This window comes from Prochlorococcus marinus str. SB (assembly GCF_000760115.1).
Lineage (GTDB): Bacteria > Cyanobacteriota > Cyanobacteriia > PCC-6307 > Cyanobiaceae > Prochlorococcus_A > Prochlorococcus_A marinus_D.
Map to the genome: position 1 here is coordinate 1 of NZ_JNAS01000001.1, position 228,471 is coordinate 228,471.

A 228,471-nucleotide genomic window follows, 5' to 3' on the forward strand; every position below is an offset into this window, starting at 1 on the left:
ATTTTTACGTTTTTACTACCACTTCTTATATACATCCGGTCATCACCGGATCCAGCATCAATTAACTGTTCATTAGTGTTGCTGGTTTCAGCACCGCCACTATTCCCTGCATAAATCAGGTCATTTCCATCTCCTCCATAAATGGTGTCAGTACCTTCATTGCCATAAAGAGTATCATTCCCTCCTTCTCCATAGATTGTGTCATCACCGTCTCCACCTTCAATATTGTCATCACCATCACCACCGTAAATTGCGTCGTTACCATCTAATCCTTTTAGGGTGTCAACATTCTTTGATCCAATTAATAAATCATCACCGCTTCCTCCATCTGCTGTAATTCCATTTGAATTAAAATATATAATTTTTTCAGAAGTAGTTATTTCTCCAGAAGAAAATCCTTCATTATCTGTATATGAGACTTTGACTCTTATCTTTTTTCCTTGATCAGCAGAAGCTACAGTGTATGTTGAACTAGTTCCTACTTCACTCCAGCTGGTTGTATTATCTGAGGTTTGCCAGCTATAAGTTAAAGTTCCCGTTCCATCAGGATCAGCTGTATCAGTAGAAACGCTTAAAGTCTGACCAGCTTCTACTGTCCCTGATATTGAAAAAACCGCATTACCATCGTCTATTCCATCAACACTACTTGTCTCAACTAAAGTTCCATCTATAGTTTTTGTTACTGTGTAATTATCAGCAGATTGAGCATCAAAGTTTATTTGAGTAGATTGATTATCTGTATTTGTAAAATCAAAATTTAAAGAATCAAATCTTAAATTTACATCTGAAGAGTTTAATCCAATAAAAATTAAGTCATCTATAGTTTCAAAAAATCCTGTCCCTGATATATTTATTTGATCAAAAGTAAGGAAATCAGTTAGTAAAGAATCTCCACCATTTGTTGTATCAGTTATTTGGCATGTGGGATTTAAAGAAGCTGAGAAACTACTGTAATAATTATTAGAAGAGCTAGCTTTATTAAAAGTTACTGTGCCGTTATATTTGAGCTCTATTTCTATATCAGAAGTATTCCTTGGCTTGAGTTTAAAAATTAAATTTTTAACTTTAAAAGTTTCAGAAGAATTCGTGAAATTTGATAAATCTAGAGAGCCGGAGGTTATTTCTTTCTTAAAAGTCTGATTTAATATATAGCTTTTATAAATATCAGTATTCCTAAAATTCTCAGTCAAAAAAGACGAGAAGAGGTATCTTGCTATTACATATAAGTTTGAAATACTTCCTGAAGACATTTAAAAAACTTGTCTTATAATTCGCTTAAATTACCCAATAATATCTTTAATCTAATGGTAAGGAAAATTAGGTTGCGATATTTAAAAATATTATTAGTTTTATTTACATTTACTACTAGAAACTCAGTAAAATCAGATCCCAAACTATTTGAAGAAATAGGATCTGGGTTATCAGAAAAGGGGATTTATCTTGATTTCATAAAGGTTTTAAATCCCAAAAAGAAATTAGGAATCAGAATTAATTATTTACCTAAGGATTTTTTTACTCATAAAAATATTTTTGTAGAAAATAGAAATATAACAGCCGATTATTTTGGGATAGGTTTATTGTACCAACATAATTTTCTGCAAAAAGAATCAAAATCTAATTTTTATTTTCAAGGTAATGCTGAACTCTCAAACCTAAATTTAAGTCATGAAATTGATCTAACAAAAGAAACCTATTCATATAGGAACTTATCATTAACTTGCTCAGCATGCGGAAATTTAACTATACAAACTGATCCAGAGAAAATTTATTTTATCCCATCTGCATATCTTGGTTATAAATATAAAAATACAAAAAACTTTCATACAAATATATCTCTAGGAATCCAATATATATCTCCTGCACAATTAGAAAACTTTACTGATACCGAATATCCATTGCCAAGTTATGTACAGACCAAAATTGATGAATGGATGAATAAAACACAAGACTTAGTCGATTCATATAACAAGATTCAACCATCAATAAATGTAGGATTTAGTTATATTTTTTGATTCCTACGAAATAATTAATTTTTTAATATGAGAGTGTTAGATTTTTTAAAAAAAAAATTTCATAAAAAAGTCATACAAGAAAGTTTTTAGAATTTACCATCTACAACTTAAAAAATAAAATCAAATATTGATCCGTCATCTAAGTTATGGTTATAAATAATTGCCAGTAAATCGTTTTCATTTTCATCTAAATAAACATTCATAATTTTGAAAAATACAAATGCTTTTGGTAGTAAAAAAATAAGAATTAATTTATGTTTTTAAATAAAAAAATGAAAAAGATAAACTATTTAGTTTTTGAATTATAGTTATTTTACAAAAAATTCAATCTTAAAAATGAAAACTATAAATACACCTTGGGGAGCAATTAATCCCTCAGTATATGTTTTCCCAGTACAATACTTGTTAATTCTCTACGGCGTGATATATTTTTTGCCATTTGATATATTTGAATATCTTTTTAAAGGGGAAGACAGCTTAATTGAATGGTTGCAATTTTTAGGATATTTTTTCTCTTTTTTGTTTTGTATAGTAATCCTTTTTTCCAAAAAAAGAGATCGTTCTATAAAACAATCTATTTGTTGGATATTACTTACTTTATTTTGTTTTTATGCTGCTGGTGAAGAAATTAGTTGGGCTGAGAGAATCACTTCTATTGGATTAGATACTATAAGGGAAATCAATGTCCAAGGGGAAACAAACTTACATAATCTCAAAGGCTTGAATAACTATCTGCATTTTTCATTCATATCTACTGGAATTTTATTCGGGTGGATGGGATGGAAAATCTGGCCTGATATAGAAGCTTTGCCTAGTAAAAAGTTTTCACTTTTCTTTTTAATCGTTGCTGCATTCTATTCTTATTTTGATTTGTCCTGGATAACTCTTGGCGAAAGGATAAGAAATGATCAGGAAGCTATTGAATTTTTAATGTCAAGCGGCATTTTTTTACATTGCTATTGTTTTGTGAAAGAAAAAATTATTAGGTGATCATTTTGGCTTTTTCTAAAAGTTGGAGAAGTCATGCTTTAGTATGTAGAGTTAGGGCCTAAAATAAATTCAAAAATTGGTAACAGAAAGGCAACGCTATAACTTCTTGGGATTATTCAAATAATAATCTCATACATTATCGTTAATAAAGTAGTTATTTATAACTCAATTCTTAAAACTGTTATTAATATATTTTCAATAATTTTTTTTCTTGCTACTAATAAAAAGCCAATACAAAATTAAAGAAATGCTTTACGTTCAGCACTGGTCATTTAAGACAGGATATCATCAAAAAGGTGCGGAAAAATTTCTTGGAGGAGGAGGAGATTATCCTGGAGTCGAGATGATTGGAAGATATCATGCCCCAGGATCTCTAGAAGGGTGGATAGTCTTAAAGACAGATAATCCAAAAGCAATATATCAGCATGCAGCTGAATGGGGTGAATTCCTTAATTGGGAGACCACACCTGTATTTACTGATGAAGAAGCTGGTCCAATAGTCGCCAAAGTCTACTCATAGTTAGAGATTAAAATTCAATTTACAATAAGGAGGCAATTAGTTACCTTTTTTATGAACACACTCATTATTTCAACTTTTAGCTGCACATTTGAAGAATTCAAATCTGACGTTTCTGGATTTATAAAAGCAATGGGTCAAGAAGTAGTTTCAGAATATGAATTCGTACAAGCTGGCGAGCATAAATCTCATTTAATAATGAACGTCCTAGATATGGAAGCACTTGAAGCTGAAATGACTTCAGATGCAGCTAAAGAGTGGGACAAAAAAAATAATTGTAATGATACCGTTTATGCAATTGAGCTTGTTGAAAAAAAGTAAAACTCTTACTAATTCCACTATCCGAAATTCACATTTTCTTGAAATAAACCAAATAAGTTATTACCAACTATGGCAGCAATTATTAATACGAAGGCAACTATAGCGAAAAGAGCACTAACGTCTTTTATGTCATAAGGTGCTTTAAATAAGGGTTTCTGGTCTGCCATGATTATCAAATCTATAAATGCAATTAGATCATATTATTTTAATGCGTGTGAGAAGTATTAAGTTATTTTTAGTCTAAGATTGGACAATAAAAAAGCCACTGCAAGTGGCTTTTTCTATTTATTGGTCCAATAAACTAGCTTGTATAGGCTTTGCCTCTGTAAGTTAGTTCATTATGCTGCTTCTTAGCTGCTTCTTTGTTCTGGACGTACTTTTGTCCTCTGTAAATTAGAGTCATTTTTTAAGCTCCGGTTTCGCTTAAGTCCCCGTTCCATGGCTTAAGTCGATTTGCGGCTTGCTAAACGCAAGTTGAACGTTTTGGTAGCGGTTGCTACAAATTTATAATAACATTCAAGAAAATTATTTGTCTAGGTCTTTAAAAAATAAACTTAATACATTAATGGTAGATAAGGTTTCTGCTATAAATATTTATACATTATCCTTGTGTAATTGCTTACAGGTTACATTTTGTTCGTTTTTGAGAAGTATTTTTTATTTAATGAACTTTTAAATGTAAAATTTTTAAGATTATAAAATTTGTTTTATGTTTTCTAGAAGCAAAAAACCTACAGTAAAAAAATCCGCAATAGTTGAAGAGACTCCATTATTTGCTCAATTATTACCATTCGCAAACAGAATGAATGATAAGGTTCAATTGGTAAATGCTTTGGCTTTTACTTTTATAATGGGATTCTCAATTTTCGGAATTGCTTTATGGAAACTATCAGGGCTGACCTAGTTATTTAATTTTTGCAAAGCATCAATTTTTGATTCTTTGTTTGCAATTATGGTTATTAACCATCTAGAGGCTAGCCCTCTGGATATTGATCTATTTTTTAGAAATCTACATATATAAACATGTAGATTTTTTTCGTTTTTGGAGTTAAATTTTTCTTCAAAATTTAAAATATCCTCTTCTGATGTTCTTTTTCTCAGCTCATCCACTAATGCATGACTAGAGGAATCATTAAATAATTTCCCAATATTTAAGCTTAATGTCATAAATAATTTATGTACCTATTTAAGAGGTAGCCATAAATTAAATTTTTAAAAACTAATTTATATTTTTTATTTACAAATAATTCAAAAATTAATCTTTTGGTTTTGCCAAAGGAAGTAGGCACTTATCTGAATCACAACCTGCTGGTCCTGCTTCAGATAGTTCTCCAACATCATATTTATTAAGAGCATCAAAGAAATCGTTATTAACTTTCCTCTCTATTACTTTATTTTGCAATGAAATATATTCCTCTTTACTTATTGGCTCAAAAGGTAATCTCGGGAAAGTAGCGTTGGCACTAAATCGAGCAAGTAATGCTGCCGAAATATATCCTTGATTGTTTTCTATCGCATTATGAATAGCTTTCGCTAAATCCTCGATTTCATTTTCTTTAAATTCTACGGTTGCTGAGGTATTATGCTCTGTGTAAAATTTCTGCACTTGCATGTAAAAATCAAATTGAGCTAATGCTGAGAAATTATTAATGTCTATTTGGTCTGCACCCTCTATATTTGCCCAACTAACTTCTGTAGGGATTTCAACCAGCCATTCGGTGCATCTTGGATCAAATGGATTATCGAGCAAGCAGCCATTTTCATCTTTATCAGATTGAGATGGAACAACTGAGTAACCATAATCCATGCAAGCTAAAGCGATTGGATCATTTTTTCTGAAAGTTATTCTCCTAATGAATCTTTGAGCCTTTGGCGGGTGCCATCCTGGAGCTGCGCCTGTTAAAAGACTTTTAGTCCCAGCAGGCTGAACTGTTGTGCATCTATTTGGTCTCCTTAGATTATGCTTATCACAATATTCCCATACAGTTTCTTTTACTATCTTTCTCCAAGAATCTAAGAATTTAGCTTCCTTTTCTTTGAAGGCATTCCCTTCTTCGCTATTTGGCCTTCCTGCTTCCCACCATTTCAACCATGGCGTCCCAAAGGCATGGACACAAAAATCAAATAATCCAGTGAAACTTACTCCTACAATAGGATCATATTCCCTACTTTTTCTGTAACGCTCAACTTCAAATTCATGATTAAGTAAGCATGCTACAGAAAGAGCTGCCGCCTTAAAAGCTTTTTTTTGCTCTTCAAAATTTTCAGGATCTATCTGATTTAAATGAACTTCAGCCAAATTGCAGTGGAAATCATTTCCCAAGATCTCACCACAAGGGTTAAGTCCGTATCGGCTCATCCTGTGGTCTAGCTCTTCTTCAGAGAATGGACCATAACTGCTATTTATCCAATTTCTCGCTTCATCCTTACCTTGCTCTGAGTAGATTTCAATAAATTCCTTTCTCAATTCGTCATCTTTGAGAATATCTGCATTTGACCTTGCGATTGCTTCTGGAGCAAATTGAATAGCTCCCTCACCTGAGTGGAATTGTTTTGTTACGGCATCCAAAACAGTTTGGTAAGTAGGTTTTGTATGATAAACCCTAGTATGATTAGCCATCCTGAGGGCATCTTTTTCAGGATCTATTCTCCAATTACCATTCTCATCTTGACTCCATAAATTTTCTTTTGCTGATGCGGCTTCCTTATCATCTGAAGCAAATTGTCTCATTCCAGCACTTCTTCTTATATTCCCAGCAACTATGGTTACTGCAGCTTCATCAATTAATAAACAACACTCTACTGTACTTAATTTCCTACCAATTGCCTTTCCAAGAAGTGATGCGACTCTGGAGTAAAGATCTTTCAATTTGATAGGATTTGCCATACCACCAAAACCTTTTAATGATTCTCCAGCAGGCCTAATATCTTCCAAATTAATATAAACATCAATTTCTCTTTCAAGACTCTCGTTACTTGATGCCTCAAGAAGATATTTATAGCTATCTACCCATCCTCTTCTGCTATCCCCAACTTTGATATGAAGATCTTTTCCTTTAATTTCTAATGATGACTTTTCTTCTCTTTGATCTTTAGGAGTTATTCCAACTTCACTGACTGATTTAATTTTTATTTTGTTAATTACCGTAGGTAGATTATTTATAAAATGAGGCTCAATTATTGCACCTGTTCCACATCCCATCATTGCTAAGTCCATCATTAATGCGAAGGCTTCCCAATCAATTAAGTTTGTTGAGGTACAGTTGTATGCTCCTGAGAAATTTTGGTTCTTATTAATCCAAGGGGTTCCGCCTATCCATAACCATCTTCCCGAAGGCTGAGCTTTTTGGTTACTTTGCATCTCTTTCATTAGGATTAATTCTTCTTCAGAAAGTTTTCCTAATTCTTTTAATCCCGATAAATTCCTTTCGCCCACTTCGCTCCAGTTCTCTCTTTTGCCAGATGAAGTTTTTCTACTATAAGATCTGAAAAAAACTGGATAAGCAGCTGGCGCAGTCTTTGGAAAATCATCTTTTTTAAGATTATTGGAATTGCTCTCTGAAGAAGCTTTATTTGGTGCAACAGTCACGATAAAAAAAACGTATGTAAATAACCCGTACTGGAAGAATAACTCTACCTGTGGCGTCTGCAACTATTCTTACCACTATTTAACGGTTTGTGTAGAATTATGTTTAATATGAAATCTTTGTTTCAAGAAAGGATATGGAAAGAGTCCCCGAACCTGAATTAATGGAAGAAAAAGAGCAGGTCATTTCTTATGACGAAGCTGATTTTTCAGAAGGGGAAGTTAATCTAATTAATCAAATAAATCAATATCTTTTGAAAAAAAATATTTCTTTAGATGAAAAAGATTTAATAGTTGATTTAGGATGCGGGCCAGGAAATATTTCTCAGAAGTTAGCCATAAAATGGCCTAATACTTCAGTCGTAGGAATAGATGGCTCTAAAGAGATGATTTTGAGAGCAGAATATAATAAAAGTATTTCTAATAATCAAAAAAAATTAAAAAATTTACGCTACATTTGTTCTGACATAAAAGATATTAAATCAAATAATTTTTTATTTAAAAAAAGAATTAGTTTACTTGTAAGCAACAGTTTGATTCATCACATTACCAATCTTGAAGATTTCTTCAATACAATAAGAAGTCTATCTAGTAATATCACTGTAAATTTTCACAAGGACTTAAAAAGGCCATTAGATGAAAAGTCTGCTTTAGAACTCAAAGCACAATGTTCAACTAAATATAATGAGATTTTAACTAACGATTATTATGCATCTTTAAGAGCTTCTTATACTTTTAAAGAGTTAAAAAATTTCACCTTAGAGAATGATCTGTCCTCTTTAGATGTGTTTGAAGAAGGTGATAATTATTTAATAGTCTATGGTAATGTTTAAGAACTAAGTGAAAGGCCCTTATATTATATAAATGAGCTTAGGTACTAAAATTCTAAATAATAAAGAAATACTGGATGCGGTAAATAAAAGAAGAAATTTTGCCATTATTTCACATCCGGATGCTGGGAAAACGACTCTTACTGAGAAGCTTCTTTTGTATGGAGGTGCCATTCAACAGGCAGGAGCAGTAAAAGCTAGGGGTAATCAGAGAAAAGCCACCTCAGACTGGATGGAACTTGAGAAACAAAGAGGTATTTCTATTACATCAACTGTATTGCAATTTGAATATGAAAGATCAGTAATTAATCTATTAGATACACCAGGCCACCAAGATTTCTCCGAAGATACTTATAGAACATTAGCTGCTGCTGATAATGCAGTTATGTTGGAAGATGCTGCTAAAGGACTAGAACCTCAAACTAGAAAATTGTTTGAAGTTTGCAAGATGCGAAAAATACCAATATTTACTTTCATAAATAAGATGGATAGACCAGGAAGAGAGCCATTTTCTTTACTTGATGAAATTGAATCAGAACTTGGATTAAATACCCTACCTATAAACTGGCCAATTGGGAGTGGCGAGGAATTTAGAGGGGTTATTGATAGATTTTCTAGAGAGGTGATTTTATTTGATAAAGCAGTGAGAGGGAAACAATCGAATGAGAAAAGATTAAGTCTTGAAGATAAAGAACTATCAAAATATGTAGAGAGAAATTTACTTAAAAACTCACTTGAAGAATTGGAGGTTCTTGATGAGGCAGGATCTAAATTTGAAAAAGAAAAAGTTTTTAATGGCTCTTTAACCCCAGTTTTCTTTGGATCTGCAATGACTAATTTTGGTGTGAGGCCGTTTTTAGATAGTTTTTTAAAAATGGCACAAAAACCAACTTCAAGAAATAGCAATAAAGGGGACATTGAACCTGCAAGCGATGAATTTAGTGGGTTTGTTTTTAAGCTTCAGGCAAATATGGATCCAAAGCACAGAGATAGGGTTGCTTTTATAAGAGTTTGTAGTGGCAAATTTGAAAAGGATATGTCAGTTAAACATTCCAGAACTGGGAAAACAATAAGATTATCAAGACCACAAAAAATATTTGGGCAAGATAGAGAAGTAGTTGATGATGCCTATCCTGGAGATGTTATTGGTTTAAATAATCCAGGGATGTTTTCTATTGGAGATACTCTTTATACTGGTGCTCATCTTGAATATGAGGGCATACCATCCTTTAGTCCTGAAATATTCAGCTGGCTAAGAAATCCAAATCCCTCAGCATTTAAAAACTTTAGAAAGGGTGTTAATGAACTTCGAGAAGAAGGTGCTGTTCAGATTCTTTATGACTTTGATGAGAGTAAAAGAGACCCTATACTCGCAGCCGTTGGTCAATTGCAGTTGGAGGTAGTAACTCACAGATTAAAAAGTGAATATGGTGTAGATGCAAATCTTGAAGCAATGCCATATCAATTGGCTAGATGGATTTCTGATGGATGGCCAGCCATTGAAAAACTAGGCAGAATATTCAACTGTAAAATAGTTAAAGATTGCTGGAATAGGCCAGTTATTCTTTTCAAAAATGAGTGGAATCTAAATCAATTTGTCGAAGACAATAATCAGTTAAATTTAAACAAAGTTGCGCCCGTTGTTAGTGGAGTCGAACCAATTGTTTTATAAAGTCTTAATGGATTATAAAATTAGTTAATCTGTTAGTATTGGTAAAAAATTTTGGATTCAAACAGTAATAAAAATAATAACGAAAAATCACCTTACGAAATTTTAGGTGTAAAAGAAGGCGCTGCTTTTGAGGATATTCAGAAGGCTAGAGATATTAAAGTTAAAGAGGCTGGTGAAGATTTAATTTTAAAAGCGAAAATAGAATCTTCCTTTGATCAATTACTCATGGGGAGTTTGAAAGCCAGGCAATCAGGAAATGTAAGCTATGAAGCTGTGAGTGCCTCAAAAAAAGAAAAACAAATTAATCAATTTCCCAATAACAATTTCCCACTTCTTTCTAAGATAAAAAATTTAAATAATACCTCTAACAATTCAAGTCAGTATAGTCTTCCAAAAATAACTACTCCCTCATTTGATAATCTTTCAATAAAAATATCTGTTGGGCTATTATTTTTAATTTTGTTATTTATCAGTCCAGACTCTAATAATAGACTTTTACTCTCTATCTCAACATTAATACTTACTTATACTCAAATTAAATCGGGGAAAAGATTTATAGGTTCTCTGGGTTGGAGTGTTACCTTTCTCTCAATAGGATTAATATTTGGTGGATTGCTTGAAAATAATTCTTTCATTCAGGAAGTATCAAACAACTCTTTATCAATACAAAAAATTCAAAGTATTCCGGCCATGGTTATTTTATGGCTAGGCGTAATTTTTTTATGATTGATTTTCTATCATAGATTTAATCTCTTCATAATTTATAAGATATTTATTTTTACAAAATTCACAAACCAACTCTGCTTTGCCATCTTTCTTGAGGATGTCCTCTAACTCGCTCTTATCAAGCATTTTCATTGCACTTAAACTTCTTTGTTTGGAACACTTGCATTTAAAACTAACTTCTTGGGAACGAGCTTTTTCAGAGATTGATTTATCGTCAATATCAGGAAATATATTTCTAATTAAAGAAAGAAGATTATCTTTTGACTTAAATAAGTCTTCGCTGAATGAATTAATTTCTTTACATCTTTCTTCAAGTAGTGAGATTAGTAGTGGGTCAGTATCTTTTTTAGGTAGAATTTGAGCTAATAAGCCTCCACTACAAATAACACTTTTATTTTGGATTTTTTCTCCTATAAATACAGCAGAGGGAGTTTGCTCTGAATGATATAAATATGAAGCTAAGTCTTCAGCAATATTTCCATTTACTAATTCAACAGTGCTTGTAAAGGGTTCTCCAAATCCACTATCTCTAATTACATTTAAATATCCTTTACCTAATGCTTTTGTAAAATCAAAAGAATATTTATTATTACCTTTTTTGACTAGGTCTAATTCTAAATTAGGATTTCCTACATAACCCCTAACTTTTCCGTCTCTACCTGCATCAACTAGTAATCCTTTTAAAGGTCCGTCAGATCTAACTCTTAAAGTAACTCTTCCATGCATTATCTTCATCGAGCTTGCCAAAAGTAGTGAAGCACTAAATGCTCTACCTAAGATACAGGTGGTTAAATAAGAAAGACCGTGTCTTTTTTTTGCTTCTAAAGAAGATTCTGTTGTTAAGACCGCAACTAATCTTATTCCTCCATTTGCTGCAGTAGCCCGAACTATCCTATCCTGCATGATTTTCTTTCATAAAATTTTTGATTTTCCCTTTTTCCAAGAATAATATCCTAGAAGGTATCCCCTCAAATAAGGCAGGTTCATGAGTAACAATAATAATTGTATTTTTATTTTTTAAATTAAGAATTAAATTCTTTACATCATTTCTCATTGAATAGTCTAATCCAGCAGTTGGTTCATCAAGTAAAAGAATTGAGGGGTTTCTAAGTAGTTGAACTGCTACAGCTAATCGCCTTTGTTGCCCGCCACTTAGTTGTTCTGGTGGTTGGGTCAGATTAATTTTTTTCAAACCAACTTTATTTAAAACTATTTCTATATTTTTTTCTCTTAAAGATTTATGGCCTATTTTTAATTCTTTCCCTATGGTTGTACCTATAAAGTATCTTTCAGGAAATTGGAATACTACTCCACAAATCCATCTTCTTTGTCTAGAAGATAAAATTTTTTTCTTCCAAGTGATTTTTCCTTTTTGTGGATTTGTTAATCCGCTTATTATTTCGAGAAGTGTTGTTTTCCCAGAACCACTATTGCCGCAAATTAAAATGATTTCATTTTCATAAACTTTTAAATTTAAATTATCTATTATTTTTCTTTCACCAGTTTGAGGTTGATAAGATATTTCTTTTAAGTCAAGCATTATTAATTAAGTTATAGGTATGAATTTTAATCTAGTAATAACTTACTTATAATAGCTATAGATCTAAAAAGTTATTAGTCAATATGAATATTATTTTTAGGGAAGTTGATCCTTTTAATTGTTGGATATGGATCAGATTTTCAGAATCACCAACTCAAGATGAAAAAAATTATCTAGATGGTGTTTTTGATAGTTGGTACGTTTTGGGAAGGTTAGGTGGATTTAATTCTGAAAATTTGCAAACTCATGAAGAAGGTTCCGATTTAAGTTGGATGTCCTACGATAATGACCAAAAAAATGCATCTCTTCCCGCCTTAATGCATAATTTAGGAATTATGGAATATCAAAATCTTTGGGGAAGATGTTGGGTTGATTTTGGAACTTCAGACTCCATTTCAATAGACATATTAATTAATTCTTTGAATGAGATATCAAATAATTATGTAAAAATTGAAGAGTTAATTATTGGGGGTGAAAATAATGATTGGGCAATTGAACAACATGAAGATTTAGTTTTCAAAGATTAAGTGTTTTAGATGGAAGACTTAACAAGATTAATTATTTCCCATGAGAGAATTGAAAATATTAAGAATAAAAACTTACAACTTTCAAAAGAAGAAGCTCATTATTTAAATAAAGTAATGAGGATAAAAAATGGTAATGAAATATTTATAGCTAATGGAGAAGGTTCATTATGGAAAGCTGTAAAAGTTAAAAATGATTGTTTAGAAATAATTCAATTAAAAAAACCTTACTTATTTCAAGAACAAGAAATTTACTTATTAGGAATAGCTGTTGTTATACCTAAAAGTGGTTTTGAGGATATTTTAAAAATGTGTACTGAAATAGGAATTGATTATATTCAGCCATTATTTTCAGAAAGACAGGTAAACAAAAATTTAAATTTTTCGAGAAAACTTTTGAGATGGAATTCAATTATTAAAGAAGCAGTTGAGCAAAGTGAGAGATTATGGAAACCATCTATTTTAAATGGTGTGGATATTATTGAATGGCTAAAAATTAGAAATAATCAAGAAAGAGTTTCAATTTCCGTAACTAGAGAAGAAACTATATATGACTTAAATCAATGGTTAAGAAAACAGCAAGAATTTGAGAATAAAAAAGGAGGTATTTTTTGGAATGTAATTGGCCCTGAAGGAGGTTGGTCCTCTAAAGAAATTGATTTTTTTAATAAAAATAATATTACCTTTGTTAAACTTTCCGATACTATCTTAAGAACTTCAACAGCTAGTATTAACGCATCATCAATTCTAAATCAATGGAGAATTGATTTGAAATTAAGTAAATAAATAAATAAATATGGATTTAATTAGAAATCAATTTTTTATAGGCTTTTTTATTAATTTCATTTTGATTTATATATTTTGCAAGATTCCTTTGATGACAAAAGGTGGTTGGATTAGTGCGGGTATTCTAGGAACAATTTTGTGGGGCTGTTTGTCTTGGCAGGGATGGATGTCAGTTGTAATTTATTTAATATTTGGATCTCTCGTTACTAAAATAGGTTTTAAATTTAAAGAAGAACAAGGAATAGCTGAAAAAAGAGGTGGGAAAAGAGGTCCTGAAAATGTATGGGGCTCTGCAGCTACAGGATTATTTCTCGCAATTATGACTAAATTTAATCCTGCCAACGTAGTGATGTTTAAAATAGGATTTGCTGCAAGTTTTGCTGCAAAATTAGCGGATACTTTTGGCAGCGAAATTGGGAAAAGGTTTGGGAAGGATACATATTTAATTACTTCACTTAAAAAGGTTGATAGAGGGACAGAAGGAGGAGTCAGTTTAGAAGGGACATTAGCAAGTTTTTTGGGATCAATATTTATGGCCTTTGTAATGTTTCTTCTGTCAATTATTTCTTCAAAATACCATTTAATAGTTGTTGCAGTTTCGGGTTTTTTGGCCACACTTTCTGAGAGTATTATTGGTGCTAAATTTCAAAACAAATATAAATTAAGTAATGAATTAGTAAATGCTATTCAGACAAGTATTGCTTCTGTTTTTGCTATCTTTGCTCTTTTTTTATATTCATATTTTTTAAGTTAAAAATATTTGAAAAGACTTAGGATTCCTTCCATTTTGTGAGAATCTCCCAGCTTTTAAGTCTTTGGAAAAGCCAGAAATGACCTTCGGAATTTAGATGAATTCCATCATGCGTAATCCAATTTTTACTCCTTTTATCAGAGTACATTTCTCTAAAAGTAGGAAGAAATGGGACATTCTGATTGAGGCATACTTCCTCCATCCTCCTTTCATAAGAATTACAAAAATCATTTGAGTACCATAGACATCCTGCAAACGGCATTTTGCTTTCGTCAACTGGTGTCAGACCAATAACAAATACATTTGTTTGAGAGTTCATTTCATTAATTAACCTCTCTAATCCATATCCAAATCCATCTATATCTAATTGATGTCTTCCATTTATCTGACCAATTACTGCAGTATCGTTAAGACCTACATTTAATAGGATTGCTTTAGGTTTATTTCTTCTAGTTTCTCCTCTAGATGACCATTCTTTTTCCCATCTAGATGAAACTTTTTCTATCCCATCTCCCCTAACGCCAAGTTGATAGATAACTGGCCCATTGTGGTTATTGCACCAATCTTTTCTAAGCCTCTCACACCATCCACCACCCTCATTATCTCCCCATCCATAAACTGAGCTATCTCCAATTACAACTAGCTGTTTCGGGAAACTAATCACTATAACTGGAAAAAATAATTACTTGATTTAACAAATTATTCTTACAAATCAAGTTAAACTATTTTTGATTTTACCATTTATTAATTCGCCAACTATTGCTATAGAGCTATAAGTTATCAAAACTATAGTAACTTCTTTCCATGCGAAGGAACCTAGTGATTCTTGCAATTGCCAACCTAGACCAACACTTCCAATAACCCCAACAATTGCAGTTTCTCTAATAATAATGTCAGATCTATAAGCGCAATATGCTAAGTAACTTTTTGCTTGTTGAGAAAATAAACCTAAAAGCCAAGCAGTCTTTTTTGAGATTCCTAGAGATTTCATTGCAATATAATTTCTCTTGTCTTGGCTATCAAGATTTGTAAAAAGTAATTTGCTAGTAATACCAGCGTTGTGGAGACCTAATGTTAAAGCTGCTAAAGATACAGAAGGATTATTAAAAGTTAAAAGAGTTAGAAGTATTACAGGTGTAGGTATTAAACGTAATAAAAATGCAAAAATTTTTATAAAAATTTTAGAAGTATTGTTGTTAAAAATTCCTATTACTAATGGAGGTAAACTAATTGCGATTCCTGTTGATAAAAGACTTAAAATTATTGTTTCTAATATAAGTTTTAAGATATCGAATAATCCTAAATCTGAACTTGATTTAAATAGAGAAATAAAGGAATTAAAATTTTCAAAATTATTATTAAAAATAAAATAAATAAAATATGAAAAAGAAAATAAAATTGTTATGAAAAAAATTGAAATAAAAAAAATAGATAGGATTTTATTTGTAGTTTTAAATTTTATTTTTTTGAATATTAATCCAGAAAGAATTATCAAAATTGCTAAGGACCATAAATAAGTCCATAACTCTCTAAAATTTAAAGTTTGGAAAGATAAAAAAATATTGGTACCTATTCCTCCAATCCCAAAAAGTCCTAAAATCACCGTACTTCTTATTGAACACTCTAATCGATATAAACCAAAGTTTTTAAATGTATTTATTATTGGATTCCATATTAAAGTTAGTAGAGAAGAAAATTTAGGTGCATTTATTTGACTTATAGATTCAAAACTTTTGTAGTCAATAGTTTCTAATTGTTCAGCAAAAACTTTTGAATTTACAGCAATATAGGGTATACATATAGCTATTATTCCTATCGAAAAATTTATTCCATATATTTGCATTAATAGTATTCCCCAAACCACTTCGTGTATAGATCTAATTATTGTTAGGAAAAACCTTATTATGCGGTAGAAAAAATTTGGAATATTAAAGATTTTATAAAAAATATTTGAGGAAATTATTCCAAAAATTGCTCCATAAATAATACTTACTAACCAACTAAAAAAACCAATTAAAATAGTTTCATTTAATCGCTTAATTACGGTAATAATAATTTCATTATCGATCTTGGGATTAAATGCAGAAATTAAGAATTCTTGGAATAATTTAAATCCTCCAAAATGAATATTGTTTATTAATTGATACCCTAGAGGTATGCATACCAAAATTGGAAGAAAAGATAATGAGGTATAGTTTAATCTTAATTTGTTCAACTATTTAATATATTTTGTCTAAATGAATCTTCTTTAAGTTATTTCTTTTGATATTGAAAAAAACTTTACCATCCCTGATTCCAATAACTTTATCGAAATCGTCCAGCAAATCTAATCGATGTAATGCAATTAATGCCGTCTTTGGGGGTTTTTTTGTATTAAATTTATCGACACTTTCTAGAATTAGGTTTTTAATTGTTGTTATCAATTTGGGATCTAGATTATTAAAAGGCTCATCTGCAAGTAATATATTTGATCCTTGAATTAATGATCTAGCTATAGCAACCCTTTGTTTTTGCCCCCCAGATAGTTTTATGATTTTTTTGTCGTAAATAGAGTTATGAAGTCTACATAATTGCATATATTTATGTGCCTTCTTAAAAGAACTTATATTTAGTAAATTTTTAAAAGCGAAATAAAAAATTTTTTCCGCTAGTAGTCCACAATTAACATTTTGTTCTGCAGAGAGATCTTCTATTAATCTTAAATCTTGCCATATAGTTGTTATTTTACTTTTCTGCTTTCTATCTAATTCCTCGAAAGTTTTATTGAATAATTTAACCTCACCTTGAGTTGGCTTGATAGTGCCATTAAGTACTGATATAAGTGTAGTTTTTCCTGAACCGCTTTTACCTAAAAGTGCAATTTTTTCCCCAGAATTTATTTTTAAATTTATTTTATTTAGGATCAGATCATTTTTGTATTTATAAGATATATTTTTTAATTCTAAGACAGTATTATTCATCTAATTTTATTTAATTTCCTCCCGATTTTCTCTATATTTTTATATTGTTTTGATTCTGCCTTTATAAATCTTTTTGCATTGAACATATCTAATATCTGTTTATGTGATTTTTGCTTTATATTTAAATTTAGAATTACTGATTTAAGTTCGTTTGTAAACCCTACCCCGAATCTATTATCAAGATCCCCTTGAGCAATCCAATGGTAGTCAACATATTCTGGGGTTATCCAGAATAATTCTGAATTACTTGTTCTTTTGGGATTATTTTTAAGAGTGTTTTCCCAAACTTGTTTATTTAAAGCTCCAGCATCAAATGCCCCACTATTCACTAAAGCTATAGTGGCATCATGACTCCCACTAAAACCTGTTTTTTTGCCTTTAAAGTGTTTAATTTCTACCCCTGCTTGATTTAAAAAATATTCTGGCATTAATCTTCCAGAAGTTGAGTTTTCAGAACCAAAAGTAAATCTCAAATTTTTTAGTTTTTTAAGTCCTTTAATGTTTGAAATTGTATTAAGTTCTAAATTTTTGTTTACTATAAAAACACTTTTAAATTCCTTATCGATATCTCTTTGAGCAATGACAATTGAATTAGGAGTTTGTAGTCTGGCTTGAACTCCTGATAAACCGCCAAACCAAACTAAATCTAAATCTTTATTTCTAAATCCAGTTACTGCTGCAACATAATTAATAACAGGAATGTATTTAACTTCTTCATCAAGTTGATTGGATAATTCTTTTGAAAATAAATTAAATCTTTTGTCCAAAACATCTTGGTTTTGATCAGGTATTGCTCCAACTTTTAAAACTTTGGGATTTGAAAATACAGGTGATGAAAAAATAGAAAATAATAGAGATGAACTTAGTAAGAAAATTTTTATATTAAACATAGCTTAGTTTGAATTAATAGTATTCAGAGATTGCTTTTTCAAATCTTTTTAGTCCATCTTTAATTTTTACTTCTGAAGCTGCACAAGATATCCTAATACATTGATCAGCTCCAAAAGCTTTTCCTGGTACAACAACTAATCCGTAATCTTGAAGAGCTTTATTGCAGAAATCAACAGAAGTAATTGAGGAGTTAGGTAATTTTGGAAATGCATAAAATGCTCCGTTAGGTTCTTCAATATAAATCCCATTTATATTATTAAGGCCCTCATAGAGAAGTCTTCTTCTTTGATCATAATGGCTATTTATCATTGAGAAAAACTCATTATTAATTTTTAAAGCCTCTAAAGCACCTTTTTGAACAAAAGAGCAAACATTACTTGTACTTTGACTTTGTAATGCTGAGGATGCTTTTATTACATCTTTGGGACCTACCAAATAACCTATCCTCCAGCCAGTCATAGCCCATCCTTTTGCAAACCCATTTATTATAAAAATCCTATCTTTTAAGTCATTTGCTAATGAAGATAAACTGTAGTGTTTAAATTCTTTTTTAAGGATTAGTTCGTAAATCTCATCAGAAAGAATATTGATATTTGGATTTTCTCTAGCTAGATCGGCAATTTTTAATAATTCTTCCTTTGACATAACTCTTCCAGTAGGATTATTAGGAGAATTGATAATTATAAATTTAGTTTTTGAAGAGATTTTAGATTTCAAATCTTCTATATTTATTTTGAATCCATCTTCTGCAGAAGAATTTGTAAAAATTGGCTTCCCACCCGCCAATCTAACCATCTGGGGATAACTTAACCAATATGGAGAAGGAATAATAACTTCGTCGCCAGTATTTAAAAAGACTTGGAAAAGATTATATAATGCTTGCTTAGCACCATTTGTGACCATTACATTTTCAAATTCATAATTTAAATCGTTTTGAATTTGAAGTTTATTTGCAATTGCTTTTCGGAGATCTAAATTCCCCGCTGCGGGCCCGTACTTTGTGAATCCATCAAATATAGCTTTACTTGTAGCCTCAATAACTTCTTTTGGGGCATCAAAATCAGGTTCTCCTGCACTTAAATTGCAAATATCTACTCCTTCTGCAGATAATTGATTTGCTTTTGCACTTATCTGCAATGTAAGAGAAGGCTCAATTGAAAGTGCCCGATCAGATAAATTAACTTGACTCATCATTGACTTATGACTTTTCAAATATGACTTTTAATAATGACAATTGCATAAATTAAGAATAGATAAAACTATCACACTATGGTTTAATTTAGTTCATTTTCTTAATCTATTTTATTTTCATGTTTTGAGTTCTTAAAATAAATATATTTAAAGTTTTATTTTGGTGAAAAGGTTAGTAATTGGGAGAGGAAGTGTATTCGCAGACTTGTTAATAATTGGTGAGGCACCTGGAGCACAGGAAGATTTAGAAGGAAAACCTTATGTAGGTAAATCTGGTAAGCTACTAAACGAATTATTAAAACAAGCTGGTATTGACCATAAGAAGGATGTTTATTTTTGTAATGTAATTAAATGTCGTCCACCAAATAATAGAAAACCCACTGCTAGAGAAATTAATATTCATAAACCTTGGTTATTACAGCAAATAAAGCTAGTTGATCCAAAATTTATATTACTTACTGGTTCAACTGCTATGAGAGCTATTTTAGAAGTTAAAGATCCTATAAGTAATTTAAGAGGTCAATGGATTAAAAAAGATGGGAGAGAAATTATGGTAATTTTTCATCCATCTTATTTGTTGAGATTTCCTTCAAAAGAAATCAATAAACCCTACCATCTAACTTTGAAAGACCTAGAGAATGTAAGTGGTAAACTATATGCCGTATAATTTAGTGAAATCCTTTTTGAATATCAAGAATTTTAATGTCATTAACTCAATCAAAAGAGGTTAATAGTCTCTCCAAAAGATATTCAACTCATATTGAGAGAAGGATTACTAGAACAGTAATGGTGGGTGATGTAGCTATTGGAAGTGATTATCCAGTAAGAGTTCAATCGATGATAAATGAAGATACGATGGATGTCGAAAATGCCTACTTAGCTATCAAAAGACTTCATGATGTGGGTTGTGAAATAGTAAGGTTAACTGTCCCTTCCTTAGCACATGCCAAAGCAGTAGGAGATATAAAGGCTAAATTACTAGAAAATAATATCAATACCCCCTTGGTGGCTGATGTTCACCATAATGGTATGAAAATTGCAATGGAAGTTGCAAAACATGTTGATAAAGTAAGAATTAATCCTGGATTGTTTGTTTTTGAAAAATCAGACCCTACAAGAACTGAATATACAGATGAGGAATTTGAAACTATCAAGCAAACAATACTTAAAAGATTTACCCCTTTAGTTGAAGTTTTAAAGGCCGAAAACAAAGCTCTAAGGATTGGAGTTAATCATGGGTCTCTATCTGAGAGGATGCTTTTTACTTATGGAGATACGCCATTAGGAATGACTGAATCTGCGATGGAGTTCGTCAAAATTTGTGATGAGCTTGATTTTCATAACATAATTATTTCTATGAAAGCTTCTAGGGCTCCGGTCATGATGGCAGCTTACAGAATGATTGCAGATAGGCTTGACTCAGAAGGATATAACTATCCCTTACATTTGGGAGTGACCGAAGCTGGTGATGGTGATTATGGAAGGATTAAAAGTACTGCTGGAATTGGAACGCTTTTAGCAGAGGGATTAGGAGATACCATCAGGGTTTCCTTAACGGAGGCTCCAGAAAAGGAAATACCTGTATGCTATTCAATTTTGCAATCTTTAGGATTAAGAAAAACAATGGTGGAATACATCAGTTGCCCTAGTTGTGGTAGAACACTTTTCAATCTAGAAGAAGTTGTAGATAAAGTTAGGAACGCCACCTCACATTTAACGGGTCTAGATATAGCAATAATGGGATGTATTGTTAATGGGCCAGGAGAAATGGCAGATGCTGATTATGGTTATGTTGGGAAAGGTAAAGGAACTATTGCCTTATATAGAAGGAAAGAAGAGATAAAAAGAGTACCTGAAGATGAGGGAGTTAATGCTTTAATCCAACTTATTAAGGATGATGGGAAGTGGGTTGATCCTTAAGGATTTGTCAATTTTTTGAATTATAAATAAATTCTTTTATAATAAAAATATTTAATTATTTGAAGATAAGAAAATTGCTTAAAAAAAAATATATATTTCTGCTTGCGACATCCTTTTCTGGGCTATTTTTAAATAATTTTGCAGAGGCAACAGTTTTAAATAATAGTTATAAAGAAGTAATTGATCATGTTTGGCAAATTGTATATAGAGATTTTCTTGATTCAAGCGGCAAATTTCAAAAGTCCAATTGGATTAATCGAAGAAAAGAAGTTTTATCAAAAACATATTCAGATAGCAATGAAGCATACGATGCGATTAGAGATATGCTTTCTTACTTAGATGATTCTTATACAAGATTTTTAGAGCCTAAGGAATTTAATCAAATGAGAATCGATACCTCTGGTGAATTAACTGGAGTTGGTATCCAAATAGTTAAAGATAAAGAATCTGATGATTTAATAATTATTTCTCCCATAGAGGGTACCCCTGCATTTGATGCTGGAATTAAAGCTAGAGATAAAATATTATCCATAGATGATATTTCTACCGAAGGTATGAATATTGAGGAGGCCGTGAAATTAATAAGAGGACAAAGAGGTACTAAAGTAAAGCTTGAAATTCTTAGAGGTTCTAATTCCTTTTTTAAGATTTTATCAAGAGAAAAAATTGAAATAAAATCTGTATCAAGTAAAGTCAATCAAACCAAAAACGGCTTATCAATTGGCTATGTAAGAATTAAACAATTTAATGCAAATGCATCAAAAGAGACTAGAGATGCTATTAAGGATTTAGAAACAAAAAAAGTCGCAGGATATGTTCTTGACTTGAGAAGTAATCCTGGGGGTTTATTAGAATCAAGCATTGATATCTCAAGGCACTTCATTAACAAAGGAGTAATAGTAAGTACGGTAAGTAAAGATGGTTTGAAAGAAACAAAAAAAGGAAACGGTCAAGCTCTAACAAAAAAGCCCTTAGTTGTTTTAGTTAATGAGGGTTCTGCTAGTGCTAGTGAAATAGTCTCTGGTGCAATAAAGGATAACAAAAGAGGAAAATTAGTCGGGAAGAAAACGTTTGGTAAAGGTTTAGTTCAATCTATGAGAACATTAGTTGATGGTTCAGGTCTAACTGTTACAGTCGCTAAGTATTTAACTCCGAATGGCACTGATATAAACAAATCTGGAATTATTCCAGACATAGAAGTAAAAATGAATATAAACCCTATACTTCAAAGAGAGATAGGAACTAGAAAAGATAAACAATATAGAGCTGGTGAAAAAGAGCTAATAAATATAATTAATAGAAAGAATCAGATAAGCGAATTTAAGCCCGACACCACAAACCTTAATGCGTTCCTAAAAACTAATAAGGAAGATAAAGTATTTTCATTAAATTAATTACTCATATCCAGCATTCTCTTTATTGGCACATAGGCTCTTCTTATTATTTCTGGGTCTAGTTCGATAGACGGGGAATTATTTTTCAAACAATCAAGAATTTTTTCTAAAGTATTTAATTTCATATATGGACACTCGTTACATTTACAACCTTCTACATCTGGGACTTCAATAAAAATTTTATTAGGTTCTTTCTTTTTCATTTGATGAATTATTCCAGGTTCAGTTAGTACAATGTAAGTTTTAGATGGGTCTTTACTTACGAAATCAAGTAGCTTACTTGTTGATCCAATAAAGTCTGAGAGAATTAGTAAATTTTGACTACATTCAGGATGAGCAATTACTTTCGATCCTGGATTTTGATATTTTAATTTTAGAAGCGCTTCTTCACTAAACGATTCATGAACAATGCAGCTGCCAGGCCATAATTTAAGATCTCTTCCTGAATTTTTCTGTACCCATCTCCCAAGGTTCTGATCTGGTGCAAATATTATCTTTTTATCTTCAGGTATCTTTTTAATTAATGAGACTGCATTACTGCTTGTACATATCAGATCACTTTGAGCTTTTACTTCTGCAGTACAATTTATATAACTTACTACATAGTGATCTGGATTTTCTTCCCTGAACTTTTGAAATTTATCTGAGGGACAATCGTCTGCTAATGAGCATCCTGCGTCAATATCTGGTAAAAGTACTTTTTTATTTGGGCTAAGTATTTTTGCGGTTTCGGCCATAAAGTGCACACCGCAAAAAATTATTATGTCTGCGTCATTATTTGCAGCTTTCCTAGATAGATCTAATGAATCGCCAATAAAATCTGCAATTTCCTGAATCTCTGGAGCTTGATAATAGTGCGCAAGAATAATTGCATTAGCTTTTTCGCAACGCTCCTTTATTTCAGAAATCAAATCTTCTTCGTTTTGAACGGATTTCTGTTTTGCAGTAGAAGTTATACTGGTCAGGATTTAGAATATCTCTAAATAGATTATATGCCTTTAAACAGAAAAAATTCTGACAAATTTAAAAATTGCTATTGTTGGTGACTGTCATGGTCAATGGTCTGAATTGGACTTGAAAGTTTTATCGATTATCAAACCAAGTATTGTTTTATTTGTTGGTGATATTTCTGATGGAAGTGTCAAAATAATTAAAAAAATCAATGAGATCAAAATTCCTACTTTTGTGATTTTAGGAAATCATGATAGAGGGAATGATTCTACAGGCGAAACTCTCTCAAAGCAGATACGTGTTCTTGGTGAAAAATATTGTGCATGGGATTTGAAAGTTTTTAATAATCAAATAAATTTATTATCTGCAAGACCATGTAGTTCTGGCGGCGGCTATTTTCTCTCGAAAGAAGTTAAAGGTGTTTATGGACCTATCACCGAACAAGATTCAATAAATAAAATCATCAAATGCTCAGAAGAGAGTTTTGACGATTTACCTTTAATAATTATGTCTCATGCAGGCCCCTCGGGTTTAGGCTCAGAACCTAAAAGCATTTGTGGGAAAGACTGGAAATTACCCTCATTAGATTGGGGAGATAGAGATTTGTCTGTGGCTATTTCTCAAATACAAAAGAGAAGAAAAGTTGATCTTGTGATTTTTGGTCATATGCACAACCGGCTTAAAAGAAATCTTGGTTTAAGAGAGATGTTTAAAATTGATAGCAAAGGAACAATTTATTTCAACACTGCTGTGGTGCCAAGATATAAAACTGATGAAAATGGAAAATTATTAATTAACTTTTCATGGATTGAGTTTGAAAAAAAGGGATTAAGTCATGTTTCTCATCGATGGTATTCAGAATCTGGTGAAATTCGTGAAGAAGACAAATTTTTTTAGGATTAGATTTTTTGTTCATATTTTAAGTATTTTTGGGCTTTTCATATCTTGAAAATAATGTTTGAGACAAGATATAACCTGCAATTCCTGCGGCTGTAAAAGCTAAACCATTTTTAAATAAAGGTAATAAATCATTTGTTCTAGATATTATCGGTGCCAAACCAAAAATTCCAAATAACATTCCCCATAAAGGAGAAAGAAGAGCTAAAAATCCAATTGATATGACTTGCCCTTCTTTTCTTGGAGCAGATGCAAAACCTGCTACTAAACCTCCAAGAATCGATGTACATAAAGTCCATATATATTGCTCTTTGGGTAGGCCAGGGACAACTTGGCATCCTCCTTTTTCGAGGCAAATCTTTACTGAATCAATTGCGTCTAATACTGCACCATCCTCACCGTGATCTTTAACATAATATTGGTTGCCAAATCTTGTTTGAAGTTCAACCCAAAATAACCTTGGCAAAAAATTAAAATAAGCCTCTCCGACGTTAAAGTTCAGTAAATTTCCCCCTCTAGGATCCGCAACTATCAACAAACTTGTCTCATCTAAATCCCAATAGTCTTTTATTGCACTACCAGGTGAACTCTCAAACTGAGATAAATATTTAATTTTCCACCCACTTTCAATTTCTAGATTGTTGAGCTTTTCCTCTAAAGATTTTTTCTGATTGGGACTTAATGTTTTAGCTAAATCAATTACTGGTGTTTTTTCTTCTGGTAAGAGATTTGGATTATTTATAGCGAAAACGGGTTTATGTGAAATTAAAACTAATATAGATAGAAATATTCCTAATAAATAGTTAATCTTTGAAGGCATAAATAAGTTTTGTCTCTTTATATTTTCGCCGATGAATAGCTTACCCGCGAATAATCCAGATTGGTTAGTAAAAAAAATAATAAAAATGGGTGGGACTATAAGTTTTTATGACTTTATGAATTTTGCATTAAATGATCCTATTAATGGTTATTACGGCAGCGGTAAAGCTGAATTAGGCGTTCGAGGAGATTTTGTCACATCACCATCTTTATCTGATGATTTTGCTTTTTTGGTTGGTAAACAAATAGAAGATTGGTTGATTCAGTTCAAAAGTAGTTTTTTATCTAATCAGAAATTAGCTGTAACTGAATTTGGAGCTGGAGATGGAAGCTTTATGAGTGGATTAATTAAATATTTTTTAGAAAACAACAAGAATTTTTTAGAAGGAATTTCCTTTGTAATTATTGAACTAAATGAAGGGATGGTAGAAAAACAAAAAAATAAATTGGAGGAATTTTTGAACTTAGGTATTGATATTTTATGGAAAGGTTTGGATGAAGTAGAGGAAAATAATATTAATGGAATAGTTATAGCAAATGAGGTTTTGGATGCATTGCCAGTAGAGAGAATAACTTTTTCAAAAGGAAAATTAATTCGACAAGCAGTTTCTATAGACAAAAAATCTCATAAATTATTTTTTGATAAAATGCCAATTACAAGTGAATTGGAAAAAAGTTTTGAACTTGCTAAAAGTGAGTTGGGAATAACTATTCCGCCTGAAGATGCTCTTGAAGGATGGACTACAGAATGGCATATAGATAACTCAAAATGGTTAAAAGCTATTTATCAAAAAATTAATAATGGTATTTTATTGATAATTGATTACGCTAAAGAAGCCAAAAAATACTACACCTCTAAGAATTCTGATGGAACGATAGTTTCTTATGAAAATCAAAAAATGACGAATAATGTCCTAAATTCTCCTGGAAATTGCGATTTAACATCTCATGTGTGCATAGAAACTTTAATTAATGACGCTGAGAATCTTGGATTTGATACCGTTGGAATAACTAAACAAGGAGAAGCTTTGTTGGCACTTGGATTGGCAGAGAGACTTTATGGGATTCAGAAAGAAATTAAAGAGGATTTATCAAATGCTCTTTTAAGAAGAGAGGCATTACTCAGACTCGTTGATCCTGTTTGTTTAGGTGATTTTAAGTGGTTTGTTTTTAAAAAGTTTAATGACAAGAAAATGAATATAATTTCAACCTGTTTGCGTTAAGAAAAAAACTTTAAAAATAATGAATCTTCTACGTCGTCATATATATCAACAGCACCGATTTCTTTCGGTAATATAAATCTCATTTTGCCATCACGAACTTTTTTATCGCCCATAAGTATTGTTAGAACGTCTTCTTTATTTATTTTGGGGATCTCGGTAGGAAGATCGTAACTCTTTAAAAGATTCTTCTGTCTTTCTAATTCTTCTTTAGACCACAACCCTTTTTCAATTGCTACTTCGCCCGCAATATTCATACCAATTGATATTGCCTCACCATGTAGAAATTTGCCGTATCCACATAAATTTTCAATAACGTGACCAAAAGAATGACCATAATTCAATATTGCTCTAACACCATTTTCATGTTCGTCTTGAGAAACAATATGAGACTTTGTTTTAATTGAACTATTAATTATTTTAATTAGATATTCATTTTTGAGATTTAAAAATTCATTTTTGTTTTTTTCAATTTCTAAGTATTCGAAAAGTTCTTTATCTCTTATTACTCCGTATTTTATTACTTCGGCCATGCCTGCATTAAATTCTCTTTTGGGCAAACTTTTTAAAGTTTCTGGATCAATAAAAACTGCTTTAGGTTGATTGAAGGCTCCAATTAAATTCTTACCTTTTGGATGATTTACTCCTGTTTTCCCTCCCACAGATGAATCAACCATCGATAATAATGTTGTTGGAATCTGAATATATTCGATGCCTCTTAGCCAAGTAGCAGCTGCGAAGCCACTTACATCTCCAACAATTCCTCCGCCAAGGGCAATAATTATTGAATTTCTATCTAAGCCAAATTCAAATGCAACATCATATATTTCACTTAAGGTTTTTAAGTTTTTATATGATTCTCCAGCCTTGATAAGGAACATTTTGGCCTGGTATTGATTATCTTTTAAATTATTTAAGAATTTTTCTCCATACAAATTTGATATTTCTTCATTTGAAATCACAAGTATTTTTCTATTCTTTGTTATTCCAATTTTTAAAAGTTCTTCGCTGATATTGTTCAGTATCCCTGCTTCAAGAGTTACTTCGTATGACTTATCACCTAATGGGACTAATATTCTTCTCTTATTCACAATTGATTACCTAGTTAAAATTTATAAATATTTGGTATTAAATACTTTATATATTAGCAAAATCTAAGCTCTAGATCCTTAAAAATTCAGTTGTTAAGAATTAGAAATGGTAATAAAATCATGCTATGAGTTTAAAAAAAAATATAAACGATATTAAGAAAAATTATTCCCTAGGAATAATTGGAGGTGGTCAACTGGCTTTGATGTTAACCGAGGCAGCAAAAAAAAGAGATCTAGAAGTATGTGTGCAAACAAAATCTTGTGATGATCCTGCTGGTCTAAAAGCAGATCATGTCATAGAAGCTGATCCTTTAAAGATAAGAGGTAATAAATCATTAATTAATGAGTGTGAAAAAATAATTTTTGAAAATGAATGGATAAAAATTGATAAATTAAATTTAATTGACAATAAAGATATTTTTGTTCCAAGCCTTAATGCAATTAAGCCATTAGTAGATAGGTTTTCTCAAAAAAAATTAATAGAAAGAATGAATATTCCCTGCCCAAAATGGATAAGTATTGAAGATTTTAAAAATCTCACGGATGAGGAAATCAATAATTGGACTTTTCCTCTAATGGCAAAATCAAATAAAGGTGGATATGACGGCAAAGGGAACAGAAAAATAAAGACAAAAGAAGAATTAGATTCTTTTTTAACAGAGAATAACTCTAATGAATGGTTAATAGAAGAATGGATAGAGTATGAAAAAGAACTGGCTCTTGTTGGTTCGAGAGATAGGACCGGTAAGATAAGATTCTTTCCAATAGTTGAGACATTCCAATCAAACCATGTTTGTGATTGGGTTCTTGCACCTGGAACAAATGAATATGATTTGAACTTATTTGCAATAAATATTTTCTCTTCGATAGTCAATGAACTTAATTACGTTGGAGTTTTAGCTATTGAATTCTTCTATGGAGATAATGGTCTTCTAATTAATGAAATAGCTCCTAGAACACATAACTCAGCTCATTTCTCTATTGAAGCTTGCACTTCAAGTCAGTTTGATCAATATGTTTGCATTTCTTCTGGGATAATGCCACCTGAAATTAAAATGAACTGCGAAGGTGCAATTATGATAAATCTACTGGGGTTAAAAAAGAATTTCCCAATCTCAATGGAAACCAGAATTAAAATGTTATCTGAAATTGAGGGTTCTAATATTCATTGTTATGGCAAATCTCGCGAAATTCTGGGAAGAAAAATGGCTCACATCACATTTTTATTAAATGGTAAAACGCATTCAGAAAGATATGATGAAGCTCAAATTTTATTAACTATGGTAAGAGACATTTGGCCATCTCCAAATGCATAAAAAAATAAGCTAGAGTTAGATTACTGGATCTTTGGTTAAGTTCTTCTTTATGTGCTCTGATCTGACTCTCTTTCGACATGAGGAGACTGTCGTGATGCGGTAGTAAACCGATCTTGTAATCGGAAACGAAAGCCCACTTTGAATCCTCTTCTGGCATTTCCAGGTCGATGCAGCAGAGAACTGACGGGGATCCGGTGTTACCTATCAAAATGCTTGCTAAAACAGGCTTTTGGTGGGTATTTTATTTTTTTGGAATAACTGAGCTGTTTTTATTCCCTATCAGTGTAAATAATTCATTTGCCAAAATACTTGACGATCCATTTCTAATGTATTTATATTAATAGTACACATGTATTACTAAGTAATGACTTTAGGAGGAGCTAATGTTTGGACTAATTTTTCTTACGGTTATCGTAATGAGTCCCCAAGTGGTTGGTTGCTTAGCCCAGACCGCAGCCGATTAATTTTATTTGTAAGGAATAAAAAATCTCCAAGAAATAGTATGAGAATTTTTGCTCATACATATTATGCAAATGATCTTGGTGAGCCAATGGCAATTAAATCATCCACTCAAATGTATCTGGATAATGCTTGGGATAAATGGCATGACCTTCAATTAGAGGGTTGGACTTTTGAAGAACTTGAATTACCTGAATCTGTATGACTAACTTAAATCCAATCAAAAAGAAATTATCAAAAGTAGATAGAAAGATATCTATCCAAGACCCATCAAAATTATTAGCAGAATTTTTTAATGGTGTTGTCATTGAACTTGATGAAGAATATAAATATGACTCATAATGAATTGATAGATCAAGTTTCCGCAAATTTATTTAAACAAAGTGGAAAGTTAGAAAGTAGAAGATCTTGGTTGGCAATGAGAAATTATCTTGAACAATTAGATACCGAACAACTTAAATCCATGCTTAAGGACCACGGATGATTTAAAAACTTTATTTAGTTTTTATTTTTTTCTTAATTCTTAGAAAACCGTAAGTTGCAAAGCCAACTAAAAACATATCCAAGTAAATGTGCCAAGTAGGAAAAATCTGGTGTATTAATTCCATTAACGTTTTATTGCCACTTGCCAATAAGGATAATCTAAGTTTGATTTTTCTCTAATCAATTGTAATTTTCTAGAATTTATTTTTACTACTATTCCATCTGTTGGATATTTACTAAAAAGCTTCCCTTCTAGCCATTGTTTTCTAAATACTTCAACTTGGCTCGTAAATTTTAATGAAATATGCTGAGGGATCGTGAAGCCAAGCTGTGAAAGACTCTTTTTGGACTCATATTGGTTAAGTGTTGAATTAAGTATTTGAAATGCGCAGAAGCTAAGACTTTCAGAAAATCCTTCTTTAGCTCTTAGAAATCCAGAAGCGATTCTCTGGGAGATATTTGGACTTTGGTTGGGTGCATATAATTCACCTCTAACTTGAAGAACTCCTCGTAAAGGGAGATTATTGGGAATGTCTTGGACTTTAATAAGTTTACTAGTAACGTCTGCTCCTTTTCTTGAAATTGCTTTCTCCAAGGTTCCATCCCTATATTGCAAAGCAACAGCACAGCCATCAATTTTTGGTTCAATTAATAATCTGGTATCTACTAATAATCCTTTCAAAAATTCATCTATTGAATCTTTTTCTAATGAAGGTAAAACTAGTTTCTTTTTCTTTTTAAAGTAATCACAATTTGGGTTTGTTCTTAATAAATTTTTTTCAAGTTGGTCAAACTTCTTATCAGAGATTAAAGCATTTCCATTTCTATAATTATTGTCATACCATTCAATTCGTTCTTCTAAATAAGTCTTCATTTAATACGATGGCTTAAGTTTTTGGTCAGGTATCCAACTTGGTTTATCTATAATCCATTTTTCTCTATCTTCATATTTTACAGTCCATAAAATAAATGAAGAAATTTCTTTTAGAGTCATGCCAACCAAATATCTTGTTTTTGGACTTATTGATATAAATCCAAATAATAATATTAATAAGATAAGTTTAAACATACCTTTAATCATTTAAAAACTCAGCGTATTTTTGCGAACTTTTTAATTAATGCAATTCTTATAACCCTCAATCTTTGCTAGTTCATCAATATTCAAACCTGTTTCTTCTAATAAAGTTTCTCCTATATCGTCCTTATTAAATTTAGTTAAAGCTCCTTTAGTAGAGTACTTAATACATTGGTTTTTGTATTTTGCTTCTTTCACAACAGGAGATAAATAAAAACCAAACAAGATGACAAAAGCCCCATAGGTTACAACTTTTCTATGGTTTTCCCACCATTCATAAAATTTATTGGACACGAAAAATAAATGACTATTTTCTATTTTAAATTGACTGTCAACAAATTACTTTAGAAATTTAAGGATTGGTTAATTTATTGTTTTTTCATTAATAGATTTAACCCAAGAATAATATCTTGATTTTCTAATCCTTTGCTCTTTCGAGACTAATCTATCCGCAGATTCTAGGGGTGATTCTCCTTTCTCAACTTTTGTTGTAATAGAAATACCAAAACCTTTTGCTTCAATTTTTGGAATGCCACCCTCTAAAAAAAATAAAAAAGACCAACCTTTGTTCCATCCTAAATAGAAGGGATTTCGATACATTGCATTCTTTTGGAGATACTCTTTAAATGATATTTTCCTTTTCAAGGAGTTACTTGTATTCACTATTACCAAATAAGAAGTTTATGGCCGATTATTTCTGGAAACTAATTTTAGTATTTAAATAATTATCATAGGAATACTTGACGTCTAAGAGTAGTACATTTATATTAATAGTACAACTGTATTATCTTCATGACTTTAGGAGTCGCTAATGTTCGGACTTATTTTTATCGTGGCAGCCTTATTGACCCCCCAACTGGTTGGTTGTTTAACAAAAAAAGTGGTTTATTAATTTTTTTTGAGATTTATAAGAAATCTGTATCTAATAACTTACAAGTATATACTCATCTTTTCTATGCAAATGAATTAGGAGAACCTGCCCAAATTAAAAATTCAAGACTTCATTCTATTGAGTGTGCTAGTGAAACATGGAATGAATTAATTTCAGGAGGTTGGCAAATTGTTACTAATAAATTCCAGTAATAATGATCAAGGTAAATCCTTCAAAATGGGAATTTCTAAAAGAATCTACCCTAAAACGAAAACGAACAAAGATTTGTATTACTTGCAATCACTTTCGCTACAGCACTACAGAAACTTTTGCTACTATCTTGATTTGTCCAAAATACGAAAAACGTATACCACAGGGTGATCATTTACTTAAAGGTTGTGAGTATTGGCAAAAAAATAGGACGATATTTTCTCCTGAAGCATCTTAATTATTCTCTAATTAAACTTCTCTAGTTTGAGATATTTAATTATGTAAACAAAGCATTATTTTATACAACTTAAAGAATTCTTTTTAAGTAATTTTGAATCATGATTCAATTCTACTTTTCCATATTTTTATTAGTTGTGCTTACATTTTTTGCACTTTTATTAGATGCACCAGAATTGGCTTCTTTAATTCAAACATTTTAGAAATAATAAATCAGCATTTTTACCGATTTACTTTCTTAATAAGTAAGGCGTAGGTTTAACTTGTTGAATAGGAGGGATCTAATGATTGACAGTCCACCAGAGGAGTTTAATTATAAAATTTAAATCTTAATAAAACTAATGCTAAATCTGGAATGAATCTTCTATTTGAGATTCATTCCTTTTTAATTTCTTTCTAAAAAATGTAAACTATAAATAATAAATATTAAAAGTAAAAAATCTGTTCATATTAAAGTGATTTGAGGCCTAAGTCGCTCCTTAGATAGTGGCAAAATTTACCTGAATCCAAAACCAGTTTTTTGCTCCTCCTTTTCTGCCCATTCGTTCATAATTAGTTTTAGTAAAGATTTAACTTCCAAATTCGAAGCATCAGTATATTTTTGAAGATCTATACATATGTTTTTAATTTCCTCATAAGCATTATCAATTAATATTGTTTTTTGATCTGGATTAGCCATAGAATTTTAAAATGCTCCATTACAGTTGAACCCGCTGCAGTTAATAACCCTAAAAATATTCATTACAAGGTTGTGGAATCTTTCATCATAAAAAAATGCCCAGGTTGTAAATATAGCAAAACCAGAGACAGCAAAAGCAGCATATTGAAGCCAATGTATTCCATAGCTGTCTAATCCATTTTTATCAAAATCAGAATTACTCAATTGTTTTTTTACTTATAATAAAAATTTTTTTTTTAAAAGGAGAGTTTGTCTTGAACGAGAGATTTATTTTTTTTAAAACTTTAATGTATTTAAATTTTAAATAAAACCAGGAATTATCCACCCAAAAAAACCGTAGTTTATTATCAAAGCTAAAAAGCCAATCATAGCTAATCTCCCATTTGTTATTTCGGCATTTTTCCAAAATTTACCCATGTAGTTTTTTATTTTTTTCGAATTTTTATCTAACAAAAAATTTGGTTCTAAAGGTTCCTGCAACCTTTTGATGGCGTATAAAGAGAATTGAATAGTGATTGCGATGATAACAACTATAAAACTAGTAAGAGCATCCATTTTTATATTTCATGTGTGATCGACTATTAAGCCAAAGAGTAAATGACATTTGTATGTATTAAACATTTCCTTATTTCTGCTTTATTGAGAGAGGAAACCTTAACTTGAATTATTAATAAATGTAACATATTTAAAAAAAATTAGTATGAATTCTTACTTTTTCTTTGGATTTAACATTTTTGAGTACTTTAATGTTACATTTATGTGACAGTAACATCGCAGCACTAGTCTTAATTGAATTACAGAATTAGCTTTAAAGTTTTTACTTTAACTCAGGTAAAATATAGAAAAATTTTTATGAGGAATATATTTTCAATGTTATTTATTTAAAGTATTTTTAATAATTAGAAATTATTATTTTTGTTTGATTTCAGGAAGGTAGAATTTATTGCCTAATGTGTAACCAATTGACATTAAAACGAACCCAATAAGTTGAGGTAGGTGAGAATTTGCTAGAGAGATTTTTTCAATCATTTCTCAATTTATAAATTTCTATAATAATAAAATTTTTTAAATACTGTAAGTCTATTTTTTTTTTGATTCTTTAATCTCCCCAGATTTTTTTAGTGAATTAACAAGTCTTTCATTTTCTGTTTTTAAATTTTCTAATGCGGATTTTGTGAATTGTTCTTTAGCCTCAAACTTTGCTGAACTTATAACTTTTTTATTAGGGAGTTTTTTCTTCGGTTCTGACTTCATATTAAACAGCAATTTAAAAAATTTTAGAAGTTATTTTTTTTGAGTTAGGTATTATTTTTTACAATTTTCTGGTTAATAATATTTGTTTACATAGACAAATTAATCTTTATCTTTTGGGAGCCTTAACCATCCAGTAGTCCATTCTGATTTTAGTTTTGCCCATGCGATTCTTTTAGTATCTTTCTTATTTTTGGTAGGAAAAATATCAACCCATCTATCTTCATTTTTCCCACCATAAGCTTTAACTTGAAAATGCCTATTACCATTAATTGTTTTGGTGCTGTCCAACACAAAGTAGGAGGCCATTTCATGAGAAATTTTTAAAACTTAAAAAACTAAAGGTTGCTTTGCCCAGTTAACACTAAACCATAATATGCAATCGTACCAAGGATAAGTATGATTCCTAGTATTCTAATAATCATGATTTAATATTTTTAAATTCAAATTATATTAGAGAAATTTTATAAATTTGCGTTTAAGATTTAATATTTTCTAATTTTTCCTTTTTTTATTTCTAACTATGGAGTGGCAAGATTCAGGATGCCATTCATTCTGAATTTTGCCAATAAAATCATAAATAAATGAATCGGGACATCCAGTTTTTTTTTGAAGTTCTGAAAGTTCTTCTTTAATGAATTCATATACACTCGTTATTACCCCTAAATTATCTTCTTGGGAGGGAGCCCATTTATTATTCTCCATTAATATTTTTTAGATTATTTTCCACAATATCGTAATAGGTTATGCCTCCATAATCAGCATCTGAACAACATAAATCTCCATATAGTTCCTCTAACAAATCGTACGCATCTGAATACTTATCAAAACTTTGAGCTGTTAATTCGTCTTCTTTTCCATCAATTCTAATTATTTTGTACGTCATATTTTACTTAGATGCAAAAAGTATTTTTTTTGATTCATTAGTTCATCCTATAAATAAAAATCTTATTTAGGAGTATTAGTTGGGTAAAGCTTCTGAATTTTATTTTTCTGAATTTCTATTTTTCTTCTTTCATATTTTTTTGCCATTATTTTTCTGATAAATAATTGTGGGATAAGCCAAATTAACGCAATAGCTATAGCCATGAAAGCAGGATTTCTCCACGTTAACCTAATAATCTCTTGTATAAATTCTTGATTGAAAATTTCCATACATTTAATTTTGATGATAAAAATATCTTTGCTTTCTTATATAAAATTTTTAAAATTTCCTAACTCATCATAACCTTAAAAAATCTAATAAGGAATTTTATAAATTTTTTCTTTTTCTAGTTTGTTTTTTTTTAATTTGGATTTAGATTAATTATTTATTTTTTAGTTTAGAGATGTCGACTTATCTAGTTACAGGATCAAATAGGGGGATTGGATTAGAACTATGTAGGCAAATTCATAAGAGGGGAGAAAAAGTAATTGCAACGTGTAGGAAAGCTTCAAAAGAACTTAGAGATTTAGGAGTGAGAATTGAGGAGAATGTAGAAATTTCTTCTGATGAGTCAATATCAAATTTGTGTAAAAAACTATCTGGAGTCAATTTAGATTGCTTAATTCATAATGCAGGAATTTATGAATTTAATTCTTTCGAAAACTTAGATAAAAAAAGTATTTTGCGCCAATTTGAAGTCAATGCATTGAGCCCGATATGTATGACTCAATCATTTAAACATCTTTTAAAAAGATCTTCTAAAGTTGCTTTTATCACAAGTAGAATGGGATCTATTAAAGATAATACATCAGGAAGTTCTTATGGTTACAGGATGTCTAAGGTAGCCTTGTCTATGGCAGCAAAATCACTTTCCATAGATTTATCAAGAGATGATATCTATGTAGCTATTTTGCATCCTGGGTTAGTGAGTACAAGAATGACTGGCTTTACAAGAAATGGAATTAGTCCTGAAGAGTCAGCAAATGGCCTTTTAAAACGTATTGATTCTTTAAATAAAAATAACTCGGGTACTTTTTGGCATGCCAACGGAGAAGTTTTGCCTTGGTAAAATCTATATTTTTATTTTTAAGAGATTTATATGGTTAATTTGTTAAAAAACTTTTAAATTTTTAACTAATTTCTTTCCTTGTTTAATTCTGTTAGTTATCTTAAGAAAAATATTAGTAAAGGAGGTGATTCATTGTCGTATCTACCGAAAAATGCGGTTATTAAAGGGGCCGTGAATTCAGAATCTTCAACACATTCATCGGTCTCTTTTTCTTTGATTAAGAAAAAAGGTTTTATAATTAACAGATTTATATAAATCAGTTACTTAATAGTTAAATGCTCTGCATCTCAAGTAGTTGCGGAGCTTTTTTATTAATTTAAATATTCTTTCAAAATTTTCTCTATCTTTTTTGACCGAAGTAAATTAAGGCTAAAAATGATAAAGTGCTTACCAAAGCGATTAAGTACCATCCAGTTGAGGAGTTGCTAGTTATTTCGGTCATTTATTTTGATTTATCGGATGAATTGATTATTTGAGTGAAAATCACAATTGATATCATTAAAAAAACTAAAAGGATGTAAGTTAAGTTCATTTATAGAAAAATGCTAATTATCAAAAAGATTATTCCTAGAACTACCGTAACAATTGCTCCATCTACTAATAAGTCTTTCCATGTATAATTTTCTAGCATCCTTGTTTTATCTTCTTCACTCATAAGGTTCTTTAACCATGTCCAATCTAAAATGTGTGTCAATGCAATACCAAAAATTAAATGACCAAACAAAATACCAATAAGATCAATTCTAGAAATATCTTTAGTGAGACTTGTAATTAAAAAAAAGTCCACTAGCTTTTTTCTTTATTAGATAAGGCACCACCTTCTTCTTTATATTTTTCCCAAGCCTCGCTTATTTTTGCTTTAGAGAAATTGTGTTTTCCCTCAGAGAATTTATTTTTCAGGCTATTTAAACTATTAGTTAGTTCTTTTTTTGTTGGTTCATCAAGAAAGTTTGATGTTAATTTCCATAAATACCAGCTACTAGCTAGAAGAAGAATTAATCCGAGTAATTGCATATTAGTTTTTTACCATCCTACAACTTTTCAAATGGTTTCGATAAATTAATTTATTTAATAACTGCAGAAATTTTTTTGACTTAAATAAAAATTAAAACTTTAACCAGTGGAAAAATACTCTATCCAGCAGCCATATAGTTAGACCCCCTTCCATGAAAGCTAACCAATACATCCCGTAATCAGAAAATCCCATTTGTTCCTTTACTGTTTTAATTAATTTTTTGTGAGCTTGAATGAGATCTTTCATGAATAATCAAGTTTTTAAATCTGCTGAATTTCTTTAATTAAAAAACCTTTCCCATAGCAAGATAGACATGTTTTAGTCTCATCTAGTGAAATTCTTAGAAAACCTGCTCCATTACATCTAAAGCAATTTACTTTAGTGTTTGAATAGATCTTTGATTTAATTTTAGCAGCACGATTTAAGTAAGAAACAGTTTCTTTACGACCGTTTGCTTGGGCAGCTTTATTTAAAAGCTTTTTATAACTGACTTTTAGTTCTTGGGTATTCATCTTTTGAAATAAACTATGATTCTGATACAGGAAAAGCTAAGTGTTTAAATAATTTAAATAATTTTTCCCGTTTATATTTCTAATCTGATCTCATACTGAGATTTCGATAATATAACTAGTATTTGTTTTATATGTTTAGTATCTGGAGTAATTAGTTTGTATATTTAATAGAAATTTTATATTTGAGAAACTAAAACTTTTGTGGGTGTACATTTAAGAAATAATTATTTCACCATAGATAAGGAATTTTTGAAGATTTGTCGTTTAAAAATATTTTTTAAATCTAATAAATCATCCAGCTTTTTTGAGGTTTTTTACTAAAAAATCATTTTCGTTAGTGAGAACTTTGAGCTTAGATTTTTCCAACTCTTTTCTGATTTCGGGACTTAAATCCTTTTTTGTCTGATTTAGATTCATAAGAATTGTTCTTAAATTATTTAAAAGACATGTGAAATCATAGTGATCCCCAAAAAAATTTGTGGATAGTTTTTTCTTAAAAGAAGATAATATTTTATTTTGCACATAGAAATTCAAATTTAATCAACATATTGTGGAAAACCCTGTTGAAAAACGCTTAAAAAGTGGATAACTCTTCGGGAGCATTATCAAAACAAGCTTTTCTGGAAAAGTTTTTAAGTATTAATACTTCATCAAAAAAAATAAAATATAGTTTAAAAAGTAACATAATCTCTTGTTATAACAGTGGGATCATTACTTTTTAAAAAAGATAAATTTTCTATACCAGAATCTCATGTTGATAAACAATTTAAAAAGTTTTTTCTTCATGATGTATCAAATTGAAAATTAAAGTGAAGAAAAATCAATCAAAACTTGAAATTTTTAATTTTTGTCATATGTGTAAAAATTGTTTAATTCGGTTTTCTGTATGCAAATATTTCTCAAACCTAAAGCTGATCAAATAAGGTTAACTAAGTTAAAAAATTTTAAATGACAGAAGAAAAAAAGGATTCAAAAAAATGTTCTGGAAAGAAAAACATTATGTTTGCCTATGGTTTTATACAACTTGGTTCTAGTTTCGTATCTGCAATAGCTTTAGCTGCAATCGCTTTTGGATTCTGTTCAGTAAAAAAAGAGTCTAAACTTTTCAATAAATGTGTTGCAGAAATTATTGAAGATGGCGGTACCAATTCTGAGGCTGTAAGGTATTGCAACGGGGGCAATTAAAATTTCTCTCAGAATAATTAAGTGGACTCAACCTGTGATTTGATTATTGACTCTTTAAAAGAGGAGCCAATTGGAGAAACTGATCATTTTATTTGGCTTATAACAGATATTGGCATCGTTGCCCTATTTAAAAGAGAGGAAAACTTTGAAACTTATAGTTCAAATGTCGAAATTGAGGCAAATAAAATTGCTTTAGATATAACTAAAGAAGAGAAAGAGTACCTTAAAATAAAAGAGAGACAGCTTTTCTTGTTTTATTCATAATCTAGGATTTAGTTCTTGATTTAGTAAGATGGCTCAAGGTTAAAGGCCGGCTCCATAATATTGCTTTCGCTAACTAATTCGTAGGTTAGCTCTTTATTTAGGGCATTTATATAAGATATATAAAGTTTTCCCCAAACAAATTCAAATTCATCTTTACTTAAATTCTTGAAAAGAATTTCTCCTTTGAAGTAAATGTGATAAGAATCATTCATCATGGAAAATTAATCTTATCCTTTTTAACGCAGTGAAATATGTATGTAGTATTAGGTGCTACTAAAAAGAAATTTATATTTAGAACTTAGAAGTACTTTTAGACTATCCGTGTATTCATTTTTTGTTTTTTGAATAATCCGACTGTCTCATCAAGATCCATACAAGGCTGAATACTTATATCCATTAACCTTCTCCAGGGATGCCATTGCTTCCAAATTGTCTCAAGAGAATCTGCACTCACTACAGAATGTCCAATCCCATTTTGAACCATAAAAATCCAAGAATGAACCTCATAGTTTTCAGGTCTGTTTTGGGGACCACCTGATTCATACCAATTAATTAGCATTTCTGCGCCTTCTTCTTGATCCTCGCCATCAGTAAATTCGTAGGAAATCAAATACCTTTGCATATAGATTATTATTAAAATCTCTAAACTATTTTAACTCTAGATTTAGATATTGCCTCCTAATTTAATTAATGCTATGAAGTTTATAGAAGTGATTGTTTTAAATGACCGAAAGATTTGGGAAAATTAAAAAGAATATTTTGACTAATTTATCTTTTATAAATAAGACAATCTTGAAGTATTTTCAAAACCATGATCTGTTCGTATAGCTCCAGTTAACAGATAAAATTTGATACTTTTTAAAATACCTTAAATTAGTTACCATATTTGTACTGTATTGATAGCAATGATAAATAAAAAGGATAGTAGTGATCCAATTGATAATTTAGAGTATGAAAAAGTTCTAGAAGAAGAAATAATTAATTCGTACGAAAGTAAATTTCAAAAAGATACTGCAGAAGATATTAAGATGATTAAATTTTACAGACTTAAAAGAACTCCATTAGAAATATTAAATAGGTCATTTTTCTTTTTCTTTATTGGAAGTTTTCTTTTCTCTTTGTTTTTAGCTTATTCAGAAAGTAAGTTGTGGTTCATACTTTATGTCATAAGTGCATTGTCTTGTGTTTTTTATACTCCTAATAGAAAAGCACTTAAAGAGTTAATAGCAGCTTGGCCAAATATAGAGGATCTCATTAAAGGGAGGAGTATGTGGAGAAAAGGCAAGTAAATAGATTATGCAACCTTTAAGTTCATTTAAAAAGTGGTTATTAAATATCCTTGTGCCATACATAGAGGGCACCAACAAGAAAAAAGAGGATAAAAAATGAGTCTAATAAAAGTTGGAATTATTGTTGAAATTTTTTTGTTTGTTGGAGTTTTTTTATGGGTTATGAAACTAAATAGTAAACAAAGTAGGCAACCATCTTTATCAAAAAAAACAATAAAAAACCTCAAATTTTAGAATTTTGATCACAAAATAAGGAATCTTTATAAAGAGATCAAATTAATGGGAAAATTCTTTGCTTTTTTCTCTCACTTTACATATGAAATCGGTTAGAACATCTACATCGTTATTAAAAAAATATGGTTTCTTCCATCCAAGGTCTTGCTCCAATAACTAATCCATTAAATAGTGTCTTAATAGAAAAGAAACTAATAAATGTTGATCAAAAGTTTATTCAACTTGTTTCTCTGGCAGAAGGGTTACCTCGTACAGAAGTTATTGAAAGTGGTAGAAATTATTGGAGGGGTGTTTGTAGAAGCTTAATTTTTAGATTTCCAGATGACCTCGAAATTTTAAAGCTTGATGTGAGAAGTTATGTAGATAGATCTAAAGGAATTATTCAGATAAGATCTGCAGCAAGATTAGGACAATCAGATTTAGGTGTGAATCTAAGAAGAGTGGAATACTTGTTTAATCAATTAGAGAAATTTTAATTAATCTATTATTTATAAATTTAAGGTTCTTTTTACCAAATAGTTGTGCTTTAATTCATAAGAATATTTGAATTGCCATGGTGAAGATAATTTTAGTTGGAATTATTGTCGCGCTTGTATATTCTCAACCTGACCTCCGTCTTACAGTCGCTGATTGGTTAAAAGCAGCTTCTGATTTTCTTATTGAATCAGTACAAGTAAAACCATAAATTAATTTTAAATCAAGCATTAAATAAGACCTGAGACAGTAATCATTTGTTTAATGCATACAGCTACGAAAAAAAATATTATTATCCTACTTAATATGTATTTCACTTAATCAAATAAATAGTTTTAGGAACATAATAAAAAATTTTTTTGAAATTTTTGAATAGTTAACGATAATAAGGGATATGAAGCTTAGATTATTTGAGTTCTATTTTATTAAAGACTATTTAAGGCCTTGGTTTGGTCTTATTTATTCTTTATTCTTTCTGTTTTTTTTAGGTGCAATTGGCTATCGAATAACAGAGGGTTGGGAATGGAGTGATTGCTTATGGATGGTTCTGATCACAATAACCACTATTGGTTTTGGAGAAGTTCAACCTTTAAGTCCTGAAGGCAGGATAGTAACTGTTTTAGTAATCGTTGGCGGATTGATCTTTATTCAATTTACCTTTCAAAAAGCTGTTAGATTATTTGAATCCGGCTATTTTCAAAGAGTAAATGAATTACGTTTTAAAAGACTTCTTAGAAAAATGGAAAATCATGTAATTTTGTGCGGATATGGGAGGGTAGGTCAGGAAATTTCTAACCAAATAAAAACGCAAAATATTCCAATTATTGTGGTTGAGAGCGATGAAGATAGAAAAAAGATTGCAGAAGAAAATGGTTTAGAAGTTCTTTGTGCTGATGCAACTCTTGACGAGACTTTAAAACTAGCAGGATTAGAAAAATGTAAGAGTTTGGTCGTCACCTTACCTAACGATGCTGCAAATTTATATGTAGTTTTGAGTGCTAAAGGTATAAGAAGTTCTATAAGAGTAATAGCAAGAGCTGGCACTGAAGAGGCTGCAAGTAAGTTGAGATTAGCTGGGGCAAGTATAGTTGTAAGCCCTTATATTGCAGCAGGAAGAGCAATGGCATCAATGGCTTTAAGACCTATTGCTATTGACTTTCTTGATCTGCTCGCAGGAAGTGAATGTGAGATTGAAGAATTTGAATTAAGTAATGATATTAGTCTTTTTGAAACTGCAGAGAAAAGATCACTCTCTGAACTTGGAATAGGTAAAAAGAGTGGTGCAAAAATATTAGCTATAAAAGAAAATGAAAAATTGTTCACTAATCCAGGAGGTAATTTCATACTTCAACCAGGTCAGGTATTAATAGCATTTGGTAGTAAAGAACAGCTAAATATTTTGAACGGTTTGTTGGGCAATCTTGTAGTAGCAGTAGAGTTATTAAAATAGATAGATTGAGATACAGAATTATTTGCTAACTTGATTGTGGGTGGAATAAATCAAATGAAAATATTTAAATTTCTAATTGTAATTCCTGTAATAACTTTAATAATTATTTTTCAAACCTCTTTGCAAAATAGATATCTAATAGCTTCTGATATTAGAGATGGAGAGACAATTTTTAGAAATGTTTGTGCAGGTTGCCATGTAAGAGGTGGATCAGTAGTCCTTAAAGGATCCAAATCATTAAAACTCTCCGACCTTGAAAAAAGAGGAATAGCAGATGTAAATTCAATAAAAATAATTGCTAATGATGGGATTGGTTTTATGAAAGGCTATAAAAATAAATTGAAGGATGGAGAGGATAAGGTTCTTGCACAATGGATTATTCAAAATGCACAAAAAGGTTGGGAGTAAATGAAAAGAGTACTTCTAGCATCGTTTTTATTTCTATTATCTGAATTTTCTTTTGCTGAGGAATTAACTAATTACACAATTACATCTGATTCTCAAGTAAATACTTTAGAAGGTGATTTAGAGGCTATTGGAAATGTATTTATTAAAAGCAATAGTGGTAATTTTGAGGCTTATTCTGACAAGCTTTCTTTTGACAAGGATGATAAATCTCTAAAACTTATTGGGAATGTTTTTGTTAAAAATTTAGAGTCTGAGGGAATTGCAATTGAAGAAACATCTGGAGATGAGTTGACCATATTTACTGAAACAGGAATTTTTGAATTCAAATCTCAAAATAAAAACAGAATAACAACAAAAATTAAATTCTAAATAAAGAGTTGATATTTAATTTCTAGCTGATCTCTTAATGCAGAGATATAAATAATTATTATTTATATCAAAATAATTTGATTAATATATCTTGAAATTTTTAAATTAACTTTTGGCTGTAATTTATATTTAACATTATTATTACTCATTAAAAGTGGGCATTTTCAAAAAAGTCCTTATTTTATCTTCTGCTATCTCATTAGTTCTCTCTCAAGAAGCGATTGCTTCAAAAAGATTGAGCGGAGCAGGTGCTACATTTCCCTCGAAAATTTATACTAGGTGGTTTTTTGACTTAGCCAAATCTGGTGGACCAAGGGTTAATTACCAAGCAGTTGGTTCGGGCTCTGGAAGAAAAGCTTTTATAGACCAAACTGTAAACTTTGGTGCATCAGATGATCCTATGAAAGATTCTGATATAGAGAAAGTAACTAGAGGACTAGTTCAAATACCTATGGTTGGTGGAACTATTGCTTTTGGTTATAACTATGATTGCGATTTGAAACTTACACAAGAGCAAGCAGTACGAGTTGCAATGGGTATGGTTAAAAACTGGAAAGAATTAGGTTGTAAATCAGGAAAGTTAACTTGGACACATCGTTCTGACGGTTCGGGAACTACTAAGGCTTTCACAAATTCTATGGAAGCATTTTCACCAACATGGACTTTAGGAACTGGTAAATCAGTTAAGTGGCCAGCAGGTGTTGGAGCAAAAGGTAATGCGGGTGTTGCAGGTGTAATTCAAAACACTCCAGGCGCAATTGGTTATGTAAATCAGTCATATATTAAAGGTAATGTTAAGGCTGCTGCGATTCAAAATCTTTCAGGTGAGTTTCTAAAACCATCTGCAGAGGCAGGAGCTAAGGCTCTTAATGGTATTACTTTAGATGAAAATCTTGCGGGTAAAAATCCTAATCCAACAGCAAAAGGCGCGTACCCTATCGCTTCATTGACATGGATACTTGCTTACGAAAAAGGTAATGGTAGAAACACTAAAGCAATAAAACAAGCCTTTAATACATTATTAAGTGATGAGTATCAAGATAAGGCTTCATCCCTTGGATTTATTCCCTTAAAAGGGAATATCCTTTTAAAATCAAGAGCTGCCGTTGAAAAAATAGGTAGTTAAATTTTTTAATAGATGTCAAATTATCATGACTTTCATATACCTTTAAGTCCTCTTAAAGTCTTTTACAGCATTTAGTAGTAGATTTATAGAGATATTCTTTTTTTAATGGAAGAGAAATTAACTCTTTTCAAGAATCGTAAAAGATTCGGTATCGAAAAAAATATAGATATTATCTTCAAGAATACTGCTCTAGTCTTGTCTAGTTTCGTAGCAATAATACTTTTAGGAATTATTTTAGTAGTCTTTTTCCAGTCATTTGGATCCTTTTCAAGGTATGGCTTGAAGTTTTTAGTAACCTCTGAATGGAATCCTGTAAAAGATGAATACGGAGCTTTTACCGCAATATATGGCACATTAGTAACATCATTTCTTTCGTTATTAATAACTATCCCTTTGGGAGTTGGAACTGCAATATTTATTACCGAGGACTTTGTCCCGAAAGTTTTTAGAGAAATAATAGGTTCTTTTGTTGAATTATTAGCAGCAATCCCATCAGTTGTATTGGGACTTTGGGCAATATTTGTTATGGAACCTTTTTTTAGAGCCTTTTTTGTCTTTTTGCATAATTTCTTTGGTTGGATACCTTTATTCAGTACAGAACCTACAGGCAGGAATTCTTTGTTAGCAATATTGATTTTAGTAGTAATGCTTTTGCCAATAGTGACTTCTATTGCAAGGGATTCACTTAATCAGGTTCCTAAAAAGCTAAGAAATGCGGCTTATGGCATTGGAGCAAGTAGATGGAAAACAATTTTTTCAGTAATTTTGCCGGCAGCATTATCAGGAATTATGGCAGGTGTTCTATTGGCTTTAGGTAGGGCAATGGGAGAAACAATGGCCGTGACAATGATTATTGGTAATTCAAATGCATTTAGTTGGTCTCTATTATCTCCTGGATATACCATTTCCTCCATGCTCGCAAATCAGTTTGGTGAGGCTGATGGAAGTCAGGTTTCATCACTGTTTTATGCGGCTTTTGTACTGATGATCCTTTCTTTAGTAGTAAATATCTTTGCGCAGTGGCTAGTTAAGAAATTTAGTCTCAAATATTAGATAATTATGAATTCACTCTATTACCAGAAAAGATTATCAAGAAATATAGGAGATAAATTCTTTACTTCTTTATCAGTAATTTGTGCATTGATCGCAATACTCCCTTTGATTTTTCTGGTGACTTATATTCTCATCAAAGGTGGATCCCAAATTACACCCGAACTATTTACTTTAGAACCAAATCCCCCTGGAGATGATTTAGATGCAGGTGGTATTAATCCTGCATTGATCGGAACATTAATAATAACTACTATTGCTTCAATTATCGCCATTCCAGTAGGTGTTGGTGGTGGAATATATCTAGCTGAATACTCTAAAGGCGGAGCTTTTTCAAGATTTATTAGATTTGGAGTTAATGTTCTGGCGGGAGTCCCCTCAATAATTGCCGGTGTCTTTATTTATGCCTTAATTGTTTCTACAAAGATCTTGTTTGGGAGTATGTACAGCGGTTTAGCTGGAGGGATGGCGCTTTCAATATTGATGTTGCCTACTGTGATTAAGACCACTGATGAAGGTTTAAAGTTAGTTCCTAACGAATTAAGATATGCGTCTCTTGGAGTTGGAGCAAGTATGTATACAACCATATTGAAAGTTACTTTGCCCTCTGCCTTTAGGTCTATTGCTACTGGCATTGTACTTGGTATCGCAAGAGCTGCAGGTGAAACAGCACCTTTGATATTTACGGCTTTATTTTCTTACTACTACATAACAGGCTTTGGGGACTTGTTTTATGAGATGGGTTCCTTGGCTGTATTGATATATAACTTTGCCCTTGAACCTTATGATGCTCAAAATAAATTAGCCTGGGCAGCTTCCTTTATTCTTGTTTTGTCGATACTATCAGTAAATATATTTTCAAGGATATTGGCCGCTTTTACAGAGAAAACTAAGAGAGTATAAATGATTAAAACTAATAAAAAAATACCAAAAAATATCATTTTGTCTCTTGAGAATGTTTCTATTAGCTATGGAACTTTCGAAGCAGTAAGAAATGTTTTTTGTAATTTTAAAAAAGGTAATATAACTTCCCTTATTGGCCCCTCCGGTTGTGGTAAATCAACTGTTCTTAGATCATTAAATAGGATGAACGATTTAATTCCTAATTGTTCACTGAAAGGTACCGTACTCTTCGATGGAACTAATATTTACGATAAAAGAGTAGATCCAGTTGAAGTAAGAAGAAGAATTGGAATGGTTTTTCAACAACCTAATCCTTTTCCTAAATCTATCTATGAAAATATCGCATTTGGGGCAAGAATTAATGGCTTTACGGGAGATATGGATGAATTAGTCGAAAGTTCACTAAAAAAGGCTGCTTTATGGGATGAATGTAAGGATAAATTAAATGATAGTGGTTACTCTTTATCTGGCGGACAACAACAAAGATTATGTATTGCTCGAACCATCGCAATTGAGCCTGAAATAATTCTCATGGATGAGCCATGTTCAGCTTTAGATCCAATCTCTACTTTAAAAATTGAGGAGACGATGCATGAACTTAAGAAGAATTACACAATAATAATCGTTACTCATAATATGCAACAGGCATTAAGAGTCAGTGATATGACTGCATTTTTTAATGCAATTGAGTATGAAGATGGTGATGGAGGAAAGGTTGGTTACCTCGCAGAATTTAATTCGACAAAGAAAATTTTTAACTCTCCAAAAGAAAAAACCACTCAGGAATACATATCAGGTAAATTTGGCTGATGTTAAATTTTTACTTTTAAAAGAAATATTTTTACTTTTAAGATGGTCAAGGGGTAGACAAACAGTATAAATACCTATATAGTTATCTCGAATTAGTAAGTTTATTTTTGAAAAACTACCCTTTTCTACCTTTCTTGATTTTTGCAGGGGCTCTCATAACAACTGCAACTATAGGTTTACCTGTATTTACTTCATAATTTAAGAAAATTTCTATTACAGGTAATCTTATGGTTTCAATATTAAATAAAGAATTAATTGGAAGTCCTAATAAAACCTTAATAAAGGGAAATTTATTTGACTTTATAAAAAAAAGAGAGAATATGAATCTGTGTGGGAGTGAAAAATCTGTATTAAAACCATTTTTAATAGTGGTCAATTTCTAATTTATTTATCATGGATAAAACTAAAGAACAGTTAGAAAAATTAAGAGAAGTAGCAGAAGCATCTCTTACAAAAACGGATGAACTTCAAAAAGTTCTTGCTCAAATCGAAGCTTTAATGTCTAGAGAAGAATCAAAAACATTATCAAAGAAGAAATAATTAATTAAAAAATAATTTTAGGTTTTGTACTTTTAATTACACCTCTACAATTTCATTGTAGTTATCAATTAGGTATGCAGAACCCGTTCCAAAGTTTTCTGTTAGGTCTCGAGGTCTTACCTTCTTTAAGTAAAAGACCTCTTTAATTTGCTTGTTTTTATTATATTTTATAAACTGCTTATTTAGTTTATTACTTTTTGGATTTCTTTCAGGCAGACATTTACGTCGAAAGATTCAGTATTTACAACTTCTAATCCTGTTGTTTTTGTAACCTCAACAGTGGCATTACATTCGTCTTGTTTAAGAGCCATGTAACTTGGCTTTTTATCTTCTATGTCTAATTCAACACTTGATTCAGTATCTGCCTTATATTGCTCCATTACAAGTGTAAGCGCCTCTATCTCAACGGAAAAATTATCATTTGCTTTTGCCCCAAATTGGATTACAAGAAATGGAAATAAAATCAAGGCTATTAATTTTTTCATTTCTATAAAATGTGTTTATTTTTTTTATAACGTGGATTGTCTGCTAAAGAAAGGGGCATTAGCTTTATTAATTTTTTTTATCTACTTTTACTTTTAAAAAAATAGATTTATAAACACAAATTAGTTGATAAATAAACTAATCGAGACTTTTAAGTATAAATTGGTATATCTAAATGAAAAATTTAAGTTACTTCAATAGGATTTTTTAAGATTTTATCTCGATAATTTCTTCTTCAGAAACAATTGCCCATTTTTTAAATGATTTTTTGCAGGGATATCCTCCGGTTAAGTCTCCGAATGCAGGCAGATATAAAACATTTTTATTGTTATCCATTGCAAAACACCTAAAAGATAATTTATCTCCATTGTTTTTTAAATGGATTTTTGGATGATAATGTCCACAAATATTCAAGGTTTTATTTTTTTCTAAGTTAACTGGCTCATGGCTAAAAGTAATATTTTTAGTTTTTCTAATATCAAAAATTTTTATATTTTTAAAATCACAACCTACATCATGATTTCCTAAGATTAGTTCAACTGTGGTTTTTAGTAGTTCAGGAAGATCCTCAACTTTTTTTTGAAGAGTTTTATCTATTGAATATTTGCTGTGGAATAAATCTCCCAAAATTATTAATTTATCAGGAGTATATTTTTTTACTATTTTTTTTATTCTTGCGAAATTATTTTCATCTGAATTATTGGTAAGGGGGATACCATTTTGCTGAAAATATTCAGCTTTCCCAAGATGAATATCGGATATCAACAATTCTTTTGTTTGGGGTAAAAATAAAGCTCTTGAAGGAAGCATCTCTAACAATGTATCTTCCCAACAAAATTTAAAAGAACTTTTTTTCATTTAATCACTATATTTTTTTATAAGTTTTTCTACTCTTTTTTCTATTGGTTCATTGCTTAAAGTATTTTTAAGTCTTTCAACTAATAAAGGGAAAGCAAAAGGGGTGGGAGTTTTTATCTCGTTTAACAGCATTTTTAAATTTTTTAATCTTTGTAATGATCTAGATATTCTTTTATTTTCTAATTGATATTCTTTAACTTCTTGATGCGATTGTTTTATTAAAAGATGGCCTTCTTCATATTTAGTAAAGACATCGAAGAAAAGACTTGAACTTATTTGAAGTTGAGAGGAGGTTTTAGTTTTGGTTGGATTATTTTGATTTACGAGTCCACTTATTTGAGCAATATTTTTAAATCTACGTTTTGTTAATTCTGAAAAATTAATTGCATTTTCTAGATCTTCTTCTAATTTTTTGTTATCCAAAAAGTAATCGGCTTCTTTTTTTACTATGGAAAAATCATAATCTTCTGCTGTAGTTAAGCTGAATCCAAAATCATTAGCAGTAATACTAAATGTAGATTGTTTTAATTTTGCTAATCTTAAAGCCCATAGAAATGCAATCCCTTCATTTACAAATTTGCCATCAAGTGTAAAAACAAAAAGATTCGAAAAATCCTTGGTTTTATAAATTTCTATAAGGAATTCATCTCTCTTTGGAATATTTGAAAGAACTTTTTGTTTCTTCAATATTGGGCGTAATGAATTTAGTTCAGGATTTAAGTAATCATAATTATCTAATTCATTGCATATTTCTATTTCTTTTCTCAAACTTTCACAAAGTAGATCAGAAATTGCCATTTGACCTCCGACCCATGCAGGAATTAGAGAACTTTTTTTTGTTGATTTTTTAACGTATAAAATCATATCTCTAATTCTTACAAATTGGAGCATTTTACCGGCAAAGTAAAATGTATCGCCAGGATTTAATTTTGAAGCAAAATTCTCCTCTAAATTACCTAAGGATTTACCTTTCGTATATTTAACATTCACAAATTTGTCACTTGTAATTGTACCAATATTGAACTTATGCATTCTTATTAAAGATTTGTCTTTGACAAAATATTTAAAGTTTTCATTATTATTTTGTGATTCTTCCTTAACTATCTTTTTATATTTTGGATATGCTTTAAGACATTTTCCTCCATATTCTAAAAAGTCAAGACACCAATTCCAATCTTGATCTTTTAAGTTTCTATAACTCCAGCAATTTTTAATTCTTTCTTTCTCAATTTTTGGATCAAAGCCATTTCCGCATGCCAAACTTATTAGATGTTGTAGAAGAACATCATAAGATAATTCAGGAAGTCTAATTTTTTCAGATATACCACTTTTTATTATTCTTCGCATTGCACTAATTTCTAATAACTCCAAAGAATTAGTAGGCATAAAAATTATTTTTGATTTTCCGCCTGGTCTATGAGCACTTCTTCCCGCTCTTTGGATAAGTCTAGCTAAATTTTTTGCACTACCAATTTGAACTATTTGATCTACAGGTTGGAAGTCAACCCCTAAATCTAATGAGCTGGTGCAAACCACCCATTTTATTAATCCGTCTTTAACCCCTTCTTCAACTCTTTTTCTATCATCTTTATCTAGTGAGCCATGATGAAGTGCTATTTTGTCTTCCATCTCTGGCAGAAAAAATTTAAGACATTGATACCATCTTTCAGATTGATTTCTTGTATTGGTGAATAATAAGGTGCTTTTATTTTTATCTAGGATTTTTAAAAGTGAAGAATGACTTCTAATACCAAGATGACCACTCCATGGAAAGGTCGTTTCCTCCTCTGGCAAAACGCTTATAATTTCTATCTCTTTTTGAATATTTGTAATTATAATTTTGGGTTTAATAGAGCTCATCCCAACTATTGCTCTTGCTGCTTCTTCAATATTTCCAATAGTTGCAGACATTGCCCAAATTTGTAAATTTTTTATATTACCTCTTAGCCAACTTAAAGATAACTCGCACTGGTTTCCTCTTTTACTACCCATCAATTCATGCCATTCGTCAATAATTATTGATGACAAATCCTTGAACAAATTATTAGATTCTTTATTAGAAAGTAAAAGAGATAAAGACTCTGGAGTGGTAATAAGAATATTAGGTGGTTTAGCTAGTTGCTTTTTCTTTTCATATGGGGTTGTATCCCCATTCCTAATGTCAACAGTGATTTCTTTATTAAAATGTAAAGCTGCTAATTGGATGGAATTTTTTAAATCTCTAGTTAGAGCTTTTAAAGGCGTTATTAATAATATATTCACACTTTTATTATTTTTGGGATCTTCTATCTTTGATAAAGGTCCCATTAATGCAGCATAAGTTTTGCCGCATCCAGTAGGAACTTGTATTATTCCATTCTCTCCATTTAAAAATGCTTCCCAAGATTCGATCTGGTAGGGTAATGGCTCCCATCCATTTGAGTAGAAAAAACGTTTAATTTTAGAAATTAAATTATTTTGCTTACTATTTTGTTTACTATTTTGCGTAATATTTTTCATGATATTTTTTTCATCAGTTCATAAGCATTCTCTAGGCTATCTGCATCATTGATTTTTTTATCTTTTCTCCATTTTGTTATTCTTGGAAATCTTACTGCTATGCCAGACTTATGACGTTTTGAAATTTGTATTTTCTCAAAAGATATTTCGAAAACCATTTCTGGTTTTAACGATCGAACAGGACCAAATTTTTCTATTGTATTTTTCCTTATCCATTTATCTAACTCTTTAATCTCAATATTCGTTAAACCAGAATATGCACTTGCAAATTTAATTAATTCTTCATCTTTCCATAACGCAAAACTGTAATCTGTGTAAAGACCAGCTCTTCTACCGCTACCCCCCTTAGCGTAAATTAGAACAGCATCCAGTTGCATAGGATCAACTTTATATTTCCACCAAATACCTTTTTTTCTACCAGAGGAGTATATAGAAGTCTTTTTTTTAATTATTAATCCTTCAGTATTATTTTCTCGAGATTTTTCTTTATAAGTTAAAGCGTCAGACCAATCTTTAGGAAAGATTAAATCACATATTTTGAAAATATCAGAGATATTCTTCTCAGTATTAATTTGCCATTTTGAAAAATATTTTTCTAATTCAATTCTTCTATTTTCTAATTTAATTTCTCTTATATCTCTCCCATTAATCTCTAAAAGATCATAAGCAATAAAAATAATTGGATATTTTATTTGGATTGATCTAGTAGGAGACTTTCTATTTATCCTTTTTTGAAGTAAAGAAAAATCAAAGGCAATTTGTTCTTTAAAATTCCAAACTAATAATTCCCCATCAAGAACAAAATCATCTTTTATATGTGACATTTTCTCTACTAATTCTGGGAAAGATTCATTTACTAATTCTTGCCCTCTTGTCCATAACGAAACATTGCCTGATCTTTTAATTAATTGCATCCTTATCCCGTCATATTTCCATTCAAATTGAAAATCATTTATTGAATGTTTGAAGATTTTGTCTTCAATAGTATTCGCTAGAAGAAATGGAAATGGTTTGGCATTTAACTCTTGAAGATTGATATCCTTGTTAATTAAAAATTTATATGAATCAATTGAAGGTTTAAAATCACCCATCAACCTATGAGAAATAATCTCTTCCTCAATATTAATTAGTTTTGATATTGATTTTGTGATTAATCCGATAGAGACTCCTACTCTAAAAGTTCCTGTAAGAATTTTATTAAAAATTAGATGGTTATCTTCAGGTAATTCTTCCCAAAGATTTTTAATTTCTAAATTTTTCTCCTCCTCATTAAGTTTTGATAATGCAGGTATTGTTTCGCTTAGTAATTCATTGAGACTTATATTTGATAATTTCTTTTTTCTAGAATTAGTTTTATTTTTAAGTAATAACGTTATTACCTCAGCAGAATCACCAACTTTCAAATAACATGTATCAATTAACCATTGAGGATATTCGTATATTTGAGAAAAAAGATTTTTTAAATATCTTCCACTAATAAATCTCTTATTACTTTTTCCAGTTAGTAAATATATTGTCCATGAATTATCTATTGGATCATTAGATAAAAAATAATCCTTTAAAACTTCAATTTTATTATTTGTACTATTAATTGAATCTAGATCGCCAAATAATTCTGAAAACTTTTTTAAGCTCATATTTATTTACCGAATAAAAGGACATTTATTGATTCCTTTTCCACTAAATATTTACTTAAGGCTTCACTATCTCCATGATGAAAAAATACATTTTTTGCTTCAGACTTTTTTACTACATCCAGAATTCCATCCCAATCCGCATGATCAGAGATTGCGAATCCTTTATCATATCCTGATCTTTTTCTTAGAGCTCTTATAGACATCCAACCACTAGCGAAAGCTGTTTGAATGTTTTTGAAATTTTTTAAATAAGAACCCTTACTTAAGGATGGCGGCAATAATATTAGACTTCCTTTAAGTTCATCTATCTTTTTTTTATTTTCAATTTTTATAGTTTCTTTAATATCAATTCCAAGTTCCCTATAACTATTGTTCATTCTATGAATACTGCCATGGGAATAAATATTGCCTTTAAAATTTGTTTGACTAATTTCGTTTAACAATCTCTGAGCTTTTCCAAGTGAATAGCAGAAAAGTAAAGAAGTTTTTTCTGGTGAATTAGTTATCCATTTTGAAATATCATTTGCTATTTTATTTGATTCATCCCACTTAAATATTGGCAAACCAAAAGTACATTCGCTTATTAAATAATCAGTTTTTACTATTTCATATTGTTTGCAAGTCTGATCTTTTTGAAGCTTAAAGTCACCTGAAATTAACCATTTTTCTTCAGCAAAAATAAACCTTATTTGACTAGATCCAAGGATGTGACCGGATGGATGAAAAGAAATATTAATGCCATTTATCTTGAATTCTTCTCCATATTCAAAAGTCTTAATTTTGATATTATCTCCAACTCTTTCTTTAAGAAGTATCGCAGTTTCCTTAGTAGAAATATATTCTTCACAGCCAAATGTAAAGTGATCAAAATGAGCATGTGTTATTAATGCCTTTTTTACTGGCTTGCTTGGATCAATCCAAATATCAGCAAGTTCACAATAAAGATTTCCATCTTTATATCTAATTAAATATTCTTGTTTAGTTCTCAAAACTACATCTCTTACAATGAAGTTAATTTAGCTAATTATGCCCACGCTTGTTTTGATAAAGCTATGGCTGAAATTGTTAGTAAAGCAATAACTACAAATTTGTTACTCCAATTAATCATGAATGAACTAATTTTGTTGAGAGAAACTCTATTAGATGGCACAATCTTTTTTTCATCCATAATGTGATGATTTTCATTATTTTCTAAGTAATTTAAATTTTTAATCTCATTAATTAATTTAGATTCGCAAGTTGAGAGTTTTTCTACTTGATTTAATAATTCAATATCTTCTGGCCTTAATAAAGAATTTAATTCTTTAATTTGTCTTTCGTTTTTCATAAGAAATTCATTAACTATCTCATCTGTCCCTAACCCCTCCTTTATATTTAAAAGAATATCATCTCTTTCCCAGGATTTTTCAAGAGAATTTAAAATTTTACTTATGCTCATTTTAAGTATTTTTACTTATGATAAATTATTATTTTTTTCTTCTGTGGCTTATTCCTTTAAGTAATTAAAAAAATTATTTTTATTTAAGATTTACGAATAAGTCTATTAGCAAAATATTTTATCTTTACCTTTTCTACAATTTTTTTTGAACTACTTTTAGTTTTAACTTTATTTAAATTGATCACTTCATCTGACACATTTTTGCCCGTTTCAAAATAATTTTTAATTTTTTCTAATTCTTCTTTATTTAATCTTTTTGTTGCACCTTTTGCATTGATTCCAAGTTTCTTACAGGCTAATAATATTCTATTACTTTCGACATTAAGATCTTTGGCAATACTGAAAATAGGAGTGTTGATAGACATTATTTTCTTTACTATGAAATTTATTATTTATAGTATATTTATAAGTTAGAAATTAAATATATTTTTAATTATTATTAATTTTAAAAACTTTTTTAATTAGGCTACTTCATCTTCAAAATTATTTAAATCATTAAACTTCTTTTTCATGGTTGGATTATTTCTAGTTAATTTCTTTACTGTCAAATCTTGAGATTTGCTGTCAGCCGATAAAAGATGTTTTTTTGAGAGAACTAAAGCCTCTTTAGTTTTTTGTAAATGGGTTATTGATTTGTCAATTTCTGATATTGCATCATTAAATCTATCCTGGGCAAGTGAAACATTTTTACCAACTGCATTTTTGAATTGTTCAAGAGTACTTTCAAAATTGGTTATGTCAAAATTCTCACGTTTCATTAAATCAATTTGTGATTTGTATTTTAAGCTTTCCATAGATGCATTTCTTAGCAGAGAAATAATGGGCAAGAAAAATTGAGGTCTTATGACATACATTTTTGGGAATCTATGAGAAACATCTACTATGCCAGCATTATATAGTTCACTATCGGGTTCTAGAAGGGATACTAAAACTGCATATTCACATGATTTTTGTCTTCTATCTTTATCTAATTCTTTTAAAAAATCTTCGTTTTTTCTTTTATTAGTTCCATTTAAACTTTCATTCTTCATCTCAAACATTATGGATACGACTTCGGTTTTATTTTCATCAAATTCTCTAAATATATAGTCACCTTTGCTTCCTGAAGTGGCATCATTATCCTTTTCGAAATATGAGTTTTTAAATGCAGAGGCACGATTCAGGTTAAATTGAGTTTCGCAATGGATTTCTAATGTTTCTCCTATCATCTTTGTAGATAATCTAGATTTCATTTCTCTTAACTCCTGAATAGTCAAGTCCCTTTCACTAATTTTGCTTTTAAACTTTTCTTCAATTAATTTTTCATTAATTGAATGTTCAAGCTTCATCTTTTCAATGGAATTTGTTAAAGATGAGTTTTCTTTTTCTAAATTATTAACAGCTTCACCAATTTTGTTTTTTAAAGATAATTCTGAAATTAAAGACTGGTTTTTAATTTCGTCTTTCAACTTGATTAACTCATTATTCAATAAATTAATTTTATTTGTTGCTTGATTTTTTAAATCATTAAGGGCATTTGTTTTCTTTTCTTCAGCTATTTTTAATTTAGATTCAAGAGTTTGGATTTCAGACTCTTTAATCCGATTCTGCTCTATTAACTGTATTTTTAACTCACGTTTTAAAATTTCCAAAGCTTTTTTATTATCTTCTTCAGCCAAGATAAGTCTTTCTTTTATTTGTTTATTAAATTCTTCGTCTTTTATCTGAAGAAGTATTTCTTCAAAGCTGCTGGGATCAATTCTGAAAGTTTTGCCGCATGAAGGACATTTAATATCTTTCATTTTTTAATTACAAAATTAATATTAGAAAGGATTTAATATTCGAATTATGTAAAATGAATATTATTCTTGACTAAGAATAAACAATGAACCAATATTATGCATTAAAAAATAAAGTAATTACTCAATAAAAGTTATATTAATCCAGATTCCTTAAGAATATTTATTTTATTTGCTAATTCTATATCTGCAGAAGATATTGAGCGGTCTAAATTTTTGTGAGATGAAACTGTGTAACCACTGTCATCAACAAATTCGTCTTCCCCATCTTTTAAGTGGGTATTTTCATTTTGGAGATTTTTAAAATTATCCGACTTGAATATATTTGACTTGCTGATATTACTATATCCAAAATTCGCAATTCCTCTGGCATCTAATGCTTCCTCAACTAATATTCCAACTACTTTAGATCTACTTATAGATTCGCTCTTGGATATTTCATCAATAATCTCAAGTACTCTTTTTCTAGGAAGATATCCTATCCTTTTAACTTTATTTTCCATAAGTCTTTACATATGTCAATATTGTAACACTTCTGTCAAATCAACTCAGATTTTGACTAATAGCACTTATATATAAATTTAAATAGTAGGATTAAAGTATAATTTCAAAGAACACTCATTCAAAGTTATTTTTCAAATAATCATGGGATAGTTTTAAATGCTTCTTCTATTTGCTTTTTCAGTTTGATTCTGATTTTTGAAATTTTCTAAATTTAAATTCCAAATATTATGAAAGGTAAAATATATGATAATGCTGATAGCTTTGCAATGTCATTTGATGAGGAATGGGACAATGTTGATTGTGATGATGTACGAATAAAGATAGATAAGGTTTTAGAACTTTTATCAGATCATCCTTTTTTTATATCTAATCCTGAAAATGCTAGAAAAATGGCAGAATTTAGGATATTTTCATTAAAAAAATTTCAATAATTATTTTTAAATTTTTTAAAGTTAATTACTTTTAAATTAATTTTAATTACTTAAGATTTAAATAGTTGGGGAATTAAAAAATCCCTTACTGTATAAAAATATTATTATGCCAACAATTGGTCCTATCCCAAAAACAAAAAGCACTAATTTCGCAGAATTTTTTGTTTGACCTAATTTTTGATCTTTTAAATTTGAATTAGTTTGTTTTTTTTTAGATTTTTTCTTTTTCATGAAAGATATATTACTACAATTCGACTTTAAAAGATTTTGATATGTTATTGGGTTTGAAAAAAATTTTTAAATTGACAAAACTTATATGGGAGTCAAAAAGATCGTATTGTATAATGTAAAGAATATAAAGGAAATATGAGTGCAACTAAGAGAGAGGAAGTTTGTTCTCACCTTAGATATATAAGGTTAGAACTTAGAGAGATGCATCAAATGCTCATTAAAGAAGATTTATTGCCAGATCTTAATGAAGCAAAGGAAGTGCTAGCACAGCTTGATGCTTTACTGGATTTATTATCAGAAAAAAGAGTAACGAAAATAAAGAGCCAATTTTGAAAACTTTTGGCTAATTTGAATATATTAAAGATAATTTGTAGCTGATTCTATTTTTTTTCTATTATCGTGCATCTGTTCTAATTTATTGTAAATTTCTTTAATTTGGATTTGGATTAAATCAGTTGAATGTATATTACTTAACGCATCTAATGTTGATAGAAGGCTTTCTTTAGCTTCAATTAAATGTCTACATTCTTTACTGCCTGCTTCGTATGACATAGGATTTTTATAAGGATAATTATTATCACAAATATATTAAAAATTCTTCCGTATTGTTTGATACTCTTATTAAATCAACGCTTATTATTGTAATTTCCAATACAGAATAAGAAATTATTTTTACTAAGATTCAATAAAAAACATATGCAAGAAAACTCCAACGATTATAAATTCTGCATTAAGTTGGCACTAGACAATGCAAAAAAAAGAATTAATTTATTAGATAATTCTGATAAAAAGTGTGTTCTAGAAGAATATAAAGAATGGATTAATGATGGTTTAAATAAGCATACGGTTTTACTACTAAGGGATGATCCGATCATCTAGGAAAAATGTGAAAAAATTTTTTAATTCTTTGTATTAGAAGTAACCCTAAATAAAAAATAAAGACTTGCGATAAAAATTACTGAAAGAATAACAGTTAATGAAGAAAAACTATCCATATCTATATTATTTAAAAAATTTATTCAACTATAGCAGTCAACTTAAACAAGTACTGCATTCAGTTTTCTTTGAAAAGTGAAAGAATAAATTTATTCAAACTTTCTTTTTCTAAAAATATTTTTTTCTTCTTGTAAGTCTTTAATTTTTTAAAAATTAAATCAACTATGTGTTCTGCTTTTGGAGTCATGTATTAATTTATTTTTCCAATAAATAAATTTTCTCTTCACCTATTTTATCTGGCTTTGTTATTTTACATCCTTTATCTTTTTCCATATTGCAATCTTTTGTGGCAGGAACAGATTTCCAGGTACAAATTTTTTCTTGGGATTCTTCTTTTAAAATATTCCATCCATTATCTAAGTATTCTGAAATACCATCCTCTCCACAAGAAAACTTAATTTCCATTCTTTTCTTTTCTGAATTAGGATTATCCTCAATTTTTTTTTCCAAATTATTTGTGGGATACTCTTTATTAGTGGATGTCCTACAAGAAATTAAGAAAATTGCGATTAGAATTAAGATAGGAACTTGTTTTATTATTTTCATTTTTTTAACTTTTGATGATTCTAAATTATTTAAATTATAGTTTATTTTGATTCTATTAATTTTAATAGTCTATGCATTTTATCCATCAAGTCTTTTACATCACCTGGCTTCGGTAATATTAATTCTTCCGTAACTTGTAAATGCATTTTCTTTAAGTTATGCCTCAAATCTTTTAAATGCATTTTCACGTTTTCTTTCTTTTGCTTTATATCAGTCATAGGAATAAAATTTAAACTTTTTTAAACTTAAAGTTACTATCATAATATTGAAATGCTTATTAATAGAGAATAATTCAAAATTTAATTTTTTAAATTTTCTATTTCATAGATTTCTTCGCCACCATGACAAAAATTTGTAGATAACATTTTTATTTCTCTATTATTAATTCCGATTGTATTTTTATTTTTAATAATATAATTTTTAGCAATCGCTTCACAATCTAATTTATTTTTTGCATGTTTAATAACTGGAAAAAAATATGCCAATGTAGTAATTGCAAACAAAAATATTATTATTGATTTTTTTTCATTTTTAATAAATTCTTTAGATTTTTTTTGGGCTTTTAATATTTTTATTAGTAATTTATCTGGTAATCCTATTTGAACAAATAATAACTCTACCCACCATGGAAGCTCCTTATCTTTCTTTTTCTTTAAGTTTGAGGAAGTATTCATTTTCTTGACTTCATAGTTTTGGTTTTTCAGTTCTTTAGGATTAGTTGTTTCTTTTTTATTCATATCATCCAATGATTTATTTGGAATGTAGAGGTTTTATTTTGATTTGGAAACTATGTATTTATTTTATAAGTTTTAATTTAATTTATCTATGAATTTGATTATTGTTAATTTGTATTTAGAAACTTTAAATGGCAAAAAAAAGAAGGAAGTTAAATAAAGATTTTGAGAGAAAAATATATTCATCAAAAAAAAATGTCGAATTAGTACTGGCAAAAATCTACGATATCGATGATGAAGACATACAAAAAGAATATATGAGTGCCTTTAATAAAGTTGTTTACTTATATGATGAATTAAAAGAAGATTACGAGCGACAAGGATTTTCTGATAATTCTGAAGAACTTCTCACAAGCTATAAAAATGCATTTAATCTTTTCGAATCAGAATTTGAAATTTAAATTTAATTTCTAATTACCTTTTGTAAGGGGTTACAGGTATTTCAATTGGCTTTCCTTTTTGGAGATCAGATCTTTTCTCTTGTAAATTTTTGATGCACAATGATACTCTTTTCTCCTTTGCGCAAGATCTTTTTATTTGGTAATCAGTAAGTGATAATGATTTATTACTAAATGAAAAAAAGGCCAATAAAGACATAAAAAAATTTAATACCAATTTCATTTGTTCTTTCCTAACTATTTTCTAATACCCTTTAATTAAATTACTTTTTATTATAAAGATCTATGATTTCTTTTAATTCATCTTTACTTAACTCTGTTGAAATAAAAACTTCTTGAGCTGTATTACCCTTTCTTGCGATTGCTTTATATCCGTTTATAGTTTTCACTGACAATCTAATTATCAAATTAGAGGATCTTCCCCTGGCTCTTGAAATAACAGCTGGAGTTATTGTCTTGATATTATTTTCCAGTGCCAATTTTTGAAGTATTGGAATTAGACCTTCTATATTTGTACTATGATTTAAAACTAACCTTCCCAATTTAATTTTATTTCGATTCTATTGGGAAAATTTTGTTTCTGAGAAATTAACTTTAGCTTTAAAATGATTAAAAAATTTTTGAAGTTCTGTTATATTTATAAAAATGATTAAATTCTAATGATCTTTCAAATAGGCTGGGCAGCATTGGCTGCTATTTTTACTTTTTCAATCGCAATGGTTGTTTGGGGAAGAAATGGGGACGGATCTATTGACATATGATTTCATTTTTAACTTATGAAGTCTATTTAAGTAAATTTCTTCTCTTAACATCGTTTGTTTTGCTCATATTCATAACATTAGCTGTAATCTATATATCCTATGTCTCTTGGAAAGATAAAAAAAGATTAAAAAAATAGTTATTATCTTTTTTGGTTTTTTTTCTTATCCTTAATTTTGAGCTCTTCAATTAATTCTTTTGCTTGTTCCAATTTTGATATGCTGCTTTTGTAGATTCCAATATCTTTTTCTGCTTTATTAGCAGATAAGCTTAACTTCTCAAAAATATCAGATATAATTTTATTCTTATCTGATTCATTTTTCTCTTTGAAATCTTGGGAGTTTGAAATTAATATATATATCCCTAAGTTCAAAATTCTTGAAGGATAAAGTTTGAAATTACTTTTTTCTACTAATAATTTTAAAATATCCTTAGACGTTTTATCATTTAATTCTTTTTGAGACTTTTGTGATATTTCATTAATTTCCTTCGCCTCAAAATTTGTAGAACTGCATAAAGATTCAAAAAGTAGATCCAAGTGTTTTTCAGGTTGATATCCTTTCATTAATTCTTTGAATGTTTCGGTTAGGCCGACACAAAAGATATAATCTTGCGTAAATTCATTTTGATGGTTCAAAAGATTAAGTTCGACAAGCATTTCATCAACTATTCTTTTATATAAACCTGGAATGACGTAAGGAAATTTTTCATGAAATAACTTTTTGCTATCTGAAACAGTCAATTTTTCTTTCAATTTTTTATATGTAAACCTTAATAAGGTTAGCGTATGTTGACTCAATATCGTTAATATCTAATAAACAGATAAATATTATTATGATCCCTTTAGTTTTAGAAGAATCGGGCGGTAGTGAAAGAGTCTTTGATATTTATTCAAGACTATTAAGAGAGAGAATAATATTTTTGGGAGAACAAGTTACTAGTGAAACTGCCAATAGAATTGTTGCTCAATTATTGTTCCTTGAAGCAGAGGATCCAGATAAGGATATTTATATGTATATAAATTCACCAGGCGGATCCGTATATGACGGATTGGGTATCTTTGACACAATGCAACATGTAAAGCCTGACATTCATACAGTATGTGTAGGTTTGGCAGCTAGTATGGGTGCATTTTTGCTTGCGGCAGGTACTAAAGGTAAAAGAAGCAGCCTTAGGCATTCAAGAATAATGATTCATCAACCGCTTGGAGGTGCTAGAGGGCAAGCCAGTGATATAAGAATTCAAGCAGATGAAATATTGTTCTTAAAAGAACGACTAAATACTGAATTATCAGAAAGAACTGGAAAGGATTATGACACTATCAAAGAAGATACTGATAGAGATTTTTATATGTCCCCAAACGAAGCTGTTGAGTACGGTTTAATTGATCTGGTGTTAGATAAAAAACCAATAAAAGTTTAGCTTAATAATTGAGGTGTTCTCTCTTTCTCAGGAATTTTGGTGAATTTGGAGAGAATACTTACAAATTCATCACCATCTAATGTTTCTTTTTCGATTAATAGGTCAACTATCTTATCCATAGCTTCTCTATTTTTGCTTACTATATCGTAGGTTTCTTTATAACATTCTTTGACCATTATTCTTACACTTTCATCTATTTGTTTAGAGATTGAATCAGAAACTTCACTTCTAGTCATTAAATCTCTACCAACAAATACTTCTTGATTACCACTCTCTAAAGCTATCGGACCTAAATTACTCATTCCAAATCTAGTAACCATTTGGCGGGCCATTGAAGCAACTTGTTGGAAATCACCTCCTGCTCCTGTTGTAATCTCACCTTCTCCAAAAACTACATCTTCAGCAGCCCTTCCTCCTAAAGCACCCATTATCCTAGCTTTTAATTGCGCCCTGCTTACAAGGGTTTGTTCATCATCTGGGGTAAACCAAGTTAATCCTTTAGCTTGACCTCTTGGAATGACTGTCACTTTTTGGACAGGATCATGGGCTTTAACAAGTGAACCTATAAGAGCATGGCCAACTTCATGATAAGCGATTAATCTCTTGCTTCTACCATCAGTTAATGGAGAACCTTCCATTCCTGCAACAATCCTATCAACAGAATCATCAATTTCTGAAATACTTATAGAGTCTTTTCTTCTCCTGGCAGTTAGTATAGCAGCCTCATTTAATAAATTTGCTAAATCTGCTCCAGTAAAACCTGGTGTTCTTCTCGCAATACTTTCAAGTGTTAGATCCTCTTGAAGCTTCTTATTCCTTGCATGAACTTCCAATATTGATAGTCTGCCTTTGATATCAGGCGCATCTACGGTTACCTGTCTATCAAATCTACCTGGTCTCATTAGCGCTGAGTCTAAAACATCTGGCCTGTTTGTGGCTGCAATTATTATTATGCCACTATTACCTTCGAAACCATCCATTTCAGTAAGTAATTGATTAAGAGTTTGTTCTCTCTCATCATTACCTCCACCAATACCTGCACCTCTTTGTCTTCCAACTGCATCGATTTCATCAATAAAGATTAAACAGGGACTATTTTCTTTAGCTCTTTTGAAAAGGTCTCTAACTCTACTAGCACCAACACCAACAAACATTTCAACAAATTCAGAACCTGATAATGAGAAGAATGGCACACCTGCTTCACCTGCAATTGCTTTAGCTAATAGGGTTTTACCAGTGCCAGGAGGTCCTACTAATAAAACCCCTTTGGGAATTCTTGCTCCAACGGAAGTAAATTTTTCTGGTTTTTTCAGAAAAGTAACAACTTCTTGCAAATCCTGTTTAGCTTCATTAACGCCTGCAACATCATCGAATACAACTCCTGTTTCAGCTTCCATTGCAAATCTTGCTTTAGTTTTTCCAAACTGCATTGCTTGCCCAGGACCTCCAGGCATACCATTTGACCTCCTCGCTAACAAAATTAAACCTCCAATTAAGATAGCTGGGAAAAGTAAATTACCTAAAATTCCTAATGCAGGCGGAGCTGTTTTTATTGGATGAACATCAAAACTAATTCCCTCATTTTTTAAAATATTTATAAGTTCTGGTGTTAAGCCTGGAAGATCTACACGCAATCTTTGGACTTTATTATCTAAATCCGAATCTATTGTCTCTATAACTGCATTTCTGCCTCCCTCAAAAATATCAACAGATGTAACCCTTCCCGAATTAATATAATCTAAAAATCTGCCGTAACTAACTCTTGCTACCGCTGAATTTCTTGGTGCAATAGTAGTGCCATTAGATTTAAGCGAATCGACGTTGCTTGAAGATAAAAATTGGTAGGAAAGTGCTATTACTAAAAGTATAGGTAAAGCCCATAAAATTAATGTTTTAAATTTTTGATTCATTAATTTGTTGAAATTCAATTCTAGGATTCTAGACTGAATCAGTGCATTTCGTTGATATTTTATCTAACTTTATGCTTATACTACTCTTAAAAGTATCCAATTTTATAAATGAAATTTGAGGTCAACGACAAGGTTAAGTTGATTGCGCCAGTCTCTTACTTGAAGACTTCAGATAATATGCCGATGTTAAGACCACCTGATCTAGTGGCAATTGATGAAATTGGACAAATCTTGTCTATCAAATCTCCAGATACTGTCGAAGTAAAATTTAGAAGAGGTTCGTTTTTAATTGATATTGATAAGATTGAGAAAAGCTAAGTTAAAAGTTTTTCTTCCATCTATTAGAAATCTCTAAACATATATTTTTATTTCCAGAAATACTCAGGAAAGGTTTTGAAAAATACTTATTAGTTAATTTAAAAATATCTAACGAAGATATTCCCTCTATTTTTGAATTTAAATCGATTTCAGAAATTGGTAAAACTTCATAACTGATTAACTGTATTTTTCTCTGTAAAATTTCATCAAGTGATTGATTTCCTAATAGGAAAGAACCTTTTAATTTTTCTTTTGCTAAAAATATTTCAGCATCAGTCAACGGTTTAAAAAGCAAATTTTTCCATAGTGTTGATAAAAGTTCAAAAGCAAAAAGTGCTTGCTCATTGGATACGGATAAATAAATTAAAAATGGGGCATTTCCACTTCTAATGGGATAATAAACACCTAAATCGTAAGTGATACCATGTTTTTCTCTAAAAAGTTTAAATAAAGCAGCGCTCATTCCATAAGATAAATGTGACTCCAAAACCTTAAGAGGAAAATATTCACTACTTCTTCGCGAACAAGTTTGATCCCCCATCATTATTATTGTTTGATTTGAATCATTATTAATGTAATCAAATCTATTCATAGTATTTAAATTATGAGTTAAAGGATCTGTTTTTTCTTTTAAGATTATTTTTTCTAATGTTCCCAAATTTTCTCCATTTATTTCGGAATTATTTGAAATTAAATACTTTTCTCTTTTTTTTAAATTTTTAAACTCAAGCAAAACATCTTCATAGGTAATTTTTGAGACATCATTTGAATTGCCAATTGTGTTGAAAGCATAAGGATGATTTGAGTAAACAATTTTTCTCCATTTTTCAAAACAGATATTAAATGGATTCTCTTTATCTTTTTTTAGATAATCAACAGAAGATTTTTTTACTTTTTTAAATTCAATTTCAGAGAGGATTGGCTTATTAATTATTAAGTCTAATAAAGGGAACAATTTGCTGAAATGTTCATTTAGGGATTTAATACTTATTGAAATACCATCTTCAAATATTTCTTGATTTAATTCTGCTCCATAGGACTCAATATACTCTGAGAAAGTAAAGTTGTTAAAACCTTCACATCCTCTGGTAAGTAATGAACAAAGGATCTTGTTTATCCCTTTTTTGCCAGTACTATCCATATCACTCCCCCCTTTAATCCAAATTGAAGCAATTGAGAAATTCCTTTTTTTATTATCTAAAAAATATCTTTTTAACATTTACTAGGGGATGCAACTAAAGTGAATTTTTCTCCACGGATATATTCTGTGATCTCTTTGAAGTTATCCAAGTCATTCCAATAACCTAAATGACTCTCTAAATTATTGATTGAAGATTTTCTCCCCCAAAGAAGTTCATTTCCAAAGAATGAAGAAAGTTGTGTAGATGTCTCTAAATTAAAAATATAATTACTTTTCACAATATTTATTGCTTTTTTTATTTCATCCAAAGCCAATACTTTACAATTTGAGATCTCATCAATTGTTTTATTAATTTGCTTTTCTACTAAATCAATGTCTTTGGACTCACAACTTGCTTCTATTATAAATAATCCTCCTAATTCTCCTGCATTTACATCTACATATACCGATTCAACAAGATTAGCATCTTCTTTTAAAATTTTAACTAATCTGCTGTTTCTTCCAACAGAGAGTATGGATGCTAATATCTCAAGTCCAATAATAATTTTTTGATCATTTAGGTTTGGGATAAACCAAGCCATAAATATTCTTGAAAACTCTAAATTATCAAACTTAACTGACTCTCTACCTTTCCTTATTTTTAAAGAAGGTTTATTTTTCAGATTTATAAAATTTGGACTTTCTTTTATGCCAGATAGATCACTTTTTTCAAAAATTTTATAAATTTCTTCGGAGAGATTCCCCGCAATTGCAATACAAATTTTTTCGGTAGTGTAATATTTGCTATGAAATTTCACAAGGTCATTTATCTCTAAGTTTTTAATACTATGTTCAGTTCCCAAGATCGAATTAGCATAATTAGGACTTAACCAAACCCTTTTCAAAAAATAATTAAATAGTCTCTCTTCAGGCTGATCATTTTGTTGTTTTATTTCATCAATAACTACCCCTTTTTCTTTTATAAATTCATCAGGATTAAAATCTGGAGAAAAGACAATATTTGTCAAAAGAGCAAGTGATTCTCTAAAGTTATTGGGTGGAACTAAGACATGGTAATGTACATCATCATAACCAGTTGAAGCGTTACTTAATCCGCCTAGTGATTCAATTTTATGGTCAAATTCACCTGGCATGATTTTGTTAGATCCTTTAAAAATCATATGTTCTAGAAAATGAGCAGTGCCATTTTTATCAACATCCTCAAATGAAGAACCTGCTTTGCACCAAATATCAATGCTTATAAGCGGCAATTCTTTATTGTCCACATATACACATCTTGTTTTGCTTGAATGGGTGTAGTAGTTAACATCTCCTACGTTCATTTTCGTTCTCACTTTAAATTCTATTTTGGTACTTTTTAGCCTTGTTGTCTGAATCTTTAACTAAAACAAAATTAACTGACCCTCTTATTTTGGATTTGTTACAAAATATTAGAGAGCACAGATCCATGCTTGAGGACCTTAAGAGTATAAAAATTGATCCAAAACTAACTAACATAATATCCAAAGAAATTGGCAGGGAACTTTATATTGAAAATGAATTTCATAAAGCAAAAGGTTTTAGAAAGTTACATATTGAAATAGCAGAATTTTCAAAGAATCTTAAAATATTACACTGCGTTTTTTTCCCTGATCCAAAGTTTGATATCCCAATTTTTGGGATGGATTTGGTAAAAATAAATGATATTGTTTCTGCTGCCATTGTTGATTTATCCCCAGCATCACAAAACCAAGGTTTGAAATACGAAAAATTACTTTCTGAAGTTGATAAAAGTTCTTTTACCTCTTTGAGAGAGATTCCTAAATGGGGAGGGATTTTTTCTAATAATGTATTTTTTGCTTCCTTAAAAAGAAAATCTGAAAAAAATGAATTTTGTAGAGTTGTGGATCAATACCTCACTATTTTGATCAAATTAAGTAAGAGAGCTAAACCGGAAGTTAATGAGGAAATTATCCAAGAAAGAATAGATTTTCAAAAAAATTATTGTGTTCAACAAATGAAAAATGAGAAGACTAGCATGGTTCTTTTAAAATATTTTGATGAAAAATGGGTCAATAACTACATAAAAACAGTACTCTTCGATTTTTGATGAAATTAAAAATATTAAAAAATTTATTTATTTATTTTTTATTATTTACACCAATATCTCTTGGTGTTATTTCCTGTTCTGGAAATAATAAATCTAGTTCAAAATTAAAAGAGGAAATAACTTCAGATTTCATACCTCCTATTAAGGCTGTTGCCGCACTTGGTCAACTTTCTCCTTCGGGAGAGATTAGACAATTGGCAGCTCCAATAAGTCAGTTTGGCTCTTCCCCCCGAATTGTAGAAATTTTAGTAAATGAAGGGGATTTCGTAAAAAAAGGTGATATCCTCGCAATCTTTGAAAATGGAGAAAAATTAATCGCTGATCTTGAAAGAAACGAAAATCTAATTAATATTATTAACGAAGAAATTACCCTAAAGAAAGAACAAATTCAAAGATATGAGTTGGCTTTGAACAAAGATGTATATTCTTTTGTAGAGTTTTCACAGAGGAAAGATGAATTATTAAAATTGCAAAAACAGAAAATAAACCTTATCGGAGATCAAAAAAACATCAAGATAGATCTATTAAATTCAAAACTAAGGAGTCCAATCGATGGTTTTATCCTTGGAATAAACACAAGAGTTGGTGAAAGGGATCAAAATGAAGGGATTTTGGATATTGGTTCTAGTCAAAAAATGGAAGCTTTAATAGAGGTTTATGAATCGGACATCGATAGGGTCTTTATCTCTCAGAATGTTGAATTGAGCAGTGAGAATGGAGGTTTCCAAAAAATTCTAAAGGGAAAGGTGATTAGGATTAGTCCTCAGGTAAAACAAAGAAAAGTTCTATCAACTGATCCAACAGGCGATGCTGATTCAAGAATTATCGAGGTACTAGTAAAACTAGATCAAGATTCTATAGATATCGTTCAAAACTATGCAGGAATGAAAGTGATTGCAAAATTTATTCCCTAATGAGTTTTTCTTTTTTAAAATTTAGAAAAATACCATTAGCTTGGTTGTTATTAACTAGGCAACCATTAAGGTTAGCAGTTGCCATAGCTGGAATCAGTTTTGCAGGGATTTTGATGTTTATGCAATTAGGTTTTAGAGATGGTTTATTTGACACAAGCGTAACTATTCATAAACTTCTAGATGCCGATCTTGTTTTGATAAGTCCCAGATCAAAAAGTTCTATAAGCATGAGTGGATTCCCAAAAAGAAGATTGATTCAAACTCTCGCAGTAGAGGAAGTTGAAAAAACTGCTCCCGTTAATCTAAATTATTTACTTTGGAGAAATCCCGAAAATCTTAAAACTAGATCAATACTTGCATTAGGTTTTAATCCCTCTGATTCACTTCTTTTAGATAAGGGATTCTCAAAGAAAGCATATAAATTGAGAAATCCATCAAGAGTTCTTTTTGACAAACTATCTAGACCTGAATTTGGACCGATTGAAGAATGGTTCTTATCTGAAAAAAAAGTGGAGACTGAGGTTGCTGGTAAAAGAGTAATTGTTGAGGGCCTTGTGGAGTTGGGACCATCTTTTGGCGCAGATGGCAATTTGATAACTAGTCGAGAAACCTTCCTAAGACTTTTTCCGGCTAATCCTCCTGGCAGTATAGAAATTGGTTTGGTAAAGCTAAAAAAAGGATCTGATCCTGTATTGATTTCTAGGATATTAAATAACTCACTCCCAAATGATGTTAGGGTTCTTACAAAAAATCAATTTATAGAATTTGAAAAGAATTATTGGAAAAATAGTACTGCAATAGGTTTTATATTTAGTTTGGGAGCATTGATGGGTTTCGTTGTAGGGTGCGTGGTTGTTTATCAAATTCTTTATAGTGACGTTACAGATCACCTCCCAGAGTACGCCACCTTATTGGCAATGGGGTATAGACTTAAGTCCCTTTTCTTTGTTGTAGCTAGAGAGGGGTTTTTGTTGGCTTTGTTTGGTTATTTACCTGCTTATTTCTCTGGTCAAATTCTTTACTCAGTTATAAGAAGTTCTACTAAGCTCCCAATAATAATGGACTCAGACAAAACTATTTTAATTTTCGTATTAGTTTTAGTTATGTGTATGGGGTCCGCCGCTGTTGCGATGCGTAAATTAGTTGACGCTGATCCTGCCGAAATTTTTTAAAAATTGAAGATAAATGGTTAAAGCTAATAAATCAAAAAATAATGTTAAAAACCTTAAAACAGTCTCAATAAATAATTTGAGTCACTTTTATGGAAAAAATGAGAATAAAAAACAAGTTCTTAATAACGTTAATTTAAATATTGATAAAGGAGAGTTGGTTCTTTTGAAAGGACCTTCAGGATGTGGTAAAACGACTCTTTTAACATTAATTGGTGCCTTGAGAACCTGTCAAAGTGGAGATTTAACTGTACTAAATAATCAGTTAAATGGAGCATCAAGGAAAACACGTCAGATTCTTAGAAGAAGTATTGGAATGATTTTTCAAGGTCACAATCTTCTGAGATGTTTAACAGCAGAACAAAATGTCCAGATGGGCGCCGATTTAATAAAAGGTTTAACATATCTGCAAAGACGTGAAATAGCACGGAATTGGTTGTCAGCAGTAGGATTAGAAGAACATCATAAAAAGTTGCCAAATGACTTATCTGGTGGGCAGAAACAGAGAGTAGCAATTGCTCGAGCTTTATCTGCTAACCCAAAACTTTTATTAGCGGATGAGCCCACTTCTGCTTTAGATAGTGTCACAGGAAGAGAAATAGTAACCCTTTTAAAGAAACTAGCAAAAGAGCAAAATTGTTCTGTACTTATGGTGACACATGATCCAAGAATTTCTGATATGGCTGATAGGATACTAAATATGGAAGATGGTAAAATATATAGTGCTCATAGTGAGCTAATATAATTAAAAGTTCAAAATTTTATGTCTAAGAGAAGGAATCTAAAAAAAGAAAAGCAGGAACGTAATAGAGCCTATGCTAGAAAATTCAAAAAAAGGAAATTAAGAACTGATGGAAGACCTGATGGTGGAAACGTTACAGGTACAGCAAATAATGGCGGAGCAGCTGATTAGGGAATATCTTTTATTTTTCTCTTTAGAGTTCAATATATTATGCATATTTAAGACATAGTCATGAATGTAAGTATTGTTATACCGACTTACAATAGATTACCTATACTAGAGAAATGTCTTTTTGCGCTTGAGAATCAAAAATTAAATACAAATATCAGTAATTATGAAGTTATAGTAGTTGATGATGGATCAACTGATGGGACAACATCATGGATAAATAAAAACAAAGCTGATCTCCCCCACGTTATTTTATTTCAACAAGAACATGGAGGGCCTGCACTGGGAAGAAATCTGGGAGTAATTAAATCAAAATATGAAATTATTATATTCATTGATAGTGATCTTATTGTTTTAGACAATTTTATAAATTGCCACGTAGAAAAATTACTTGCCTCTTGGAGAAAAAATAATAAAAAATGTTTTACCTATGGTTCGGTAGTCAACACATCTAATTTTCTTAATCCTCAGAGTGAAAAACATAAATTATTGGATAGTTCTTTTGCGTACTTTGCTACTGGGAATGTAGCGATATCAAAAGAATTAATTTTAAGTGTGGGATTATTTGATACTTCTTTTAGTCTTTACGGATGGGAGGATTTGGAACTTGGAGAAAGATTAAAAAAAATTGGGACAAAATTAATTAAATGCCCAAATGCAGTAGGTTTTCATTGGCATCCGCCATTTAATTGCGAACAAATAGATTCATTAATATCACAAGAAAAAGAGAGAGCAAAAATGGCTTTAGTGTTTTATAAGAAACATCCAAATTTAAGGGTTAGATTTATGATTCAATTAACTCCTCTCCATAATTTACTTTGGCAAATTCTTTGCTTGGGAGGACTAATCAGTATTGATAGAATCCTTCCTTTATTAAAATTCCTAGTAAATATAAGAAGAAATAGACTTGCACTTGAGATACTTAGAATCCCTTTAAATATGATTTACATTAAACAGTTAACCAAATCGAGATAAAAAACTTTTAGAATTACACATCACTTGCTAAGATAGTTGGATTAAATCACACACATCTGACAGTTTCGGGTGAATTATTAATATTAATTCCCCGTCAGATGGAGGCTAACCCGAAACCCTTTTTAAATTATGGCTGTTGTATCACTATCAGAAATGATGGAAGCTGGTGCTCATTTTGGGCATCAAACTAGACGTTGGAATCCCAAGATGTCCAAGTATATATATTGCGCGAGAAATGGAGTTCATATTATTGATCTTGTAAAAACAGCATTATGTATGAACAATGCATATAAATGGACGAGAAACGCTGCAAAAAGCGGTAAACGTTTCCTATTTGTCGGTACAAAAAAACAAGCATCAGATGTAGTAGCTCAGGAAGCTACACGCTGTGGAGCTGCATATGTAAATCAAAGATGGCTTGGAGGCATGTTGACTAATTGGACAACAATGAAAGCTAGGATTGAAAGACTAAAGGATCTAGAAAGAATGGAAAGTAGTGGTTCAATAGCAATGAGGCCTAAAAAAGAAGCTGCAGTATTAAGGAGAGAACTTGAAAGATTACAAAAATACTTAGGTGGACTTAAGGGTATGAGAAGATTACCAGATGTTGTTGTATTGGTTGATCAGAGAAGAGAATCTAATGCAGTATTAGAAGCTAGGAAATTAGATATTTCATTAGTATCAATGTTGGATACAAATTGCGATCCGGATTTGTGTGAAGTTCCAATTCCTTGTAACGATGATGCTGTTAGATCTGTGCAACTTATTTTAGGAAGACTTGCAGATGCCATTAATGAGGGCAGAAAGGGCTCTAATGCCGAAAGAAAAAATTAAATTCCAATTTAAAACTTACTATTCACTATTTTTATTACTTCAAATGGGAAACATTACAGCAAAACTTGTAAAAGATCTTAGAGACAAAACTGGCGCAGGAATGATGGACTGCAAAAAAGCACTTAACGAAACTGAGGGAAATCTAGATAAAGCTTTGGAATGGTTAAGAAAGAAAGGTATAGCTAGTGCTGAGAAGAAATCGGGAAGAGTAGCTGCCGAAGGGTCAATTGGTAGTTATATACATACTGGATCAAGAGTCGGAGTTTTACTAGAGTTAAATTGTGAAACTGATTTCGTTGCAAGAGGTGATATATTCCAATCTTTGTTGAAGGATGTCTCAATGCAAGTAGCAGCATGCCCAAATGTTGAGTATGTCTCAATTGATGAAATACCGGAAGATGTAGTTGAAAAAGAAAAGCAGATTGAAATGGGTAGGGATGATTTATCTGGAAAACCAGAACAAATTAAAGAAAAAATAGTAGAAGGGAGAATAGCAAAAAGACTTAATGAGCTTGTTTTGCTTTCACAACCCTACATTAAAGATAGTTCTCTAACAGTTGAGGATCTTGTTAAACAAGCAGCTGCAAAAATTGGGGAAAATATCAAAGTAAGACGCTTTACAAGATATACATTGGGCGAAGGTATCGAAAAAAATCAGATGGACTTTGCTGAAGAGGTCGCATCAATGCAAACAAACTAGTCACTTGAATGAATTGAATAATTTCAATAATTACTTAGATATAGTTAAAATTAAATCTCAATTAGAGAGAGCAGACATACAAAAAAGAATATTAACTAAAAATATCTATAGGGAATATGAAATTTACCTTAATCTAATAAGAGATCTACTTTTCATATCTGTAGAAAAAGGCCTTAATCAAATATATAGTTATCCAACAATTAATGATAATTTCTTAAATGAAAATGAATCCTATAATCTTTTTGAAAAAAAAATAAGTAAATTAATATTTAAGAATTTGCCCTTTTTGACAGTAGAACAATTAAAGATAAATGAAATTGAAAAAAATATAAATAAGGAAATCAATTTTACTATTTTTAATAGTTCAACAAAAATAATAGATGATCAAAAAGAAAAATTCCAATATGAAGATAGTTTTCAATTAAAAGAACCCGTTCAGTATGAGATTACTGAAGATTTTTCAAATACTTCTGAATATTATCAAGCTAATAATTATGAAAGATTCGTATCACTTGATTTAGATAATAACCACCATAATAATTATTTATCTAAAAACAATATTTTTGAAAATTTAGGAGTTGAAAAACAATTTATTTCCTCCTTAATTGAATTAATAGGAGATGAAAAGGTGGAAAAACCAAGATATCAAGAAAAAGAAAATATCAAGCAAATGGATAATTTACCAAAAAATCAGATTCTTAATAATTTTGATTTAATAGACAAGTCATTGGACAATTTACTATTGAATCTTTCATATAGTATTAACCAAGAATTATTCAAGGCAAATTTAATAAAAAATTTGATATCCAAAGATTCCTTTGATTACTTAGTAGGCAAAAATTTTATGATAAAACATCCATATCCTTTTGTTATTAATTTCGAATTAAACTTAAATAGGTCATCATTAATAGTCAATAATTTTCCAAGCATTATTTTCTTCAATATATCTACTGTTGAGTTAGAGTTTAAAAATTTAAATCTTTCTATTCAAAGGAACAAAATAAATGAGCTCAAAAATCAATTTCAGCGTTTGATTAAAAAAGAGACATATTGGAGGCAAAAAGAATTCTCTTTGAATAAAATACATTGAAAAAATAATTCTTTTTTCAAATGTGACTATTAGCGGGAATAATAATAAATTAATTAAAGATTGGATAAGACCTCTTCAAAAATCTCTTACGATTGAAACTGAAAACAAATTTATTAATACTTTAGGAAGAGAAAAATACTTTAATGATTATTTGCATGAATCATTAAAAAAACTAGATAATCTAAATCTCTCAGACGAATATTTAAGGATATTTTATGAATTTTCTAAAAAATATAATGAATATAATAAATTAGATGAAAATCAAAGAAAAAGGTTAATAATAGACACAAGAAAAAATCTTTATAAGCTAGGTAAAACTCTAGAAATAGAAAGTTCTAATAATATTTCTAATAATGTTTTTCTTAATAAAGCTGATTCAAGTTTGTCTTTTGATTCAGATATTTCATTAATAAAAAATGTAGGAAAAGTTTATAAAAATAAGCTTAATGAATTAGGGATATTTCATATAAAAGATCTAATTAATTATTTCCCACGAACATATCTAGACTATACGAATAGAGTTAAAATAATAAATTTAAAACCAGATAATTTATACACGTGCATCGCAAACGTTAAAAGGTTTTATATTTATAAGAGTAAAAAAAATAGTAATTTGTCAATAATGAATATTTTAGTTTCTGATGAAACTTCTTCAATAAAGGTCACAAAATTTTTTTTAGGAAGAAGATTTAGATCTTACTCCTTCTTCACATCTCAAAAATCTTTGTATTCTCCTGGAACTAAATTAGCAATTTCGGGTAAGGTTAAATTGACAGAGTATGGCAAAACTTTTGTAGATCCGCAGATTGAAATTCTTAAGGATAACAATGATAATTTTAATTTCTCAGGCAAAATATTACCCTTGTATTCATTAGGTGAAGCTTTATCAAATATGAGTTTTATAAAACTTATGAAAAAGGTACTAATTTATGCAAAGCAATATCCAGAAATTTTAAATAATAAGCAACTTGATTCATTATCTTTATTATCAAAAGGAGAGTCGTTGATTAATATTCATTTCCCACCAACTCAACAGGCACTTAGGGAGTCAAAAAAACGTTTGGTTTTTGATGAATTATTCCTACTTCAAATTAAGTTCCTACTCAGAAAAAGAAAGACGAATAAAAATGTAATTTCACAATTTCCTCAAAAGAAATCTTTATTAAAAGAATTTTTAAATACTTTTCCTTTTGAATTAACAAAATCTCAAGAAAATGTTTTAAATGAAATTAAGAAAGATTTATCTAATCCTGTACCAATGTCTAGATTGCTTCAGGGAGATGTGGGAAGCGGTAAAACCATAATTGCAATAGCGTCTCTTTTACTTGTCATTGAAAAAAACCTGCAAGGTGCATTTATGGTCCCAACTGAGGTATTGGCAGAACAGCATTATAAAAATTTATTAAAATATTTAAATCCCCTTTTAGTTTCTGTTGAACTACTTACTGGGAATACTCCTCAAAAAAAGAGAAAAGAAATTTTCTCTAATTTGAACAATGGATTAGTTGATATCCTCGTAGGTACTCATGCACTATTTGAGGATAAAGTCATCTTTAATGCGTTAGGCATGGTCGTCATTGATGAACAACATAGATTTGGAGTTACTCAAAGAAATAAATTACTAAATAAAGGAGAAAATACTAACTTGTTATCAATGACAGCAACACCAATTCCAAGAACTCTTGCGCTTTCTATTTATGGTGATTTAGATGTGAGTCAAATTACTGAACTCCCTCCTGGGAGAGTTCCCATAACAACAAAAATAATTTCGGAAGATGATTTAACTAACTTGTTCAAGATTGTTGAAGATGAAATCAATAAGGGAAAGCAGGCTTATGTGATTTTGCCACTTATAGAAGATTCAGAAAAAATGAATTTAAGCTCCGCAAAGAAAACATTCAAACATTTATCAGAAGAGGTCTTTTTTAACAAAAAAGTTGGATTATTACATGGCAAATTAAGTTCACAAGAAAAGAATGAAGTAATTAATTCTTTTTTAAAGAATGAAATTAATATATTGGTTTCAACCACAGTTATTGAGGTTGGCATCGATGTGCCTAACGCCACAATTATGATTATTTACAATTCGGACAGATTTGGATTGTCCCAGTTACATCAATTAAGGGGGAGAGTTGGTAGAGGATCAACAAAATCTTTTTGTTATCTGGTAACCCCCGATAAAAATGGATTAGAAAACAAACGACTTTGTGTTTTGCAAAAATCTAATGATGGTTTTTATATTGCTGAAAAAGACTTGGAGCTTAGAGGGCCAGGTCAGATTTTAGGATATAGACAATCCGGATTGCCTGATTTTGTACTGGACAATTTACCTAACAATAAATTTCTTATTGATAAGGCTCGTGAAGAGGCTATTAAGATTGTTAGTGATGATCCTGATTTAAAAGAAAATGTTGTTTTAAGGAATATACTTATTGATAATTCTGATAATAAATTCATTCATGATTTCTTGAATTGAAAACTACCATTGTAATTATTGATATATATGCCACTATAAATCAATTGTAAATTTCAATTGAAAATTTGGAATAAAATACCAATTAAAGATAATGGAGATAAATTAATAGCTATACCTAGCTGCCTAAAGTTTTTAGATCCACACCCTTACTCTCATTTAGGAGCACCTTACAAAGATAAAACTTCTATTTGGAAATTAAGAGAGGAGGTCGTAAATAGATTAGTAAAAGTAAATGATTATTTGATATCAAAGAGTAGTTTTTACCTTTTAATTTATGACAGTTGGCGACCTTTAGAAGTTCAGGAATTTATGTTTAAAAGAGCATTTTTATTAGAGTGTGAAAAATCCGATATTGATATTTCTTTTGAAAATATAAAATCATATCCATCAATTTTAAAAAAAGTTGAAAAATTTTGGGCATATCCTTCTTATGACATTAGGTGTCCTCCCCCTCATTCAACTGGGGGTGCCTTGGATGTTTGTTTATCAGATAAATACGGAAATCTTGTTGAAATGGGAAGCATAGTTGATCAAATGGATGAGACCTCAAATCCTTATTTTTATGCAAACATCAAAAATGAAGAAGCAATTATTTGGAATAGTAGAAGAAATTTATTAAGGGAAGTTATGACTAAATTCGGATTTGCTCAACATCCATATGAATGGTGGCATTTTAGTTATGGTGATCAATTATGGGCTTGGAAAAATAAAAAAGCAAATGCCATTTATGGAAAAATTTAATTTCTATTGATTTTCATTCAGTAAATTCAATATATAATTTTCATCTTGAGTATTTATAAAATCTCCGAAATCCAAATCCAAATTACTCTTCCAATTATCAAATAATGGTTGAAGAGTTTTTTCTAAATCGTTAAGCTCCATTCTTTGTAGAAATGGTTTAGCAAGCCTTTGTAGATTTTTACTGCCCCCCAACCATAATTGGTATTTGTTTTGACCACTTCCAACAAGTGCTAATTCGGCCATATAAGGCCTGGTACATCCATTCGGACATCCCGTCATTCTGAATAATATTGTCTTTTGTATTTTTAGATTTAATAGTAAATTTTCAATCCTTTTTAGTACGTCAGGTAATATTCTTTCAGCTTCAGTCATTGCAAGACCACAAAGTGGTAAAGCGGGACAAGCTAGAGCATGTCTTTGTATTTTATTAATGTTTTCTAAATTTCCGTATCCAATTTTTGATAGAGATTTTTGAATTTCACCTTTGTTTTTATTGGCGATATTACAAAGTAAAATATCTTGATTAGGTGTGAGTCTTAAATCTAAATTATATTTTTTAACAATACTTGTGATAGTATTCTTCTTCTCTCCAGATAATCGCCCTGATAATAATGGTAATCCCACGAAATGAGAGGTTTTATTTTGTTTATGCCAACCTAGGTAATCAATAAGAACCTTATCAGGTTCTTTTCTGATTTTTTTAATTTCTTTTTTGAAATACTTATCAGAAAGTATCTTTTTGAACCATTTAATACCTTTTCTATGAAGAAGATATTTCATTCTCGAATTTTTTCTTGATTTTCTATCACCATAATCTCTTTGAATAGCCACAATGCTTTGTATTAATTCATAAACATCAGGTTCTTCAACATATCCAAGTGGATCTGCAATTCTTGCAAAGGTCTCCTCATTATTATGTGTGCGACCCATACCACCTCCAACATAGAAATTGCACCCTTCTAAGTTTCCATCTTTAGAAGTAAAGGCAACTATTCCTATGTCATTGGTAAGAAGATCAACAGAATTGTCCCCAGGAACTGTCACGGCACATTTGAATTTTCTCGGTAAATAAGTTGAACCATAAAGTGGCTCATCTTTTATCCCACTAAAAACATTATCTTTGAATTGGAGCTTCCTAATTGCTTCAATATCTTTGTCAGGCTTTATGATGTATTCTAAGTCTCCATCAGCCCAAAGCTCTAAAAAAGTACCTTGGCCTGCTATTGGGGTGAGAAGATCTGCAACTTTCTTTGCCAATGCTCTTGCAATATTATAATCTGGCGAATCAAATGGAGCCGCAGGTGCCATAACGTTTCTATTTATGTCTCCACAGGCAGCTAATGTCGAGCCCATTGAATTTACTATTGTTTGGATTACTTCTTTTAGGTTTTCCTTTCTGATTCCATGCATTTGAAAGGCTTGTCTTGTAGTTGCCCTAAGTGTTCCATTACCTAGATTTTCAGATAATTCATCTAATGCTAAAAATAATTTTCCAGGGACTTCACCGCCCGGATTTCTTAACCTAAGCATCATTTGCCAATCTTTACTTTTGCCAGGCCTTCTATTTTCCCTGTTATCTTGTTGATAACTACCATGAAATTTTAGTAACTGAACTGCATCATTAGTAAAATGATCACTCTCATTGACTAATTCCGTAGCAAGTGGTTCCTTAAGAAATTGGCTACTTTTTTTAAAATTTTCAAATTTAGAAACTTCTAGTCCATTTGCTAAACAAACAGTCTCATCCTTTGCAGAATCTTTTTTCTTTTTTACTTTCTCAACCTTGATCAAAGGACCAAAACATATCTCTTTTTATACATTAGCGAAAAGCTTATTTAACTGGTAGTAAATTATAGTAAGTGAAGTCATATTTTTTTCTTGTCTAAATATTTACTTGAGATAGGAACAGAAGAGTTGCCCGCAAAATTTTCTCATTCTGTTCTAGAGCAATTTAAATCTCTAATAGAATTTGAATTGGATAAAAAGTTAATCAAATTCGAAAATATAACTGTTACCTCCACACCTAGGAGGATAGTTCTACTTCTCGAAGGTTTAGTTGATTATGCAGAAGATAAGATAATAGAAAGAAAAGGGCCTAAAGCAAATTCAGCTTATTTAAATGGATGTCCTACTAATGCTGCTTTAGGATTTGCTAATAGCTTAGATATAGATGTAGGTGAGCTAAAAATAAAAAAAACAGAAAAGGGTGATTTTGTATTTGGAAAGAAAATTGAAAAAGGACTATCAACAAAAAATTCTTTGTCTTCGATTATCCCAAAACTAGTAAAGAGTCTTCAAGGCCCTCGATTTATGAAATGGGGGGCTGGGAACATAAAATTTTCAAGACCTATTAGGTGGATTGCGTCTATTTATAATGATGAAATTCTTGATTTTGAATTTGATGAATGTGATCCAAAGATCAAAATAAGTAATAAAACGAAAAGTCATAGGCTAATCAATGAAGTTTTAGAAGTTCAGAATCCTGATGATTTCTTTGAGTTATTGAAACGAAATAGAGTAATAGCTATTCGAAAAGAAAGAAAAGAAAAAATTGAAAGTTTAATAAATCAGGCATCTAAATCTTTAAATCTGAAACCTGACCTTTCAGAAGGATTACTAAATGAACTAACTGACTTAGTTGAATGGCCAGACTTAATTATTGGCAAATTTAGTAATGAATTTCTTGATCTTCCGGTTGAAGTTCTCTCAACAGTCATGAAAATTCATCAGAGATACGTTCCTCTTTTATTTAAAAACGAAAGTTTTTCTAAACTAGATTTAAGCTCTGAAAAAAATATTAGTACAACTTTCTGCGTTATTTCAAATGGTCTTGAAGAATCAAGTAATAATATCGCTAAAGGTAATGAGAAAGTATTAAGGGCAAGGTTTTCAGATGCAAAGTTTTTCGTAGAAAGTGACAAAAAAGTTGCTTCAATCGAAAGAAATGAAAAGCTTAAATCTGTTTCATATTTAAAAGGACTTGGAAATATATTTCAGAGGGTAGAAAGGATAGAGGAAGTTACTAAAAAAATTCTTAAATTTATAAATGATAAGTCTCTAGAAGAAAAAAAATTAATAGAAGCTGCTAAATACTGTAAAAACGACTTATGTAGCGAAATTGTTTTCGAATTTCCTGAGCTGCAAGGAATAATGGGTGGTAAATATCTTAAATTTGAGGGATTTAGTGAGGATGTTTGCTTGGCTGTCGCTGAACATTATTTACCTTCTTTTTATAAAGATGCTTTGCCCTCCACAAAATATGGTGCAATAGTTTCCATAGCAGATAAGGTAGAAACTTTAATAAGTATATTTATTTCTGGTAAACGACCTAGTGGATCATCTGATCCTTATGCCTTAAGAAGAAATTTGAATGGTGTGATTAAAATAATTTGGGATTATGAACTTGATTTACCTTTAGATAAATTATTCAACGAACTTATTGATTTTTGGAAAATCTTATTTCCGAATTTAAACTTCTCAAGAGAAATAGTATTAAATGATTTAAATGAATTTTTAGTTCAAAGAATTATTAGTCATCTAGAAGAAATATCACTAAGTAAAGAAATAATAAAGGCTGTTTGCTCTTCTGATGAATTATCTCAAAAAAGAGTATTGAATATTGTTGATCTTAAAAATAGGGTTAATACTATTATCAATTTTAACGAAAAGGGTAATTTTGTAGAAATCCAGAAGGTAATTACTAGGGTAAGCAAATTAGCAAATAAAAGTGATATTTCAATAGACGTTCTCTCAACAAGAGATTATATAAACACAAAACTTTTTGAAAAAGATTGTGAATTCAAAGTTTTTGAATTTATTAGAGAATTAGAAAAACATTTTTCAGAAGGTTATTGCAATTATTTGGAACTTCTAAATTTGTTTGAGATTAATTTAAACACTATCGAGGATTTATTTGATAATGAAAAGGGAGTCCTAATAATGTCAGAGGATTTTAAAATAAGAAATAATAGACTAAATTTGTTGAGCTTAATTAGAAATTATTCTCTAAAAATTGCCGACTTTACACTTTTGAACTCTTAACTTTAATTCCTCCCTTTATTGAATAATTTTCTAGCATTTTTTCTACCTCTTTATTTTCCCTAACGGCACTATCAACGGGTTTATATTTATGAGGCGCTAGGGCTTTCCCTCTTAAAATCGAACCAAGTGTAAGCATCGTAATTTTAAGTTGCTGTAATGGTTTCATAGACACAACTCTTTTGTATAAGTAACTATCAAAAGTAAGTCTTTGAACATCCATGTCATCACACATCTCAACAAAGGCTTCTCTAGCAGAATCATTTCTATAGAAAATATTTTGAAGGATTTCTAGCACCTTATAAGTTGTGCCATATTTTTTATCCCATTTTTTAAGATAGTTTTTTAAATCTTTTTCTGATGGAATTACTTGACCATTTTTTGATGCTTCAACAATTTCTTCAGCACACATTCTTCCGCTTTTTGCAGCAAAATAAATACCCTCTCCAGAACTTTTTGTAACATAACCAGCTGCATCACCAACCAATGCCATTCTCCCAACTACCCTTCTTGGCCTTGGATGCTCTGGAATAGGGTGAGCTTCTACCTTTATTACTTCACCATTAACAAGTCTTTTCTTTGCCCTATTTCTTACACCCTCTTGAAGTCCTTTAATTAATGACTGATTCTTTTGCATGGTTCCTGTGCCCACAGCAACATGATCATATTTAGGAAATACCCACCCATAAAAATCAGGAGAAACATCAGTTCCAACATACATTTCAGCAAGATCTTCGTAGTAACTCATTTCTTCTTTAGGCAATTTAATTCTTTCCTGAAATGCTATAGCAACTTTGTAATCACCTGCATCCATTGCTTTTGCGACTCTGCTATTGGCTCCATCAGCTCCGATCAAAAGATCAACAGTAAGCTCTTTTAGTTCCCCTTTTTTATCTCCATTCGTAAAATCTGAGTAGGAAAGCTTATATGGCCCTTGATTATTATCGCCAGTATCAATAGAAGTAACTAATCCATTTATTAATTTAGCACCAAGATCTGATGCTCTGTTGCGCATAAAGGCATCCATAACTTCTCTTCTACACATCCCAATAAACTCATTATCACTTTTCCCATAAACTCTATCTAAACTTATATCTACTTCTCTATTTGATGGAGATATCATTCTCATATGCCTTACTTTTCTATCAATAATTGACTCAGGCAAATCAAATTCTTCAACCATGCAAAGTGGAATTGCTCCTCCACATGGTTTCGCATTATCTAATTTTCTCTCGAATAGCCAAGTTTTTATTCCAGCTTTAGCAAGTATTTCTGCCGCACATGAACCACTTGGACCTCCACCAATAACAGCTACCCTCAACATATGAAAAAAAATAAATACTGTATATAAAAACTACATCTTTTTTGCTTATAAAAGTGCATTTCTTAAAATAATAGTTAATATCGAAATATCTTTTCCAAATTCACTTCTAAATATTGGAACTTAATAAAGATATCGATCAATTTGATTTACCACTTGCCAAAAGAACTTACCTAAATAATCCAAATTCAACATTATTAAAAAAACTATTAATATTTTCTCCATTTCTTTTTCTTATCTTTTCTGTCGCTGCATTGCGATTAATTAAAAATATAGAAATAGGATCTCTTGATAATCTCAATTTTCAAGCTCAGATAAATCACGACCATAGAATTTTAGGTCATTTACCCTATGCGGAAATTTCTAAGGAGAAACTAGTTTTAATTGAGCCTAATATTGAAGTTCATATGGATATGCGCGATTCTCTAATAAAGATGAGAGAAGAAGCCAAAAAGGATGGGATATATTTAGTCTTCTTGAGTGGTTATAGATCAATAAATTTGCAAAACGATATCTTTTATTCTTTAAAATCTATTAGAAATCAAGAGGCGGCAGAAAGAGCTAGAGTTTCAGCCCCTCCAGGGTATTCCGAACATAGTACAGGTTTCGCAATCGATATTGGTGATGCTACTCAAAGAGAGACAGACTTTGAAACCGACTTCGAAAATACTGCCGCCTTTAGATGGTTAATAAAAAATGCAGCTAAGTTTCACTTTAAGTTATCGTTCAACAAAGATAATAAATATATAGATTACGAACCCTGGCATTGGAGATATGAAGGGTCAATTGAAGCATTAAAAGTTTTTGAAAGCTCAAATAGAAAATTATAAATCTAATTCATTAATCAATTATTCTATAAATTATATTTTTCAAAGTCTTAAAGAGAAAATTCTCATAATAAGCATACTTTGAGTTAGCCTTAATAAAGTCAATCTAATATTTATATAAATTCTATAAATGTCATCTTCGATAAAAGAAATTAGAAATGTTGCAATTATTGCTCACGTAGATCATGGGAAAACAACCCTTGTAGATGCATTGTTATCTCAATCAGGAATATTTAGAGACAATGAAGTCATCCCTACATGTGTAATGGATTCAAATGATCTTGAAAGAGAAAGGGGGATAACAATTCTCTCAAAAAATACTGCAGTCAACTACAAAGATACCAGAATTAATATTATAGATACACCTGGACATGCTGATTTTGGAGGAGAAGTCGAAAGGGTTTTGGGAATGGTTGATGGTTGTCTGCTTATTGTTGATGCAAATGAGGGGCCTATGCCTCAAACAAGATTTGTTTTAAAAAAAGCATTAGAAAAAGGACTCAGGCCTATAGTCTTTGTAAATAAAATCGATAGGCCACGAGTAGTACCAGAAATAGCAATTGATAAGGTCCTTGATTTGTTTTTGGAGTTAGGTGCTGATGATGATCAATGTGATTTCCCTTATCTTTTTGGGAGTGGCTTATCTGGTTTCGCAAAAGAAGAGATGGAATCTAATAGTGACAATATGATGCCTCTTTTTGAAGCTATTATTAGACACGTTCCACCTCCAGTAGGTGATTCTAATAAGCCTCTTCAGCTACAAATAACTACTTTGGACTATTCTGATTTCTTAGGCAGAATAGTAATTGGGAAGATTCACAATGGAACTATAAAAAATGGGCAACTGGCTAGTTTAATTAAAGAAAACGGAAAAACTATTAAAGGTAAGGTTAGTAAGCTTTTAGGATTTGAAGGATTACAAAGAATTGATATTAATGAAGCATTTGCAGGTGATATTGTTGCTGTTTCTGGTTTCGATGAAGTCAATATTGGTGAGACCATAGCATGTCCCGATTCTCCTCATCCTCTTCCATTAATCAAAGTTGATGAACCGACCTTAAATATGACTTTTGTTGTCAATGATTCACCCTTCGCGGGTAAGGAAGGGAAATTTGTTACGAGTAGACAATTAAAAAATAGATTGGAGAGGGAACTTTTAACAAATGTTGCCCTGAGAGTAGAAGAAACTGATTCTCCTGACAGGTTCTCAGTTTCAGGAAGAGGAGAATTACATCTTGGGATATTGATTGAAACTATGAGAAGAGAGGGTTTTGAGTTTCAAATCTCACAACCTCAAGTAATTTTCAGAGAAATTGATAATGTTGAATGTGAGCCTATAGAGACTTTGGTTTTAGATGTACCTGAAGTATCTGTTGGTTCTTGTATCGAAAAACTTGGATCTAGAAAGGCAGAGATGAAAAATATGCAGACAAGTTCAGATGGTAGAACTCAATTAGAATTTCTTGTTCCATCAAGAGGATTAATTGGATTTCGTGGCGAATTCGTAAGGATAACCAGAGGTGAAGGTATTATGAGTCATTCTTTTTATGAATATAAACCTAAAACAGGAGACTTTGAAACCAGAAGGAATGGCGTTCTTATAGCTTTTGAGGAAGGTGTAGCCACATTTTATGCTTTAAAGAATGCGGAAGATAGGGGAGTTTATTTCATTAAACCTGGAGTTAAAGTTTATAAAGGAATGATAATTGGAGAGAATAATCGACCTCAAGATCTTGAGTTGAATATATGTAAAACTAAGCAGTTGACTAATATGAGGTCTGCAGGGGCAGAAGAACTTGATACTTTGCAGTCACCTGTCGATATTACTCTTGAAAGAGCACTCGAATATATTGGTCCAGATGAAATGCTAGAGGTAACACCGGATTCAATAAGAATGAGAAAAATAAATAAAAAGAAAAAAAATTAGTAATTTTTTTTAATGAACGAAGAAAGTACAAAAAGTTTTCAAGATTCCCTTTTTAGAGCTTTAAATCTTTTTAACAAACATGAATGGTATGAAGCTCATGATGCTTTTGAAGAAATATGGAATTCCGTAGATGGTGACGAACGACAAGTTATCCAAGGAATTTTACAGGTATCTGTTTCTCAGTTTCACTTAAGTAAAGGTAATCTAAATGGAGCTACTATTTTGCTTGGAGAGGGTTTAGGTAGAATAAAAACTAGAACCAAGATTGATATAGGGATTGATCTTGAGTCCTTCTGCCAATGTTTGGAAGATTTATTAAGGAAATTACAATATAAAGAACTATTAAACGAGAACGATAAGCCTTTTTTGAAAACTCTTTAATGAATATATCTTTATCTTCAATTAAATTGTTATTATCTATTTCATTTTTTTTTCAAGAAAATAAGAAACCTAATCAATCTCAAGGAAAATGAACCTAAAGATTAATAATGTATCACTTTCAATTAAAGGAAGATTAATCGTAAATGATGTTTCTATAACTGTTAATCCAGGGGAAGTTGTAGGTTTGATGGGACCTAATGGTGCTGGAAAAACTACAACTTTTAATCTTGCAGTTGGGAATATAAAACCGGATAAAGGTAAAATTTTAATGAATGGGAAAAATATAACCAATCTTTCTTTACCAATTAGATCAAGACTTGGGTTAGGTTACTTAACTCAGGAAGCGAGTATATTTAGAGATCTCACTGTTAAGGATAATATAGATTTGGCTTTACAAAATTCATCTTATAGTAGAGCAGCGATAAGAAATAGAAGAGAACAGTTAATTAATGAATTTAATTTGAATAACTTTGTAGATAATTATGGTTATCAACTTTCAGGAGGAGAGAGGAGGAGGTGTGAGATAGCTAGGGCACTCACGGTAGGTAGAAAAGGACCTAAATATTTGTTATTAGACGAACCGTTTGCTGGGATAGATCCCTTGGCTGTTAATGATTTAAAGAAACTAATTCTTAAATTAAGTAGTGACGGGGTAGGGATCCTCATTACAGACCATAATGTAAGGGAAACCCTTTTGATTACAAACAAGTCATATGTATTAAGTGAAGGAAAAATCTTAGCTAATGGTTCATCAAGTGAATTAGCTGATAATCCAATAGTGAAGAAGTATTATCTAGGAGATAATTTCAAACTTTGAAATCCTTTTGCAAAATAAATTAAAACTTAATTATTAAAGATTTACTCATATATAAATGATTTAAATTATTATTTGGATGTCATAGAATAATAAAAAAGGAAAAATTTCCTGGATGATACTAGATAATCTTTTTAAAAATTTAATATATGACCCAGTTTCAGTCTTGGGTATTTTAGTCTTTTATTTTTTATTAGTTAATTTACCAATATCTTTAGGTGCATTTTTCAGGAAAAAGCCTTCTTCTGTTGTAAGACTTATTACGATTTTAGTGAACTTACTCATAACATTACAATTACTTTTTAGGTGGTCAATTTCTGGGCACTTTCCTATTAGCAATTTGTATGAATCTCTTTATTTCCTTACTTGGGGTATTACATTAGGTCAACTATTGGTTGAAAAAGAATACCCAACTCCAATAATTCCCTCAATTGCTATACCTATTGAGTTACTGACTGTGGCTTTTGCTTGTTTTGTTTTACCTGAGGATTTGAAATTATCATCAAACTTAGTTCCAGCTTTAAGGTCTAGTTGGTTAGTGATGCATGTTAGCGTCGTAATGCTTAGTTATGCAGCATTAATAATAGGTTCTTTACTTTCTATGTCCGTTTTGTTTATTAATAAAAATAAGCCGCTTCAAATCAGAAGTAGTTCTACAGGTATAGGAGGATTTAAACTTTCAAATAGCTATCCCGTAAATGATTTAGTTGAACCTATTGAATTTTCTCATTCAGAAGAATTAGATACATTAAGTTATCGTTCTATTTTAGTAGGTTTTGTTCTTTTGACTCTCGGTTTAATTTCAGGTGCAGTTTGGGCTAATGAGGCCTGGGGTACATGGTGGAGTTGGGACCCAAAAGAAACATGGGCATTTATCTCATGGTTGTTTTATGCCGCTTATCTTCATATGAGAATAAGCAAGGGTTGGCAAGGACGCAAACCGGCATTATTAGCCTCTACAGGCTTTTTAGTTGTTTTAGTTTGTTATTTAGGAGTAAATTTTTTAGGAATAGGGTTACACAGTTATGGATGGATATTTGGGTGATTAAGAAATCACCTATCTTATTGATTAAGACTCTGAAAGTACATTCCCTTTTTGTGCTTCTAGTGCAACTTTTCTCAAGTCATCACATCCTTCTTTTAATGTTGGGTAAGCAAACATTCCGCTACCTGCAATAAAACAATTAGCACCAGCATCGGCACATTGTGAAATAGTCCAATTTGCTTTTATCCCTCCATCAACTTCAATGTCGACATTTAAGTTTTTTTCGATAATAAAGTTTCTTATTTCTCTTATTTTATTAAGCATTGTTGGTATGTAAGCTTGTCCTCCAAAGCCCGGATTAACTGTCATAACCAAAACATGATCAACCATATCCATAATGTTTTTAATCATTTCAAAAGGAGTATGAGGGTTTAATGCAACAGAAGGAGATCCTCCTAGATCTCTTATTCTTCCGAGAACCCTATGCAAATGAATATTTGCTTCGGCATGAGCTATTACTACTCCTGGTTCACCATTCGCCCCTTTTGTGGCGTTAACATAAGATTCAAGCATGGTTTCACAGTTGTATTGGCTCACCATTAATTGAGTTTCAAAAGGGACATTACAATATTTCCTGCATGCAGCAATCATTTCAGGACCGAACGTAAGATTTGGTACGAAATTTCCATCCATTACATCAAATTGAATTCTATCTACCCCAGCCTCCTCGAGCTCTTTCACACATGCCCCCATATTTGCCCAATCAGCTGGTAAAACTGAAGGAATTATTTGAATTGGTCTATTAACACCAGCTAAGATTGTTTGATTTGACTCAGTCATTTTATTTTTAAAATATTTAATAAAGATACTATATTTAGTTGTTTATTCCTAATTTCAAGTCACGGCCTGATAAAGTATCAGCTGTAAAGAGTTAAAAAAAGCTTACTAGCATAATAATTCTCATAAAAAATGACATTTTTTATGAGATCATACTCAAAACCTTTAAGAAAATCCTCAAAATTTAATTGTGAATCAAACTTTAATTCAAGAAATTCTCGAAGTTGTCGAGCAAGCTGCTATTGCCTCAGCAAAACTAACAGGACTTGGTCAAAAAGATGAAGCTGATGCTGCAGCTGTCGAAGCAATGAGATTGCGAATGGGCAAAATTGAAATGAAAGGGAAAATTGTTATTGGAGAGGGTGAAAGAGATGAAGCGCCTATGCTTTATATAGGTGAAGAGGTTGGTAGTGGGAGTGGCCCAGGGGTCGATTTTGCAGTAGATCCTTGTGAAGGAACTAATCTTTGTGCCAACAATCAAAGAGGTTCTATGGCCGTTTTAGCTGCCTCTGATACGGGTGGCCTTTTCAATGCTCCTGATTTTTACATGAACAAATTAGCAGCACCTCCTGCGGCCAAAGGTAAAGTAGATATTAGAAATTCAGCTACTGAAAACTTGAAGATACTAAGTGATTGCTTAGGTCTTTCTATTGATGAGCTTACTGTTGTTGTAATGGATAGAACTAGGCATAAAGATTTAATTAAGGAGATCCGAGGATGTGGTGCAAAAGTACAACCGATTTCTGATGGTGATGTTCAAGCTGCGATTGCATGTGGTTTTGCAGGAACTGGAACACATTGCTTGATGGGTATAGGCGCTGCTCCCGAGGGCGTTATTTCAGCTGCTGCAATGAGAGCTCTAGGAGGACACTTTCAAGGGCAACTAGTTTATGATCCAGCAATCGCTCAAACTTCTGAATGGGCAGATTACACAAAAGAAGGAAATATAAAACGTCTCAATGAAATGGGCATAACCGATATAGATAAAATCTATGAAGCTAATGAATTGGCCTCCGGAGAAAATGTTGTTTTCGCTGGAAGTGGCATAACTGATGGATTACTATTTGACGGAGTTAAATTTGAAAGGGATTGTGTTAGGACAAGCAGTCTAGTTATTAGTACATTAGATAGTACTGCAAGGTTTACAAATACTGTCCATATAAAAGATGGTGCTAAGAGTATCAGCCTTTAAAAATTCATTGTTGATATTATGCATATTGTTGTCGTCGGACTGAGTCATCGCACGGCACCTGTTGAAGTGCGTGAGAAATTAAGTATTCCTGACCAATCTATAACAGAATCATTGAAGGCATTAAAAGCTTTCTCTGATGTATTAGAGGTATCAATCTTAAGTACTTGTAATAGGCTGGAAATATATGCACTAGTAAAGGATAAAAATACTGGAATTTCATCTATAAAAGAATTTATATCAGAATATTCTGGAATTATTTTTGAAGATTTAAATCCACATCTTTTTTGCTTTAGACAGGAAGAAGCAGTTTTGCATTTGATGAAAGTCTCGGCAGGACTAGATAGCCTCGTTTTAGGTGAAGGACAAATCCTTTCGCAGGTAAAAAAAATGATGAGATTAGGTCAAGAGAATCAATCTACCGGACCAATTCTTAATAGATTATTAACTCAATCAGTTAGTACAGGTAAAAAAGTAAGATCTGAAACAAATTTAGGAACTGGAGCCGTATCAATAAGTTCAGCAGCGGTAGAACTTGCCCAACTAAAAATAGGCCAAGAAAAGGGTTTCGATACTCTTGTAAGTTTGGAATCAGAGAATGTTCTTGTTGTTGGCGCGGGAAGAATGAGTAGGCTTTTAATAACTCATCTAAAATCTAAAGGATGTCATAAACTTATCATTCTAAATAGAAATATTGATAGAGCATTAAATCTTGCTAAAGACTTCCCTGATTTAGAGATTGTTTGTAGAGGTTTAAACGAATTAGAAGAAAAAATATCACTATCTTCCATTGTTTTTACCAGTACTGCTTCTGAAGAGCCAATTATTGATCTCGCAAAAATTGAAAAATTAAATTTGAGTAATAGACTTAAATTTATTGATATTGGTGTACCGAGAAATATATCTAATGATGTAAAACAACATGAATTTGTAAAATCATTTGATGTTGATGACTTACAAGAGGTCGTTTCAAGAAATCAAGAATTTAGACAGAAAATAGCAAAGGAAGCGGAATCTTTAGTAGAAGAAGAAAGGATCATTTTTCTAGAATGGTGGGCAAGTTTAGAGGCGGTTCCAGTAATTAATAAACTTAGATCAGATTTGGAGTTAATTAGAAAAGAGGAATTGCAAAAAGCACTTAGCAGGATGGGACCAGATTTTTCGGCTCGAGAAAGAAAAGTTGTGGAAGCTCTTACTAAAGGAATTATCAATAAAATACTTCACACGCCTGTTACCAAGTTGAGAAGTCCTCAATCAAGAGAAGAAAGACAAGTTTCTTTGAAAATCGTTGAAAAATTGTTTTCTTTGGTAGAAGAGGATAAAAATAACTAACTTTTTTCGATTTATATTAAGTTTTTCCAGTGATTTATCGAAATACCTTCGTAAACTGACCATTAGTATTTCTAAATATGCCCATAATCAGTTACTTTAAGTAGTTGTATATCTACCTCCATTAGATTTAATGAAGCGTGTGTTGGCCATAATCCTCGGAGGAGGAAAAGGTTCTAGACTTTACCCTTTAACAAAAATGAGGGCTAAACCTGCTGTGCCCTTGGCAGGTAAGTATCGTTTAATAGATATCCCAATTAGTAATTGTATAAATTCAGGCATTGAAAAAATGTACGTATTGACCCAGTTCAATAGTGCATCTCTAAATAGACATATAGGAAGAACTTATAATTTAAATGGCCCTTTCGGCCAAGGATTTGTGGAGGTTTTAGCCGCGCAGCAGACACCTGATAGTCCCAAATGGTTTGAAGGTACTGCTGATGCTGTAAGAAAATACCAATGGTTATTTCAAGAATGGGATGTTGATGAATATTTAATTTTGTCAGGGGATCAACTGTACAGAATGGATTACAGTTTATTTGTTCAACATCATAGAGATAATGGCGCTGATTTAACTGTTGCAGCTTTACCTGTGGATGAAGCTCAAGCAGAAGGTTTTGGCCTCATGAGAACCGATGATTTAGGAAATATAAAAGAATTCAGTGAAAAGCCTACTGGAGAGAAGTTGAAGGCAATGGCAGTAGATACTTCAAAATTTGGATTAAGTAAGGATTCAGCTGCCGAGAAACCTTATCTAGCCTCTATGGGGATTTACGTTTTTAGCAGAAATACTCTTTTCGATCTTCTTAATAAATTTCCTAATTATACAGATTTTGGTAAGGACATAATTCCAGAAGCCCTCAATAGAGGCGATACTCTTAAAAGTTATGTATTCGATGATTATTGGGAAGATATTGGTACCATTGGGGCATTCTTTGAGTCAAACCTTGCATTAACTGAGCAACCAAAACCCCCATTTAGCTTTTATGATGAGAAATTTCCAATTTATACAAGACCTAGATTTCTCCCCCCTTCTAAACTTGTAGATGCTCAAATTACTGATTCAATAGTTTGTGAAGGTACAATCTTGAAGTCGTGCAGTATTTTGCATTGTGTTTTAGGAGTTAGAAGCAGGATTGAAAGTGATTCGGTTCTTGAGGATACTCTTGTTATGGGAGCCGATTTCTTTGAATCACCTGAAGAGAGGATTGAATTAAGAAAAGGAGGCGGAACTCCTCTTGGAGTAGGTGAAGGAACTACTGTAAAAAGAGCAATTCTTGATAAAAATACAAGGATTGGTGATAATGTCGTTATCATCAATAAAGATCGAGTAGAAGAAGCAGATAAGCCAGAATTAGGCTTCTATATAAGAAATGGAATTGTTGTTGTAGTTAAAAATGCAACGATTGCAAACGGAACTGTTATTTAAATCTTTTCGATCATTTTTCGCTGACATAAGTATTTTTTTTGAGCAATTTCGTTGAGTTGTAGGCACACTATATTTATTGAGTTTTTTAATTTTTTATGTCCAAGGCACATTTTGGTTTAATAGGTCTTGGTGTTATGGGCGAAAATTTAGTTCTTAACGCAGAGAGAAATGGATTTTCTAGTGTAGTTTTTAATAGGACTTACTCAAAAACTGAAGAATTTTTACAAGGTCGCGGTCTTGGGAAGAATATAGAGGGAGCTGAAACTCTCCAAGAATTTGTTAACAAGCTAGAGAGGCCTAGAAGAATCCTAATGATGGTAAAAGCTGGACCCGCGACAGATGCTGTTATAGACAATATTTCTGGATATCTCGAGGAAGGAGATTTATTAATAGATGGCGGTAATTCTCAATTTAAAGATACAGAAAGAAGGGTAAATACTCTTGAAAGTAAAAGTTTTGGATACATTGGAATGGGAGTATCAGGTGGTGCCAAAGGAGCTCTAGAAGGCCCAAGTATGATGCCTGGCGGTACTAAGGCTTCATATGATGCAATAGAAAGCTTATTAACAAAAATGGCTGCTAAAGTTGAAGACGGACCATGTGTTGCATATGTTGGACCAGGAGGTTCAGGTCATTTTGTGAAAACTGTTCATAACGGAATTGAATATGGAATTGAACAAATACTCGCAGAAGCTTATGACCTTATGAAGAGAGTCAAAGGTATGAATGGACAGCAGATGTCAGAGGTATTTGGTATTTGGAATAATACTGATGAATTAGCTTCTTATCTTGTTGAGATAACAGAGATTTGTCTAAATACAAAAGATGAGATAACTGGAGATGATGTCGTGGAAAAAATATTAGATAAAGCTGGCCAGAAAGGTACAGGGTTATGGACTGTTGTAAGTGCTCTAGAGCTGGGGGTATCAGTCCCAACTATTTATGCATCTTTAAATGCAAGAGTAATGAGTTCTTTAAAAGAGCAACGTAGTGAGATTGAAAAAACTATTCCATCTAAAGAGATAGAGGATTTTGATTTAGGAAATATATCAGATGGAATGAAACCTTTATTTGATGCTGTAGTCCTTGCCACAATTGCTAGCTATGCCCAAGGTATGGATATTTTAAGAGAAGCATCTGCAGTATATAATTATGGTTTGAATATGCCGTCAATTGCTCAAATATGGAAAGGTGGTTGCATAATTAGATCAAAATTATTAGGTAAAATTCAAGATGCTTATAACAAAGACCCTAATCTAAAAAATTTAATTTTTGATGATTGGTTTAATAATGAAATTTCGACAAGATTAGATAACTTAGCTAAAGTTGTTTCTCTATCCACAAAAGCTGGTATACCAGTCCCATGTTTATCCAGTACTCTAGATTATTTGAATAGTTATAGAACCAATAGACTTCCTCAGAATCTTGTTCAGGCAATGAGAGACTGTTTTGGCTCTCATACATATGAAAGAATTGATAGGGAAGGTAGTTTTCATACTGAATGGATGAAATGATTGAAAAGGTCAGAAATGGATACACCTTAAATATATACAAAGACAAGTTAGAACTATCAACGACGGTTTTTAAGTTTATTCAAAGCCACATTATTCATACTTTAAAAAAGAAAGACAGGTTTAAATTTTGTGTAAGTGGAGGTTCAACTCCCAAATCTGTGTATCATCTCTTATCTAATAGTGATCTTCGATGGGATATGGTTGATGTCTTTTTAGGAGATGAAAGATGTGTTGATCCAAATTCAGAATTAAGTAACTCGTTAATGTTGAAAAACTCTTTGTTAACTAATTTCGGATCTAAAGCTTATTTTTATGAAATTTTCAATGATTTAAACGCTGATGATGAAACTACAAAAAATCAATTTATTTCTAAATTATTTGAAAAATGCGGATCAAATCCTCCCTCCTTTGATTTAACTTTATTAGGTCTTGGGGACGATGGTCATACAGCTTCTCTATTTCCTTATCAAAAAAATAATAATGTAGATGATTTTGTGATTTTTAATGAAGGCAAAGGATTAAAAAGAATTTCATTAACGCCAAAGGTCCTTTCAGCCTCATCAAAGATAGTATTTTTAGTTAGTGGAGCTTCTAAAAGAATTGCTCTTGAGAGGTTATTAGATGAAAAAGAGCCGCCAGATAGAACACCATCAAAATTAATAAAATCTATTAATCAAATTTCAATATTTTGCGATCAGGATTCAGCAAAAGAATTAGAAATTTAGTTAAAGTCTATTAATAATTTAAATTATTTAATGAGTAAGAAAAAATTTTTATTCCAGAAAAAGGAGTTCGATGGATGGAAAACATTAAATGATACTGTTATGGGCGGATCAAGTTCAGCTTTTTGTGAAATTTCAAATTCTGGTTTGTTATTAAAGGGTAACATTGTCGAAAAAGCTGGAGGATTTGTTAGTTGTAGATCGCCTATTTATAAACCATCTTTAAACGTATCTGAATATTCATCTTTCGAATTAAATATTGACGGACAAGGAAGAACTTTTAAATTTGCTGTTGCTTGTGAAGATGATCTTCTTGGACTAACCGAATTTATTCCTGGTGGTCTTAGATGGATTAAATCATTCCCAACAAAAAAATTCGGAACAACAAATGTTCAAATTCCGTTTAATGCGCTAAAACCTTCAGTAAGAGCTAATAAGGTACGGTTCCCATTTAAATTTAAGCCCTCTAAAATTAGAAGATTGCAACTACTACACTCTAAGTTTGGTGATGATGGATTACTTAATAATGAGTTTAAACAGGGTTCCATAAAAGTTTTAATTAAATCAATAAGTGTTATTTGAAAATCCATCTAAAAATATAGAGAGCTTAATCGCTAAGTCAGCAGATTTAACAAATAAACCTTTTGTTCATTCTGTCGTAAAAACAAATGGTGAATACGAAATCGAGGAAGAAGATATTGATTTGAGGGTTAATATCTTATGTCGAGATAAAGAAGGTAAAAGATTAGAAATTTACGATCTTGAATTAGAACTTTTTAAATCAAATAAAGAGTTAGTTTTAGTTATCTCTAAGCTTAATTTTCCTGATGAACCAATATTGTGGTGTGGAGTTAAAACATTGTGGATGAATAGCAATAATGGAAAAAAATGCAACTCACCAAAATACAGCGCTAGATTGGAAAACCTAGCAAATAGGATAAAAAGCTTTATTGATTAATAAATAAACTTTCAGCTGATCTATAAATCAGTAACAGCCCCTAAACTTGATGTGCTTACGATTCTCGAATATTTTGAAAGAATTCCTCTTTTGTATTTTGATGTAGGCTTAACCCAATCCTTTTTTCTTTTTTCTAATTCTTCGTCAGATAAATCAACTTCAATTAGTTGTTTTACAGCATCTACTGTAATCAAATCACCTTGTTTTATTAGAGCAATATTTCCGCCAACAGCAGCCTCTGGGGCTATATGACCCACAACCAGACCATAAGTACCTCCGCTAAATCTGCCATCGGTAATTAAGGCCACCTTCTCTCCGAGGCCTTGACCAACAATTGCAGATGTTGGAGCTAACATCTCTCTCATACCTGGACCTCCTACAGGCCCTTCGTTTCTAATAACAACAACATCACCAGCTTTGATATCATTATTCAATATCGATTTTAAACAATCCTCTTCACTTTCAAAAATCTTTGCTGGACCTGTTAATACAGGGTTTTTTACTCCGCTAATTTTGGCTACAGAACCTTCGCTCGCTAAGTTGCCTTTTAATATCGCTAAATGTCCTTTTTTATAAAGAGGGTCATCTATATCTCTTATGACATTTTGATTTGTTGGAGGCTTATCTGGAATATTCTGTAAGTATTCTGAGATGGTTTTGCCTTCAATGTTTTTGCAATCGCCATGAATTAATCCTGCATTCAAAAGTATTTTCATCACTTGTGGAATCCCACCTGCCTTATGTAGATCTACGGTCACATATTTACCACTGGGTTTAAGGTCACAAATAACGGGTACTTTTTGCCTGATTCTCTCAAAATCATTAATATTGATATCTATTCCTGCAGTATTCGCAATAGCTAAGATGTGTAATACCGCATTTGTTGATCCGCCAATTGCCATAATTACTGATATTGCATTTTCAAATGCTTTTTTAGTCATTAGGTCTAAAGGTCTTATATCTTTTTCTATTGCAGAGACTAATATCTCAGCACTTTTATCTGCACTTAGTTCTTTTTCAAGATCTTCAGCAGCCATAGTGGAACTGTGAGGAAGACTTAACCCTAATACTTCAATAACAGCGGACATTGTATTAGCGGTAAACATTCCTCCACAGCTACCAGCACCAGGAATACAATTTTTCTCAACTTGGATTAGCCTTTCTTCATTAATTTTGCCTGATGTTAATTGTCCAACAGCTTCAAATGCGCTAACAACAGTAAGATCTTCTCCATGCAATTTCCCAGGCTTTATTGTCCCTCCATAAATGAAAATTGAGGGAATATTCATTCTTGCAATCGCAATCATGGCACCAGGCATATTTTTATCACATCCACCTATAGCAAGTACTCCATCCATACTCTGAGCATTGCATGCTGTTTCAATTGAATCAGCAATAACTTCTCTTGAAACTAGGGAATATTTCATGCCCTCTGTTCCCATAGAAATTCCATCACTTACTGTTATAGTCCCAAACATCTGAGGCATCCCACCTGATCTTTTTATTGACTCTTCGGCTTTTAGAGCTAACTTATTTAAACCCAAATTGCAAGGTGTTATGGTGCTGTATCCATTTGCAACTCCAATAATAGGTTTATTAAAGTCTTCATCATTAAATCCAACAGCTCTTAACATCGATCTGTTAGGGGATCTTTGCACACCTTGTGTTATTGCAGATGATCTGAGTTTATTCATATTATTTGAGAACCTTTTTTATTCTATTGCCCTAACTCTTCAAGTTGCTTCCTCACATCAGCAATTGCAGAATTAAGTTGCTCAACTTTCTTCTCCAGATTCTCTCCTTCAACTTCATTTATATTTTCATTTGAATCAATCGCTTCTGAACCGTCTTGAATTCTGGAAGAATACATCATTGCTTTTTGTTTTTTTTCCTCCTTTCTTTTGTCTGCTTCGGATATTAGCCACCAAGCTAGACCAGCTGCTCCAATAAAAGCACCGCTTATTAATGATAAAAGATTATTTGAAGACGAATCTCTGTATTCAGACATTGGTAAAATATTTACTCCTATATTCTATATTAGTTCTTATCTTGAAATATAGTACTTAAACGCGATAGAGGATTCCCAATCCCCGGTACTAATAATTGTGTTTTTTCGTCTTCCTCATCTATGCAAGAAGTGTAAATTACCTGATTAGGTAGTATTTTCGCGATTTCATTTAACCCTTTATTTGAGCAAATAGCTGTTATTAAAAGAATCCTATTTGAATCAACACCTAATTCCTTTAATTTAATTAAAGTTTCTAATGTTGTTGATTTTGTCGTTATTTGTTCTGAATAAAATATAACTCCTTCATTTGATTCAATAGTTTTAGGAAGTTCTCCTAATGAGAGGGTTGAATTAGGAATTACTTCTTTAGATCCAAACCAAAGAGATAACCCTTCGGGCAACATTGCGAGCACTTTTATTGGATAATCATTATTAATAAAGAATCCATCCGCTTCTCCATTATCAGTATTTACTATTTCTTTTTTATATGGCAGCCAATTACGTAATGCTTCATATGTAAGCCATTTCCCTAATTGCTCATATCCTGTTGAGTACAAAATTTTTGGAGTATTTTTTTCTCGCAATATTGAAAGCCAATGTTTTATTAATGGATGAGGAGGAACAATAACCTTTAGTGACATTGCCATATATTTTCCTTTAAAATACTCTTACAAACTTTAAATACTTAAGTTCTAAAATACAGTCTTATTATGATTAAATCAATCGCTTTCCCCTCACTAAAGAATGCACTAATTACTTTGTTATTCGTTGGGATTTTATTTTTTAATTCTGTAAATTCTGCATGGGCTAAAAGACCTCCTGAGATTAGAAATCAGCAAGACCTTAATTTAGAGCCAGATATGCATGGTCAAGACTTAAGCGGTAACGAATACGTTAAGTTTGATTTGAATGGGTTTAATTTCAGTGAAAGTAATTTAGAAGGGGCGGTGTTTAATAATAGTAAATTGCAAAACTCAAAGTTTACTGGAGCAAATTTAAGAGATGCACTAGCTTATGCAACAGACTTTACAGATGCTGATCTTTCGGATGTTAATTTTACTAATGCCTTATTAATGGAGAGTAATTTTGAAGGTGCAAAAATAGATGGTGCAGATTTTACGGATGCTGTTCTTAGTCGTACACAACAAAAACAATTATGTGCGATTGCTAATGGCACAAATAGTTCTACAGGTGAGAGTACGGAATATAGCTTAGGTTGTTAATCATAAAAGATGAAAAAAAAAATTCCAGTTATTGTTGTTTCGGGATTTCTTGGTTCAGGTAAAACAACTTTTCTAAGATATCTATTAAAAGAGAGTAATAAAAAATTTGGTTTAATAATTAATGAATTTGGTGATGTTGGAATTGACGGTGATCTAATTAAAAGTTGTGATAAATGTGATGAATCTGAAGAAAACTGCGTTATCGAATTAAACAATGGATGTTTATGTTGTACTGTTCAAGATGATTTTGTTCCATCAATAAAAGCTCTTCTAGAATTTAATCCTCCTATCGAATCAATAATTATCGAAACAAGTGGCTTGGCATTACCAATTCCCTTAATTCAAGCACTTAACTGGCCTGAGATTAGGACTTCCATCTATCTTGATGTAGTTGTTGGTATCGTTAATGGAGAATCAATGCTTAATGGTTCTCCAATTAATGATTTAAATAAAATAACAAAACAATATAATGATACAGATAGAATTGATCACAACGCTTCTATTGAAGAACTTTTTGAGGAACAACTTGAAGTCTCTGATATCGTTTTAATCTCTAGATCAGATATCTTAAATGATCATCAGTTTGATGTTGTAAAAAATAAAATTCAGGGAAGTCTAAACTCATCTACACCAGTCCTTAAATCCAAGAATGGCAAAATTGATTTAAATTATCTATTTGACTTTAATTTTAAAAAAGAGACTTATAAAGAATTTTTAACTGAAGAACATGACCATAATCATGTAGAGCTTGTATCAGATTTAATTAAATCAAATTATTTCCTTGAAAAAAATGACTTTGAAAAAGAGATGTCAAAAATCTTGGATGAATTAAACATTCTTCGAATAAAAGGACGTATTTGGATACCAAATAAATCATTGCCTTTACAAATACAAATTGTTGGAAAGAAAATTATTACTTGGTTTGAAGAAGCTCCAGACAATTGTTGGAGACCAAATGATAATGCTGGGCTTGAATTAGTAATAATTTCCTTTGATGAAAAATCTATAAAAACTTTCAATAGAAAAATTAAAGAGAAATTTAAGATTTTAAGTGAACCAAAAATAGCAATTTGACATTATAGTTAGCTGTCGAGATACTAAAGAAGTTGACAGCCCAATATGGAACATCCAAAAATTGTATTAAAACAAAAAATCTCTGACGAAGTTACATCAATTGATAAAATAAAATGTTCAAAATGTGGTGGGGCAGGAAACTTTAAAACTCAGGAAAATTCAAGAAGAACTTGCTTAGTTTGTTTTGGCAGAGGCTACATAAACATCTAATAACTCAGAGAACCTTAAGGTAAAAATATTTGTTTATTAATCAATAGTACTTTTTATTAAAATTTAAACTAATCTTCTAGTAGAAATTAATTTTTAATTGGACCAATTTGCTGTAAAAGTTTTTGTTAGACTAAGACCCTCAGTTTTAGATCCAGCAGGGGAAGCTACTAAATCTGCCTCTATAAAACTTGGAGCCGAGGGAATAAAATCATTACGTATAGGAAAAATGATTGAGGTAAAAATAGAAGGTAATGGTGAAAACGAGGTAAGAGAAAAAATTAATTTATTGTGTGATCGGTTATTCGCAAATACTGTTATTGAAGATTATGAGTATTCACTAGAAAAATTGTAAGATGGATAATTTTACTGTAGGAGTTGTTGTCTTTCCTGGTTCTAATTGTGATCGTGATGTTTCATGGGCATTGGAAGGTTGTTTAGACATAAGAACAAAATACTTGTGGCATGAGTCTTCAGATTTAAGTGACGTAGATGCAATAGTTTTACCAGGAGGATTTAGCTATGGTGATTATTTAAGATGCGGAGCAATTGCGAGATTCTCTCCATTAATAAATGCCTTGGATGAGTTTGTAAAAAGCGGGAAAAGAGTTTTAGGAATTTGTAATGGGTTTCAAATCTTGACAGAATCAGGCTTTTTACCTGGTGCCCTTACTGCAAATAAAAATCTTAATTTCATCTGTGATGATGTTGAACTTGATATCATTTCTTCAAAAGGAGGATGGTTTAATAATGGAGGTGAAAAACAAACCATTAAGTTGCCAATAGCGCATGGGGAAGGAAGATATCATTGTGATTCTGATACTTTAAAAAAACTTGTAGATAATGAATTGATCGCTTTGAGATATAAAAATAATCCTAATGGATCCTCATTCGATATTGCAGGTATAACTAATGAAAAGGGAAATGTTCTAGGTTTAATGCCTCATCCAGAGCGTGCATGTGACGAGACAATCGGTGGAACTGACGGTCTATTTACATTAAAATCGTTAATATTGAAATAAAAAAAGACCCCAAATTGTGGAGGTCTTTTTTTATTTAATTTGGGAAGAAATTAAACAGTAGCTTTTACTTTTGGATCTAAATCACCTTTAGCATAAAGATCAGCAAAGTAATTGGTGCTGTTTTGTTTGATCTTACTTGCTTGACCTTCGCACCAGAACTGCTTGTATCTATCAAGACAAACTTGCTTCATGTATTTTCTAGCAGGTTTGTTGAAATGTCTTGGGTCAAAGTTTGCCTTGTCAGCAAATGCTGCCTCTCTAACCGCGGCAGTGAAAGCAAGTCTGTTATCGGTATCAATGTTGACTTTCCTAACTCCATTTCTTATTCCCTCTTGAATCTCTTCAACAGGAACACCATATGTTTGAGGGATTTCCCCACCATATTTGTTAATGATGTCCAACCATTCCTGAGGCACTGAACTAGATCCGTGCATTACAAGATGTGTATTTGGAAGAGCTTTATGGATCTCAGCAATTCTGCTTATTGCAAGAACTTCTCCTGTTGGCTTCCTCGTGAATTTATATGCACCATGACTTGTACCTATAGCAATTGCTAATGCATCAACTTTTGTTTTGGCAACAAAATCTGCCGCTTCTTCAGGATCAGTCAAAAGCATATCTGTAGAAAGTTCACCTTCAAATCCATGGCCATCTTCTGCCTCACCTTTTCCTGTTTCTAATGAACCTAAGCAACCTAACTCTCCTTCAACACTTACTCCAACTGAATGAGCAAAATCTACTACTTTTTTAGTAACTGCAACATTATATTCGTAACTAGCGGGTGTCTTTGCATCTGCCTCTAGAGAACCATCCATCATTACTGATGTGAAACCATTTATTGCTGCTGAATAACATGTTGATGGCTCATTACCATGGTCTTGGTGCATTACCACTGGAATATTAGGATATGTTTCTGTAGCGGCAAGGATTAGATGACGTAAGAAAATTTCTCCTGCATAATTTCTTGCCCCTCTTGAAGCTTGGAGGATTACAGGACTATCAGTTTCATATGCTGCTTCCATAATTGCTTGAACTTGCTCAAGGTTATTAACATTGAAAGCTGGAATACCGTAACCATTCTCAGCAGCGTGATCTAAAAGTAGTCTTAGTGGAACGAGGGCCATAATTAAAATAAGTTAAATGCTATATAAAGCATATGTTTCCGAGAGTTTAGTATAAAGAGGTATCAAATGTCACGTCATTAGATATACAAAATACTAAATTAAAGAAACTAATTTTATGACCCAGAGTATATTTTTAGGATTTTTTAGTTAGTAAGTGTAGCCTGCCACAAACAATTGCTCATCAGATGAAGGTTGAGATCCTGCTACATAGGCGCCTTTTGATGCTTCAGAGTTTGCCTGGGCTCTTGCTATTAATGCTTTTTGCCCGCCTTCAACGTCGCTTCCTTTCCAGGCCTTTAAGCATGAGTGCTGTAATGCTCTTCCATAGGAGAATGAAACATTCCATAAAGCTTTCCTGTAAAGAGTGTTCATATTATTTAAATAGACAGAAGCAGCTTCTTCGCTTAACCCTCCTGATAAGAAAACTATTCCAGGAACTGAGGCAGGAACGCACCTTTCCATAGTTCTTATTGTCATTTCAGCAACTTTCATAGGATCAGCCTTTGTTGGACAATCTGCTCCATTAACAGTCATAGAAGGTTTTAATAGAGTCCCTTCTAGAAAAACTCCATTTGCTTGACAGGCAATATAAACCTGCTTTATTACCTCTTCTTGAACTTCAGCGGTTTTTTCAATAGTATGGTCGCCGTCCATTAAGATTTCAGGCTCAATAATTGGTACCAAACCAGATTCTTGAACGGACCTTGCATACCTTGCTAATCCCCATGCATTCTCTTGAATTGATAGTTTTGAAGGACAACCATCATTTGTAATTTGCAGAACTGCTCTCCACTTTGCAAATCTTGCTCCTTGTTCGTAATATTTTGCTGCTCTTTCAACTAACCCATCTAGGCCAGAGCAAAAAGTTTCTACATCTCCTCCTCCAGGAAGTGGATTTAGACCTTTATCGACCTTTATACCTGGAATAATACCTAGATCATTTAGTTTCTTAACCATTGACTTACCATCTTGGTGATTCTGATAAAGAGTTTCTTCGAAGAGGATTGCACCACTTATATACTTCCCAAGGCCTTCTGTAGTAAAAAGCATTCCTCTATATGCCTTCCTATTGTCTTCAGTATTCTCAACGCCAATTCCAGCGAGTCTTTTACCTACTGTTTTAGTGGATTCATCTACCGCTAATATCCCTTTCCCTTTAGAAGCTAGTAGTTGAGCGTTTTCTTTAAGCTCATTTTTGTAATAATTTAAAGCCATTCTTTAATAATTCAGTTCAATTGATTTTTCCAGAATATGAAAAAAAAATAAAATCAATCCAATACTTCATCGGGTGATAATTGCTACTTATAAATGTATAGCTTTAAATTTTGATTCTTAATCCGTTTTTAGAAGATTCTCTTATAGCTTCACAAACTTTATGACTCGCAAGTCCCTCACATAATCCTGGAATGATAGGTGTTTGATTAAAAATACTCTCAGCCCATAAATTTTGAATTCTTAAAACTGGAGCTATTCTTCCATCAGTCCATGTTTTTTCAAAATTAAATCTTGAATCTGCAGTTAGATTTTGTATTTTATTTTCGTTGTTTGAATATTTCAAATTAAAACCATGTACATAATCTTTTTGGTTTTCGCTTTTAAGAATAAGTGAACCTTCGCTTCCATATATTTCTAAACTAAATCCTCTACCATTTTTAGAAATCGATGATAAAGATACCTGACATGGAATAAGATTCGAGCTGTAGTTTGATATTTCTATATTGGCTAAACATACATCTTCACTCGTAACATCATTTAAATCAGATGAATTTGGTAAAGGTCTTTTTTTTATTGATGTTGCTAACTTACCAGTCACGTTTATTGCTTCTCCAAAAAACCAATTCAACATATCAAATGCATGAGTACCTAAGGCGCCAATAACTCCTCCACCTTTTTCTTCCAATGAATACCAATTCCAGGATCTTTTGGGATCGGATCTACTGCCCATTAACCAATCTAATTTGACTAAATATATATCTCCTAAGATATTTTCATCAATAAGTTTTTTTGTCTGAAGGAAAAGAGGCACTGCTCTATATTCAAAATCAACACATACGGTTAAATTATTAATCAAAGATATTCTCTGAAGCTCTTCAATTTCTGAGGAGGATATTGAAACGGGTTTTTCTAGGAGCAAATTTTTATTATTCTCAAGAGCTTGCTTTGCTAACTTAAATCTTGATTCAGGAGGGGTGGCAATAATAATTCCATCAATTTTTGGAGATTTAACTAAGTCTTCCCAATTATGAAAAAAATCTAAGCCCGTTTCTTTTTCTAATATCGATTTTTGCTTTTCCTCATAATGATAAATTGCTACAGGAGTTAAGTGATCAGACTCTTTTAATGCCTCTAAATGAACTTTTTTCCCAAACCCTAGTCCAGCGATTGCTATTTTTAATTTTTTATTTTTAGTATTCATTCTTATTCATTAATAAACTCTGAACAGCTATTTTCAATAACAACATCTATAAGTTCATCATTATTAGAAGTTTGCCATTTTGAATTGAATTGAGGAATTCCATTTATTGATGTATCTTTGAACTTTTTTTCATTGCAATTAATTCTCATTACATAAAGTGATAACTCTCCATCATCATCAGAATTAGTTGGATTCTTAAAGAACTTTGATAATACACTTATTTCTCCATTTGGTAGCGTTTTAATACTCCCTTTATCAATCCATTCTTTCCCATCATCATTCTCTTTAAGAAGAACCCAATCAACATTTCCTATCGCATATGAATAGGAGGCAAAGTTTAAAATAAAGAGTAAAAGGCTTAAAGAAAAATAAAATAAATTAGAAATTATTCTCATTTTATATATTTGCTTCTGCAAGTTCTTTGACACCATGAATTTTTAAAATTTTAGTTAGAGTATCCTTGAGATCTTTCCTTTTGACTATTACATCAACAAAACCATGCTCAAGCAGATATTCAGCTGTTTGAAAATTATCGGGTAATTTTTCTCTTAATGTTTGTTCTATAACCCTTCTTCCAGCAAATCCAATAAGTGCTTTAGGTTCCGCCAAAATTAAATCACCTAACATCGCAAAGCTGGCTGTTACTCCTCCAGTAGTTGGATGAGTTAACAAGGGCATATATAGGAGATTTTTCTCTTTATGCTTTTTTAGTGCTCCAGATATTTTTGCCATTTGCATGAGACTTAACATACCTTCTTGCATCCTTGCTCCTCCTGATGCGCAAACAATAAGAATAGGAAAATTTTCCAAAGTTGCTCTCTCGATTATTCTTGTAATTTTTTCACCAACTACTGAACCCATGGATCCTCCCATAAATCTAAAATCCATAACAGCTAATGCTAAAGGCATTGAATTCACAGAACAGATACCTGTTACTACTCCATCTCTTAAACCTGTACCTGCTTGACTTTCTTTAATTCGATCAGCATACGCTCTTCTATCTTTAAAACCCAAAGGATCTGTAGGACTTAGTGAACTATCAAATTCTTTGAATGAATTTTTATCAGCAATAATATTTATCCTTTCATCGCTATTAATCCTATTGTGGTGTCCACAATTACTACAAACATTGAAATTTGAAATTAGGTCTTTTCTATAGGCTACTTGCGAACACTCTGAACATTTAACCCACAAACCATCTCCTTCGTCAGTATCTTGGGAAACTTTCCCAACAAATTGATCTTTACGCCTTGCGGCAAACCAGTCGATTAATGACACAACGTTTCCTTTTTTTTCTATTTAAATCTAAGTTAGGTACTTTTATCAAGAAAGATATATAAATATTTGAGATTTTCTAAATTAGAAACTCCTCAAAGTTAAAAATATAATTATTTGAGTTAATACTCGAAATAAATTATTATTTATTTTTCTCCTCAATCATTTTATGAATTATTGGAGTAAGAATTAGTTCCATTGCGAAACCCATTTTTCCACCATTTACAACGATACTTGTGGGACTTGACATAAATGAATCATTAATCATTCCAAGCAAGTATTGAAAATCAATACCCCATTTCTCTCTCGCCCCTTTTCTGAAATGTATGATCACAAAGCTCTCATCAGGAGTTGGGATATTTCTGCATATGAAAGGATTTGAAGTGTCAATTGTGGGAATTCTTTGGAAATTAATATCGGTTTTGCTGAATTGTGGGCAGATGTGATTTATATAATCAGGCATTCTTCTCAATATCGTATCCACAATGGTTTCAGCTGAGTAACCTCTTTCTGCGTTATCTCTATGGATTTTCTGAATCCACTCTAAATTTGTTATTGGAACAACGCCAACAAGTAAATCAGCATAAGATGACACATTGTATCCATCTCCTTCTACCCCGCCATGCAAACCTTCATAAAAAAGTACGTCTGTTCCCTCAGGGATATCTTCCCATGGAGTAAATTGCCCAGGTTCTAGGGATGTCCCAAGTCTTGTATTATGTTCTTCTGCTTCTTCAAGACTATGTAGATAATATCTTTTCTTTCCTCCACCAGTTTCACCATAGATTTTAAAAAGCTCTTCTAACTTGTCAAAAAGATTAGCCTCTGGACCAAAATGAGAGAAATTTTCACCTTTTGCAAGAGCTTCTGCCATAGCTTTTTTCATTGGCATTCTTTCAAATCTGTGGTAACTATCACCTTCTACAACTGCTGGAACAATATCTTCTCTGGCAAAAATATGCTCAAAGGCTCTTTTTACTGTACTTGTTCCTGCTCCTGAAGATCCTGTTACAGCGACTACTGGATGACGTTTTGACATTTTTTTAAAACAATATCTAATGATTCTGACAGGTCATATGCCAACTTTATGTTTTACTTAAAAATATTTTTTTATTTATTAATTTTTTTTTAAATTTCATCCAATATTTTATCTCCGATTTCACTGCAAGATAAAACTTCATTAGACCCATCAGCTAAATCTGCTGTTCTAAAACCTTTTGATAAAACTTTATCAATGGCAGTTTCTAAATTTTCTGCAGCTTCTTCTTCATTTAATCCAATTTTTAACATCATGGAAGCAGATAAAAGCATTGCAATAGGATTAGCAATGTTTTTACCGGCTATATCAGGAGCCGAACCATGAACAGGTTCAAAAACGCCTGGACCATTATTGTTTAAAGAAGCAGATGGAAGCATACCAATAGAACCAGTTAACATTGCGGCTAAATCGCTTAAAATATCTCCAAATAAATTACTAGTTAAAATCACATCAAATTGACCAGGATCTCTAACTAATTGCATTGCTGCATTATCGACGTACATATTGCTTAGAGATATATTTTTATCTTTTAAGGTGATATTTAAAACTGTATCTCTCCACAATTGACTAACCTCAAGAACGTTTGATTTATCAACAGAACATATTTTTTTATTTCTTTGGTTGGCAATTTTTATTGCTATTTCAGTTATTCTTTCTATTTCGGTCGAATCATAAACCATCGTATTGAAAGCTTTTGGGATTTTTGTATTTGTTATATGTCCTCTTGGTTTTCCAAAATAAATTCCCCCTATTAATTCTCTTACAACAATAAGATCTACATGCTCAACGATTTCTTTTTTTAATGTACTTGATTCCAAGAGAGATTTTCTTATTTTGACAGGCCTGATATTTGCGAAAAGGTTTAAGGCAGATCTTAACTTTAGTAACCCACTTTCTGGTCTTAATTCTCTTGCAAGCGAATCATATTTTATATCTCCAACACATGCTAAAAGTACTGCATCACTTTTTTTGCATTGATCTAGTGTCTCATCTGGAGCAGGAGTACCATATTTTTCATACGCTATCCCTCCAAATAATTTTTCAATAATCTCAATATCGAAATTATGATTTTTTGAAAGCTTTTTTAAAACTTTTTTTGAAACTTCTGAAATCTCTGGTCCAATTCCGTCTCCTGACAATAAAACAATCTTATATTTATTCATTTAAATTTTTGTTTAATAGAACAATAAATTATTGCTTGTCTAATTGTCTAAGTTTTTTTGCTAATTCTGGTAATTTTTTAAAAATACTTGAACTCCTTAGCCATGATTTATTTTCCATCGCGGGGAAACCACTAATTACCTTGCCATCTTCAATGTCACAATGGATTCCGCATTTTGAACTCGCAATGACATTATTACCAACTTTTACTCTATTATTGACTCCTACTTGCCCTGCCAAAATAACACCATCTCCAATATTTGCTCCTCCAGCGATACCAACTTGAGCTGCAAATGCACAATTCTTTCCAATTTTTACGCCATGACCTATTTGTATTAAATTATCCAACTTTGTTCCCTCATCAATAAAAGTAAATCCAACTGCTGGTCTATCAATACAACAATTAGTTCCAATTTCTACAAAACTCATTATTTTTACACCACCTTTTTGCGGCATCTTTACCCATTTGCCATTTTCAGGAATAAAACCAAATCCCTCTGATCCAATAACAGAATTTGAATTAATTACACAATTATTTTTTAGAGTGGTATTTTCATAAATAACACAATTTGGATGAATTATATTATTATTACCTATTCGAACATTGCCTAAAATTGATGATCCAGGAAGAATATGATTATTGTCTCCAATTACAGTATTTTCTCCAATATAGACATTAGGTCCAATATGGCAATCTGCTCCAATTATTGCTGTTTTATCTATAACTGCTGAAGCATGAATTCCTGGTTTGAAATTGATAGTTTTATATAAACAATCCAATACTTCTGCAAATGCAATTCTTGGATTTTTAACGATTATATTTGAGATATTAAGTTTGTTTAGGGCACTAACGATTCCATTGTTGTTAGTAGTTATTATTGCTGATGCTTTAGTTTGATCTAATTTTTCTTTAAGAATATTATTTTCTTCTAAAAAAGATATTTGATGTTTAACTGCAGCATCTAATGAGGCAGCATCATCTATATTTAAATCTTCGAAAATATTGGCACTAATAAAATTTGAATTTCCTTTTTTTATTAGATCAACTAAATCACTTAAAAGCATTTTTCAGTTTTAATTTTTTTCTAAGAGAGAGCAAGAACATCTCTATGTACGACTATTATCGAGGAGTTGTTATTTTCTTTATTATTTAAGATACTTCTTAATTTGTCGCTACTTATTGATACTAAACCTTTTGCAACTTCTTTATTATTTTTATTTACGATTTTAACTGCCTGATTAATCGTAAAGTTTCCTTCTACATTCTTAACACCTACCGCTAAAAGTGAGGCACCTTTTTTTTTAATTGCAAAAGAAGCGCCATCATCTAGAGTTATTTTCCCTACTGTTTGAATTGCATGAGAAAGCCAACTTTTTTTGTTCCCAATAGGTTTTTCTACTGGATAAAATAAAGTTCCAATTTTATTATCATTAAATATTTCAATTAAGTTTTTTTTATTAGTTCCATCAACAAGTTGGACTTCGACTCCTCCTTTTGTTGCTATTTCTGCAGAAATTAATTTTGTAGAAATTCCTCCTGTTCCCCATTCATTATTTGAGTTGTGAATATTTTTATTTTTAATTTCCTTTAATTCACTATTATGAACTTCCTTGATAGGTTGCGCATCTTTATTATTACGTGGATCTTTTGAGTATAGATTTTCAATATCGGTTAATAAAATAAGCTTGTTAGCATTTATAGCCAAGGCAACTAAAGCAGAGAGGGTATCATTATCTCCATATTTAAGCTCTTCATTTGCTACGGTATCATTTTCATTTACTATTGGAATAACATTCAAATCGATTAATCTTTTTAAAGTTTTAGAAGCGTTATTAAAAGATTCTCGTGAATTGAAATCAGCTTTAGTTATTAAAATTTGAGCAATATTATGACCTAATTTATTAAATACTTTATCGTATAAGGACATTAAATTAACTTGACCTACTGCAGCTGTAGCTTGAAGTGTACTTAAATCATTTGGTCTCGTTTTAAGATTTAATTTTTGGCAACCTAATCCAACGGCTCCACTAGTTACTAAAACTAACTTGTTTCCTTTCGAAAGAAAACTTGCAAACGATCTAGAAAGGTTTTCAATAACTTCTTCTGTAGATGTTTCCTCTGTTCCTCTTAAAATACTAGTCCCAATTTTTATAACCCAAGTTTTCATTTTATAAAATGAGAAATTAATTTTTCTATTGTCAAAGTTAAATTAAATTTTAAAGGCAAGCCGTCTCTATTTAATCTCTTAACTAATATTGTTTTTATATCACATCTATTCCCAACAATAATATCTGTAAAAATTCTGTCGCCAATAATGGCTATATTTTTTGGCTCTCTGCCAATTTCTTTGATAGCAGACAAAGTTACTTTTTTTCTAGGTTTTGATGCATTGTATTTATATCTTAAATTTAATTCTTTCGCTATTTTTGAAATTCTTTTTTTTGATGGATTATTACTTATTAGATATAAGGAGAAAAGTTTTTTAGATTCTATGATCCAATTTTTTACAGCTTTTGGGATCATATTTGATTTTCTATTTACTAGAGTCCCATCCACGTCCAGCAATAAAGAATTAATCCCTTTTTTTTGCAACTCAGATTGAGAAATATTATATATTGGTAAGTTTGAATCCCAATTGACTTTTAGGATAGATCTCATTTATTTTAAGAACTACTTTTTTCAAGCTCAGTTTCAATCAAAGGTTGAATTTTATCGAACTCATCATCTTCAACTAATAAGGCACCTTTGTCTTTTAATTTACCAACAATAAAAAAAGGATCTAGTGGTATATATAAGCCATATTCTTGGTCAAAAAGATTAAAGTTAACGAGCAATTCATAACTCTCACTATCATCATCTACGTAATCTTCTTCTAATTCATCGTAAATTGGTTCTTCAAGTTCTCCTGATACTGTTAATGTAACTGCTGATCTTATAAGTCTTAAATCATGCTCTTGAAGAACTGCTTCAGCATTTTTTAGTATTTGTTCATTTTTATCTATTTTCTCAATTAGTTCAGGTTCATCTTTTTCATTTATCTTAAAAAGACTTACTGGTGTATCAACTGGCGTTAATAAAGCATATTCTTGGTCTTCAACACTTACCAATTGTTCAAGATAACAAAATAGCTTGTTCCCATTTGAGTCATTTAATAAAAGAGTCTGTGCATCATAATTATCATTTAAATTGGCTTCTTTCATTTAAAAATTATCTATGCTTTTTAATACTAATATTTTATCTGATGTTTACCAGTTATTTCTTCTAATTCAGGACCTTCTTCGATCCATTGTTCAAGTATTATTTTTGCTGAAAAACTATCAATCAATCCGGATTTATCTTTTTTTATTCCAAATCTTTCTGAAGATTCCCAAGTTGAACTATGTTCGTTGACATAAGAAAATGGAAGCCTTAATTCATTTGAAAGTAATTGACCATAATTTTTACAGTCAATAGCTTGAGTGGTCATTTGACCTTCCTCATCTAGCGGAATACCCACAATAAAACCAGTCAAATTAAATTCATTTATATAATTTCTAATTATTTTAATCTCTTTATTATTTTCAAATCGTTTTACTGCTGGAAGTATATTTGATGTTATGCAGAGGGGATCACAATAGGCTAATCCTATTCTTTTGGTACCTATATCCAAACTCAAAATTGACTTGGGTTTGGGTTTGCAGAATTTCACTTTGTTTTTAATGGGAAAGGAGATGGATATGGATTACCTTGTGGACTTAATTTTTCAAAGATTGATTCCAAAGATTGATTTATTATATTTACTTGTTTAGCTTCATTCTTAATTATTGTGTTCCTAATAAGAATTATTTCTTGACTTTTTTCTTTGATATTACACTCTTCGAGAAAAACATTTAATTGAGAATTTTCTTTATAGGTTTTTAAATATGAAACAGGTGATTTTTCAAAAAATCTTTTTATAAACTCTTTTAAAATAGAATTGAATCTATCATCCCAATATCTACTTATAGTTAAAGTATAAATTTCCTCATTTTGATAATTAATATCTTTTAAAATTGTACATAAAACAGAATTTTCATATATTAAGGCACCACTCTTAGAGTTATTTCTTTTAAGAATGTCGTCTTGATCAAAATCTAAAATATTTCTTATTAAGGGAGATTGATTTGATCTTATGAAATTAACTATTTTCAATATATTTTGTTTATTAATGTTTTGGAATTCGTTAATTAATGTATAGGCATTGGTATTTTGATTTGTAGGTTTATTTTGATCAGAACCATCCCAAAGGATTATCTCTTCAAAAGGTTGAAAGCCTAATTCTCTTGAGTTTGATATAAGGTCAACATTATTTATATCTGAATTAATTATCCAACTTGAAGTTTTGTTTTCTTTTATTGAGATAGATTTTTTTATCAATCCTAAAGTTAATTGTTTATCTGTTAAAGAACACTTGCTATTAATTAACTTGGGCTTAGATATTTTTAAGCAAGTCTCTTTTTTGTTTAAAGGAAAAATATTCAAATAACCAATAATTTCGTTTCCATCTATAGCAATTATGCATTTATTTTTATTTTTCTTAAGATTATTCAAGAAGATTTTTAAGTCATCAAAGGTATTTATAATTGCCATTTTTAAAAACCAATTATTCAATTCCTTATTTTTAATATCTATTAAAAGATTAATGTGCCGTATATGGAGTTCTTCAAAAGTTACTTCCATTCCTTTTTTAGATTGAAAAGAATAAGAGGTATCTTTTTTCATTTACTTTTTTTCTCTTATTAATACTATAGGGGTTTTTTCATCTCCATTGCCAGCTGGATTAGATAATAAGCTTCTTTTAAGTATTTTATTTACTTTTTTATTTGAACTTGCTAAGACTTTTACACCTCCAAGATCATTAACATCAACAACAGCAACATCTATATTTAGATAGTTTGAGACCTCCTCACAAAATAAATCAGCATTGAGAGGACCCATAACTATACTCTTGTCGTAAGGTGTAACTGTGCCACTTATATCATCAATGAGAGAGGATTCTGAACCAGTTAACCTATAAAACATACCTTTAATCCCAACTAATTTGAAGAGATATCCAACAAATAGTGCAAAGGTTATTCTTGTGACTCCGATTCTATTTATTAATAATTGCATGCCGCAGGCTGTTGCGAGACTGCTTGTAGGGTGAAAAAAATAACATAAAGCTTTTGAAAATAAACTATATTCTAAATTTTGAGGGGAAATATATCTATTTTGCATAATCGCTAGCGGACTCTCACCGATAGTTAAAATATCATTTTTTTCTACAATTCCTTTGCAGTATTCAATCACAGTATTTACTGGGTTATCAAAGCAACCAAGTAAATCAGTTTGAATAGCAAAAGCTTTATATTTATTATTTATTGGAATTTCAAAAACTTCTTTCGGCCTTTGTTTTTGACCATCTAAATTAATTAATAAACAATCCTTATTATTTGAAATACCAAAATGTCCATAGTTTTCCCAAAATACTTTTAACCATAGATATTTTATTTTTTTTCTAAAATTATTATTGCTAAATTTATATATGATTCTTACAAATAATTCTGAATTTGACTTGATAATTGTTGTTGGCCAGTAATTTTTTAAATTCTTAATTTTATTATTATCATATATAAAAATATCTTCTTGATAATTAAAATTTTGGGAATATTCGTTACTTTTATTTTTAAAAAAATCTAATTCAAAATTTATATTAGATACCATCGTCTCTTTAGTTTTACTTTTATTAGTTATTTTTAAATCAATAATTAATTCGTTTAAACCATCCTTTTTTTTAATTTTGTAATTTATAGGTACCAGCTTTAACTTTGATTTAGGTGAGTTTTTAATATATAAATCTGAAAGAATTAAAAAAATTAAAAGAACTAAGAGGATATTTATTAATATCATTTTTTAACTAGTTTTTGTTTTTATCTTTTTTTTCAGAAATGATACTGTTGTATTCATTAAAACTTTCTACAGAAAATGTCGTATCTTCTATATCAATTCCTTTTAGTTCTCCTATAACTTTGTTTAATTCATCGATATTAATCATTCCATTTTGATCATATTTAACTTCACCATCACTATTTAAAATAATGGTTTGTGGAATTAATCCGTTCCAATAATAATTAGGTTCATTTCTAAGATCAGACTTTTCTTTAGCCTGTAATTCATCAGTTGTTAGAGCAATGATATCAATATTATTTCTCCATATCAAATCTAAACCGGATATTATCGGAGCCATAGCTTTACTATCTGAGCTATCGTCAAGATAAAAAAATAAAACTGCGACTCTTTTATTTTTTAATGATTCCTGAAGAGTTGTCAGGGGAGGAACTATAGACCCATTTCCTGCGTATATGGGAAAGATGTTGCCATCGTAACTATCAGAATCTCTAGAGGCATTTGCTTTATATGGACTTATAAAAATTAATGCTATTAGGATCCATTGAATTATTTTCATTGAAGTTTAAAAACTTACTTTGAACTTGATCTTCCCAATCCTTGAAGGATTCCTTTCCCCACTAAACCGATAGCTTTGCCAACAACCTTTGTAAGGAAAGTTACGAAGAGATTACCGATATATTTTATCGCAACCTCTAACTGAGGTGCTACGGCATCTCTTATCTCCACTAACAATGTAACTTGTTTTTGTAGCCATTCTAGATTATCTAATTCTTTCTCCCTATTTTCATTTTTAAAGTAACGAGTAAACTTTTTATCGATAATATCAATATATTCTCGTTTACTCTCATACAAATAGATAGGCATATAAATATTGTCATGCCAGCGATTGTAGTTATTAATATTATTTCTAAATCTTTCAAAATTTCTTGTCGATTGTAATTCTGGATTTATAAGTACAGTTCTTAATTCAGGCCAAGAAGAACAAATATTAAAGATTTCTGAAGCTAATAAATTACAGTTTCTTATTGTCCAATTTGAAATTATATTTTCAAGAATCAAAAATGATTCTGTTTCATATAGAGGGAGTAATTTCCCATCATAGTCAAGAGCTTCATTTTTAATAATTGGCTCAATAAACATTATTGATTCATGTGATTCTCTATCTATCTCTTCGCAACTTACCTCACTATAGATAAAATCATTTATTGAGATAGATTCGCTGCCTTTTTTTAATCGAAAATAGCTGTCTGTGATATTTGAAATTGTATTAACTTTAAGTTCTTTTATAAGAGAACTTAAATCATCTTTAAAATCTTTCTCCTTATAGTTTTCTTTAATATTTTTTACTAAATTATCTAACTCATCTAACATTTTGCAAATTAGTCGTGAAATAAATTCTTTCTTTATCCCCGAGAGAATTATTGATGAATTATTAAATTCAACCTGTAAGTTAGTTGAGCTATACCTTTCTTTTAGTCTATCTAATATTAAATTCCATATTTCTGTAGTGTTTTTATCTTTAATGAATACAGTGTTCTTATTTTCAAGATTAATTTTATTTTCAGTGTAAACTGCCTCTGTATAAAGTTCTAGTGAATTACCCCATAAGAAAATTAGAAAAGATTTTGCAGTAATTAGTTCTCTTAATCTTCCTTTTAAAATGAATTTATAAAATTCTGGTGTTGAATCAGAGTTAACATATTTAAATATATAATTGATTTCAGAATCTATTTGTTTAAGACCTGAAGTTAGAATTTTTTGACTAAAAGAGAGAGACTTGTTTTTGTTTAATTGAACTCGGGAATTATTTTCAATATCAAATACCCTTCCTCCATTTAAAATGGTATCAATAGATTCAAGAACTTTTTCTGCACTGGGATTTAAAAGAAATCCTTCAGCATTTAATGATGAAGTGGCGTTTGCTTCATAAACAAGTTCGCCGGAGATAATTATAAGGAACTTTGACTCATCATATCTTTCTCTTAATTTTAATAACTCTAATCTTATAAGATCTTCTGATTGGAAATTAAGAACATTCCATATAACTAAATCGGGAGTTTTAGCACCTGTTCCATTATTAAAATTTATATCTAAATTTCTGTCTAGTGATGTTAACTTAAGCGATAAAGATTCTGCTATTAAGCTTGGAGCAATAATCAATATCGATTTTTTTGAAATTAATTCCAAGACTAGATTTCTTATCTCTTATACAAAATTAACTAACAACTACTGCAAATACAAGCCTTAAATCAATTTTTATACTCTTTTAAGCGTAGTAATTTCTGTTTAGATCAAAGTCATTTAATCTCTCTGATGAAAATACATTATTCGCTTCGTTTATAGTGAATTTATTTTCATATAGAGCTTTACCTACAATTACTCCAAAGAGTCCAGAATTTTCAAATTTTACTAAAGATAATAAATCAGAAATTGAACCAACACCTCCTGAGGCTATTACTGGAATATCTGTAATTTCAAGTATGCTTTTTATGAATTCTTCATTTGTCCCTTCTAAAGTCCCATCTGTATTTATATCCGTAACAATAAAACTAGCAATTTTAAATGAAGAAAACTCCTTTACTAAATCTGTGGCAAAAATATTAGATTGCTCAAGCCACCCCCTTGTACTAACTTTCCCATCTTTTGCATCTATCCCAACAATTATTCTTCCAGGAAATTTATTTGATAAGTCTTTAACTAGTTCTTTATTTTCTATTGCAGAGGTTCCCATGATAACTTTTTCAATACCATAAGAAAATAATTGTTCTATCCTTTCTTGAGACCTTATCCCCCCACCTATTTGAATAGGTATGTTAACTGTTTTTGCGATCTTTTTTATTGATTTATCGTTTGTTGGGGATCCAGTTTTTGCAGCATCCAAATCAACTATATGTATATATTTTGCTCCCTCGCTCTCCCAAAATTTAGCTTGCTCATGAGGCTCTTTTGTGAAGTCTTTTCTTTTATTAAAGTCGCCTTTAAAAAGCCTTACACACTTACCATTCATTAAATCAATTGCTGGTATTAGGTCCATAGAATCATCCTTTTCATTAATTACTTATTAGTAGTACTATTCAATATGTAATTCTATTTAAGATTACTACTTCAGTTAAATATTTTTTGAATATGAAAATTCTTGTAATGGGTGGCACTAGATTTGTTGGCAAGTCTTTGGTTGGAAAGTTATTAAGTAAAAATTATGATATTGATATTTTCACGAGGGGTAATAAAAGTAATCCTGAAAAAACTAATTTAATTAAGGGTGATAGAAATAATTCAGAAGATATCGTCAAGGTAAGAAACGAAAAGTATGATGTTGTTTTTGATATTTCTGGACGAGAGTTAGAACAAACCAAACTTCTTATAGAAAATTTAGATAACTCTTTCCAGAGATATATATATGTAAGCTCTGCAGGTGTTTATAAAGATAATTGTGAACTACCCTTATCCGAAGTTGATCCAATTGATCCTGAAAGTAGGCATAAAGGAAAGTTTGAGACAGAAAATTGGTTAAAATACCAAAAAATTCCTTTTACAAGTTTTAGACCTACTTATATTTATGGACCAGGAAATTATAATAAAATTGAAAATTGGTTTTTTGAAAGGTTATTTATTAAAAAATCTATACCAATTCCTGGTGACGGTTCTTTAATTACTCAGCTAGGCCATGTTTCGGATCTAACTGATGTTATGATTAGGTGCATAAATTTTGAAAATTCTAAAAATAATATTTATAATTGTTCAGGTGAAAAAGGAGTAACAATCAAGGGTTTAATTTATTTCTGTGCGAATGTTCTTGGATTAAACCAAAATGAGATTTCTTTAAGAACATTTGACTATCAAAAATTAGATCCTAAGTCTCGAAAGGGTTTTCCAATTAGATTAAGTCATTATCAGACTGATATATCTAAGATAAAACGTGATTTAGAGTGGGCGCCAACTTTTGATTTACTTAATGGTCTAAAGGATAGTTTTGAGAATGATTTTAATAATAAAAAGAGTGAGGAGTTTGATGAAAATTCAGATAATATTCTTTTTAATTCTTAAATATCCTAATAAAGTCACAAAAGTCAGGATAAATCCTAACCAATAAAAAATTAAAGCCAAATTATTCAATAAGCTAATTTTTAATGGTGTAAAGAAGGTAATTACTGAAATAAAAAAGAAAAATGTTTTATATTTTCCTAACATTGATGCTGGCAAACCGTCTTTTGTAGTGTTCCTTAAGCTAGAGATAATTAATTCTCTAAATAAAATTAATGACAAAGACCAGAATGGTATAAAATTTTGTTTACATAGGAAGGTCAAAGGAATTAAATAGAATACTTTATCGCTTAGGGGATCAAGGATAGCTCCTAATCTGGTTTTAAGATTAAATTTTCTTGCAATTAACCCGTCAAAATAATCAGTTAAACCTCCAATAATAATCAATATAAAGACATAAAAAGGTCTGTTAATTTCTAAAAATAGTATTAATGGAAATACAAGGAAAAGGCGAAATATCGATAATAAATTGGGAATATTCGATGCCAAATTTTTAAGATTTTTTCTTAATAACAAATTAGTTTTTGTATATAAAAAATATATTACACTCTCAACAAGCTTAAATTTTTAGTAAAAATTTTTAATGGTTTTTGATGCTAGATTCTAAAATTTAATTTAAATGTGAATCCTAAAGATTATAAACTCAACTTCTCTTTATGAATGATGATGTTTTATATTACAAAATTATTCCTTATATCTAATGCAGCCTCATAGCCTAAAGCTATCTCCAGAATCTGATTTGATAAATTCAATTAAAGAATATTCTTTATCGAACAATTTATACGGGTATGTTTCTGGAGTGGTTGGTAATCTTAGAACAGTTTGTATTCAATGCCCAGGTAATCAAGAGATAAATAAATTTGAAGGAAATCTTGAGATAGTTTCTTTAAACGGACATTTTAATAAAGGAGATGTTCATTTACATTTGAGTTTCGCAGATGAGGGATGTAATGTGTTTGGCGGGCATCTTGAGGAGGGATGTATTGTAAAAAAAGGTACTGATATATTATTACTTTCTTTTGAACAGAAAATTATTAATATCTCAAATCATGATTTAATCACTAATGAATCACGTGTAAAAGCATATATTTTAAAGGATTGTCCTTGGTCTAAAAGAGCAATTAGGTTGCTTAGTTCTTTATCTATCCCTCATGAAGTTACTCTAATAGACAATGATGAGAGCTTTCAAAAAATTATGGCTCAAAGTAGCCAAAATACTTTCCCACAAATATTTTTGGATAATAAATTTTTTGGAGGATATGATGAACTTTCAGAACAAGCAAAATTGGATAACTTAATTTCATTTAAGTAATCTAAATTTTTTAAATATCACGATTAGTAAGCTTTTCAGCAACTAATTCGTCCTCTAACTGCTTTATTAATCTTGATACTAGACTTTGAAATTCTGGTTGACAGCCTTTAAATGCAGCTTTATGTCTTATTGGCTCATTTCTAGTTCTTAAATCAGTAAGCATTAATTGTAATGCGTCAATTTTGGGATTTATTTTCATAGTTTTAATTTATATATTTACATCTTTTAAATCATTTGCATAGCTTTTTTAAAAGATATCTTTTTATTATTATTCGAACTTGTAACTTCTATTAATTTATTTATGGATTCTTTGTTTTTTAAAGAATCTATACAACATTGCGCAACTAATCTTCTTGGGATTGATCCATTAATTTGAGTATCCTCTTTTGAATAATTTATATTTTCTGATTTAATATCTTCATTTTCCTTTAATCCTCCAGGTCTTATAATCGTCCATTGAAAATTTGAATTGCGTAGAAAGTTTTCACCTAATTTCTTCCAAATAAGAATTAAACCAAATAAGTTTAATGGGTGAAACAATTTACCAGTACAAAGGGAACTAACTAAAATAACTCTTTTAATACCAACTCTTTTGCAACTCTCTAGTTGCCTGTATACACCTAATGCATCAACCTTTGCAGGACCAGTTAAATCTAATGATGCTCTTGCTCCAGTCGCAATTATCAAAGCATCAATATCTTTTAAAGCTTCATCAAGTTCTCCTTTTTTGTCTAATGAAACCCTAATTGTTTCTAAACGCTCTAGTCCTGATGAGACTTTTGAATTCTTTCTGATGATTTGCTTTACTTTGTATCCTTTCTTAACTGCTTCTTCGGAAATTCTATAACCTGTTTTCCCCGATGCACCAGTAATTGCTATTTTCATGATTAAAGAACTAATTTGAATATTATATAAATTTCTTAAGGTTTTTTACATATAAATTTCTTTTTTCTTTTTGGATAAAGAGTTCGACATAAATAACATTTTGTTCCATCACAACCTCTTGCGGTACAGTATTCCCTGCCATAAAAGATTATTTGCAAATGCAATTTATTCCAATCATTAACAGGAAATATTTTTTTTAGGTCTTTTTCTGTTTGAACTACGCTATCGCCATTTGATAGGCCCCATCTTTGTGCCAACCTGTGTATGTGAGTATCTACTGGGAATGAAGGTATTTTAAACACTTGAGACATTACAACTGATGCTGTTTTATGACCTACCCCTGGAAGAGATTCAAGCTTCTCAAATGAATCTGGGACCATACCATTATGCTTCTCAATCAATAATTTAGATAAATTATAGATGTTCTTTGATTTTTGATTAGATAGACCTAAAAATTTTATGTATTCGTAAATGCCATTAATACCTAGCTGCATCATCTTTTCTGGATTATCTGCAACTTTAAATAAACTTTTTGTTAATTCATTAACTTTCTTATCTGTTGATTGAGCACTTAAAACTACGGCTACTAGAAGTGTATATGCATTTGTATGATCAAGGGGTATTGGAGGCGATGGATATAGTCTTTTGAGTTCCTTGCTTATTATTTCAGCTCTTTCAGACTTTCTCATTAAATTTAAAAATTAAATGGTGTATAAAATTATACATGGGATATTTTAGGTGAATATTTTCTGCTAACTTAATATATTTGAATAAGAAGAACTTAGTGAAAAATGATGCGTTAATAATTGATGATTTGCATCATAAATATGATAAGCGAGAATGTTCGAATTGGATATTAAACGAAATTAACCTGAAAATTGAAAATGGAGAATTGTTAGGGTTGCTTGGTCCTTCTGGTTGCGGAAAAACTACTCTTTTAAGATTAATCGCGGGGTTCGAGTATCCCTCTAAAGGGAAGATTTCTCTAAATGATAAGGAAATTTCAAGTAGGAACAAAATTCTTAGTCCTGAGAAAAGAAATATTGGTATGGTTTTTCAAGACTATGCACTTTTCCCTCACTTAACTGTTTTGGAAAATGTAATTTTTGGTTTGAAAAACAAAAAAGATAGATCTAGAGTTGATTATTTATTGAATGTTGTTGGTCTTGATAGTTTTGTTGAAAGGTACCCACATGAACTTTCTGGAGGCCAAAAACAAAGACTCGCAATTGCGAGAGCTCTTGCTCCAGGTACAAATTTTATTTTATTAGATGAACCTTTTTGTAGTCTTGATATGCATGTCAAACTAAAATTGAGAAGTGAACTCCCTAATATCCTAAAAGGTTGTAATGCAAGCGGATTGATGGTTACTCATGATCCGGAAGAAGCGATGTCAATTTGCGATAAAGTCGCAGTTATGAATGATGGGAAAATACATCAAATTGATACGCCAATTAACCTTCTAAATAATCCCAAGACCATATTTGTCAGTAGTTTTATTTTGGGTAATAATATTATTAATCTCAAAAAAAATGGTAATTCATATAATTCTTGTTTAGGTGAAATAAATTGTTCAAAGTTTTTGAAACATACAGGTATCAAAAGTATGTCAATTTCCCCTAAATTTATTTCAATTAAAAGATCAGAATCTGGTGATGCAATTGTTATATCTAAAGAATTTCTTGGAGAATTTCTTATATATAAAGTATCTATTAATGGAAACATATTAAGGGTTAGAACTGATATTAATAATCTCCTTAATAATGGCGATAAATGTTCCCTTTCTATTAATACAAATAGTTATTATTTTTTATATCCTGGAGCATATAAGGAATATTTATAGACTTTTTTATAGGCAATTACACTTGCCCCCCTTCCAATTAGAGCATTTTTTCTTTTTACATTTCTTTTTTTTGCTGTTATATATTTTATTAGTTAATAGCAGTTCAGAAAATCTGTACTGTAAATTCATTTATAGTATTGAGATTGATTTTCATTATCATATTATTTAATTTAATTTAAAGGATTAGTTAATTACTAATTTATACAAAATGTTGTATTATTTTATTAGTTTCCTTTATGGCAATGAAAGAAAATAATTTAAGGTTAAAGAAATTAATTAATTTTGGTCCATCTGGAAGAGCTGTCGCACAACCAATTGACAAAAATTTATTGGAAAATATTTTTGAACATTTAACAATGGAAAGATACGCCAATGTTCAATATTTTTCTATATACCTCTGGTTTCAAGAACGCGATTTAAATGGATTTGCTTCTCATTTTCTAAGTGAATCACAAGGTGAAATGGAACATGCACAGAAATTTGCAGATTACTTAATCGCAAGAGGACAAAGCGTAAAGTTAGATGAAATTCCTGCACCAGTTCAAGCATGGGATTCAATAGAAGATCTGATTTCTTATTCTTTCAACATGGAGGCTGATTTAACTTCATCTCTGCAACAGCTTTATTCTATTTCAGAAAGAATTTCAGATACAAGAACTAATGTATTCTTAGATCCAATCATTGAGGCTCAAACTAAATCAGAAGATGAATTCGCAAACATACTTGGTAAAGTAAAGTTTGCTTCTAATCAACCTTCTGCAATCTTATTGATAGATAGTGATTTAAAGAAAAAATAAATTACTTTCAAATTTATTTTCATTCAACGTTCTTTTCGTTGTTTCAAAAAGTAAATTAGAAAAGTTAATATTCTCGGTATTGTTTTTATTTAAGAGCTCAGCTATTTTATAAATCTCATTAACTCTTTTAAAAAGATTTTTGTTTTCAGAAAATAACCTACCCTTCAATGCTTTATTTTCTGTAGATTTGTAGGATTGCTTGATATTTCTGAGTCTATTCGATAGAATTTCAACTTCCATCAACAAGTTGTTAGTAAGTGATTGTGATTCCTTCATATTTTTATAGCGGCGATGTTTCAATAAAAGAAGGAGCAACACTAACTGTTTGGGTTCCAATAGGAGCTATTAATAACTCAGATGATCTTAATTTAGAAATTAATCTTGTTGATGTTACTCGTGTAGAACCGATTAATTCACCAATCCTTTCATGAGTTAACCTAAATGGTAACTCACACCATTGACCACATCTTCTACCTAGACGATTTACTAGTATTGAAAACAACGCTTGTAATCGCTGTTCTGCATTTCCTAAGTGTCTAATTCTAAGGAGTTGCAAAGTCCATTCATTTACTGCATCGAAACCAATATTCTCATCAATATTTACATTGCTGTGAAAAGACAAATCTGTTAGTGCCTCTACACAGACACCATCGCTACATAAAAGGTCTGTTCTTAATTGATCTCCTGATTGTAAAAATGCAAGTGTCATTCCTTCAGTTTCTTCACATGGACAATAAACTCTTGCAATTCCACTCTCAACTTCTAGACATGTCCCTTTTGGTCTTGATGAAGGATCTATTAATACGGACTGTCCAGTTATTATCCTTACTGATTTTGACGGAGATTCTCCATAACTATGGAAATTCATTTACTAAATATGATAATGAGAATTATTATCAATTATGCACTAAATAATTATTTATTGCAATAGATTCTCATTATCATTACATTTCTGAAGTTTTTCTTTACAAAGTATTTATGAATATAATTTAGGTAGAATTTCTAAATAATTTATTTTTAATGAGCGTAAAAAGAGTTTGCTTTAATTGTGGAAGTTCTTCATTCGTATCAGACCGATCTTTAGGAGGTAAGATTGTCTGCTCTAAATGTGGATCTTCTTCATTTAAAAATAAGTCCTCTTCATTTTTAAAAAGTAAAAAATTAGTATTTCTTGCTATTGCGATAGTTATTTTTATAATTATTATTTAGATAATCTGTTTATATTCCAAAGTCCATTATTATTAGTTACCTCTACTTTAATACCAAATAACTCATTAAAATTTTCACTATTCATAACCTTAGCTTGATCTCCATCAGCGATTATTTTGCCATCTTTTAGCATTATGACCCGGTCATAAATTTTGGTAATCGTTGAAATATCATGAGTGACGCATAAAATTTTCGTATTTAATTTTGATAATTCATTAACCTTATCAATTAGAAAAAACTTTGATTTATAATCTAAATTTGCAATTGGTTCATCTAGGATTAAAATTTCCGGTTTTTTGATTAATGCCCTTGCAATGAGAGAAATTTGTTTTTCTCCATCAGATAAATAGGAAAAATTCTTTTTAGATAGATAAGAAATATTCATTTTCTTCATGATATTTTCCACCTTATAAGAATCTCTTTCAGATTTTTTTTTTACGTAACAATATCTTCCATATAATCCACTTAAAATTAAATCAAAAACTTGTAAATTTGGATTTATTCTATTTTTTATATCATTATTTACAGTACTTATTTTATTTCTTAGTTCCCATAAATTTACAAGTTCTTTGTCAAATATCTTTAATTTTGATTCATTTGCTACTACTGGGTATAAGTTTCTATTAATTATTTCAATTAGAGATGATTTTCCTGAACCATTTGGTCCAATTAATATGACATTTTCTGAATAAGATATCTTTAAATTTAAATCTTTAATTACTCTGAAGCCATTTTTAAAACAATTTATATTTTTTGCGTCAAACCAAAATTTTTTAATCACTAAAACTTATTACTCCAAAATATGATCAATTGAATCGAGCTTAAAATAAATATAAAGAGATAAAGCCAATTCAACCATGAAGGTCTACTTACTTTCTTCATGGATTATATTATTAACATAAAAAATATAAGCGGAGCAGCAAATCTTACAAATGTTTTTCTAATAATATCTATATTATTTGCAATTTCTAACTTCTTTATCTCAGGAGGATATTTCAATATAACTTTGTCATATACATCAAGATTTTGGGTTGTGTGAATATTTTTCCATGGTTCATCTTTTTCTTCAGACTTCTCGTACCACTTCCAAAAATAATTTATTATCCTATCTTCTCCTAATAATTTTATTTCATCCTTACTTATAAATCCCATATCGTGATTATATGTTTGTGTTTTTAAAATCATATAATCTTCATTGAATATCTTATAAAAAATCTTTCTTTGAGTCTCTTTAAATAATAAGAGATTATTAAGCAGTTTATTTTGTAGAAATTTCCTGTAATGTCTTACTATCACTCTTGCTTTATTGTTTCCAAGAGGGATATGATCTAAAACTTGTAAATATCTTGATGAGGAAGGATCTCCCTTGTAAATTAATATTCTTCCTGGAGGTATGTACTTTATCCGAATAAATTCTTTTGTAGGGTCATTCTTGTAATAATAAATACTTTCAATATATAAGGGATTAATATTAATTTTCTGGTTAAAACTAACTAATACGTTTTTATTCACATCTTTATCTGGGATTGTATCGCCATGAACCCAAAAGATATGAAGGATATCTAAGTGATTTTCAATAATCCTTGACCAATCACATTTGAAGTCTACTAATACCTCCTCAAAGACATAATCCTTATGTGAAAAACCATTTTCACATAATTCGTAGTTACTTATAGGTGTATCTTCACTTATATTATTTAAATCTGTCTCAGATTTTTTAGAAAAATGTACAAAAATATATCCATTTTTTTCTGAAGTTTTGTATTGAGATAAATGAATCCTTTTGGCGTAGTTATCGTAGTTATTATCAACTATATGGCGACATGTTATTCTGTCGAGATTTTGGCAACTTCCTCCAGATGAAAACTTAGCTCCATGATATGGGCAGGTTATTACTCCATCTGATAATGTCCCTCCAAAAAAGGAGGCCCCTCTATGTGGACAAATATTTTTAATGCACCTAACGTTTTTATTTTCATCTCTATAAAGAACAAGAGGCTCATCATAGAGTGAAAAATAATATAGCTTATTTTTTTTTAGTTCTTTAGAGGGACAAATTGCATACCAACCAAATAAACCTATATTTAAATCTTTTTGAGTTTCTCTAATATCAAACGAGTCAATTTTTACTACCGTTCCTTTTTTAAATGGCTTAAGAACGGTATTAAAGTCTTTTGATTTAAAAAAATTAATTTGTCTGTTTTCCATAAATTAATTTCTTTTTTTAAATGACTGTTTATCTTTCGGAACTATAACCCAAGTAAATAATCAATTTCTTATAAAAAGAAAATTCTCTATTATTTGTAGCAATAATTATGTAGTTATCGAAAAATATTGAGTCTCTATCGTATCTATGTATCTTTATTTCATGTTTATTGTATCTTTTGTGATTCTTTCAAATTTTTTATGTAATCAATAGCATCATCAATATTTTTGTGGAAATTACATTGACCCAAGTAACAACCTATAAATCTTAAAAATTTTCTCTTGCCACCACTAATTTCATATCTATGTATTGTTCCGCCATCTATAGGAGCATAAATAAGTTCTGGTAGTGCCATATTAATTTTGTATTTAATACTTAATTAAACAATAATTCATGTCTAAATACATTTCCATAGCTCAATCCATATATTTAATAATTAATTTACTTATTTTTATATAATTACTTATTGAATACCCATGTATTATTTGTTATCTATTAATTATTGATATGGATTTTTTATTATGCCAAAAGCATTTAGGCGTTTTTTAAAAAAATTACCAAAAAAAATTCAAACTATAAAATATTCATTTAGAGAGTTTTTATCATCCAAAATATGAAATAGCTACTCTGGTTAATAAATTTTTAATTTCTATAATTTTTAATAAAACATAGTCGGTAGAGTTAAATTTTAAATTATATTAAATTTACAATTTTTGAAATATTATGATCAAAAGGGTTTTTGCGATATTAACTTTAACTTTGCTTTTTCTATTTAGTAGTCCAGTTTACTCATTAGATACTTCTTCAAAAACTCTTGAAAAGTATACTAAAAAGATTTCTAGCAAGTTTACTAGAACTTACTGCAACACTACCAACTTCGGTATTTCTTATGAAGGAGCTTTGGCATTTGCTATTGGAGAAACTAATAAGGAATTTAAAAATAATAAACTCAATAAGTTGATAGATTATTGTCTTCTAAAAAATTCAATAGTTAATGATTTAGAAAATAATTGCCAAGTTTATGATTTCGATATTAGTAATTTAGAAAATTTGAAGTTTAACTAGAAAATGTATATTGTATGAGTCTTATTTTTTACCTATCCAATCATTTGGTTTCTCCATCATCCATTCGAAAACTCCCTTGGCATCAAGGTTTTTAGAAGCATAAACAAATAAAATTGGAAATATTAAAATTACTGCGCCAATAACTGCTAACTCTATTTTACCAATCCCCATTTCAGTAACTGTTAAAGCAAAATAATTAATCATTGATATTTATTGAATTAAAATTTATTTCTAAATAATTTATGAAAAAATTTGTATTCATTCACTTTTTTATAAAATATCTTAATTATTTATAGCGAAGGATATTTGTATAAAGTACCTATTTTATTGAAGCAGAAATTTTAATAATTTAAATAATAGGCTTCTGTTTGATGGTTATGAATCATGAAATTATTATTTTTACTCCTATTTTTGCAATATTGATTGGATTTATAATATTGAGAATATTAAAAAAAAGAAAGAGATCAGCTAAAAGTATTTATAAATTAATAGATGATTTAGAAAAAAAGTACATATATTGATTTCTTTAGTCAGAAAAAAGATTAATCAAATTCTATTCCAACTTCTTCTTTCAAATTTCTTTCCAAATCTGGAAGATGAGGTTCAACCCAATGATCTTTGTTATCAATTCCTGCTGCATTTACATAATTCATAATATGTTGATCCACTTGCTTGTAAAGATCATGCAAATTTAAATCCATACGAATATCATGAGCAATTTCAGAGACTTGTTTTTCTGTTAGACAATGATCTGGATGAAGTAAATCACAACATGGGATTCTTTTCTCGATCAATTCATTTAGATTGATTTTTATTTCGTAATCTTGATGGACAGTCATTAAATTTATAGCTGTATTACTCTAATTCTAATTATGTTTAAGTTTTTGTATATCTTTAGTCAAGAAACAAAGTTCTTTAATGCAAATTCGGTAATTTTAAATAAATAGATCTTCCAAATCTTTATACAAATCATCATTCTCTTTTTGGTTTTCTATAAGTTCATGGCGATCTAGTGAAAGTTCTTTTTTTGAAGTATAGAATAGATATCCAAGGGCTCCTAAGAGTAATGTTGTTGGTAAAATCATTAGCATTTAATTGACTTATAATGAATATAGTGCAACACTTATAACAGTCAAGTGCTGAACTTTAATTAATTTTAAATGCCTACCAAGAAAAAAAGAGTTGGTTTTATTCCTAGAGAAGATGTTATGAGAATAATTGAAAAGTTGAGCACAGAGAACAATTTAAGTAATTCAAAAATAATAAGTATTTTGGTAGAAGAAGCACTTTCTTTAAGAGGTATATTTAATAAAAAAAATGGTAAAGTAAATCAACTATATCAATCAAATGAAGATAATTCAAAAACCTTATTTGATAATTCTGGTGAATTTATAGATAATACAAAACTCTCATTTGATACTAACTTAGGAAATTATTTTATTCCTAGTAAATCAACCCATTTAAATGAAGAGAATCAGGAGGCTTTTGACTTTCAAACTTATAAAAAGTTTTTATCATTTCTAAAATTTCAGGAAATGATGGATAAGTATAGCACTTAATAAGGTGTTGCTAAGTGATGCACCGTGCGTTAAATTTAATTTATATATATAGGAGATTCGCATCTTAAGATTATTTTTCATCATTTCAAAAACATAAATTCAATTAATCTATAAAGTATTTATTCCTATGAATTCATCTCTCTCAGGTTTATCTGTAAATCTCCTCCCTCCAGACAAGTTATATTGTAATTTTAGTTATTGGAGTTCTTTGTTCTCTCAGGATATGCAAATTTTATGGGATAGAGCGCATGGAGTACCTTTAGAAAAATTGCCAAAAGGGGTTTCTGATATGATTTTTCCGTATTTACTGCTTGCACTCTCAGACTATAAGACTTCGCAAATAAATAAAATGAATGGAATAGGATTAGACAGTCTATTAAGCCTTTGGTTTGATAAGTACTTATTAAATAAAAATGGTTACTTCGAGCTAATAAAAAATAATATTTAAAATTAGCTGTTAATATCAAATTTGATTGCTATAAAAATTTATTGCGTTAAAACATTTTATAGTGATTCTTTACGAATTGGCACATCAATAGTTTTGCTATAAATATATTAAATGGTTTGATGATGAATTCATTAAATTTCTTTTTAGCAAATATGTGTATTGTCGTTTTGATATTGCTAATCAGGAGAGATATAAAATTAAGAAAAGCAAGATAAATGAAATTTAATTCAAAAACCTTAAGCTTGATATTAAATCTATTATTTTGCTTGTTTATATTTATTATTTAATTTTTTAGACTTTATTGATTAATTTTCAATAAATTCAAAAATTTATATTCTAATTTGGTTGACTTTTATTGTTAATGCGATGATAATGTCAAAAATAAATTTTAGTTGTGAATCCCTTTTCAGATACTTTTGATGATTTTGTTGATGATCTCCTTTCAACCGATATTAATTTGTTGAAAGGGGAACTTGATTTTCTGCTTATGCAGCATTTATTTAACTCAACAGATTTGAAGTGTATTAATAAAACTGAAATTGAAGACAAAGAATCATTAGCTGCTTAATTTTTTATGAAATTTTTTTATGAAAAGTTTTGGGCCCCATTTTTTGGGTATATTTTATCAAAATTTGTTTTTTTAATAGAAGGTAAAGAGCCTGATCCTAAAAAAGATTAGATTAATTACTTTTTGTCTTTATAAAGTATTTTTAATTACATAATTTAAGTCAATATATTTTGATAACAACAAAAGTTGTGCTTTAAATTTACGAATATATGCATGGTTGAAATATACATAATTGCTTTTTAGCAAATTAAAATGAACAAAAATAATATGTTGAAGCCATATACAGTGCATTACCGTGATTTTCAAAATATAAGATTAGAAAATTGTTTTTATGCTTTTGACGCTTACGAGGCTAGAACACTAGCAATGGAATTTAATAAGTATATTAATGAGCATCCAAACAGTATAGACCTCATAAGATGCGAAAAATGATTAAAGATTTTTATTAATTTAAAATAATAATCTATTAAACACTCAAGAATTTATCAATAACCGCTTGACTCAACTCACTAGTATTTCCGCTTGCAACAATACCTCCGCGTTGCATCGCATAATATCTATTGGCTTGTCTTACAAAATGCAAATGTTGTTCAACTAATAAAACACCAATTCCTGTATCTCTAATTATCTGGTTAATTGCATTTTCAATGTCTAAAACTATATTCGGCTGAATGCCTTCCGTTGGTTCATCAAGTAATAGAAGTTGAGGTTTGCCTAGCAATGCTCTTGCTATGGCTAATTGCTGTTGTTGTCCTCCACTAAGATCTCCTCCTTTCCTTTGAAGAAAATCTTTTAGGATTGGGAAGAGATCATAGATAAATGGATCTATTTTCTTGTTCTTAGATAATCCACCTGGTAGAGACTCCATTCCTAACATAAGATTCTCTTCAACTGATAGGTATGGAATAATTTCTCTCCCTTGAGGAACGTAAGCCATTCCTTTTCTAGCCCTCTGATGAGGCGCTTTTCTGTTGATATTTTCACCAATCAAATAGATATCGCCTTTTTTTTGCTTTAACAAACCAATTAGTGATTTCAATAAAGTTGTTTTGCCAACTCCATTTCTTCCAATCAAACAAACCATTTCTCCTGATTTAACATTTAAATCTACATCTCTAAGAATATGACTCTCGCCATAATAAGTATTTAAGGATTTTATTTCGAGTAAATTTTCCATAACTAGTCCTCAGGTCTTCCTAAATAAACATCAATAACTTTTTTGTCTTTTTGTATTGTTTCCATCGTTCCCTCACATAATACTGTGCCCTGATTTAATACTGAAACATTGCTATCAAGTCTTCTTATAAATTCCATATCGTGATCAATTACCACTACTGTATTTTCTCCTGATAAAGATTTTAATAAATCAGCTGTAAGATCTGTTTCTTCATCAGTCAAACCGGCAACAGGTTCATCTACTAACATTAAATCTGGCTTTTGACCTACTAACATGGCTATCTCGAGCCATTGTTTTTGACCATGTGATAAAGATCCAGCTTTAGAATCAACTTTTTGAGCTAAATTAACAATCTTCATAAGACGATCAATCTCATTAAGTTGCTCATCCTTAATACTTTTATTTATAAGGTTTAAGGGACTTTTAGGAGTTGTCACCGATATTTCAAGATTTTCTTTAACTGTTAGATTTTCAAAGATTCTTGGACTTTGGAACTTTCTACCAACTCCAAGTCTTGCTATTTTGTGCTCCTTTCTACCTACTAATGATTTCCCTTTAAAAATTACTTCTCCGTTTGTTGGCTTAACCTTTCCAGTTATTACATCAAGAAATGTTGTTTTGCCTGCGCCATTGGGTCCAATTACAGCTCTTAATTCACCTTTCTTCAAATTTAAATTAAGTTTGTTAAGAGCTAAAAAACCCTCGAAACTAACAGTAATATCTATTAAATTTAGAAGATCTTTATTATTCATTATTCCCCTCCTTATTGTTAACTTCTAAGCTTGGATAGGTTTCAATTTTTCTTTTCAAACCAAATCTTTGAAGAAGATTCCTAGGACCATCTCCTTGAATCCATCCTAAAACTCCTTCTGGCAGAGCTGTTACAACTAAGATAAATAACCCGCCTTGAATAAACATCCAGCTAGCAGGTAAAGCTTCACTTACTAGACTTTTTGCATAGTTGATGAAAACTGCTCCTAGTATCGCTCCCAACAAAGTTCCTCTTCCTCCAACAGCAACCCATATAACCATTTCTATAGAAAAGGGAACCGTCATAAATTGAGGGGATACTATTCCAGACTGAACGGTATATAAAGCTCCAGAAATTCCTGCGAGACCTCCAGCAATAGAAAATATTATCGTCTTGAATATAACTGGGTTGTATCCTGTAAACCTAACTCTTGGTTCATCATCTCGTATTCCTATAAGGATATTTCCAAATCTTCCTTTAACGACCCACTTTGCAAAAAACCATGCTGCTATTACTAGTATGGCTGTTATCCAAAAGAATACTCTTTGCATGGACTCAGAACCTACCATCTGACCAAATAGTTGTGTTACATCTGTTTTTAATCCGTTTGTTCCATTTATAAGTTTTTGTTGTCCATTAAAGAAGTTAAAGAATACAAGAAGAGAAGCTTGAGTAAGTATAGAAAAATAAACCCCTTTGATTCTATTCCTGAAAACAAGAAAACCAATTAATCCTGCAACCAATGCTGGAATTATCCAGATAGCAAAGAAGGTAAAAAAAGGAGATCTAAACGGTTCCCAGAAAAAAGGTAATTTTTCAACACCATATAAAGCAAAAAATTCAGGAATATTATTTGGAAATTCCGAGGAGCTGGTTATTTGCAAATACATTGCTGCACAATATCCACCTAGCGCAAAAAATATACCTTGTCCAAGACTTAGTAAACCTGTATATCCCCAGATAAGATCAACACCAAGTGCAACTATGGATAAGGATAAGTATCTACCGAGAAGGTTTAATCTAAATACAGGGAGTAAAGTTGGTGCTGCAATAATTAAGGCTATTAATATTACCCAAAATGATAATACAATTTTTTTATCAAATTTAATTTTACTTAAGGACATTAGTTTTCAACCATCCTTCCTTTTTGAGGAAATAAACCTGTAGGTTTAAATTGTAAGAATATAACAATTAGCGCAAATATCATTACTCTTGCCATACTTGTGGTCGCAAAAAAGTTAATTGTGTTTGATAAAGGTAAAGGCATATCTGGCCATATTGATAAAAGCCTTCCAGCTCCAATTAAATCAGTCATTATTCCTATCCCAAATGAAGCAAGTACTGTTCCTAATAAATTGCCTACTCCTCCCAGCACTACAACCATAAAACAACCAACTATATAGTTTCCTCCAACATTTGGACCTACAGAACCTAAAAGAGATACTGCTACCCCTGCAACTCCTGCTAAGCCAGATCCAATGCCAAAAGTAATTATATCCACTTTTTCGGTAGATATACCAAGGCAATCACTCATTTGTCGGTTCTGAGTAACTGCTCTTATACGCATCCCCCAAGCACTTTGATTAAGAAATAAAGTTATTGCTATTACTGATATTAGAGTAATGACAATTATCATTAATCTTGTTTTAGGAAATGCAGTGCCAATAATTTCTACTTGACCTCTCATCCATGAGGGTGCTGTTACATCAACATTTCGAGCGCTTGCTCTACTAAGTTTGCTGACAGAGGATGAGATTACGCTACCTGTCAGAACCCCAGTTAAGGCAGCAAATATCCAAGAACTAAATTTAAAATATTTGAAATTTATTGATTCTTTTATTTTTGAAGGGAATGTTGTTGGTAAGAATAAACCAATTAACAGACTTATAACCAGACCGGTCCCATAAGCTAAAGGTACACTTCTGACAAATTGTTGTAGAATTAAGCTTACGCCCCAAGTTGCGAGTAGTGTTTCTAGTGGACTTCCATAAAGCTTTCTTATTATAGTTTTTTCTAGGAGAATGCCTACTACTCCACTAACAATAAAAGCAAGAAAGATAGAGACTATTATGTACGAATTGTAGAAAGGTTTTAATATAGGTAATTTGAAAATTAGTTGTGTTACATATGTTGTGTAAGCCCCAAGCATCATAAGTTCTCCATGGGCAAGATTTATTACACCCATAAGACCAAAAACAATTGCTAGACCTAATGCAGCAACAAGTAGTACAGATCCGATTGCAACACCATTAAAAAGACTATCGAGAAGTAACTCCAATTTAGAAAAATAAAATATTTGATTATATAAAATAAAAGGAGGTGTTAACCTCCTTTTATTTTGAAGTATAGGTTTTAATTATATTAAAGCTTATACTTTTCTCCTTTTGAAGGATCTGTCCAATCGCATGCAAATCCTTTAGAACTTGGATGCTTTTGGTTCCATGCTTGAGGAAGAACAACTCCTGTCTCTTCAAGGATTGTAAATCCACCCTCTGCATTAATCTCTCCAATTCTTACTGTTTGAGATAAGTGGTGATTAGGCATGACTTCAACAGGACCTTGTGGGGCATCAAACTTTTGTCCAACTAGAGCTTCCCTTACTGCGTTGTCGTCGAATGTTCCAGCATCTTCAACTGCTTGTTTCCACAAGTAGACCATATTATAGGCAGATTCTTGAGGATCAGCTACAACACGATCAGCTCCCCATCTTTTCTTGAAACTTTCAGCAAATTTCTTAGATGCGGGAGTATCAATTGACATCATGTAGTTCCAAGCGCCGTAGTGACCTTCAAGGAACTCTGGACCAATTGTACTAATCTCTTCTTCAGCAATTGAATAGTTCATTACGTAGTAGCCACTTGAAGGTGTGATACCTGCGTCTTGAATCTGTTTGAAGAATGCAACGTTTTGGTCACCATTAAGTGTGTTAATGATTATTCCACCTTTAGGAAGCGCCTTTTTGATTTTTGAGATAATTGGAGCAACTTCCGTATTTCCTAATGGAAGGTAATCTTCTCCAACAACTTTACCCCCCAACTGAGCTACTTGAGCTTTTGTAATTGTGTTTGAAGTTCTTGGGAAAACATAATCAGAACCTACAAGGAAGAAATCTCCACCAGCTGCGGGAGAACGCTTATACATGAAATCTGTAGCTGGTTCTGACTGTTGGTTTGGAGTGGCCCCTGTATAGAAAATGTTGTTAGAACATTCTTGAGCTTCATATTGAATTGGGTAGTAAAGGAAGGCATCCTTTGATTCGTAGACTGGTAACATTGCTTTTCTACTCGCAGAAGTCCAACCACCAAATACGACAGGTACTCCGTCTTGGTCAATAAGTTTCTTAGATTTTTCAGCAAAAGTAGGCCAGTCAGATGCACCATCTTCAACTATGTATTCTATTTTGTAGCTTTTACCGCCAACTTTTACACCACCAGCAGCATTTATCTCTTCAATAGCCATTTTTTCAGTATCAACGAGTGTTGATTCAGAAATTGCCATTGTTCCAGATAACGAATGCAAAATACCAACGGTTACTGTGTCATCGAAACTTCCGGAGGTTCCGCCTCCACCGCATGAAGTTGCAGTAACAGCAAGTGAGGCAGTAGCTAATCCTGCCAAAATACGCCTTGAAATTCTCATGAATTAGGATAAATTAAGTAATTGACCCTCTTTAGGGGGATAAAATAAAAGTTATTAATGAGTGAGGATTCGTTTTGTATCGTACGTAACTTTTTGTTGAATCCAATATATTAGTAATGGACATTTTTCTCGATTCGATTGTTTGGTATATGTGATTCTAAAAAATGAGTTATTTCTTCAACTCCTTTGCCGCTACTAAGGTTGGTAAAAAACCAAGGTTTCCCTTTTCTCATGAATTCCGTATCACTTTTCATAATATTTAAATCTGCACCCACCATATCTGCTAAGTCAATTTTGTTTATTAATAGCAAATCTGATCTTGTTATCCCTGGCCCCCCTTTTCTAGGGATTTTGTCTCCGGCAGATACATCGATTACATATATTGATAGATCTACAAGTTCTGGACTAAAACTAGATGCTAAATTATCACCTCCACTTTCTACAAAAACAAAATCTAATGGATTATATTTATTTTCTAAATCTAAAACTGCATTTTTATTTAAGGAACAATCCTCTCTTATCGCTGTATGAGGACAACCTCCTGTTTCTACACCAATAATCCTTCCTTCCTCTAAAACTTTTTTATTTATTAGAAAATTAGCATCTTCTTTAGTGTAAATATCATTGGTAACAACTGCTATCTCATAATTTTTTTTCAGGTTTAAGCATAGAGTTTCTACTAATGCAGTTTTTCCTGAACCAACAGGTCCAGCAACTCCCACTCTCAATTTGCTGCTCATAAATTAATTTCTAAAAAGTTTTGTATAAAGGTCATTATGATTTTGTTGTGCCATAGCTAAACCTACATTGCCAAAATAGATGTCACCAATTTCTTTGTCCATAATTTCTTTAGAAACTTTTGAAATTATTATTAATAAGTCCCTCTGAATTAATTGTGCTTTTGTTGATCCAATAGGAATAATTCTTAATGCTGCACTAAGTTGGTTTGCACTCCAAGCGTAGAAAAAATTCTCAACCATTTCTAATCGAGTAATTTCAAAACAATAACAAGCCCAACTCCACGCTAATGACCAGGAGCTTTTTTTATTATTTTCATATAGATATTCAAATCCAAATTCTTTGGTTAAATCAAAGAGAGATTTTGACATTTGAATTTGTTGTTCTCTCATTTCGAGAGAGTCTTTTGATGAGAGGATCCATTTGTCCAAACTCAATAGCTTTTGTAAATTACTTTTTAAGTTTTTGCCGTCGTTTATCTCGTTGAAAATGTCAAAAAAAACTAATAAAAGTTTTGCATCTAGTCTGATCTGGCCAATTTTTATTTCATTTATTATTAATTCTTTTACCGAATTTGAGTCCTTTAAATTTTTTTTATGAAGATAACTCTCCATTCCCTCTGAATAACAAAATCCTCCAACAGGTAAGTTAGGACTTATTAATAAATATTTTAATAAGTGACTTTTACTCATGATAATGGGCACCTCTTTCAGGAAAAAACTTTTTCTTGGTATTTTTTACATCAACTTTAAAATTAAGAAGCATATTTTTAATAACAGAATCACTTTTTGTTAAAAGAATGCCTTCTTCGATTTCTAATTCCACGTGCCTATTTCCTAGATGATAAGCTGTTTTAATAAGCTCAATTTTAGAATTTGAACTTATTTCAATTAAATCTTCTATTTTGGCAATTATCTCTACATAAAAATTGGACTTATTAGTTGAAAGAATATCTCCATCATTTAATTTGCCCTTTCTAGGTAATTGTAAAATTATTTCTTGATCACAATCAGTTAATCTTTTACCTCGTAAGATTCCTCTTTCATCTGAACTTAAGGTAAGTTTCAAAAAAGAACCTAATGACGGTTTTCCCTCAATCCAATCAGTTACAACAATTTGTTTATTCATTCTCATAATCAAAATTTTTAGTTACTTTAATTTAGTAATTAAAGAAAACAATTTATGATTAAAACTTCATGGGAAGGTAATTGTTTCTTAAATTTTTTCAATAATAAAGCAAGTTTAGGAAATGTTGATAAAACAATCTTTAAATCTAAATCAACTTCTCCTTATAAGTTATTAAAGTCTACTCATGATCAAGAGGGCAGATGCATTTTGCCTGTTCTACATACTGCAGGTGGATTGGTAGGAGGTGATTTACTCGATTTTGAAGTAAACCTTGAAAAAAACTCTAAAGTTTTGTTGACTACTTCTTCAGCTCAGAAAGTATATGGATCAGTTGGAAGATCTAAAATAAATCCAAAAGGAAGTTTTTCAAAGCAAAAGAATCTCATAAACATTCTTGACAATTCTCATTTAGAGTATCTTCCCCAAGAAACAATCATCTTTGCAAATGGTTTATATGAGCAAATTTTTAAAGTATCTATTTCAGAAACTTCAAGTTTTTTATTTACCGATTTAATAAGACTTGGAAGGTCTTCTTCCGGAGAATCTATTGAGAGTGGAGTTTTTAGGTCAAAATTAGAAATTGTGAGAAAAAATGATTTACTTGATGATTATGAATATGTTGATCAGATTGAATTATCTAAGGCAAGTTTTGTGGCCAAGTCAGGTATGGATTACATGCCCGTTTTTGGATCCTTAATTTGGATTTGCGAAAAAGATTTTTCCAAGTCAAAAATAAATAATCTTGTGAGAAATATAAAAAAGATTTTCAATGAAACTAATAATAATTTATCTATTGGAATCCTTGAAAATGGCATCTCTGTACGATTCCTAGGAAGTTCTTCTCAAGATGCTAGAAAATGTTTTTTTTGTATTTGGAAACAAATTAGGTCTGTTTGTGGATTTTGTAAGCCAAAATATCAAGGTGTATGGCCTTTACAAGATTCTATGAATTATTAATTATGTTCAGAAAGAACCTTTTTTAAGAATTTATAGATTAATTTTTTATTATGCATCTTTCACCTCAAGAAAAAGATAAATTATTAATTTTTTCTGCTGCGCTCTTAGCTGAAAGAAGGCTTGGTCGAGGTCTTAAACTTAATTATCCTGAAACAATTGCTTTTTTGAGTTTTCAAGTTCTTGAAGGAGCTCGAGATGGGAAAAGTGTAAGTCAATTAATGTCAGAGGGAACTACCTGGCTTTCAAAATCACAAGTTATGGAGGGCATTCCTGAAATGGTTGATGAAGTTCAAATAGAAGCAGTTTTCCCTGATGGAACAAAGTTAGTTACTATTCACAATCCGATTAACTAATTATGAGCAATTTAATTCCTGGAGAAATAATTTCTGAACAAGGTGAAATCGAATTAAATCTTGGTAAGGAGGTTAAAACAGTAAAAGTTTCTAATTCTGGAGATAGACCTGTACAAATTGGATCTCATTATCATTTTTTTGAAGCTAATAAGGCTTTAATTTTTGATCGAGAGATAACACTTGGTTTTCGTCTTGACATTCCTGCAGGAACAGCAATTAGATTTGAACCTGGAGATACTACTGATGTCAAATTAGTTCCATATTCAGGTTTAAGAATTGCAAATGGTTTTAATTCATTGGTTAACGGTTCTTTAGATACTTAAAATTATGTCCTATAAAATTGACAGAAATACTTATGCGCAAACTTACGGACCCACAACCGGAGATCGAGTAAGGCTTGCTGATACCGAACTTTTTATAGAAGTAGAAAAGGATTTAACTACATACGGAGATGAAGTTAAATTCGGTGGAGGTAAAGTTATTCGAGATGGGATGGGACAGTCTCAAGTAAGAAGAGCTGATGGAGCAGTAGATACCGTAATAACTAATGCTTTGATAGTAGATTGGTGGGGAATTATTAAAGCTGATGTGGGTATAAAAGATGGAATGATTTTCGGAATTGGTAAGGCTGGTAATCCTGATATCCAAGATAATGTTGATATTGTTATTGGCGCATCAACAGAAGTAATAGCAGGAGAAGGCCATATTCTTACTGCAGGTTCAATAGATACCCATATACATTTTATATGTCCCCAACAAATTGAAACGGCACTAGCTTCTGGAATCACAACTATGTTGGGAGGAGGAACTGGTCCTGCAACTGGCACAAATGCTACTACTTGTACTCCTGGTTCTTTTCATATTTCAAGAATGCTTCAATCTGCAGAGGCATTTCCCATGAATTTGGGTTTTTTTGGAAAAGGAAACTCAACAAACGAGAGCAATCTTATTGATCAGGTTGAAGCTGGTGCTTGCGGATTAAAGCTTCATGAGGATTGGGGTACGACTCCCTCTACCATAAATTCTTGTTTAAATGTTGCAGATAACTTTGATGTTCAAGTTTGTATTCATACCGATACCTTAAATGAGGCAGGCTTTGTTGAAGATACCATTAATGCTATTGCAGGTAGAACAATTCATACTTTTCACACTGAAGGAGCGGGCGGTGGTCATGCCCCAGATATTATTAAAGTTTGTGGAGAAAAAAATGTCCTTCCAAGTAGTACAAATCCAACAAGACCTTATACGAGAAACACATTAGAGGAACATCTTGATATGCTAATGGTCTGTCATCATTTAGATTCTAAAATTCCAGAAGATATTGCATTCGCTGAATCAAGGATAAGAAGAGAGACCATTGCAGCTGAGGATATCCTTCATGACTTAGGCGCATTCTCCATTATTGCTAGTGACTCTCAAGCTATGGGAAGAGTTGGGGAAGTAATAACAAGAACTTTTCAAACAGCTCATAAAATGAAAGTCCAAAGGGGTCCATTAGCAGAGGATTCTGATAGGAACGATAATTACAGAGTAAAGAGATATATCTCTAAAGTTACAATTAATCCTGCAATAGCTCATGGTATTGATAAATATGTAGGGTCTATAGAAAAGGGAAAAATTGCAGACTTAGTATTGTGGAAACCTTCTTTTTTTGCTGTGAAGCCTGAATTAGTTGTTAAAGGAGGATCTATAGTTTGGTCCCAAATGGGTGATGCAAATGCTTCAATTCCTACTCCAGGCCCTGTACATGGTCGGCCTATGTTTGCAAGTTTTGGCAAATCTCTAATTAAGAGTTCTTTTACCTTTTTAAGTAAAAATTCAATTGATCAAAATATTCCCTATAAATTAGACTTACAAAAAAAATGCATTGCTGTAGAAAATACCAGAAATATCAATAAATCAAACTTAAAACTTAATAGTAAACTACCAAATATTTCAGTTGACCCTCAAACTTACGAAGTTTTTTCTGATGGGGAACTCCTTACTTGTGAACCTCTTGATGAAGTCCCAATGGCTCAAAGGTACTTTTTGCTTTAGAAGTTTTTAATTAACTCTTTTTTAGTTGTCTTTATATCTTGTGTCCCAGCAATTGCCAAATCTTCTTGCAGTTTATTCTCACAAGATAGAACTCTTGACCAACTTGGTAATTGCTGGGTCGTAGGACAAGCTAGGTAATTTTCTGTAGCAGGTCTCAATAGTTTCGCAAATTTTTGTACTGACAGCTCTTCTTCATGCCTATCGTATGGAAGTTGATTAACTGCTGAATCTAATCCAAATTTTTTTACCCGATCTTCCCCAACTCTTTTGTAGAGAACTTCTAGAGTTGCTAGTTGAGTACTTGTTAATGTCTCTGCTTGATGCTCCATTAGACCTCTTAAAACACTTGAAAGTATTTCAGTACACATTTTTTGCAATCCTTCTTTAGATGAATCACCAATATTCTTATGTTTATGATCAAACAAACCTAGGTCAACTTGGGCTATTTTGGAGGTTCTTACGTTTCTATAAACCTCTGATAATAAACCTATCTCTAAACCCCAGTCACAAGGAATTCGTAAATTCATCGCAAGGTCTTTAGTAAAAGCAAACTCACCTGCCAATGGATATCTAAATGATTGAAGATATTGTAAAAAAGGACCGTTCCCTACTAACTGCTCGAGACTTGCCAATAGGGGGCCCACAAATAATCTTGTTGCTCTACCTTGCAATTGATTGGTTTCTAAGGATAACCTGCTGTAAAAAGCCTTTACATATGATATTCCATATGATTCATCCAGAAGTGGAAGTATCATTCTTGAAGGATACAAAGGACTAAATGTTCTTATATCAGCATCAAAAAGAGCAACAACTTCTGATTTTCTCGTCGCAACTCCTATGCCTTGCCATACAGCCCATCCTTTTCCTGGAGTTCCTAAAAGTTCTAACCCATTTTTTTCTTGGCTTTTTAATAGTTCTATTACTGAGGGAGAATTAGTCCATTGAACATGAACTGGAAATGGCATTGAGTCAAAAAATGATTTCGCTGATTTAACTTGCTCAGCAGTTTTTGCAGAAAGAGCAATAACTAATTCATTTAAGCCTGAAAGGCCTTTTAAAACTTCTCTTATATCTTTTAATGCTGGACGCTCAAATTCTTCATACAAGCAAGGTATTAGAATACTAGTTGATCTTTTTTTAAGACTTTTGTTTAATTCTTTAAGTAAATTTCTTGTAACTCCATATTCATGTATTGTTGTGATTAAACCTTGTTGAAAGTCCATTTTCTAATTGATGTGCAGAATAGTATTAATACTTCGATGATTTTTTCAAAGTGAAGCAAATTGATTCAGAGAAAAAATTAGATAGATTAAAAATTGATAAATTGTTAAAAACAATTTATACAAATAATACTACAGAAGAAATTAATTTTATTTCAGATCAATTATTACAGATTTTAGATGATTTCTCAGAGAAATCTGCTTATGAAGAAATAAAAGATAAGGAAAGGTGGAATGAATCTCATTCTGTTTTGATAACTTATGCAGATAGTATTTATAAAAATGGTGAGGCAACATTATTAACTCTAAATGAGTTTTTAAGTAAATATTTTGGCAGTCTTTCTAAAGTTGTACATATTCTTCCTTTTTTGAAATCTACAAGTGATGGAGGTTTTGCAGTTTCAAGTTATGATTCTTTAGAAGAAAAATTTGGTGGTTGGGATGATCTCAAAAGTATTTCTAAAAATCATGACTTGATGGCTGATTTAGTACTAAACCATGTCTCATCATCTCACTTATGGGTTCAACAATTTATTAAATCCCAAGAACCTGGTTTATTAAATGTTTTTTCACCGAAACAAAATCTTGACTGGTCAAATGTAGTTAGGCCTAGAAGTTCCTCTTTGTTTTCTCAAATAAATACTGAAGATGGTCCTAAACAGGTTTGGACAACTTTTGGTCCAGATCAAATTGATTTGAATTGGCATAATCCAAAAATGACTCTTGAGTTCTTAAATTTAATTATAAAATATTTATCTAATGGAATTAAATGGTTCAGGCTTGATGCTGTAGGCTTTATTTGGAAAGAGTCAGGGACAACTTGCTTGCATTTACCTAAAGCGCATTCAATTGTGAAACTCTTAAGAGTTCTTTTAAATAATCTTCTCAAAGATGGAGTTTTAATAACAGAAACTAATGTTCCTCAGAAGGAAAATCTATCTTATCTTATTACTGATGATGAAGCTCATATGGCATATAATTTCCCATTGCCTCCTCTTCTCCTAGAGGCAATTATTACTTCGAGAGCTGATATCCTAAACTCATGGATATTTGATTGGCCAATACTACCTGACGATACTACATTATTTAATTTCACTGCATCACATGATGGAGTTGGTTTAAGAGCTCTTGAGGGTTTAATGAATGAGCAGAGAATTAAAGATTTATTAATTAATTGTGAAAAAAGGGGAGGATTGGTAAGTCATAGACGTTTATCAAATGGTAATGACAAACCCTATGAATTGAATATTAGTTGGTGGAGCGCAATGGAAGATTCTAGTAGGGATGTTAAAAGATTTCAATATGAGAGATTTATTTTGAGTCAATTATTAGTGATGGCTCTGAAAGGGGTCCCCGCATTTTATTTGCCAGCATTGTTAGCTTCAGAAAATGATGTCAAAAGTTTTTCTATGACAGGTCAAAGAAGAGACCTTAATAGAGAAAAGTTCAAATCAGAAAATCTTTTAGCCGTTTTAAATAATCCTGAATCTAATGCTAATAAAAACTTAAAATATCTTCGCAATGCTATGGATGTCAGATCAAAATTAAAGCAATTTCACCCTTGTTCACAAATGAAATGTTTGTCTAAAGGTAGAAGTGATATTGTTGTAATTAAAAGAAGTAAAGGTCCTAATTCAGTATTTGCAATCCATAATATGACTGATAATAAAATTAATTATCAATTGAATGATAATGATTTACCAAATTTAATTGATAATGAGTTCAATACTCATGATTTTTTAACATCCACTAAATACAATTGCAAAAATATTAGTCTTGATCCTTTTCAAGTAATTTGGCTTAGTGCTTTATAAAATGATAGAAAAATCTCCTATTTGGGTGGTAAGTGATGTAGATGGTACTTTAATGGATCATTCATATGATTTATCTCCAGCTAAAGAAACTATAAAAAAACTACAAAAATTATCTATACCCGTAATTCTTTGTACGAGCAAAACCGCTTCTGAAGTAAAAGTTATTAGAAATGAACTTGACTTGACGGATCCTTATATTGTTGAAAATGGAGCGGCAATATATGGTGAATCTCTTAAAAGAGTAAATGGAGAAATTATTCTTGGTTTAAAATACGAACTTCTTGAAGAAATCTTAAATTTTATTTCTTGTGAAATCGATTATAAACTTACTCCCCTTAATAACCTCAATGATAAAGAAGCTACTCAGCTCACTGGTTTAGAAGGCAACTCATTGAACTTAATGCGTGATAGGCATTGGAGCATGCCTTTTTTAAATCCGCCAAGTTATTTAGAAGAGAAAATTAATATCTGTTGTAAAAAGTTCAATGTTGATATTTTTAAGGGAAATAGAATGAGTCACTTATTATCTACAAAATCAAATAAAGGTAAAGCAATAAATGCTCTTAAAGAATATTCAAATGTTCAAAATATTAAAATTATAGGTTTAGGCGATTCTCCAAATGATTTGCCTCTACTTTTAAACTCAGATATTAAAATCGTTATTCCCGGAATAGATGGACCTAACTTAAATTTACTAAATCAATTAAAAGATTTGGAATTTACTTTAGCTTCTGAACCAAATGGATATGGTTGGAAAAATGAAATTAATAAATTGATAAATAAGCAAAAACTAACTTAGAAAGATGAAAGAATTAGATATTAATTTTCCTTTTGATAAATTTGAAAAATTAATTATTGATATTGGTTGGAAATCATTGGATGATTGGTTCAATTTTTGGAATAATAAAAGAAACATTCTTTCAATTGATCAATATTGGAACAATAAAGTAAATGATGATTGGATTTGGGGTTTAGCTTTACCTCTTTTATCTCAAGCTTATAAATTTCAAAATAATTTTTCTGATAGAAAAATAATCGGAATCTCTGCTTTACCTGGTACAGGTAAAACAACACTAGGAAAATGGCTCGAAGCTATTTCTTTAAAATTAAACTTCAAAATTGCTGTTATTTCAATTGATGACTTTTATCTACCATCAAATGAAATGAAATTAGCAATTAAGAATAACCCTTGGAATGTTTCAAGAGGGTTTCCTGGGAGTCACTCAGTAAAATTAATGCATGAAAAATTATTAAATTGGAAGATAAATGGAGAATTAAATGTACCAGTTTTCGATAAATCTTTAAGAAATGGTTTAGGAGATAGATCTCATTGGAGAACAGATAATCCTGATTTATTAATTCTTGAGGGATGGTTTTTGGGAATAAAACCTTATTCTATTGACATAACTGATCAACCCATAAATACAACAAATTTGAGTCTACATGAATCATCTTATGTATTAAAAATTCAAAATAACCTAAACGAATATTTAAAAATTTGGACTTTAATAGACAATATTTGGCACCTAAAGCCCTTGAAGATTGAATATATGAATATATGGAAAACAAATCAGGAAAAAGAAATGTTTTTACAGAAAGGTAACGCCCTTAAAGATGAAAAATTATCTAATTTCTTGAGAATGCTTAATGTCTCAATTCCTCATAAAAGTTTTGATGTTATAAAATCCTACGCGCTTTTATTAATTGATCAAGAAAGAAACTTAGTTGAGGCTGGATTAAATTTATAGCGTTTCTGAATTTCTTTTTTTTCAGTAATTTTTTATACAATTTTTATAGCTCTTAATAGTGTTTAATTGTTATTGTTTTGATGTATAGGGATGGTTGAGTTTTCTTACAAAAATGAAGGCTGTAGGATGGTGGTTTTGAGATGTGTTGGTCCATCAAATTTTTTCTTAGAGAGAGTTTTATTTCCCACTGACATTATTACTTTTATGGCTCCAAATGATTCAAGAGTTGAAATCTGGGGAAATGAATTATATGGCCCCAAGTTGGAAGAGAGAATAAGAATTTCTGCTGATAATGAAGATTCGACTTTAGTTGCTTAAAACAGATATTTTCTAATTGTCTTCGACTCAAAATTTTTTACAAATACCTTGTTTTTATTGATATTATCAAACTAGTTTTAGTTTTATAGATGTATTATTTTTCATCCTTTGCAATAGGTGGTTTTGTTCCTTCTGCAGCTATCGCAGGAGTTTTACTTTTAGTTGGGCTAGGAGCCTTCTTTTATCTTGGTATTAAAGGACCTACAGATTATTAAACATAAGTTAATGAACAAATTGTTATTTTAATTTTTCATAACCTTCTTGTATAAGTTTACGCCATGGATTTAACAACTATTTTATTTATATTAAGCTTACCTTTCGTTTTATTAACTGTTTATTTTGGGACAAAAAATGATTTCTACGAAAGTGAAAATTATAAAGGTGATGGCTGTGCACACGATGTTAAAAGGTAACTTTATTATTAATCACAACTAAATAAACAGGCCCATCTGATATCAAATTTTTAAACAGAAATTTATTACTATTAGTAATTTTTATCTGCTTTTTAAATTTATCTAAACCTTTCGCTAGGAATATAATCTAAATTAATGACATGTTATTTTACTAACTTATGGCATTCCTTCAGGGCCATTTCTATAAGTCCAATTATTACCAATAGTTAGCTTTTGAAGAATCAGAAAAGATTAAGTAAAAACAAAAAAAATAATACTAAAAATAGATTTTTTTGATTATATTTACCAGCTTTAAATTTTTAAATGTATATTGTTATTAATAAATTAATTTGGTAAATTAATAATTTTTTGGAATATTTAAAATTTATTTTATATGGATTTATTCAAGGGCTGACAGAGTTTATTCCAGTAAGTAGTACAGCTCATTTAAAAGTTATATCTCTTTTTTTAGGTGTTGATGATCCTGGAGCATCTTTATCCGCTACTATTCAACTTGGAAGTGTTTTTGCTATAGCTTGGTATTTTAGGAATGATTTTTTTAATTTTAGAAGTCAATCTTCCAAAAAATTTCTTGAATTTCTCTTACATGAAAAACTATTAAGGTCAATTTTGGTCGGTACTATCCCAATTATTTTGCTAGGTGGGAGTATAAAAATATTTATCCCTTCTTTTTTTTATAACGTTTTTCGTTCAAATTTATCAATAGCTTTAGTCTCATTTCTAATGGCTATCTTTATGTACTTGGCAGATAGTTCGAAAAGAGGTTCTCTTAATATTAGAAACCATAATTATTCAGATAGTTTTTTTATAGGATTTTTTCAGGCATTTGCTATTTTTCCTGGTGTTTCAAGATCGGGGATTACTATTTCTAGCGCCCTAATAACAGGATGGGAAAGAGGCGATGCCGCGAAATTTTCTTTTCTTTTAGGGCTGCCAGCTATCTCTCTTACTGCGATTGTTGAGTTTATTTCTTCTTTTAATGAATTTTTCTCATTGGGATTTCTCCCTCTTTTTGTTGGTCTTATTACATCATTTTTGTCATCATTATTAGCTATAGATTTATTATTAAAGTATTTTTCTTCCAATGGGTTGAAAATATTTATTATCTATAGAGTTATTTTTGGTGTTGTAATTCTTTTGAATTTATAACTAGAAGTAAAAAAAAATTTTTTGCAATTGTGTTAAGGTTTTAAAAAAATTCTTTCTAATGAACATTTTTATATCTTTCCAACTAGGCGAAGTGGAAGTTTCAAATCTTACTATATTGGTTTTAGCTTTTTTTTCATCTTTTACCTTCATAGCAGTAGGCATAAGTTCATATAAACTATACAAATCGCTTATAAATGAAGACGATAAATAATCGGAACGGCGGGATTTGAACCCACGACCCCCACTACCCCAAAGTGGTGCGCTACCAAACTGCGCTACGCCCCGTGTCTTTACTATAAAGATTAGATTGATTTAAATGTTATTCTTTATAGGATTGTTATCAGATCTCAATACACACTTGTCAACTTCCCAATTAAAGTTTTCCCATATATGGTCTTCTAATTTATAGTTGCTTCCAGTAAAAACTCCTAACTTGACTTTTGTAGGTGAAGCGGAACAATACTGCCTGCTTCCTGCTGATGCAAGATATTGTTGATGGTATTGTTCCGCAAAAAAATATGAATCAATCATTTTTATTTCCGTTTCAATTAAACCAAGATTTTTTTTGCTAAGTTCCGTTTGATATTGTTCCTTACTGGCTAATATGGTTTTAATATTATTTTCATTTTTGTAGTATATCGCTGATCTATATTGGGTCCCCATGTCATTACCTTGTCTGTTTTTTTGAGTAGGGTCGTGACATTCCCAAAACATTTTTAATAAATCACTTACATCAATTTCCCTTTTATCCCAGATAACTCTTACAACTTCTGAATGACCACTTAAGCCAGAACATACTTCATAATAAGTGGGGTTAATTTTTTCACCTCCAGCATAACCTACAGAAGTGGTTATAACTCCAGGAAGTTTCCAAAAACATTTTTCAGATCCCCAGAAACAACCACATCCAAAAAAAATTTCATCTTCATATACATCAGTATCTTTTTGGATATCTGTTTTTAATATTCTATGTAATGAATAAGCATCATTATTTAAATTTACCTCATTATTATTCATGATGTTTTTCAAAAATTTAAACATAATTTAAATCTATTTATTATAAGAAAAAAAATTATTTTTAGCTCTTAACAATTCTGGTAGCTAGTTCTCTCTCCCAAAGTTGTTTATATATCCCGTTCACTTTTACTAAATCTTTATGAGTCCCTTCTTGTACTATTTCTCCTTTATCCATTACTAAAACCCTATCGCAGGTAGCTGCAACAGAAAGTTGGTGACTGATCATTATAATTGTTTTATTACTTCTATCACTCATTTCATCTATTATTCTTGCTGCTGTTTTATTGTCTACGCTTGCTAAAGCATCATCAATAACAACAATAGGAGAATTGACAAGAAGTGCTCTACCTAATGCAGTTCTTTGCCTTTGTCCACCACTTAATGTAATACCTCTTTCACCAACAATAGTTTTAAACCTTTCTGGAAAACTATTGATATCATCAATTAATCCAGCTTTTGTAGCGCTTTCTTTAACTACATATTTAGAAGCTTTGGGTTCTCCAAAACTTATGTTTTCAGAGATTGTAGAAGTAAATAAGAATGCTTCTTGAGGAACGATTGAAATGTTTTTTCTAAGATCACTTAATTTTAAGGATTTTATATCATTTTCGTCTAAAAATAGTTGATTATCTGGAATTTCAATAGTCCGTCCTAGAGACTTTGCTAATGTTGTCTTGCCACAACCTACTGGGCCAACTATTGCTATAAGTTCTCCAGGATAAATTTTAAAATTGAGACCATTTAATGAATTAAATTTTGATCCTGGATACTTAATTGTTAAATTTTTTGCTTCTATCAATCCTTTAACCTTCCTTTTTAAAAATTTAGTTTCTGCTCTATCAACAATATTCGGATTGTTCTGAAAGATTTCTTCAACACGATCTAAACTTACTTGACCAAGCTGAAAAGTATTTATGGTAAAACCTAATAGAGCTGTTGGGAAGACAAGTCTTTCTACGTAAAGAATTAAAGCTACTAAACCACCTATCGAAATAAATCCACTCTCTAATTGAAAAGTACCTAGTGATAATAATATCAATAACGAAATTGAGGAAATCCCTTGTAACAAAGGGAATAGAGTGCTCGCTGTTCTTGCAAGTTTTATCGCTGAATTTCGATAGTCATTATTGTATATATTAAATTCATTTTTCTCAGCATTCTCTTGTGCATAAATTTTAATGGCGCTTATACCAGATAAATCTTCTTGTATTAGATCACTAAGTTTTGATAATGATTCTTGTTGAGCTTTCCTTTGTTTAACCATTCTGCCACCAAATAGACTTACAATTCCAAGGATTAATGGAAATATCATTAAAGCTGATACTGTTAATGTCTTATTAATCGAAAACATTGAAGGAATAGTGAATGAATAAGCTAAGACAATGTTGCACAAGCTTAAAACTGTAAAACCTAAAAGTCTTCGTATGTTTTCAACATCACTTGTGGCTCTACTAATAATGTCTCCACTTCCTTTTTTTTTGATCCATTCTGGATCTTGTATAAGTAAATGGTCAAAAAGTTTTTGACGAAGATTTACTTCTACTTTTCTACCTATACCGAAGACTATCTGTCTTGAAAATAATCTTATTAAACCCATACAAGTTGCTAAAAATATTAACCATAAAGATTTAGAAATAACAAAATCGGAAGAAAATCCCTTTTGTAATTGGTCAATTATATTTTTTACTTCTAAGGGTATTACAACACTCAGTATATTTACCATCAAGAGAGCTAAAGCTCCATATAAGAATTCTCTTTTGTAGGGTCTTAGGTATTTAGATATAACTTTTATCTTTAAATTTTTCATTTGATTTTGCCGATATGATTAAGATAATGTTTCATTTTTGAATATGTGAGCTAATTTTATAAATGATTCAGTATTTATTTATGGGTAACGAGCAAACTCATCCATTACATGAAACAGACAAAATCATTATAGATTCACTTATCATTAAAAAAACACCAGAAGATCTTGACTATATAAATTTAGCTAGGTTAATAAATCGTTATACCAATTTCCCAGGCGAAATTGAAATTAAAAACGATATTGAAAAAATTTTAAATTTTTGGAAGATCACTAAAAATGAACTTTTTTCGAAAACAAAAAATATTTGGTCAAAAAGCTTCAGGCCTTCTAATACAAATAAAGGTTTAGTTGGCTCAGGTTTTGATACCTCAAATTGAATTTTATCTGCATAATTTTTCTTCAATAAATAAATGTCTTCTAATCTATCAAACGCTGAAATACTAAATAATTTGTTGGAGGGAAGGGACCTTGATGAATTAACTTCTAAATCTTTAATGAAAAGATGGCTTAATGATGAAATTTCAGATGTTGAAACAGGAGCTTTTTTGAGTGCTTTGAGAGCTAAGAGTTCTACAGGTGTCGAACTAAGTTCTATGGCTGAGGAACTCTTAAATGTTTGCGAATTGCCAGCACCAAGACCAAACTTGTATTTAGTAGATACTTGTGGAACGGGGGGTGATGGAGCTAATACATTCAATATTTCAACTGCAGTAGCATTTGTAGCTGCATCTTGTGGGGTAAAAATTGCAAAACATGGAAATAAAAGTGCTAGTGGGAAAGTTGGCTCTGCTGATGTTTTGTTGAATCTTGGCTTAGATTTAAATTGTTCATTAGAAAAAGTAATCACAGCTGTAAGTGAAATTGGAATAACTTTTTTGTTCGCACCTGTTTGGCATAAATCTCTAATAAAACTAGCGCCATTAAGAAAGACCCTTGGAATAAGGACAGTATTTAATCAACTTGGACCATTAGTAAATCCTTTAAGACCCAATGCGCAAGTTTTGGGGGTTGCTTCTGAGGATCTTTTGAAACCTATGGGTAGTGCGCTTTTAAAAATGGGTATGAACAGAGCAATAGTTGTTTATGGTTCTGGCGGTCTTGATGAAGCTTCGCTTCAAGGAGAAAATAAATTAATATTTGTTGAAAATGGTGAATTGCGGTTTTCAGAAATAAATATAACAGACTTTAACCATGAAAATATTACTAACGAAAAACTTGTGGTTTCTGATATTGATTCTAACGAGGAAATATTAAAGTCTGTTTTAAATGGTTCCGGACAAAAATCTCATATTGATGTAGTTGCCTTGAACTCTGCTTTAGTGCTTTGGGCAGCAGGAATTGAGGATGATTTAAAAGAAGGATTTAAAAAGGCTTTATTTTCTATAAAACAAGGAGATCCTTGGAATAAGTTTTTACTTTTAAAAAATTATTTATCTGCAAATTAGTTAATTTCAAATTGATGATTAATCCATATAAGAAAAACGCGAAATTAGTTTTAAGTAATGGAATTGTTTTCCCAGGATTCTCTTTTGGTGCTTCTGGTACAGCCATTGGTGAAATAGTTTTTAATACGGGAATGACTGGATATCAAGAAGTTATTACTGATCCAAGTTATTATGGACAGTTATTAACATTTACCTATCCAGAGATTGGAAATACTGGTATTAATTTTGAAGATTCAGAATCTAATATTAATGTTAAAGGTATAATTGTTAGAAATTTTTCATCGAATAGCAGTAATTGGAGATCACAAAAGAATTTTAATCAATGGTTAGTTGAAAAAAATATTATAGGTCTACATGGAATTGATACAAGAGCTCTTGTTAAAATTTTAAGGTCTAGTGGCGCGATGAATGGAGTTATTACTTCTCTAGATAAAACTGATGAAAGTTGTTTAAAGATAATTTCTGACACTCCAAAGATGGAGGGATTAAATTTATCAAAAGTTGTTTCAACAAAGCAAAAATATATATGGAAAAGTCATACGAAAACAATTTTTGATCTAAGAAAAAGATATGACGAATCTTTTAAAAAGTTAAAAATAGTAGCAATAGATTTTGGAATTAAAAATTCAATTCTAAATAGACTTGTATCCCATGGTTGTGAAGTTTTGGTTTTGCCTTCTCGATCTTCTCTAAATGATGTTCTTTCTAACAAGCCTGATGGTGTGTTTTTTTCAAATGGTCCCGGCGATCCTTCATCTGTTTCTGAAGGTATAGACTTAGCAAAATCTCTCATTGAATATGGTCAGATACCTATGTTTGGTATTTGCCTTGGCCATCAAATATTTGGATTAGCATTAGGAGGTTCAACTTATAAATTACCCTTTGGACATCGTGGTTTAAATCATCCTTGTGGTGAAAATAATAAAATTGAGATAACTAGTCAGAATCATGGTTTTGCTATTGATCCCCATACTCTCTCAAAGGACATAGTTAGAATTACCCACTATAACCTTAATGATAATACTGTGGCTGGCCTAGAGGTTTACAATAAGCCTATATTTAGTGTGCAATATCATCCAGAAGCTGGACCTGGCCCACATGATTCAGATTATTTATTTAAAAAATTTGTTTCTCTAATGTTAGAAAGATGTTGACATATTGTTTTCATTTGATTTGATAATTACATTTGATAAATTAATTTTTTGGAGGTATAAATCATAGAAGATTTCCAGAAGTTAACCGTTTCTTTAAGAGGAAACCTTGAGGTTAAAAGAAACATAATGGTTTTTACTTTTAAAGGCCAACTAGATGCTTTCTCAGAAAAACAATTTAAGACTTTTGTTACTAATAATTTAAAAAATGACCTTCCATTCGTTATAGATCTTACAAAAATAGATTTTTTAGATTCATCGGGGCTGGGAGCACTTGTTCAAACTTCAAAAGAATGCAAAAAGTCAAAACTTGGTTTTTCTGTCGTTGGCAATTCGAGAGTTGCCCAAACAATTAAACTTGTTCGTTTAGGGGATTTTCTTAACTTGAAGTCAAGCCTTGAAGATGCATTAAATTATTTAAAGAATTGAATTATTGGATTCAAAACTTGGTTCCATATGGATCTCCCGAGGATATAGGTGTTATTCAACTTGCTTGGCTTGGAGATTCGGTATGGGAGCTCCATCAAAGACTAAGGCATGTTCATTACCCTCTAAAATCTAAAGACCTCCATTTATCTGTAGTAAATGAAGTAAAAGCAAAATCTCAGTCAAAATCTTTAAGTCAAATCGAACATTTGTTAAATTCAAATGAAATGGATTTAATTAGGCGTGCTAGAAATAAAACAAAGAGATATCCAAAATCTTCAAACCCCACCATATATTCTAGAGCAACAGGTTTTGAAACTCTTATTGGCTGGCTATTTTTAAAAGATCCTCAAAGATTATCAACCCTTTTTGAATATTTAGAATTAAAAATGAATTGAATCTATGAAAAACTCGTCAAATAAATTTCGCGGAAAAAATAATAAAGAACGCAAAAAAAATTCAGATTTTGGTTATTACCCAAAAAATACAAATAGTTCTGAAAAAAATGATAGATTTTTCAACAATTCCGCTAAAAATAAGAAAGTTGAAAATTTAAAAAAAAATGATAAAAATAATACTTTTTCTTATTTAAAAAGAAGAAATCCAAGTTTTAAATCACAAACAGAGTTTCCTAATAAAAATTCTGATATGCATCAAGAGTTTATTAATAAGAGAAATTTTGATGATTGGATATGGGGTAAACATTCGGTTTATGAAGCTCTTAGTAGTGATAGAGCGATTAATAGAATTTGGTGCACTTCGGAAATTTTTTCTTCAGACAAATTCTATATTTTGCTTAAGGATCTTAAATCAAAAGGAGTTCTTATTGAAGAAGTTTCTTGGAACAGACTTTCGCAATTGACATATGGAGCCTCACATCAAGGTATTGCATTGCAGTTAGCGTGCTCTAAAACAATATCCATAGAGCAATTAATAGATTTTTCTAAACAAAATTGTCCAAATCCTATATTAGTCGCTTTAGACGGTATAACTGATCCTCATAATGTTGGTGCGATTATTAGATCAGCAGAAGCATTTGATTGTAAGGGTGTAATTATTCCTCAGAGAAGGTCTGCAGGATTGACTGGAACTGTCGCCAAGGTAGCTGCAGGAGCCTTAGAACACCTTCACGTTAGTAGAGTTGTTAACTTAAATAGAGCTCTTGATGAACTTAAGAAAAATGGTTTTATTGTTGTTGGCTTATCTGGAGATGGTCAATTATCCATGTCAAATTTTAAAGAAAAAGGACCTTTGGTAGTTGTAGTTGGCTCTGAAGATAAAGGTATTTCTTTGCTTACTCAGAAAAAATGCGATTTTATATTAAGTATTTCTCTTAAAGGTAAGACTACAAGTTTAAATGCCTCTGTGGCGGCTGCAATATCATTATTTTACTTGACAGATAAATAATTTTTATTAAAAATTACTTTTTTAAAGACCACTAAAATGTTGTTGTTTCAATACATTAATATGATTAATAAAAATTTATTGAATTTTCACTACAAAATTGTATAGAATTTAACAAGAATTGATGGTCAATCAGGCCAAAAAAATTGATTAGAAATTTTGGAAACAAACTTGGTTTAGCCTGGTGGGCTAAAATTGAGACAGATGAACCTAGTAATACATACTGGTTCGGCCCATTTATTACTAAACGTAGTTTAAAAGAAAATATGTCTTCTTTTATTAAAGATCTTTCTGATGAAGGTTCCAAAAATATTAAACACACTTTAGTACGTTGCAATAAAGAAGAACCATTAACTGTTTGATAACTTTGAATTTAAGAAATAAATTAAAAAATGAATTTTAATTCTTTAAGAAAAGAAATTACCAGTAATAATGTTTCTGTTAAGGAATTAGTTAATGATATCTTTGAAAAAATCGATCAAAAAGATCCTGAAATTAACTCATATATTTGTATTACAAAAGATAATGCTATTGAGCAAGCAGAGAATATTGATAAATTAATTCAAAATAAAGAAAAACTGCCTCCTCTCGCGGGGATCCCAATAGCAATAAAGGATAATATTTGTACCAAAGGAGTCACAACAACTTGTGCAAGTAAAATGCTTAAAAGCTTTGTCGCTCCTTATGAATCTACCGCTTCGAGCAAATTATGGTCTTCAGGGGGAATTTGTTTAGGAAAAACAAATTTAGATGAATTTGCAATGGGTAGTTCAACCGAAACTTCTGTATTTGGTGTTACTTCAAATCCCTGGGATATTAATAGAGTGCCAGGAGGCAGTTCAGGCGGTAGTGCTGCTTCAGTTGCCGCTGGATTTTGTGCTGCCGCTATAGGTTCTGACACAGGAGGATCAATAAGACAGCCAGCTTCATTTTGTGGCGTCGTAGGTCTTAAACCTACTTATGGCAGAGTTAGTAGATGGGGGCTTGTAGCATTTGCTAGCTCTCTTGATCAAATTGGCCCAATTACAAATACTGTCTCAGATGCTGCTGAAATTCTTTATTCAATATCTGGTAAAGACCCCTTTGACTCAACATGTCTTGACAAACCAGTACCGAATTATTTGACTGACTTAAATAAATCTATAAAGGGTTTAAAAATTGGAATCATTAAAGAATGTTTTGATCACCCAGGGCTTAATCCAGAAGTTAAGGAATCTGTTCTTTCTGGAGTTGATAGATTCCAAGCTTTAGGGGCTGAAATTATTGAAGTTGAATGTCCTAGATTTAATGATGGAATTGCGACATATTATGTAATTGCACCATCTGAAGCCTCCGCAAATTTAGCTAGATATGATGGAGTTAAATATGGCCACAGATCGAATGAAGGTACAAATCTTATAGATATGACTTCAAAAAGTAGAGCTGAGGGTTTTGGAGATGAGGTACAAAGAAGAATTTTGATAGGTACTTATGCATTGTCAGCTGGATACAGTGATGCCTATTACAAGAAGGCACAAAAAGTTAGGACACTTATAAGAAAAGATTTTGATAATGCTTTTAAGAAAGTAGATGTTTTATTAACTCCAACTTGCCCAACCACTGCTTTTTTAAAGGGAGATTTTGTAAATGATCCACTCTCAATGTATTTGTCTGACCTATTAACTGTTCCTGTTAATTTGGCAGGCCTCCCAGCAATTAGTATTCCTTGTGGTTTTGATACTAGAGGATTACCTATTGGAATGCAATTAATAGGCAATGTATTAGAGGAAGATAGAATATTGAATGCCGCAAATATCTTTGAAATTGATGCTCAGGTAATTAAGAACAGACCTTTATTTTAAATTTGTATTAATAATTAATTTGTAATCACAAAGTATAGATCTTTTAGAAATTTTCTCTATCTTATATATATAAATTATTTGAATATGGCTTTCGTTCCTCTTCATAATCATAGTGACTACAGCTTGCTTGATGGTGCCAGTCAAATTTCAAAAATTGTAGATAGAGCTTGTGATCTTGGAATGGAATCGATAGCTCTTACTGATCATGGAGTTATGTATGGTGTTCTTGATTTGGTCAAGAAGTGTAAAGAGAAAGGTATAAAACCAATTATTGGTAATGAAATGTATGTGATTAATGGTTCTATTGATGATCCTCAACCAAAAAAAGAAAAAAGATATCATTTGGTGGTGTTAGCAAAAAACTATACTGGATATAAGAATTTAGTGAAGTTAACAACAATTAGTCACCTAAATGGGATGAGAGGTCGAGGCATTTTTTCTAGACCATGTATTGATAAATCTCTTTTAAACAAATATAGTGATGGTCTGATAGTTTCTACAGCTTGTCTTGGTGGAGAGATACCTCAGGCTATCTTAAAAGGTAGATTAGACGTAGCAGAGGATATAGCCCTTTGGTATAAAAAATTATTTGCAGATGACTTTTATTTAGAAATACAAGATCACGGTTCTATTGAGGATAGAATTGTTAACGTTGAATTAATAAAAATTGGGAAGAAGCATCAAATAAAAGTCATCGCAACCAACGATGCCCACTATTTATCAAGCATGGATGTTGAAGCACATGATGCTTTGCTTTGTGTATTAACAGGAAAACTAATAAGTGATGAAAAAAGATTGAGATATACCGGTACAGAATATATTAAAAGTGAAAGTGAAATGCTTGAACTTTTTAAAGATCATATTGATGATGAATCAATTATTGAGGCAGTTAACAATACAGTAGAAATTTCTCAGAAAGTTGAAGAATTTGATTTGTTTGGTAATTATAGAATGCCAAAATTCCCTCTTAAGGAAGATACAGATTCATTTTCTTTTCTCACACAATTATCTAATAAAGGCCTTTTAAATAGACTTAAAAAAAATGATCTTACGGAAGTTGATGAGAACTATAAAAAAAGACTATCTTCCGAATTAAAAATTATTAAAGATATGGGCTTCCCAGATTATTTTTTGGTTGTTTGGGACTATATCAAATTTGCTAGAGATAACTCTATCCCTGTAGGACCAGGTAGAGGCTCTGCAGCAGGCTCATTAGTAGCCTATGCTCTTCAAATTACAAATATAGATCCTGTTGAGCATGGATTGTTGTTTGAGAGATTTTTAAATCCAGCAAGAAAGTCAATGCCAGATATAGACACCGACTTTTGTATTGATAGGAGAAATGAAGTTATTGATTATGTTACTAATCGTTATGGAGAGGATAAAGTTGCGCAAATAATTACTTTCAATAAGATGACCTCTAAGGCAGTTTTAAAAGATGTTGCAAGAGTTTTAGATATACCTTATGGAGAAGCGGATAAATTGGCTAAGTTAATACCGGTTGTAAGAGGAAAACCATATAAATTAAATGAAATGATTGACAAGAATTCACCTAGCCAAGAGTTTAGAGAAAAATATATTAATGATAATAGAGTGAAAAAATGGGTTGATTTGGCTTTAAGAATTGAAGGAACTAATAAAACATATGGAGTTCATGCTGCTGGAGTTGTTATCGCATCAGATCCTCTTGACGAACTTGTACCTCTTCAAAGAAATAATGAAGGGCAAATAATAACCCAATATTCTATGGACGATATCGAATCACTTGGATTATTGAAAATGGATTTCTTGGGTCTTAAGAATCTTACGATGATTGAAAAGACAGTTTCTCTTATTAATCAATCTACTGGAAGGAAAATAAACATTGATGAGATACCACAAAATGATGGTAAAACCTTTGAACTTATCGGAAGAGGAGATCTTGAAGGTATTTTTCAACTTGAATCTTCCGGAATGAAACAGGTCGTTAAGGATTTCAAACCTAACTCTCTAGAGGATATTTCTTCGATACTTGCTCTTTATAGACCTGGTCCTCTTGATGCAGGCTTAATACCTAAATTTATAAATCGAAAAAATGGGAATGAAAAGATTGATTTCCCTCATCCTTTTATTAAGTCAATTCTCACTGAAACGTATGGAATTATGGTTTACCAAGAACAAATCATGAAAATTGCTCAAGACCTAGCTGGTTATTCTCTTGGTGATGCTGATTTACTTCGAAGAGCGATGGGGAAAAAGAAAGTTTCTGAAATGGTAAAGCATAGGAATATTTTTGTAGATGGTTCTATGAAGAAAGGTGTAAATGAAAAATTAGCAAATGATCTTTTTGATCAGATGGTTTTATTTGCAGAATATTGTTTTAACAAAAGCCATTCAACTGCTTATGGTGCTGTAACTTATCAGACTGCATTTTTGAAAGCCCATTTTCCTGTTGCATATATGGCAGCCCTTTTAAGCGTTAATTCTGGCTCTAGCGACAAGATGCAAAGATATATTTCTAATTGTTATTCCATGGGAATAGAAGTTATTTCTCCGAGCATTAATTTTTCTGGGGTTGATTTCACTATTAAGAATAATCAGATTTTATTCGGGTTATCTGCAATTAAGAATTTAGGGGATTCTGCAATAAGAAATATAATTGAAAACCGAAATAGTTTTGGAACCTTTAAGTCATTATCGGATTTGTGCGACCGTTTGCCTTCTAATATTCTTAACAAAAGAAGTCTTGAATCTCTTATTCATTGTGGAGCACTAGACGAGTTTTCAAATGATAATAATAGAGCTCAGTTATTGTCAGATCTTGAGCATGTTATTGAGTGGGCCTCTTCAAGAAATCGTGATAGATTATCTGGCCAAGGAAATCTATTTGACTCTAAAGAAGAATTTTCTAATGTTGCTTTTTCGGATTCACAATTAGCCAAGGTTGATGATTATTCACTTATTGAGAAATTAAAGTTAGAAAAACAGCTATTAGGCTTTTATTTATCTGATCATCCTCTAAAGCATTTAACTAAGCCAGCAAAACTCGTATCACCTATAAGCATTTCGCAGTTAGAAGAAACAAAAGATAGAACCAAAGTCTCTTTAGTTGGAATGATTCCTGATTTAAAGCAAATTACAACGAGAAAAGGAGATAGAATGGCTATAGTTCAGTTAGAAGATCTTTCTGGAAGTTGCGAAGCAATAGTTTTTCCTAAAACTTATGTAAGATTATCAGAATTTCTTTTGACTGATACTAGATTGTTGGTGTGGGGAACAATAGATAAAAAAAGTGATAAGACTCAATTAATAATTGATGATTGTAGAGAAATAGATAACCTTAAATTACTTATCATTAATCTTGAAAGTTCTCAAGCATCAGATGTAAGAGTACAAAATACCTTGAGAAACTGTTTAACTAAATTTAAACCAGATAAAGATAGATGTGGAATCAAGATTCCAGTTTTAGCTGCAGTTAGAAATAAAAATAGTGTTACCTATGTTAAATTTGGTGAACAATTCTGTGTTGGAGATATTCAAGGAGCATGCAAATTATTAGAAGATAAATCATTCCAAGTTAATTTGAAATCCTTAGTTTCCTAGATTAACTTTTATCCTCAAAATTTTGAGTAGCAGGTTTAAAGGCAGCTTTTGCACGTTGTACATTCATTGGAATATTTTCAATACCAAAAAAAGATCCAGGCTCCTTATCCCAACTAGCTGATAATATTCCAAAACTTAATCCTGCTAGACCTAACAAGAAAAACAATGCTGAAATTGCAATTGTTGAGGAAGGAGGTATTTCAGCAATATTTCTCGTTACTATAATGTAGCTAACTACGAAAACCGACATCCCTAATATTGTGGGAATTCCTGCTGTAAAAAATATTCTTCTTGCCATTCTATCAGCAACATATTTTGGTATCCCAGTTGATGATCTTTTTGGGGTAGTTGCAGTAGTTGATGCTTTTTCTAGATTAGCAAACGCAGTTTTCTCAGAATAATTTTTTTTCTTTTTATATTGTGTCTTTTTTTTAGATTGCTTTTTTTTCATTAATTGAAATCATCCTCTGATTCCAATTTTCTTTACTAGCTCTTGATATCTCTGAACGTTTTTGTCTTTTATGAAAGAAAGTAATCTTTTCCTTTTACCAATCATTTTTAATAATCCTTGCCTTGAAGCGAAATCATGAATGTTTCCTTGGAGGTGGTCACTTAATTTCGATATTCTTTTTGAAAGCAGTGCCACTTGAACTTCGGCTGAACCTGTATCAGTTGGATGTACTTGATGAGTCTCAATCAGCTTCTGTTTTTCAGCTGTATCTAATGACATAAATTTAATTCTTTTACTCTATGATACTACGTCAGCTAACTATATTACTACTTTCCTTATCTAGATAATTCATTGCTAATTTCAATAAGTTTTCAAATGATAAATTATTTTCTTTTTTTTCAGGGAAATCTACTTCATTAATAATTATTGGCAAAATAGTCTTGATTTCTTTATTTTTGTAATTTAATGATTGAAGAGTTAACTGAAGATCTTCGATCATTTTATTAATTTCTGGATCCTTAATCTCAAATTCATTTTTTGCTTTTTGTTCTTCAAATTGTATTTCACTTTTAAATTTATTTTTTAGTTCTAAAATTAACCGATCACTCATTTTTTGACCTATACCAGGTACGGAACAAATTAATTTTTCGTTTTGTGTTTTTACTGCATTGATAACTTCACTAATAGAGAATTTATTTAATATCCCCATACCGATCTGAGATCCAATACCTCGGATACTTAAAATTTCAATAAAGAAATTTCTTTGTTCCTTTGATGTAAAGCCAAATAATAAATCTGAATCTTCTTTTTTAATATGTTTTAACCAAAGAGTAATTTTTTTATTAGTTATCTGATTTTTTTTTAATTTAAGAAAAAAGGATTCTAGTATTTGTATTTCGTATCCTAATCCTTGACAATTTATTAAAACAAAAAACTTTTGATTAGTTTGCCATGACTCAACAAATTCTCCATTTATCCAACTAATCAATTAACCACCATCCACCTGACAACCAATTAGTGCTCCTGCGGTTCCGCCAGCAGGTACAGCCCAAAATCTATCTTTCCCTCTAGAAGAAGATAGTGCTATTCCAGCACCAAGAATACCTCCAATTAGAGAACCTTCACTACAATCGTTGTTATCTATTTTTTCAGCTCTACTTTCACCTCCACAAGGTATTACAACATCAACTTCATAACTTTTTACGTAACCTGGATTTGATTTGGTTCCAGGAATGTATTCCTCTCTATATTCGGTTCTTGTGCAAGTTACTGACTTTGGGGTCGTTGCATAAACTGGAACAATAGGAGAAAAACAAAATAATAAAGTTAAATAGAAAAATTTCACTTTTTTTTATCTTAATAACTTTATTCTATGTCCTTTTGATTATTTTGGTAGTAGATATAATAGTTCCTAATAAAACTAGTAAAGCTCCTAATAAAAAATTTATATTTATTATTTCACTAAAAAACAAAATCCCCCAAATTGACCCGAATAAAACTTGCAAATAGTTAATTGTTGAAGCTTCAGAAGCAGGTAAATTTTTTAATCCTACAGTTAAAAAAGTCTGACCTAATTGAGTAAATAAGCCAATGCCAATTATCCAAACTAATTCATTCCAAGTTGGGGTAACCCAGTTCATTAATACAATTGGTAATAAAGCTATAAAAGATACAAGTGGAAAATATTCAATAATTACATAAACATCTTCAGTAAATGAAAGTTTCTTAACTGTAACGTAAGCCAATGCAGTGCAGATTGCTCCAAGAAATGCGATTGAAATCGAAACATTTTCAATTTCAACGTTTATATTGGATAATTGACTTGGATTTAATATTACTAATATTCCAATCCAGCCAATAATTAAAGCAAAAATTATATTCCGAGTTATTTTTTCATTTATAAATATGCCAGCGAATATAGATATAAAGATAGGGTACGTGTACTGAATGACAGTAGATATACTAAGGGGCATATTTCTAATAGCATAAAAAATGCAAACTAAAGCTAAAGTTCCTAAAACACCTCTTAAGATAAGTAATGGTCTATTGTTGCCCCAAGGATTTATATTTTTTAGATTAATTATGAATAATGTAATAATTAAACTCAACAATGATCTGAATAAAACTAATTCATAAATAGGTATCCTTTTATCAATATTTTTTACGCATAAAGTCATCAAACTAAAGAAGAATGAAGCAAATACCAAATTAAACTTATTCAATGAATTAAATTTTTTTTCTAATTCTGCAATATTTATCATTTAAAAATAGTTTAATTGTGAAATTAAGTAGATTCTTATTTGATTTTGACCTATAACAAATAAATCATTATTTGTTTTTGGTAAAATCTCAATGGTTCATTCTATACACCCAAGAACTATTCAAGAGGTTAAGGAAAAAGCAGATATTGTTGACGTTATATCTGAACATATTGTTCTTAAGAAGAAAGGCAAGGAATTTGTTGGGATTTGTCCTTTTCATGATGATACTAAGCCATCAATGACAGTATCACCAACTAAACAGTTCTATTACTGTTTTTCTTGTGGTGCAGGAGGAAACTCTATTAAATTTTTAATGGAATTTACTCGTGCAAATTTTTCAGATGTTGTACTTTCTCTTGCTAAAAAAAATAATATTAATGTTGAAAATCTTGAGGGTCCCCAAGTAGAAGCTTATAAAAAACAACTCTCTAGAAAGGAAGAGCTTTATAAAATATTAAGAGTCACTAAAAATTGGTTTAAGTCTCAATTAAATAATTCTCTTGGTTCTGAAGCCATGAAATATTTAACATCTAAGAGAAACTTGAGTAACAAGATTATTGATAACTTTGAATTAGGCTTTGCCCCAAATTCATGGAATGATTTGTTTAATTATCTTTCCAAGGTAGAAAAATTCCCCATTAATTTAATATTAGCTTCAGGTCTTGCAATTTCTAAAGATAATTCTGACAAGATTTATGATCGTTTTAGAAATAGATTAATTGTTCCAATACATGATATGCAGGGAAGAGTAGTTGCCTTTGGAGGAAGATCTCTTGATGGTCAGGAACCCAAATATCTTAATTCTCCTGAATCTGAAATATTTGAAAAGGGAAAAATGTTGTTTGCCTTCGAAAAAGCTTCTAGTGATATTAGAAAAAGAGATAAAGCTATTATTGTTGAAGGCTACTTTGATGTCATTTCTCTTCATTCAAAGGGTATAACTAATTCTGTTGCTTCTCTCGGTACCGCATTAAATAAGTATCAAATTTCTCAACTATGTAGATGTACAGATAATAAAAATATAGTTTTGAATTTTGATTCTGATAATGCAGGAATTTTAGCTACAAAAAGAGTAATTAAAGAAGTTGAGACCCTATCCCTTCATGATCAAATTAATCTTAAGATACTCCAACTAAGTCATTTTAAAGATCCAGACGAATATTTGAATAGTCATACACCTGAAGATTATTTTAATTTAATTGATAATTCATCCTTTTGGATTGATTGGGAGATTGATCAGATCTTTAAAGATCAAGATTTAACTAAGTCTGAAATTTTCCAAAGTGTTATTTCTTCATTAGTAAAATTGTTGAGTAAATTACCTCAATCATCAACCAGAACTCATTATTTACAAAAAGTTTCCGAACAATTAAGTAAGGGACAAGCTAGGTTAGCAATACAGTTTGAACAAGATTTAAGAAATCAAGTAAAGGGATTTCGTTGGCATGGTAGATCAAAAAAATTTGAACAACCAAATGAAATTTCTCGACGGGAAAAAAATGAATCGGAAATAATTTTTTATTATTTACATTGTCCAGATCTTAGGCTATTTATTCGTGATGAATTTCTCAAAAGAGAAATTAATGGTTTTAATACTAGTTATATTCAAAGCTTATGGGAAGCTATTTCAAAAATTGAACAAAATAATTTAGGATTAAATTACTTAAATGATTTAAGACAATCAAATAGTCAAAATCTCCAAAAAGATTTTTCTTCTATTAACTTAATTTCACTTCTGCCTGACTACTTAGCTCTCAATAATCCTGAATCATCAAATAAAATTAATATTTTTATTAATCCAAATGAGTTATTTTTAACATTGCTGAGTAATCCTAAAGACAATTTACTAGGAACATTATCACTTCTTGAGAAATATAATTCTCTAAAAAGATGTAGACACTTAATAGAATCGTGGGGATCTCAAAGATTAAAGACTTTAGAAAATTGTATATCTATTTTAATTGATAATCCTTCTTCAGGTTCTTCAAATACAAATAAAGAGATAGATGATCTTTTTAAGGATTTAAACTCAGATGCCATTAAATTTCAGGAATTATATTACCTAGAAAGACAACATATAAATTTCTTAGACAAACAACGTTGTGGTAATTTCCTCGCTAGTTAATATAAAAAGTTTTAATTTATAGGCAGTATTTTTTAATCAAGTTTTTAACTTTTTTGGGTTTATCTTCAAGAACATAAGCTTCTACTTCTCTCGCATAAGTCCCAGAAAAATTTGAACTAGAGAACTCTAATGCTTTTCTTTTACTTTGATGCAATTTGCCTTCTAATTTTTTTATATCACCTATTGTTTTATTGTCATTACATTTTTGTATCGCATGAGTTGCTTCGTGTCTTAATGCTCTTCTTACCGCCCTTTCTGTTTTGAAGTTATCTTTATTTGGTTGTTGATTCTTATTTCTAAAATTTGTTTTCCTTTTTGCATTTTCAGTACATATTATTATTTTATTTTCTTTAAAATTATGTAGTCCTTTTATTTCTTTGTTTAATAGACATTCAATTTTATTTTCTTCAACTATGTAGTTTGCTTTCATTAATAAGTTAAGAATCTCTTTATCTAATTTGCTCAAAAATAATATAAATTCCATTCTATTTTTTTTACTTCACTATAGTTGGGATTTGTTCTATATCAGTTGTAGATGAGCTACTTAAGAAATTCTTATTCATCTTCCAACTTTGTGGATTTTTTGTAATAGCCCATGTAATTGCATTGTTATTAAATCTTTTATTTAATAAATCAATCGTTTTCATAAGATTTGTTGATTTTTTTAATACTTTCTGAGATTTGTAATTGATAACTGATTGCTGTAAATATTCGCTATTTGTTAAATCCTGCATTAAAACACCAGCTTTTGAGAATTTATATTCGGGATTATAAATTTCTTTAGATAATTCAACTACTATTTTTAAAATATTGTTTGTGTCATCTGTCGCATTTATAAGTTTTCTATGAGCACTTCTTTGATAATTTTGACTTGAATATTTACTGGTTCTAGCAAATACTCTAATATTAGATGATTGTAAATTCTGACTTCTCATTTTTTCAGAGGCTTTTATTGCGTGAGTTGCTAGTGCTTGAGTTAAGTCTTCTAATTTTGTGATAGGCGTGCCGAAACTCCTGCTTACCTGAATTTCTTTTTTTGATTTCTTGTTTTTTTCTATAGGCAGACATTTATAACCTTTCAGTTCTAATTGCAATCTTTTTCCTACTATGCCTAGCTTCTTGATGATTTCATTTTCTTCCATATCTCTTAATTCTTTCGCATTCTTAATACCTTTACTTTGCAACCAATTAGAGGTTTGCTTCCCGACTCCCCATATCTTATCTACACTAATTCTTTTTAAATAATTATTCTCATTTCTGGTTCTAGCTAAATCAAATATTCCAGCTGAATAATCAATATTTTTAGCTAGTTTATTAGCAATTTTTGCTCTTACTTTATTTTCTCCTATTCCTACTGTTATGGTAATCCCTAGATTCTGATATATTAATGATCTTATGCTTCTTGCCCAAGGATATAGATTTTCATCATTAGGTCTATGAATCGAGACGAATGCTTCGTCAATGGAATAAATTTCTATCTGTTCACAGTAGTTTTTCAGTAAATTCATTAGTCTTCTGCTCATGTCCCCATAAAGCGAGTAGTTTGAGCTTAAGACTGCTACATCTAATTTATTTAGTCTTTCTTTGACCTTAAAATACGGAGTTCCCATTTTAATTTTTAAAGCTCGCGCTTCAGGGCTTCTTGCAATGATACATCCGTCATTATTAGATAAAATTACTACTGGTTTATTTCTCAAATGAGGATTAATATTTTGTTCACATGAAGCGTAAAAATTATTAGCATCTATAAGAGCTATTGCATCAATATTTGAAATTCTCATAAATAGCTATGTATTGAATAAATAACAACTCCCCATATCTGTACATCAATATGGTTTTTAAATCTAAAATCAGGATAATTATTATTTTCTGATTTTAAATATAATTCATTATTTTTTATAGATAATCTTTTTATTGTAAATTCTCCGTCTATCATTGCAATGATGATATTCCCTGGTCTGGCTGTTAAGCTCTTGTCTACTATTATTAAATCTTTATCTTTAATTCCTGCATTTATCATTGAGTCACCTTTAACTCTAAGAAAAAAAGTGCTAAAAGGATTAGATATTAAATGTTCGTTTAAATCAATATTTTCTTCTGTATAGTCATCTGCAGGAGAAGGAAACCCTGCGGATACCGAATCAGTTAATAAGGGGATTTTAAATGTTTTAGTAGTTGAATCAAAAGAATCCAAGATTAAATTAATAGTATATATGTACTATATAGCAAAAAATCAAAAAATAGTTAGTTATTAAACTTTTATAGATTAATTTTAGATTGAATCTAATCTTTTTAAGAACGATGGTAAGGGGAGTTGTTTGATATAGAAATAGCTCTATAGATTTGCTCGATTAGGATTAATCTAGCTAATTCATGAGGAAAAGTTAAAGGAGACAGGCTTAGTACAAGATCTGATTTTTCTTTTATATCTGAACTAACTCCATCAGTATCACCGATTAAGAAATTAATTTTTTTATTTTTAAAATTCAAGAGTAAGGAACATAGTTCAACTGAATTAAACTGTTTTCCTTCTTCACTTAGGCAGATAATAATATTGTTGTTGGATCTAAGATTATTTAAATTAAAAGTCTTTAACTCATTAATGATAAGTTCAGGCATTCTTTTTTTGTATTGATTAATGCCCTCTCTAATCCAAAGTTTCTTTATTTTGCCGATAGCATAAATTGCTAATCTATTACTCTGAATCATAAGTAAATATCAAAACTAATTATTCATCAAGAAGATAATTAAATTCATCATATAGTTCCTCTTCGGTTGTTAATTTCGTGGAAAAATTATCTTTTTTAGAATTCATATTAAATTGATTAATCTCACTTTTTCTTAGTGAATTATTAACGTTAGAAGTCTCTTCTAAAGATTCTGAATTATCAATTAACGAATAAAAAATTTTATTGGGATCTTCTGAATTAAGTGGATTGGTAATTAAATTATCATTATTAGTTATATTTATGTAATTATTTATATTTTTACTTTCGTTATTTAAATTTTTCTTATTTTTAAATTTATTGAGTTTATCTAAATTTTTTTTTGATAAGCTCATGATATAAAGGATTAAATAAATTCATATTTAATTTAAACATATTATTTATTTTTTAGATGAATTCTAAAAATTATCATCAAAAAAAAAGATTTGGACAACACTGGTTGGTAAATAAAAAAATATTAGAAAAAATTAAAGAAATTGCTGTTCTTAATGAAAATGATTTTATTTTAGAAATTGGTCCTGGTAAAGGAGCTTTAACATCTAAGTTGTTAGATTCAGAAATTAAAAAATTACATGCAATTGAATTAGATAAAGATTTAATAAATTTATTAAATGAAAAATTCAATAATAATGATAAGTTTTCACTGCAGCAGGGAGATATTCTTTCTGTAAATTTAGATTCGATTAATAGGAAGATTACAAAAGTGATTGCAAATATTCCTTACAATATAACTGGCCCAATATTGGATATTTTCATAGGTCGATTGGGCATTATAAGAAACTATAATTACGAAAAAATAATATTTTTAATGCAGAAAGACGTTGTAGATAGGATTTTGTCAACAGAAGGTAGTCCTAATGCTAGTGCGCTTAGTATAAGAATGCAACTTTTATCAAAAATAAAAAGAATATGTGATGTGCCGCCTTCATCATTTAGTCCGCCTCCAAAAGTTTTTTCTTCTTTAGTAGTTTTCGAACCAATTAAAAATGATTTAAGATTAGATATTAGTCTAGAAAAATATATAGATAAACTTCTTCGAATTTCATTTAATTCAAGAAGAAAAATGATTAGAAATACACTTAATTCAATACTTTCAAATCAAGAGATAAATGAATTATCTGAATCTTCAAAAGTTTGTTTTAATTTAAGACCACAAGATATTTCAATTGACCAATGGATTAAGCTTGCAGAAAATTGTATTAAAATTAAAAAATAAAAAATTTTAGTATATGCAAGATTTAGCTAAAAAGAAAATTAATATAAAATCTCCTGCCAAAATAAATTTGCACCTTGAAGTTATTGGTAAAAGAGAGGATGGATTTCATGAGTTGGCAATGATTATGCAAAATATCGATCTTGCTGATTATTTAGAATTTGAAATTAATAATGAAGGTTTAATTAAACTTGAGTCTGATTGTAATGATTTAAGCCTATCTGATGATAACTTAATTGTTAAATCGGCAAATCTATTAAGAAAAAAATCAAATATAGATTACGGTGCGAATATATTTTTAAGAAAAAATATCCCAATTGGCGCAGGATTAGCTGGTGGATCCAGTAATGCAGCAGCAACATTAATTGGTCTTAATAATTTATGGGATTTGAAATTAGATCAAGAAACTTTATTTTCATTAGCATCAACTTTAGGATCTGATATTCCCTTTTTTATAAATGGAGGTATTCAATTATGTTTTGGAAGAGGCGAAATTTTGGAGAAATTAGATTCAACCCTTGAATATGGAGCAATTCTTTTAAAAAATCCGAATGTATCAGTATCAACTGCTGAAACTTATAAAAAATTTAGTAATAGATTTTGTGATCAATATCTTACTGATAGTGAAATGATTGAAAACATAAGAAAAAATTTAAGAGATAATGGTTTAAATAACTTAAATTTTGATAATCAACATTTATCTATTAAAAATGATTTGCAGTTAGTTGTTGAAAATGAAAATGATTCTGTAAAGCAGGCATTATATTTACTTTCTAAATTAAAAAATTGTCTCACATTTTCAATGAGTGGATCAGGGCCTACATGCTTTGCACTCTTTAAAGATATAGAGACTGCTAAAAAAGAATTAACTGCAAATTCTAAATTATTTAAAGATAAAGGCTATGATTCATGGGTTTGCACTTTCCTTGGAAAGGGAATAACATTCATTTAAATTTTTCATATAAAAATCTATTGTGGCTGATAATAGTAATGAGAATATTGAAAAAAATATTCCCGAAAAAGGACCTTTAAATTTTATTGTTGGATCATTAACAAGTTTTTTATTATTTATATTTTTTTATTTTTTAAGTAATAAAATTGCAATTTATTTTTCAGTACATAAACCATCTAATTCTTCTGAAATAGTCCAAAATATTTCCTCTAGTATTAATACATTAATAATTGGATTATCTTTTTTGCTAACTTTTTCTTTTGCTTTTATAGGTATAGGTCTTTTTATTGTATTTATTCGCAGTTTTTTTCTGAAGAAAAATTGAATTGCCAATATTATTAAGAAAACACTTTCTTTGAATGTCTTTACATGACTTAGGCCTTTTAGCCCTTTTGCTGTCTCCAGGAATGATTTTATCAATATTACTACTCATAACCTTCGCTGAAGGAGGATGAATTATTCAAAGTGGTAGGATTATATATGTGATCAATTAGGTAATTAATTGTGGCTGGAACATTATTATTTAATGCTTTGAAAGAAGCGATTGATGAAGAAATGGCAAATGATGTAAATGTTTGCGTAATGGGGGAAGATGTTGGTCAATATGGAGGATCTTATAAAGTAACTAAGGATTTATATGAAAAATATGGAGAGTTAAGAGTCTTAGATACTCCAATTGCAGAGAATAGTTTTACGGGTATGGCTGTGGGTGCAGCAATGACTGGCTTAAGACCAATAGTAGAAGGGATGAATATGGGTTTTTTGCTTTTAGCTTTTAATCAGATATCAAATAATATGGGTATGCTTAGATATACAAGCGGCGGAAATTATAAAATACCTGCAGTAGTTCGAGGCCCTGGAGGAGTTGGTCGTCAACTTGGTGCTGAGCATAGTCAAAGACTTGAAGCATATTTTCATGCAGTTCCTGGCATAAAGATTGTGGCATGTAGTACACCCACAAATGCTAAAGGTTTAATGAAAGCAGCTATAAGAGATGATAATCCGGTTCTATTTTTCGAACATGTTCTTCTATACAATTTGTCTGAAGAATTACCAGAGGGTGATTATACTTGCGCTTTAGACCAGGCTGACGTTGTAAAAGAAGGGAAAGATATTACTCTATTGACTTATTCAAGAATGAGGCATCACTGCCTTAAAGCTGTTGAAGAATTAGAAAAAAAAGGAATAGATGTTGAGTTAATAGATTTAATAAGTTTAAAACCATTTGATATGGAAACCATCTCAAAATCAATAAGAAAAACAAATAAAGTAATTATTGTTGAAGAATGTATGAAGACTGGAGGTATTGGCGCAGAATTAATTGCCTTAATAACTGAAGAGTGTTTCGATGATCTTGATGCCCGACCAATTAGATTATCTAGTCAGGATATTCCAACTCCTTATAATGGAAATCTCGAAAATTTGACAATAATCCAACCACATCAAATAGTTGAAAAAGTTGAAAACTTAATTAGTGGGAGTATATAGACAATGAAAAAAAGGCAAGGTTGGCTTTTTTTTATTATATTTTTACTTACTATATCTGTTTATCTATTAATAAATTATCCCTTACAGTTGGGATTGGATTTACAAGGGGGTTCACAACTTACACTACAAATTATTAAAGAGGAAGGTAAAGTAACAAGGGATGAACTTGAAGCAGTTAATTCGGTTATAGATAAGCGCGTCAACAATTTAGGAGTTTCAGAGTCTAATTTGCAAACCCTCGGTGCAGATCAATTGATTTTAGAATTACCAGGTGAACAAAATCCATTAGTTGCTTCAAGGGTATTAGGTAAGACTGCATTATTAGAATTTAGAACCCAAAAAGAAGGAACATATACAGATTTAAAAACCCTGCAACTACAGAGATTGAGTATTAAAGAATTAATTGAACTATATTCCTCTGCAGAAAAAAGTCAAAATGAAGATAATTTCTTAAAAGTTATTCAAGATAATCTTAATAATATAGAGCAAGAATTGAATTACTTATCTACTAGTAATGATTTATATGGGAAGTTAATTGAAATAAAAAAATATATTAATAAAGAAATTACAAATTTATTTATTAATACAGATTTATCAGGTAAGGATCTTATTAACGCAGGAAGAAGACAAGAACAAACAAATAGTAATTGGGAAGTTTTATTAACTTTTAGTAATTCAGGAGGTGAAAAGTTTGCAGAAATTACAAAGTCAATTGCTGGCACTAATCAACTATTGGCTATCATTCTGGATGGTGAATCAATAAGTGAAGCCAGTGTTGGTAATCAGTTTGCTAGTACTGGGATTACAGGTGGATCAGCAACAATAAGCGGTAATTTTAGTGCTGAAAATGCTAGAGAATTAGAAGTTCAACTCAAAGGAGGCTCATTGCCATTGCCAATTGAAATCGTAGAAACTAATACAATAGGGGCTCTATTGGGATCCAAAAATATTATAAAAAGTCTATATGCAGCAATTAGTGGTTTAATTTTTGTTGGTATTTTTATGATTTTTAATTATAGAATTCTAGGTTTTGTTTCAGTTCTTTCTCTAGTACTTTATAGTTTCTTTAACTTAGCCCTATATTCTCTAATTCCTGTAACTTTGACTTTACCTGGAATATCAGGCCTTTTACTTAGCATTGGTATGGCTGTTGATGCAAATATTCTAATATTTGAGAGAATTAGAGAAGAATTATGTGATGGTAATACTCTTACAAGATCCATTGATAGCGGATTTCAAAGAGCTAACTCATCCATAGTTGATGGACATATTACAACTCTTCTAAGTTGTTTTGTATTGTTTTTATTAGGAACAAATTTTGTTAAGGGTTTTGCGGCAACATTAGGTATTGGTGTCTTGATAAGCTTGTTTACCTCATTAAATTGTTCTAAAACTATTTTGCGATTTTTTACAACATATCCTTCTTTGAGACAAAAAAATCTTTATCTTCCAAGGAATAATTTTTCTAATTAAATTTTTTATTTTAACTTCTCATGAAATACAATCTTGAACTAATAAAAAATAAAAAAAAGATAATTGGTTTTTCATCTGTTTTTATTTTGTTGAGTCTTCTAGGAATTTTATATTCTACTTTTAATACTTCTTATAAGAAACCTATAAATTTAGGGATGGATTTTATTGGCGGAAATGAACTAAGAATAGAAAGAGTTTGTGAAGCGGAATGTTCTAAATTTTCCCCTGATTTAGTTATGGAAAATTTAAGAGAAATCTCTAAAAATAAAAATGTGTTAAACAATATTAAATTACAATTCCAAAATAATAATAAATTAATTTCAATAAGAACACCTTATTTAAGTATCGAAGAATCAAATAATCTTATTACTAATCTTGATAATATTATTGGACCTCTAAATTATGAGAGTAAGGATTCAAGATTAATAGGTCCAAAGCTTGGGAAAAGATTACTTACTAATTGTGTTGCTTCTTTGTTGGTTTCATTATTTGCAATATCTTTATATATAACAATTAGATTTGATAAAAAATATGCATTATTTGCATTACTAGCTTTATTCCATGATTTATTAATTGTTTTCGGTATATTCTCCTGGTTAGGAATTATATTATCTGTAGAGGTAAATAGTCTTTTTGCTGTGTCCTTGTTAACTATTGCTGGTTATTCTGTAAATGATACTGTTGTTATTTTTGATAGAATTCGTGAGAATTTAAAATCAAAAAAAGAAGGCTATAACGAAACTATTCAATTATCAGTAAACGAATCATTTAGGAGAACAACCTTTACCAGTATTACAACCCTTATTCCTTTATTAAGCATAATTTTGTTTGGATCTTACTCCCTATTTTGGTTTTCCTTGGCCTTATCATTAGGAATTATAGTTGGAAGTTATTCAAGTATTTTATTGGCTCCATCTTTGTTGCTTAAAGACTGACCTTAAGCTTCTAATTTTATGAAATTGAATTACTATTTAATAATTTTATTTTCTTTAGTTTTAATAGATCTTTCTACTGAGCTAAAAATATTATTTGATCACTTTACTTTTAGTTCACTATATTTTGCTATTGGTAAACATCCCTTAGCTTTCTTTATACTTTTTTCCTACCCATATTTATATAAAAAATTAATTAAGTAGTTTTTAAATATCTTTAAATGATTCTTTGATTAAAACCTGAATTACTACTGCTAATGGAAGAGAAAGGATTAAGCCTAATGGACCAAAAATGAATGTAAATCCAAATTGTGATATTAATGTCAAACCAGGAAGTAAGTTTGCTTTTTTCTTCATTATGGATGGCATTATTATATAGCTTTCAATATTTTGAATTATTACATATGCTCCTAAAACGGCCAGTGGCTTCCAAAAATTATCAAGAAGTGCAATTGAGATTGGAAATATACCACTAATAACTGGACCTATATTTGGAATTATATTAAGAACCATTGCTATTAAAGCATTTGAGACAACATATTTGACATCTAATAAAGACAAAACTATTAATGATAAAAGACCTACTGATAATGAACTTATAACCATGGAAAAGGTCCAGTTTGCTAATGCAATATTACATTTTTCCAGAATATTTCTAAATTTGTTGCGATAATTTTTTGGAATTAATAGAAGTATATTTTCTTTATATTGTTTTGGTTCAATAGAAATCATCAAACTCACTGCTAATACAAATATTAATTTCAAAAGACCTGAACCAAGATTTCCCGCTATATTTATTAAATTCTTAAAGCTTTCTTGAACAGCTTTTGCAATAGTTGAGGCATCTGGAATAGTAACTACATTATTTATAAGACTAAATATGTCTATAAAATTTTCTGATTGTTTTCCGTAAAATAGGCTATTAAGTTTGTTCAAATTTGAATTTATCAAAATATTTATTTTTGATAAACCGTTTGGAATATCAACTAGTATTTCATTAAATTCTTTTATAAACGGAGGTAATACAAGAATAAAAATAGTAAATACCATTACTGATATTACAGTTAAGACAAGAAACAAAGACAACGGTCGAGGAATTTTCAAGCCCTTTTGAATTTGATTACATAAATTACATACAATATTTGAAATTACTAAAGAACAAATTATTAAAAGGAGAAAATCTCTTAAAGTCCATAGTATTAACGAAGTTATTAAAATTACTACTAACTTGAAATATGATGAACTATTCAATTTTCAAAATTTTCTACTTCTTCTCAGAATATCCTAATCCATTTGATTTGGCATAACTATTTGCAAATCTCATAAATCTATCAAAGTCAGAAGTATTCTTCCAAATATAAACTGCTTCTAAAAATATGGGTTCTCCATCAAGAAATTTTACTTTAACTTCCCTAGTAAGTATTACCCCTTCAGAGTCAATCATACGCATACCTGTGATTTCTCCATCTGTTATTGAAGATAATGCTTGAGGTTTTTCGAACAAAAATAATGCTTGGCCAGTGGTACCATCCTTACTCCTAGTGAGTCTTATTTCAGGCACTACTGGTTCATCAGTTCCTTCATAAAATTGTATTCTTGCAGTTTTATTTTCGGTCATAATGTTCGATTAATAATTTTTTATCTTAGGAAATATTTTTCACATTCGTTTGTAATTATTTTATAAAACATTATTTATTAACTCTATTATTCTTTCATCATATTTTTTGTCGGTTAAATCTAACATCTTTATGTTGGTTTTCCCAACCTTTTCATATTCATAACACTTATCGTAATAATCTAAAACTGATCTGCAAACTAAGTCCCATTTCTCGTTATTAATTGATTCAAGAGCTATTTTTGTTCTTTGTGGTCCTAATCTTTTTTTTATCCTTAATACAGATTCTTGGAGCTCTTCCTTCTTAAAAACACTATAAGTATCTATCAACTCATCTAACCTATTAGATTCGCTCCTTAAAATTTCAATCCTCCTAGAATTTTTCATCTGATTAAAGAATTCATGAGGGATTTTACATTTACCTATATTTGCACTTTCAGCTTCTACAAAAATATTATTAGAAAATTGAAAGGAATTTAATTTTTCTGCAATTTGATTTTCAAATTGTTCATTAGTAGGTTGTTCATTCATTCCTAAACCTCCAAATGTACTTCCTCTATGACAAGCAAATCCTTCAAGATCAATAGTTTGATATTTATATTTATCTAGTAATGATAATAACCTTGTCTTGCCTGTTCCTGTTTTTCCGCCAATAACTACAATTTTTAACTTTTTCGAAAAACTATCTAATACCCATCTCCTATAAATTTTGTATCCTCCTTTTAGTGTAACGATATTTAATTTAAATTTTTCTAATAACCAAGCAATACTCTTTGAACGCATACCTCCTCTAGAGCAATATATTCTTATATACAATTCATTATTGTTTTTATTAGTAATTGTTTTATAAGAGTCAATATTCATGAATAAATTATCAAGAAGTAATTCCATTTTCTTTTCAAAAAAATTTAATCCCTCTATTACTGCTTTATTTCTTCCTTCTTTTTTATAAATCGTCCCAATTATTGATCTCTCATCATTATCAAATAGTGGAATGTTAATAGAATTAGGCATGTGTCCTTTATAATATTCATCTGGGCTCCTTACATCTATAAGTGGTCCTTTAAAACTTCTAAATTTCACTAGTTCTTTTCTTTTGAAATACATGGATAGTTTTTATTTTTTGATTGATTTTTTAAAATGAATAAAAAAGAACAAGATAACTACAGTAATAATGCTACATTAGATTTGATAAAAAAATTTGTTGATTCCAATCAAAGAAAAAGAATAAATTCATTAACTCAAATAGAATCTGAAGTCGAAAATATTTTTAATCTTGGCCCTTCACTTTTTGATATCTTTGATAATAATGGAGATGACTGGGCTGCTGGTTGGATTTTGCAAGTTTTAAAAAAATTTAAGCCTGAATTTTTTGAAAACTCTAAATTCAATAATTGGTTTAATACATATTCAGATATTGATATTAATTATGATGATTTGCAATTGATGTTGGTTGATCAAAATTTTGAAGAGGCAGATAGATTAACAAGTTCCTACTTACGGAAATTAGCTGGAAAATTAGCTGAGAAACGTGGATATGTTTTCTATAGTGAAGTTAAGAATATGTCAGGTAAAGATCTACAAACAATAGATAGATTATGGACTATTTATTCTACTGGTAGATTTGGATTCTCTATTCAAGCAAGGATATTAAAATCAGTAGGTAAAAAATATGAATTAATGTGGCCAAAAATAGGCTGGAAAAAAGAAGGCATATGGACTAGATATCCAGGATCTTTTCGCTGGTCATTGGATGCTCCTGATGGACATATGCCTTTAATAAATCAACTAAGAGGAGTAAGACTTATGGACTCCATCCTGCGGCATCCAGCTATTGCAGAAAGACATAATAATATTCTTTAAATTGAGGTAATTAATAAGTTAAAATTAAGACAGTAACAAAATATTATTATGTCCTTAATTCGGGGCAAAAATATTTTAAAAAAATTTTTTAAAAGACCAAAGATTAATTGGTCAAACTATGAATTTGAATCATCATTACAGTTAAATGAATTTGTCGATAAATTATTAGAACCTATTAATAATTCTCCATCAAGTTATCTTATAAAACTTGGTTTACATGAAGCTTTAGTTAATGCAGTAAAACATGGAAATAAATTAGATCCTAAAAAAAATATTAGAGTAAGAAGAATAATTACTCCTAATTGGTGTGTTTGGCAAATTCAAGATCAAGGTAATGGTTTAGAAATAAAAAAAAGAGATTACAAATTACCAAAAAAAATAAGTAGTGTAAATGGTCGTGGCCTATACATTATTAATGAATGCTTTGATGATATTAGATGGAGTAGTAAAGGTAATAGGCTTCAGTTGGCTTTAAAAAGGTGATTTTTACTAGGGCAAGGTTGATCTACATTAATTTCTTTTAACCATTTTATGCTTTCTTCTATATACTCAATAGTTTCCTTCTCATTACAAGAAATAATTAAATGGCATAATCCTGCCGAAATTAGTTCTGCAGATCTTTTATATTTATTTCCTTTATCTTTATGCCATTTAGAATGATCAATTTTTAATTTGTCATTAAGACTTTGAACAAGCTGAATAGTATCTTTATCCCAATAGGTCATAGAAGTTTTTATTTACTTTACCGCAGACCATACTTTAGTCATAAAAAAGGAATTAGATTTTACATCTTTAAACCCTACATCCTCAATTTTAGAATCTATATCCTCTTTTATGTAATCATAATAAAAAGGCTCATGAAATGATTTATAGAAGCTTTCCATTACGGATGTAAAGTCAGGTGAATCACTTATTTGAATTGAATCGGCTAAAACTAATATCCCCCCAGGTTCAAGAACTCTAAAAAATTCATTCAATACTTTAGCTCTGATTGTTCTAGGCAATTCATGAAATAAGTAAACACAAGAAATGCATTGAAAACTATCATTTTCAAAAGGTAATTCCTCAGCATTACCTTTTATTAACTGAATTAAATCTCCATCTAAATCTGAAATATATCTACTTGCTTCTTTTAAGTATGAATCAGATAAATCAATTCCTGTAATTTTTTCTTTAGGAAATGCGGCTCTTAATTGTTTTAATGTTCTTCCTGATCCTGTAGCTACATCAAGTATTTGTATAGAACTTTTTTTTCTATGGCTAAACATTTCAAGACCTTCTTTTATTGGCTTAATTATTCTTCTCCTCATTGAGTCAGCACTTCCATTGAAAAGTATTTCTACTTGTAGGTCATAAATACTAGCTGAAAAATCTGATAAATAACCATCTGTTTGATGATGAAAATTTCTCAAGTAATATTGCGGATAATTCTCTTTATCAATTGATTTTGGAAGATCATCAAAATTTTGTTTTCTGCGTCTATCCCACGTATTAGGCATATCAAGCCAAATTTTAGGATATTGAGTTAGATATCTAAGCCATGGTTCGTCAAATAATAATTTTTTTGGATATATATTTTTTTCGGCATCATTCCAATCTTCTTCTCTTAAGATATCCATTGAATTTTGGATTCGCATTAGAAGATCCTTATCTACATCAAAATTTTCAAGCTTCGAATCTGGAAGAATAAAATTCATTAATCTTGAACTGATCTGCTTGTGAGCAAAACCTGCAATGCTTTTAGTTTGTTGTAGTGTTTTATATGCAAATTTTGGAATAGAATCTTTAGCCATTTTTCAATTTATATATGTATATTCCAACAAAAAAAAAATCAAATTGAGAAAATTTTGTGATATTTCTCAAATTGATTCTTTTTTAACTAATTAGTTCTTTTAATTATGCATCGTAATACATGAAGAATTCATGGGGATGAGGTCTTTGTCTAAGTTGTTGTACCTCTTCGTATTTTATATCGATAAAGTTATCAATAAAATCTTCAGTAAATACTCCACCTGCTAATAAATAATCCTTATCTGCTTTTAGCGCATTAAGTGAGTCATTTAGGGATGAAGGTACTGTATCAATTTTTGCAAGTTCATCAGCAGGAAGTTCAAACAAATCTACATCTACACCATCACCAGGATCAATTTGATTTTTAATCCCATCAATACCAGCAAGCATCATTACAGAGAATGCTAAGTAAGGATTTGCAAGTGCGTCACCTGATCTGAATTCTAATCTTTTAGCTTTAGGACTTGGACCTGTTAAAGGTATTCTTACAGCAGCTGATCTATTACCCTCAGAATAAACTAGATTTACAGGTGCTTCAAATCCTGGAACTAATCTTTTGTAGCTATTTGTAGTTGGGTTAGTAAATGCTAGGAATGAAGGTGCATGCTTGAGTATGCCTCCAATGTACCATCTTGCTGTTTGAGATAAATTTGCATATGATCCTTCACCAAAGAAAAGTGGCTGTCCACTCTTCCATAAACTTTGGTGAACATGCATTCCTGTTCCGTTGTCATTAAAAACAGGCTTGGGCATAAATGTTGCTGTTTTTCCATATTTTTTTGCAACATTTCTGACAACATATTTATAAGTCATAACGTTATCAGCAGCATTTATTAACGAATCAAATTTCATTCCAAGCTCGTGTTGACCGGCACCAGCAACCTCATGGTGATGTTTTTCTGTGGGGATACCTAATTCACCCATAAGAAGAAGCATTTCAGATCTGATATCCTGCGCAGTATCATTTGGAGCTACTGGAAAATATCCCTCTTTATATTGTATTTTGTATCCTAAGTTTCCACCTTCTTCAATTCTCCCTGTATTCCATGGCGCTTCAATAGTATCTACACTATAAAAACAACCTCCCTCTTTAGAGTCATATCTAACATCATCGAATAAAAAGAATTCAGGTTCTGGTCCAAAAAATGCAGTATCTGCTATGCCCGTCGAGTCTAAATATTTTAATGCCTTTTGAGCTAATGCTCTTGGACACCTATCATAAGGTTCCCCACTTCTTGGCTCCTGAATAGAGCAAATCATGCTTAGAGTTTTATGTTTATAAAAAGGATCTATCCAAGCTGTACTTGCATCTGGCACCATTGACATATCCGATGCATTAATTGCTTTCCAACCTCTTATTGATGAGCCATCAAATGCCAAACCTTCTGTAAAAGATTCCTCTTCTATCATGTCTGATGTAAGAGTTAAATGTTGCCATTTTCCATGAATATCAGTGAATTTTAAATCGATAAGTTCAATTCCTTCGTCTTTAATTTGACTTAAAACATCTTGAGGAGATTTAGACATAATTTTGTAATACCTTATATGAAATTAATAACTTGATGATTCTTGTTATGTATCAACGGTAACTTTTTTTAAGACTTGATGTCTTCTTTTAGTGTTTCAAGTCATAAGTTTAATAATTGTTTACCTAAATATTTAAATTGAATGAATTTCTTTAAATAAATATCGCTTATGTGGCGATATTAGATTAATTTAAAAGTAATTGAATGTAATGCTTTGACAGAAGCAAAACTTATTTCGACTTTAAATGAAGAGAATTTATCTCATTTCTCAAAGACTTATGTTCCCTCAAGACTTTTATTAGGTCCTGGTCCTTCAAATGCACATCCAGAAGTCTTAAGCGCTCTTTCATTGAATCCTATTGGTCACTTAGATGAAGCATATATTTCATTAATGTCTGATGTTCAACAACTTCTAAGATATACATGGCAATGTAATAATCGTCTGACTCTTCCAATGAGTGGTACTGGAAGTGCAGCTATGGAAGCTTCCATAGCAAATTTTATAGAGGAAGGAGAAAAAATTCTTATCGCTAAAAAAGGATATTTTGGAGACAGACTTGTTGATATGGCAACAAGATATAAAGCAGATGTATCTGTTATTCAAAAACCATGGGGTGAATCCTTTTCTTATGAAGAAATCAAGTATGAAATAGAAACAAAAAAACCAGCAATTTTTGCTATTGTCCATGCTGAAACATCAAGTGGTGTTTTACAACCTCTTGAGGGGATTGGCGATGTATGTAGAAAAAATAACTGCTTGTTTTTAGTTGATGCAGTTACTTCACTTGGCGCTTTAGAGTTATTGATAGACGAATGGAAAATTGATCTTGCATACAGCTGTAGTCAAAAGGGATTAAGTTGTCCTCCAGGATTAAGTCCTTTTACAATGAATAAAAGGGCTGAAGAAAAATTGTGTTCAAGAAAAACAAAAGTCCCTAACTGGTATTTAGATTTATCTCTATTAAATAAATATTGGGGTTCTGATCGTGTTTACCATCACACTGCACCCGTCAATATGAATTTTGCTATTCGTGAAGGTTTACGATTAATTGCTAATGAGGGTTTGGAAAATGTTTGGAAAAGACATAACACTAATGCAAAGAAACTGTGGAATGGTTTAGAAAGTCTTGGAATGGAATTACATGTATCAGAGGATTATAGATTGCCAACTTTAACCACAGTTAAAATTCCTCCTGCAGTTGATGGGGATGGTTTTAGAAATCATCTCTTAAGAAACTTTGGAATTGAAATAGGAAATGGGCTTGGAGAATTATCCGGAAAGGTATGGCGTATAGGGCTAATGGGTTTTAATTCATGTGAGGATAATGTTGACAGATTACTAAATCTATTTGATAGTGAACTCAAAAAATTTTCTATTTTTGAGTCCTCAACTTTTTGAACCAAATCTGTAAAATTTGACTGCATTCATCTTCTAGAATACCTCCAATTATTTCCATTTTGTGATGAGCGCTTTCATGTTTTGATAGGTCGATTGAACCACCCAATCCACCTCTTTTCTTATCGTAAGCCCCGAAAATAACTTTACCCATTCGTGCTTGAATAAGTGCAGAGGAACACATAGTACAGGGTTCTAAATTTGTGATAATAGTACATTCATTAAATCTCCAATCATTTTTTATTAGAGATGCCTGCCTAAGTGCCATTATCTCAGCATGACCTAATGGGTCTTTATTTATATTCCTTCTGTTAACACCTCTCCCGATACATCTTCCTCTCTCATCTAAAATTATTGAAGAGATTGGTAGCTCAACTTTTCCAATTGCTTTGGATCTTCTTAATATCGAATTCATCCAAAATGTGTATTTTGAATTATTTATTTTTTTTTGTTGATCTTCATTACTATTTCCATTTTCAAAAATATATCTCATTTACCTAGATTGAGAATAGAATTATTATTAGATATCTTATCTGATGGCTGAAGATTTAATTAATAATAAAGATATATATTTCCCCTCAAATTTAGGGACTAATGACAAATTGATTACTCTTCTCAATAGAGCATGTCAAACTCTTTGCGACTGGTTCTCTAAAGCTGATAAAAATGGTCCTTTACCTTTTGATGAGAGTTTCAATTGTATTATGCCTGAGGATGATGGTACCTCTGAGGAAGATTTGTTTTCTGAGATTGAATCTCTTTTGAATAATTCATTTAATCCCGTTCATCCTGGCTCACTAGCTCACCTTGATCCACCACCTTTAATTTTCTCTATTTTGGGAGATTTAATTGCTGCAGGTTTAAATAATAATCTTCTCGCTTACGAGTTATCACCAAGTGTAACCTTGCTTGAGGAATCATTATGCAAATGGTTTGCCAAGAAAATAGGGTTTAATGATTTCTCAGGAGGTATAGCTGCTAGCGGAGGCACATTAAGTAATCTGAATGCACTTATTGCAGCTAGAAATAATGCTGGATTAGGTACAAATCCTAATTCTGTATTATTTGTTAGTGAAGATGCTCATTCTTCTTTCGTTAAATGTATAAGAGTAATGGGTCTTGATACTAGGAATCTTGTCAGGATTAAAACTGACAATCAAGGTCGAATGGATATAAACGATCTGAGAAACTCTTTAGATAAATGTTCAAAAGAAAATAAAAAAATATTTGCTATTGTTGCCACCCTTGGAACAACTGTAAGAGGAGCCATAGACCCTATTAAAGAAATAAGTGAAATCTGTAAACAAAGAAACATTTGGTTACATATTGATGGTTCAATTGGAGGGATTTTTGCTATAACTTCTATTCCAATACAAGGTCTAAATAATATTAATCAGGCTAATTCAATAACGATAAATCCACAAAAAATTATTGGTATTACAAAGACTTCATCTTTGTTATTGGTTTCAAATATGAGTACTTTAGAAAATACTTTTAATACTGGACTACCATACATATCATCTAAAGAAAATATTATAAATAGAGGAGAAATAGGCATACAAGGTTCTAGACCTGCAGAGGTTATCAAACTATGGCTTGGTTTACGTTTTTTAGGCATCAAAGGAATAGAAAATATATTAAGATCATCAATAAAAAGAAAAGATTTTTTTGTAAAAAATATTAGTAAAAATAAGTTTGATATATATTCAGGTCCTCTTCATATTGTCTCATTCCTACCAAATAAACTTAAGCCAAAAGACTCTGATGCATGGACTCAAACTAAAGTAAATGAACTAATTAAAAATAATTTTATGCTTTCTAGACCAAAATTTAAAGGTAAATATTTTTTACGGGTTGTCATGGGAAATTACAATACAAAAGATTCTCATATTGAAGAACTTTTGAGACTTTTAGATGCTTAAATAATGAATATGGGTAGACCAAAAATTATTGCAATAGTAACAGGGTTTATCTCTATAGCAATTTGCATTGCTTATTTACTATTAATAACTATCTTTGATTTCAGAACTTATCTAAATGATCAATTATCCAATATTAATTAGTAAATGGAGGCAAACTTTTATTTGATTTAAAATATTTTTTAATTTCAATTTTTGAAATAGCTTCTTTTACAAAATTATTTAAAATATCCTCTCTTTTACTTATTCTATAGATCTTATCTACTACTTCTTGAATTCCTCCATCTCCCCAATCTTGACCATTTTTAAAATATTCAATCAAACTTAGTCCTACTATTCTTATTAACCAGCCTGCTGTAACTGATTGTATAGATTTAGATAATATTATTTTAGTCAAGCTTGTAGCTAAAGCAGGAGAAAGAATGGCGAGACCCCCTTTTAGTATGCCTTGTTTTGCCAATGCGCTTAACAATGAAGTCGCCAAATCTTTTGCATCTTTTTTTGTAAGCTTTATTTCATATATTTTTGATAACTCCATTATCATTTGAAGATTTACGGAGGTAGTAGTAAGAAAATCAATTGCTGGTAGTGGATTAACTAGTATTACTCCTCCTGTTATCCACATATATTTATTAATAACTTTATTTGACATTAAATATCTTTGTTCTTCCACGAAATTTTTACTTTTAATACCTAACTTATTTGAGCGAAAAAGAATATTATCCGCCAATAACTCTTCACCATTATTATCTAGGGTTTCAATTATTTCTCTAAATAAACTTCCTACCTCTGGAACTAAATTTAAAGCGTCTGATTTTACATAGGGAGATTTTTGAGGGACTGCAATTGTTTGGATAACTGAAATTTTATTTTTTCTAGCGGAAGTTATTGAAATTATATTTTCTTTGATAAGGTTATTTTCATCTCTAGACCTCAAATCACATTTATTTAGAACTATTATTATTTTTTTCCTTAATTTTATTAATTCTTTAATTAAATAGTTTTCGTATTTATTAATATCCTGATCTAACACAAAAAGTACTAGGTCAGAATATGATGCTTGTATAATTGTTGCTTTTTCTCTTTCTTCTCCTAATTTAGATGGTTCGAATAAACCCGGAGTATCAACTATATTAATGTTTCTTTTTAAAATTGGTATACGAATTTTGTAGCTATTAATTTGCTTTGTGGTACCTATTTTTGGTGATGTTTGTCCCACAATATTTTTCAATAATGATCTTGCTATAGATGTTTTTCCTGAGGATCCTGCTCCAAAAAGAGTAACTTTATAATCTCCTGTTTTTAATTGGGACTCTAGTTTATTTTTTTGGTAATTTATCAATTCAGCTTTTACTTTGTCGTTAATTTTTTTATTAATTTTCTCGACTCCTTCCAAACTTATCTTTGCAGCACCATATGTATTCTTGAACGAAAGTGTATTTTTTTTATTTTTATATATAACTTTATAAACTATTTTTTTAAATAATTTTTTATCAATATTATAAAAAGTATAAATAATTATAATTAAAAATAAAAGAGTATAAATATTTACTATTCTTACAAATATGGAAAATAAAATATAAAGAAATAATATCAATAATACATACTTTATATACTTTAATTCCAAGTGATTCATTTTATCGATTATTTTTAAAAATGTTATACAGTAAAATAATGAAACCAATATTTATAGATATATCAGCAATATTAAATACTGGAAAATTTATAATATTTAAATTTATAAAATCAACTACAAAACCCTTATATATCCTATCTATGCCATTACCAATAGTTCCGCCAAGAATAAAGCTATAAGAATAAAGATCAAATGAGTTTAAAGTATTCTTCCTAAATATCAAATAAATAAGTAATATAGAAAAAATAATACTTACTAAAGATAAAAATAATCTACTCCCAGTAAATATGTTAAATGCTGCTCCGTAATTTTTTACAAAGTCTAATTTGAATAAAAGAAAATCTTTATTAATAAATAATTTTTTATTATAAAACATTAAATATTTCGTAAATTGATCTATTAGAACAATAAAAATACTTAAAAATACAAAAAATAATTTTGTTTTTATATTAATAATCATTATTTGATACGTTTTAAACGTTCTATAGGTTTAATAAGTAATAAAAGTGGAAAAAGCATTAAAAAATGATATCCAATCTTACCTAATGAGTATTTCCCTAAATTATATAAAAATAAATTAAATTGACTGTAGAATATAACTTGTATGAAGTTGTAAAATATTCCAGTTAAATGCATAGCACCAATTGCTATAAATCCGTTTTTTAAAAAGTTTCCAACGTTTAAATTATTTCTATTATTTAAGTTATCAATTATTTTGATTAATGGATATAAACCTAATAAATAACCAAAATTTGGAGTTAGCAAATAACCTAATGAACCTCCTTGATGAAAGACAGGAAGTATAAATAACCCCAAAATTATATATATAGAAAATGCTCTGAAAACAACTTTTCTATGAAATATAAGTGTTAATAAAATTATGGTCGGAATTTGCCATGTGATAGGTAACTCAAAATTATTACTAGATTTATTGATAAAAGTTAGTGGAATATAAACAGGTAACATTGATGTTATTACTAGTAATTGAAGACTCACTAGTATCTCAATTAATTTATAAAAATTGAGCATTATTATAAATTCTATTTATAAACTTCTCAATGCAACAATTGGATCTAATTTAGAAGCTCTTTTTGCAGGTAAAACGCCAAAGATTAAACCTATTGATCCTGAAATGATCATGGTGGAGAAAGTAGTTGTAATTCCTACTGATGCGGGAAGTGGTGTTATCAGGGATAAAAGAAAAACACCTGATAATCCTGTTGTTGTTCCAATTAATCCTCCAATTGTAGATAAAATCAATGCCTCAATCAAAAATTGAATTAATATATCTGACTGTTTAGCTCCTATTGCTTTTCTAAGTCCAATTTCTTCAGTCCTTTCACTTACAGAAACAAGCATAATATTCATGATTCCTATGCCTCCAACCACCAAAGATACTGCCCCAATACCAGCCAATAAAAAAGTTAGCCCACTTGTTATATTGGTAACTATATTCAATGCATCTTCTTGTGATCTAACCGCAAAGTCATCATCTCTTATTATTTTATGTCTTTGCCTTAATAAGTTAGTAATCTGAAATTTGGCGGCACTAGTTGAATTTTTATTTATAGCTTCAACGCTAATAAAGCTTAAACTTACTCCATATGTTGGGTCCTTCCCTGTAATCCTGTTGACCATGGTGGTTAATGGAATATAAGCATTTTTGTCTTGATTACTTCCAAATACAGCACCTTTTGGTTTTAATATTCCAATAATTTCATAAGTATGATCTTTAATTCTGATTTTTTCCCCAAGTGATGAAGAATTATCTTTGAAAAATTCGTCTTTAAGATCAGGACCTATTACTGCATAACTTCTTGCACTATTAATATCACTCTTAGATATAAATCTTCCCTTATCAACTTCAAAGCTTCTTACTTCAAGAAATTCAGGAGTAACTCCTGCAATTGATATATTTAGACTTTTAGAATTTGACTGCACTATTTCGTTAGCAGAAATTTGAGGCGCAACTTTTTTAACTGTTGGTACTTGATTACTTATTGCAAGTGCATCTTCTAAAACAAGATTTTTAGGAAATGAAATACCTCTTCTTCTGGTGTCATTATTTCCAGGAACAATGAATAAAACATTTGCACCTAAATTACTTAATTGGTTTTTAGCTAATGTTTGAGCACCTCTTCCAAGCCCAACTAGTGTAATAACTGATGCATTTCCTATAATTATCCCCAACATTGTTAACGAACTTCTCAATTTGTTCGAAACCAATGTTTTTGTGGCCATACCTAAGGCTTCCTTAATTGAGATATTCCTAGACATATTTGTATTTATCTATTGCATCTTCATCTTCAATTTGCCCCATATAAATAACACCTTCATTAAGTTGCAGTGTGATAAGGTCGCCATTATTAATTTGATGATTATCCATATTTTCTAAATTACAAATGGAAGAAATCTTTTTATTATTTTTGTTAAACAAAGTATAAACATCATTTACTTTTTGGTTAGTAACAATACCTGCAATACTTTTACTCAGTGGAATATTATCCATTAATTCCTTGGGAACAAATAATATTTCTCCTGGACAAATTAAAGAAATATCAAGATTATTTTTTATTATTCTTGCTTTACCTGTAACACCGATTTCCCCTATTGATATTCCTCTTGATACAATCTTTCTTACTAAACCCACTTTTATTAAATCTGTAGATCCGCTAATACCAGTTAATGTACCTGCTGTTTGAATTACCAAATCTCCTTGATTGAGGATCCCCATCTCCTGGGCAATTTGCATAGCTAAACTAAAAGTCTTAGCAGTTCTTTCATCATTTTTAACTACTATCGGAGTGACTCCCCAAACAAGTTGCAATCTTCTCGCTACACTTCTCTCTGTAGTGGTTGCCAAGATAGGAGTTGGTGGTCTGAACTTACTTACATTTCTAGCGGTAGAACCTGATTTTGTTAAAGGAATTATAGCTCCTGCATCAAGTTGTCTAGCTATATTACTTACTGCTGCACTAATAGCATTTGGAATTGTACTAGGTAAGTGGCTTTCAATAGCTTTAAGTGGATAATCCCTTTCAATTCTTCTGGCTATGGTTGCCATCGTTTCAACTGCCTCTACAGGATAATCACCAACTGCAGTTTCGTTTGAAAGCATTACAGCATCTGTACCATCCAGAATTGCATTTGCAACATCACTAACTTCGGCTCTAGTTGGTCTTGGGTTAGAGGCCATAGAATCAAGCATTTGAGTCGCTGTAATTATTGGGATACCTAATGAATTGGCTTTTCTAATTAATTCTTTTTGTAAAAGAGGAACTTCTTCAGCAGGCATTTCCACTCCCAAATCACCTCTCGCAACCATTACCCCATCACATAAGGGTAATACTGTATCAATCTGATCAATTGCTTCAAATTTTTCAATTTTTGCGACTACAGGAGTTGAATGCCCATGTTTGTTTATTAAATCTTTTATCTCATTAATATCGGATGGATTTCTTACGAAACTTAGTGCTATCCAATCAACTCCTTCAGATAAACCGAATTTTAAATCCTCCTTATCTTTTTCTGTTAATGCTTTTACTGATAATTGAACATCTGGGAAATTAACACCTTTATTGTTTGAAAGAACCCCTCCTACAGTAACCATGCACTCCAAATTATTAGCTTTTATATCAACTTTTTCTACAATCATTTCTATTTTTCCATCATCTAAAAGTATTCTTTTCCCTTTGCTAACTTCTTGAGAAAGTTTGTTGTAGGTCACATTTGCAATAGTATTTGTACATTCCACTTCATTTGATGTAAGTGTAAATTTATCACCTTTTTTAACTTTTACTGGCCCATCTTTAAAGCGCCCTAATCTTATTTTAGGACCTTGAAGATCTTGCAATATTCCAATATCTATATCTAACTTTTTTGATACTTCCCTTATGGTTTTTATTCTCTCAGCATGATCTTTATGATCTCCATGTGAGAAATTTAATCTGAATGTTGTTACTCCGGCTTTAATTAAATCTGTAATTATCTCTTCAGATTGAGTTGCAGGGCCAATAGTTGCTACTATTTTTGTTCTTCTTTTTAAATCAATATTCGACATATATAGATAATATTGCTAGATATAAATAAATTTACCATACCCAAAGTTAGTTATTTAAGTCATGGATTTTAAAACTTATCAGAAAAAAGCTAGAGAAACAGCACAATATCCAGACTTAGGCTCAAATAATATTTATCCAACTCTTGGTTTAGTTGGAGAGGCTGGTGAGGTGGCTGAAAAAGTGAAAAAGGTTATAAGAGATAAAAATGGAATATTTGACAAAGAATCAAAATTAGGTATTAAAAAAGAGTTAGGAGATGTTTTGTGGTACATATCAAATCTTTGTACAGAATTAAATTTCGATTTAGAGGATGTTGCATTACAAAACCTTGAAAAATTAAAATTAAGAGCTGCTAATGGAAAGATAAGAGGTTCTGGAGATGATAGATAAGTTCAGCTATAACCTAAGCTTGCATACTGGAGATTTGTAATTAAATTTTGTATAACATTTAAAAGTAAAAAAGCTAATAAGGATGAAATATCAAATCCACCTATTGGAGGGATAATACCTCTAAAAATGTTTAAATAAGGATCTGTGATAGAAGTTAATGCAGATAGAACGCCGTTACTCCAATCAATACCTGGAAACCATGTAAGTAAAATTCTTATTATCAATATGAAAGAATAAATTGATAAAGTTTGGCCCAGAACTGCAAAAATCTCAGATAACATTATCTTTTCGTAATTTAATATATCCTAACATTTACTTATTATTGCTGCTTATTATTACTGCTTCCTATTTTTGAGAGATATTCATTACTTACAGCAAAAGTTTGAAAAAACTTTTCTGATAATGATAACCAATATGATCTACCATCTTTTTGCTTTCGTTTGACGATAAATTTCTTTTCTAATAATTGTTTAATATGATCGTAAGCACCCGAACCTCTTAGAAGTATAAGATCCGATTGAAGGATCTTTTTTTTGATCGCAATAGTAGCCAATGTCCTTAATTCTGATGTTTTCAAATCAGAAGGAAGTAAATCATCGACGAAATTATTAAGACTAGATTTTAGTTCAAGAGAAAAACTGTTATTAACTGCATTTAATTCAATAGCTGAGTTGGGGTCAGAGTATTTATTTTTTAGATCTTTAATTGCATCATTTATTGAGTTTATATCAGAATTAGTAATTTCTGAAAGATCCTTTTTTGTTATTGGTCTGCCTTTCAAATATAGAACAGCTTCAACTTTAGTAACTAGATCTATATCAGATATTGGTGTGGTATTTAGATCAGATTGATTGATTTTAATTACCGAAATCTTTCCTAATTTACCTTAAATTTAATCTGATGCACCAAGGAATAATTTATATGTATCGTTTTGAGTTTCATCCCAATATTTATAGCCTAGGATTCTTACAAATTTATTCCACTCTAAAATCTCTTTTTTATCGATTAAAACTCCAATAACAATTTTCCCAACATCAGCTCCATAATTCCTATAGTGAAACACACTTATAGACCAATTAGATTTCATATTATTTAAGAAGTTTATTAATGCGCCAGGTCTTTCAGGAAACTCAAATCTGTATAAAAGCTCAATAAAATTTCTATTATCCATTTCTTTAAAATTCTTTGGTAATCTTCCACCTACCATATGTCTCAGATGATTTTTAGATAATTCATCATCACTTATGTCAATAAAGGAGTACTCCGAATTTCTAAATAAATTTAAAAGATTTTTTTTATCATTTAATCCATAAACTTGAACTCCTACAAAGATCTGGGCATTAATAGAATTTGACATCCTGTAGCTAAATTCAGTTAAATTTCTATTATCAAGTAACTTACAAAAATCAATTAAACTTCCAGGACGTTCAGGAATTTCAACAGCCATCATTACTTCTTTACACTCTCCAAGTTCTGCTCTTTCTGCGACAAATCTAAGCCGCTCAAAATTCATATTTGCACCACATGCAATCGCAACCATTTTTCTATTTGAATGATTCGAATTTAAAATATCTTTTTTCATACCTGCAATTGATAATGCTCCTGCGGGCTCTAGTATTGATCTAGTATCCTCAAAAACATCTTTTATAGCCGCACATATTTCATCAGTATTAACGGTAATCATCTTATCTATATATTTTCTTCCAATATCAAAAGTATTATTACCAATTTTTTTAACCGCTACTCCATCTGCAAATTGACCAACAGAAGATAATTCCACAATTTTTGATTCTTCCAATGATTTTGTCATGGCGTCTGCATCTTCAGGCTCTACACCTATTATTTTTACTTCAGGCCATATTTTTTTTATATATAAAGAAATTCCTGATATTAACCCACCACCACCAACAGCAATATAAATTGCATAAGGTTGTTCCTTAAGCTGCTCTTCAAGTTCTATAGCTATAGTTCCTTGACCTGCTATTACTTCTGGATCGTCAAAAGGATGAATAAAACATAAATTTCTTTCTTGGCTAATTCTTATTGCCTCTTTGTATGTTTCATCATAATTATCACCAAATAATATAACTTTTGCTTTTAAATTTTTTACTGCATTAACTTTTACTAGAGGTGTGGTAATGGGCATTAATATGGTTGCTTGGCAATTTAACTTAAGGGCACTAAGTGCAACCCCTTGAGCATGATTACCAGCACTAGAAGTAATTACTCCCCGAGCAAGCTGAGAATTTGTAAGCTTACTCATTTTGTTATATGCACCTCTTATTTTGAATGAAAATACATCCTGAAGATCTTCTCTTTTTAGAAAAACATCATTATTAAGTGTATTACTTAAATTATGAGCTTTCTCTAGTGGTGTTTTTTTTGCAACTTCATAGACCTCAGCTTGAAGTATTTTTTCAAAATAATCATTCATATATATATTTTTAGCATTAATTATTAATCTAATAAAACATTACATGATCTATTTCAAAAAAAATACTCATTTTGCACCTCGGCGTTTTAGATTATACAGATACCAATTTTTGTTAAATGCTTTTAAGTGAGTTAAGTCATCCAAATCAACTTCATGGCTTAACAGTTTCACAATTAGAGGAAATTGCTTGTCAAATTAGAGAAAGACATCTTCAGGTAGTATCTACTAGTGGAGGACATCTTGGCCCTGGATTGGGTGTAGTTGAGTTGACATTGGCTTTATATCAAACTCTTGATCTTGATTTTGACAAAGTTGTTTGGGATGTAGGGCATCAAGGTTACCCTCATAAATTAATTACAGGACGTTTTAGTCAATTTGATTCTCTAAGGCAACAAAATGGAGTCGCGGGATATCTAAAAAGAAGTGAAAGTAAATTTGATCATTTTGGTGCTGGACATGCAAGCACTTCTATCTCCGCTGCTTTGGGAATGGCAATAGCAAGAGATAGAAAAGGTGAAAATTATAAATGTGTCGCTGTTATTGGAGATGGAGCACTAACTGGAGGAATGGCATTAGAAGCTATAAATCATGCAGGTCACTTACCAAATACCCCTTTAGTTGTAGTATTGAACGATAATGACATGTCTATCTCACCTCCCGTTGGAGCCCTTTCATCTTACTTAAATAAAGTGAGAGTAAGTCCACCATTGCAATTTTTGTCTGATAGTGTCCAAGAAAGTGTAAAAAATATTCCCTTAATTGGTAAGGATATCCCAGAAGAACTCAAAAATATTAAAGGTAGCGTTAGAAGACTATCCGTGCCTAAAGTTGGAGCTGTTTTTGAAGAACTTGGATTTACATATATGGGTCCAATTGATGGTCATGATATTGGTAACTTAGTTAAGACCTTTAACGCTGCCCATAAACTTAAAAGACCTGTACTTGTTCATGTTGTCACAACAAAAGGGAAGGGTTACCCATATGCTGAAGCCGATCAGGTTGGATATCATGCACAGTCTGCATTTGATCTTACAACTGGGAAATCTATTCCATCAAAGAGACCTAAACCTGTTAGTTATAGCAAAATATTTGGTCAAACTTTATTAAAAATATGTGAGCAAGATAGCAAAGTCGTTGGTATTACAGCTGCAATGGCTACAGGTACCGGTTTAGATATATTGCAAAAAAATATCCCTGCTCAATACATCGATGTAGGAATAGCTGAACAACATGCAGTTACTCTTGCGGCAGGAATGTCTTGCGATGGTCTTAAACCTGTTGTGGCTATTTATAGTACTTTTCTACAACGTGCTTTCGACCAATTAATTCATGATGTAGGGATACAAAATTTACCTGTATCATTTGTACTTGATAGAGCTGGTATAGTTGGAGCTGACGGTCCTACTCACCAAGGTCAGTACGATATTAGTTACATGAGATCTATACCTAATTTTGTATTGATGGCTCCAAAGGATGAGTCTGAATTACAGAGAATGTTAATAACTTCAATAAACCATAATGGTCCTACAGCTCTAAGAATACCCAGAGGCTCTGGATTAGGAGTGGCTGTAATGGATGAGGGTTGGGAACCTTTGAATATAGGCGAAGCTGAAATTCTTGAAGAAGGAGAGGATATTTTAATTATTGCTTATGGTTCAATGGTCGCATCAGCAATCGAAACAGCAAAGATCTTAAAAAATATAAACATTAATGCATGCATTGTTAATGCAAGATTTGTTAAACCTCTCGATAAAAATCTTATTATGCCTTTAGCAATTAGGATTCAAAAAGTTGTAACCATGGAAGAAGGAACCTTAATAGGTGGATTTGGTTCTGCAATAGTTGAATTATTTAACGATAATGAAATAAACATTCCTGTATACAGAATAGGTATACCAGATGTTTTAGTTGATCATGCTTCACCTGATCAGAGTAAAGAAAAACTAGGACTTATGCCTGATCAGATGGCAGATAAAATTGTTAAGAAATTTAAGTTAGTTAATTAAAAATTTAATAAATAAATTTTTATAAAACACCACGTGAGGCTAATCCTAAGATTGCTCCAATTCCGAAAATATGACCTAGGCAATTAGCACCTACAACTGATGCGTGACTTAAACCACCATAGAATTTTGAATTAGGTATTTCAAAACCTTCGTTAGGTTTTCTTATTGTTGCTCTAGCAATTGCATAAGCTAAAACATTACATGCAATCATTACGACGGCACACTTTGGAGACCAAGAAAAAGTTGCTGGATCTGCAGCTGCAAATAATGTAGTAAACATAAAAGATCGTTATTTTTATATATTCTCTAATACTTTTACCTAAAAAACACAAAATTGTAAAAGGTCTTAAGAGTTTTTTACTTCTAAGTTATTTAACAACTTTATAAAACCGAACAAAATAACAAAATCACTTAGAGTTAAGAAGGATTCTGCAAATCCATGTAGAAAGTCCACCTCAACAAGGGTTTTATCATAGTAATTTAGTGTGAAGATAGATACCAATATAGTTATGAATACGAATAAAACAGTTAAGGAAAATCCTGTTTTTACAAAAATATTAACGGATTTGATTTTATATAAGTAAAACAAAAAAATTGCATATGGAAATATAGATGATGCGAACAAAGCTGTATTGTCAATTGAGGCTAATTTTTCTATAAATTTAAAAAATAAATCATTCATAAGTCTCTTCCTTTTTAAAAATAGTGAATGATGCGAGAGCTAATGTTGAATTACCAATGAATGTAAATATCCCTTGAAGCGTTACTAATCCATACAATACATCTTGATTATCATAGATATGCCAAGTGATCGCACACATAGCACCTATTAAGTTTGGGACCATAGCGAGGCTTAACCAAAAAAATAAATTATATTTTTTATATTTAGAAATTTTTTTTATGACAAAAATGGCAACAATCCATTCTATTACTGATGAGATATGTATAAACCAAGTTCCAAATGAAAGTTCGTGCAAAATTTATATTTTTTTCTTTAGTACATTAAGTACTTCTTTGGCATGATTTATAGGTAAAACACTTATCCATCTATAAGAAATTTCACCTTTTGGAGAAATCAAAAAAGTATTTCTATCAGAAAATGGAGGAATCCAAGAACCGTATTTTTCGCTAATAATTCCTTCAGGATCGGATAATAAAGTGTAGTTTATAGATTTTTCGCTGCAGAAACTTTCATGAGAATCTTGATTATCAGCACTAATACCAACAATTTCGGCATTATATTTTGAAAAATCTTTTTTTAATTCTGAAAAACCTTTAGCTTCAAGAGTGCAACCTGCTGTAAAGTCCTTTGGATAAAAATACATAACAAGCCACTTACCTTGATAATCATTTAATTCCCAAATATTTTTTGATTTTATATTTTTATTAAAACCTTCTAATTGAAAGTTTGGAGCAATATCTCCAACTTCAGGAGCAAAGTCAAAAGCGATTGCTGAATTACTATTAAATAAAAAAATAAAAGATATAAATATACTTACAACTAAATTTCTCATCAAATTTAGAATTTTTTTAAATCAACCCCATTTGATTTGGCAAATTTATCTAAACCTACTTTTTGTATAGACTTAAGTGATTTGGTGCTAATTTTAATATTCACCCATTTTTTGCCTTCTTCCCACCAAAGTCTCCTTTTTTGGAGATTAACTTGTTGCAATTTTTTTGTACGAATATGTGAGTGACTCACTGCCATCCCGTTATTAGCTTTTGCACCTGTCAGTTCGCAAACTCTTGACATATTTATTGAGTTATATCTTTAAAAATTCTAACACATGACTCAATTTGTTGAATTAAGTAATTCTGAAATTAATTCGGCATTATTATTTTGTAAATTAATTATCTGTTCTTGATCTAATCCACCAACGGAAAGCTTAGCCATATCGTAGACATGATTAGCAATTTTAGAAGCTAATGGATTCTCAATAGGATCTTTTTCATCAATAATTATTTTGTTGCCTGTGATTTTATTAAGACCAACAATAAGTGGATGTTCTTTGTTAATTAAGAGCACATGATATTCAGGTAAGCCAGGCATCTTTTGTTCCATGTAAGCACCCATATCATTAATTCTTCTCATTTGTTCTGGAAGCAAGATCATCGCTGGTGGAGCATCTTTACTTGAAAGTGACTGCACTTTAACTGTTACTTTCTCATTGTTAAGGGCCTTAACTATCGTATCTCTAAGATTATCTGAATTTGATTTGCCATCCTTATCTACAATTTCTTTAGATTCTTTTTCTTCTAGTTCATTTATTTCTGAATCTACTCTTTGGAATTGATAATCTTCTTTTTTACTTTCCAGCCATGGAAGAATTTGTGAGTCAATTAAGGGATCAGATTTAATAACTTCTTTGTTATCAGATAAACAGATATTTAATGCACTAGATTGTGCAATCAAATCTGAACAATAAATTATTTTTTTAGAATCAGTTAATTTATTCCGCTCTTTGTAATTTGCGAGAGTTGTGAAATATTTATCATTGGACTTGATGAGGGATTTATTTTCAATATCTTTAGTTACGTCTTTCTCTGAATTTAAAATTGTTTCGAAAATTATACTGTTATTAACTAAATCAGCAAATTTTTCATCTTCGATAGCACCAATTTTAATAAAAGCAGAGATTGAATCCCAAATTTCAGCATAAAATTCTGGAGAATTTTTTATCAAATCCTTCAGTTTATTAGCAATTTTTTTTGAGATAAATGATGATATAGACCTTACTTTTCTATCTGTTTGTAATGCACTTCTACTAACATTTAGAGGTATATCTGTAGAGTCAATAACTCCTCTTAGAGGTAAAAGGTATTTTGGAACTATCTCTTTAATTGAATCGCTTACGAATACTTGATTGCAAAATAGTTTTATTTCTCCCTTTTCCCAATCAGCTCTACCTGACAACTTTGGAAAATACAAAATTCCTTGTATGTCATATGGGTAATCTGTATTTAGATGAATCCATAAGAGTGGATCTCCCTGGAAAGGATAAAGGTATTTATATAACTCAATATAATCTTCATCTTTTAATTCACTAGGTTGTTTTCTCCAAGGAGGATTTTTCTTATTGAGTGTCTCTCCTTCTAATAAGACATCTATTGGCATAAAATCACAATATTTTTTTATTAGTGATTTAATCCTTTCAGGCTCGATAAACTCTTTTTCTTCTTCAAGTAGGTGAAGAATAACATCTGTACCAATTGTTTCTCTTTCAGATTCTTCTAACGTGAAATTTGGTGAACCATCACAAGACCATTTGAAAGCTTTTGATTCCCCAATTGCCGACTTAGTTAATATATCAACTCTATCTGCCACCATGAAACTTGAATAAAAACCTAGTCCAAAATGACCTATAAATTCATCATTATCTTTTTTGTATTTTGTTAGGAATTCTTCAGCACTAGAAAATGCAACTTGATTTATGTACTTCTTAATTTCTTCATCATTCATTCCAATTCCATTATCGGAAATTGTTAATGTATTTTTCTCACGGTTAATTGTTATTTTTACTTGAGCCTCCTCAGTATTCTCGCAATCACCTGCCATAGAGGCCATTCTTCTTTTACTAATTGCGTCAACACCATTACTAACAAGTTCTCTTAAAAAGATTTCATGGTCAGAATATACTGCCTTCTTGATAATTGGGAAAATATTTTCGGTATTAATACGAATTTCGCCTTTTTCCATTTAAAAAATATCAAACATATTAAATACTATTTCTTAAAAACTTGTTAATCAAGTTTAATTAGGAGTATTGTCCGAACAATATTTGAATTTTAAAACTAAATAAACTTTTAAAAGGTTTTATTTAACCCACAAAATCTCACTACAATTGTTTTCTTTCATAATTTGATTGGCTTTAGCCAAGTCATCACATGGATTTAAATGTAAGACGGCAATGTTTCCTTTTTTTTGTTGTTCTTTTTGTTCATTCATACCTTTTTCTAACAAATAAGAATCTTTAAACATCAATAAAATCTTTTTTTTATCTGTCTTTTCTTCCTTAATTAAATTTCTTAAAATGTCTACTGAAATTGTAAATCCAATCCCATTAAATATTTTCTCATTAGGACTAAATGATCTTACTAATTCATCATATCTTCCACCTTTTGCGATGACGCTTTTATTTTTACCATTATCCCCTATTAGTTGAAAAACTATTCCTTCATATAAATTCAAGTGAGGTTGAAAAGTGGGATCAAGTTGTAATTTAACACCATATTTATTTGATATTTTTGATAATGTTTCAAATAAAAAATTTAAGTCATCTAATGTTTTACTAGTACCATATATAGTTTTTAATTTTTTTAATATTGCAATTGGCTCTCCTCGTGTGAATAAAAGATCTTTAAGAATATATTTATCATCTTCATCTATTCCTAATTTAGATAAATTATCTTGATCAAAATTAACCAGACTTTTCTTAATTTCTTCAAAATTATTATTCTTATATTTGTTCAGTATCAAGTCCATTATTTTTGTGGTGCTTACTAGTAGAAATAAATTACAACCATCCTTCAAATTAATATTATCGATTGAATCAAACAAAATATTAATAACTTCAATCTCTGGGTATTTTGTATCATATCCAATTAATTCAATTCCACTCTGCAATTTTTCTTGTAACTTAAATGAATTTTTATTATTTTGTTTTTTATCAAAAACCATTCCATTGGTGAATAATCTTATAGGTCTTTTCTTATTTATTAATCTAGTAGATGACAATTTAACAATAGATGTTGTCATTTCTGGCCTAAGACATAATGAATTATTACTTACTATTCCTACAACCTGATTTTCATCAATAACGCCACGGCCTTTTATGGTTTGTAAAGTATTTATAAATGAGGGTGAAACCTCTTCATATCCCCAAAGTTTATAAATACTATTTAAATTATTAATAATATTTGAATTATTTTTTACATCGACTAATTTAATTTCCTTTATATCTGACATTTTAATAGTTAACTAATTTTAGGTATAGAGATTTTTTTTAAATGGAGAAACTTTATCTAGTTCATTTTTTATTTCATTCTCAAGGCTGGGAGAACAAGCTAAAATTCTTCCTGAACTTAAATTAAATTCGCCTGATGGATAATCAGAAATAATACCACCAGCCTCTTTAACAATAATAGCACCGGCCGCTAGGTCCCATGCCTCCAATCCTCTTTCCCAATATCCATCTACCTTACCTGCCGCAACAAATGCTAGATCAACTGCTGCTGCACCTCCTCTTCTAACGCCTCTAGTTTTATGTGTTAAATAACAAAATTCAGCATAATTATTATCCTCTGTCTCAAATCTGTCATAAGAAAAACCAGTTACAAGTAGACTATCAGAAAGATTAGAAGGATTCGATACTTTAAGTTCACTATCATTGCAGAATGAGCCTAAACCTATACACGCTGAATATAGTTCATTTAAATAAGGTACTGATATAGCGCCTATTATTGGCTTATTTTTATACACAAGACCAATAGAAGTCCCAAAAAAAGGATATCCATGGGAATAATTTGTTGTACCGTCTAATGGGTCTATACACCACGTTAAATCCGAAGATTTGGTTAATTTACCCGATTCCTCTGCATTTATAGATATGTTTGGTGTCTTTTCTAATAAATATTCTTTTATTTTATTTTCAACTTCCAAATCTACATTGGTAACTAGATCACCTTTTCTACCCTTTGATGATATTTTCTGAATTTTATTGTAATTAACTTTTAAAATTTCATTACCAATTTGAGCGGAATTCTTGGCTATTTCATACAAAATGGATAAGTTTACTTGATTTGCAAGTTCCTCTATTTCACTTAATTCAAACATGCTAGTTAATCTTCCTCAAATTCCCAAGGTGGCGCAACTCTTGTATTTCCCCTGCCAAAATATTGTCCAAATTGTAAATCGTAAACTTCATCTTCATATGTAGTTTCTACCTCAAGATCTGAAGTTGCTTTAGCTACACAAAGAAGTGCATAACCATTGTCTTTTAATGCCTGAGATACACCCATGGCTTCAGGTTGATGCAAAGTACCAGATTTAATTTTAACTGCACAACTTGTACAGCAACCATTTCTACATGAAAATGCAAGTTTGAAACCTTTCTTTTCAAATTCCTTAAGTATGTAGTGGTCACTATTAACCTGCTCTTGATAGACCTTTCCGGTTTCTTTATTTTTAATCGTGACTGTGAAAGTCTTTTTCAATTAACTTTCCTCTAGAATGGGATGATCAAGGGTTAAAATAGTTATCTTGGGAGAGGTGGCCGAGTGGTTGAAGGCGCAGCACTGGAAATGCTGTATAGGGGCAACTTTATCGAGGGTTCGAATCCCTCTCTCTCCGTTTTATATTAGTTTATTTTGGTTAAATACATCAACACCTTTGTCTTTAAAATATCTTCTAAAATAAATAGGAATCTTATTAGCAAGTTATAAATAATCTTATTTATTTAAATTAAGTTGAAAATATTTAATTTTTATTATTATATGTAAATATCCAAGATAAAAATTTACTTAAATTATTATTAAATTTTGCTTTAATTTAGCAATCTAAAATCATGGGGCAAATAGTTGGAATTGATTTAGGTACTACTAACTCTGTTGTAGGAGTGATAGATGCTGGACGTCCAATTGTTATTGCAAATTCTGAGGGTTCTAGAACTACACCTTCAATAGTTGGATTTACAAAAGACAAGGAAATCGTAATAGGAGACCAAGCGAGGAGACAACTTGTTCTAAATCCTAAGAATACCTTTTATAACCTTAAACGATTTATTGGTAGTGACTGGGATGAATTAGATGAGAATAGTATTTCTGTTCCTTATAACGTTAAGGCAAATACCAATGGAAGCGTTAGGGTTCTTAGTCCAAATACAGAAAGAGAGTATGCACCGGAAGAATTAGTGAGCTCATTGATTAGAAAATTAATTAATGATGCTGAAACTTATCTTGGAGATACTGTTGATTCTGCAGTTATTACTGTCCCTGCTTATTTTAATGAATCTCAAAGGCAAGCTACAAAGGATTCTGCAATATTGGCTGGTATTAAAGTAGATAGAATTTTAAATGAACCTACTGCTGCTGCTCTAGCTTATGGCTTTGAAAAAAGTTCTTCTAATAATGTTTTGGTTTTTGATTTAGGAGGAGGAACATTTGATGTTTCATTATTGAAAATTTCAAATGGTGTATTTGATGTTAAAGCCACTTGTGGTGATACCCAGCTAGGAGGAAACAATTTTGATTCAAAAATAGTTGATTGGCTTGCAGAAAAATTTCTAGTTAAACATGAAATTGATCTAAGAAGGGATAGACAAGCTTTACAGAGATTAACTGAGGCTGCTGAAAAAGCTAAATGTGAATTGTCAGGATTACAAAAAACAAAAATATCTTTACCATTTATCACAACAAGTAAAGAGGGACCGTTACATATTGAAGAAACCTTAGATAGAAAAATATTTGAATCTTTATCACAAGATTTACTTGATAGATTACTGGAGCCTGTGCAAATAGCTTTAGATGATTCTGGATGGAATGCAGAAGATATTGATGAGGTAGTTCTTGTAGGTGGCAGCACAAGAATCCCAATGGTTCAACAATTAGTAAAGACTCTTGTTCCAAATGATCCTTGTCAATCTGTTAATCCTGATGAAGTCGTAGCAGTTGGAGCTGCGATACAATCTGGAATTATTAGTGGTGATTTACAAGATTTACTATTAAATGACGTTACTCCCTTATCTTTAGGTTTAGAAACTATTGGTGGTCTTATGAAGGTACTCATTCCTCGTAATACGCCAATACCAGTTAGACAATCTGATGTTTTTAGTACTTCCGAAGCTAATCAATCATCAGTTGTTGTTCAAGTACGGCAGGGAGAAAGGCCTTTAGCCTCTGAAAATAAATCACTTGGAAAATTTAGACTATCAGGAATACCTCCAGCTCCAAGAGGAATACCGCAAGTCCAGGTAGCTTTTGATATTGATGCTAATGGTCTTTTAGAGGTAAGTGCAACTGATAGAACAACAGGAAGAAAGCAAACAGTTACAATCTCTGGAGGCTCTAATTTAAATGAACAAGAAATAAATTCGATAATTGAAGAAGCCAAAATAAAAGCTAATGAAGATAGGAAGATAAGAACTGTAATTGATAGAAGAAATAGTGCTTTAACTCTTATTGCGCAAGCAGAGAGAAGACTTAGGGATGCTTCATTAGAATTTGGTCCTTATGGTGCAGAAAGGCAGCAACGAGCTGTTGAATTAGCCATTCAAGATGTTGAAGAGTATATTGATGACGATGATCCTCAAGAATTAGAACTTTCAGTAAGTGCCCTACAAGAAGCATTATTCGGTTTAAACAGAAAATTTGCTGCTGAAAAGAAATCTGATAATAATCCTCTACAGAGCATTAAAAATACATTTGGATCATTAAAGGATGAACTTTTTTCAGATGATTATTGGGATGATGATCCTTGGGATAATCAAATGAATAGAAATTATAGAAATTCGAGGTATGGTAATTCTAGGGACGATGATCCATGGGACAATGACTACTTCCTCTAAAAAAGACTATTTGTCGATTTTGGGTTTATCCCCTGATTTTGATGATAAAGAACTTAAAAAGGCTTTTAGAAGAGAAGCAAGAAAATGGCATCCCGATTTAAATAAAAATGATCTTAATGCAGAAGAAAGATTTAAATTAATTAACCAAGCATACGAATATCTTCGTGATCCGAATATAAGAAAAAATAGTTCGGATGAAAAAAATATCAAGGATGATTACGAAAATAATTTCAAGACAGGTTTTCCTGATTTTCAAGATTATCTTGATTCATTATTTGGATATGAATACTCTCCAAAGAACTATGAGGAATATGATGATGAACGATTTGAGGATGAATTCAGAAATACAGATAATGATGAATTTAACAATTTTCAATACCCAACAACTTCTCCAGAAGAGCCGCCTCCAGTAAAACTCCACCAAGATATTGAAACAGTTATTGAACTAACTCCTGATGAGGCCTTAATTGGAGCTTCAATTTTAATTGAGCTTGAAGATGAAACTGTAGTAGAAGTTGATACACCACCTTTTGCTGGAGATGGATGGAGATTAAGACTTGAAAATATTGCAAGAGGAGGTAAGGATCATTATCTACAGTTAAAAGTTCAAACGGAAAGTGGTCTAAGAATTGACGGTTTAAGAGTTCTTTATAAATTAGAGTTATTTCCTCATGATGCTCTTCTTGGTTGTGCAGTACAGGTTCCTACCCTTGATGGAAATGTCACACTTCAAGTCCCACCAAAATCATCTACGGGCAGAATGTTACGTTTGAAAGGGAGAGGTTTAACTTTTGAAGATAATGTAGGTGATCAATATGTTGAAATCATGGTAGTGATACCTGCTGACATTAATGATGAAGAAATTGCTTTATATACAAGATTACAAGAATTATCACTTTCTGATTCTTAATCAAATATTATAAAATTAGAAAAATAGATACTTATGGACATATTTGTTCTTTTATATAATTCAGGAACAGGCAAGGAAGGAATTCATTCAATCGAACTAAAGGGAAGGACAATTGTTCTCATGTTTGAAGAACAGGATGATGCAACAAGATATTGTGGTCTACTAGAAGCTCAAGATTTTCCTTTGCCAACAGTTGAAATGATCAACATAGAGGAAATTAAAGATTTTTGTATTAAATTAGATTATGAATACAAATTAGTACAAAAGAATTTTGTACCTAAAACACCAGAAGATAGGTTATTAATTTCACCACCCCAGAAAAACCTAGAAATTGAAAATTGGGAGGAAGACAAAAATAGCAAAAATGATAATATTGATATAAATACCATTAAGGAAAACCTTGAAAAGTTGCTTTAGCTATTAAAATATCATTGAATTATTAAACAAATAAATATGACAACTGCATTATTTGAGACAGAAGTTGGAAGCATTAATGTTGAATTTTTCCCTGACGACGCACCAAATACAGTTAAAAACTTCACGAAGTTGATTAGTGATGGTTTTTATGATGGTTTAGCATTTCACAGGGTTATTCCTGGATTTATGGCTCAGGGTGGATGTCCAAATACTCGTGATGGAGCATCTGGTATGCCAGGAACTGGAGGACCTGGATATAATATTAAATGTGAAATCAATTCCAATAAACATCTAAAAGGTTCACTTTCAATGGCTCATGCAGGAAAAGATACAGGAGGTAGTCAGTTTTTTATAGTTTATGAACCACAGCCTCATCTTGATGGAGTTCATACTGTTTTTGGTAAGACAGATGATATGGATGTAGTGCTAAAACTCACTAATGGGTCAAAAATTCTAAAAGCAACTTTAAAATAGAATTTTAGCCTTCAAAAACAACACTAAATGTCTCTTTATCCAGATTAAATTTTCTTGTAGATGAATATAATAATTCATTATTAATAGTAAATTTAGTATGGATTAATTTTATGTTATTTTTTGGGTGTAATGCCTGTTCAATATTTCTAGAAACAATAATTCCAATCTTTGTACTATTTTGATAATTGGATAAAAACTGAATAAATAATTCTATATTTTTTATTTCTTCATCAGTAATGTTGGAATTGATTCTATTCTGATCATGCAAAATTCGCCATACTAATTTTGGTCGATTCCAAAAAGCCAATAATCTTGGTGTACTCTCTAGTTTAATATTGATGTTATTTTCATTACAGAATTTAATAACATTATTTTTTATTGGAACTAGATCAATAGATTTATATTCTCCGTCAAGAAAAATTGAAATAAATGGATCAATATTACTGGAATTTGGATTATCTTCATCAATCATGTGGCCTAATTTCGTTTTTTTTACACTTAAATATTCTGCATTATTATCGTTTGGACAAATTACTAATGGAACTCTCTCAATAACCTCTATTCCATAACCACCTAATCCAGCAATCTTTCTAGGATTGTTTGTAAGTAATTTTAATTTTTTTATCCCTAGGTCGGTTAATATCTGTGCTCCAACTCCATAATTTCTAAGATCAGCTGGAAAACCTAATTTTTCATTAGCTTCAACAGTGTCTAATCCACCATCTTGTAAACTATATGCTTTTAATTTATTTATTAGACCAATACCTCTACCTTCTTGTCTCAAGTAAACAACAACCCCCTCTTCCTCCTTTTCTATCCTTGATAAAGCCGCCTCTAACTGGGGTCTGCAATCACAACGCAATGATCCAAAAGCATCGCCAGTTAAGCACTCTGAATGCATTCTTACAAGTACAGGTTCACTTAATTTCGAAGATTTTTGTTTAACTAATGCAACGTGCTCTGAACCATCTAGATCATTAACATATCCATAAGCTTTGAAATTACCAAAAATACTTGGAAGAACAGCATCAGATTTTCTAAATACAAATCTCTCAGTTTGAAACCGATAACTTATTAGATCAGCTATTGATATTAATTTCATTCCCCACTGTTTTGCATACTCTTTTAGTTGAGGGAGTCTTGACATAGAACCGTCAGGATTTTGTATTTCACAAATAACTCCAGCGGGATAAAGACCTGACATTGCAGCAATATCTACTGCCGCTTCGGTATGACCTGCCCTTTTTAATACTCCACCTTTTTTTGCTCTTAATGGAAATATATGTCCTGGCCTCCTTAAATCATCAGGTTTTGTATTTGGATTTATAGCAACTTGTATTGTCTTTGCCCTGTCTTCAGCGGAAATTCCTGTAGTAACATTATGTTCAGGTCCAGCATCAATTGAAACTGTAAAAGCTGTTTGATTTTCATCAGTATTTCTATCTACCATTAATGGTAAATCTAATGAATCAAGTTTTTCACCTTGCATCGCTAGGCATATAAGACCACGGCCCTCAGTAGCCATAAAATTAATTTGCTGTGGAGTTGCAAACTGAGCCGCACATATTAAATCTCCTTCATTTTCTCTTCTTTCATCATCTACAACAATTATGCATTCACCATTTCTTATAGCAGCCAACGCATCGCTGATAGGATCAAATTCAATTTTAAAAGATTCATTTATATCCAAAATTGTTCCATTATTTGATTTGGGACTTGTTTCTTTCATTATTCCTATCAATATAGAAAAATAGTGTTTTAGTTACCTTAAATTCAACACTTTATAATCCTATCTCAAAGTCTGCCAATTCAAAGAAATGAATGTTGCAATAGTAGGTGCTACAGGTTACGGCGGTATTCAAGCGGTAAATCTTTTAAAGAAAAATAAAAAATACAAAATTTCATTTTTAGGAGGTAATAAAACATCTGGATCTAAATGGAATGATAATTTCCCTTTTATTTGTCTAGATAATGATCCTTATATAGAAGAAATATCCGTAGATAATATTTCAAAAAATGCAGATGTTGCTTTGCTTTGTTTACCAAATGGCTTATCTTCAACATTGACAAGGAAATTATTAGATAGAGGACTTAAAGTTATTGATTTATCTGCTGATTATAGATACAAGTCTTTAGATGAATGGAAAAAAGTATATTCCAAAGAAGCTGCTATTTATAAAAGGAATGATGATGATTTATGTAAAGAGGCAGTTTACGGTCTTCCTGAAATAAATAAGGAAGCCATTTCAAAAGGAAGATTAATTGCCTGTCCAGGATGTTATCCAACATCTGCTCTTATTCCATTAGCTCCTTATCTCTCTCAAGGAATTATTGAAAATGAAGGTATAGTTATTGACTCTAAAAGCGGAACCTCTGGAGGTGGTCGAGAACCAAACCAAAAGCTACTCTTATCAGAATGTGGAGAAGGTCTATCAGCATATGGATTAATAAACCATAGACATACCTCAGAGATCGAGCAAGTGGCATCTTTAATTTCTGGAAATAAAATTGAACTACTTTTTACACCTCATTTGGTTCCAATTTCAAGGGGAATGCATTCGACAATATATGGAAGATTAAGAGATCCAGGATTAACTTCTGATGACTGCAGAATTCTTTTGGATAATTATTATAGAAATTTCAAAAATATTAAAGTCTTACCTGTAGGTACATTCCCATCAACAAAATGGGTTAAAAATACAAACCAAATTTTTCTTTCTGTCAAGGTTGATATTCGAAACGGAAGGATTATTATTTTATCTGCAATTGATAATTTATTAAAAGGTCAGACTGGGCAAGCAATTCAAAATTTAAATATTATGAGTGGATTTTCAATGGATGAAGGTCTTGATTTAACTAATAATTTTCCATAAAATTACTTCTTATCAAAAACCCAGCTTGAGAAATTGAGTGAGGTAAAATTTTATGCTCAAGCATTTGTATCCTTTTGGAAAGTGATTCAATATCATCATCATCTCTTATTGACAATGCAGCTTGCATTATCAATGCTCCACTATCAACCTCTTCTTCTACAAAATGTACTGAACAACCAGTTATTTTTGAACCATTTAATATAGAGTCCTTTATCGCAGAACCGCCTTTATATGCTGGAAGTAATGAAGGGTGAATATTTATTATCTTATTCTTAAATTTATTAATAAAAAATGGAGTAACAATTTTCATCCAGCCTGCCATAACCACAAGTTCAACATCGTAATGAATTAAATTATTTACAATTTCTAATTCAAAAGCTTCTTTTTGCAGAAAGTCTTTGCCTCTTATAATTTTGTGTGGTACTTTTTTACTTTCAGCTCTTTTTATACAACCAGCTTCTTCATTGTTAGTAATTAGAACTTTTATATCTATATCTAATTCTCCTTTTTCTGAGAGATTAATTAATTCCTGAAAGTTTGTTCCTTTCCCAGAAGCAAGTACACCTATTTTTAATTTAGGGGAAAATCTTCTAAATTCAGATATCTCAGGCGAAATTATGTAATTAAATGATCTATCCAAAATTTTTTTATTTTATCTAATGATAAATTCATATGAAATAAAAAAAACCCTCAAGTTTAATTGTTTATATTCAAAAACATATTTATTTGAAGATAATAATTTAAACAAATTTAAATGATTCAAATCTATGTACTATTCGTTTAGATATAATTGAATAATAAATAAAAGAAACAAATATATAAAATGAATGGAGATTTAAACTCTTGGGATAAATTTTGTAATTATCTTTGGTTTGATAAAAAATTAAATATTTGGTTAGACATAAGTAAAATTAATTTCACAAGTAAAGAGATAAAAAATTTAGAAGATAAATTTAAAGATGTTTTTTCCTCAATAAAAGAATTAGAAAATGGTGCAATCTCAAACATTGATGAAAATAGACAAGTTGGACATTATTGGCTTAGAAATCCATCAATTTCACCCTCTTCAAAAATAGGAGAAGAAATTAGAGCAGATATTAATTCAATCTCTGAATTTGGAAAAAAAATTTTAAATGGGGATATTAAGAATAAGAATAATCAGCTGTATACTGATGTTCTATGGATAGGAATTGGTGGAAGTGGTTTAGGACCATTACTTATTACAGAGTCACTGCAGAAGTGTTCTAAAGGCTTAAATTTTTCTTATATCGATAATGTTGATCCTTTTTTAATTAGCGAAAAGTTAGAAGAGTTATCTCAAAAATTATCAACAACATTATTTGTAGTAGTAAGCAAATCAGGTGGTACGCCTGAACCTAGAATTGCTATGGAAATTATTAAAAGTCACTGCGAAAACAATTCTCTTGAATGGAATTCTAATGCTATAGCTATAACTATGAAAGGTAGTAAGTTATTTAAAAAAGCTACTTTTGAAAATTGGTTAAAAATATTTAATTTGCAAGATTGGGTTGGTGGAAGAACTAGTATTACAAGCTCTGTGGGATTACTTCCATTAGCTCTTATTAATGAAAATATCTCTGAATTTATCAGAGGTGCATCATTAATGGATGAAGCCACACGTATAAGTGATTTTAAAAATAATCCAGCAGCACTATTATCATCCGCATGGTATTTAACTGGTGATGGTATTGGAAAGAGAGATATGGTCGTATTACCTTATAGAGATAGGTTACAGGTTTTTAGTAAATATCTTCAGCAATTAGTAATGGAATCATTAGGAAAGAAATTTAATAGGAATGGTCAAGTAGTTAATCAAGGTATTTCCGTTTTTGGTAATAAAGGATCTACAGATCAGCATGCTTATGTTCAGCAACTTAGAGATGGTATTGATAATTTCTTTTGTATTTTTATTGAATTATTAGATTCTCCATCTACTAATATATTTGATGAAAAAGAGAATCCTAAAGAATATCTTTCTGGTTTTTTGCAAGGAACCAGATCAGCACTCTCTAGTGAAAACAGACAAAGTATCACTATTACTCTAGAAAAGTTAAATTGTTTTTCACTAGGTGCCTTAATCGCTTTATTTGAGAGGGCTGTATCCTTCTACGCTGAATTGGTAAATATAAATGCATATGATCAACCTGGAGTTGAAGCTGGAAAGAAAGCAGCTGCAAATATTATTGAGTATCAACAAAAAGTAAGTAATTTATTAGATGAAGGTGGAGAATATTCTATAAATGACATAACATCTTTATTTGATAATTCAGTTAGTGAACCTATATTTTTTATACTCCGTGAAATGTGTTTCGGTAATGATAATTATTTAGTTAAGGGCGATTGGTCAAATCCAAATTCATTAGTTATTCAAAAAATAAATTCTTAAACAACAATATTCATTATTTTTCCTTTAACAATAATTATTTTTCTTATTTCCTTATGTTGAGTCCATTTTAATATGTTAGGTCTTTTAAGAGTCAATTCTTTAATTTGATCTTCACTCATATCATTATTAATATTTACTTTGTCTCTAACTTTTCCATTCACTTGTATTACTAGTTCATATGAATCTTCCTTTAGTGCCTCGGCATTAAAGGAAGGCCAGTGCTCTAAATGTACAGATTTTTTAAATCCTATAAGATGCCATATTTCTTCTGCAATATGAGGTGCAAATGGAGCCAACAAAATACAAAATGTTTTTAAAGCATCAATTTTTAAATTATTGTTTATGTCATTAATGGAATTTGATAATGAATTATAAAACTTCATTAGTTCTGAAATCGCAGTATTAAATTGGTTATTTAATATGTCATTTGAAATTTCTTTTATAGCAATATTCATTGACTTTATTAAACTTTTTTCTTTATCTGGATAGGAATTAGATTTACTATTTATATCTTTTGCACAATTTACATAAAGCTTCCAAATCCTACTTAAAAATCTAAATTGTCCTTCAACATCTGTATCTCCCCATTCCAAATCTTTTTCTGGTGGTGCTTTAAATAATATAAACATTCTTGCTGTATCTGCTCCATATTTTTTAATTACTGATTCAGGGTCTATTCCATTATATTTAGACTTAGACATCTTCTCGAACAGAACTTCGAGTTTAGAATTGTCAATTGGATCTGTAGGATTTGATAAGTCAGTAATATCGGAAGGAGAAACATATTTACCAGTTTTATTGTTTTTATATGCTGCGGCCTGAACCATTCCTTGCGTTAATAGTTTTTTGAAAGGTTCATCAATATCAAATAATTCATTATCTCGCAAAGCTTTAGTGAAAAATCTTGCATATAACAAATGCAATATTGCATGCTCTACTCCTCCAACATATTGATCTACAGGTAACCACTTATTAATTTGATTCTTTTCAAATGGCTTAGTTGAACATTTTGAAGATGGGTATCTTAAAAAATACCAAGATGAACACATGAAAGTGTCCATTGTATCAGTTTCTTTTCTTGCCGCTATTCCACATTTTGGACATGTTGTATTTATCCAATTATTATTATTACCTAAAGCATTAATCTTGTTAGCGGAGATTTCTATATCTTTTGGTAATGAAACAGGCAAATCAGATTGCTTTAAAGGAACAGCTCCACATTTTTTGCAATTAACGATGGGTATCGGACATCCCCAATATCTTTGTCTAGATATTAACCAATCTCTTAAACGATATTGAATTTTATTTTCGGCCCATCCATTATTTACTCCCTCCTCTGCAATTTTTAATTTAGCAATAGTATTTGCTATACCATTGTATTGATTTGAATTAATTAGATATCCATTTTCTACATAAGCATTATCAAGCTGATTACTTTGTTCACTTTTATTCTTTACTATTACCTGTTTAATATCTATATTGTTTTTCTTAGCAAACTCAAAATCCCTTAAATCATGAGCAGGCACACCCATAACAGCGCCGGTACCGTATTCATCAAGAACATAACTAGCCACCCAAATAGGTATAGGTTCAGAATTAACTGGATTTATAGCTATTAAGCTAGTTTTTATTCCAATTTTTTCAAGTTCATTATTTTTATTATTTTTCAAATATTGTTTAAGATTTTCTATATTTTGTATGGTTTCTTGATCAGTAATTTTTTTAATTAATGAATGATTTACAGAAATTGCTAAATAAGTAACTCCAAATAAAGTATCTGGCCTTGTTGTAAATACAGTTATTTTCTTTTCCGGATTGGTATTGATATTGAAATTAATATTTGCACCAATTGACTTTCCAATCCAATTATCTTGCATTATTTTTACTCTTTCTGGCCAGTTATCTAATTTTTCTAAATCCTTCAATAACTCATCTGCATAATTAGTAATTCTTAAAAACCATTGCTTTAATAATTTTTTTTCAACTACTGCCCCAGATCTCCAAGATTTACCCTCTGAGTCAACTTGTTCATTCGCTAGGACTGTATTATCTATAGGATCCCAATTAACTTCTGATTCCTTTTGATATACAAGACCTGACTTGTATAACTCTAAAAATAGATATTGGGTCCAAATATAATAATTTTCATCACATGTTGAAAATTCCCTATCCCAATCAACAGATAGTCCCAAAAGCTTTAATTGTGACTTCATATGAGAAATATTTTTTTTAGTCCAGACACTTGGACTAATTCCTCTTTCAATAGCAGCATTTTCAGCAGGCAAACCAAATGCGTCCCAACCCATTGGATGTAAGACAGATTTACCCTTAAACCTTTGGAATCGAGCTATTAAGTCTGTAATAACATAATTCCTAACATGTCCCATATGAAGATTACCTGAAGGGTAGGGAAACATTGATAAGGCATAAAACTTATCGCTATTCTCAGTTAATTCATAGGTTTTGTATAAATTGTTTTCTGTCCATATTGACTGCCATTTTTTTTCTATTTCAGATGGATTATATAAATTGGTATCAGCCTCATATTGTTTATCGGGAGAAATCACTTAATTTTTATTTGTTAAATTATTATTTTAATATCCATTGTATAAAATAGAAATAGATTGTTAAAAGGAATAATTTATAATTAAAATTTAAGATATATGATTTACAAATGAAAAATATAAGTTTTGAAAAATATCAAGGTAACGGAAATGATTTCGTAATAATAGATTCTAGAGGAAATGAATTATATAAAAATTACAAGACAAATAAAATATTTGATATAAAAAAGATTTGCAACAGGCAATTTGGTGTTGGAGCAGATGGTGTGATTTTTATAGAAGAACCTAATAATGATAATTATGCAAAAATGATAATTTTTAATTCTGATGGTTCTGAAGCACAAATGTGTGGAAACGGAATTAGGTGTTTAGTTGAGTATCTCCACGTAAATGATTCAATGAATAATAAAAATATAGAATATAAAATTGAAACTAAAGCAGGTTTAAAAATTGCAAAATATATAAATGATGAAATTGCAGTAAAAATGGGAGTTCCAATTTTAGAATGTCAAAATATTCCAACAACAATTGAAAAAAAAATAAATTCAATTCCTTCACACGAATTTATTGAGAATGATTTTAATAATATGGGTTATGCCGTAGGAATGGGAAATCCTCATTTAATATTCTTTGTAAAAGATATAGAGTCAATTGTTCTTTCCAGACTAGGACCTATATTTGAAAAAAATGAATTATTTCCTGAAAAAACTAATGTGCATTTTTGTCAAATTTTAAATAGAGATAATATCAAAGTAAAAGTATGGGAAAGGGGTGCAGGACCAACCTTAGCTTGTGGAACAGGTGCCTGTGCTATCCATGTGGCAGCTTATAAATTAGGCCTTTGTAATTCACAAACCATAGTAACCTTACCAGGAGGTAATCTTAAAATTGATTGGTCAAAAGACGATTGTGAAGTAATGATGACCGGTAATGCTAAAAAGGTTTTCTCAGGATCAATGTTAGTAAATTAATGGAAAATAATTTTATCTATTTAGATAATGCATCCACAACTCCATTATCTGAGAATGTTTTAAATATAATTAATTCAACTTATAGGAATTATTGGCATAACCCTTCATCTACATATGAGCTAGGGATAAAATGCTCTACATATCTTGAAAAAATTAGATCTAAAATTGCTTATATATTTGAAGCAGATCCAGAGGATATAATTTTTACATCTGGTTCTTCGGAATCGACAAATATTGTATTTAATAATATTTATGAGAAATTTAAAAATGGTAGGGTTGTTATTTCAAATGTTGAACATCAAGCAACAACTATTTGTGCTAATAAATTAAGAAAACAAAATTGGGATATTTACGAATGGACTGTAAATAATAATGGAATTTTAAATATTTCTAATATCGAAAATTTTTTAAACAATGATACTAAGCTTGTATCAATTATTTGGGGACAAAGCGAAATTGGGACAATACAACCTGTCCAATTTATTGGTTCTAAATGTGAAGAATTAAATATAATGTTTCATTTAGATGGAACCCAAATATTAAGTAATGGAATATTCAGTTGGAAAGATCTTAAATGTGATTTTCTAAGTTTATCCGCTCATAAATTTGGAGGTCCAAAAGGGATCGGTATTCTTTTAACAAAAGAAAAGTCTAGAAAAATTTTAAAAAATAATGACATATCACTTACTCAGGAATTTTCAATTAGACAAGGTACACAAGCTTTGCCATTAATAGCTGGAATGTATGAATCACTAAAGAATATTGAAGGAAAAATAAAATTATATGATTATATAACTGAATTTCCTTCTAATGATATTAATAAACTTAAAAATTATTTTTTTCAAAAAATTAAGGATAATAATCATATAAAGATTACGGGTAGTATTAACCATAGACTCCCCAATCATATTTCGTTTTTACTATTAAATAAACTATTTGAGCCTATAAGGGCCTATAAGATTGTTAATTTCATGTCAGAAAATAAAATAGCCATAAGTAGTGGAAGTGCTTGTTCAAGCTCATCTGGTAAACCTAGTTCAACACTTAAAAATATTGGTTTAAAAGATGATGAACTATATTCAAATATTCGTGTTACTTTAGGTTCAATAAATAATAAGTCAGAAATAGATAAATTTTTAGAACTTATTCAAATATGTATTGAAAAATTTTAATGGAAACCAATTACAAACTACCTAAAGATTTAAATGAATCTCTTAAGAATATGGAGGATGCAATTATTCCAAGTTTATTAGATTCAAATAAAAGATTTACTATAGAATTTAATTTTGAAGGGTTGAAGTTTAACAGAATTGGAATAACTATCTACAAGATATTGTCTAAAAATAATAATGTATTCATAACATTTGCTGATCAAGGTTCTGTGGCTTTGGCTCAAAGAGACTATCCTGATATCAAAGATAAAATCTTTACTTTTAAATCATTTAATGAATCAAATAATATAAATAATATTGATAGTGTAATGATATCGATACTACCTCAGCCATATGATTTCGATTCATTTGAACCAATGTCTGATAATTATCAAGGCACGCATTATTCATTAAATCCAAAATTTGAAGATGCCAATATTGGTATAGGAAGTGTTATTAGAGAGCGACGTAAAAACTTTGTCAAAACATGGAAAAATATTTATTTTCTGCAGCCTTTAAATAAAGCTGCTCTTATGCATATTTATCCAAATAACTGGTTGCTTTTCAAAGAAGAAAATAAAAGGTATTTTTTTAAAAAAGAATTTGAAATTAAACCCGACAATGAATCTATTTTTGTAAATTTATAGATTGAATGTGATAAAAAAAATATATTCATTTTTCTTTATTGTTCTTATATTAGTAACATCTCCTTTCTTAATAAGATATTTACTAACAAAACAGAAAATAACTATTTTAAATAGTATTTATTTTAATTTCCCGGGAATAATTAATAAAAACAAAATATGTCCTTCTTATGATGCTTTATTGAATCAAACGCTTGATGAATCTTTTAGTGTATCAATTATTAATAATAAAGGGGAAATAATAAGTTCCTACAATGAGGATGTTCCAAGGTTGCCAGCATCTAACCAAAAATTATTCTCATCAGCTTATGTTTTAAGTAAATATAAATTAAATAATAATTTAAAAACTTCCTTATATAAAAATAAAAGCGATTATTATTTACACGGTCAAGGTGATCCAGATCTTAATTATGAACATATAATCGAACTAATTTCAAATGTTAAAGAAAATAAAATTATTAACTTTAATATTGTAGAAATTGATTCAAAATTATATTGGCCTAATGGTTGGACAAATACTGATAAACTTTACGAATATGGATCTCCAATTACATCTCTTGCAATAGAAAGTAATCACAATAAATATTATGATATTTATGCATTAAAAAATTTTATTAAAAATTATTTAAAAAATAAATTTCCAAATTCAAAAATAAATATAGATTTTTTTGATTCAGAGAAAACTTTTTATTTAAAAAATATTAAAGAGATAAATAAAGTATATTCAACTCCAATTCTTTCATTATTAACTCTAACAAATTCTGAAAGCCATAATTTTACGGCTGAATCTCTTTTTAAAAATGCCTCAAATACATGGAACGATAATAACTATATAAAATTGAAAAGATGGCTTGAAAATAAAGGCCTCCCAGCAACTAATGCATACTTTGCAGATGCTAGTGGATTGTCTCGAAAAAATAAAATTACATCAAAGTTAGTTGTATTGTTTTTAGATAAAATGAGATATTCTAATGATTTTAATGCTTATCAATCTACACTTTCAATTACGGGAGTGAGAGGAACGTTAGCTAAAAGATTTGTAAATAGTGAATTGTCTGGAAAGTTTTTTGGCAAAACTGGGACTCTTTCGAATGTCTTTGCATTATCTGGCTATTTATATAAAAATGATAAGCCAATAATTATAAGCATTATCCAAAATTCTGATAAAATTGATAAAGAAAAAGCTTTTAATTTATTACGTGATCTTTATTACTTGAGATCCTGTTAAAAAAATATTATTTAAAATAATCTTTTAAATCCTTCTCAACAGAGGGGGGTACCATGTGATTAATTTCACCACCAAATTTTGCAACTTCTTTTACTAAAGAACTACTAAGAAAACTATAATTTGTATTTGTCGATAAAAATATAGTTTCAATATCATTATTAAGTGATTTATTTGTATGAGCAATTTGTAGTTCATACTCAAAATCACTCATTGCTCTTAAGCCTCTAAGAATAAGATTAGCTTTTAGATCATTTGCACAATCAACAGTTAGACCAGAATAAGAAATAACTTCAATATTAGGTAAATGAGAAAGAGAATTTTTTATTTGTATTATTCTTCTTTCAAGATTAAATGTTGGTGTTTTAGAGGTATTTTCTAAAACAGCAACTACTAGATTGCCAAATATTTTTTCAGCCCTTTCTATTAAATCAAGATGCCCATTTGTTAAGGGATCAAATGTACCTGGATAAAGAATTTTCATGAATTTATTATGATCGAATAAGAAATTTAGTTAAAATAATATTATTAGTTAAATCAATTATGACATTAAATCTAGAAGCAAAAAAAATCCTATTAAGAAAAATACCTCACGGATTATTTATTTGTGGCGTTAGAGACGAGGATAAAAATGAAGTGAATGGATTTACTGCAAGTTGGGTGACTCAAGGTTCTTTCACCCCACCATTAGTTGTAATGGCTGTTAGAGCAGAGGGTTCTAGTCATGAAATTATAAAGTCAACCAATAAGTTCTCATTAAATGTGCTCAAAAGTGATCAAAAGGATCTAGCGGCTGTTTTCTTTAAACCTCAAAAAGCATTAGGAGGTAGATTTGAATCTGTTGAATTTAATTTAGGTGAGCTTGGATTGCCTATTTTAGTTGATAGTGTTGGTGGTGTTGAATGTAATGTTGTTGGAAGTGTTATGCATGGAGACCATACCGTTTTTGTAGGAGAGGTGCAATCTGCTTATCTAAATAATGATGTTGACTCACTAAATTTATCTTCAACTGGCTGGAATTATGGAGGTTAACCACTATAAATGAGTAATTCCTCTATCGAAAAAATAAATAACAAATATAATTTTAAAATTGAATATAAATTAATTAATAATAAGGAGTTATTAAAATCAAGATTATCCGAAATTCCAAAATCATCTGGTTGTTATCTTTTTAAAGATATTGATAATAACTTACTTTATATCGGTAAATCTAAAAAACTACGCAGTAGAGTAAGTAGTTATTTCAATAATTATTCAGATTTAACTCCCCGATTAAGTTTGATGGTTCGTCAAATAACTGAAATAGAAATAATAGTGACAGATAGCGAATATGAAGCATTAAATTTAGAGTCAAATTTAATTAAAACAAACAAACCATATTTTAATATTCTTTTAAAGGATGATAAGAAATATCCATATCTTTGTATAACTTGGAGTGAAAAATATCCTCGAATATTTATAACAAGAAGAAGAAGAAATAGAAATAATTTAGATAGATATTATGGACCTTATGTTGATGTCGGATTATTAAGGAGAACATTATTTACGATAAAAAAAATATTTCCACTTAGACAAAGACCAAGGCCAGTCTATAAAGATAGAACTTGTTTGAATTATTCAATAGGAAGATGTCCAGGTGTTTGCCAAGAAGTTATATCATCTGACGATTATAAAAAAATAATGAAACAAGTATCTATGATATTTCAGGGAAGAAATGATGACTTAGAAATATTTTTACAAAAAAAAATGCTGCAATTTTCAAATGATTTAGATTATGAGAATGCAGCAAAAATAAGAGACCAAATTTCAGGTTTAAAATTATTAACTGAATCACAAAAAATATCAATACCAGATTCTTCAATTAATAGAGATATCTTTGGAATAGTTTCAGAAAAAAATGTAGCTAGTATACAAATTTTCCAAATGAGATCAGGTAAGCTCATTGGGAGAATTGGCTATAGTCAAAAATTAAATAATGAAGATGAAAGTCTTATTTTACAAAAGATATTTGAAGAGCATTATATGAATGTTGAACCTGTAGAAATACCATCAGAAATTCTTATTCAATATAACCTTCCAAAACAAGCAACCATAGAGGATTGGTTAACGGAGCTAAGAAAAAAGAAAGTAAAAATCCTAATCCCAAAAAGAAATAAAAAACATGAAACTGTAGAAATGGTTTTAAAAAATGCGAAATTAGAATTAGATAGAATATTAAATGGGATACAAGATAATGAATCATCAATTGAGGATCTTGCCCAAATACTTGAATTAAGCGAACAACCTAAAAGAATTGAAGGCTATGATATAAGCCATATTCAAGGTAGTGACCCTGTAGCATCACAAGTCGTTTTTATTGATGGGGTTCCTTCTAAACAGCATTATAGGAAATATAAAATTAAAGATCCAAACGTTTTTATAGGACATAGTGATGATTTTGCTTCGATATATGAAGTAATACTAAGAAGGTTTAAAAAATGGTCAAGATTTAAAGAAAGCGGAGGGGATTTTTCAATATTAAATGATAAAACGAACAGTAAATTAGACAATGAACTTCTATCAGATTGGCCTGATTTAATAATGATTGATGGAGGAAAAGGACAGTTAAATGCAGCTATTAAAGCATTAAAAGAATTAAATCTTGAGGAAGAAGTAACTATATGTTCATTGGCAAAAAAAAATGAAGAAATATTTATTCCAGGATTTACTAAGTCTCTTGATACTGATGAAAATCAAAAAGGAGTTCTTCTACTAAGAAGGGTAAGAGATGAAGCACATAGATTTGCATTATCTTTTCATAGAGACAAAAGATCTAAAAGAATGAATAGATCTCAATTGTCCCAAATCAGTGGATTAGGACCATCAAGAATAAGAGAATTGCTTGAGCATTTCAAATCAATAGACGCGATAAGAATAGCTAGTAAGGAGGATTTATCAAAAGTTAAAGGACTTGGAAAAAATTCAGTTAATGATATATATGAATATTTTAACGAGTTATAAATATTAATTAAATTTTGAAAAATAGATTTCTTGATATTGTTAAATATAACTATATTAAAAACATATATTTTTAAATTAATCTAGTAATTTGGCAGCTGAAGCATATCTCTGGTTTAAATCACTTCACATTATTGGTGTAATCGTTTGGTTTGCGGGACTCTTTTATTTAGTAAGACTTTTTATATATCATGAAGAATCTAAAAATATGGATAATGAATTAAAAATTGCCTTTAATAAACAATACACCTTGATGGAAAAAAGGCTGGCGAATATAATCACAACACCCGGGATGATATTAGCTTTAAGTATGGCTATATGCATGGTTATTATGCAACCAAGTTGGTTAAGTGAGAAGTGGTTGCAAATTAAAATTTCTTTTGTTTTGGGATTAGTAATTTATCATTCTTATTGTTATAAAATAATGTATTCATTACAAAATGGTACTTCAACCATTTCAGCAAAAAACCTTAGATTATTAAATGAATTGCCTACTTTATTATTATTTATAATTGTACTTTTAGTTATTTTTAAAAATAATTTTCCAACTAGTATTGCTACATGGAGCGTAGTTGGACTAATTATTTTCATGTTGGCTTCAATTCAATTATATGCAAAGATTAGAAAGAAAAATGAGAATTCATTAAGTAATGAATAGGGAAGACTTAGTAAAATTAACTTCCAATATTAATAAAAATAGTTGTCCTAATAATATTAATTTTCACTGTCATACAAAATTTAGTGATGGAAGTTTAGAACCATATGAACTTTTAGATCAAGCTTATAAAAATAACTTGAAATTTTTATCAATAACCGATCATCATACAATTAAAGCTCATGAATATATAAAAAAAAATAATATACTCAAAAATTATCCTAAAGATTCCTTTACATTAATTTCGGGAATAGAAATTAATTGTTTGATTTTAGGATGTTTAGTACATGTAATTGGATTGGGAATAGATATAAAAAGTAAATACCTAAATCCCTACATCCTTGGAGAGTCTCCAATAGGTAATGATTTAAATATTAAATCAGTTATAAAAGCAATAAATTTAGCTGGTGGTTTATCATTTCTTGCACATCCAGCGAGATACAGGATTCCCTTTTATAAATTAATTCCAGAGGCAAAAATACAAGGTATTGATGGAATAGAGGTTTGGTACGATTATGAACTTAATGAAGTATGGAATCCTAGTTTATTTGTATGTTCAGAAATAGATAAATTAGCAGATAAATATTCAATGCTAAAAACATGCGGAACAGATAGTCATGGACTTTCTCTATTAGGTAGATAATTTAGAATTCATTTTTTTCAATTATTGAATCAGTATTAATAATTATGTTCTTTAAATTTTCAATGACATCTGATGAACAATTATTCCACATTTTTCTATTTACAATTTCAAGAAATCTTTGTGCAATATCTCTTAAAGCCCATGGATTATTCTCTAGAAAGAAATTCCTAAGATCCAGATCACATAACCATGATTTATAAACTTCCTCATAACACCAATCTGAGACTACTTCAGTAGAAGCATCAAAAGCATATAAGTAATCTAGTGTAGCTGAAAATTCAAACGCTCCTTTATAACCATTATCCTTCATTCCATTTATCCATTTAGGGTTAAGTATTCTTGATATAACAACTTTATTAATTTCATCTTGTAATTTTGAAATTTTGGATAATCCAAATTTTGATAAATCACCATGATACATTTCAGGAAATTTACCGCTCAATTTTTTTACTGCTGAAGATAAGCCACCCTGAAACTGATAATAATCATCAGAATCTAAAATATCATGTTCCTTATTATCTTGGTTATGAACAACTAACTGAACATTTTTAAGAGCATTTTCTAATGATTTTTTATCATCTATAGGTTCAAGATTATCACTGTAAATCCACTTACTCCAATTAAGAAAAGATTCTCCAAAATCATCAATATTTTCCCAATTAGAATTAGAAATTAGTTCTTGTAGTCCAGCTCCATATGAACCTGGCGCTGAACCAAATATACGATTAATTGAATCACCATCCCTTGATGCCCCAGCAAGAGGGTTAAATTTATCATCCTCATTAAGATTAGAAACAAGATTTATTGCTTTAGAAGTTAATTTAACTAACTGTGGAAATGCATCTCTAAACATTCCTGAAATCCTTAAAGTAACATCAACCCTTGGTCTTTCGATAACAGATAAAGGAATGATTTCTAGATCTACTACTCTTCTTGAGGGCCCATCCCAAATAGGCTGTACTCCTAATAAATATAGTATTTGACAAATGTCTTCACCACCATTTCTCATTGTGGATGTTGCCCATACAGATATTGCTATATTTTTTAAATCTTCTCCATTATCTTGTTTGTATAAATCAAGTATTTGTGAGGCGGATTGACAACCAACACTCCATGCTGATTCAGTTGGCAGTCCTCTCGAATCAACTGAAAAGAAATTTTTACCAGTGGGTAAAGCTTCAGTTTTACCTCTCGTAGGGGCTCCAGATGGACCACTTTTTACATATTGTCCATTTAACGAATTAATAAATGATAATTTCTCATTATATGAAGAATTAATGATTGGATATAGAATCTCTTTTTTTAATAATAAAAAATACTTATTATGTTTTTTTTCATTAAAGAAATAGTCTATTATTTTCTGATTTTTATATTTCTCAAGATTTTTTATATTGGTATTCTTTTTGTAAAAAAACAAATATATTAAATACTTTGCTTGTTGTTCCAAAAAATCAATAGCCATCCTAAAGTTTAAAATGTTTTTGTTGGAAAAAGTCAATAATATTTTTTTATCCTTTTCACTTAACTTTTGATCATATATATTTGTCCAAGGATCCAAATCTAGTTTTAAATGTTTTGCTATATATTGAACAATCCCAATTCTATTGGCATTTGGCACTCTAGCGACACACAAGAATAAATTTATTTCATTAATGTCATTCTGCCTATTACCAAAAATATGCAAACCTGTCCTAATTTGAGATTCTTTAATTTTGCAAAGAAAAGAATCAATCTCTGCAATTTGATTATTTTTATTATTTAAAGTGATTTCGTTAAAATCTTTTTTAATTAATTCAAAAATGGATTTTTCTATAATTTCAATTCGATTAGAATTTAATAATTTTGCTTCAAAATATTCGTCTAAATAATTTTCTAATATTGAATATTTTCCATATAATTCTGACCTATCCAAAGGAGGGGTTAAATGATCAATAATTGTTGCAGCAGTTCTTCTTTTAGCTTGGGATCCTTCCCCAGGATCATTTACGATAAAAGGATATATGTTTGGTATTGCTGGACAAATAATATTTGGAAAACATTTATTACTGAGACCTATAGATTTGCCAGGTAACCATTCAACAGTCCCATGTTTACCAATATGGCAAATAGCATTTGCGTTAAAAACTTTTTCAATCCAAAAATATTGTGCTAAATATCTATGGGGAGGTGGAAGATCGGGAGAATGAATATCTCTATCAGTGAAAGAGTCATAACCTCGTTGAGGTTGAATCAATAATGTTATTTTTCCAAATCTAATACCATTTATTGAGAAGCCTTCATTATCAAGATCGATCGCTTCTGATGGTTTGCCCCAACGGTTAACAATAATATTTTTTGGTTCAAGTTCTAAATAATTCCAATATTTTAAATATTCACTAAGTGGTAAGTAATCTAATGGTTTATTATTTTGAGATTCAATATCATTAGTTCTAGTTTTTATAAGTATTGACATTAATTCCGAAGAATCTTGAGGATAATTACAAGATCCAAGATCATAACCTTCTTCTTTTAACCAGTTAAGAATATTTATTATCGAAGATGGTGTATTAAGACCAACACCATTACCGATTCTTCCGTTCTTTACTGGATAATTACTTATTATTAAACAAATTTTTTTTTCAAAATTATTAAGTTGTTGAAGTTTCACATAATTTGTTGCGAATTTTGATATCCATTTAATACCTACTTGATCAGCTTTGTAACTGGTTATTTCACTGTAGAGCGTATTTTTTTTTGAAATTATTTCTTTAAATGCTGAAGGACAGGTAGTAATCCTTCCATCAAATTCAGGAATAATTATTTGCATCAATAAATCAGATGAATTCATTCCAATGGATGAATTTAACCAATTTTTTCTTGATCTATTTGAAGAGAGAAGCTGTAAAATTGGAATTTTAAGAGAAGTAAAAATATTTGTAGAATTTTCAATTAATTCGTTATTTTTGATTTGAGATGAAGAAAATGAAGTTGTGGTAATTATTAATTTAATATCTTCCTTTTTAAAAATTTCTATTAATTTCTTTTGAATAATATGATCTTTTAGTGTTGAAATAAATAACGTTTTAGGCGATAGTCCGCATCTTCGTAACTGCAAGTTAAGTTTTTCGTTTACTTCAATTTCATTAGCCAAAAAAAGTGATTTATAGGATATTATTCCAATCTTTTCTCCTTTTTCAATTTTCCAATCATATAAATAAGGATCTGGATAAAAACTAATATTCAAAAACTCATCAGGAATTAATGTTTCATTTACCTTTAGATAATTTAAACAATTAAGAAATTTTCTATAATTCTCCATTCCTCCCGATCTTAGTAATCTAGAAATATTTAATGCAATATTTTTATCTATACTACTTATTTCACTTAAGGACACTTCCTGATCAACGGTACCTGATAGGATTACTAACTTCCTTTTTTTATTGACTGCTTGCCAATTTAAAAGTTGTTCAATTCCATAGTTCCATGTACCTTTATCGCCAAAAATTCTTAGTATGACAACTTTTGCATAATTAATTGTTTTTAATAAATAATTATCTATTTGAGCTGAGGAATTTAAATTAGAAATTTCTAAAGCTCTTATATTATTTTTTAATGAAGCAAATTCTTTTTCTAACAATAATTTTGATATGAGATTTAAATCAGCTTTTACACTTGTTATAAAAATAAAATCTGCCGCTGGTTGCTCAATTAAATCATCATTATTCTTTTCATTTCCTGCTACATTTAATATCCTGTGCATTTTTATATATAAATAAGGTTTAGAATACGTAAGTAGGATAAAACAAGTTTACCTTAATTAAATAAATTGAATATGCATGAATTTCTTCCATACGCCTGGTTCGAAGGTAAATGTATTCCATTTAAAGAAGCAAAAATATCAATAGCTACTCATGCACTACATTACGGTACTGCTGCATTTGGAGGAATGCGAGCGATACCTAACCCTACAAATAAAGAAGAATTCCTTTTATTTAGAACTGATAAACACATAAAAAGATTATCTCAAAGTGCAAAATTACTCTTAACTGATATATCTGAAGAATATATTTTTAAAGCCTTAGAGGAAGTTATAAAAAGAAATAAGCCACAAAAACCTATTTATATTAGACCATTCGTATATACAAGCGATTTAGGTATAGCTCCAAGGTTACACAGTATTGAAACAGATTTCTTTATGTATTGTATTGAACTAGGAGATTATCTATCCCCAGATGGGGTTTCATGTAGAATGAGTAGTTGGACTAGACAAGAAGATAGATCTCTCCCATTGAGAGGAAAAATAAGTGGAGCTTATATTACTAGTTCATTAGCTAAAACAGAAGCTAGTTTATCGGGTTTTGATGAAGCCCTGCTATTAAATTCAAGTGGTAAGGTAAGCGAAGCTAGTGGTATGAATTTATTTATTGTAAGGAATGGAGACTTAATCACTCCTGGTGTTGATCAAGATATCCTTGAGGGTATTACTAGAGCTAGTGTAATTGAATTAGCAAAATCATTTGGAATAAATGTAATTGAAAGGCCTGTTGATAAAACAGAATTATTAATAGCAGATGAAGTTTTTCTAACTGGTACAGCAGCAAAAATTACACCAGTTAAAAAAATTGAATCAAGTGAATTAAATGGTGAAAGACCAATAATGAATAAATTAAAAAGTAAGCTTATAGAAATAACAGAAGGTCGTTCTCAAGACTATGATAATTGGGTAACAAGAATTTCTATAAAATAATTTTCACCTAAAAATGGAATCTTTCAGAACCTATCTAAATAGAGATGAAAAGCCATTAATAATTTTTGACGGAGGTACTGGAACATCATTTCAGAACTTAAATCTTACAGCAGACGACTTTGGAGGAAAAGAATTAGAGGGTTGTAATGAAAACCTTGTTTTATCCTCACCAAAGATAGTTGAAAAGGTCCATAATTCATTCTTAGAAGCAGGTTGTCATGTTATAGAAACTAATACTTTTGGTGCCTCATCAATAGTTCTTGATGAATATGATATTAAGAATAAGGCATATGAGATAAATAAAAATGCTGCTCTAATAGCAAAAAAAGCTGCTGCAAAATATGCATCAGTTGATAAGCCAAGGTTTGTTGCTGGTTCAATTGGACCAACCACTAAATTACCCACATTAGGACATATAAATTTTGATGAATTAAAGGAATCATATAAAGAACAGATATATGGTCTTACGGATGGAGGAGTTGATCTACTTTTAATTGAAACTTGTCAAGATGTATTGCAAATAAAATCTGCCTTATTAGCTTCTAAAGAAGTACTTGATAGTAAAAATATAGATATACCTATAATGGTATCTATAACAATGGAAACAACAGGTACTATGCTTGTTGGATCTGACATTGCCTCTGCATTAACAATATTAGAGCCGTTTAATATAGATATCCTTGGACTAAATTGTGCTACTGGTCCAGAACAAATGAAAGAACATATTAAATATTTGTCTGAAAATTCTCCCTTCGCTATAAGCTGTATTCCCAACGCAGGACTTCCTGAAAATATTGGCGGTGTTGCTCACTACAGATTAAAGCCAATAGAATTAAAGATGCAGTTAATGAATTTTATATATGACTTTAATGTTCAATTAATAGGTGGATGTTGTGGGACAACACCCGAACATATTAAATATCTTTCTTCAATAATCGATGAAATTATTGATAACGAAATGCCAAATAAAAATGGTAAGAACAATTTAAGTGGCTATATTCCTTCTGCATCATCAATATATAATTCTGTACCGTACAAACAAGATAATTCTATTCTGATTGTAGGCGAAAGATTAAATGCAAGTGGATCTAAAAAGGTAAGGGAGTTGTTAAATAACGATGATTGGGATGGACTAGTATCAATTGCCAAGCAACAACAAAAAGAAAATGCACACGTTCTTGATGTGAATGTTGATTATGTAGGGAGAGACGGAGTGAAAGATATGAAAGAAATAACATCAAGACTTGTTACCAATATAAATTTGCCATTAATGATTGACTCTACAGATGCTGACAAAATGGAAAGTGGATTAAAGTCAGCTGGTGGTAAATGTATTATAAATTCAACCAATTACGAAGACGGTAATGAAAGATTTGATCAAGTTCTAAATTTAGCCTTGGGGTATGGTTCAGGTCTTGTTGTAGGAACTATTGATGAAGATGGAATGGCAAGGAATGCAGATAAAAAATATGACATTGCTAAACGAGCAATTAATAGAACCAGGGAATGCGGTTTGTCTGATTATGAGCTCTTTTTTGATCCATTAGCTCTTCCAATATCTACTGGGATAGAAGAAGATAGATTAAATGCTAAAGAAACAATTACTGCTATATCAAAAATTCGTGAAAATTTTCCTGAGATTCACATCATACTTGGTATATCAAACATTAGTTTTGGTCTTTCACCATTATCCAGAATTAATCTAAATTCAATATTTTTAGATGAATGCATTAAAGCAGGATTGGATTCTGCTATCATCGCACCAAATAAAATTTTGCCATTATCAAAAATTTCTGAAGAAACCAAAAAGCTTTGCTTAGATTTGATATATGACAAAAGAAAATTTGAAGATGATATTTGTATTTATGATCCATTAGTAGAATTAACAAAAGCTTTTCAAGATTTATCTATTCAAGATTTCAAAAAAGCATCTTTAGAAAATAAAAATCTAACTCTGGAAGAAAGCCTAAAAAATCATATTATTGATGGAGAAAAAATAGGTTTAGAGGATCAACTAAATAAAGCTTTAAAAAAATATAAACCTCTAGAAATAATTAATACCTTTCTACTAGATGGGATGAAAGTTGTAGGTGATTTATTTGGCTCAGGTCAAATGCAATTGCCATTTGTACTCCAATCCGCCGAAACAATGAAATTTGCCGTTTCAATTTTAGAACCACATATGGAAACTGTGGAAGAAAACATATCAAATGGAAAACTCTTAATTGCAACAGTCAAAGGCGATGTTCATGATATAGGAAAAAATTTGGTTGACATAATACTTACAAATAATGGTTATGACGTAATAAATCTTGGAATAAAGCAAGATGTTTCAGCAATTATAGATGCACAAAAAAAGCACAATGCAGATTGCATCGCTATGAGCGGATTACTTGTTAAATCAACTGCTTTTATGAAAGATAATTTAGAAGCTTTTAA

Annotated in this window: 270 protein-coding genes, 2 tRNA genes, 1 other RNA gene and 1 pseudogene (1 of these 274 only partly in view); 134 read left to right on the plus strand and 140 right to left on the minus strand. The window is 30.4% G+C overall.

Annotated features, from left to right (window positions below):
• Positions 1-1,250 (minus strand): calcium-binding protein (locus EV02_RS09095; protein WP_428844119.1); only part of this gene is annotated, 1,250 nt, incomplete at its 3' end.
• Positions 1,251-1,304: 54 nt separating this feature from the next.
• On the opposite strand from EV02_RS09095, the gene EV02_RS08490 reads away from it, so the two are divergent.
• The 4 genes from EV02_RS08490 (at position 1,305) to EV02_RS0108500 (ending at position 3,840) form a co-directional block, all read left to right on the plus strand.
• Complete coding sequence (locus tag EV02_RS08490) at positions 1,305-2,012, plus strand: hypothetical protein (protein WP_032518646.1); 708 nt, start codon at positions 1,305-1,307, stop codon at positions 2,010-2,012.
• 336 nt (positions 2,013-2,348) lie between these two features.
• On the plus strand, positions 2,349-3,002 hold the full coding sequence (locus tag EV02_RS08485; protein ID WP_032519169.1) for a hypothetical protein: 654 nt from the start codon (positions 2,349-2,351) through the stop codon (positions 3,000-3,002).
• Positions 3,003-3,249: 247 nt separating this feature from the next.
• On the plus strand, positions 3,250-3,522 hold the full coding sequence (locus EV02_RS08480; protein ID WP_032519170.1) for a DUF3303 domain-containing protein: 273 nt from the start codon (positions 3,250-3,252) through the stop codon (positions 3,520-3,522).
• Between the two features lie 51 nt (positions 3,523-3,573).
• Complete coding sequence (locus EV02_RS0108500; RefSeq protein WP_032518648.1) at positions 3,574-3,840, plus strand: hypothetical protein; 267 nt, start codon at positions 3,574-3,576, stop codon at positions 3,838-3,840.
• Between the two features lie 17 nt (positions 3,841-3,857).
• On the opposite strand, the gene EV02_RS09330 is transcribed toward EV02_RS0108500, so the two are convergent.
• Together EV02_RS09330 and EV02_RS09155 are read right to left on the minus strand one after the other, a co-directional pair.
• Positions 3,858-4,007, minus strand: coding sequence for a hypothetical protein (locus EV02_RS09330; RefSeq protein WP_179850896.1), 150 nt, complete (start codon positions 4,005-4,007; stop codon positions 3,858-3,860).
• A 134-nt stretch (positions 4,008-4,141) separates the two neighbouring features.
• Positions 4,142-4,243 (minus strand): DUF4278 domain-containing protein, encoded by a 102-nt coding sequence (locus EV02_RS09155; protein ID WP_011862700.1) that lies wholly within the window; start codon positions 4,241-4,243, stop codon positions 4,142-4,144.
• 306 nt (positions 4,244-4,549) lie between these two features.
• On the opposite strand from EV02_RS09155, the gene EV02_RS08475 reads away from it, so the two are divergent.
• Positions 4,550-4,744, plus strand: coding sequence for a hypothetical protein (locus tag EV02_RS08475; RefSeq protein WP_011818162.1), 195 nt, complete (start codon positions 4,550-4,552; stop codon positions 4,742-4,744).
• Here the strand turns inward: EV02_RS08475 and EV02_RS08470 are convergent.
• Both EV02_RS08470 and nrdJ read right to left on the minus strand, forming a co-directional pair.
• Positions 4,741-5,007 carry an RNA recognition motif-containing protein gene (locus tag EV02_RS08470; protein ID WP_032518650.1) on the minus strand — a complete coding sequence of 89 codons (267 nt, stop codon included), beginning with the start codon at positions 5,005-5,007 and terminating at the stop codon, positions 4,741-4,743. The genes EV02_RS08475 and EV02_RS08470 overlap by 4 nt on opposite strands.
• Before the next feature lie 88 nt (positions 5,008-5,095).
• Positions 5,096-7,429, minus strand: coding sequence for a ribonucleoside-triphosphate reductase, adenosylcobalamin-dependent (gene nrdJ, locus EV02_RS08465; protein ID WP_032518651.1), 2,334 nt, complete (start codon positions 7,427-7,429; stop codon positions 5,096-5,098).
• A 134-nt stretch (positions 7,430-7,563) separates the two neighbouring features.
• Between nrdJ and EV02_RS08460 the strand changes: the two genes are divergently transcribed.
• From EV02_RS08460 to EV02_RS08450, 3 genes are read left to right on the plus strand one after another with little or no spacing between them, the layout of a single operon-like run.
• Positions 7,564-8,259: a class I SAM-dependent methyltransferase gene (locus EV02_RS08460; RefSeq protein WP_032518652.1), complete on the plus strand. Its 696-nt coding sequence runs from the start codon at positions 7,564-7,566 to the stop codon at positions 8,257-8,259.
• A gap of 31 nt (positions 8,260-8,290) precedes the next feature.
• Positions 8,291-9,928 carry a peptide chain release factor 3 gene (locus tag EV02_RS08455; protein ID WP_032518653.1) on the plus strand — a complete coding sequence of 546 codons (1,638 nt, stop codon included), beginning with the start codon at positions 8,291-8,293 and terminating at the stop codon, positions 9,926-9,928.
• 51 nt (positions 9,929-9,979) lie between these two features.
• On the plus strand, positions 9,980-10,654 hold the full coding sequence (locus tag EV02_RS08450) for a CPP1-like family protein (RefSeq protein WP_032518654.1): 675 nt from the start codon (positions 9,980-9,982) through the stop codon (positions 10,652-10,654).
• Here EV02_RS08450 and hslO read toward each other — a convergent pair.
• Together hslO and EV02_RS08440 are read right to left on the minus strand one after the other, a co-directional pair.
• Positions 10,649-11,557 (minus strand): Hsp33 family molecular chaperone HslO, encoded by a 909-nt coding sequence (gene hslO, locus EV02_RS08445; protein ID WP_032518656.1) that lies wholly within the window; start codon positions 11,555-11,557, stop codon positions 10,649-10,651. The two genes, EV02_RS08450 and hslO, sit on opposite strands and share 6 nt — an antisense overlap.
• A complete protein-coding gene (locus EV02_RS08440; protein WP_032518657.1) occupies positions 11,547-12,194 on the minus strand; it encodes an ABC transporter ATP-binding protein in 648 nt (215 codons plus the stop codon). Before EV02_RS08440 ends, hslO begins: the two co-directional genes overlap by 11 nt.
• Before the next feature lie 83 nt (positions 12,195-12,277).
• Here EV02_RS08440 and EV02_RS08435 point away from each other — a divergent pair, with 83 nt between their 5' ends.
• From EV02_RS08435 to EV02_RS08425, 3 genes are read left to right on the plus strand one after another with little or no spacing between them, the layout of a single operon-like run.
• Positions 12,278-12,721, plus strand: a complete 444-nt coding sequence (locus EV02_RS08435) for a DUF3531 family protein (RefSeq protein ID WP_032518658.1) — start codon at positions 12,278-12,280, stop codon at positions 12,719-12,721.
• 9 nt (positions 12,722-12,730) lie between these two features.
• The gene (locus tag EV02_RS08430) at positions 12,731-13,504 is read left to right on the plus strand and encodes a 16S rRNA (uracil(1498)-N(3))-methyltransferase (RefSeq protein WP_032518659.1); all 774 of its coding nucleotides are present in this window, start codon (positions 12,731-12,733) and stop codon (positions 13,502-13,504) included.
• A 10-nt stretch (positions 13,505-13,514) separates the two neighbouring features.
• Positions 13,515-14,258: a TIGR00297 family protein gene (locus EV02_RS08425; protein WP_032518660.1), complete on the plus strand. Its 744-nt coding sequence runs from the start codon at positions 13,515-13,517 to the stop codon at positions 14,256-14,258.
• 16 nt (positions 14,259-14,274) lie between these two features.
• On the opposite strand, the gene EV02_RS08420 is transcribed toward EV02_RS08425, so the two are convergent.
• Genes EV02_RS08420 through EV02_RS08400 form a run of 5 tightly spaced genes read right to left on the minus strand, consistent with a single transcriptional unit; the run spans position 14,275 to position 19,297 of the window.
• Positions 14,275-14,919, minus strand: a complete 645-nt coding sequence (locus tag EV02_RS08420; RefSeq protein WP_032518661.1) for a GDSL-type esterase/lipase family protein — start codon at positions 14,917-14,919, stop codon at positions 14,275-14,277.
• A gap of 48 nt (positions 14,920-14,967) precedes the next feature.
• Positions 14,968-16,470 carry a PhnE/PtxC family ABC transporter permease gene (locus EV02_RS08415; RefSeq protein WP_032518662.1) on the minus strand — a complete coding sequence of 501 codons (1,503 nt, stop codon included), beginning with the start codon at positions 16,468-16,470 and terminating at the stop codon, positions 14,968-14,970.
• 4 nt (positions 16,471-16,474) lie between these two features.
• Complete coding sequence (locus EV02_RS08410; RefSeq protein ID WP_032518665.1) at positions 16,475-17,215, minus strand: ATP-binding cassette domain-containing protein; 741 nt, start codon at positions 17,213-17,215, stop codon at positions 16,475-16,477.
• On the minus strand, positions 17,212-18,105 hold the full coding sequence (locus EV02_RS08405) for a putative selenate ABC transporter substrate-binding protein (protein ID WP_032518668.1): 894 nt from the start codon (positions 18,103-18,105) through the stop codon (positions 17,212-17,214). The genes EV02_RS08410 and EV02_RS08405 overlap by 4 nt, the downstream gene beginning before the upstream one ends.
• Positions 18,106-18,118: 13 nt before the next feature.
• On the minus strand, positions 18,119-19,297 hold the full coding sequence (locus EV02_RS08400) for a pyridoxal phosphate-dependent aminotransferase (RefSeq protein WP_032518669.1): 1,179 nt from the start codon (positions 19,295-19,297) through the stop codon (positions 18,119-18,121).
• Between the two features lie 163 nt (positions 19,298-19,460).
• Between EV02_RS08400 and EV02_RS08395 the strand changes: the two genes are divergently transcribed.
• Genes EV02_RS08395 through EV02_RS08385 form a run of 3 tightly spaced genes read left to right on the plus strand, consistent with a single transcriptional unit; the run spans position 19,461 to position 22,611 of the window.
• Positions 19,461-19,964: a uracil-DNA glycosylase gene (locus tag EV02_RS08395; protein ID WP_032518671.1), complete on the plus strand. Its 504-nt coding sequence runs from the start codon at positions 19,461-19,463 to the stop codon at positions 19,962-19,964.
• A 35-nt stretch (positions 19,965-19,999) separates the two neighbouring features.
• Positions 20,000-21,217, plus strand: a complete 1,218-nt coding sequence (ispG, locus tag EV02_RS08390; protein WP_032518672.1) for a (E)-4-hydroxy-3-methylbut-2-enyl-diphosphate synthase — start codon at positions 20,000-20,002, stop codon at positions 21,215-21,217.
• Positions 21,218-21,276: 59 nt separating this feature from the next.
• Entirely contained in the window at positions 21,277-22,611 is a 1,335-nt protein-coding gene (locus EV02_RS08385; RefSeq protein ID WP_032518673.1) for a S41 family peptidase, read from the plus strand.
• On the opposite strand, the gene nadA is transcribed toward EV02_RS08385, so the two are convergent.
• Positions 22,608-23,567 carry a quinolinate synthase NadA gene (nadA, locus tag EV02_RS08380; protein ID WP_072014625.1) on the minus strand — a complete coding sequence of 320 codons (960 nt, stop codon included), beginning with the start codon at positions 23,565-23,567 and terminating at the stop codon, positions 22,608-22,610. The genes EV02_RS08385 and nadA overlap by 4 nt on opposite strands.
• A 118-nt stretch (positions 23,568-23,685) precedes the next feature.
• Here nadA and EV02_RS08375 point away from each other — a divergent pair, with 118 nt between their 5' ends.
• Positions 23,686-24,459, plus strand: a complete 774-nt coding sequence (locus EV02_RS08375) for a TIGR04168 family protein (RefSeq protein ID WP_032519171.1) — start codon at positions 23,686-23,688, stop codon at positions 24,457-24,459.
• A gap of 22 nt (positions 24,460-24,481) precedes the next feature.
• Here EV02_RS08375 and EV02_RS08370 read toward each other — a convergent pair whose 3' ends face one another.
• The gene (locus tag EV02_RS08370) at positions 24,482-25,279 is read right to left on the minus strand and encodes a methanol dehydrogenase (RefSeq protein WP_032518675.1); all 798 of its coding nucleotides are present in this window, start codon (positions 25,277-25,279) and stop codon (positions 24,482-24,484) included.
• A 31-nt stretch (positions 25,280-25,310) separates the two neighbouring features.
• Here EV02_RS08370 and EV02_RS08365 point away from each other — a divergent pair, with 31 nt between their 5' ends.
• Entirely contained in the window at positions 25,311-26,501 is a 1,191-nt protein-coding gene (locus tag EV02_RS08365) for an SAM-dependent methyltransferase (RefSeq protein WP_032518676.1), read from the plus strand.
• Here the strand turns inward: EV02_RS08365 and aroB are convergent.
• Positions 26,498-27,589, minus strand: a complete 1,092-nt coding sequence (aroB, locus tag EV02_RS08360; RefSeq protein WP_032518677.1) for a 3-dehydroquinate synthase — start codon at positions 27,587-27,589, stop codon at positions 26,498-26,500. The genes EV02_RS08365 and aroB overlap by 4 nt on opposite strands.
• A 125-nt stretch (positions 27,590-27,714) precedes the next feature.
• Here aroB and EV02_RS08355 point away from each other — a divergent pair, with 125 nt between their 5' ends.
• From EV02_RS08355 to EV02_RS09340, 5 genes are all read left to right on the plus strand, one after another.
• A complete protein-coding gene (locus EV02_RS08355; protein ID WP_032518679.1) occupies positions 27,715-28,905 on the plus strand; it encodes a 5-(carboxyamino)imidazole ribonucleotide synthase in 1,191 nt (396 codons plus the stop codon).
• A 17-nt stretch (positions 28,906-28,922) separates the two neighbouring features.
• Positions 28,923-29,107, plus strand: a non-coding RNA gene (gene ssrS / locus EV02_RS09160) — 6S RNA.
• A 162-nt stretch (positions 29,108-29,269) separates the two neighbouring features.
• Positions 29,270-29,569, plus strand: a complete 300-nt coding sequence (locus EV02_RS08350) for a DUF1651 domain-containing protein (RefSeq protein WP_025943327.1) — start codon at positions 29,270-29,272, stop codon at positions 29,567-29,569.
• A complete protein-coding gene (locus EV02_RS09335) occupies positions 29,566-29,706 on the plus strand; it encodes a hypothetical protein (RefSeq protein ID WP_193742593.1) in 141 nt (46 codons plus the stop codon). Before EV02_RS08350 ends, EV02_RS09335 begins: the two co-directional genes overlap by 4 nt.
• Positions 29,696-29,848 (plus strand): hypothetical protein, encoded by a 153-nt coding sequence (locus EV02_RS09340; RefSeq protein ID WP_193742594.1) that lies wholly within the window; start codon positions 29,696-29,698, stop codon positions 29,846-29,848. The genes EV02_RS09335 and EV02_RS09340 overlap by 11 nt, the downstream gene beginning before the upstream one ends.
• A gap of 123 nt (positions 29,849-29,971) precedes the next feature.
• On the opposite strand, the gene EV02_RS08345 is transcribed toward EV02_RS09340, so the two are convergent.
• The 4 genes from EV02_RS08345 to EV02_RS08335 form a co-directional block, all read right to left on the minus strand.
• A complete protein-coding gene (locus EV02_RS08345; RefSeq protein WP_032518680.1) occupies positions 29,972-30,721 on the minus strand; it encodes an NAD-dependent DNA ligase in 750 nt (249 codons plus the stop codon).
• Positions 30,722-30,916, minus strand: coding sequence for a hypothetical protein (locus EV02_RS08340; RefSeq protein ID WP_241433688.1), 195 nt, complete (start codon positions 30,914-30,916; stop codon positions 30,722-30,724). It abuts the gene before it with no gap.
• 42 nt (positions 30,917-30,958) lie between these two features.
• Positions 30,959-31,216: a hypothetical protein gene (locus EV02_RS0108505; RefSeq protein ID WP_032518682.1), complete on the minus strand. Its 258-nt coding sequence runs from the start codon at positions 31,214-31,216 to the stop codon at positions 30,959-30,961.
• A gap of 69 nt (positions 31,217-31,285) precedes the next feature.
• Positions 31,286-31,585 (minus strand): hypothetical protein, encoded by a 300-nt coding sequence (locus tag EV02_RS08335; protein ID WP_241433689.1) that lies wholly within the window; start codon positions 31,583-31,585, stop codon positions 31,286-31,288.
• Between the two features lie 129 nt (positions 31,586-31,714).
• On the opposite strand from EV02_RS08335, the gene EV02_RS08330 reads away from it, so the two are divergent.
• Together EV02_RS08330 and EV02_RS0108510 are read left to right on the plus strand one after the other, a co-directional pair.
• The gene (locus tag EV02_RS08330; RefSeq protein WP_032518683.1) at positions 31,715-32,005 is read left to right on the plus strand and encodes a DUF1651 domain-containing protein; all 291 of its coding nucleotides are present in this window, start codon (positions 31,715-31,717) and stop codon (positions 32,003-32,005) included.
• A gap of 2 nt (positions 32,006-32,007) precedes the next feature.
• Positions 32,008-32,241 (plus strand): hypothetical protein, encoded by a 234-nt coding sequence (locus EV02_RS0108510; RefSeq protein WP_032518684.1) that lies wholly within the window; start codon positions 32,008-32,010, stop codon positions 32,239-32,241.
• Positions 32,242-32,736: 495 nt separating this feature from the next.
• Here EV02_RS0108510 and EV02_RS08325 read toward each other — a convergent pair whose 3' ends face one another.
• The 8 genes and pseudogenes from EV02_RS08325 to EV02_RS08300 all read right to left on the minus strand — a co-directional run bounded on the left by EV02_RS08325 (position 32,737) and on the right by EV02_RS08300 (position 35,325).
• Positions 32,737-32,919: a hypothetical protein gene (locus tag EV02_RS08325; protein ID WP_032518685.1), complete on the minus strand. Its 183-nt coding sequence runs from the start codon at positions 32,917-32,919 to the stop codon at positions 32,737-32,739.
• 6 nt (positions 32,920-32,925) lie between these two features.
• Positions 32,926-33,123 (minus strand): hypothetical protein, encoded by a 198-nt coding sequence (locus tag EV02_RS08320; protein WP_032518686.1) that lies wholly within the window; start codon positions 33,121-33,123, stop codon positions 32,926-32,928.
• 96 nt (positions 33,124-33,219) lie between these two features.
• Complete coding sequence (locus EV02_RS08315) at positions 33,220-33,474, minus strand: chlorophyll a/b-binding protein (protein ID WP_032518688.1); 255 nt, start codon at positions 33,472-33,474, stop codon at positions 33,220-33,222.
• A gap of 525 nt (positions 33,475-33,999) precedes the next feature.
• Complete coding sequence (locus tag EV02_RS09345) at positions 34,000-34,173, minus strand: hypothetical protein (protein WP_187146064.1); 174 nt, start codon at positions 34,171-34,173, stop codon at positions 34,000-34,002.
• 99 nt (positions 34,174-34,272) lie between these two features.
• Positions 34,273-34,484, minus strand: a pseudogene (locus tag EV02_RS0108515) (TIGR02450 family Trp-rich protein).
• Between the two features lie 181 nt (positions 34,485-34,665).
• Positions 34,666-34,875: a hypothetical protein gene (locus EV02_RS08310; protein WP_032518691.1), complete on the minus strand. Its 210-nt coding sequence runs from the start codon at positions 34,873-34,875 to the stop codon at positions 34,666-34,668.
• The gene (locus EV02_RS08305; protein ID WP_032518693.1) at positions 34,865-35,056 is read right to left on the minus strand and encodes a hypothetical protein; all 192 of its coding nucleotides are present in this window, start codon (positions 35,054-35,056) and stop codon (positions 34,865-34,867) included. The genes EV02_RS08310 and EV02_RS08305 overlap by 11 nt, the downstream gene beginning before the upstream one ends.
• A gap of 62 nt (positions 35,057-35,118) precedes the next feature.
• Positions 35,119-35,325, minus strand: coding sequence for a hypothetical protein (locus tag EV02_RS08300; RefSeq protein ID WP_032518694.1), 207 nt, complete (start codon positions 35,323-35,325; stop codon positions 35,119-35,121).
• A gap of 173 nt (positions 35,326-35,498) precedes the next feature.
• Between EV02_RS08300 and EV02_RS08295 the strand changes: the two genes are divergently transcribed.
• Complete coding sequence (locus tag EV02_RS08295) at positions 35,499-36,164, plus strand: SDR family oxidoreductase (RefSeq protein ID WP_032518695.1); 666 nt, start codon at positions 35,499-35,501, stop codon at positions 36,162-36,164.
• 532 nt (positions 36,165-36,696) lie between these two features.
• Here EV02_RS08295 and EV02_RS08290 read toward each other — a convergent pair.
• From EV02_RS08290 to EV02_RS09800, 5 genes are all read right to left on the minus strand, one after another.
• Positions 36,697-36,951, minus strand: coding sequence for a hypothetical protein (locus EV02_RS08290; protein WP_032518696.1), 255 nt, complete (start codon positions 36,949-36,951; stop codon positions 36,697-36,699).
• Positions 36,951-37,178 carry a hypothetical protein gene (locus EV02_RS08285; RefSeq protein WP_032518698.1) on the minus strand — a complete coding sequence of 76 codons (228 nt, stop codon included), beginning with the start codon at positions 37,176-37,178 and terminating at the stop codon, positions 36,951-36,953. The genes EV02_RS08290 and EV02_RS08285 overlap by 1 nt, the downstream gene beginning before the upstream one ends.
• Before the next feature lie 91 nt (positions 37,179-37,269).
• Positions 37,270-37,425 carry a hypothetical protein gene (locus EV02_RS09350; RefSeq protein WP_193742595.1) on the minus strand — a complete coding sequence of 52 codons (156 nt, stop codon included), beginning with the start codon at positions 37,423-37,425 and terminating at the stop codon, positions 37,270-37,272.
• 14 nt (positions 37,426-37,439) lie between these two features.
• Positions 37,440-37,691 carry a hypothetical protein gene (locus tag EV02_RS08280; RefSeq protein ID WP_032518699.1) on the minus strand — a complete coding sequence of 84 codons (252 nt, stop codon included), beginning with the start codon at positions 37,689-37,691 and terminating at the stop codon, positions 37,440-37,442.
• 291 nt (positions 37,692-37,982) lie between these two features.
• The gene (locus EV02_RS09800) at positions 37,983-38,108 is read right to left on the minus strand and encodes a hypothetical protein (RefSeq protein WP_275040695.1); all 126 of its coding nucleotides are present in this window, start codon (positions 38,106-38,108) and stop codon (positions 37,983-37,985) included.
• Between the two features lie 531 nt (positions 38,109-38,639).
• Between EV02_RS09800 and EV02_RS08275 the strand changes: the two genes are divergently transcribed.
• Positions 38,640-38,876, plus strand: a complete 237-nt coding sequence (locus EV02_RS08275) for a hypothetical protein (RefSeq protein WP_025890625.1) — start codon at positions 38,640-38,642, stop codon at positions 38,874-38,876.
• A gap of 21 nt (positions 38,877-38,897) precedes the next feature.
• Positions 38,898-39,140: a hypothetical protein gene (locus EV02_RS08270; RefSeq protein WP_032518702.1), complete on the plus strand. Its 243-nt coding sequence runs from the start codon at positions 38,898-38,900 to the stop codon at positions 39,138-39,140.
• Positions 39,141-39,450: 310 nt separating this feature from the next.
• Here EV02_RS08270 and EV02_RS08260 read toward each other — a convergent pair whose 3' ends face one another.
• Positions 39,451-39,762, minus strand: a complete 312-nt coding sequence (locus EV02_RS08260; RefSeq protein ID WP_011818215.1) for a DUF3303 domain-containing protein — start codon at positions 39,760-39,762, stop codon at positions 39,451-39,453.
• 283 nt (positions 39,763-40,045) lie between these two features.
• Here EV02_RS08260 and EV02_RS08255 point away from each other — a divergent pair, with 283 nt between their 5' ends.
• The 11 genes from EV02_RS08255 to pstB all read left to right on the plus strand — a co-directional run bounded on the left by EV02_RS08255 (position 40,046) and on the right by pstB (position 47,253).
• The gene (locus EV02_RS08255) at positions 40,046-40,429 is read left to right on the plus strand and encodes a hypothetical protein (RefSeq protein ID WP_032518706.1); all 384 of its coding nucleotides are present in this window, start codon (positions 40,046-40,048) and stop codon (positions 40,427-40,429) included.
• 96 nt (positions 40,430-40,525) lie between these two features.
• Positions 40,526-40,663, plus strand: coding sequence for a hypothetical protein (locus tag EV02_RS09355; RefSeq protein WP_193742596.1), 138 nt, complete (start codon positions 40,526-40,528; stop codon positions 40,661-40,663).
• A gap of 122 nt (positions 40,664-40,785) precedes the next feature.
• On the plus strand, positions 40,786-41,139 hold the full coding sequence (locus EV02_RS08250; RefSeq protein WP_025922294.1) for a DUF1499 domain-containing protein: 354 nt from the start codon (positions 40,786-40,788) through the stop codon (positions 41,137-41,139).
• 77 nt (positions 41,140-41,216) lie between these two features.
• On the plus strand, positions 41,217-41,348 hold the full coding sequence (locus tag EV02_RS09805) for a hypothetical protein (protein WP_011818220.1): 132 nt from the start codon (positions 41,217-41,219) through the stop codon (positions 41,346-41,348).
• A 183-nt stretch (positions 41,349-41,531) separates the two neighbouring features.
• On the plus strand, positions 41,532-42,587 hold the full coding sequence (locus tag EV02_RS08245) for a potassium channel family protein (protein ID WP_011376270.1): 1,056 nt from the start codon (positions 41,532-41,534) through the stop codon (positions 42,585-42,587).
• A 54-nt stretch (positions 42,588-42,641) separates the two neighbouring features.
• On the plus strand, positions 42,642-42,995 hold the full coding sequence (locus EV02_RS08240; protein WP_032519172.1) for a c-type cytochrome: 354 nt from the start codon (positions 42,642-42,644) through the stop codon (positions 42,993-42,995).
• Complete coding sequence (locus tag EV02_RS08235; RefSeq protein WP_032518709.1) at positions 42,996-43,364, plus strand: hypothetical protein; 369 nt, start codon at positions 42,996-42,998, stop codon at positions 43,362-43,364.
• Between the two features lie 154 nt (positions 43,365-43,518).
• Positions 43,519-44,490 carry a phosphate ABC transporter substrate-binding protein PstS gene (gene pstS / locus EV02_RS08230; RefSeq protein ID WP_011862755.1) on the plus strand — a complete coding sequence of 324 codons (972 nt, stop codon included), beginning with the start codon at positions 43,519-43,521 and terminating at the stop codon, positions 44,488-44,490.
• Between the two features lie 105 nt (positions 44,491-44,595).
• The gene (gene pstC / locus EV02_RS08225) at positions 44,596-45,543 is read left to right on the plus strand and encodes a phosphate ABC transporter permease subunit PstC (protein WP_032518710.1); all 948 of its coding nucleotides are present in this window, start codon (positions 44,596-44,598) and stop codon (positions 45,541-45,543) included.
• 6 nt (positions 45,544-45,549) lie between these two features.
• The gene (gene pstA, locus EV02_RS08220) at positions 45,550-46,443 is read left to right on the plus strand and encodes a phosphate ABC transporter permease PstA (protein WP_032518711.1); all 894 of its coding nucleotides are present in this window, start codon (positions 45,550-45,552) and stop codon (positions 46,441-46,443) included.
• A complete protein-coding gene (gene pstB / locus EV02_RS08215) occupies positions 46,444-47,253 on the plus strand; it encodes a phosphate ABC transporter ATP-binding protein PstB (RefSeq protein ID WP_025952645.1) in 810 nt (269 codons plus the stop codon). It begins immediately after the preceding gene.
• 115 nt (positions 47,254-47,368) lie between these two features.
• On the opposite strand, the gene EV02_RS09360 is transcribed toward pstB, so the two are convergent.
• Complete coding sequence (locus EV02_RS09360) at positions 47,369-47,629, minus strand: hypothetical protein (protein WP_032518714.1); 261 nt, start codon at positions 47,627-47,629, stop codon at positions 47,369-47,371.
• A 17-nt stretch (positions 47,630-47,646) separates the two neighbouring features.
• Between EV02_RS09360 and EV02_RS09365 the strand changes: the two genes are divergently transcribed.
• Positions 47,647-47,793, plus strand: a complete 147-nt coding sequence (locus tag EV02_RS09365) for a hypothetical protein (RefSeq protein WP_179852451.1) — start codon at positions 47,647-47,649, stop codon at positions 47,791-47,793.
• 182 nt (positions 47,794-47,975) lie between these two features.
• Here EV02_RS09365 and EV02_RS08205 read toward each other — a convergent pair whose 3' ends face one another.
• The 9 genes from EV02_RS08205 to EV02_RS08165 form a co-directional block, all read right to left on the minus strand.
• Positions 47,976-48,278, minus strand: a complete 303-nt coding sequence (locus tag EV02_RS08205) for a hypothetical protein (protein ID WP_032518716.1) — start codon at positions 48,276-48,278, stop codon at positions 47,976-47,978.
• Between the two features lie 205 nt (positions 48,279-48,483).
• Positions 48,484-49,134, minus strand: a complete 651-nt coding sequence (pdeM, locus tag EV02_RS08200) for a ligase-associated DNA damage response endonuclease PdeM (protein WP_032518718.1) — start codon at positions 49,132-49,134, stop codon at positions 48,484-48,486.
• Positions 49,135-51,633 (minus strand): ligase-associated DNA damage response DEXH box helicase, encoded by a 2,499-nt coding sequence (locus EV02_RS08195; protein WP_032518720.1) that lies wholly within the window; start codon positions 51,631-51,633, stop codon positions 49,135-49,137.
• Positions 51,630-53,270: an ATP-dependent DNA ligase gene (locus tag EV02_RS08190; protein ID WP_032518722.1), complete on the minus strand. Its 1,641-nt coding sequence runs from the start codon at positions 53,268-53,270 to the stop codon at positions 51,630-51,632. Before EV02_RS08190 ends, EV02_RS08195 begins: the two co-directional genes overlap by 4 nt.
• 2 nt (positions 53,271-53,272) lie before the next feature.
• Positions 53,273-54,259 (minus strand): ligase-associated DNA damage response exonuclease, encoded by a 987-nt coding sequence (locus tag EV02_RS08185; protein ID WP_032518723.1) that lies wholly within the window; start codon positions 54,257-54,259, stop codon positions 53,273-53,275.
• A 35-nt stretch (positions 54,260-54,294) separates the two neighbouring features.
• Positions 54,295-54,708, minus strand: a complete 414-nt coding sequence (locus EV02_RS08180; protein WP_032518724.1) for a hypothetical protein — start codon at positions 54,706-54,708, stop codon at positions 54,295-54,297.
• Between the two features lie 83 nt (positions 54,709-54,791).
• On the minus strand, positions 54,792-55,073 hold the full coding sequence (locus EV02_RS08175; RefSeq protein WP_032518725.1) for a translation initiation factor IF-2 N-terminal domain-containing protein: 282 nt from the start codon (positions 55,071-55,073) through the stop codon (positions 54,792-54,794).
• 96 nt (positions 55,074-55,169) lie between these two features.
• The gene (locus tag EV02_RS08170; protein WP_032518726.1) at positions 55,170-56,489 is read right to left on the minus strand and encodes a DUF2130 domain-containing protein; all 1,320 of its coding nucleotides are present in this window, start codon (positions 56,487-56,489) and stop codon (positions 55,170-55,172) included.
• 131 nt (positions 56,490-56,620) lie between these two features.
• Complete coding sequence (locus EV02_RS08165) at positions 56,621-56,989, minus strand: hypothetical protein (protein WP_032518727.1); 369 nt, start codon at positions 56,987-56,989, stop codon at positions 56,621-56,623.
• 228 nt (positions 56,990-57,217) lie between these two features.
• On the opposite strand from EV02_RS08165, the gene EV02_RS08160 reads away from it, so the two are divergent.
• The gene (locus tag EV02_RS08160) at positions 57,218-57,421 is read left to right on the plus strand and encodes a hypothetical protein (protein ID WP_032518728.1); all 204 of its coding nucleotides are present in this window, start codon (positions 57,218-57,220) and stop codon (positions 57,419-57,421) included.
• Between the two features lie 57 nt (positions 57,422-57,478).
• Here EV02_RS08160 and EV02_RS09370 read toward each other — a convergent pair whose 3' ends face one another.
• Positions 57,479-57,652 carry a hypothetical protein gene (locus EV02_RS09370; protein WP_193742597.1) on the minus strand — a complete coding sequence of 58 codons (174 nt, stop codon included), beginning with the start codon at positions 57,650-57,652 and terminating at the stop codon, positions 57,479-57,481.
• A 135-nt stretch (positions 57,653-57,787) separates the two neighbouring features.
• On the opposite strand from EV02_RS09370, the gene EV02_RS08155 reads away from it, so the two are divergent.
• The gene (locus EV02_RS08155) at positions 57,788-57,985 is read left to right on the plus strand and encodes a hypothetical protein (protein WP_032518729.1); all 198 of its coding nucleotides are present in this window, start codon (positions 57,788-57,790) and stop codon (positions 57,983-57,985) included.
• Positions 57,986-58,009: 24 nt separating this feature from the next.
• On the opposite strand, the gene EV02_RS08150 is transcribed toward EV02_RS08155, so the two are convergent.
• Entirely contained in the window at positions 58,010-58,204 is a 195-nt protein-coding gene (locus EV02_RS08150) for a hypothetical protein (RefSeq protein ID WP_011818239.1), read from the minus strand.
• A 144-nt stretch (positions 58,205-58,348) separates the two neighbouring features.
• Here EV02_RS08150 and EV02_RS0108525 point away from each other — a divergent pair, with 144 nt between their 5' ends.
• Complete coding sequence (locus EV02_RS0108525; protein ID WP_032518730.1) at positions 58,349-58,531, plus strand: hypothetical protein; 183 nt, start codon at positions 58,349-58,351, stop codon at positions 58,529-58,531.
• 312 nt (positions 58,532-58,843) lie between these two features.
• Here the strand turns inward: EV02_RS0108525 and EV02_RS08145 are convergent, their stop codons facing one another.
• From EV02_RS08145 to EV02_RS08140, 3 genes are all read right to left on the minus strand, one after another.
• Positions 58,844-59,194 (minus strand): hypothetical protein, encoded by a 351-nt coding sequence (locus EV02_RS08145; protein WP_032518731.1) that lies wholly within the window; start codon positions 59,192-59,194, stop codon positions 58,844-58,846.
• Positions 59,195-59,235: 41 nt separating this feature from the next.
• Complete coding sequence (locus EV02_RS09375) at positions 59,236-59,376, minus strand: hypothetical protein (RefSeq protein WP_193742614.1); 141 nt, start codon at positions 59,374-59,376, stop codon at positions 59,236-59,238.
• 117 nt (positions 59,377-59,493) lie between these two features.
• A complete protein-coding gene (locus EV02_RS08140; RefSeq protein ID WP_032518732.1) occupies positions 59,494-59,931 on the minus strand; it encodes a hypothetical protein in 438 nt (145 codons plus the stop codon).
• A gap of 128 nt (positions 59,932-60,059) precedes the next feature.
• On the opposite strand from EV02_RS08140, the gene EV02_RS08135 reads away from it, so the two are divergent.
• On the plus strand, positions 60,060-60,329 hold the full coding sequence (locus EV02_RS08135; RefSeq protein ID WP_032518735.1) for a hypothetical protein: 270 nt from the start codon (positions 60,060-60,062) through the stop codon (positions 60,327-60,329).
• A 13-nt stretch (positions 60,330-60,342) separates the two neighbouring features.
• On the opposite strand, the gene EV02_RS08130 is transcribed toward EV02_RS08135, so the two are convergent.
• Entirely contained in the window at positions 60,343-60,549 is a 207-nt protein-coding gene (locus EV02_RS08130) for a hypothetical protein (protein WP_032518737.1), read from the minus strand.
• A gap of 40 nt (positions 60,550-60,589) precedes the next feature.
• Positions 60,590-60,868, minus strand: coding sequence for a DUF2103 domain-containing protein (locus EV02_RS08125; protein ID WP_032518738.1), 279 nt, complete (start codon positions 60,866-60,868; stop codon positions 60,590-60,592).
• Positions 60,869-60,985: 117 nt separating this feature from the next.
• Here EV02_RS08125 and petN point away from each other — a divergent pair, with 117 nt between their 5' ends.
• Positions 60,986-61,087 (plus strand): cytochrome b6-f complex subunit PetN, encoded by a 102-nt coding sequence (petN, locus tag EV02_RS0108530; protein ID WP_011376303.1) that lies wholly within the window; start codon positions 60,986-60,988, stop codon positions 61,085-61,087.
• Between the two features lie 140 nt (positions 61,088-61,227).
• On the opposite strand, the gene psb29 is transcribed toward petN, so the two are convergent.
• Positions 61,228-61,884 carry a photosystem II biogenesis protein Psp29 gene (gene psb29, locus EV02_RS08120; RefSeq protein ID WP_032518739.1) on the minus strand — a complete coding sequence of 219 codons (657 nt, stop codon included), beginning with the start codon at positions 61,882-61,884 and terminating at the stop codon, positions 61,228-61,230.
• A gap of 32 nt (positions 61,885-61,916) precedes the next feature.
• On the opposite strand from psb29, the gene clpP reads away from it, so the two are divergent.
• A complete protein-coding gene (clpP, locus tag EV02_RS08115) occupies positions 61,917-62,507 on the plus strand; it encodes an ATP-dependent Clp endopeptidase proteolytic subunit ClpP (protein WP_263890449.1) in 591 nt (196 codons plus the stop codon).
• On the opposite strand, the gene ftsH is transcribed toward clpP, so the two are convergent.
• Complete coding sequence (ftsH, locus tag EV02_RS08110; RefSeq protein ID WP_032518740.1) at positions 62,504-64,417, minus strand: ATP-dependent zinc metalloprotease FtsH; 1,914 nt, start codon at positions 64,415-64,417, stop codon at positions 62,504-62,506. The two genes, clpP and ftsH, sit on opposite strands and share 4 nt — an antisense overlap.
• Positions 64,418-64,525: 108 nt before the next feature.
• On the opposite strand from ftsH, the gene EV02_RS0108535 reads away from it, so the two are divergent.
• Positions 64,526-64,735 carry an NAD(P)H dehydrogenase assembly family protein gene (locus tag EV02_RS0108535; RefSeq protein ID WP_032518741.1) on the plus strand — a complete coding sequence of 70 codons (210 nt, stop codon included), beginning with the start codon at positions 64,526-64,528 and terminating at the stop codon, positions 64,733-64,735.
• A 1-nt stretch (position 64,736) separates the two neighbouring features.
• Here the strand turns inward: EV02_RS0108535 and EV02_RS08105 are convergent, their stop codons facing one another.
• On the minus strand, positions 64,737-65,954 hold the full coding sequence (locus EV02_RS08105) for a M16 family metallopeptidase (RefSeq protein ID WP_032518742.1): 1,218 nt from the start codon (positions 65,952-65,954) through the stop codon (positions 64,737-64,739).
• Positions 65,948-67,198: a M16 family metallopeptidase gene (locus EV02_RS08100; RefSeq protein ID WP_032518744.1), complete on the minus strand. Its 1,251-nt coding sequence runs from the start codon at positions 67,196-67,198 to the stop codon at positions 65,948-65,950. Before EV02_RS08100 ends, EV02_RS08105 begins: the two co-directional genes overlap by 7 nt.
• 41 nt (positions 67,199-67,239) lie before the next feature.
• On the opposite strand from EV02_RS08100, the gene EV02_RS08095 reads away from it, so the two are divergent.
• From EV02_RS08095 to EV02_RS08050, 11 genes are all read left to right on the plus strand, one after another.
• A complete protein-coding gene (locus EV02_RS08095; protein ID WP_032518745.1) occupies positions 67,240-67,965 on the plus strand; it encodes a phycocyanobilin:ferredoxin oxidoreductase in 726 nt (241 codons plus the stop codon).
• On the plus strand, positions 67,965-68,879 hold the full coding sequence (locus EV02_RS08090) for an HlyD family efflux transporter periplasmic adaptor subunit (RefSeq protein WP_032518746.1): 915 nt from the start codon (positions 67,965-67,967) through the stop codon (positions 68,877-68,879). The genes EV02_RS08095 and EV02_RS08090 overlap by 1 nt, the downstream gene beginning before the upstream one ends.
• Positions 68,879-70,051, plus strand: coding sequence for an ABC transporter permease DevC (gene devC / locus EV02_RS08085; protein ID WP_032518747.1), 1,173 nt, complete (start codon positions 68,879-68,881; stop codon positions 70,049-70,051). The genes EV02_RS08090 and devC overlap by 1 nt, the downstream gene beginning before the upstream one ends.
• A 13-nt stretch (positions 70,052-70,064) precedes the next feature.
• Positions 70,065-70,793 (plus strand): DevA family ABC transporter ATP-binding protein, encoded by a 729-nt coding sequence (locus EV02_RS08080; RefSeq protein WP_032518748.1) that lies wholly within the window; start codon positions 70,065-70,067, stop codon positions 70,791-70,793.
• An 18-nt stretch (positions 70,794-70,811) separates the two neighbouring features.
• The gene (locus EV02_RS09285; protein ID WP_011376314.1) at positions 70,812-70,961 is read left to right on the plus strand and encodes a hypothetical protein; all 150 of its coding nucleotides are present in this window, start codon (positions 70,812-70,814) and stop codon (positions 70,959-70,961) included.
• A gap of 60 nt (positions 70,962-71,021) precedes the next feature.
• Positions 71,022-71,933 carry a glycosyltransferase family 2 protein gene (locus tag EV02_RS08075; protein WP_032518750.1) on the plus strand — a complete coding sequence of 304 codons (912 nt, stop codon included), beginning with the start codon at positions 71,022-71,024 and terminating at the stop codon, positions 71,931-71,933.
• Between the two features lie 129 nt (positions 71,934-72,062).
• A complete protein-coding gene (gene rpsB / locus EV02_RS08070; protein ID WP_011818259.1) occupies positions 72,063-72,767 on the plus strand; it encodes a 30S ribosomal protein S2 in 705 nt (234 codons plus the stop codon).
• A gap of 43 nt (positions 72,768-72,810) precedes the next feature.
• Positions 72,811-73,467: a translation elongation factor Ts gene (tsf, locus tag EV02_RS08065; RefSeq protein ID WP_025923057.1), complete on the plus strand. Its 657-nt coding sequence runs from the start codon at positions 72,811-72,813 to the stop codon at positions 73,465-73,467.
• Between the two features lie 13 nt (positions 73,468-73,480).
• The gene (locus tag EV02_RS08060; RefSeq protein WP_241433690.1) at positions 73,481-74,557 is read left to right on the plus strand and encodes an adenylate cyclase; all 1,077 of its coding nucleotides are present in this window, start codon (positions 73,481-73,483) and stop codon (positions 74,555-74,557) included.
• A gap of 22 nt (positions 74,558-74,579) precedes the next feature.
• Entirely contained in the window at positions 74,580-77,033 is a 2,454-nt protein-coding gene (recG, locus tag EV02_RS08055) for an ATP-dependent DNA helicase RecG (RefSeq protein WP_032518752.1), read from the plus strand.
• A gap of 57 nt (positions 77,034-77,090) precedes the next feature.
• Entirely contained in the window at positions 77,091-77,774 is a 684-nt protein-coding gene (locus EV02_RS08050; protein ID WP_032518753.1) for a M15 family metallopeptidase, read from the plus strand.
• Positions 77,775-77,777: 3 nt separating this feature from the next.
• Here EV02_RS08050 and EV02_RS08045 read toward each other — a convergent pair whose 3' ends face one another.
• A complete protein-coding gene (locus EV02_RS08045) occupies positions 77,778-79,565 on the minus strand; it encodes an NADPH-dependent assimilatory sulfite reductase hemoprotein subunit (protein WP_032518755.1) in 1,788 nt (595 codons plus the stop codon).
• A gap of 87 nt (positions 79,566-79,652) precedes the next feature.
• Between EV02_RS08045 and glyS the strand changes: the two genes are divergently transcribed.
• Complete coding sequence (glyS, locus tag EV02_RS08040; RefSeq protein ID WP_032518757.1) at positions 79,653-81,815, plus strand: glycine--tRNA ligase subunit beta; 2,163 nt, start codon at positions 79,653-79,655, stop codon at positions 81,813-81,815.
• On the opposite strand, the gene chlP is transcribed toward glyS, so the two are convergent.
• Positions 81,796-83,136 (minus strand): geranylgeranyl reductase, encoded by a 1,341-nt coding sequence (chlP, locus tag EV02_RS08035; protein WP_032518759.1) that lies wholly within the window; start codon positions 83,134-83,136, stop codon positions 81,796-81,798. The genes glyS and chlP overlap by 20 nt on opposite strands.
• 113 nt (positions 83,137-83,249) lie before the next feature.
• Here chlP and EV02_RS08030 point away from each other — a divergent pair, with 113 nt between their 5' ends.
• The 5 genes from EV02_RS08030 to ccsB all read left to right on the plus strand — a co-directional run bounded on the left by EV02_RS08030 (position 83,250) and on the right by ccsB (position 88,127).
• Positions 83,250-83,963 (plus strand): M15 family metallopeptidase, encoded by a 714-nt coding sequence (locus tag EV02_RS08030; protein WP_032518760.1) that lies wholly within the window; start codon positions 83,250-83,252, stop codon positions 83,961-83,963.
• 127 nt (positions 83,964-84,090) lie between these two features.
• Entirely contained in the window at positions 84,091-85,887 is a 1,797-nt protein-coding gene (typA, locus tag EV02_RS08025; protein WP_032518761.1) for a translational GTPase TypA, read from the plus strand.
• 12 nt (positions 85,888-85,899) lie between these two features.
• A complete protein-coding gene (locus tag EV02_RS08020; RefSeq protein WP_032518762.1) occupies positions 85,900-86,268 on the plus strand; it encodes a DUF309 domain-containing protein in 369 nt (122 codons plus the stop codon).
• 88 nt (positions 86,269-86,356) lie between these two features.
• The gene (lptB, locus tag EV02_RS08015; RefSeq protein WP_032518763.1) at positions 86,357-87,085 is read left to right on the plus strand and encodes an LPS export ABC transporter ATP-binding protein; all 729 of its coding nucleotides are present in this window, start codon (positions 86,357-86,359) and stop codon (positions 87,083-87,085) included.
• A 112-nt stretch (positions 87,086-87,197) separates the two neighbouring features.
• Positions 87,198-88,127, plus strand: a complete 930-nt coding sequence (gene ccsB / locus EV02_RS08010; RefSeq protein WP_032518764.1) for a c-type cytochrome biogenesis protein CcsB — start codon at positions 87,198-87,200, stop codon at positions 88,125-88,127.
• 24 nt (positions 88,128-88,151) lie between these two features.
• Here the strand turns inward: ccsB and rpe are convergent, their stop codons facing one another.
• Positions 88,152-88,907: a ribulose-phosphate 3-epimerase gene (rpe, locus tag EV02_RS08005; RefSeq protein WP_032518765.1), complete on the minus strand. Its 756-nt coding sequence runs from the start codon at positions 88,905-88,907 to the stop codon at positions 88,152-88,154.
• 187 nt (positions 88,908-89,094) lie between these two features.
• Here rpe and glpX point away from each other — a divergent pair, with 187 nt between their 5' ends.
• The 7 genes from glpX to EV02_RS07970 all read left to right on the plus strand — a co-directional run bounded on the left by glpX (position 89,095) and on the right by EV02_RS07970 (position 96,045).
• On the plus strand, positions 89,095-90,096 hold the full coding sequence (gene glpX, locus EV02_RS08000; RefSeq protein WP_025890675.1) for a class II fructose-bisphosphatase: 1,002 nt from the start codon (positions 89,095-89,097) through the stop codon (positions 90,094-90,096).
• 18 nt (positions 90,097-90,114) lie between these two features.
• Positions 90,115-91,425 (plus strand): glutamyl-tRNA reductase, encoded by a 1,311-nt coding sequence (locus EV02_RS07995; protein WP_032518767.1) that lies wholly within the window; start codon positions 90,115-90,117, stop codon positions 91,423-91,425.
• A gap of 130 nt (positions 91,426-91,555) precedes the next feature.
• Positions 91,556-92,851, plus strand: coding sequence for a glucose-1-phosphate adenylyltransferase (locus EV02_RS07990; RefSeq protein WP_032518768.1), 1,296 nt, complete (start codon positions 91,556-91,558; stop codon positions 92,849-92,851).
• A gap of 95 nt (positions 92,852-92,946) precedes the next feature.
• Complete coding sequence (gene gndA, locus EV02_RS07985) at positions 92,947-94,365, plus strand: NADP-dependent phosphogluconate dehydrogenase (RefSeq protein WP_032518770.1); 1,419 nt, start codon at positions 92,947-92,949, stop codon at positions 94,363-94,365.
• On the plus strand, positions 94,353-95,090 hold the full coding sequence (gene pgl, locus EV02_RS07980; RefSeq protein ID WP_032518772.1) for a 6-phosphogluconolactonase: 738 nt from the start codon (positions 94,353-94,355) through the stop codon (positions 95,088-95,090). The genes gndA and pgl overlap by 13 nt, the downstream gene beginning before the upstream one ends.
• 30 nt (positions 95,091-95,120) lie before the next feature.
• On the plus strand, positions 95,121-95,669 hold the full coding sequence (locus tag EV02_RS07975; protein ID WP_032518774.1) for a CIA30 family protein: 549 nt from the start codon (positions 95,121-95,123) through the stop codon (positions 95,667-95,669).
• The gene (locus EV02_RS07970) at positions 95,659-96,045 is read left to right on the plus strand and encodes a hypothetical protein (RefSeq protein WP_032518775.1); all 387 of its coding nucleotides are present in this window, start codon (positions 95,659-95,661) and stop codon (positions 96,043-96,045) included. The genes EV02_RS07975 and EV02_RS07970 overlap by 11 nt, the downstream gene beginning before the upstream one ends.
• Positions 96,046-96,065: 20 nt before the next feature.
• On the opposite strand, the gene ilvD is transcribed toward EV02_RS07970, so the two are convergent.
• The 3 genes from ilvD to EV02_RS07955 are packed head-to-tail and all read right to left on the minus strand — an operon-like array spanning position 96,066 to position 98,700.
• The gene (gene ilvD, locus EV02_RS07965) at positions 96,066-97,739 is read right to left on the minus strand and encodes a dihydroxy-acid dehydratase (RefSeq protein ID WP_032518776.1); all 1,674 of its coding nucleotides are present in this window, start codon (positions 97,737-97,739) and stop codon (positions 96,066-96,068) included.
• A 23-nt stretch (positions 97,740-97,762) separates the two neighbouring features.
• Positions 97,763-98,053 (minus strand): hypothetical protein, encoded by a 291-nt coding sequence (locus EV02_RS07960; RefSeq protein WP_011376338.1) that lies wholly within the window; start codon positions 98,051-98,053, stop codon positions 97,763-97,765.
• A 29-nt stretch (positions 98,054-98,082) separates the two neighbouring features.
• Positions 98,083-98,700 (minus strand): uracil phosphoribosyltransferase, encoded by a 618-nt coding sequence (locus tag EV02_RS07955; RefSeq protein ID WP_032518777.1) that lies wholly within the window; start codon positions 98,698-98,700, stop codon positions 98,083-98,085.
• A gap of 63 nt (positions 98,701-98,763) precedes the next feature.
• Between EV02_RS07955 and EV02_RS07950 the strand changes: the two genes are divergently transcribed.
• The 5 genes from EV02_RS07950 to purQ all read left to right on the plus strand — a co-directional run bounded on the left by EV02_RS07950 (position 98,764) and on the right by purQ (position 101,579).
• Positions 98,764-99,276 (plus strand): pentapeptide repeat-containing protein, encoded by a 513-nt coding sequence (locus tag EV02_RS07950; RefSeq protein WP_032518778.1) that lies wholly within the window; start codon positions 98,764-98,766, stop codon positions 99,274-99,276.
• A gap of 9 nt (positions 99,277-99,285) precedes the next feature.
• A complete protein-coding gene (locus EV02_RS07945) occupies positions 99,286-100,350 on the plus strand; it encodes a GTP-binding protein (RefSeq protein WP_032518779.1) in 1,065 nt (354 codons plus the stop codon).
• 45 nt (positions 100,351-100,395) lie between these two features.
• Positions 100,396-100,560, plus strand: a complete 165-nt coding sequence (locus tag EV02_RS09380; RefSeq protein WP_193742598.1) for a hypothetical protein — start codon at positions 100,396-100,398, stop codon at positions 100,558-100,560.
• A gap of 97 nt (positions 100,561-100,657) precedes the next feature.
• Positions 100,658-100,912 carry a phosphoribosylformylglycinamidine synthase subunit PurS gene (purS, locus tag EV02_RS07940; RefSeq protein ID WP_025955611.1) on the plus strand — a complete coding sequence of 85 codons (255 nt, stop codon included), beginning with the start codon at positions 100,658-100,660 and terminating at the stop codon, positions 100,910-100,912.
• Between the two features lies 1 nt (position 100,913).
• A complete protein-coding gene (purQ, locus tag EV02_RS07935) occupies positions 100,914-101,579 on the plus strand; it encodes a phosphoribosylformylglycinamidine synthase subunit PurQ (protein WP_025945869.1) in 666 nt (221 codons plus the stop codon).
• Positions 101,580-101,629: 50 nt separating this feature from the next.
• Here the strand turns inward: purQ and fba are convergent, their stop codons facing one another.
• The 17 genes from fba to hisA all read right to left on the minus strand — a co-directional run bounded on the left by fba (position 101,630) and on the right by hisA (position 117,536).
• Complete coding sequence (gene fba / locus EV02_RS07930) at positions 101,630-102,703, minus strand: class II fructose-bisphosphate aldolase (RefSeq protein WP_011376344.1); 1,074 nt, start codon at positions 102,701-102,703, stop codon at positions 101,630-101,632.
• Between the two features lie 147 nt (positions 102,704-102,850).
• Entirely contained in the window at positions 102,851-103,918 is a 1,068-nt protein-coding gene (locus tag EV02_RS07925) for a class I fructose-bisphosphate aldolase (RefSeq protein ID WP_032518781.1), read from the minus strand.
• Positions 103,919-104,021: 103 nt separating this feature from the next.
• Positions 104,022-105,119, minus strand: a complete 1,098-nt coding sequence (locus EV02_RS07920; RefSeq protein ID WP_032518783.1) for a Gfo/Idh/MocA family protein — start codon at positions 105,117-105,119, stop codon at positions 104,022-104,024.
• Positions 105,120-105,121: 2 nt separating this feature from the next.
• Positions 105,122-105,514 (minus strand): hypothetical protein, encoded by a 393-nt coding sequence (locus EV02_RS07915; protein WP_032518784.1) that lies wholly within the window; start codon positions 105,512-105,514, stop codon positions 105,122-105,124.
• Position 105,515: 1 nt separating this feature from the next.
• Positions 105,516-106,397, minus strand: a complete 882-nt coding sequence (accD, locus tag EV02_RS07910) for an acetyl-CoA carboxylase, carboxyltransferase subunit beta (protein WP_025890687.1) — start codon at positions 106,395-106,397, stop codon at positions 105,516-105,518.
• 139 nt (positions 106,398-106,536) lie between these two features.
• The gene (locus tag EV02_RS07905) at positions 106,537-107,433 is read right to left on the minus strand and encodes a phosphoribulokinase (RefSeq protein WP_032518786.1); all 897 of its coding nucleotides are present in this window, start codon (positions 107,431-107,433) and stop codon (positions 106,537-106,539) included.
• A gap of 89 nt (positions 107,434-107,522) precedes the next feature.
• Positions 107,523-108,596 (minus strand): 3-isopropylmalate dehydrogenase, encoded by a 1,074-nt coding sequence (gene leuB, locus EV02_RS07900; RefSeq protein WP_032518788.1) that lies wholly within the window; start codon positions 108,594-108,596, stop codon positions 107,523-107,525.
• A 28-nt stretch (positions 108,597-108,624) separates the two neighbouring features.
• Positions 108,625-109,659, minus strand: coding sequence for a UDP-3-O-(3-hydroxymyristoyl)glucosamine N-acyltransferase (lpxD, locus tag EV02_RS07895; RefSeq protein WP_032518790.1), 1,035 nt, complete (start codon positions 109,657-109,659; stop codon positions 108,625-108,627).
• 20 nt (positions 109,660-109,679) lie between these two features.
• Positions 109,680-110,762 (minus strand): glutamate 5-kinase, encoded by a 1,083-nt coding sequence (proB, locus tag EV02_RS07890; RefSeq protein WP_032518791.1) that lies wholly within the window; start codon positions 110,760-110,762, stop codon positions 109,680-109,682.
• A complete protein-coding gene (locus tag EV02_RS0108540) occupies positions 110,759-111,253 on the minus strand; it encodes a YqeG family HAD IIIA-type phosphatase (protein ID WP_032518792.1) in 495 nt (164 codons plus the stop codon). Before EV02_RS0108540 ends, proB begins: the two co-directional genes overlap by 4 nt.
• A 5-nt stretch (positions 111,254-111,258) precedes the next feature.
• The gene (locus EV02_RS07885; RefSeq protein WP_032518793.1) at positions 111,259-111,795 is read right to left on the minus strand and encodes a DUF3727 domain-containing protein; all 537 of its coding nucleotides are present in this window, start codon (positions 111,793-111,795) and stop codon (positions 111,259-111,261) included.
• A 26-nt stretch (positions 111,796-111,821) separates the two neighbouring features.
• On the minus strand, positions 111,822-112,283 hold the full coding sequence (gene ruvX, locus EV02_RS07880) for a Holliday junction resolvase RuvX (RefSeq protein WP_032518794.1): 462 nt from the start codon (positions 112,281-112,283) through the stop codon (positions 111,822-111,824).
• On the minus strand, positions 112,280-113,335 hold the full coding sequence (locus EV02_RS07875) for a hypothetical protein (RefSeq protein ID WP_032518795.1): 1,056 nt from the start codon (positions 113,333-113,335) through the stop codon (positions 112,280-112,282). The genes ruvX and EV02_RS07875 overlap by 4 nt, the downstream gene beginning before the upstream one ends.
• Complete coding sequence (locus EV02_RS07870) at positions 113,336-114,502, minus strand: hypothetical protein (RefSeq protein ID WP_032518796.1); 1,167 nt, start codon at positions 114,500-114,502, stop codon at positions 113,336-113,338.
• Between the two features lie 7 nt (positions 114,503-114,509).
• Positions 114,510-115,058, minus strand: coding sequence for a thylakoid membrane photosystem I accumulation factor (locus tag EV02_RS07865; protein ID WP_032518798.1), 549 nt, complete (start codon positions 115,056-115,058; stop codon positions 114,510-114,512).
• Positions 115,059-115,072: 14 nt separating this feature from the next.
• The gene (locus EV02_RS07860) at positions 115,073-116,689 is read right to left on the minus strand and encodes a DUF3685 domain-containing protein (RefSeq protein ID WP_032518799.1); all 1,617 of its coding nucleotides are present in this window, start codon (positions 116,687-116,689) and stop codon (positions 115,073-115,075) included.
• Positions 116,690-116,768: 79 nt separating this feature from the next.
• Positions 116,769-117,536, minus strand: coding sequence for a 1-(5-phosphoribosyl)-5-[(5-phosphoribosylamino)methylideneamino]imidazole-4-carboxamide isomerase (gene hisA / locus EV02_RS07855; protein WP_032518800.1), 768 nt, complete (start codon positions 117,534-117,536; stop codon positions 116,769-116,771).
• Between the two features lie 92 nt (positions 117,537-117,628).
• On the opposite strand from hisA, the gene EV02_RS07850 reads away from it, so the two are divergent.
• Complete coding sequence (locus EV02_RS07850) at positions 117,629-118,549, plus strand: NAD-dependent epimerase/dehydratase family protein (RefSeq protein ID WP_032518802.1); 921 nt, start codon at positions 117,629-117,631, stop codon at positions 118,547-118,549.
• Here EV02_RS07850 and pgsA read toward each other — a convergent pair.
• Positions 118,523-119,062, minus strand: coding sequence for a CDP-diacylglycerol--glycerol-3-phosphate 3-phosphatidyltransferase (gene pgsA / locus EV02_RS07845; RefSeq protein WP_032518803.1), 540 nt, complete (start codon positions 119,060-119,062; stop codon positions 118,523-118,525). The genes EV02_RS07850 and pgsA overlap by 27 nt on opposite strands.
• 184 nt (positions 119,063-119,246) lie before the next feature.
• Here pgsA and EV02_RS07840 point away from each other — a divergent pair, with 184 nt between their 5' ends.
• Positions 119,247-119,858 (plus strand): PCC domain-containing protein, encoded by a 612-nt coding sequence (locus EV02_RS07840; protein ID WP_032518805.1) that lies wholly within the window; start codon positions 119,247-119,249, stop codon positions 119,856-119,858.
• A gap of 10 nt (positions 119,859-119,868) precedes the next feature.
• Here EV02_RS07840 and EV02_RS07835 read toward each other — a convergent pair whose 3' ends face one another.
• From EV02_RS07835 to nth, 3 genes are read right to left on the minus strand one after another with little or no spacing between them, the layout of a single operon-like run.
• Entirely contained in the window at positions 119,869-120,057 is a 189-nt protein-coding gene (locus EV02_RS07835) for a hypothetical protein (protein ID WP_032518806.1), read from the minus strand.
• Between the two features lie 26 nt (positions 120,058-120,083).
• Positions 120,084-120,743, minus strand: a complete 660-nt coding sequence (locus tag EV02_RS07830; protein WP_032518808.1) for an SDR family oxidoreductase — start codon at positions 120,741-120,743, stop codon at positions 120,084-120,086.
• A 35-nt stretch (positions 120,744-120,778) separates the two neighbouring features.
• Positions 120,779-121,432, minus strand: a complete 654-nt coding sequence (nth, locus tag EV02_RS07825) for an endonuclease III (RefSeq protein ID WP_032518810.1) — start codon at positions 121,430-121,432, stop codon at positions 120,779-120,781.
• Positions 121,433-121,527: 95 nt separating this feature from the next.
• On the opposite strand from nth, the gene EV02_RS07820 reads away from it, so the two are divergent.
• Positions 121,528-122,586: an ABC transporter ATP-binding protein gene (locus EV02_RS07820; RefSeq protein WP_032518811.1), complete on the plus strand. Its 1,059-nt coding sequence runs from the start codon at positions 121,528-121,530 to the stop codon at positions 122,584-122,586.
• A gap of 242 nt (positions 122,587-122,828) precedes the next feature.
• Entirely contained in the window at positions 122,829-123,383 is a 555-nt protein-coding gene (locus EV02_RS07815; RefSeq protein ID WP_032519173.1) for a ferritin, read from the plus strand.
• Here the strand turns inward: EV02_RS07815 and EV02_RS0108545 are convergent.
• Together EV02_RS0108545 and EV02_RS07810 are read right to left on the minus strand one after the other, a co-directional pair.
• Positions 123,369-123,659: a hypothetical protein gene (locus EV02_RS0108545; RefSeq protein WP_032518814.1), complete on the minus strand. Its 291-nt coding sequence runs from the start codon at positions 123,657-123,659 to the stop codon at positions 123,369-123,371. The two genes, EV02_RS07815 and EV02_RS0108545, sit on opposite strands and share 15 nt — an antisense overlap.
• Positions 123,660-123,663: 4 nt before the next feature.
• A complete protein-coding gene (locus EV02_RS07810; RefSeq protein WP_032518816.1) occupies positions 123,664-124,251 on the minus strand; it encodes a Crp/Fnr family transcriptional regulator in 588 nt (195 codons plus the stop codon).
• 152 nt (positions 124,252-124,403) lie between these two features.
• Here EV02_RS07810 and EV02_RS0108550 point away from each other — a divergent pair, with 152 nt between their 5' ends.
• Positions 124,404-124,592, plus strand: a complete 189-nt coding sequence (locus EV02_RS0108550; protein ID WP_032518817.1) for a hypothetical protein — start codon at positions 124,404-124,406, stop codon at positions 124,590-124,592.
• On the opposite strand, the gene EV02_RS07805 is transcribed toward EV02_RS0108550, so the two are convergent.
• From EV02_RS07805 to EV02_RS07795, 3 genes are all read right to left on the minus strand, one after another.
• Entirely contained in the window at positions 124,585-125,373 is a 789-nt protein-coding gene (locus EV02_RS07805) for an ABC transporter ATP-binding protein (RefSeq protein WP_032518818.1), read from the minus strand. The two genes, EV02_RS0108550 and EV02_RS07805, sit on opposite strands and share 8 nt — an antisense overlap.
• Before the next feature lie 104 nt (positions 125,374-125,477).
• Positions 125,478-126,800 carry a Rieske (2Fe-2S) protein gene (locus EV02_RS07800; RefSeq protein ID WP_032518819.1) on the minus strand — a complete coding sequence of 441 codons (1,323 nt, stop codon included), beginning with the start codon at positions 126,798-126,800 and terminating at the stop codon, positions 125,478-125,480.
• A 164-nt stretch (positions 126,801-126,964) separates the two neighbouring features.
• Positions 126,965-127,153 (minus strand): hypothetical protein, encoded by a 189-nt coding sequence (locus EV02_RS07795; protein ID WP_032518820.1) that lies wholly within the window; start codon positions 127,151-127,153, stop codon positions 126,965-126,967.
• A gap of 368 nt (positions 127,154-127,521) precedes the next feature.
• Between EV02_RS07795 and EV02_RS07790 the strand changes: the two genes are divergently transcribed.
• Positions 127,522-127,863, plus strand: a complete 342-nt coding sequence (locus tag EV02_RS07790) for a hypothetical protein (protein WP_032518821.1) — start codon at positions 127,522-127,524, stop codon at positions 127,861-127,863.
• 21 nt (positions 127,864-127,884) lie between these two features.
• Here EV02_RS07790 and EV02_RS07785 read toward each other — a convergent pair whose 3' ends face one another.
• The 3 genes from EV02_RS07785 to EV02_RS09385 all read right to left on the minus strand — a co-directional run bounded on the left by EV02_RS07785 (position 127,885) and on the right by EV02_RS09385 (position 128,948).
• The gene (locus EV02_RS07785) at positions 127,885-128,067 is read right to left on the minus strand and encodes a hypothetical protein (RefSeq protein WP_032517015.1); all 183 of its coding nucleotides are present in this window, start codon (positions 128,065-128,067) and stop codon (positions 127,885-127,887) included.
• Positions 128,068-128,405: 338 nt separating this feature from the next.
• On the minus strand, positions 128,406-128,702 hold the full coding sequence (locus tag EV02_RS07780; RefSeq protein WP_011818319.1) for a hypothetical protein: 297 nt from the start codon (positions 128,700-128,702) through the stop codon (positions 128,406-128,408).
• 96 nt (positions 128,703-128,798) lie between these two features.
• Complete coding sequence (locus tag EV02_RS09385; RefSeq protein WP_193742599.1) at positions 128,799-128,948, minus strand: hypothetical protein; 150 nt, start codon at positions 128,946-128,948, stop codon at positions 128,799-128,801.
• 75 nt (positions 128,949-129,023) lie between these two features.
• Between EV02_RS09385 and EV02_RS07775 the strand changes: the two genes are divergently transcribed.
• The 4 genes from EV02_RS07775 to EV02_RS09725 all read left to right on the plus strand — a co-directional run bounded on the left by EV02_RS07775 (position 129,024) and on the right by EV02_RS09725 (position 130,870).
• Positions 129,024-129,422 (plus strand): hypothetical protein, encoded by a 399-nt coding sequence (locus tag EV02_RS07775; RefSeq protein WP_032518822.1) that lies wholly within the window; start codon positions 129,024-129,026, stop codon positions 129,420-129,422.
• A 127-nt stretch (positions 129,423-129,549) separates the two neighbouring features.
• Entirely contained in the window at positions 129,550-129,870 is a 321-nt protein-coding gene (locus EV02_RS07770) for a hypothetical protein (protein ID WP_032518823.1), read from the plus strand.
• Between the two features lie 394 nt (positions 129,871-130,264).
• Entirely contained in the window at positions 130,265-130,438 is a 174-nt protein-coding gene (locus EV02_RS09390) for a hypothetical protein (RefSeq protein WP_193742600.1), read from the plus strand.
• A gap of 252 nt (positions 130,439-130,690) precedes the next feature.
• Positions 130,691-130,870: a hypothetical protein gene (locus EV02_RS09725; RefSeq protein ID WP_025890716.1), complete on the plus strand. Its 180-nt coding sequence runs from the start codon at positions 130,691-130,693 to the stop codon at positions 130,868-130,870.
• 34 nt (positions 130,871-130,904) lie between these two features.
• On the opposite strand, the gene urtE is transcribed toward EV02_RS09725, so the two are convergent.
• The 8 genes from urtE to ureE all read right to left on the minus strand — a co-directional run bounded on the left by urtE (position 130,905) and on the right by ureE (position 137,877).
• Positions 130,905-131,615: an urea ABC transporter ATP-binding subunit UrtE gene (urtE, locus tag EV02_RS07765; protein ID WP_025894429.1), complete on the minus strand. Its 711-nt coding sequence runs from the start codon at positions 131,613-131,615 to the stop codon at positions 130,905-130,907.
• A gap of 2 nt (positions 131,616-131,617) precedes the next feature.
• Entirely contained in the window at positions 131,618-132,367 is a 750-nt protein-coding gene (urtD, locus tag EV02_RS07760; protein WP_011818326.1) for an urea ABC transporter ATP-binding protein UrtD, read from the minus strand.
• The gene (gene urtC / locus EV02_RS07755; protein WP_032518824.1) at positions 132,360-133,490 is read right to left on the minus strand and encodes an urea ABC transporter permease subunit UrtC; all 1,131 of its coding nucleotides are present in this window, start codon (positions 133,488-133,490) and stop codon (positions 132,360-132,362) included. Before urtC ends, urtD begins: the two co-directional genes overlap by 8 nt.
• Positions 133,490-134,644, minus strand: a complete 1,155-nt coding sequence (locus tag EV02_RS07750; protein ID WP_025945899.1) for an ABC transporter permease subunit — start codon at positions 134,642-134,644, stop codon at positions 133,490-133,492. The genes urtC and EV02_RS07750 overlap by 1 nt, the downstream gene beginning before the upstream one ends.
• Before the next feature lie 83 nt (positions 134,645-134,727).
• Positions 134,728-136,005 (minus strand): urea ABC transporter substrate-binding protein, encoded by a 1,278-nt coding sequence (gene urtA, locus EV02_RS07745; RefSeq protein ID WP_032518825.1) that lies wholly within the window; start codon positions 136,003-136,005, stop codon positions 134,728-134,730.
• A 110-nt stretch (positions 136,006-136,115) separates the two neighbouring features.
• Positions 136,116-136,745 (minus strand): urease accessory protein UreG, encoded by a 630-nt coding sequence (gene ureG, locus EV02_RS07740; RefSeq protein ID WP_032518826.1) that lies wholly within the window; start codon positions 136,743-136,745, stop codon positions 136,116-136,118.
• 3 nt (positions 136,746-136,748) lie between these two features.
• Positions 136,749-137,435, minus strand: a complete 687-nt coding sequence (locus tag EV02_RS07735) for an urease accessory protein UreF (RefSeq protein WP_032518827.1) — start codon at positions 137,433-137,435, stop codon at positions 136,749-136,751.
• Positions 137,428-137,877, minus strand: coding sequence for an urease accessory protein UreE (ureE, locus tag EV02_RS07730; protein ID WP_032518829.1), 450 nt, complete (start codon positions 137,875-137,877; stop codon positions 137,428-137,430). Before ureE ends, EV02_RS07735 begins: the two co-directional genes overlap by 8 nt.
• Positions 137,878-137,925: 48 nt before the next feature.
• Between ureE and EV02_RS07725 the strand changes: the two genes are divergently transcribed.
• The 4 genes from EV02_RS07725 to ureC are packed head-to-tail and all read left to right on the plus strand — an operon-like array spanning position 137,926 to position 141,218.
• A complete protein-coding gene (locus tag EV02_RS07725; protein ID WP_032518830.1) occupies positions 137,926-138,828 on the plus strand; it encodes an urease accessory protein UreD in 903 nt (300 codons plus the stop codon).
• A 50-nt stretch (positions 138,829-138,878) separates the two neighbouring features.
• Positions 138,879-139,181: an urease subunit gamma gene (locus EV02_RS07720; RefSeq protein ID WP_032518832.1), complete on the plus strand. Its 303-nt coding sequence runs from the start codon at positions 138,879-138,881 to the stop codon at positions 139,179-139,181.
• A 2-nt stretch (positions 139,182-139,183) separates the two neighbouring features.
• Positions 139,184-139,504 carry an urease subunit beta gene (locus EV02_RS07715; protein WP_032518834.1) on the plus strand — a complete coding sequence of 107 codons (321 nt, stop codon included), beginning with the start codon at positions 139,184-139,186 and terminating at the stop codon, positions 139,502-139,504.
• 4 nt (positions 139,505-139,508) lie between these two features.
• Positions 139,509-141,218, plus strand: coding sequence for an urease subunit alpha (gene ureC, locus EV02_RS07710; RefSeq protein ID WP_032518836.1), 1,710 nt, complete (start codon positions 139,509-139,511; stop codon positions 141,216-141,218).
• Here the strand turns inward: ureC and EV02_RS07705 are convergent.
• Positions 141,215-142,441, minus strand: a complete 1,227-nt coding sequence (locus EV02_RS07705) for a glycosyl transferase (protein WP_032518838.1) — start codon at positions 142,439-142,441, stop codon at positions 141,215-141,217. The genes ureC and EV02_RS07705 overlap by 4 nt on opposite strands.
• 50 nt (positions 142,442-142,491) lie before the next feature.
• On the opposite strand from EV02_RS07705, the gene EV02_RS07700 reads away from it, so the two are divergent.
• The 7 genes from EV02_RS07700 to EV02_RS07680 all read left to right on the plus strand — a co-directional run bounded on the left by EV02_RS07700 (position 142,492) and on the right by EV02_RS07680 (position 147,880).
• Complete coding sequence (locus EV02_RS07700) at positions 142,492-144,252, plus strand: sugar phosphorylase (RefSeq protein ID WP_032518839.1); 1,761 nt, start codon at positions 142,492-142,494, stop codon at positions 144,250-144,252.
• 1 nt (position 144,253) lies between these two features.
• Positions 144,254-145,051 carry a mannosyl-3-phosphoglycerate phosphatase-related protein YedP gene (yedP, locus tag EV02_RS07695; protein ID WP_032518840.1) on the plus strand — a complete coding sequence of 266 codons (798 nt, stop codon included), beginning with the start codon at positions 144,254-144,256 and terminating at the stop codon, positions 145,049-145,051.
• Positions 145,052-145,055: 4 nt separating this feature from the next.
• On the plus strand, positions 145,056-146,000 hold the full coding sequence (locus EV02_RS07690) for a kinase (RefSeq protein WP_032518841.1): 945 nt from the start codon (positions 145,056-145,058) through the stop codon (positions 145,998-146,000).
• Positions 146,001-146,090: 90 nt separating this feature from the next.
• A complete protein-coding gene (locus tag EV02_RS07685) occupies positions 146,091-146,318 on the plus strand; it encodes a DUF1830 domain-containing protein (RefSeq protein ID WP_032518842.1) in 228 nt (75 codons plus the stop codon).
• Positions 146,319-146,407: 89 nt separating this feature from the next.
• Positions 146,408-146,533: a hypothetical protein gene (locus tag EV02_RS09810; protein WP_257008987.1), complete on the plus strand. Its 126-nt coding sequence runs from the start codon at positions 146,408-146,410 to the stop codon at positions 146,531-146,533.
• Between the two features lie 63 nt (positions 146,534-146,596).
• Entirely contained in the window at positions 146,597-146,731 is a 135-nt protein-coding gene (locus EV02_RS09815) for a hypothetical protein (RefSeq protein WP_011818343.1), read from the plus strand.
• A gap of 348 nt (positions 146,732-147,079) precedes the next feature.
• The gene (locus tag EV02_RS07680) at positions 147,080-147,880 is read left to right on the plus strand and encodes an undecaprenyl-diphosphate phosphatase (protein ID WP_032518843.1); all 801 of its coding nucleotides are present in this window, start codon (positions 147,080-147,082) and stop codon (positions 147,878-147,880) included.
• A gap of 211 nt (positions 147,881-148,091) precedes the next feature.
• On the opposite strand, the gene EV02_RS07675 is transcribed toward EV02_RS07680, so the two are convergent.
• The 3 genes from EV02_RS07675 to EV02_RS07665 all read right to left on the minus strand — a co-directional run bounded on the left by EV02_RS07675 (position 148,092) and on the right by EV02_RS07665 (position 150,704).
• Positions 148,092-148,165, minus strand: a tRNA-Pro gene (locus EV02_RS07675).
• Positions 148,166-148,192: 27 nt separating this feature from the next.
• Positions 148,193-148,921: a peptide-methionine (S)-S-oxide reductase MsrA gene (msrA, locus tag EV02_RS07670; protein WP_032518844.1), complete on the minus strand. Its 729-nt coding sequence runs from the start codon at positions 148,919-148,921 to the stop codon at positions 148,193-148,195.
• 37 nt (positions 148,922-148,958) lie between these two features.
• Complete coding sequence (locus EV02_RS07665; protein ID WP_032518845.1) at positions 148,959-150,704, minus strand: ABC transporter ATP-binding protein; 1,746 nt, start codon at positions 150,702-150,704, stop codon at positions 148,959-148,961.
• A gap of 80 nt (positions 150,705-150,784) precedes the next feature.
• On the opposite strand from EV02_RS07665, the gene EV02_RS07660 reads away from it, so the two are divergent.
• From EV02_RS07660 to EV02_RS07625, 9 genes are all read left to right on the plus strand, one after another.
• On the plus strand, positions 150,785-151,081 hold the full coding sequence (locus EV02_RS07660; protein WP_032518846.1) for a DUF3288 family protein: 297 nt from the start codon (positions 150,785-150,787) through the stop codon (positions 151,079-151,081).
• A gap of 33 nt (positions 151,082-151,114) precedes the next feature.
• Positions 151,115-152,149, plus strand: a complete 1,035-nt coding sequence (gene trpD / locus EV02_RS07655; protein WP_032518847.1) for an anthranilate phosphoribosyltransferase — start codon at positions 151,115-151,117, stop codon at positions 152,147-152,149.
• A gap of 14 nt (positions 152,150-152,163) precedes the next feature.
• Positions 152,164-153,303: a glutamine-hydrolyzing carbamoyl-phosphate synthase small subunit gene (gene carA, locus EV02_RS07650; protein ID WP_032518848.1), complete on the plus strand. Its 1,140-nt coding sequence runs from the start codon at positions 152,164-152,166 to the stop codon at positions 153,301-153,303.
• 126 nt (positions 153,304-153,429) lie between these two features.
• On the plus strand, positions 153,430-153,729 hold the full coding sequence (locus tag EV02_RS09165) for an STAS domain-containing protein (RefSeq protein ID WP_025881318.1): 300 nt from the start codon (positions 153,430-153,432) through the stop codon (positions 153,727-153,729).
• Positions 153,726-154,124 carry a ribonuclease III domain-containing protein gene (locus tag EV02_RS07645; protein WP_032518849.1) on the plus strand — a complete coding sequence of 133 codons (399 nt, stop codon included), beginning with the start codon at positions 153,726-153,728 and terminating at the stop codon, positions 154,122-154,124. The genes EV02_RS09165 and EV02_RS07645 overlap by 4 nt, the downstream gene beginning before the upstream one ends.
• Positions 154,125-154,128: 4 nt before the next feature.
• The gene (rlmB, locus tag EV02_RS07640) at positions 154,129-155,133 is read left to right on the plus strand and encodes a 23S rRNA (guanosine(2251)-2'-O)-methyltransferase RlmB (RefSeq protein ID WP_032518850.1); all 1,005 of its coding nucleotides are present in this window, start codon (positions 154,129-154,131) and stop codon (positions 155,131-155,133) included.
• Between the two features lie 143 nt (positions 155,134-155,276).
• Entirely contained in the window at positions 155,277-155,492 is a 216-nt protein-coding gene (locus EV02_RS07635; RefSeq protein ID WP_032518851.1) for a DUF1816 domain-containing protein, read from the plus strand.
• Positions 155,493-155,522: 30 nt separating this feature from the next.
• Positions 155,523-156,971 carry an Asp-tRNA(Asn)/Glu-tRNA(Gln) amidotransferase subunit GatA gene (gene gatA, locus EV02_RS07630; protein WP_032518852.1) on the plus strand — a complete coding sequence of 483 codons (1,449 nt, stop codon included), beginning with the start codon at positions 155,523-155,525 and terminating at the stop codon, positions 156,969-156,971.
• An 84-nt stretch (positions 156,972-157,055) separates the two neighbouring features.
• A complete protein-coding gene (locus EV02_RS07625) occupies positions 157,056-160,553 on the plus strand; it encodes a DNA polymerase III subunit alpha (RefSeq protein ID WP_032518853.1) in 3,498 nt (1,165 codons plus the stop codon).
• A gap of 1 nt (position 160,554) precedes the next feature.
• Here the strand turns inward: EV02_RS07625 and EV02_RS07620 are convergent, their stop codons facing one another.
• The 5 genes from EV02_RS07620 to EV02_RS07600 are packed head-to-tail and all read right to left on the minus strand — an operon-like array spanning position 160,555 to position 163,265.
• Positions 160,555-161,004 (minus strand): PAM68 family protein, encoded by a 450-nt coding sequence (locus tag EV02_RS07620; RefSeq protein WP_032518854.1) that lies wholly within the window; start codon positions 161,002-161,004, stop codon positions 160,555-160,557.
• Between the two features lie 9 nt (positions 161,005-161,013).
• Positions 161,014-161,283, minus strand: coding sequence for a 30S ribosomal protein S15 (rpsO, locus tag EV02_RS07615; RefSeq protein WP_025890744.1), 270 nt, complete (start codon positions 161,281-161,283; stop codon positions 161,014-161,016).
• A 31-nt stretch (positions 161,284-161,314) separates the two neighbouring features.
• Positions 161,315-161,992, minus strand: a complete 678-nt coding sequence (gene ruvA / locus EV02_RS07610; RefSeq protein ID WP_032518855.1) for a Holliday junction branch migration protein RuvA — start codon at positions 161,990-161,992, stop codon at positions 161,315-161,317.
• Positions 161,993-162,349 (minus strand): glycine zipper 2TM domain-containing protein, encoded by a 357-nt coding sequence (locus EV02_RS07605; protein ID WP_032518856.1) that lies wholly within the window; start codon positions 162,347-162,349, stop codon positions 161,993-161,995.
• Positions 162,350-162,374: 25 nt separating this feature from the next.
• Positions 162,375-163,265: a DMT family transporter gene (locus tag EV02_RS07600; protein WP_032518857.1), complete on the minus strand. Its 891-nt coding sequence runs from the start codon at positions 163,263-163,265 to the stop codon at positions 162,375-162,377.
• 91 nt (positions 163,266-163,356) lie between these two features.
• On the opposite strand from EV02_RS07600, the gene dnaG reads away from it, so the two are divergent.
• A complete protein-coding gene (gene dnaG / locus EV02_RS07595; RefSeq protein ID WP_032518858.1) occupies positions 163,357-165,390 on the plus strand; it encodes a DNA primase in 2,034 nt (677 codons plus the stop codon).
• A 16-nt stretch (positions 165,391-165,406) separates the two neighbouring features.
• On the opposite strand, the gene EV02_RS07590 is transcribed toward dnaG, so the two are convergent.
• From EV02_RS07590 to EV02_RS07570, 5 genes are all read right to left on the minus strand, one after another.
• A complete protein-coding gene (locus EV02_RS07590; RefSeq protein WP_032518859.1) occupies positions 165,407-165,874 on the minus strand; it encodes a hypothetical protein in 468 nt (155 codons plus the stop codon).
• 10 nt (positions 165,875-165,884) lie between these two features.
• Positions 165,885-167,171 (minus strand): Y-family DNA polymerase, encoded by a 1,287-nt coding sequence (locus tag EV02_RS07585; protein WP_032518860.1) that lies wholly within the window; start codon positions 167,169-167,171, stop codon positions 165,885-165,887.
• The gene (locus EV02_RS07580) at positions 167,168-167,584 is read right to left on the minus strand and encodes a LexA family protein (protein ID WP_032518861.1); all 417 of its coding nucleotides are present in this window, start codon (positions 167,582-167,584) and stop codon (positions 167,168-167,170) included. The genes EV02_RS07585 and EV02_RS07580 overlap by 4 nt, the downstream gene beginning before the upstream one ends.
• Before the next feature lie 98 nt (positions 167,585-167,682).
• Entirely contained in the window at positions 167,683-168,099 is a 417-nt protein-coding gene (locus tag EV02_RS07575) for a 23S rRNA (pseudouridine(1915)-N(3))-methyltransferase RlmH (protein WP_032518862.1), read from the minus strand.
• A gap of 19 nt (positions 168,100-168,118) precedes the next feature.
• The gene (locus EV02_RS07570; protein ID WP_032518863.1) at positions 168,119-168,451 is read right to left on the minus strand and encodes a hypothetical protein; all 333 of its coding nucleotides are present in this window, start codon (positions 168,449-168,451) and stop codon (positions 168,119-168,121) included.
• Positions 168,452-168,507: 56 nt separating this feature from the next.
• Here EV02_RS07570 and rsmA point away from each other — a divergent pair, with 56 nt between their 5' ends.
• The 6 genes from rsmA (at position 168,508) to secF (ending at position 174,177) form a co-directional block, all read left to right on the plus strand.
• Entirely contained in the window at positions 168,508-169,332 is an 825-nt protein-coding gene (gene rsmA, locus EV02_RS07565) for a 16S rRNA (adenine(1518)-N(6)/adenine(1519)-N(6))-dimethyltransferase RsmA (protein ID WP_032518864.1), read from the plus strand.
• Between the two features lie 13 nt (positions 169,333-169,345).
• Positions 169,346-170,281, plus strand: coding sequence for a 4-(cytidine 5'-diphospho)-2-C-methyl-D-erythritol kinase (gene ispE / locus EV02_RS07560; RefSeq protein ID WP_032518865.1), 936 nt, complete (start codon positions 169,346-169,348; stop codon positions 170,279-170,281).
• A gap of 22 nt (positions 170,282-170,303) precedes the next feature.
• Positions 170,304-170,606, plus strand: a complete 303-nt coding sequence (locus EV02_RS07555; RefSeq protein ID WP_011376423.1) for a DUF3082 domain-containing protein — start codon at positions 170,304-170,306, stop codon at positions 170,604-170,606.
• A 179-nt stretch (positions 170,607-170,785) separates the two neighbouring features.
• Positions 170,786-171,769, plus strand: a complete 984-nt coding sequence (locus EV02_RS07550; protein WP_025945934.1) for a pyruvate dehydrogenase complex E1 component subunit beta — start codon at positions 170,786-170,788, stop codon at positions 171,767-171,769.
• 3 nt (positions 171,770-171,772) lie between these two features.
• Entirely contained in the window at positions 171,773-173,242 is a 1,470-nt protein-coding gene (gene secD, locus EV02_RS07545) for a protein translocase subunit SecD (RefSeq protein ID WP_032518866.1), read from the plus strand.
• Between the two features lie 20 nt (positions 173,243-173,262).
• Positions 173,263-174,177 (plus strand): protein translocase subunit SecF, encoded by a 915-nt coding sequence (secF, locus tag EV02_RS07540; RefSeq protein ID WP_032518867.1) that lies wholly within the window; start codon positions 173,263-173,265, stop codon positions 174,175-174,177.
• A 204-nt stretch (positions 174,178-174,381) separates the two neighbouring features.
• Here the strand turns inward: secF and EV02_RS07530 are convergent, their stop codons facing one another.
• The 3 genes from EV02_RS07530 to mnmH are packed head-to-tail and all read right to left on the minus strand — an operon-like array spanning position 174,382 to position 176,896.
• Entirely contained in the window at positions 174,382-175,425 is a 1,044-nt protein-coding gene (locus tag EV02_RS07530) for an AI-2E family transporter (protein WP_032518869.1), read from the minus strand.
• A gap of 13 nt (positions 175,426-175,438) precedes the next feature.
• Positions 175,439-175,792, minus strand: coding sequence for a photosystem II reaction center protein Psb28 (psb28, locus tag EV02_RS07525; protein WP_032518870.1), 354 nt, complete (start codon positions 175,790-175,792; stop codon positions 175,439-175,441).
• A gap of 60 nt (positions 175,793-175,852) precedes the next feature.
• Entirely contained in the window at positions 175,853-176,896 is a 1,044-nt protein-coding gene (mnmH, locus tag EV02_RS07520) for a tRNA 2-selenouridine(34) synthase MnmH (protein WP_032518871.1), read from the minus strand.
• 33 nt (positions 176,897-176,929) lie between these two features.
• Between mnmH and EV02_RS07515 the strand changes: the two genes are divergently transcribed.
• Entirely contained in the window at positions 176,930-177,652 is a 723-nt protein-coding gene (locus EV02_RS07515) for a GUN4 domain-containing protein (protein ID WP_032518872.1), read from the plus strand.
• A 48-nt stretch (positions 177,653-177,700) separates the two neighbouring features.
• Positions 177,701-178,135: an ATP-binding protein gene (locus tag EV02_RS07510; RefSeq protein ID WP_032518873.1), complete on the plus strand. Its 435-nt coding sequence runs from the start codon at positions 177,701-177,703 to the stop codon at positions 178,133-178,135.
• On the opposite strand, the gene EV02_RS07505 is transcribed toward EV02_RS07510, so the two are convergent.
• The 3 genes from EV02_RS07505 to glnA all read right to left on the minus strand — a co-directional run bounded on the left by EV02_RS07505 (position 178,114) and on the right by glnA (position 180,970).
• On the minus strand, positions 178,114-178,377 hold the full coding sequence (locus EV02_RS07505; RefSeq protein ID WP_032518874.1) for a DUF6439 family protein: 264 nt from the start codon (positions 178,375-178,377) through the stop codon (positions 178,114-178,116). The genes EV02_RS07510 and EV02_RS07505 overlap by 22 nt on opposite strands.
• A 12-nt stretch (positions 178,378-178,389) precedes the next feature.
• Positions 178,390-179,445: a class I SAM-dependent methyltransferase gene (locus tag EV02_RS07500; RefSeq protein WP_032518875.1), complete on the minus strand. Its 1,056-nt coding sequence runs from the start codon at positions 179,443-179,445 to the stop codon at positions 178,390-178,392.
• A gap of 103 nt (positions 179,446-179,548) precedes the next feature.
• Entirely contained in the window at positions 179,549-180,970 is a 1,422-nt protein-coding gene (glnA, locus tag EV02_RS07495; protein ID WP_032518876.1) for a type I glutamate--ammonia ligase, read from the minus strand.
• A gap of 213 nt (positions 180,971-181,183) precedes the next feature.
• Between glnA and EV02_RS07490 the strand changes: the two genes are divergently transcribed.
• On the plus strand, positions 181,184-182,368 hold the full coding sequence (locus EV02_RS07490) for a pyridoxal-phosphate-dependent aminotransferase family protein (RefSeq protein ID WP_032518877.1): 1,185 nt from the start codon (positions 181,184-181,186) through the stop codon (positions 182,366-182,368).
• Here EV02_RS07490 and EV02_RS07485 read toward each other — a convergent pair.
• Positions 182,343-182,858 carry a nucleoside deaminase gene (locus tag EV02_RS07485; protein ID WP_032518878.1) on the minus strand — a complete coding sequence of 172 codons (516 nt, stop codon included), beginning with the start codon at positions 182,856-182,858 and terminating at the stop codon, positions 182,343-182,345. The genes EV02_RS07490 and EV02_RS07485 overlap by 26 nt on opposite strands.
• Positions 182,859-182,901: 43 nt before the next feature.
• On the opposite strand from EV02_RS07485, the gene EV02_RS07480 reads away from it, so the two are divergent.
• A complete protein-coding gene (locus EV02_RS07480) occupies positions 182,902-184,287 on the plus strand; it encodes a pyridoxal phosphate-dependent decarboxylase family protein (protein WP_032518879.1) in 1,386 nt (461 codons plus the stop codon).
• A 133-nt stretch (positions 184,288-184,420) separates the two neighbouring features.
• Here the strand turns inward: EV02_RS07480 and EV02_RS07475 are convergent, their stop codons facing one another.
• From EV02_RS07475 to pyk, 5 genes are read right to left on the minus strand one after another with little or no spacing between them, the layout of a single operon-like run.
• Positions 184,421-185,920 carry a GTP-binding protein gene (locus EV02_RS07475; RefSeq protein WP_032519175.1) on the minus strand — a complete coding sequence of 500 codons (1,500 nt, stop codon included), beginning with the start codon at positions 185,918-185,920 and terminating at the stop codon, positions 184,421-184,423.
• A gap of 1 nt (position 185,921) precedes the next feature.
• Positions 185,922-186,380 (minus strand): signal peptidase II, encoded by a 459-nt coding sequence (gene lspA, locus EV02_RS07470; protein WP_032518880.1) that lies wholly within the window; start codon positions 186,378-186,380, stop codon positions 185,922-185,924.
• A complete protein-coding gene (locus EV02_RS07465; protein WP_241433692.1) occupies positions 186,380-186,916 on the minus strand; it encodes a biotin transporter BioY in 537 nt (178 codons plus the stop codon). The genes lspA and EV02_RS07465 overlap by 1 nt, the downstream gene beginning before the upstream one ends.
• Positions 186,917-186,964: 48 nt before the next feature.
• Positions 186,965-188,197 carry an ABC transporter permease gene (locus tag EV02_RS07460; RefSeq protein ID WP_032518882.1) on the minus strand — a complete coding sequence of 411 codons (1,233 nt, stop codon included), beginning with the start codon at positions 188,195-188,197 and terminating at the stop codon, positions 186,965-186,967.
• Positions 188,190-189,980 carry a pyruvate kinase gene (gene pyk / locus EV02_RS07455; protein WP_032518883.1) on the minus strand — a complete coding sequence of 597 codons (1,791 nt, stop codon included), beginning with the start codon at positions 189,978-189,980 and terminating at the stop codon, positions 188,190-188,192. The genes EV02_RS07460 and pyk overlap by 8 nt, the downstream gene beginning before the upstream one ends.
• Before the next feature lie 61 nt (positions 189,981-190,041).
• Here pyk and EV02_RS07450 point away from each other — a divergent pair, with 61 nt between their 5' ends.
• Positions 190,042-190,371, plus strand: coding sequence for a nucleoside triphosphate pyrophosphohydrolase family protein (locus tag EV02_RS07450; RefSeq protein WP_032518884.1), 330 nt, complete (start codon positions 190,042-190,044; stop codon positions 190,369-190,371).
• Between the two features lie 2 nt (positions 190,372-190,373).
• Here the strand turns inward: EV02_RS07450 and EV02_RS07445 are convergent, their stop codons facing one another.
• The 3 genes from EV02_RS07445 to ilvA all read right to left on the minus strand — a co-directional run bounded on the left by EV02_RS07445 (position 190,374) and on the right by ilvA (position 192,805).
• Positions 190,374-190,652, minus strand: coding sequence for a YggT family protein (locus EV02_RS07445; protein WP_002807500.1), 279 nt, complete (start codon positions 190,650-190,652; stop codon positions 190,374-190,376).
• 38 nt (positions 190,653-190,690) lie between these two features.
• Positions 190,691-191,197 carry an SMC-Scp complex subunit ScpB gene (scpB, locus tag EV02_RS07440; protein ID WP_032518885.1) on the minus strand — a complete coding sequence of 169 codons (507 nt, stop codon included), beginning with the start codon at positions 191,195-191,197 and terminating at the stop codon, positions 190,691-190,693.
• A gap of 66 nt (positions 191,198-191,263) precedes the next feature.
• Entirely contained in the window at positions 191,264-192,805 is a 1,542-nt protein-coding gene (gene ilvA, locus EV02_RS07435) for a threonine ammonia-lyase, biosynthetic (RefSeq protein WP_032518886.1), read from the minus strand.
• Between the two features lie 116 nt (positions 192,806-192,921).
• Here ilvA and dxs point away from each other — a divergent pair, with 116 nt between their 5' ends.
• On the plus strand, positions 192,922-194,811 hold the full coding sequence (gene dxs, locus EV02_RS07430; RefSeq protein ID WP_032518887.1) for a 1-deoxy-D-xylulose-5-phosphate synthase: 1,890 nt from the start codon (positions 192,922-192,924) through the stop codon (positions 194,809-194,811).
• Between the two features lie 19 nt (positions 194,812-194,830).
• Here the strand turns inward: dxs and psaK are convergent, their stop codons facing one another.
• The 9 genes from psaK to EV02_RS07385 form a co-directional block, all read right to left on the minus strand.
• On the minus strand, positions 194,831-195,091 hold the full coding sequence (gene psaK / locus EV02_RS07425; protein WP_032518888.1) for a photosystem I reaction center subunit PsaK: 261 nt from the start codon (positions 195,089-195,091) through the stop codon (positions 194,831-194,833).
• Positions 195,092-195,157: 66 nt separating this feature from the next.
• The gene (locus tag EV02_RS07420; RefSeq protein WP_032518889.1) at positions 195,158-195,493 is read right to left on the minus strand and encodes a DUF3593 domain-containing protein; all 336 of its coding nucleotides are present in this window, start codon (positions 195,491-195,493) and stop codon (positions 195,158-195,160) included.
• A complete protein-coding gene (locus EV02_RS07415) occupies positions 195,486-195,788 on the minus strand; it encodes a DUF2499 domain-containing protein (RefSeq protein ID WP_032518890.1) in 303 nt (100 codons plus the stop codon). The genes EV02_RS07420 and EV02_RS07415 overlap by 8 nt, the downstream gene beginning before the upstream one ends.
• Positions 195,789-195,791: 3 nt before the next feature.
• Complete coding sequence (locus EV02_RS07410) at positions 195,792-196,325, minus strand: peroxiredoxin (protein ID WP_032518891.1); 534 nt, start codon at positions 196,323-196,325, stop codon at positions 195,792-195,794.
• A gap of 5 nt (positions 196,326-196,330) precedes the next feature.
• Positions 196,331-196,567 carry a 50S ribosomal protein L28 gene (rpmB, locus tag EV02_RS07405; protein ID WP_032518892.1) on the minus strand — a complete coding sequence of 79 codons (237 nt, stop codon included), beginning with the start codon at positions 196,565-196,567 and terminating at the stop codon, positions 196,331-196,333.
• Positions 196,568-196,606: 39 nt separating this feature from the next.
• Entirely contained in the window at positions 196,607-198,511 is a 1,905-nt protein-coding gene (gene htpG / locus EV02_RS07400; RefSeq protein WP_032518893.1) for a molecular chaperone HtpG, read from the minus strand.
• A 117-nt stretch (positions 198,512-198,628) separates the two neighbouring features.
• Positions 198,629-199,780 (minus strand): ATP phosphoribosyltransferase regulatory subunit, encoded by a 1,152-nt coding sequence (locus EV02_RS07395; RefSeq protein WP_032518894.1) that lies wholly within the window; start codon positions 199,778-199,780, stop codon positions 198,629-198,631.
• Between the two features lie 18 nt (positions 199,781-199,798).
• Positions 199,799-200,647 carry an inositol monophosphatase family protein gene (locus EV02_RS07390; RefSeq protein WP_032518895.1) on the minus strand — a complete coding sequence of 283 codons (849 nt, stop codon included), beginning with the start codon at positions 200,645-200,647 and terminating at the stop codon, positions 199,799-199,801.
• Positions 200,648-200,652: 5 nt separating this feature from the next.
• Positions 200,653-201,027 carry a 2Fe-2S iron-sulfur cluster-binding protein gene (locus EV02_RS07385; protein ID WP_032518896.1) on the minus strand — a complete coding sequence of 125 codons (375 nt, stop codon included), beginning with the start codon at positions 201,025-201,027 and terminating at the stop codon, positions 200,653-200,655.
• Positions 201,028-201,076: 49 nt separating this feature from the next.
• Here EV02_RS07385 and EV02_RS07380 point away from each other — a divergent pair.
• The 5 genes from EV02_RS07380 to EV02_RS07360 all read left to right on the plus strand — a co-directional run bounded on the left by EV02_RS07380 (position 201,077) and on the right by EV02_RS07360 (position 205,176).
• A tRNA-Ser gene (locus tag EV02_RS07380) sits at positions 201,077-201,163 on the plus strand.
• A gap of 214 nt (positions 201,164-201,377) precedes the next feature.
• Positions 201,378-203,375, plus strand: coding sequence for a molecular chaperone DnaK (gene dnaK, locus EV02_RS07375; RefSeq protein ID WP_032518897.1), 1,998 nt, complete (start codon positions 201,378-201,380; stop codon positions 203,373-203,375).
• Positions 203,326-204,285 carry a DnaJ C-terminal domain-containing protein gene (locus tag EV02_RS07370; protein ID WP_032518898.1) on the plus strand — a complete coding sequence of 320 codons (960 nt, stop codon included), beginning with the start codon at positions 203,326-203,328 and terminating at the stop codon, positions 204,283-204,285. The genes dnaK and EV02_RS07370 overlap by 50 nt, the downstream gene beginning before the upstream one ends.
• Positions 204,286-204,318: 33 nt before the next feature.
• Complete coding sequence (locus EV02_RS07365; protein ID WP_032518899.1) at positions 204,319-204,702, plus strand: DUF3110 domain-containing protein; 384 nt, start codon at positions 204,319-204,321, stop codon at positions 204,700-204,702.
• Positions 204,703-204,738: 36 nt separating this feature from the next.
• The gene (locus EV02_RS07360; RefSeq protein ID WP_032518900.1) at positions 204,739-205,176 is read left to right on the plus strand and encodes a peptidylprolyl isomerase; all 438 of its coding nucleotides are present in this window, start codon (positions 204,739-204,741) and stop codon (positions 205,174-205,176) included.
• A gap of 4 nt (positions 205,177-205,180) precedes the next feature.
• On the opposite strand, the gene ribBA is transcribed toward EV02_RS07360, so the two are convergent.
• Positions 205,181-206,905, minus strand: coding sequence for a bifunctional 3,4-dihydroxy-2-butanone-4-phosphate synthase/GTP cyclohydrolase II (gene ribBA, locus EV02_RS07355; RefSeq protein ID WP_032518901.1), 1,725 nt, complete (start codon positions 206,903-206,905; stop codon positions 205,181-205,183).
• 88 nt (positions 206,906-206,993) lie between these two features.
• On the opposite strand from ribBA, the gene argC reads away from it, so the two are divergent.
• Complete coding sequence (gene argC, locus EV02_RS07350) at positions 206,994-208,049, plus strand: N-acetyl-gamma-glutamyl-phosphate reductase (protein WP_032518902.1); 1,056 nt, start codon at positions 206,994-206,996, stop codon at positions 208,047-208,049.
• On the opposite strand, the gene purN is transcribed toward argC, so the two are convergent.
• Complete coding sequence (gene purN / locus EV02_RS0108565) at positions 208,033-208,689, minus strand: phosphoribosylglycinamide formyltransferase (protein WP_032518903.1); 657 nt, start codon at positions 208,687-208,689, stop codon at positions 208,033-208,035. The two genes, argC and purN, sit on opposite strands and share 17 nt — an antisense overlap.
• A gap of 183 nt (positions 208,690-208,872) precedes the next feature.
• On the opposite strand from purN, the gene EV02_RS07345 reads away from it, so the two are divergent.
• Positions 208,873-210,456: a glucose-6-phosphate isomerase gene (locus tag EV02_RS07345; RefSeq protein WP_032518904.1), complete on the plus strand. Its 1,584-nt coding sequence runs from the start codon at positions 208,873-208,875 to the stop codon at positions 210,454-210,456.
• Here EV02_RS07345 and leuS read toward each other — a convergent pair.
• Positions 210,453-213,023, minus strand: coding sequence for a leucine--tRNA ligase (gene leuS / locus EV02_RS07340; RefSeq protein ID WP_032518905.1), 2,571 nt, complete (start codon positions 213,021-213,023; stop codon positions 210,453-210,455). The genes EV02_RS07345 and leuS overlap by 4 nt on opposite strands.
• A 107-nt stretch (positions 213,024-213,130) precedes the next feature.
• On the opposite strand from leuS, the gene dapF reads away from it, so the two are divergent.
• Genes dapF through EV02_RS07320 form a run of 4 tightly spaced genes read left to right on the plus strand, consistent with a single transcriptional unit; the run spans position 213,131 to position 217,014 of the window.
• On the plus strand, positions 213,131-213,991 hold the full coding sequence (dapF, locus tag EV02_RS07335) for a diaminopimelate epimerase (RefSeq protein ID WP_032518906.1): 861 nt from the start codon (positions 213,131-213,133) through the stop codon (positions 213,989-213,991).
• Positions 213,991-215,163: a cysteine desulfurase family protein gene (locus tag EV02_RS07330; protein WP_032518907.1), complete on the plus strand. Its 1,173-nt coding sequence runs from the start codon at positions 213,991-213,993 to the stop codon at positions 215,161-215,163. Before dapF ends, EV02_RS07330 begins: the two co-directional genes overlap by 1 nt.
• The gene (locus EV02_RS07325) at positions 215,163-215,789 is read left to right on the plus strand and encodes a DUF1995 family protein (RefSeq protein WP_032518908.1); all 627 of its coding nucleotides are present in this window, start codon (positions 215,163-215,165) and stop codon (positions 215,787-215,789) included. Before EV02_RS07330 ends, EV02_RS07325 begins: the two co-directional genes overlap by 1 nt.
• Positions 215,790-215,796: 7 nt before the next feature.
• Positions 215,797-217,014: a D-alanyl-D-alanine carboxypeptidase gene (locus tag EV02_RS07320; protein WP_032519176.1), complete on the plus strand. Its 1,218-nt coding sequence runs from the start codon at positions 215,797-215,799 to the stop codon at positions 217,012-217,014.
• 7 nt (positions 217,015-217,021) lie between these two features.
• On the opposite strand, the gene coaD is transcribed toward EV02_RS07320, so the two are convergent.
• A complete protein-coding gene (gene coaD, locus EV02_RS07315) occupies positions 217,022-217,495 on the minus strand; it encodes a pantetheine-phosphate adenylyltransferase (protein WP_025938370.1) in 474 nt (157 codons plus the stop codon).
• 59 nt (positions 217,496-217,554) lie between these two features.
• Here coaD and EV02_RS07310 point away from each other — a divergent pair, with 59 nt between their 5' ends.
• The 4 genes from EV02_RS07310 to EV02_RS07295 all read left to right on the plus strand — a co-directional run bounded on the left by EV02_RS07310 (position 217,555) and on the right by EV02_RS07295 (position 221,306).
• On the plus strand, positions 217,555-218,043 hold the full coding sequence (locus tag EV02_RS07310; RefSeq protein WP_011818417.1) for a flavin reductase family protein: 489 nt from the start codon (positions 217,555-217,557) through the stop codon (positions 218,041-218,043).
• A gap of 9 nt (positions 218,044-218,052) precedes the next feature.
• Positions 218,053-220,011 carry an excinuclease ABC subunit UvrC gene (uvrC, locus tag EV02_RS07305; protein WP_032518909.1) on the plus strand — a complete coding sequence of 653 codons (1,959 nt, stop codon included), beginning with the start codon at positions 218,053-218,055 and terminating at the stop codon, positions 220,009-220,011.
• 88 nt (positions 220,012-220,099) lie between these two features.
• On the plus strand, positions 220,100-220,666 hold the full coding sequence (gene hemJ, locus EV02_RS07300; protein ID WP_032518910.1) for a protoporphyrinogen oxidase HemJ: 567 nt from the start codon (positions 220,100-220,102) through the stop codon (positions 220,664-220,666).
• Positions 220,659-221,306: a PHP domain-containing protein gene (locus EV02_RS07295; protein WP_011862949.1), complete on the plus strand. Its 648-nt coding sequence runs from the start codon at positions 220,659-220,661 to the stop codon at positions 221,304-221,306. The genes hemJ and EV02_RS07295 overlap by 8 nt, the downstream gene beginning before the upstream one ends.
• A 1-nt stretch (position 221,307) precedes the next feature.
• Here the strand turns inward: EV02_RS07295 and cobN are convergent, their stop codons facing one another.
• Positions 221,308-225,045, minus strand: a complete 3,738-nt coding sequence (cobN, locus tag EV02_RS07290; protein ID WP_032518911.1) for a cobaltochelatase subunit CobN — start codon at positions 225,043-225,045, stop codon at positions 221,308-221,310.
• Between the two features lie 72 nt (positions 225,046-225,117).
• Here cobN and EV02_RS07285 point away from each other — a divergent pair, with 72 nt between their 5' ends.
• The gene (locus EV02_RS07285) at positions 225,118-226,032 is read left to right on the plus strand and encodes a branched-chain amino acid transaminase (RefSeq protein ID WP_032518912.1); all 915 of its coding nucleotides are present in this window, start codon (positions 225,118-225,120) and stop codon (positions 226,030-226,032) included.
• Between the two features lie 13 nt (positions 226,033-226,045).
• Positions 226,046-228,471: the 5' portion of a methionine synthase gene (gene metH / locus EV02_RS07280; RefSeq protein ID WP_032518913.1), read on the plus strand. It continues 1,141 nt past the right edge of the window; only the first 2,426 of its 3,567 coding nucleotides appear in the window; its start codon is at positions 226,046-226,048; its stop codon lies beyond the right edge, outside the window.

What these genes read in the sequence shown, in the direction of transcription:
- glnA (WP_032518876.1), bottom strand. Translation starts at nt 180,970, where the DNA reads ATGTCTAAATCTCCTCAAGATGTTTTAAGTCAAATTAAAGACGAAGGA.
- psb28 (WP_032518870.1), bottom strand. Translation starts at nt 175,792, where the DNA reads ATGACCGAAAATAAAACTGCAAGAATACAATTTTATGAAGGAACTGAT.
- EV02_RS08240 (WP_032519172.1), top strand. Translation starts at nt 42,642, where the DNA reads ATGAAAATATTTAAATTTCTAATTGTAATTCCTGTAATAACTTTAATA.
- EV02_RS08195 (WP_032518720.1), bottom strand. Translation starts at nt 51,633, where the DNA reads ATGAAAAATATTACGCAAAATAGTAAACAAAATAGTAAGCAAAATAAT.
- EV02_RS08130 (WP_032518737.1), bottom strand. Translation starts at nt 60,549, where the DNA reads ATGAAATTGGTATTAAATTTTTTTATGTCTTTATTGGCCTTTTTTTCA.
- htpG (WP_032518893.1), bottom strand. Translation starts at nt 198,511, where the DNA reads ATGGAAAAAGGCGAAATTCGTATTAATACCGAAAATATTTTCCCAATT.
- EV02_RS07370 (WP_032518898.1), top strand. Translation starts at nt 203,326, where the DNA reads ATGGTAATTCTAGGGACGATGATCCATGGGACAATGACTACTTCCTCT.
- EV02_RS09805 (WP_011818220.1), top strand. Translation starts at nt 41,217, where the DNA reads ATGGTGAAGATAATTTTAGTTGGAATTATTGTCGCGCTTGTATATTCT.
- EV02_RS07395 (WP_032518894.1), bottom strand. Translation starts at nt 199,780, where the DNA reads ATGTCAGATATAAAGGAAATTAAATTAGTCGATGTAAAAAATAATTCA.
- ispG (WP_032518672.1), top strand. Translation starts at nt 20,000, where the DNA reads ATGTCATTAACTCAATCAAAAGAGGTTAATAGTCTCTCCAAAAGATAT.
- rpmB (WP_032518892.1), bottom strand. Translation starts at nt 196,567, where the DNA reads ATGTCAAGAGTTTGCGAACTGACAGGTGCAAAAGCTAATAACGGGATG.
- EV02_RS08180 (WP_032518724.1), bottom strand. Translation starts at nt 54,708, where the DNA reads ATGAGCATAAGTAAAATTTTAAATTCTCTTGAAAAATCCTGGGAAAGA.
- EV02_RS08080 (WP_032518748.1), top strand. Translation starts at nt 70,065, where the DNA reads ATGGTTAAAGCTAATAAATCAAAAAATAATGTTAAAAACCTTAAAACA.
- pgl (WP_032518772.1), top strand. Translation starts at nt 94,353, where the DNA reads ATGGATGAAATGATTGAAAAGGTCAGAAATGGATACACCTTAAATATA.
- EV02_RS07850 (WP_032518802.1), top strand. Translation starts at nt 117,629, where the DNA reads ATGAAAATTCTTGTAATGGGTGGCACTAGATTTGTTGGCAAGTCTTTG.
- pstB (WP_025952645.1), top strand. Translation starts at nt 46,444, where the DNA reads ATGATTAAAACTAATAAAAAAATACCAAAAAATATCATTTTGTCTCTT.
- EV02_RS08400 (WP_032518669.1), bottom strand. Translation starts at nt 19,297, where the DNA reads ATGAGTCAAGTTAATTTATCTGATCGGGCACTTTCAATTGAGCCTTCT.
- EV02_RS09335 (WP_193742593.1), top strand. Translation starts at nt 29,566, where the DNA reads ATGACTAACTTAAATCCAATCAAAAAGAAATTATCAAAAGTAGATAGA.
- EV02_RS07500 (WP_032518875.1), bottom strand. Translation starts at nt 179,445, where the DNA reads ATGGCTAAAGATTCTATTCCAAAATTTGCATATAAAACACTACAACAA.
- urtD (WP_011818326.1), bottom strand. Translation starts at nt 132,367, where the DNA reads ATGAATAATAAAGATCTTCTAAATTTAATAGATATTACTGTTAGTTTC.
- EV02_RS08470 (WP_032518650.1), bottom strand. Translation starts at nt 5,007, where the DNA reads ATGACATTAAGCTTAAATATTGGGAAATTATTTAATGATTCCTCTAGT.
- EV02_RS09345 (WP_187146064.1), bottom strand. Translation starts at nt 34,173, where the DNA reads ATGAAGTCAGAACCGAAGAAAAAACTCCCTAATAAAAAAGTTATAAGT.
- dapF (WP_032518906.1), top strand. Translation starts at nt 213,131, where the DNA reads ATGAAAAATATAAGTTTTGAAAAATATCAAGGTAACGGAAATGATTTC.
- EV02_RS07330 (WP_032518907.1), top strand. Translation starts at nt 213,991, where the DNA reads ATGGAAAATAATTTTATCTATTTAGATAATGCATCCACAACTCCATTA.
- EV02_RS0108510 (WP_032518684.1), top strand. Translation starts at nt 32,008, where the DNA reads ATGATCAAGGTAAATCCTTCAAAATGGGAATTTCTAAAAGAATCTACC.
- leuB (WP_032518788.1), bottom strand. Translation starts at nt 108,596, where the DNA reads ATGAATAAATATAAGATTGTTTTATTGTCAGGAGACGGAATTGGACCA.
- EV02_RS07345 (WP_032518904.1), top strand. Translation starts at nt 208,873, where the DNA reads ATGAATGGAGATTTAAACTCTTGGGATAAATTTTGTAATTATCTTTGG.
- EV02_RS09375 (WP_193742614.1), bottom strand. Translation starts at nt 59,376, where the DNA reads ATGCATTTAAAAGATTTGAGGCATAACTTAAAGAAAATGCATTTACAA.
- ilvD (WP_032518776.1), bottom strand. Translation starts at nt 97,739, where the DNA reads ATGAATAAACTCAGATCATCTGCAATAACACAAGGTGTGCAAAGATCC.
- EV02_RS0108540 (WP_032518792.1), bottom strand. Translation starts at nt 111,253, where the DNA reads ATGAGATCTATCCTAAAAGTCAATTGGGATTCAAACTTACCAATATAT.
- ftsH (WP_032518740.1), bottom strand. Translation starts at nt 64,417, where the DNA reads ATGAATCAAAAATTTAAAACATTAATTTTATGGGCTTTACCTATACTT.
- EV02_RS08315 (WP_032518688.1), bottom strand. Translation starts at nt 33,474, where the DNA reads ATGGATGCTCTTACTAGTTTTATAGTTGTTATCATCGCAATCACTATT.
- EV02_RS08250 (WP_025922294.1), top strand. Translation starts at nt 40,786, where the DNA reads ATGGTTTCTTCCATCCAAGGTCTTGCTCCAATAACTAATCCATTAAAT.
- pstC (WP_032518710.1), top strand. Translation starts at nt 44,596, where the DNA reads ATGGAAGAGAAATTAACTCTTTTCAAGAATCGTAAAAGATTCGGTATC.
- coaD (WP_025938370.1), bottom strand. Translation starts at nt 217,495, where the DNA reads ATGAAAATTCTTTATCCAGGTACATTTGATCCCTTAACAAATGGGCAT.
- EV02_RS09725 (WP_025890716.1), top strand. Translation starts at nt 130,691, where the DNA reads ATGAACAAAAATAATATGTTGAAGCCATATACAGTGCATTACCGTGAT.
- EV02_RS08330 (WP_032518683.1), top strand. Translation starts at nt 31,715, where the DNA reads ATGACTTTAGGAGTCGCTAATGTTCGGACTTATTTTTATCGTGGCAGC.
- carA (WP_032518848.1), top strand. Translation starts at nt 152,164, where the DNA reads ATGATTAATCCATATAAGAAAAACGCGAAATTAGTTTTAAGTAATGGA.
- EV02_RS0108535 (WP_032518741.1), top strand. Translation starts at nt 64,526, where the DNA reads ATGAAATTTGAGGTCAACGACAAGGTTAAGTTGATTGCGCCAGTCTCT.
- EV02_RS0108525 (WP_032518730.1), top strand. Translation starts at nt 58,349, where the DNA reads ATGCAAGAAAACTCCAACGATTATAAATTCTGCATTAAGTTGGCACTA.
- purQ (WP_025945869.1), top strand. Translation starts at nt 100,914, where the DNA reads ATGGATAATTTTACTGTAGGAGTTGTTGTCTTTCCTGGTTCTAATTGT.
- rpsO (WP_025890744.1), bottom strand. Translation starts at nt 161,283, where the DNA reads ATGTCATTAGATACAGCTGAAAAACAGAAGCTGATTGAGACTCATCAA.
- EV02_RS07705 (WP_032518838.1), bottom strand. Translation starts at nt 142,441, where the DNA reads ATGGACTTTCAACAAGGTTTAATCACAACAATACATGAATATGGAGTT.
- EV02_RS08430 (WP_032518659.1), top strand. Translation starts at nt 12,731, where the DNA reads ATGGAAGACTTAACAAGATTAATTATTTCCCATGAGAGAATTGAAAAT.
- EV02_RS08310 (WP_032518691.1), bottom strand. Translation starts at nt 34,875, where the DNA reads ATGGAGAATAATAAATGGGCTCCCTCCCAAGAAGATAATTTAGGGGTA.
- EV02_RS08090 (WP_032518746.1), top strand. Translation starts at nt 67,965, where the DNA reads ATGAAATTAAAAATATTAAAAAATTTATTTATTTATTTTTTATTATTT.
- EV02_RS07800 (WP_032518819.1), bottom strand. Translation starts at nt 126,800, where the DNA reads ATGGAAAACAGACAAATTAATTTTTTTAAATCAAAAGACTTTAATACC.
- EV02_RS07735 (WP_032518827.1), bottom strand. Translation starts at nt 137,435, where the DNA reads ATGAGTAAAAGTCACTTATTAAAATATTTATTAATAAGTCCTAACTTA.
- EV02_RS08190 (WP_032518722.1), bottom strand. Translation starts at nt 53,270, where the DNA reads ATGAGCTTAAAAAAGTTTTCAGAATTATTTGGCGATCTAGATTCAATT.
- EV02_RS08365 (WP_032518676.1), top strand. Translation starts at nt 25,311, where the DNA reads ATGAATAGCTTACCCGCGAATAATCCAGATTGGTTAGTAAAAAAAATA.
- EV02_RS07950 (WP_032518778.1), top strand. Translation starts at nt 98,764, where the DNA reads ATGATTAAATCAATCGCTTTCCCCTCACTAAAGAATGCACTAATTACT.
- EV02_RS07690 (WP_032518841.1), top strand. Translation starts at nt 145,056, where the DNA reads ATGAAAGAATTAGATATTAATTTTCCTTTTGATAAATTTGAAAAATTA.
- EV02_RS08340 (WP_241433688.1), bottom strand. Translation starts at nt 30,916, where the DNA reads ATGTTTAAACTTATCTTATTAATATTATTATTTGGATTTATATCAATA.
- pstA (WP_032518711.1), top strand. Translation starts at nt 45,550, where the DNA reads ATGAATTCACTCTATTACCAGAAAAGATTATCAAGAAATATAGGAGAT.
- EV02_RS07475 (WP_032519175.1), bottom strand. Translation starts at nt 185,920, where the DNA reads ATGAATCACTTGGAATTAAAGTATATAAAGTATGTATTATTGATATTA.
- EV02_RS08100 (WP_032518744.1), bottom strand. Translation starts at nt 67,198, where the DNA reads ATGAACGTAGGAGATGTTAACTACTACACCCATTCAAGCAAAACAAGA.
- EV02_RS07885 (WP_032518793.1), bottom strand. Translation starts at nt 111,795, where the DNA reads ATGAAAGAAGCCAATTTAAATGATAATTATGATGCACAGACTCTTTTA.
- gatA (WP_032518852.1), top strand. Translation starts at nt 155,523, where the DNA reads ATGAATTTTAATTCTTTAAGAAAAGAAATTACCAGTAATAATGTTTCT.
- EV02_RS07945 (WP_032518779.1), top strand. Translation starts at nt 99,286, where the DNA reads ATGAAAAAAAAAATTCCAGTTATTGTTGTTTCGGGATTTCTTGGTTCA.
- EV02_RS07325 (WP_032518908.1), top strand. Translation starts at nt 215,163, where the DNA reads ATGGAAACCAATTACAAACTACCTAAAGATTTAAATGAATCTCTTAAG.
- EV02_RS0108545 (WP_032518814.1), bottom strand. Translation starts at nt 123,659, where the DNA reads ATGAAGGAATCACAATCACTTACTAACAACTTGTTGATGGAAGTTGAA.
- ccsB (WP_032518764.1), top strand. Translation starts at nt 87,198, where the DNA reads ATGATACTAGATAATCTTTTTAAAAATTTAATATATGACCCAGTTTCA.
- ureC (WP_032518836.1), top strand. Translation starts at nt 139,509, where the DNA reads ATGTCCTATAAAATTGACAGAAATACTTATGCGCAAACTTACGGACCC.
- EV02_RS07685 (WP_032518842.1), top strand. Translation starts at nt 146,091, where the DNA reads ATGGTTGAGTTTTCTTACAAAAATGAAGGCTGTAGGATGGTGGTTTTG.
- EV02_RS07505 (WP_032518874.1), bottom strand. Translation starts at nt 178,377, where the DNA reads ATGACCTATTGGGATAAAGATACTATTCAGCTTGTTCAAAGTCTTAAT.
- rpsB (WP_011818259.1), top strand. Translation starts at nt 72,063, where the DNA reads ATGGCTGTTGTATCACTATCAGAAATGATGGAAGCTGGTGCTCATTTT.
- EV02_RS09340 (WP_193742594.1), top strand. Translation starts at nt 29,696, where the DNA reads ATGACTCATAATGAATTGATAGATCAAGTTTCCGCAAATTTATTTAAA.
- EV02_RS08175 (WP_032518725.1), bottom strand. Translation starts at nt 55,073, where the DNA reads ATGTCTATCAACACTCCTATTTTCAGTATTGCCAAAGATCTTAATGTC.
- EV02_RS08305 (WP_032518693.1), bottom strand. Translation starts at nt 35,056, where the DNA reads ATGACGTACAAAATAATTAGAATTGATGGAAAAGAAGACGAATTAACA.
- EV02_RS07570 (WP_032518863.1), bottom strand. Translation starts at nt 168,451, where the DNA reads ATGAGCTTATCAAAAAAAAATTTAGATAAACTCAATAAATTTAAAAAT.
- EV02_RS08475 (WP_011818162.1), top strand. Translation starts at nt 4,550, where the DNA reads ATGTTTTCTAGAAGCAAAAAACCTACAGTAAAAAAATCCGCAATAGTT.
- EV02_RS08410 (WP_032518665.1), bottom strand. Translation starts at nt 17,215, where the DNA reads ATGAATAATACTGTCTTAGAATTAAAAAATATATCTTATAAATACAAA.
- EV02_RS08235 (WP_032518709.1), top strand. Translation starts at nt 42,996, where the DNA reads ATGAAAAGAGTACTTCTAGCATCGTTTTTATTTCTATTATCTGAATTT.
- EV02_RS07795 (WP_032518820.1), bottom strand. Translation starts at nt 127,153, where the DNA reads ATGGCACTACCAGAACTTATTTATGCTCCTATAGATGGCGGAACAATA.
- EV02_RS07955 (WP_032518777.1), bottom strand. Translation starts at nt 98,700, where the DNA reads ATGGCAATGTCACTAAAGGTTATTGTTCCTCCTCATCCATTAATAAAA.
- EV02_RS09800 (WP_275040695.1), bottom strand. Translation starts at nt 38,108, where the DNA reads ATGAATCTAAATCAGACAAAAAAGGATTTAAGTCCCGAAATCAGAAAA.
- EV02_RS07770 (WP_032518823.1), top strand. Translation starts at nt 129,550, where the DNA reads ATGAATTCATCTCTCTCAGGTTTATCTGTAAATCTCCTCCCTCCAGAC.
- EV02_RS08275 (WP_025890625.1), top strand. Translation starts at nt 38,640, where the DNA reads ATGACAGAAGAAAAAAAGGATTCAAAAAAATGTTCTGGAAAGAAAAAC.
- rlmB (WP_032518850.1), top strand. Translation starts at nt 154,129, where the DNA reads ATGAAAAACTCGTCAAATAAATTTCGCGGAAAAAATAATAAAGAACGC.
- EV02_RS08440 (WP_032518657.1), bottom strand. Translation starts at nt 12,194, where the DNA reads ATGCTTGACTTAAAAGAAATATCTTATCAACCTCAAACTGGTGAAAGA.
- EV02_RS07715 (WP_032518834.1), top strand. Translation starts at nt 139,184, where the DNA reads ATGAGCAATTTAATTCCTGGAGAAATAATTTCTGAACAAGGTGAAATC.
- EV02_RS08435 (WP_032518658.1), top strand. Translation starts at nt 12,278, where the DNA reads ATGAATATTATTTTTAGGGAAGTTGATCCTTTTAATTGTTGGATATGG.
- EV02_RS07575 (WP_032518862.1), bottom strand. Translation starts at nt 168,099, where the DNA reads ATGATTCAGAGTAATAGATTAGCAATTTATGCTATCGGCAAAATAAAG.
- EV02_RS08165 (WP_032518727.1), bottom strand. Translation starts at nt 56,989, where the DNA reads ATGGAAAATAAAGTTAAAAGGATAGGATATCTTCCTAGAAAAAGAGTA.
- EV02_RS09365 (WP_179852451.1), top strand. Translation starts at nt 47,647, where the DNA reads ATGGATAAAACTAAAGAACAGTTAGAAAAATTAAGAGAAGTAGCAGAA.
- argC (WP_032518902.1), top strand. Translation starts at nt 206,994, where the DNA reads ATGAATGTTGCAATAGTAGGTGCTACAGGTTACGGCGGTATTCAAGCG.
- EV02_RS08285 (WP_032518698.1), bottom strand. Translation starts at nt 37,178, where the DNA reads ATGCAATTACTCGGATTAATTCTTCTTCTAGCTAGTAGCTGGTATTTA.
- EV02_RS09155 (WP_011862700.1), bottom strand. Translation starts at nt 4,243, where the DNA reads ATGACTCTAATTTACAGAGGACAAAAGTACGTCCAGAACAAAGAAGCA.
- EV02_RS09285 (WP_011376314.1), top strand. Translation starts at nt 70,812, where the DNA reads ATGTCTAAGAGAAGGAATCTAAAAAAAGAAAAGCAGGAACGTAATAGA.
- urtC (WP_032518824.1), bottom strand. Translation starts at nt 133,490, where the DNA reads ATGTCCTTAAGTAAAATTAAATTTGATAAAAAAATTGTATTATCATTT.
- EV02_RS09380 (WP_193742598.1), top strand. Translation starts at nt 100,396, where the DNA reads ATGGAACATCCAAAAATTGTATTAAAACAAAAAATCTCTGACGAAGTT.
- chlP (WP_032518759.1), bottom strand. Translation starts at nt 83,136, where the DNA reads ATGTTGAGGGTAGCTGTTATTGGTGGAGGTCCAAGTGGTTCATGTGCG.
- EV02_RS08150 (WP_011818239.1), bottom strand. Translation starts at nt 58,204, where the DNA reads ATGTCATACGAAGCAGGCAGTAAAGAATGTAGACATTTAATTGAAGCT.
- tsf (WP_025923057.1), top strand. Translation starts at nt 72,811, where the DNA reads ATGGGAAACATTACAGCAAAACTTGTAAAAGATCTTAGAGACAAAACT.
- EV02_RS07660 (WP_032518846.1), top strand. Translation starts at nt 150,785, where the DNA reads ATGGGTAACGAGCAAACTCATCCATTACATGAAACAGACAAAATCATT.
- cobN (WP_032518911.1), bottom strand. Translation starts at nt 225,045, where the DNA reads ATGCACAGGATATTAAATGTAGCAGGAAATGAAAAGAATAATGATGAT.
- EV02_RS08485 (WP_032519169.1), top strand. Translation starts at nt 2,349, where the DNA reads ATGAAAACTATAAATACACCTTGGGGAGCAATTAATCCCTCAGTATAT.
- trpD (WP_032518847.1), top strand. Translation starts at nt 151,115, where the DNA reads ATGTCTTCTAATCTATCAAACGCTGAAATACTAAATAATTTGTTGGAG.
- pdeM (WP_032518718.1), bottom strand. Translation starts at nt 49,134, where the DNA reads ATGAAAAAAAGTTCTTTTAAATTTTGTTGGGAAGATACATTGTTAGAG.
- EV02_RS09165 (WP_025881318.1), top strand. Translation starts at nt 153,430, where the DNA reads ATGGTTTTTACTTTTAAAGGCCAACTAGATGCTTTCTCAGAAAAACAA.
- EV02_RS08345 (WP_032518680.1), bottom strand. Translation starts at nt 30,721, where the DNA reads ATGAAGACTTATTTAGAAGAACGAATTGAATGGTATGACAATAATTAT.
- EV02_RS08295 (WP_032518695.1), top strand. Translation starts at nt 35,499, where the DNA reads ATGTCGACTTATCTAGTTACAGGATCAAATAGGGGGATTGGATTAGAA.
- dnaG (WP_032518858.1), top strand. Translation starts at nt 163,357, where the DNA reads ATGGTTCATTCTATACACCCAAGAACTATTCAAGAGGTTAAGGAAAAA.
- EV02_RS07625 (WP_032518853.1), top strand. Translation starts at nt 157,056, where the DNA reads ATGGCTTTCGTTCCTCTTCATAATCATAGTGACTACAGCTTGCTTGAT.
- petN (WP_011376303.1), top strand. Translation starts at nt 60,986, where the DNA reads ATGATCTTTCAAATAGGCTGGGCAGCATTGGCTGCTATTTTTACTTTT.
- EV02_RS08135 (WP_032518735.1), top strand. Translation starts at nt 60,060, where the DNA reads ATGGCAAAAAAAAGAAGGAAGTTAAATAAAGATTTTGAGAGAAAAATA.
- EV02_RS07925 (WP_032518781.1), bottom strand. Translation starts at nt 103,918, where the DNA reads ATGGCTTTAAATTATTACAAAAATGAGCTTAAAGAAAACGCTCAACTA.
- dnaK (WP_032518897.1), top strand. Translation starts at nt 201,378, where the DNA reads ATGGGGCAAATAGTTGGAATTGATTTAGGTACTACTAACTCTGTTGTA.
- EV02_RS0108500 (WP_032518648.1), top strand. Translation starts at nt 3,574, where the DNA reads ATGAACACACTCATTATTTCAACTTTTAGCTGCACATTTGAAGAATTC.
- EV02_RS07480 (WP_032518879.1), top strand. Translation starts at nt 182,902, where the DNA reads ATGGCTGAAGATTTAATTAATAATAAAGATATATATTTCCCCTCAAAT.
- EV02_RS07915 (WP_032518784.1), bottom strand. Translation starts at nt 105,514, where the DNA reads ATGAGAATAATTTCTAATTTATTTTATTTTTCTTTAAGCCTTTTACTC.
- hslO (WP_032518656.1), bottom strand. Translation starts at nt 11,557, where the DNA reads ATGCAGGATAGGATAGTTCGGGCTACTGCAGCAAATGGAGGAATAAGA.
- EV02_RS07460 (WP_032518882.1), bottom strand. Translation starts at nt 188,197, where the DNA reads ATGTCTAGGAATATCTCAATTAAGGAAGCCTTAGGTATGGCCACAAAA.
- EV02_RS08170 (WP_032518726.1), bottom strand. Translation starts at nt 56,489, where the DNA reads ATGAAAGATATTAAATGTCCTTCATGCGGCAAAACTTTCAGAATTGAT.
- EV02_RS08455 (WP_032518653.1), top strand. Translation starts at nt 8,291, where the DNA reads ATGAGCTTAGGTACTAAAATTCTAAATAATAAAGAAATACTGGATGCG.
- mnmH (WP_032518871.1), bottom strand. Translation starts at nt 176,896, where the DNA reads ATGTATTTCAAAAGAAAAGAACTAGTGAAATTTAGAAGTTTTAAAGGA.
- EV02_RS07815 (WP_032519173.1), top strand. Translation starts at nt 122,829, where the DNA reads ATGAAAGAAAATAATTTAAGGTTAAAGAAATTAATTAATTTTGGTCCA.
- EV02_RS07780 (WP_011818319.1), bottom strand. Translation starts at nt 128,702, where the DNA reads ATGACTGTCCATCAAGATTACGAAATAAAAATCAATCTAAATGAATTG.
- EV02_RS07620 (WP_032518854.1), bottom strand. Translation starts at nt 161,004, where the DNA reads ATGAAAAAAAAGCAATCTAAAAAAAAGACACAATATAAAAAGAAAAAA.
- EV02_RS08245 (WP_011376270.1), top strand. Translation starts at nt 41,532, where the DNA reads ATGAAGCTTAGATTATTTGAGTTCTATTTTATTAAAGACTATTTAAGG.
- EV02_RS07485 (WP_032518878.1), bottom strand. Translation starts at nt 182,858, where the DNA reads ATGAGATATATTTTTGAAAATGGAAATAGTAATGAAGATCAACAAAAA.
- EV02_RS07665 (WP_032518845.1), bottom strand. Translation starts at nt 150,704, where the DNA reads ATGAAAAATTTAAAGATAAAAGTTATATCTAAATACCTAAGACCCTAC.
- EV02_RS07515 (WP_032518872.1), top strand. Translation starts at nt 176,930, where the DNA reads ATGAATAAAAAAGAACAAGATAACTACAGTAATAATGCTACATTAGAT.
- EV02_RS09370 (WP_193742597.1), bottom strand. Translation starts at nt 57,652, where the DNA reads ATGAAAAAGAAAAAATCTAAAAAAAAACAAACTAATTCAAATTTAAAA.
- psaK (WP_032518888.1), bottom strand. Translation starts at nt 195,091, where the DNA reads ATGTTTACTACATTATTTGCAGCTGCAGATCCAGCAACTTTTTCTTGG.
- EV02_RS07960 (WP_011376338.1), bottom strand. Translation starts at nt 98,053, where the DNA reads ATGTCTGAATACAGAGATTCGTCTTCAAATAATCTTTTATCATTAATA.
- EV02_RS07285 (WP_032518912.1), top strand. Translation starts at nt 225,118, where the DNA reads ATGCATGAATTTCTTCCATACGCCTGGTTCGAAGGTAAATGTATTCCA.
- proB (WP_032518791.1), bottom strand. Translation starts at nt 110,762, where the DNA reads ATGAAAACTTGGGTTATAAAAATTGGGACTAGTATTTTAAGAGGAACA.
- EV02_RS07775 (WP_032518822.1), top strand. Translation starts at nt 129,024, where the DNA reads ATGCCTACCAAGAAAAAAAGAGTTGGTTTTATTCCTAGAGAAGATGTT.
- EV02_RS07840 (WP_032518805.1), top strand. Translation starts at nt 119,247, where the DNA reads ATGCAGCCTCATAGCCTAAAGCTATCTCCAGAATCTGATTTGATAAAT.
- EV02_RS08425 (WP_032518660.1), top strand. Translation starts at nt 13,515, where the DNA reads ATGGATTTAATTAGAAATCAATTTTTTATAGGCTTTTTTATTAATTTC.
- EV02_RS07365 (WP_032518899.1), top strand. Translation starts at nt 204,319, where the DNA reads ATGGACATATTTGTTCTTTTATATAATTCAGGAACAGGCAAGGAAGGA.
- EV02_RS09810 (WP_257008987.1), top strand. Translation starts at nt 146,408, where the DNA reads ATGTATTATTTTTCATCCTTTGCAATAGGTGGTTTTGTTCCTTCTGCA.
- EV02_RS07360 (WP_032518900.1), top strand. Translation starts at nt 204,739, where the DNA reads ATGACAACTGCATTATTTGAGACAGAAGTTGGAAGCATTAATGTTGAA.
- dxs (WP_032518887.1), top strand. Translation starts at nt 192,922, where the DNA reads ATGCTTTTAAGTGAGTTAAGTCATCCAAATCAACTTCATGGCTTAACA.
- gndA (WP_032518770.1), top strand. Translation starts at nt 92,947, where the DNA reads ATGTCCAAGGCACATTTTGGTTTAATAGGTCTTGGTGTTATGGGCGAA.
- EV02_RS08300 (WP_032518694.1), bottom strand. Translation starts at nt 35,325, where the DNA reads ATGGAAATTTTCAATCAAGAATTTATACAAGAGATTATTAGGTTAACG.
- EV02_RS07420 (WP_032518889.1), bottom strand. Translation starts at nt 195,493, where the DNA reads ATGAATGATTTATTTTTTAAATTTATAGAAAAATTAGCCTCAATTGAC.
- EV02_RS07990 (WP_032518768.1), top strand. Translation starts at nt 91,556, where the DNA reads ATGAAGCGTGTGTTGGCCATAATCCTCGGAGGAGGAAAAGGTTCTAGA.
- EV02_RS07510 (WP_032518873.1), top strand. Translation starts at nt 177,701, where the DNA reads ATGTCCTTAATTCGGGGCAAAAATATTTTAAAAAAATTTTTTAAAAGA.
- EV02_RS08405 (WP_032518668.1), bottom strand. Translation starts at nt 18,105, where the DNA reads ATGTTTAATATAAAAATTTTCTTACTAAGTTCATCTCTATTATTTTCT.
- ilvA (WP_032518886.1), bottom strand. Translation starts at nt 192,805, where the DNA reads ATGAATGATTATTTTGAAAAAATACTTCAAGCTGAGGTCTATGAAGTT.
- msrA (WP_032518844.1), bottom strand. Translation starts at nt 148,921, where the DNA reads ATGTTTAAATTTTTGAAAAACATCATGAATAATAATGAGGTAAATTTA.
- EV02_RS08075 (WP_032518750.1), top strand. Translation starts at nt 71,022, where the DNA reads ATGAATGTAAGTATTGTTATACCGACTTACAATAGATTACCTATACTA.
- hisA (WP_032518800.1), bottom strand. Translation starts at nt 117,536, where the DNA reads ATGGACCTAATACCAGCAATTGATTTAATGAATGGTAAGTGTGTAAGG.
- pyk (WP_032518883.1), bottom strand. Translation starts at nt 189,980, where the DNA reads ATGTCGAATATTGATTTAAAAAGAAGAACAAAAATAGTAGCAACTATT.
- ureG (WP_032518826.1), bottom strand. Translation starts at nt 136,745, where the DNA reads ATGAGCAGCAAATTGAGAGTGGGAGTTGCTGGACCTGTTGGTTCAGGA.
- EV02_RS09350 (WP_193742595.1), bottom strand. Translation starts at nt 37,425, where the DNA reads ATGAAAGATCTCATTCAAGCTCACAAAAAATTAATTAAAACAGTAAAG.
- EV02_RS07390 (WP_032518895.1), bottom strand. Translation starts at nt 200,647, where the DNA reads ATGTTTGAATTAAGTGAAATAGAGGAACTTGCAAATCAAGTAAACTTA.
- devC (WP_032518747.1), top strand. Translation starts at nt 68,879, where the DNA reads ATGAGTTTTTCTTTTTTAAAATTTAGAAAAATACCATTAGCTTGGTTG.
- EV02_RS0108550 (WP_032518817.1), top strand. Translation starts at nt 124,404, where the DNA reads ATGAGCGTAAAAAGAGTTTGCTTTAATTGTGGAAGTTCTTCATTCGTA.
- EV02_RS08325 (WP_032518685.1), bottom strand. Translation starts at nt 32,919, where the DNA reads ATGGCTAATCCAGATCAAAAAACAATATTAATTGATAATGCTTATGAG.
- secD (WP_032518866.1), top strand. Translation starts at nt 171,773, where the DNA reads ATGAAAAAAAGGCAAGGTTGGCTTTTTTTTATTATATTTTTACTTACT.
- EV02_RS07720 (WP_032518832.1), top strand. Translation starts at nt 138,879, where the DNA reads ATGCATCTTTCACCTCAAGAAAAAGATAAATTATTAATTTTTTCTGCT.
- EV02_RS09355 (WP_193742596.1), top strand. Translation starts at nt 40,526, where the DNA reads ATGAGTCTAATAAAAGTTGGAATTATTGTTGAAATTTTTTTGTTTGTT.
- EV02_RS07995 (WP_032518767.1), top strand. Translation starts at nt 90,115, where the DNA reads ATGCATATTGTTGTCGTCGGACTGAGTCATCGCACGGCACCTGTTGAA.
- EV02_RS09385 (WP_193742599.1), bottom strand. Translation starts at nt 128,948, where the DNA reads ATGATTTTACCAACAACATTACTCTTAGGAGCCCTTGGATATCTATTC.
- fba (WP_011376344.1), bottom strand. Translation starts at nt 102,703, where the DNA reads ATGGCCCTCGTTCCACTAAGACTACTTTTAGATCACGCTGCTGAGAAT.
- EV02_RS08140 (WP_032518732.1), bottom strand. Translation starts at nt 59,931, where the DNA reads ATGAATAAAAAAGAAACAACTAATCCTAAAGAACTGAAAAACCAAAAC.
- EV02_RS08490 (WP_032518646.1), top strand. Translation starts at nt 1,305, where the DNA reads ATGGTAAGGAAAATTAGGTTGCGATATTTAAAAATATTATTAGTTTTA.
- EV02_RS07410 (WP_032518891.1), bottom strand. Translation starts at nt 196,325, where the DNA reads ATGAGAAATTTAGTTGTAAGTATATTTATATCTTTTATTTTTTTATTT.
- EV02_RS07830 (WP_032518808.1), bottom strand. Translation starts at nt 120,743, where the DNA reads ATGAAAATAGCAATTACTGGTGCATCGGGGAAAACAGGTTATAGAATT.
- EV02_RS07905 (WP_032518786.1), bottom strand. Translation starts at nt 107,433, where the DNA reads ATGTCAAAACGTCATCCAGTAGTCGCTGTAACAGGATCTTCAGGAGCA.
- typA (WP_032518761.1), top strand. Translation starts at nt 84,091, where the DNA reads ATGTCATCTTCGATAAAAGAAATTAGAAATGTTGCAATTATTGCTCAC.
- EV02_RS08205 (WP_032518716.1), bottom strand. Translation starts at nt 48,278, where the DNA reads ATGAAAAAATTAATAGCCTTGATTTTATTTCCATTTCTTGTAATCCAA.
- yedP (WP_032518840.1), top strand. Translation starts at nt 144,254, where the DNA reads ATGATAGAAAAATCTCCTATTTGGGTGGTAAGTGATGTAGATGGTACT.
- ureE (WP_032518829.1), bottom strand. Translation starts at nt 137,877, where the DNA reads ATGAGAATGAATAAACAAATTGTTGTAACTGATTGGATTGAGGGAAAA.
- EV02_RS07810 (WP_032518816.1), bottom strand. Translation starts at nt 124,251, where the DNA reads ATGAATTTCCATAGTTATGGAGAATCTCCGTCAAAATCAGTAAGGATA.
- EV02_RS07310 (WP_011818417.1), top strand. Translation starts at nt 217,555, where the DNA reads ATGACATTAAATCTAGAAGCAAAAAAAATCCTATTAAGAAAAATACCT.
- EV02_RS09330 (WP_179850896.1), bottom strand. Translation starts at nt 4,007, where the DNA reads ATGGCAGACCAGAAACCCTTATTTAAAGCACCTTATGACATAAAAGAC.
- EV02_RS08350 (WP_025943327.1), top strand. Translation starts at nt 29,270, where the DNA reads ATGACTTTAGGAGGAGCTAATGTTTGGACTAATTTTTCTTACGGTTAT.
- lspA (WP_032518880.1), bottom strand. Translation starts at nt 186,380, where the DNA reads ATGATTATTAATATAAAAACAAAATTATTTTTTGTATTTTTAAGTATT.
- EV02_RS07450 (WP_032518884.1), top strand. Translation starts at nt 190,042, where the DNA reads ATGGATTTTAAAACTTATCAGAAAAAAGCTAGAGAAACAGCACAATAT.
- EV02_RS08280 (WP_032518699.1), bottom strand. Translation starts at nt 37,691, where the DNA reads ATGAATACCCAAGAACTAAAAGTCAGTTATAAAAAGCTTTTAAATAAA.
- uvrC (WP_032518909.1), top strand. Translation starts at nt 218,053, where the DNA reads ATGAGTAATTCCTCTATCGAAAAAATAAATAACAAATATAATTTTAAA.
- rsmA (WP_032518864.1), top strand. Translation starts at nt 168,508, where the DNA reads ATGAATTCTAAAAATTATCATCAAAAAAAAAGATTTGGACAACACTGG.
- EV02_RS08155 (WP_032518729.1), top strand. Translation starts at nt 57,788, where the DNA reads ATGAGTGCAACTAAGAGAGAGGAAGTTTGTTCTCACCTTAGATATATA.
- EV02_RS07875 (WP_032518795.1), bottom strand. Translation starts at nt 113,335, where the DNA reads ATGAAAAAAGATACCTCTTATTCTTTTCAATCTAAAAAAGGAATGGAA.
- EV02_RS07870 (WP_032518796.1), bottom strand. Translation starts at nt 114,502, where the DNA reads ATGATATTAATAAATATCCTCTTAGTTCTTTTAATTTTTTTAATTCTT.
- EV02_RS07865 (WP_032518798.1), bottom strand. Translation starts at nt 115,058, where the DNA reads ATGAAAATAATTCAATGGATCCTAATAGCATTAATTTTTATAAGTCCA.
- secF (WP_032518867.1), top strand. Translation starts at nt 173,263, where the DNA reads ATGAAATACAATCTTGAACTAATAAAAAATAAAAAAAAGATAATTGGT.
- EV02_RS07295 (WP_011862949.1), top strand. Translation starts at nt 220,659, where the DNA reads ATGAATAGGGAAGACTTAGTAAAATTAACTTCCAATATTAATAAAAAT.
- rpe (WP_032518765.1), bottom strand. Translation starts at nt 88,907, where the DNA reads ATGACTGAGTCAAATCAAACAATCTTAGCTGGTGTTAATAGACCAATT.
- EV02_RS07445 (WP_002807500.1), bottom strand. Translation starts at nt 190,652, where the DNA reads ATGTTATCTGAGATTTTTGCAGTTCTGGGCCAAACTTTATCAATTTAT.
- lpxD (WP_032518790.1), bottom strand. Translation starts at nt 109,659, where the DNA reads ATGCTTTTAAGTGATTTAGTTGATCTAATAAAAAAAGGAAATTCAAAT.
- EV02_RS07790 (WP_032518821.1), top strand. Translation starts at nt 127,522, where the DNA reads ATGATCAAAAGGGTTTTTGCGATATTAACTTTAACTTTGCTTTTTCTA.
- EV02_RS07590 (WP_032518859.1), bottom strand. Translation starts at nt 165,874, where the DNA reads ATGGAATTTATATTATTTTTGAGCAAATTAGATAAAGAGATTCTTAAC.
- EV02_RS09815 (WP_011818343.1), top strand. Translation starts at nt 146,597, where the DNA reads ATGGATTTAACAACTATTTTATTTATATTAAGCTTACCTTTCGTTTTA.
- ispE (WP_032518865.1), top strand. Translation starts at nt 169,346, where the DNA reads ATGCAAGATTTAGCTAAAAAGAAAATTAATATAAAATCTCCTGCCAAA.
- urtA (WP_032518825.1), bottom strand. Translation starts at nt 136,005, where the DNA reads ATGAGAATTTCAAGGCGTATTTTGGCAGGATTAGCTACTGCCTCACTT.
- EV02_RS08460 (WP_032518652.1), top strand. Translation starts at nt 7,564, where the DNA reads ATGGAAAGAGTCCCCGAACCTGAATTAATGGAAGAAAAAGAGCAGGTC.
- EV02_RS07600 (WP_032518857.1), bottom strand. Translation starts at nt 163,265, where the DNA reads ATGATAAATATTGCAGAATTAGAAAAAAAATTTAATTCATTGAATAAG.
- EV02_RS07725 (WP_032518830.1), top strand. Translation starts at nt 137,926, where the DNA reads ATGATTAAAACTTCATGGGAAGGTAATTGTTTCTTAAATTTTTTCAAT.
- EV02_RS08255 (WP_032518706.1), top strand. Translation starts at nt 40,046, where the DNA reads ATGATAAATAAAAAGGATAGTAGTGATCCAATTGATAATTTAGAGTAT.
- EV02_RS07785 (WP_032517015.1), bottom strand. Translation starts at nt 128,067, where the DNA reads ATGATTAATTATTTTGCTTTAACAGTTACTGAAATGGGGATTGGTAAA.
- EV02_RS08480 (WP_032519170.1), top strand. Translation starts at nt 3,250, where the DNA reads ATGCTTTACGTTCAGCACTGGTCATTTAAGACAGGATATCATCAAAAA.
- urtE (WP_025894429.1), bottom strand. Translation starts at nt 131,615, where the DNA reads ATGGAAAATTTACTCGAAATAAAATCCTTAAATACTTATTATGGCGAG.
- EV02_RS08105 (WP_032518742.1), bottom strand. Translation starts at nt 65,954, where the DNA reads ATGTTAAAAAGATATTTTTTAGATAATAAAAAAAGGAATTTCTCAATT.
- EV02_RS07585 (WP_032518860.1), bottom strand. Translation starts at nt 167,171, where the DNA reads ATGAGAATTTCAAATATTGATGCAATAGCTCTTATAGATGCTAATAAT.
- EV02_RS08260 (WP_011818215.1), bottom strand. Translation starts at nt 39,762, where the DNA reads ATGCAAAGGTATTTGATTTCCTACGAATTTACTGATGGCGAGGATCAA.
- nth (WP_032518810.1), bottom strand. Translation starts at nt 121,432, where the DNA reads ATGAGAAAGTCTGAAAGAGCTGAAATAATAAGCAAGGAACTCAAAAGA.
- ribBA (WP_032518901.1), bottom strand. Translation starts at nt 206,905, where the DNA reads ATGAAAGAAACAAGTCCCAAATCAAATAATGGAACAATTTTGGATATA.
- lptB (WP_032518763.1), top strand. Translation starts at nt 86,357, where the DNA reads ATGAACCTAAAGATTAATAATGTATCACTTTCAATTAAAGGAAGATTA.
- EV02_RS08370 (WP_032518675.1), bottom strand. Translation starts at nt 25,279, where the DNA reads ATGCCTTCAAAGATTAACTATTTATTAGGAATATTTCTATCTATATTA.
- EV02_RS08160 (WP_032518728.1), top strand. Translation starts at nt 57,218, where the DNA reads ATGAAAGGTAAAATATATGATAATGCTGATAGCTTTGCAATGTCATTT.
- EV02_RS08355 (WP_032518679.1), top strand. Translation starts at nt 27,715, where the DNA reads ATGAGTTTAAAAAAAAATATAAACGATATTAAGAAAAATTATTCCCTA.
- EV02_RS07975 (WP_032518774.1), top strand. Translation starts at nt 95,121, where the DNA reads ATGAGTAAGAAAAAATTTTTATTCCAGAAAAAGGAGTTCGATGGATGG.
- EV02_RS08020 (WP_032518762.1), top strand. Translation starts at nt 85,900, where the DNA reads ATGAACGAAGAAAGTACAAAAAGTTTTCAAGATTCCCTTTTTAGAGCT.
- EV02_RS07920 (WP_032518783.1), bottom strand. Translation starts at nt 105,119, where the DNA reads ATGAATACTAAAAATAAAAAATTAAAAATAGCAATCGCTGGACTAGGG.
- EV02_RS08145 (WP_032518731.1), bottom strand. Translation starts at nt 59,194, where the DNA reads ATGAAAATAATAAAACAAGTTCCTATCTTAATTCTAATCGCAATTTTC.
- EV02_RS07835 (WP_032518806.1), bottom strand. Translation starts at nt 120,057, where the DNA reads ATGAAAATAAATCCCAAAATTGACGCATTACAATTAATGCTTACTGAT.